Origin of the sequence: Longivirga aurantiaca, from assembly GCF_042660085.1 — a bacterium.
Lineage (GTDB): Bacteria > Actinomycetota > Actinomycetes > S36-B12 > CAIYMF01 > Longivirga > Longivirga aurantiaca.
Map to the genome: position 1 here is coordinate 1432239 of NZ_JBHSTI010000008.1, position 225569 is coordinate 1657807.

Annotated in this window: 227 protein-coding genes, 2 tRNA genes, 1 pseudogene and 3 riboswitches (1 of these 233 only partly in view); of the genes and pseudogenes, 127 read left to right on the top strand and 103 right to left on the bottom strand. The window is 71.8% G+C overall.

The annotated features are described in order from the left end of the window. The 3 genes in view from ACFQGU_RS10650 to aspS are tightly spaced (at most 6 nt apart) and all read left to right on the top strand, a layout consistent with a single transcriptional unit that may run on beyond the window. Positions 1-516, top strand: the 3' portion of a protein-coding gene (locus ACFQGU_RS10650) for an MBL fold metallo-hydrolase (RefSeq protein ID WP_386766462.1). The gene continues 204 nt to the left of window position 1, outside the view; 516 of the gene's 720 nt are visible here — the last part of the coding sequence; its start codon lies off the left edge, out of view; its stop codon occupies positions 514-516. 6 nt (positions 517-522) lie between these two features. Beyond that, positions 523-1869, top strand: a complete 1347-nt coding sequence (gene hisS / locus ACFQGU_RS10655) for a histidine--tRNA ligase (RefSeq protein ID WP_386766464.1) — start codon at positions 523-525, stop codon at positions 1867-1869. Beyond that, on the top strand, positions 1866-3650 hold the full coding sequence (gene aspS / locus ACFQGU_RS10660) for an aspartate--tRNA ligase (protein WP_386766466.1): 1785 nt from the start codon (positions 1866-1868) through the stop codon (positions 3648-3650). The genes hisS and aspS overlap by 4 nt, the downstream gene beginning before the upstream one ends. An 11-nt stretch (positions 3651-3661) precedes the next feature. On the opposite strand, the gene ACFQGU_RS10665 is transcribed toward aspS, so the two are convergent. Next, positions 3662-4501, bottom strand: a complete 840-nt coding sequence (locus ACFQGU_RS10665; RefSeq protein WP_386766468.1) for a GNAT family N-acetyltransferase — start codon at positions 4499-4501, stop codon at positions 3662-3664. A gap of 49 nt (positions 4502-4550) precedes the next feature. Here ACFQGU_RS10665 and ACFQGU_RS10670 point away from each other — a divergent pair, with 49 nt between their 5' ends. The 32 genes from ACFQGU_RS10670 (at position 4551) to ACFQGU_RS10825 (ending at position 35292) form a co-directional block, all read left to right on the top strand. Further along, positions 4551-5948, top strand: coding sequence for a replication-associated recombination protein A (locus ACFQGU_RS10670; protein ID WP_386766470.1), 1398 nt, complete (start codon positions 4551-4553; stop codon positions 5946-5948). Between the two features lie 7 nt (positions 5949-5955). Beyond that, a complete protein-coding gene (locus ACFQGU_RS10675; RefSeq protein WP_386766472.1) occupies positions 5956-6261 on the top strand; it encodes a hypothetical protein in 306 nt (101 codons plus the stop codon). Further along, positions 6261-8939 carry an alanine--tRNA ligase gene (gene alaS / locus ACFQGU_RS10680; protein ID WP_386766474.1) on the top strand — a complete coding sequence of 893 codons (2679 nt, stop codon included), beginning with the start codon at positions 6261-6263 and terminating at the stop codon, positions 8937-8939. The genes ACFQGU_RS10675 and alaS overlap by 1 nt, the downstream gene beginning before the upstream one ends. Positions 8940-8983: 44 nt before the next feature. Further along, a complete protein-coding gene (gene ruvX, locus ACFQGU_RS10685) occupies positions 8984-9457 on the top strand; it encodes a Holliday junction resolvase RuvX (RefSeq protein ID WP_386768239.1) in 474 nt (157 codons plus the stop codon). After that, the gene (gene mltG, locus ACFQGU_RS10690; protein WP_386766476.1) at positions 9454-10536 is read left to right on the top strand and encodes an endolytic transglycosylase MltG; all 1083 of its coding nucleotides are present in this window, start codon (positions 9454-9456) and stop codon (positions 10534-10536) included. Before ruvX ends, mltG begins: the two co-directional genes overlap by 4 nt. A 5-nt stretch (positions 10537-10541) precedes the next feature. After that, positions 10542-11387 (top strand): shikimate dehydrogenase, encoded by an 846-nt coding sequence (locus tag ACFQGU_RS10695; protein ID WP_386766478.1) that lies wholly within the window; start codon positions 10542-10544, stop codon positions 11385-11387. A 103-nt stretch (positions 11388-11490) separates the two neighbouring features. Beyond that, entirely contained in the window at positions 11491-12069 is a 579-nt protein-coding gene (locus tag ACFQGU_RS10700) for a roadblock/LC7 domain-containing protein (RefSeq protein ID WP_386766480.1), read from the top strand. A 35-nt stretch (positions 12070-12104) separates the two neighbouring features. Continuing rightward, positions 12105-13379: a DUF4388 domain-containing protein gene (locus tag ACFQGU_RS10705; protein ID WP_386766482.1), complete on the top strand. Its 1275-nt coding sequence runs from the start codon at positions 12105-12107 to the stop codon at positions 13377-13379. Then, positions 13379-13954 carry a GTP-binding protein gene (locus ACFQGU_RS10710; protein WP_386766484.1) on the top strand — a complete coding sequence of 192 codons (576 nt, stop codon included), beginning with the start codon at positions 13379-13381 and terminating at the stop codon, positions 13952-13954. Before ACFQGU_RS10705 ends, ACFQGU_RS10710 begins: the two co-directional genes overlap by 1 nt. A 9-nt stretch (positions 13955-13963) precedes the next feature. Then, entirely contained in the window at positions 13964-14266 is a 303-nt protein-coding gene (locus ACFQGU_RS10715) for a hypothetical protein (RefSeq protein ID WP_386766486.1), read from the top strand. 127 nt (positions 14267-14393) lie between these two features. After that, entirely contained in the window at positions 14394-16058 is a 1665-nt protein-coding gene (locus ACFQGU_RS10720) for a GspE/PulE family protein (protein ID WP_386766488.1), read from the top strand. A gap of 140 nt (positions 16059-16198) precedes the next feature. Then, on the top strand, positions 16199-17521 hold the full coding sequence (locus ACFQGU_RS10725) for a type IV pilus twitching motility protein PilT (protein WP_386768241.1): 1323 nt from the start codon (positions 16199-16201) through the stop codon (positions 17519-17521). A 23-nt stretch (positions 17522-17544) separates the two neighbouring features. Continuing rightward, positions 17545-18774, top strand: coding sequence for a type II secretion system F family protein (locus ACFQGU_RS10730; protein ID WP_386766490.1), 1230 nt, complete (start codon positions 17545-17547; stop codon positions 18772-18774). A gap of 256 nt (positions 18775-19030) precedes the next feature. Further along, on the top strand, positions 19031-19432 hold the full coding sequence (locus tag ACFQGU_RS10735; protein WP_386766492.1) for a type II secretion system protein: 402 nt from the start codon (positions 19031-19033) through the stop codon (positions 19430-19432). A 198-nt stretch (positions 19433-19630) separates the two neighbouring features. Further along, positions 19631-19714, top strand: a riboswitch (cyclic di-GMP riboswitch). A 52-nt stretch (positions 19715-19766) separates the two neighbouring features. Continuing rightward, positions 19767-20165 carry a type IV pilin protein gene (locus ACFQGU_RS10740; protein WP_386766494.1) on the top strand — a complete coding sequence of 133 codons (399 nt, stop codon included), beginning with the start codon at positions 19767-19769 and terminating at the stop codon, positions 20163-20165. A gap of 151 nt (positions 20166-20316) precedes the next feature. Further along, positions 20317-20724 carry a type II secretion system protein gene (locus ACFQGU_RS10745; protein ID WP_386766496.1) on the top strand — a complete coding sequence of 136 codons (408 nt, stop codon included), beginning with the start codon at positions 20317-20319 and terminating at the stop codon, positions 20722-20724. A 122-nt stretch (positions 20725-20846) separates the two neighbouring features. Next, on the top strand, positions 20847-22424 hold the full coding sequence (locus ACFQGU_RS10750; RefSeq protein ID WP_386766498.1) for a type IV pilus modification PilV family protein: 1578 nt from the start codon (positions 20847-20849) through the stop codon (positions 22422-22424). Beyond that, positions 22421-22996, top strand: a complete 576-nt coding sequence (locus tag ACFQGU_RS10755) for a PilW family protein (RefSeq protein ID WP_386766500.1) — start codon at positions 22421-22423, stop codon at positions 22994-22996. The genes ACFQGU_RS10750 and ACFQGU_RS10755 overlap by 4 nt, the downstream gene beginning before the upstream one ends. A 16-nt stretch (positions 22997-23012) precedes the next feature. Next, positions 23013-24383: a hypothetical protein gene (locus tag ACFQGU_RS10760; protein ID WP_386766502.1), complete on the top strand. Its 1371-nt coding sequence runs from the start codon at positions 23013-23015 to the stop codon at positions 24381-24383. A gap of 85 nt (positions 24384-24468) precedes the next feature. Beyond that, positions 24469-25266 carry a prepilin peptidase gene (locus ACFQGU_RS10765; protein WP_386766504.1) on the top strand — a complete coding sequence of 266 codons (798 nt, stop codon included), beginning with the start codon at positions 24469-24471 and terminating at the stop codon, positions 25264-25266. A gap of 144 nt (positions 25267-25410) precedes the next feature. Beyond that, positions 25411-26457: a type IV pilus assembly protein PilM gene (pilM, locus tag ACFQGU_RS10770; protein WP_386766506.1), complete on the top strand. Its 1047-nt coding sequence runs from the start codon at positions 25411-25413 to the stop codon at positions 26455-26457. A gap of 8 nt (positions 26458-26465) precedes the next feature. Next, on the top strand, positions 26466-27206 hold the full coding sequence (locus ACFQGU_RS10775) for a hypothetical protein (RefSeq protein WP_386766508.1): 741 nt from the start codon (positions 26466-26468) through the stop codon (positions 27204-27206). Position 27207: 1 nt separating this feature from the next. After that, the gene (locus tag ACFQGU_RS10780) at positions 27208-27864 is read left to right on the top strand and encodes a type IV pilus inner membrane component PilO (RefSeq protein ID WP_386766510.1); all 657 of its coding nucleotides are present in this window, start codon (positions 27208-27210) and stop codon (positions 27862-27864) included. A gap of 10 nt (positions 27865-27874) precedes the next feature. After that, positions 27875-28510, top strand: a complete 636-nt coding sequence (locus ACFQGU_RS10785) for a hypothetical protein (protein WP_386766512.1) — start codon at positions 27875-27877, stop codon at positions 28508-28510. Positions 28511-28631: 121 nt separating this feature from the next. Continuing rightward, complete coding sequence (gene aroC / locus ACFQGU_RS10790) at positions 28632-29810, top strand: chorismate synthase (protein ID WP_386766514.1); 1179 nt, start codon at positions 28632-28634, stop codon at positions 29808-29810. Positions 29811-29814: 4 nt separating this feature from the next. After that, entirely contained in the window at positions 29815-30330 is a 516-nt protein-coding gene (locus ACFQGU_RS10795) for a shikimate kinase (protein ID WP_386766516.1), read from the top strand. After that, complete coding sequence (aroB, locus tag ACFQGU_RS10800; RefSeq protein ID WP_386766518.1) at positions 30327-31424, top strand: 3-dehydroquinate synthase; 1098 nt, start codon at positions 30327-30329, stop codon at positions 31422-31424. The genes ACFQGU_RS10795 and aroB overlap by 4 nt, the downstream gene beginning before the upstream one ends. Then, positions 31421-31849, top strand: a complete 429-nt coding sequence (gene aroQ, locus ACFQGU_RS10805; RefSeq protein ID WP_386766520.1) for a type II 3-dehydroquinate dehydratase — start codon at positions 31421-31423, stop codon at positions 31847-31849. Before aroB ends, aroQ begins: the two co-directional genes overlap by 4 nt. Next, positions 31846-32922: a M24 family metallopeptidase gene (locus ACFQGU_RS10810; protein WP_386766522.1), complete on the top strand. Its 1077-nt coding sequence runs from the start codon at positions 31846-31848 to the stop codon at positions 32920-32922. The genes aroQ and ACFQGU_RS10810 overlap by 4 nt, the downstream gene beginning before the upstream one ends. A 21-nt stretch (positions 32923-32943) precedes the next feature. Continuing rightward, positions 32944-33504 carry an elongation factor P gene (efp, locus tag ACFQGU_RS10815; protein WP_386766524.1) on the top strand — a complete coding sequence of 187 codons (561 nt, stop codon included), beginning with the start codon at positions 32944-32946 and terminating at the stop codon, positions 33502-33504. A gap of 2 nt (positions 33505-33506) precedes the next feature. Next, entirely contained in the window at positions 33507-33917 is a 411-nt protein-coding gene (gene nusB, locus ACFQGU_RS10820; RefSeq protein ID WP_386766526.1) for a transcription antitermination factor NusB, read from the top strand. Positions 33918-33945: 28 nt separating this feature from the next. Further along, positions 33946-35292 (top strand): MFS transporter, encoded by a 1347-nt coding sequence (locus ACFQGU_RS10825; protein ID WP_386766528.1) that lies wholly within the window; start codon positions 33946-33948, stop codon positions 35290-35292. Positions 35293-35301: 9 nt separating this feature from the next. Here the strand turns inward: ACFQGU_RS10825 and ACFQGU_RS10830 are convergent. Next, positions 35302-35375: transfer RNA gene (locus ACFQGU_RS10830), tRNA-Leu, on the bottom strand. A 57-nt stretch (positions 35376-35432) separates the two neighbouring features. Between ACFQGU_RS10830 and ACFQGU_RS10835 the strand changes: the two genes are divergently transcribed. Both ACFQGU_RS10835 and ACFQGU_RS10840 read left to right on the top strand, forming a co-directional pair. Further along, complete coding sequence (locus ACFQGU_RS10835; protein ID WP_386766530.1) at positions 35433-36029, top strand: ANTAR domain-containing response regulator; 597 nt, start codon at positions 35433-35435, stop codon at positions 36027-36029. A gap of 158 nt (positions 36030-36187) precedes the next feature. After that, positions 36188-37474 (top strand): ABC transporter substrate-binding protein, encoded by a 1287-nt coding sequence (locus ACFQGU_RS10840; protein WP_386766532.1) that lies wholly within the window; start codon positions 36188-36190, stop codon positions 37472-37474. Between the two features lie 172 nt (positions 37475-37646). Here the strand turns inward: ACFQGU_RS10840 and ACFQGU_RS10845 are convergent, their stop codons facing one another. The 5 genes from ACFQGU_RS10845 to ACFQGU_RS10865 all read right to left on the bottom strand — a co-directional run bounded on the left by ACFQGU_RS10845 (position 37647) and on the right by ACFQGU_RS10865 (position 42613). Continuing rightward, complete coding sequence (locus ACFQGU_RS10845; RefSeq protein WP_386766534.1) at positions 37647-38492, bottom strand: ABC transporter ATP-binding protein; 846 nt, start codon at positions 38490-38492, stop codon at positions 37647-37649. Further along, positions 38489-39412 (bottom strand): ABC transporter ATP-binding protein, encoded by a 924-nt coding sequence (locus ACFQGU_RS10850; protein ID WP_386766536.1) that lies wholly within the window; start codon positions 39410-39412, stop codon positions 38489-38491. Before ACFQGU_RS10850 ends, ACFQGU_RS10845 begins: the two co-directional genes overlap by 4 nt. Beyond that, complete coding sequence (locus ACFQGU_RS10855; protein WP_386766538.1) at positions 39402-40385, bottom strand: branched-chain amino acid ABC transporter permease; 984 nt, start codon at positions 40383-40385, stop codon at positions 39402-39404. The genes ACFQGU_RS10850 and ACFQGU_RS10855 overlap by 11 nt, the downstream gene beginning before the upstream one ends. Before the next feature lie 10 nt (positions 40386-40395). Beyond that, the gene (locus tag ACFQGU_RS10860) at positions 40396-41664 is read right to left on the bottom strand and encodes a branched-chain amino acid ABC transporter permease (RefSeq protein ID WP_386766539.1); all 1269 of its coding nucleotides are present in this window, start codon (positions 41662-41664) and stop codon (positions 40396-40398) included. Positions 41665-41866: 202 nt separating this feature from the next. After that, positions 41867-42613 (bottom strand): DUF554 domain-containing protein, encoded by a 747-nt coding sequence (locus ACFQGU_RS10865; protein ID WP_386766540.1) that lies wholly within the window; start codon positions 42611-42613, stop codon positions 41867-41869. Between the two features lie 203 nt (positions 42614-42816). Here ACFQGU_RS10865 and ACFQGU_RS10870 point away from each other — a divergent pair, with 203 nt between their 5' ends. After that, complete coding sequence (locus ACFQGU_RS10870) at positions 42817-43431, top strand: GNAT family N-acetyltransferase (protein WP_386766542.1); 615 nt, start codon at positions 42817-42819, stop codon at positions 43429-43431. 12 nt (positions 43432-43443) lie between these two features. On the opposite strand, the gene ACFQGU_RS10875 is transcribed toward ACFQGU_RS10870, so the two are convergent. Continuing rightward, complete coding sequence (locus ACFQGU_RS10875; RefSeq protein WP_386766544.1) at positions 43444-43854, bottom strand: PaaI family thioesterase; 411 nt, start codon at positions 43852-43854, stop codon at positions 43444-43446. Positions 43855-43877: 23 nt separating this feature from the next. On the opposite strand from ACFQGU_RS10875, the gene polA reads away from it, so the two are divergent. Together polA and ACFQGU_RS10885 are read left to right on the top strand one after the other, a co-directional pair. Beyond that, entirely contained in the window at positions 43878-46565 is a 2688-nt protein-coding gene (gene polA / locus ACFQGU_RS10880; protein WP_386766546.1) for a DNA polymerase I, read from the top strand. A 40-nt stretch (positions 46566-46605) separates the two neighbouring features. Further along, positions 46606-48066, top strand: a complete 1461-nt coding sequence (locus tag ACFQGU_RS10885) for a hypothetical protein (protein WP_386766548.1) — start codon at positions 46606-46608, stop codon at positions 48064-48066. A 9-nt stretch (positions 48067-48075) separates the two neighbouring features. On the opposite strand, the gene ACFQGU_RS10890 is transcribed toward ACFQGU_RS10885, so the two are convergent. Next, positions 48076-48486 carry a helix-turn-helix transcriptional regulator gene (locus ACFQGU_RS10890; RefSeq protein WP_386766550.1) on the bottom strand — a complete coding sequence of 137 codons (411 nt, stop codon included), beginning with the start codon at positions 48484-48486 and terminating at the stop codon, positions 48076-48078. Positions 48487-48502: 16 nt separating this feature from the next. Further along, entirely contained in the window at positions 48503-49696 is a 1194-nt protein-coding gene (locus ACFQGU_RS10895) for a hypothetical protein (RefSeq protein WP_386766552.1), read from the bottom strand. Between the two features lie 72 nt (positions 49697-49768). On the opposite strand from ACFQGU_RS10895, the gene ACFQGU_RS10900 reads away from it, so the two are divergent. Further along, positions 49769-51538, top strand: a complete 1770-nt coding sequence (locus tag ACFQGU_RS10900) for a hypothetical protein (protein WP_386766554.1) — start codon at positions 49769-49771, stop codon at positions 51536-51538. Continuing rightward, positions 51535-51675: a hypothetical protein gene (locus ACFQGU_RS10905; RefSeq protein ID WP_386766556.1), complete on the top strand. Its 141-nt coding sequence runs from the start codon at positions 51535-51537 to the stop codon at positions 51673-51675. Before ACFQGU_RS10900 ends, ACFQGU_RS10905 begins: the two co-directional genes overlap by 4 nt. A 93-nt stretch (positions 51676-51768) precedes the next feature. Here ACFQGU_RS10905 and ACFQGU_RS10910 read toward each other — a convergent pair whose 3' ends face one another. Beyond that, positions 51769-52467: a class I SAM-dependent methyltransferase gene (locus ACFQGU_RS10910; RefSeq protein WP_386766558.1), complete on the bottom strand. Its 699-nt coding sequence runs from the start codon at positions 52465-52467 to the stop codon at positions 51769-51771. Positions 52468-52529: 62 nt separating this feature from the next. Here ACFQGU_RS10910 and ACFQGU_RS10915 point away from each other — a divergent pair, with 62 nt between their 5' ends. Continuing rightward, positions 52530-56603, top strand: a complete 4074-nt coding sequence (locus ACFQGU_RS10915; protein ID WP_386766560.1) for an alpha-(1->3)-arabinofuranosyltransferase domain-containing protein — start codon at positions 52530-52532, stop codon at positions 56601-56603. On the opposite strand, the gene ACFQGU_RS10920 is transcribed toward ACFQGU_RS10915, so the two are convergent. Both ACFQGU_RS10920 and ACFQGU_RS10925 read right to left on the bottom strand, forming a co-directional pair. Next, a complete protein-coding gene (locus ACFQGU_RS10920; RefSeq protein ID WP_386766562.1) occupies positions 56584-57345 on the bottom strand; it encodes a class I SAM-dependent methyltransferase in 762 nt (253 codons plus the stop codon). The two genes, ACFQGU_RS10915 and ACFQGU_RS10920, sit on opposite strands and share 20 nt — an antisense overlap. Then, positions 57342-58478 carry a glycosyltransferase family 4 protein gene (locus ACFQGU_RS10925; protein ID WP_386766564.1) on the bottom strand — a complete coding sequence of 379 codons (1137 nt, stop codon included), beginning with the start codon at positions 58476-58478 and terminating at the stop codon, positions 57342-57344. The genes ACFQGU_RS10920 and ACFQGU_RS10925 overlap by 4 nt, the downstream gene beginning before the upstream one ends. Before the next feature lie 29 nt (positions 58479-58507). Between ACFQGU_RS10925 and ACFQGU_RS10930 the strand changes: the two genes are divergently transcribed. Together ACFQGU_RS10930 and ACFQGU_RS10935 are read left to right on the top strand one after the other, a co-directional pair. Next, entirely contained in the window at positions 58508-59281 is a 774-nt protein-coding gene (locus ACFQGU_RS10930; protein ID WP_386766566.1) for a class I SAM-dependent methyltransferase, read from the top strand. Positions 59282-59356: 75 nt separating this feature from the next. Continuing rightward, entirely contained in the window at positions 59357-60325 is a 969-nt protein-coding gene (locus tag ACFQGU_RS10935; RefSeq protein WP_386766568.1) for a DUF3068 domain-containing protein, read from the top strand. Positions 60326-60338: 13 nt separating this feature from the next. On the opposite strand, the gene ACFQGU_RS10940 is transcribed toward ACFQGU_RS10935, so the two are convergent. Then, positions 60339-60644 (bottom strand): hypothetical protein, encoded by a 306-nt coding sequence (locus tag ACFQGU_RS10940; RefSeq protein ID WP_386766570.1) that lies wholly within the window; start codon positions 60642-60644, stop codon positions 60339-60341. A gap of 171 nt (positions 60645-60815) precedes the next feature. Beyond that, positions 60816-61595: a class I SAM-dependent methyltransferase gene (locus ACFQGU_RS10945; RefSeq protein ID WP_386766572.1), complete on the bottom strand. Its 780-nt coding sequence runs from the start codon at positions 61593-61595 to the stop codon at positions 60816-60818. 218 nt (positions 61596-61813) lie between these two features. On the opposite strand from ACFQGU_RS10945, the gene rpsA reads away from it, so the two are divergent. The 6 genes from rpsA (at position 61814) to ACFQGU_RS10975 (ending at position 68733) form a co-directional block, all read left to right on the top strand. After that, complete coding sequence (gene rpsA, locus ACFQGU_RS10950; RefSeq protein WP_386766574.1) at positions 61814-63280, top strand: 30S ribosomal protein S1; 1467 nt, start codon at positions 61814-61816, stop codon at positions 63278-63280. A 106-nt stretch (positions 63281-63386) separates the two neighbouring features. Next, complete coding sequence (gene coaE, locus ACFQGU_RS10955) at positions 63387-63983, top strand: dephospho-CoA kinase (RefSeq protein ID WP_386766576.1); 597 nt, start codon at positions 63387-63389, stop codon at positions 63981-63983. A 61-nt stretch (positions 63984-64044) separates the two neighbouring features. Beyond that, positions 64045-66156, top strand: coding sequence for an excinuclease ABC subunit UvrB (gene uvrB, locus ACFQGU_RS10960; RefSeq protein WP_386766578.1), 2112 nt, complete (start codon positions 64045-64047; stop codon positions 66154-66156). Between the two features lie 167 nt (positions 66157-66323). Beyond that, positions 66324-67307 carry a TerC family protein gene (locus ACFQGU_RS10965; RefSeq protein WP_386766580.1) on the top strand — a complete coding sequence of 328 codons (984 nt, stop codon included), beginning with the start codon at positions 66324-66326 and terminating at the stop codon, positions 67305-67307. Positions 67308-67398: 91 nt separating this feature from the next. Next, positions 67399-68400, top strand: a complete 1002-nt coding sequence (locus ACFQGU_RS10970; RefSeq protein WP_386766582.1) for a TerC/Alx family metal homeostasis membrane protein — start codon at positions 67399-67401, stop codon at positions 68398-68400. Positions 68401-68565: 165 nt separating this feature from the next. Next, positions 68566-68733, top strand: a complete 168-nt coding sequence (locus ACFQGU_RS10975; RefSeq protein ID WP_386766584.1) for a hypothetical protein — start codon at positions 68566-68568, stop codon at positions 68731-68733. A gap of 60 nt (positions 68734-68793) precedes the next feature. Here the strand turns inward: ACFQGU_RS10975 and ACFQGU_RS10980 are convergent. Beyond that, positions 68794-68994 (bottom strand): annotated as a pseudogene (locus tag ACFQGU_RS10980) (MBL fold metallo-hydrolase); the annotation flags it as partial. Between ACFQGU_RS10980 and ACFQGU_RS10985 the strand changes: the two are divergent. The 3 genes from ACFQGU_RS10985 (at position 68984) to ACFQGU_RS10995 (ending at position 69866) form a co-directional block, all read left to right on the top strand. After that, positions 68984-69193 (top strand): hypothetical protein, encoded by a 210-nt coding sequence (locus ACFQGU_RS10985; RefSeq protein WP_386768317.1) that lies wholly within the window; start codon positions 68984-68986, stop codon positions 69191-69193. The pseudogene ACFQGU_RS10980 and the gene ACFQGU_RS10985 overlap by 11 nt on opposite strands. Then, the gene (locus ACFQGU_RS10990; RefSeq protein WP_386766586.1) at positions 69193-69471 is read left to right on the top strand and encodes a hypothetical protein; all 279 of its coding nucleotides are present in this window, start codon (positions 69193-69195) and stop codon (positions 69469-69471) included. Before ACFQGU_RS10985 ends, ACFQGU_RS10990 begins: the two co-directional genes overlap by 1 nt. 215 nt (positions 69472-69686) lie before the next feature. Continuing rightward, complete coding sequence (locus ACFQGU_RS10995) at positions 69687-69866, top strand: hypothetical protein (protein WP_386766588.1); 180 nt, start codon at positions 69687-69689, stop codon at positions 69864-69866. Positions 69867-70047: 181 nt separating this feature from the next. On the opposite strand, the gene ACFQGU_RS11000 is transcribed toward ACFQGU_RS10995, so the two are convergent. Then, on the bottom strand, positions 70048-70914 hold the full coding sequence (locus tag ACFQGU_RS11000; protein WP_386766590.1) for a hypothetical protein: 867 nt from the start codon (positions 70912-70914) through the stop codon (positions 70048-70050). A 180-nt stretch (positions 70915-71094) separates the two neighbouring features. After that, a complete protein-coding gene (locus ACFQGU_RS11005; protein WP_386766592.1) occupies positions 71095-71289 on the bottom strand; it encodes a hypothetical protein in 195 nt (64 codons plus the stop codon). Between the two features lie 665 nt (positions 71290-71954). Here ACFQGU_RS11005 and ACFQGU_RS11010 point away from each other — a divergent pair. Beyond that, positions 71955-72698: a hypothetical protein gene (locus tag ACFQGU_RS11010; RefSeq protein WP_386766594.1), complete on the top strand. Its 744-nt coding sequence runs from the start codon at positions 71955-71957 to the stop codon at positions 72696-72698. Positions 72699-73526: 828 nt separating this feature from the next. Here ACFQGU_RS11010 and ACFQGU_RS11015 read toward each other — a convergent pair. Genes ACFQGU_RS11015 through ACFQGU_RS11025 form a run of 3 tightly spaced genes read right to left on the bottom strand, consistent with a single transcriptional unit; the run spans position 73527 to position 75259 of the window. Beyond that, positions 73527-74183 carry an MBL fold metallo-hydrolase gene (locus ACFQGU_RS11015; protein WP_386766596.1) on the bottom strand — a complete coding sequence of 219 codons (657 nt, stop codon included), beginning with the start codon at positions 74181-74183 and terminating at the stop codon, positions 73527-73529. A gap of 52 nt (positions 74184-74235) precedes the next feature. Beyond that, positions 74236-74559, bottom strand: a complete 324-nt coding sequence (locus ACFQGU_RS11020) for a cupin domain-containing protein (RefSeq protein ID WP_386766598.1) — start codon at positions 74557-74559, stop codon at positions 74236-74238. A gap of 25 nt (positions 74560-74584) precedes the next feature. Further along, positions 74585-75259 carry a maleylpyruvate isomerase family mycothiol-dependent enzyme gene (locus ACFQGU_RS11025; protein WP_386766600.1) on the bottom strand — a complete coding sequence of 225 codons (675 nt, stop codon included), beginning with the start codon at positions 75257-75259 and terminating at the stop codon, positions 74585-74587. Between the two features lie 116 nt (positions 75260-75375). On the opposite strand from ACFQGU_RS11025, the gene uvrA reads away from it, so the two are divergent. The 3 genes from uvrA to uvrC are packed head-to-tail and all read left to right on the top strand — an operon-like array spanning position 75376 to position 80778. Then, positions 75376-78312: an excinuclease ABC subunit UvrA gene (gene uvrA / locus ACFQGU_RS11030; RefSeq protein ID WP_386766602.1), complete on the top strand. Its 2937-nt coding sequence runs from the start codon at positions 75376-75378 to the stop codon at positions 78310-78312. 43 nt (positions 78313-78355) lie between these two features. Continuing rightward, on the top strand, positions 78356-78799 hold the full coding sequence (locus ACFQGU_RS11035) for a Rieske (2Fe-2S) protein (protein ID WP_386766604.1): 444 nt from the start codon (positions 78356-78358) through the stop codon (positions 78797-78799). A 26-nt stretch (positions 78800-78825) separates the two neighbouring features. Beyond that, a complete protein-coding gene (uvrC, locus tag ACFQGU_RS11040; protein WP_386766606.1) occupies positions 78826-80778 on the top strand; it encodes an excinuclease ABC subunit UvrC in 1953 nt (650 codons plus the stop codon). Positions 80779-80785: 7 nt separating this feature from the next. Here uvrC and ACFQGU_RS11045 read toward each other — a convergent pair whose 3' ends face one another. Next, positions 80786-80974: a hypothetical protein gene (locus ACFQGU_RS11045; RefSeq protein WP_386766608.1), complete on the bottom strand. Its 189-nt coding sequence runs from the start codon at positions 80972-80974 to the stop codon at positions 80786-80788. Between the two features lie 121 nt (positions 80975-81095). Between ACFQGU_RS11045 and rapZ the strand changes: the two genes are divergently transcribed. The 8 genes from rapZ to ACFQGU_RS11085 all read left to right on the top strand — a co-directional run bounded on the left by rapZ (position 81096) and on the right by ACFQGU_RS11085 (position 87957). Next, positions 81096-81962, top strand: a complete 867-nt coding sequence (rapZ, locus tag ACFQGU_RS11050) for an RNase adapter RapZ (RefSeq protein WP_386766610.1) — start codon at positions 81096-81098, stop codon at positions 81960-81962. Continuing rightward, entirely contained in the window at positions 81959-82945 is a 987-nt protein-coding gene (locus ACFQGU_RS11055) for a gluconeogenesis factor YvcK family protein (RefSeq protein ID WP_386766612.1), read from the top strand. The genes rapZ and ACFQGU_RS11055 overlap by 4 nt, the downstream gene beginning before the upstream one ends. Positions 82946-83020: 75 nt before the next feature. Then, the gene (whiA, locus tag ACFQGU_RS11060) at positions 83021-84004 is read left to right on the top strand and encodes a DNA-binding protein WhiA (protein WP_386766614.1); all 984 of its coding nucleotides are present in this window, start codon (positions 83021-83023) and stop codon (positions 84002-84004) included. Between the two features lie 183 nt (positions 84005-84187). Continuing rightward, the gene (gene gap, locus ACFQGU_RS11065) at positions 84188-85192 is read left to right on the top strand and encodes a type I glyceraldehyde-3-phosphate dehydrogenase (protein WP_386766616.1); all 1005 of its coding nucleotides are present in this window, start codon (positions 84188-84190) and stop codon (positions 85190-85192) included. A gap of 17 nt (positions 85193-85209) precedes the next feature. Next, complete coding sequence (locus ACFQGU_RS11070; protein ID WP_386766618.1) at positions 85210-86412, top strand: phosphoglycerate kinase; 1203 nt, start codon at positions 85210-85212, stop codon at positions 86410-86412. Positions 86413-86439: 27 nt separating this feature from the next. Next, positions 86440-87210, top strand: coding sequence for a triose-phosphate isomerase (tpiA, locus tag ACFQGU_RS11075; protein ID WP_386768243.1), 771 nt, complete (start codon positions 86440-86442; stop codon positions 87208-87210). A gap of 116 nt (positions 87211-87326) precedes the next feature. Next, the gene (secG, locus tag ACFQGU_RS11080; protein WP_386766620.1) at positions 87327-87566 is read left to right on the top strand and encodes a preprotein translocase subunit SecG; all 240 of its coding nucleotides are present in this window, start codon (positions 87327-87329) and stop codon (positions 87564-87566) included. A gap of 58 nt (positions 87567-87624) precedes the next feature. Beyond that, positions 87625-87957: an RNA polymerase-binding protein RbpA gene (locus tag ACFQGU_RS11085; protein WP_386766622.1), complete on the top strand. Its 333-nt coding sequence runs from the start codon at positions 87625-87627 to the stop codon at positions 87955-87957. Between the two features lie 144 nt (positions 87958-88101). Here the strand turns inward: ACFQGU_RS11085 and pgl are convergent, their stop codons facing one another. The 5 genes from pgl to tkt all read right to left on the bottom strand — a co-directional run bounded on the left by pgl (position 88102) and on the right by tkt (position 94835). Next, positions 88102-88878 carry a 6-phosphogluconolactonase gene (gene pgl / locus ACFQGU_RS11090; RefSeq protein ID WP_386766624.1) on the bottom strand — a complete coding sequence of 259 codons (777 nt, stop codon included), beginning with the start codon at positions 88876-88878 and terminating at the stop codon, positions 88102-88104. After that, positions 88875-89987: a glucose-6-phosphate dehydrogenase assembly protein OpcA gene (locus ACFQGU_RS11095; protein ID WP_386766626.1), complete on the bottom strand. Its 1113-nt coding sequence runs from the start codon at positions 89985-89987 to the stop codon at positions 88875-88877. The genes pgl and ACFQGU_RS11095 overlap by 4 nt, the downstream gene beginning before the upstream one ends. After that, on the bottom strand, positions 89984-91525 hold the full coding sequence (gene zwf / locus ACFQGU_RS11100; protein WP_386766628.1) for a glucose-6-phosphate dehydrogenase: 1542 nt from the start codon (positions 91523-91525) through the stop codon (positions 89984-89986). The genes ACFQGU_RS11095 and zwf overlap by 4 nt, the downstream gene beginning before the upstream one ends. Before the next feature lie 8 nt (positions 91526-91533). After that, entirely contained in the window at positions 91534-92646 is a 1113-nt protein-coding gene (tal, locus tag ACFQGU_RS11105) for a transaldolase (protein WP_386766630.1), read from the bottom strand. A gap of 77 nt (positions 92647-92723) precedes the next feature. Beyond that, positions 92724-94835 (bottom strand): transketolase, encoded by a 2112-nt coding sequence (tkt, locus tag ACFQGU_RS11110; RefSeq protein WP_386766632.1) that lies wholly within the window; start codon positions 94833-94835, stop codon positions 92724-92726. A 93-nt stretch (positions 94836-94928) separates the two neighbouring features. Here tkt and ACFQGU_RS11115 point away from each other — a divergent pair, with 93 nt between their 5' ends. Together ACFQGU_RS11115 and ACFQGU_RS11120 are read left to right on the top strand one after the other, a co-directional pair. Then, positions 94929-95897, top strand: coding sequence for a heme o synthase (locus ACFQGU_RS11115; protein WP_386766634.1), 969 nt, complete (start codon positions 94929-94931; stop codon positions 95895-95897). 22 nt (positions 95898-95919) lie between these two features. Next, positions 95920-96789 (top strand): ATP-grasp domain-containing protein, encoded by an 870-nt coding sequence (locus ACFQGU_RS11120; protein ID WP_386766636.1) that lies wholly within the window; start codon positions 95920-95922, stop codon positions 96787-96789. 4 nt (positions 96790-96793) lie between these two features. On the opposite strand, the gene ACFQGU_RS11125 is transcribed toward ACFQGU_RS11120, so the two are convergent. The 5 genes from ACFQGU_RS11125 to ACFQGU_RS11145 form a co-directional block, all read right to left on the bottom strand. After that, entirely contained in the window at positions 96794-97786 is a 993-nt protein-coding gene (locus tag ACFQGU_RS11125) for a COX15/CtaA family protein (protein WP_386766638.1), read from the bottom strand. Positions 97787-97856: 70 nt separating this feature from the next. Beyond that, a complete protein-coding gene (locus tag ACFQGU_RS11130) occupies positions 97857-98582 on the bottom strand; it encodes an anti-sigma factor domain-containing protein (RefSeq protein WP_386766640.1) in 726 nt (241 codons plus the stop codon). Continuing rightward, on the bottom strand, positions 98563-99183 hold the full coding sequence (locus tag ACFQGU_RS11135) for an RNA polymerase sigma factor (RefSeq protein WP_386766642.1): 621 nt from the start codon (positions 99181-99183) through the stop codon (positions 98563-98565). The genes ACFQGU_RS11130 and ACFQGU_RS11135 overlap by 20 nt, the downstream gene beginning before the upstream one ends. Positions 99184-99319: 136 nt before the next feature. Beyond that, positions 99320-100111, bottom strand: a complete 792-nt coding sequence (locus tag ACFQGU_RS11140) for an ABC transporter permease (protein WP_386766643.1) — start codon at positions 100109-100111, stop codon at positions 99320-99322. Further along, positions 100108-101046, bottom strand: a complete 939-nt coding sequence (locus ACFQGU_RS11145) for an ABC transporter ATP-binding protein (RefSeq protein ID WP_386766645.1) — start codon at positions 101044-101046, stop codon at positions 100108-100110. Before ACFQGU_RS11145 ends, ACFQGU_RS11140 begins: the two co-directional genes overlap by 4 nt. Before the next feature lie 104 nt (positions 101047-101150). On the opposite strand from ACFQGU_RS11145, the gene ACFQGU_RS11150 reads away from it, so the two are divergent. From ACFQGU_RS11150 to ACFQGU_RS11210, 13 genes are all read left to right on the top strand, one after another. Continuing rightward, complete coding sequence (locus ACFQGU_RS11150; protein ID WP_386766647.1) at positions 101151-101867, top strand: helix-turn-helix transcriptional regulator; 717 nt, start codon at positions 101151-101153, stop codon at positions 101865-101867. Further along, positions 101864-103276 carry a Fe-S cluster assembly protein SufB gene (gene sufB, locus ACFQGU_RS11155; RefSeq protein ID WP_386766649.1) on the top strand — a complete coding sequence of 471 codons (1413 nt, stop codon included), beginning with the start codon at positions 101864-101866 and terminating at the stop codon, positions 103274-103276. The genes ACFQGU_RS11150 and sufB overlap by 4 nt, the downstream gene beginning before the upstream one ends. Before the next feature lies 1 nt (position 103277). Further along, positions 103278-104447: a Fe-S cluster assembly protein SufD gene (gene sufD, locus ACFQGU_RS11160; protein WP_386766652.1), complete on the top strand. Its 1170-nt coding sequence runs from the start codon at positions 103278-103280 to the stop codon at positions 104445-104447. Then, positions 104444-104779, top strand: a complete 336-nt coding sequence (locus ACFQGU_RS11165) for a non-heme iron oxygenase ferredoxin subunit (RefSeq protein WP_386766654.1) — start codon at positions 104444-104446, stop codon at positions 104777-104779. The genes sufD and ACFQGU_RS11165 overlap by 4 nt, the downstream gene beginning before the upstream one ends. A gap of 29 nt (positions 104780-104808) precedes the next feature. Continuing rightward, the gene (sufC, locus tag ACFQGU_RS11170; RefSeq protein ID WP_386766656.1) at positions 104809-105573 is read left to right on the top strand and encodes a Fe-S cluster assembly ATPase SufC; all 765 of its coding nucleotides are present in this window, start codon (positions 104809-104811) and stop codon (positions 105571-105573) included. Further along, complete coding sequence (locus ACFQGU_RS11175) at positions 105570-106913, top strand: cysteine desulfurase (protein WP_386766658.1); 1344 nt, start codon at positions 105570-105572, stop codon at positions 106911-106913. Before sufC ends, ACFQGU_RS11175 begins: the two co-directional genes overlap by 4 nt. Beyond that, on the top strand, positions 106913-107368 hold the full coding sequence (gene sufU / locus ACFQGU_RS11180) for a Fe-S cluster assembly sulfur transfer protein SufU (RefSeq protein WP_386766660.1): 456 nt from the start codon (positions 106913-106915) through the stop codon (positions 107366-107368). Before ACFQGU_RS11175 ends, sufU begins: the two co-directional genes overlap by 1 nt. Continuing rightward, a complete protein-coding gene (locus ACFQGU_RS11185) occupies positions 107365-107712 on the top strand; it encodes a metal-sulfur cluster assembly factor (protein WP_386766662.1) in 348 nt (115 codons plus the stop codon). The genes sufU and ACFQGU_RS11185 overlap by 4 nt, the downstream gene beginning before the upstream one ends. A gap of 67 nt (positions 107713-107779) precedes the next feature. Further along, complete coding sequence (locus tag ACFQGU_RS11190; RefSeq protein WP_386766664.1) at positions 107780-109384, top strand: ABC-F family ATP-binding cassette domain-containing protein; 1605 nt, start codon at positions 107780-107782, stop codon at positions 109382-109384. A gap of 72 nt (positions 109385-109456) precedes the next feature. Next, the gene (locus tag ACFQGU_RS11195) at positions 109457-109687 is read left to right on the top strand and encodes a helix-turn-helix domain-containing protein (protein WP_386766666.1); all 231 of its coding nucleotides are present in this window, start codon (positions 109457-109459) and stop codon (positions 109685-109687) included. An 83-nt stretch (positions 109688-109770) separates the two neighbouring features. Continuing rightward, on the top strand, positions 109771-110484 hold the full coding sequence (locus tag ACFQGU_RS11200; RefSeq protein ID WP_386766668.1) for an enoyl-CoA hydratase/isomerase family protein: 714 nt from the start codon (positions 109771-109773) through the stop codon (positions 110482-110484). A 68-nt stretch (positions 110485-110552) separates the two neighbouring features. Then, entirely contained in the window at positions 110553-111353 is an 801-nt protein-coding gene (locus tag ACFQGU_RS11205) for a L,D-transpeptidase family protein (protein WP_386766670.1), read from the top strand. A 181-nt stretch (positions 111354-111534) separates the two neighbouring features. Next, entirely contained in the window at positions 111535-113409 is a 1875-nt protein-coding gene (locus ACFQGU_RS11210) for an ABC transporter ATP-binding protein (RefSeq protein WP_386768245.1), read from the top strand. A gap of 11 nt (positions 113410-113420) precedes the next feature. Here the strand turns inward: ACFQGU_RS11210 and ACFQGU_RS11215 are convergent, their stop codons facing one another. The 4 genes from ACFQGU_RS11215 to ACFQGU_RS11230 form a co-directional block, all read right to left on the bottom strand. Next, positions 113421-114044 (bottom strand): hypothetical protein, encoded by a 624-nt coding sequence (locus tag ACFQGU_RS11215; RefSeq protein WP_386766672.1) that lies wholly within the window; start codon positions 114042-114044, stop codon positions 113421-113423. An 18-nt stretch (positions 114045-114062) separates the two neighbouring features. Then, a complete protein-coding gene (locus ACFQGU_RS11220; protein WP_386766674.1) occupies positions 114063-114416 on the bottom strand; it encodes an iron chaperone in 354 nt (117 codons plus the stop codon). A gap of 21 nt (positions 114417-114437) precedes the next feature. Further along, positions 114438-115220, bottom strand: a complete 783-nt coding sequence (locus ACFQGU_RS11225) for an SDR family oxidoreductase (RefSeq protein ID WP_386766676.1) — start codon at positions 115218-115220, stop codon at positions 114438-114440. A gap of 116 nt (positions 115221-115336) precedes the next feature. Further along, positions 115337-116143 carry an SURF1 family cytochrome oxidase biogenesis protein gene (locus ACFQGU_RS11230; RefSeq protein ID WP_386766677.1) on the bottom strand — a complete coding sequence of 269 codons (807 nt, stop codon included), beginning with the start codon at positions 116141-116143 and terminating at the stop codon, positions 115337-115339. Between the two features lie 136 nt (positions 116144-116279). On the opposite strand from ACFQGU_RS11230, the gene moaA reads away from it, so the two are divergent. After that, positions 116280-117278 carry a GTP 3',8-cyclase MoaA gene (gene moaA, locus ACFQGU_RS11235; RefSeq protein WP_386766679.1) on the top strand — a complete coding sequence of 333 codons (999 nt, stop codon included), beginning with the start codon at positions 116280-116282 and terminating at the stop codon, positions 117276-117278. Between the two features lie 7 nt (positions 117279-117285). On the opposite strand, the gene ACFQGU_RS11240 is transcribed toward moaA, so the two are convergent. Further along, complete coding sequence (locus ACFQGU_RS11240) at positions 117286-117585, bottom strand: DUF3099 domain-containing protein (RefSeq protein ID WP_386766681.1); 300 nt, start codon at positions 117583-117585, stop codon at positions 117286-117288. A gap of 132 nt (positions 117586-117717) precedes the next feature. On the opposite strand from ACFQGU_RS11240, the gene ACFQGU_RS11245 reads away from it, so the two are divergent. Both ACFQGU_RS11245 and ACFQGU_RS11250 read left to right on the top strand, forming a co-directional pair. Next, entirely contained in the window at positions 117718-117930 is a 213-nt protein-coding gene (locus tag ACFQGU_RS11245) for a dodecin (protein ID WP_386766683.1), read from the top strand. Beyond that, positions 117927-118505 (top strand): GNAT family N-acetyltransferase, encoded by a 579-nt coding sequence (locus ACFQGU_RS11250; protein ID WP_386766685.1) that lies wholly within the window; start codon positions 117927-117929, stop codon positions 118503-118505. The genes ACFQGU_RS11245 and ACFQGU_RS11250 overlap by 4 nt, the downstream gene beginning before the upstream one ends. Before the next feature lie 215 nt (positions 118506-118720). Here ACFQGU_RS11250 and ACFQGU_RS11255 read toward each other — a convergent pair whose 3' ends face one another. From ACFQGU_RS11255 to ACFQGU_RS11265, 3 genes are read right to left on the bottom strand one after another with little or no spacing between them, the layout of a single operon-like run. Further along, entirely contained in the window at positions 118721-120106 is a 1386-nt protein-coding gene (locus ACFQGU_RS11255) for a metallopeptidase TldD-related protein (RefSeq protein ID WP_386766687.1), read from the bottom strand. Then, positions 120103-121632, bottom strand: a complete 1530-nt coding sequence (locus ACFQGU_RS11260; protein ID WP_386766689.1) for a TldD/PmbA family protein — start codon at positions 121630-121632, stop codon at positions 120103-120105. Before ACFQGU_RS11260 ends, ACFQGU_RS11255 begins: the two co-directional genes overlap by 4 nt. Continuing rightward, entirely contained in the window at positions 121629-122630 is a 1002-nt protein-coding gene (locus tag ACFQGU_RS11265) for a quinone oxidoreductase family protein (RefSeq protein WP_386766691.1), read from the bottom strand. Before ACFQGU_RS11265 ends, ACFQGU_RS11260 begins: the two co-directional genes overlap by 4 nt. A gap of 117 nt (positions 122631-122747) precedes the next feature. Between ACFQGU_RS11265 and fabG the strand changes: the two genes are divergently transcribed. The 4 genes from fabG (at position 122748) to ACFQGU_RS11285 (ending at position 125915) form a co-directional block, all read left to right on the top strand. Beyond that, positions 122748-123467: a 3-oxoacyl-ACP reductase FabG gene (gene fabG / locus ACFQGU_RS11270; protein ID WP_386766693.1), complete on the top strand. Its 720-nt coding sequence runs from the start codon at positions 122748-122750 to the stop codon at positions 123465-123467. Between the two features lie 23 nt (positions 123468-123490). Then, entirely contained in the window at positions 123491-124270 is a 780-nt protein-coding gene (gene fabI / locus ACFQGU_RS11275; protein ID WP_386766695.1) for an enoyl-ACP reductase FabI, read from the top strand. Positions 124271-124341: 71 nt separating this feature from the next. Then, positions 124342-125382 carry a potassium channel family protein gene (locus ACFQGU_RS11280; protein WP_386766697.1) on the top strand — a complete coding sequence of 347 codons (1041 nt, stop codon included), beginning with the start codon at positions 124342-124344 and terminating at the stop codon, positions 125380-125382. Further along, positions 125379-125915 (top strand): SixA phosphatase family protein, encoded by a 537-nt coding sequence (locus tag ACFQGU_RS11285; RefSeq protein WP_386766698.1) that lies wholly within the window; start codon positions 125379-125381, stop codon positions 125913-125915. Before ACFQGU_RS11280 ends, ACFQGU_RS11285 begins: the two co-directional genes overlap by 4 nt. Positions 125916-125924: 9 nt before the next feature. Here the strand turns inward: ACFQGU_RS11285 and ACFQGU_RS11290 are convergent, their stop codons facing one another. Then, positions 125925-126299 (bottom strand): YciI family protein, encoded by a 375-nt coding sequence (locus ACFQGU_RS11290; protein ID WP_386766700.1) that lies wholly within the window; start codon positions 126297-126299, stop codon positions 125925-125927. Between the two features lie 313 nt (positions 126300-126612). Between ACFQGU_RS11290 and ACFQGU_RS11295 the strand changes: the two genes are divergently transcribed. Then, a complete protein-coding gene (locus ACFQGU_RS11295) occupies positions 126613-128088 on the top strand; it encodes an HNH endonuclease signature motif containing protein (protein ID WP_386766702.1) in 1476 nt (491 codons plus the stop codon). Positions 128089-129019: 931 nt separating this feature from the next. On the opposite strand, the gene serB is transcribed toward ACFQGU_RS11295, so the two are convergent. Beyond that, positions 129020-130264 (bottom strand): phosphoserine phosphatase SerB, encoded by a 1245-nt coding sequence (gene serB / locus ACFQGU_RS11300; protein ID WP_386766703.1) that lies wholly within the window; start codon positions 130262-130264, stop codon positions 129020-129022. A 13-nt stretch (positions 130265-130277) separates the two neighbouring features. Beyond that, positions 130278-131090: a hypothetical protein gene (locus tag ACFQGU_RS11305; RefSeq protein ID WP_386766705.1), complete on the bottom strand. Its 813-nt coding sequence runs from the start codon at positions 131088-131090 to the stop codon at positions 130278-130280. A gap of 44 nt (positions 131091-131134) precedes the next feature. On the opposite strand from ACFQGU_RS11305, the gene ACFQGU_RS11310 reads away from it, so the two are divergent. From ACFQGU_RS11310 to ACFQGU_RS11330, 5 genes are all read left to right on the top strand, one after another. Then, on the top strand, positions 131135-131917 hold the full coding sequence (locus ACFQGU_RS11310; RefSeq protein ID WP_386766707.1) for an ABC transporter ATP-binding protein: 783 nt from the start codon (positions 131135-131137) through the stop codon (positions 131915-131917). 74 nt (positions 131918-131991) lie between these two features. Continuing rightward, positions 131992-132414 (top strand): NfeD family protein, encoded by a 423-nt coding sequence (locus tag ACFQGU_RS11315; protein ID WP_386766709.1) that lies wholly within the window; start codon positions 131992-131994, stop codon positions 132412-132414. An 80-nt stretch (positions 132415-132494) separates the two neighbouring features. Beyond that, positions 132495-133391, top strand: coding sequence for an SPFH domain-containing protein (locus ACFQGU_RS11320; RefSeq protein WP_386766711.1), 897 nt, complete (start codon positions 132495-132497; stop codon positions 133389-133391). Positions 133392-133402: 11 nt separating this feature from the next. Then, positions 133403-134152: a sulfite exporter TauE/SafE family protein gene (locus ACFQGU_RS11325; protein WP_386766713.1), complete on the top strand. Its 750-nt coding sequence runs from the start codon at positions 133403-133405 to the stop codon at positions 134150-134152. Further along, positions 134153-134953: a TrmH family RNA methyltransferase gene (locus ACFQGU_RS11330; protein WP_386766715.1), complete on the top strand. Its 801-nt coding sequence runs from the start codon at positions 134153-134155 to the stop codon at positions 134951-134953. On the opposite strand, the gene ACFQGU_RS11335 is transcribed toward ACFQGU_RS11330, so the two are convergent. Beyond that, positions 134944-136182, bottom strand: a complete 1239-nt coding sequence (locus tag ACFQGU_RS11335; protein ID WP_386766717.1) for a pyridoxal phosphate-dependent decarboxylase family protein — start codon at positions 136180-136182, stop codon at positions 134944-134946. The two genes, ACFQGU_RS11330 and ACFQGU_RS11335, sit on opposite strands and share 10 nt — an antisense overlap. An 18-nt stretch (positions 136183-136200) precedes the next feature. Between ACFQGU_RS11335 and ACFQGU_RS11340 the strand changes: the two genes are divergently transcribed. Then, entirely contained in the window at positions 136201-136782 is a 582-nt protein-coding gene (locus ACFQGU_RS11340) for a histidine phosphatase family protein (protein WP_386766719.1), read from the top strand. Positions 136783-136791: 9 nt separating this feature from the next. Here ACFQGU_RS11340 and ACFQGU_RS11345 read toward each other — a convergent pair whose 3' ends face one another. Next, positions 136792-137097: a hypothetical protein gene (locus tag ACFQGU_RS11345; RefSeq protein WP_386766721.1), complete on the bottom strand. Its 306-nt coding sequence runs from the start codon at positions 137095-137097 to the stop codon at positions 136792-136794. An 84-nt stretch (positions 137098-137181) separates the two neighbouring features. Between ACFQGU_RS11345 and ACFQGU_RS11350 the strand changes: the two genes are divergently transcribed. The 3 genes from ACFQGU_RS11350 (at position 137182) to ACFQGU_RS11360 (ending at position 140894) form a co-directional block, all read left to right on the top strand. After that, positions 137182-138438, top strand: coding sequence for a monooxygenase (locus ACFQGU_RS11350; protein ID WP_386766723.1), 1257 nt, complete (start codon positions 137182-137184; stop codon positions 138436-138438). Between the two features lie 118 nt (positions 138439-138556). After that, entirely contained in the window at positions 138557-140158 is a 1602-nt protein-coding gene (locus tag ACFQGU_RS11355) for a DHA2 family efflux MFS transporter permease subunit (protein ID WP_386768247.1), read from the top strand. A gap of 460 nt (positions 140159-140618) precedes the next feature. After that, positions 140619-140894, top strand: coding sequence for a hypothetical protein (locus ACFQGU_RS11360; protein ID WP_386766725.1), 276 nt, complete (start codon positions 140619-140621; stop codon positions 140892-140894). A 45-nt stretch (positions 140895-140939) separates the two neighbouring features. Here the strand turns inward: ACFQGU_RS11360 and ACFQGU_RS11365 are convergent, their stop codons facing one another. Next, positions 140940-141323: an ACT domain-containing protein gene (locus tag ACFQGU_RS11365; protein WP_386766726.1), complete on the bottom strand. Its 384-nt coding sequence runs from the start codon at positions 141321-141323 to the stop codon at positions 140940-140942. Between the two features lie 113 nt (positions 141324-141436). Here ACFQGU_RS11365 and ACFQGU_RS11370 point away from each other — a divergent pair, with 113 nt between their 5' ends. Then, the gene (locus ACFQGU_RS11370) at positions 141437-142801 is read left to right on the top strand and encodes an MFS transporter (protein ID WP_386766728.1); all 1365 of its coding nucleotides are present in this window, start codon (positions 141437-141439) and stop codon (positions 142799-142801) included. 11 nt (positions 142802-142812) lie between these two features. On the opposite strand, the gene ACFQGU_RS11375 is transcribed toward ACFQGU_RS11370, so the two are convergent. Next, positions 142813-143199 carry a hypothetical protein gene (locus ACFQGU_RS11375; protein ID WP_386766730.1) on the bottom strand — a complete coding sequence of 129 codons (387 nt, stop codon included), beginning with the start codon at positions 143197-143199 and terminating at the stop codon, positions 142813-142815. Between the two features lie 254 nt (positions 143200-143453). Between ACFQGU_RS11375 and ACFQGU_RS11380 the strand changes: the two genes are divergently transcribed. Then, complete coding sequence (locus ACFQGU_RS11380; RefSeq protein WP_386766732.1) at positions 143454-143807, top strand: RNA polymerase-binding protein RbpA; 354 nt, start codon at positions 143454-143456, stop codon at positions 143805-143807. A 73-nt stretch (positions 143808-143880) separates the two neighbouring features. On the opposite strand, the gene ACFQGU_RS11385 is transcribed toward ACFQGU_RS11380, so the two are convergent. The 11 genes from ACFQGU_RS11385 to kdd all read right to left on the bottom strand — a co-directional run bounded on the left by ACFQGU_RS11385 (position 143881) and on the right by kdd (position 153846). Then, complete coding sequence (locus ACFQGU_RS11385; protein ID WP_386766734.1) at positions 143881-144408, bottom strand: FxsA family protein; 528 nt, start codon at positions 144406-144408, stop codon at positions 143881-143883. Between the two features lie 4 nt (positions 144409-144412). Further along, positions 144413-145207 (bottom strand): polyprenol monophosphomannose synthase, encoded by a 795-nt coding sequence (locus ACFQGU_RS11390; RefSeq protein WP_386766736.1) that lies wholly within the window; start codon positions 145205-145207, stop codon positions 144413-144415. After that, complete coding sequence (gene lnt, locus ACFQGU_RS11395; RefSeq protein WP_386766738.1) at positions 145204-146889, bottom strand: apolipoprotein N-acyltransferase; 1686 nt, start codon at positions 146887-146889, stop codon at positions 145204-145206. Before lnt ends, ACFQGU_RS11390 begins: the two co-directional genes overlap by 4 nt. A 34-nt stretch (positions 146890-146923) precedes the next feature. Continuing rightward, entirely contained in the window at positions 146924-147547 is a 624-nt protein-coding gene (locus tag ACFQGU_RS11400; protein WP_386766739.1) for an L-threonylcarbamoyladenylate synthase, read from the bottom strand. Between the two features lie 61 nt (positions 147548-147608). Next, entirely contained in the window at positions 147609-148019 is a 411-nt protein-coding gene (locus tag ACFQGU_RS11405; protein ID WP_386766741.1) for a hypothetical protein, read from the bottom strand. After that, complete coding sequence (locus ACFQGU_RS11410) at positions 148016-148462, bottom strand: hypothetical protein (protein ID WP_386766743.1); 447 nt, start codon at positions 148460-148462, stop codon at positions 148016-148018. Before ACFQGU_RS11410 ends, ACFQGU_RS11405 begins: the two co-directional genes overlap by 4 nt. A gap of 39 nt (positions 148463-148501) precedes the next feature. Then, positions 148502-148891: a 3-aminobutyryl-CoA ammonia lyase gene (gene kal / locus ACFQGU_RS11415; protein ID WP_386766745.1), complete on the bottom strand. Its 390-nt coding sequence runs from the start codon at positions 148889-148891 to the stop codon at positions 148502-148504. Between the two features lie 2 nt (positions 148892-148893). After that, on the bottom strand, positions 148894-149658 hold the full coding sequence (gene kamE / locus ACFQGU_RS11420) for a lysine 5,6-aminomutase subunit beta (RefSeq protein WP_386766747.1): 765 nt from the start codon (positions 149656-149658) through the stop codon (positions 148894-148896). Then, positions 149655-151205 carry a lysine 5,6-aminomutase subunit alpha gene (kamD, locus tag ACFQGU_RS11425; protein ID WP_386768249.1) on the bottom strand — a complete coding sequence of 517 codons (1551 nt, stop codon included), beginning with the start codon at positions 151203-151205 and terminating at the stop codon, positions 149655-149657. The genes kamE and kamD overlap by 4 nt, the downstream gene beginning before the upstream one ends. A 41-nt stretch (positions 151206-151246) precedes the next feature. Next, positions 151247-152797, bottom strand: a complete 1551-nt coding sequence (locus tag ACFQGU_RS11430; protein WP_386766749.1) for an amidohydrolase — start codon at positions 152795-152797, stop codon at positions 151247-151249. Next, on the bottom strand, positions 152794-153846 hold the full coding sequence (gene kdd / locus ACFQGU_RS11435; protein ID WP_386768251.1) for an L-erythro-3,5-diaminohexanoate dehydrogenase: 1053 nt from the start codon (positions 153844-153846) through the stop codon (positions 152794-152796). Before kdd ends, ACFQGU_RS11430 begins: the two co-directional genes overlap by 4 nt. A gap of 265 nt (positions 153847-154111) precedes the next feature. On the opposite strand from kdd, the gene ACFQGU_RS11440 reads away from it, so the two are divergent. Beyond that, the gene (locus ACFQGU_RS11440; protein ID WP_449280327.1) at positions 154112-155530 is read left to right on the top strand and encodes a KamA family radical SAM protein; all 1419 of its coding nucleotides are present in this window, start codon (positions 154112-154114) and stop codon (positions 155528-155530) included. 30 nt (positions 155531-155560) lie between these two features. On the opposite strand, the gene ACFQGU_RS11445 is transcribed toward ACFQGU_RS11440, so the two are convergent. The 4 genes from ACFQGU_RS11445 to ACFQGU_RS11460 form a co-directional block, all read right to left on the bottom strand. After that, a complete protein-coding gene (locus ACFQGU_RS11445) occupies positions 155561-156343 on the bottom strand; it encodes a hypothetical protein (protein WP_386766753.1) in 783 nt (260 codons plus the stop codon). 314 nt (positions 156344-156657) lie between these two features. After that, positions 156658-157098, bottom strand: a complete 441-nt coding sequence (locus tag ACFQGU_RS11450; protein WP_386766754.1) for an Lrp/AsnC family transcriptional regulator — start codon at positions 157096-157098, stop codon at positions 156658-156660. A 131-nt stretch (positions 157099-157229) separates the two neighbouring features. Next, positions 157230-158387: an acyl-CoA dehydrogenase family protein gene (locus ACFQGU_RS11455; RefSeq protein WP_386766756.1), complete on the bottom strand. Its 1158-nt coding sequence runs from the start codon at positions 158385-158387 to the stop codon at positions 157230-157232. Beyond that, positions 158388-159503: a M24 family metallopeptidase gene (locus ACFQGU_RS11460; RefSeq protein WP_386766757.1), complete on the bottom strand. Its 1116-nt coding sequence runs from the start codon at positions 159501-159503 to the stop codon at positions 158388-158390. It lies immediately after the preceding gene. 46 nt (positions 159504-159549) lie between these two features. Between ACFQGU_RS11460 and ACFQGU_RS11465 the strand changes: the two genes are divergently transcribed. Then, positions 159550-159909: a hypothetical protein gene (locus ACFQGU_RS11465; RefSeq protein WP_386766758.1), complete on the top strand. Its 360-nt coding sequence runs from the start codon at positions 159550-159552 to the stop codon at positions 159907-159909. A gap of 20 nt (positions 159910-159929) precedes the next feature. Further along, on the top strand, positions 159930-160838 hold the full coding sequence (locus ACFQGU_RS11470) for a 5'-3' exonuclease (RefSeq protein ID WP_386768253.1): 909 nt from the start codon (positions 159930-159932) through the stop codon (positions 160836-160838). A gap of 4 nt (positions 160839-160842) precedes the next feature. On the opposite strand, the gene ACFQGU_RS11475 is transcribed toward ACFQGU_RS11470, so the two are convergent. From ACFQGU_RS11475 to ACFQGU_RS11525, 11 genes are all read right to left on the bottom strand, one after another. Continuing rightward, positions 160843-161505: a hypothetical protein gene (locus ACFQGU_RS11475; RefSeq protein WP_386766760.1), complete on the bottom strand. Its 663-nt coding sequence runs from the start codon at positions 161503-161505 to the stop codon at positions 160843-160845. A 73-nt stretch (positions 161506-161578) separates the two neighbouring features. Next, complete coding sequence (locus ACFQGU_RS11480; protein ID WP_386766762.1) at positions 161579-162124, bottom strand: GNAT family N-acetyltransferase; 546 nt, start codon at positions 162122-162124, stop codon at positions 161579-161581. Between the two features lie 36 nt (positions 162125-162160). Then, positions 162161-163156 (bottom strand): DUF6174 domain-containing protein, encoded by a 996-nt coding sequence (locus tag ACFQGU_RS11485; RefSeq protein ID WP_386766764.1) that lies wholly within the window; start codon positions 163154-163156, stop codon positions 162161-162163. Positions 163157-163233: 77 nt separating this feature from the next. Continuing rightward, positions 163234-165984 carry a DEAD/DEAH box helicase gene (locus ACFQGU_RS11490; protein ID WP_386766766.1) on the bottom strand — a complete coding sequence of 917 codons (2751 nt, stop codon included), beginning with the start codon at positions 165982-165984 and terminating at the stop codon, positions 163234-163236. A 51-nt stretch (positions 165985-166035) separates the two neighbouring features. After that, positions 166036-166953: a diacylglycerol kinase gene (locus ACFQGU_RS11495; protein WP_386766768.1), complete on the bottom strand. Its 918-nt coding sequence runs from the start codon at positions 166951-166953 to the stop codon at positions 166036-166038. Positions 166954-167008: 55 nt separating this feature from the next. Then, positions 167009-167851, bottom strand: a complete 843-nt coding sequence (gene tatC, locus ACFQGU_RS11500; protein WP_386766770.1) for a twin-arginine translocase subunit TatC — start codon at positions 167849-167851, stop codon at positions 167009-167011. A 109-nt stretch (positions 167852-167960) separates the two neighbouring features. Continuing rightward, positions 167961-168305, bottom strand: coding sequence for a twin-arginine translocase TatA/TatE family subunit (locus tag ACFQGU_RS11505; protein ID WP_386766772.1), 345 nt, complete (start codon positions 168303-168305; stop codon positions 167961-167963). A 143-nt stretch (positions 168306-168448) separates the two neighbouring features. Further along, positions 168449-168793: a hypothetical protein gene (locus tag ACFQGU_RS11510; protein ID WP_386766774.1), complete on the bottom strand. Its 345-nt coding sequence runs from the start codon at positions 168791-168793 to the stop codon at positions 168449-168451. Positions 168794-168913: 120 nt separating this feature from the next. Next, positions 168914-169888, bottom strand: a complete 975-nt coding sequence (locus tag ACFQGU_RS11515; protein WP_386766776.1) for a helix-turn-helix transcriptional regulator — start codon at positions 169886-169888, stop codon at positions 168914-168916. Next, positions 169885-170850 carry a helix-turn-helix transcriptional regulator gene (locus ACFQGU_RS11520; RefSeq protein WP_386766778.1) on the bottom strand — a complete coding sequence of 322 codons (966 nt, stop codon included), beginning with the start codon at positions 170848-170850 and terminating at the stop codon, positions 169885-169887. Before ACFQGU_RS11520 ends, ACFQGU_RS11515 begins: the two co-directional genes overlap by 4 nt. Before the next feature lie 70 nt (positions 170851-170920). Continuing rightward, positions 170921-171280 carry an FKBP-type peptidyl-prolyl cis-trans isomerase gene (locus ACFQGU_RS11525; RefSeq protein WP_386766780.1) on the bottom strand — a complete coding sequence of 120 codons (360 nt, stop codon included), beginning with the start codon at positions 171278-171280 and terminating at the stop codon, positions 170921-170923. A 128-nt stretch (positions 171281-171408) separates the two neighbouring features. Here ACFQGU_RS11525 and ACFQGU_RS11530 point away from each other — a divergent pair, with 128 nt between their 5' ends. Next, positions 171409-171975: a hypothetical protein gene (locus tag ACFQGU_RS11530; RefSeq protein WP_386766782.1), complete on the top strand. Its 567-nt coding sequence runs from the start codon at positions 171409-171411 to the stop codon at positions 171973-171975. A gap of 67 nt (positions 171976-172042) precedes the next feature. Here ACFQGU_RS11530 and ACFQGU_RS11535 read toward each other — a convergent pair whose 3' ends face one another. From ACFQGU_RS11535 to ACFQGU_RS11570, 8 genes are all read right to left on the bottom strand, one after another. After that, positions 172043-172633 (bottom strand): FKBP-type peptidyl-prolyl cis-trans isomerase, encoded by a 591-nt coding sequence (locus tag ACFQGU_RS11535; protein WP_386766784.1) that lies wholly within the window; start codon positions 172631-172633, stop codon positions 172043-172045. 76 nt (positions 172634-172709) lie between these two features. Further along, positions 172710-174080, bottom strand: coding sequence for a Pup--protein ligase (gene pafA, locus ACFQGU_RS11540; protein ID WP_386766786.1), 1371 nt, complete (start codon positions 174078-174080; stop codon positions 172710-172712). Between the two features lie 68 nt (positions 174081-174148). Beyond that, positions 174149-174895: a proteasome subunit alpha gene (prcA, locus tag ACFQGU_RS11545; RefSeq protein ID WP_386766788.1), complete on the bottom strand. Its 747-nt coding sequence runs from the start codon at positions 174893-174895 to the stop codon at positions 174149-174151. A 4-nt stretch (positions 174896-174899) separates the two neighbouring features. Then, positions 174900-175760, bottom strand: coding sequence for a proteasome subunit beta (prcB, locus tag ACFQGU_RS11550; protein ID WP_386766790.1), 861 nt, complete (start codon positions 175758-175760; stop codon positions 174900-174902). Further along, positions 175757-175972, bottom strand: coding sequence for a ubiquitin-like protein Pup (locus ACFQGU_RS11555; protein ID WP_386766792.1), 216 nt, complete (start codon positions 175970-175972; stop codon positions 175757-175759). Before ACFQGU_RS11555 ends, prcB begins: the two co-directional genes overlap by 4 nt. Positions 175973-176136: 164 nt before the next feature. Then, complete coding sequence (gene dop / locus ACFQGU_RS11560; protein ID WP_386766794.1) at positions 176137-177645, bottom strand: depupylase/deamidase Dop; 1509 nt, start codon at positions 177643-177645, stop codon at positions 176137-176139. Between the two features lie 9 nt (positions 177646-177654). Next, positions 177655-179418, bottom strand: coding sequence for a proteasome ATPase (arc, locus tag ACFQGU_RS11565; protein ID WP_386766799.1), 1764 nt, complete (start codon positions 179416-179418; stop codon positions 177655-177657). Positions 179419-179486: 68 nt separating this feature from the next. Further along, positions 179487-180401: a tRNA (adenine-N1)-methyltransferase gene (locus tag ACFQGU_RS11570; protein WP_386766801.1), complete on the bottom strand. Its 915-nt coding sequence runs from the start codon at positions 180399-180401 to the stop codon at positions 179487-179489. Between the two features lie 70 nt (positions 180402-180471). Between ACFQGU_RS11570 and ACFQGU_RS11575 the strand changes: the two genes are divergently transcribed. Continuing rightward, positions 180472-180861 carry a DUF1801 domain-containing protein gene (locus ACFQGU_RS11575; RefSeq protein ID WP_386766803.1) on the top strand — a complete coding sequence of 130 codons (390 nt, stop codon included), beginning with the start codon at positions 180472-180474 and terminating at the stop codon, positions 180859-180861. Positions 180862-180867: 6 nt separating this feature from the next. Here ACFQGU_RS11575 and ACFQGU_RS11580 read toward each other — a convergent pair whose 3' ends face one another. Then, entirely contained in the window at positions 180868-182007 is a 1140-nt protein-coding gene (locus ACFQGU_RS11580; protein WP_386766805.1) for a site-2 protease family protein, read from the bottom strand. A gap of 110 nt (positions 182008-182117) precedes the next feature. On the opposite strand from ACFQGU_RS11580, the gene ACFQGU_RS11585 reads away from it, so the two are divergent. From ACFQGU_RS11585 to ACFQGU_RS11595, 3 genes are all read left to right on the top strand, one after another. Further along, positions 182118-183008 carry a RecB family exonuclease gene (locus ACFQGU_RS11585; protein WP_386766807.1) on the top strand — a complete coding sequence of 297 codons (891 nt, stop codon included), beginning with the start codon at positions 182118-182120 and terminating at the stop codon, positions 183006-183008. 61 nt (positions 183009-183069) lie between these two features. After that, the gene (locus ACFQGU_RS11590) at positions 183070-183813 is read left to right on the top strand and encodes an ABC transporter ATP-binding protein (protein ID WP_386766809.1); all 744 of its coding nucleotides are present in this window, start codon (positions 183070-183072) and stop codon (positions 183811-183813) included. Between the two features lie 4 nt (positions 183814-183817). Then, positions 183818-186370 carry an ABC transporter permease gene (locus tag ACFQGU_RS11595; RefSeq protein WP_386766811.1) on the top strand — a complete coding sequence of 851 codons (2553 nt, stop codon included), beginning with the start codon at positions 183818-183820 and terminating at the stop codon, positions 186368-186370. A gap of 13 nt (positions 186371-186383) precedes the next feature. Here ACFQGU_RS11595 and ACFQGU_RS11600 read toward each other — a convergent pair whose 3' ends face one another. Beyond that, entirely contained in the window at positions 186384-187073 is a 690-nt protein-coding gene (locus ACFQGU_RS11600; RefSeq protein ID WP_386766813.1) for an HAD family hydrolase, read from the bottom strand. Then, on the bottom strand, positions 187070-190594 hold the full coding sequence (gene metH, locus ACFQGU_RS11605; protein WP_386766815.1) for a methionine synthase: 3525 nt from the start codon (positions 190592-190594) through the stop codon (positions 187070-187072). The genes ACFQGU_RS11600 and metH overlap by 4 nt, the downstream gene beginning before the upstream one ends. 141 nt (positions 190595-190735) lie before the next feature. On the opposite strand from metH, the gene ACFQGU_RS11610 reads away from it, so the two are divergent. Beyond that, on the top strand, positions 190736-191599 hold the full coding sequence (locus ACFQGU_RS11610; RefSeq protein ID WP_386766817.1) for a PAC2 family protein: 864 nt from the start codon (positions 190736-190738) through the stop codon (positions 191597-191599). Positions 191600-191656: 57 nt separating this feature from the next. Here ACFQGU_RS11610 and pgi read toward each other — a convergent pair whose 3' ends face one another. After that, the gene (pgi, locus tag ACFQGU_RS11615; RefSeq protein ID WP_386766819.1) at positions 191657-193306 is read right to left on the bottom strand and encodes a glucose-6-phosphate isomerase; all 1650 of its coding nucleotides are present in this window, start codon (positions 193304-193306) and stop codon (positions 191657-191659) included. Positions 193307-193441: 135 nt separating this feature from the next. Here pgi and gnd point away from each other — a divergent pair, with 135 nt between their 5' ends. Further along, on the top strand, positions 193442-194458 hold the full coding sequence (gnd, locus tag ACFQGU_RS11620; protein ID WP_386768255.1) for a phosphogluconate dehydrogenase (NAD(+)-dependent, decarboxylating): 1017 nt from the start codon (positions 193442-193444) through the stop codon (positions 194456-194458). Positions 194459-194487: 29 nt separating this feature from the next. Here gnd and mshC read toward each other — a convergent pair whose 3' ends face one another. The 4 genes from mshC to ACFQGU_RS11640 all read right to left on the bottom strand — a co-directional run bounded on the left by mshC (position 194488) and on the right by ACFQGU_RS11640 (position 197941). After that, a complete protein-coding gene (gene mshC, locus ACFQGU_RS11625; RefSeq protein WP_386766821.1) occupies positions 194488-195726 on the bottom strand; it encodes a cysteine--1-D-myo-inosityl 2-amino-2-deoxy-alpha-D-glucopyranoside ligase in 1239 nt (412 codons plus the stop codon). A 63-nt stretch (positions 195727-195789) separates the two neighbouring features. After that, a complete protein-coding gene (locus ACFQGU_RS11630) occupies positions 195790-196617 on the bottom strand; it encodes an SCO1664 family protein (RefSeq protein ID WP_386766823.1) in 828 nt (275 codons plus the stop codon). A gap of 4 nt (positions 196618-196621) precedes the next feature. After that, positions 196622-197179 (bottom strand): DUF3090 domain-containing protein, encoded by a 558-nt coding sequence (locus tag ACFQGU_RS11635; protein WP_386766825.1) that lies wholly within the window; start codon positions 197177-197179, stop codon positions 196622-196624. Between the two features lie 36 nt (positions 197180-197215). Continuing rightward, on the bottom strand, positions 197216-197941 hold the full coding sequence (locus ACFQGU_RS11640; RefSeq protein WP_386766827.1) for a histidine phosphatase family protein: 726 nt from the start codon (positions 197939-197941) through the stop codon (positions 197216-197218). Positions 197942-197989: 48 nt separating this feature from the next. On the opposite strand from ACFQGU_RS11640, the gene ACFQGU_RS11645 reads away from it, so the two are divergent. Continuing rightward, positions 197990-199012, top strand: coding sequence for a magnesium and cobalt transport protein CorA (locus ACFQGU_RS11645; RefSeq protein WP_386766829.1), 1023 nt, complete (start codon positions 197990-197992; stop codon positions 199010-199012). 7 nt (positions 199013-199019) lie between these two features. Here ACFQGU_RS11645 and ACFQGU_RS11650 read toward each other — a convergent pair whose 3' ends face one another. Together ACFQGU_RS11650 and ACFQGU_RS11655 are read right to left on the bottom strand one after the other, a co-directional pair. Further along, a complete protein-coding gene (locus ACFQGU_RS11650) occupies positions 199020-199841 on the bottom strand; it encodes an undecaprenyl-diphosphate phosphatase (RefSeq protein WP_386768257.1) in 822 nt (273 codons plus the stop codon). Further along, positions 199841-200890, bottom strand: a complete 1050-nt coding sequence (locus ACFQGU_RS11655) for an LLM class F420-dependent oxidoreductase (RefSeq protein ID WP_386766831.1) — start codon at positions 200888-200890, stop codon at positions 199841-199843. The genes ACFQGU_RS11650 and ACFQGU_RS11655 overlap by 1 nt, the downstream gene beginning before the upstream one ends. Before the next feature lie 171 nt (positions 200891-201061). Here ACFQGU_RS11655 and ACFQGU_RS11660 point away from each other — a divergent pair, with 171 nt between their 5' ends. The 3 genes from ACFQGU_RS11660 (at position 201062) to ACFQGU_RS11670 (ending at position 203355) form a co-directional block, all read left to right on the top strand. Continuing rightward, positions 201062-202039, top strand: coding sequence for an aldo/keto reductase (locus ACFQGU_RS11660; RefSeq protein WP_386766833.1), 978 nt, complete (start codon positions 201062-201064; stop codon positions 202037-202039). Next, positions 202024-203010, top strand: coding sequence for a hypothetical protein (locus ACFQGU_RS11665; protein WP_386766835.1), 987 nt, complete (start codon positions 202024-202026; stop codon positions 203008-203010). Before ACFQGU_RS11660 ends, ACFQGU_RS11665 begins: the two co-directional genes overlap by 16 nt. Before the next feature lie 144 nt (positions 203011-203154). After that, entirely contained in the window at positions 203155-203355 is a 201-nt protein-coding gene (locus ACFQGU_RS11670; protein WP_386766837.1) for a DUF5703 family protein, read from the top strand. 89 nt (positions 203356-203444) lie between these two features. On the opposite strand, the gene ACFQGU_RS11675 is transcribed toward ACFQGU_RS11670, so the two are convergent. After that, positions 203445-204797 carry a M20/M25/M40 family metallo-hydrolase gene (locus tag ACFQGU_RS11675; protein ID WP_386766839.1) on the bottom strand — a complete coding sequence of 451 codons (1353 nt, stop codon included), beginning with the start codon at positions 204795-204797 and terminating at the stop codon, positions 203445-203447. Positions 204798-204893: 96 nt separating this feature from the next. Here ACFQGU_RS11675 and ACFQGU_RS11680 point away from each other — a divergent pair. Together ACFQGU_RS11680 and ACFQGU_RS11685 are read left to right on the top strand one after the other, a co-directional pair. Further along, positions 204894-204980, top strand: a tRNA-Leu gene (locus tag ACFQGU_RS11680). A 145-nt stretch (positions 204981-205125) separates the two neighbouring features. Then, positions 205126-206097: a zinc metalloprotease gene (locus ACFQGU_RS11685; RefSeq protein WP_386766841.1), complete on the top strand. Its 972-nt coding sequence runs from the start codon at positions 205126-205128 to the stop codon at positions 206095-206097. Positions 206098-206108: 11 nt separating this feature from the next. Here ACFQGU_RS11685 and ACFQGU_RS11690 read toward each other — a convergent pair whose 3' ends face one another. The 6 genes from ACFQGU_RS11690 to ACFQGU_RS11715 all read right to left on the bottom strand — a co-directional run bounded on the left by ACFQGU_RS11690 (position 206109) and on the right by ACFQGU_RS11715 (position 211726). After that, positions 206109-206696 (bottom strand): hypothetical protein, encoded by a 588-nt coding sequence (locus tag ACFQGU_RS11690; protein WP_386766843.1) that lies wholly within the window; start codon positions 206694-206696, stop codon positions 206109-206111. Between the two features lie 121 nt (positions 206697-206817). Next, positions 206818-207606: a glycosyltransferase family 2 protein gene (locus ACFQGU_RS11695; protein ID WP_386766845.1), complete on the bottom strand. Its 789-nt coding sequence runs from the start codon at positions 207604-207606 to the stop codon at positions 206818-206820. Next, positions 207599-208486, bottom strand: a complete 888-nt coding sequence (locus tag ACFQGU_RS11700) for a hypothetical protein (protein ID WP_386766847.1) — start codon at positions 208484-208486, stop codon at positions 207599-207601. The genes ACFQGU_RS11695 and ACFQGU_RS11700 overlap by 8 nt, the downstream gene beginning before the upstream one ends. Before the next feature lie 52 nt (positions 208487-208538). Then, a complete protein-coding gene (locus ACFQGU_RS11705; RefSeq protein ID WP_386766849.1) occupies positions 208539-210320 on the bottom strand; it encodes a polysaccharide pyruvyl transferase family protein in 1782 nt (593 codons plus the stop codon). An 86-nt stretch (positions 210321-210406) separates the two neighbouring features. Further along, positions 210407-211165 carry a GNAT family N-acetyltransferase gene (locus ACFQGU_RS11710; protein WP_386766851.1) on the bottom strand — a complete coding sequence of 253 codons (759 nt, stop codon included), beginning with the start codon at positions 211163-211165 and terminating at the stop codon, positions 210407-210409. Positions 211166-211207: 42 nt separating this feature from the next. Then, positions 211208-211726, bottom strand: a complete 519-nt coding sequence (locus ACFQGU_RS11715; protein ID WP_386766853.1) for a flavodoxin family protein — start codon at positions 211724-211726, stop codon at positions 211208-211210. Between the two features lie 192 nt (positions 211727-211918). Between ACFQGU_RS11715 and ACFQGU_RS11720 the strand changes: the two genes are divergently transcribed. The 8 genes from ACFQGU_RS11720 to ACFQGU_RS11755 all read left to right on the top strand — a co-directional run bounded on the left by ACFQGU_RS11720 (position 211919) and on the right by ACFQGU_RS11755 (position 218404). Continuing rightward, positions 211919-212782 (top strand): trypsin-like serine protease, encoded by an 864-nt coding sequence (locus tag ACFQGU_RS11720; RefSeq protein WP_386766855.1) that lies wholly within the window; start codon positions 211919-211921, stop codon positions 212780-212782. 166 nt (positions 212783-212948) lie between these two features. Further along, positions 212949-213893 (top strand): DMT family transporter, encoded by a 945-nt coding sequence (locus ACFQGU_RS11725; protein ID WP_386766857.1) that lies wholly within the window; start codon positions 212949-212951, stop codon positions 213891-213893. Positions 213894-213943: 50 nt separating this feature from the next. After that, complete coding sequence (locus tag ACFQGU_RS11730) at positions 213944-215590, top strand: ABC-F family ATP-binding cassette domain-containing protein (RefSeq protein ID WP_386766859.1); 1647 nt, start codon at positions 213944-213946, stop codon at positions 215588-215590. 25 nt (positions 215591-215615) lie between these two features. Then, complete coding sequence (locus tag ACFQGU_RS11735) at positions 215616-215996, top strand: DUF1304 domain-containing protein (RefSeq protein WP_386766861.1); 381 nt, start codon at positions 215616-215618, stop codon at positions 215994-215996. A gap of 33 nt (positions 215997-216029) precedes the next feature. After that, the gene (locus ACFQGU_RS11740; protein WP_386766863.1) at positions 216030-216659 is read left to right on the top strand and encodes a hypothetical protein; all 630 of its coding nucleotides are present in this window, start codon (positions 216030-216032) and stop codon (positions 216657-216659) included. Positions 216660-216670: 11 nt separating this feature from the next. Continuing rightward, complete coding sequence (locus ACFQGU_RS11745; RefSeq protein ID WP_386766865.1) at positions 216671-216895, top strand: DUF2277 domain-containing protein; 225 nt, start codon at positions 216671-216673, stop codon at positions 216893-216895. Between the two features lie 64 nt (positions 216896-216959). Then, positions 216960-217676, top strand: coding sequence for an ABC transporter ATP-binding protein (locus tag ACFQGU_RS11750; protein ID WP_386768259.1), 717 nt, complete (start codon positions 216960-216962; stop codon positions 217674-217676). Beyond that, complete coding sequence (locus ACFQGU_RS11755; RefSeq protein ID WP_386766867.1) at positions 217673-218404, top strand: ABC transporter permease; 732 nt, start codon at positions 217673-217675, stop codon at positions 218402-218404. The genes ACFQGU_RS11750 and ACFQGU_RS11755 overlap by 4 nt, the downstream gene beginning before the upstream one ends. A 2-nt stretch (positions 218405-218406) precedes the next feature. Here the strand turns inward: ACFQGU_RS11755 and ACFQGU_RS11760 are convergent, their stop codons facing one another. Beyond that, complete coding sequence (locus ACFQGU_RS11760) at positions 218407-218910, bottom strand: GNAT family N-acetyltransferase (RefSeq protein ID WP_386766869.1); 504 nt, start codon at positions 218908-218910, stop codon at positions 218407-218409. 3 nt (positions 218911-218913) lie between these two features. Then, the gene (locus ACFQGU_RS11765; RefSeq protein ID WP_386768261.1) at positions 218914-219441 is read right to left on the bottom strand and encodes a DUF4916 domain-containing protein; all 528 of its coding nucleotides are present in this window, start codon (positions 219439-219441) and stop codon (positions 218914-218916) included. Positions 219442-219559: 118 nt separating this feature from the next. Here ACFQGU_RS11765 and ACFQGU_RS11770 point away from each other — a divergent pair, with 118 nt between their 5' ends. After that, on the top strand, positions 219560-219958 hold the full coding sequence (locus ACFQGU_RS11770) for an SRPBCC family protein (protein WP_386766871.1): 399 nt from the start codon (positions 219560-219562) through the stop codon (positions 219956-219958). A gap of 6 nt (positions 219959-219964) precedes the next feature. On the opposite strand, the gene ACFQGU_RS11775 is transcribed toward ACFQGU_RS11770, so the two are convergent. After that, positions 219965-220441: a DUF4442 domain-containing protein gene (locus ACFQGU_RS11775; protein WP_386766873.1), complete on the bottom strand. Its 477-nt coding sequence runs from the start codon at positions 220439-220441 to the stop codon at positions 219965-219967. A gap of 32 nt (positions 220442-220473) precedes the next feature. Here ACFQGU_RS11775 and ACFQGU_RS11780 point away from each other — a divergent pair, with 32 nt between their 5' ends. Both ACFQGU_RS11780 and ACFQGU_RS11785 read left to right on the top strand, forming a co-directional pair. Continuing rightward, positions 220474-221019 carry a phosphatase domain-containing protein gene (locus ACFQGU_RS11780; RefSeq protein ID WP_386766875.1) on the top strand — a complete coding sequence of 182 codons (546 nt, stop codon included), beginning with the start codon at positions 220474-220476 and terminating at the stop codon, positions 221017-221019. Between the two features lie 107 nt (positions 221020-221126). Continuing rightward, complete coding sequence (locus tag ACFQGU_RS11785) at positions 221127-221588, top strand: hypothetical protein (protein ID WP_386766876.1); 462 nt, start codon at positions 221127-221129, stop codon at positions 221586-221588. Between the two features lie 52 nt (positions 221589-221640). Here the strand turns inward: ACFQGU_RS11785 and gcvP are convergent, their stop codons facing one another. Together gcvP and ACFQGU_RS11795 are read right to left on the bottom strand one after the other, a co-directional pair. Then, positions 221641-224568 (bottom strand): aminomethyl-transferring glycine dehydrogenase, encoded by a 2928-nt coding sequence (gene gcvP / locus ACFQGU_RS11790; RefSeq protein ID WP_386766877.1) that lies wholly within the window; start codon positions 224566-224568, stop codon positions 221641-221643. Between the two features lie 75 nt (positions 224569-224643). After that, a riboswitch (glycine riboswitch) is annotated at positions 224644-224738 on the bottom strand. Between the two features lie 3 nt (positions 224739-224741). Then, positions 224742-224837, bottom strand: a riboswitch (glycine riboswitch). Positions 224838-224940: 103 nt separating this feature from the next. Next, positions 224941-225537: a MerR family transcriptional regulator gene (locus ACFQGU_RS11795; RefSeq protein WP_386768263.1), complete on the bottom strand. Its 597-nt coding sequence runs from the start codon at positions 225535-225537 to the stop codon at positions 224941-224943. Positions 225538-225569: the final 32 nt, after the last annotated feature.

Below are 225569 nucleotides of genomic sequence, written 5' to 3' on the forward strand. Positions count from 1 at the left end.
GTCTGCGGTGCCCGCGGGATCCCGGCGTACATCCACCCCGACGACCGCTCGATGCTCGCCGACCCCCTGGCGGGCATCAGCGCGCAGACGGCGCAGATGCTGGCCTCCATGACCGAGGGGAAGCTCGCCGCGGGCGAGCCGGACGACGTCCGCCTGCTGACCGACGGCGCCGTCCTCGAGCTGGCCGGGCTCGAGCTGGTCGTCGACCACGCGCCGGGGCACACCCGGGGCTCGGTGATGTTCCGGCAGGCCGCCGCCGAGGGCGTACCCCCGCTCCTGCTCTCCGGCGACGTCCTGTTCGAGGGCTCGATCGGCCGCACCGACCTCCCGGGCGGAGACCACGAGGCGATGCTCGCCAGCCTCGCGCGCAAGGTGCTGCCCCTCGACGACGAGACCGTGGTGCTGCCCGGCCACGGCGGCACGACCACCATCGGCGACGAGCGCGCCACCAACCCGTACCTCACGGCCCTGATCCGCCAGGGCTCGTCGACCGCTGCCCCCGGACGGGGGCTCTAGGACCTCATGAGCCGCATCGCCCCCCTCTCCGGCTTCCCGGAGTGGCTGCCCGCCGAGCGCGTCGTGGAGCAGCAGGTGCTCGACACCGTGCGCCGCGTCTTCGAGCTGCACGGCTTCGCCTCGATCGAGACGCGCGCGGTGGAGCCCCTCGAGCAGATGCTGCGCAAGGGCGAGATCGACAAGGAGGTCTACGTCCTCCGCCGTCTGCACGCCGAGAGCGACGAGGCCGACGCCGGGCTCGGCCTGCACTTCGACCTCACCGTGCCGTTCGCGCGCTACGTGCTGCAGAACGCCGGTCACCTGGAGTTCCCGTTCCGCCGCTACCAGATCCAGAAGGTGTGGCGGGGCGAGCGGCCGCAGGAGGGGCGCTTCCGCGAGTTCACTCAGGCCGACATCGACGTCATCGGCCGCGACACCCTCGCGTTCCACCACGAGGTCGAGGTCGCGCTCGTGATGGCCGAGGTGTTCCGCGCGCTCCCGTGCCCGCCCGCGGTCATCCTCGTGAACAACCGCAAGCTCGCGGAGGGCTTCTTCCTGGGCGCGGGCGCCACCGATGCTGCGGCGGCCCTCCGGGCGATCGACAAGCTCGACAAGATCGGCCCCGAGAAGGTGGCCGCGCTCCTCGAGTCGGACGCCGGCCTCACGGCCGAGGGCGCGCAGAAGTGCCTCGCCCTCGCCGGCATCCGCAGTGCCGACGTCTCGTTCGTCGCTCAGGTGCGCGCGCTCGGCGTCGAGCACGAGCTGCTCACCGAGGGGCTCGACGAGCTCGCCGCGGTGATCGCGGCGGCGTCCGCGCGGATGCCGGGCGCGGTGGTGGCCGACCTCAAGATCGCGCGGGGCCTGGACTACTACACGGGCACGGTCTACGAGACCCAGCTCGTCGGGTACGAGTCGTTCGGCTCGGTCTGCTCGGGCGGCCGGTACGACTCGCTCGCGAGCGACGGCCGTACGACGTACCCGGGCGTCGGCATCTCGCTCGGCGTCTCGCGCCTGCTGTCGGTGCTCATCGGCCGCGGCCTGGTGACGGCCTCCCGCTCGGTGCCGACCGCCGTGCTCGTCGCCGTCTCCGACGACGACGCCCGCGGCACGTCCGAGGACGTCGCAGCGGCGCTGCGCGCCCGGGGCATCAGCACCGAGGTCGCGCCCAGCGCGGCCAAGTTCGGCAAGCAGATCCGCCACGCCGACCGTCGTGGCATCCCGTTCGTCTGGTTCGTCTCGGACGACGGCACGCACTCGGTCAAGGACATCCGGTCGGGCGACCAGGTCGACGCCGACCCCACCAGCTGGACGCCGCCGGCGGAGGACCTCGTCCCCGTCGTTGCGCTGGCTCAGAACGAGGAGAGCACGTCGTGATCCGCACGCACACCGCCGGAAGCCTTCGCGCGGAGCACGTCGGCCAGACCGTGACGCTGGCCGGCTGGGTCGCCCGCCGCCGCGACCACGGCGGCGTCGCCTTCCTCGACCTGCGCGACGCGTCCGGCGTCGTGCAGGTGGTCGTCCGCGATCCCGAGGTCGCGCACCCGTTGCGCAACGAGTTCTGCGTCAAGGTCGTCGGCGTGGTGTCGGCCCGGCCCGAGGGCAACGCCAACCTCGACCTGCCGACCGGCGAGGTCGAGGTCGTGACGAGCGAGCTCGAGGTGCTCTCGACGGCGGCGCCGCTGCCGTTCCCGATCGACGAGCACGTCGAGGTCGGCGAGGAGGCGCGCCTGCGCCACCGCTACCTCGACCTCCGCCGTCCCGCGCCGGGCGCCGCCCTGCGTCTGCGCAGCCGCGTCAACCGCATCGCGCGCGACGTGCTCTACGACCACGACTTCATCGAGATCGAGACCCCGACGCTGACCCGCTCGACCCCCGAGGGTGCGCGCGACTTCCTCGTGCCGGCCCGCCTGCAGCCGGGCACCTGGTACGCGCTGCCTCAGAGCCCGCAGCTGTTCAAGCAGCTGCTCATGGTGGCGGGCATGGAGCGCTACTTCCAGATCGCGCGCTGCTACCGCGACGAGGACTTCCGTGCCGACCGGCAGCCGGAGTTCACCCAGCTCGACATCGAGATGAGCTTCGTCGACCAGGACGACGTCATCGCGATCGGCGAGGCCGTCGTGTCGTCGGTGTGGCGCGAGATCGGCGTCGAGATCCCCACGCCCATCGCGCGGATGACGTACGCCGACTCGATGGCGCGCTACGGCAACGACAAGCCCGACCTGCGCTTCGGCAACGAGCTGGTCGAGTGCACCGACTACTTCGGCGGGACGACGTTCCGGGTCTTCCAGGCGCCGTACGTCGGCGCGGTCGTCATGCCGGGCGGGGCCTCGCAGCCGCGCAAGCAGCTCGACGCGTGGCAGGACTGGGCGAAGTCCCGCGGCGCGCGCGGCCTCGCGTACGTGCTGGTAGGCGAGGACGGCGAGCTCGGCGGCCCGGTCGCCAAGAACCTCAGCGACGCCGAGCGCGCGGGCCTGGCCGAGCGCGTCGGCGCCCAGCCCGGCGACTGCGTGTTCTTCGCGGCGGGGGAGACAACGCCGTCGCGGGCGCTCCTCGGCGCCGCGCGCCTGGAGATCGGCAAGCGCTGCGGCCTCATCGACGAGTCCGCGTGGGCGTTCGTGTGGATCGTCGACGCGCCGCTGTTCGAGCCGTCGTCCAAGGCGGTCGAGAGCGGCGACGTCGCCGTCGGTGCCGGCGCCTGGACCGCCGTGCACCACGCGTTCACCTCGCCCAAGCCCGAGTGGATCGACCGGTTCGAGGAGAGCCCTGGGGAGGCGCTCGCCTACGCGTACGACATCGTGTGCAACGGCAACGAGATCGGCGGCGGCTCGATCCGTATCCACCGCAAGGACGTGCAGGAGCGCGTGTTCGCGATGATGGGCCTCGGGGCCGAGGAGCAGCAGGAGAAGTTCGGCTTCCTGCTCGACGCGTTCGCCTTCGGCCCCCCGCCGCACGGCGGCATCGCCTTCGGCTGGGACCGCATCGTGGCGCTGCTCTCGGGCAGCGACTCGATCCGCGACGTGATCGCGTTCCCCAAGACCGGTGGCGGTCAGGACCCGCTGACGGGCGCCCCGGCCGCGATCAGCGGCCAGCAGCGCGCCGAGGCCGGCGTCGACTTCGTCCCCGAGCCCGAGCCCTCGGAGCCCTCCGGGGCCTGATCCGGGTCGCCTCAGTGGTGGTCGGGGCCGGCGACCGCCAGGGCGCCCGAGCTGCTGCCGCGGAGCCAGCGGAACCCCAGCGACGCGTAGACGCTGCGCGCCGCGTCGTTGTCGGCGTACATCCCGAGGCTGACCGCGGGCACGCCCGCGGCGAGCGAGTCGGCGGTGACCTCGGCGCACAGCAGCCGGGCGAGCCGCGTGCCGCGCCTCTCGGGGTGGGTGGCCACGCTGTTGAGGTGGTGGCTGCCCGACCGCTGACGCGTCACCGCGAGCACCGCCGCGAGCCCGCCCGTATCGGGCAGGCCGCGCTCGGGATCCTCGATCCCGGCCCAGCGCACCACGCGCGGGTCGCCGGCGGGGATCGACGCCGTGGGCGACGACACCTCGAGCAGGGCCGCGATGCGCGGGTCGCCGGCGTCCAGGTCGACCACCCGGGCGGCATCGCCGTACGGGGTGGACTGCGGAGCAGGCGGCACGAGGGTGCACCAGGCGTCCCACTCGTCGTGCTCGCGCGGCTGCAGGTGGTCGGGCAGCAGCGCGAGGCCGCCGCGCGGCACCGTGACCCCGGTGACCGGCTCGCCGATCCCGGTGCCGGCGTCCGCGAGACGCGTGAGCAGGGCGACGGCGGCGGCCACGTGCCCGGGGTCGAGCGGGTCGGCGGCGTACCCGCTCACCCAGCGGGCCCCGCGCCACGCGTGGTGGCTCACGACGGCCGCGGCTCGCCCGGGATCCGTGGCGATGCGCTGCAGGTGCCCGGGGTCGACGTCGAACCGGATCCAGAGGTCGCCCGGCAGTGCCTCCTCGAGCTCGGCGTGCAGGGCGCGCTGCCGGTCGTCGGGTGCGGGGCTCACCCCGTAACCCAAGCAGACCGCCGCCCGGCCACCGCCTAGGGTTTCCCGCGTGACCGCGAGCCTGTTCGACGACGGTGCGGCGCCGACCCGCGTCGGAGCCCCGCTCGCCGTCCGCATGCGCCCGCGCACCCTGGAGGAGCTGGTCGGCCAGCGGCACCTGCTCGAGCCCGGGAGCCCCCTGCGCAGGCTGGTGGCCGACCCCGGGTCGGGCCGCGCCGGCATCACGAGCGTGATCCTCTGGGGGCCGCCCGGCACCGGCAAGACCACCCTCGCCTCGCTCGTGAGCACGAGCACGGGACGCCGCTTCGTCGAGCTCTCGGCCGTGACGGCCGGCGTGAAGGACGTCCGCGAGGTGGTCGACCGCGCCCGCGACGCCCTCGGCATGCAGGGGCAGGGCACGGTGCTGTTCGTCGACGAGGTGCACCGCTTCTCCAAGACCCAGCAGGACGCGCTCCTCCCGGCGGTCGAGAACGGCTGGGTCACGCTCGTCGCCGCAACCACCGAGAACCCGTCGTTCTCGGTGATCTCCCCGCTGCTCTCGCGCTCGCTCGTGCTCACCCTGGCCTCGCTGACCGACGACGACCTCCGCGACCTGCTGCGCCGTGCCGTCTCCGACCCCCGCGGCCTCGACGGCACGGTGGAGCTCAGCGAGGAGGCGGAGGAGCACCTGCTGCGCGTGGCGGGCGGCGACGCCCGGCGCGCGCTCACCAGCCTGGAGGCCGCCGCCGGTGCTGCCCTCGACGCCGGGACGAACGTCGTCGACCTCGCCGCGGTCGAGCGGGCCGTGGCCCATGCGGCACCGCGCTACGACCGCGACGGCGACCAGCACTACGACGTGATCAGCGCGTTCATCAAGAGCTGCCGCGGGTCCGACGTCGACGCCGCCCTGCACTACCTGGCCCGGATGCTCGAGGCGGGGGAGGACCCCCGCTTCATCGCGCGCCGCCTGATCATCCTGGCGAGCGAGGACGTCGGCATGGCCGACCCGACCGCGCTGCAGACCGCGGTGGCGGCGGCGAACGCCGTGCAGCTGATCGGCCTCCCCGAGGGCAGGCTCACGCTGGCCCAGGCGACGGTGGCGATCGCGCTGGCGCCCAAGTCGAACGCCGTCACCGTGGCGATCGGCGAGGCCGAGGCAGACGTGCGCCGCGGGCTCATCGGACCGGTACCGGCCCACCTGCGCGACAGCCACTACGCCCGCGCCTCCGACCTCGGCCACGGTGTGGGCTACGTCTACCCGCACGACGTGCCCGGGGGAGTGGCCGAGCAGCAGTACGCCCCCGACCAGGCCACGGGCCGCCGCTACTACGTGCCGACCCGTCATGGCGCCGAGGCGCGGTACGCCGACGTCCTGGACCGCCTGCGGGTGGCGCTGGGCCGTGAGGCCCCGCCGGTAGGGTCGGACGACGCGTCGACCGGCGACGCGACAGGTGGCAGCGAGGGGTGAGCACGACGTGAAGCGACTGTTCTGGCTCGGTGTCGGCGCCGCCGCGGGCTACTACGCCGCACGCCGGGGCGAGGAGGCCGTCGAGCGCGCCCGCGAGCGCGGCGTCGTCGGCAACGTGACCCTCGCAGCCACCACGGCGTCGAAGGTGGCGGCCACCGCGTCGCGCACCGCCGTGACGCTCGGCGAGAAGGCACGCGCCCTCGCGGCCGACCCCGCCGGCTCCGAGACCGCCACCGTGACCCCGATCCGCCCTGCAGCCGGCACGTCCCCGAGCAGCCCCGCGAGCAGCCCCAGCCGAGAGGTCCGACCCTGATGGACTCCGCCGAGATCCGTAGCCGCTTCCTGCGGTTCTTCGCCGACCGCGGGCACACGCCCGTGCCGTCGGCGTCGCTGCTCCTCGACGACCCGACGCTGCTGTTCGTGAACGCCGGCATGGTGCCGTTCAAGCCCTACTTCCTCGGCGAGGCGCCGGCTCCGTACGACCGCGCGACGTCGGTGCAGAAGTGCGTGCGCACCCTCGACATCGACGAGGTGGGCAAGACCACGCGGCACGCGTCGTTCTTCCAGATGGCCGGCAACTTCAGCTTCGGCGACTACTTCAAGGAGGGGGCCATCCCGTTCGCGTGGGAGCTGCTCACCTCCTCGGAGGCCGACGGCGGCTACGGCTTCCCCGAGGACAGGCTCTGGGCGACCGTGTACGACGACGACGACGAGGCCCTCGACATCTGGCACCGCGTCGTCGGCGTCCCCCTCGAGCGGATCCAGCGCCGGGACGCGAAGGACAACTACTGGTCGATGGGCGTCCCCGGCCCCGGCGGCCCGTGCTCGGAGATCTACTACGACCGCGGCCCGGAGCACGGCAAGGAGGGCGGTCCCGTCGCCGACGAGGACCGCTACCTCGAGGTGTGGAACCTCGTCTTCATGCAGGACGAGCTGTCAGCCGTCCGCAGCAAGACCGACTTCGACGTCCGCCAGCCGCTGCCGGCGAAGAACATCGACACCGGCATGGGCCTCGAGCGGATGGCCGCGCTGCTGCAGGGCGTCGACAACATCTACGAGATCGACACCACCAAGATGATCCTCGACCGCGCGGTGGCTCTGTCGGGCGCGCGGTACGGCGCGGGCAGCAGAGACGACGACGTGCGCCTGCGCGTGGTCGCCGACCATGCCCGCACGGTGGCCTTCCTCATGCAGGACGGCGTCCTCCCGGGCAACGAGGGCCGCGGCTACGTGCTGCGCCGCATCCTGCGCCGCGTCGTCCGCAACATGCGGCTGCTCGGCTCGAACGACCCGGTGATGGGCGAGCTCATCTCCGCCTCGGTCGACGCCATGGGCCCGCAGTACCCCGAGCTCGTCGACGACCTCGGCCGTCTCGTCTCCATCGCGGAGAACGAGGAGGCGGTGTTCGCCGAGACGCTCCGCACCGGCACGACGCTGTTCGACACCGCCGTGGCCGACCTGCAGAGGAAGGGCGGCACCACCCTCGCGGGCGACGCCGCGTTCGCGCTGCACGACACGTTCGGCTTCCCCATCGACCTCACGCTGGAGATGGCGGCCGAGAAGGGGATCGAGGTCGACCAGGACGGCTTCCGCCGCCTCATGACCGAGCAGCGCGACCGCGCCAAGGCCGACGCCAAGGCGCGCAAGGCCGGTCTCACGCCCCTGACGGTCTACAAGGACGTCATGGACGCCGCCGGCATCACGGCGTTCACCGGCTACGACGAGGTCGTCTCCGAGGCGACGCTGCGCGGGATCCTCGTCGACGGCGAGGACGTCCGGAGCGCCCGCGAGGGCACCTCGGTCGAGGTCGTGCTCGACCGCAGCCCGTTCTACGCCGAGGGCGGCGGCCAGCTGGCCGATGCCGGCCTCATCACGCTCGCGGACGGCTCTGTCGTCGAGATCGCCGATGTCCAGCAGCCCGTTCCCGGTCTCTACGTGCACCGCGGTCGCGTCGTGTCCGGCGAGGCGGTCGTGGGCCAGGCCGCCGTCGGCCGGGTCGACCTCGAGCGCCGCCGTGCGATCTCGCGCGCGCACACGGCCACGCACCTGGTGCACAAGGCGTTCCGCGACGCGCTCGGCGAGACCGCCACGCAGATGGGCTCGGAGAACTCGCCGGGCAGGTTCCGCTTCGACTTCCCGCTCTCGGGCGCTGTCCCGGCCTCGGTCATGGCCGACGTCGAGGCGCGGGTCAACGACGTCCTCGCCGAGGACCTCGCCGTGACCGCGGAGATCATGAGCCAGGAGCAGGCCCGGGCGGCCGGCGCCATGGCGCTGTTCGGCGAGAAGTACGGCGACAAGGTCCGCGTGGTCTCGGTCGGCGACTGGGCCCGCGAGCTCTGCGGTGGCACCCACGCCCAGCGCTCCGGCCAGGTCGGGCTGGTCAAGTTCCTGTCCGAGGGCTCGATCGGCACCGGCGTGCGCCGGGTCGAGGCCCTCGTCGGCACCGACGCCTACCGGTTCCTCGCGCGCGAGCACCTGCTGGTGGCCCAGCTCGCCGAGATCGTGAAGGCGCGCCCGGAGGAGCTGCCGGAGCGGGTCGACGCGATCCTCACCAAGCTCAAGGACGCCGAGCGGGAGATCGCGAAGGTCCGTTCGGCCAGCCTCGTGGCGAACCTCGAGGGCATCCTCGGCAACGCGCAGGAGGTCGGCCAGGTGCGGCTCTGGACCTTCACCGCCCCTGACGGCACCGACGCCGGCGGCCTGCGCGAGCTGGTCACCAAGGGTCGGGACGCCGCTCGGCAGGAGATCCCGTCGGTCGTGCTCGGCGCGGCGATCTCGGACGGCAAGGTGAGCGTGGTCGTCGCGACCAACGCGGCCGGCCGCGCGGCCGGTGCGTCCGCGAACTCCGTGCTGCAGGCGGCGCTCGCCGCGGTGGGCGGCCGAGGCGGCGGCAAGGACGACATGGCCCAGGGCGGCGGCACCGACGTCACCGGCGTGCAGGCGGCCTTCGCGGCCGCGGCCGGTGCCGTCCGGGCTGCCGTGGGGGCGTGACGTCGCCCACAGACGCCGGATTCCGGCGGGGGATCCGGATCGGCGTGGACGTGGGATCCGTCCGAGTGGGCGTGTCCCGCACCGACCCTGACGGCCTCCTGGCCGTGCCCGTCGCGACCCTCGACCGCCCCAAGGCGGTCGCGGCGCCGCGCACGGACCTGCTCGGCGTCGCCGACCTGGTGGGGGAGTACGAGCCCCTCGAGGTGGTCGTGGGCCTGCCTCTGACGCTCGAGGGCGTCGAGGGCCCTGCCACCGAGGCCGTCCGTGCGTGGGTGGCCGACCTGCACCGCGAGCTCGCCCGACGGGGAACTTCCGTGCCGGTGCGGCTCGTCGACGAACGGATGACCACCGCCGCCGTCACCAAGAGCCTGCGCGCCGCAGGTCGCGACGCGCGCAGCAGCCGTGCCGTGGTCGACCAGGCCGCGGCTGTCATGATCGTCCAGCACGCGCTCGACGCCGAGCGCGCCACAGGTGCCCCGCCGGGCACCCTCGCGGAGCCCCCGGAGGACCTCGCATGAGCCAGCTCGGACTCGGGATGGACTACGACGAGCCCAGCACCCGTCGTCGCCGCAGCTCGGGGCCGCTCGCGGTGCTCGTGGCCTTCCTCATGCTGGCGGTGATCGGCGTCGGAGCCTTCCTCGGCATCCGGTCGCTCACCGGCAGCGGGAGCGGCGATTTCGAGGGCGAGGGCTCCGGCAGCGTCACGATCGTGGTCGCCAAGGGCGACTCCCTCACCGCGATCGGCCGGACGCTGGCCGACGCCGAGGTCGTGGCGTCCTCCGACGCCTTCGTCGGGGCGGCCTCGTCCGACGACCGGGCCGAGAGCATCGCGCCCGGCGCCTACCAGCTGCGGAAGGGGATGAGCGGCGCCGCGGCGCTCGAGCTCATGCTCGACCCGGCCTCCCGTCTGGTGCAGAAGGTCGTCGTTCCCGAGGGTCTGCGCTTCGAGAAGACGATCGTGCGGATCACCAAGGGCACCGACCTCACCGAGGACCAGGTCAAGGAGGCGCTGTCGCGTGCCGGTGCGCTCGGGCTGCCGGCGTACGCCGAGGGCAGCGTCGAGGGCTTCCTGTTCCCGGCTACCTACGAGTTCCAGCCCGGGGTCGACGCCGACACCGTGGTCAAGGCCATGCTCACCCGGTTCCGGGTCGCGGCCAAGGAGGTCGACCTCGTCGCCGAGGCCAAGAAGCGCAAGCTCACGCCGTTCGAGGTGGTCGTGATCGCGAGCCTCGTCCAGGGCGAGAGCGCGCCGGAGGACTACGACAAGGTCGCGCGCGTGGTGTTCAACCGCCTCGAGCAGGGCATGCCGCTGCAGTTCGACTCCACCGTCAACTACGCGCTCGGCAAGAGCGACCTGCAGCTCTCCGCCGAGGACCTGAAGACCGACAGCCCGTACAACACCTACGTGAACAAGGGCCTCCCGCCGGGCCCGATCAACTCGCCCGGCGAGGCCGCGCTCACCGCGGTGCTGAACCCCGCCAAGGGCGACTGGCTCTACTTCGTGACCACCGACCCGGACACCCGGACCACGGAGTTCGCCACCACGTACGACGAGTTCCTCGTGCTGAAGCGCAAGTTCCAGGAAAACGTCGGCTAGCGACGATGTCGGCTGGACGCAGGCGGGCGGCGGTGCTGGGGCACCCGGTCGCCCACTCGCTCTCCCCGGTGCTGCACCGGGCCGCGTACTCCGCCCTCGGGCTCGACTGGGACTACGGCCTGCACGACGTCACCGAGGACGGCCTCGCCGGCTTCGTGGCAGCCCTGGACGACTCCTGGGCGGGGTTCTCGCTCACGATGCCGCTCAAGGAGGCCGTGATCCCGCTGCTGGACGACGTCGACCTCGTCGCCCTCGCCACGGGCGCGGTCAACACCGTCGTGCTCGACCGGGACGGCCGGCACGGCTGGAACACCGACGTGCACGGGATCGTGGCCGCTCTGGACGAGCAGGGGGCCGCAGCCTCGACCGGCGCCGTGCTCGGCGCCGGGGCCACCGCCCGTTCGGCGGTCGCCGCCCTTGCCCGCCGCGGCACGACCGACGTCGTCCTGGTCGCGCGCCGGCCCGAGGCCGCTGCGGCGGTCCTCGCCACCGCGCTGCAGGTCGGCGTGGCCGTGGAGGTGCTCGGCTGGGACTCGGTGCCGGACGCGCTCGAGGCCGACTGCGTGGTGTCGACAGTGCCGACCGGGGTCGTCGACCCGTTCGCGCCGGGCGTGACCGCCGCCGGTGGCCCTCGAGGCTGCCTGCTCGACGTCGTCTACGACCCCTGGCCCACCCCGCTGGCAGCCGCCTGGGCCGCCGCGGGCGGCAGCGTGGCGTCGGGCCTCGACATGCTCCTGCACCAGGCCGTGCGCCAGGTCGAGCTCATGACCGGGCTGACCCCGCCCATCGAGGCGATGCGGTCAGCGCTGGCAGCAGCGGCCGCTGCTCGAGGGGCCTCCGGAGCGGGCTGAGCGAGGGCAGAAGCGCCGCGGGGCTCAAGCCGGGCCTCCCAGGCGCCGAAAGCATGCTCGGAGGGTCATCTGACCTCCGTCCTGCGACTCGTCGAGGTGTCCCATGTCCGGCCAGCTCCCCTCCACCGGTCGCGCGGCCCGACTCGATCGTGCGCTCGCCGACCTCCTGGCCCAGGCTCCCGAGCTCGAGGCGGCCGCCGTGGTGTCCTTCGACGGGCTCGCGATGGCCTCGCGGCTGCCGTCCGGCATGGACGAGGACCGCGTGGCGGCGATGAGCGCCGCGCTCCTCAGCCTCGGCGAGAAGGCCGCGCAGGGCCTCGGTCGCGGCGACCTCTCCCAGGTGTACGTCGAGGGCGAGTCCGGCACCGTCTTCCTGATCTCCGCCGACGACGAGGCAGTCCTGGTCGCCGTCGCCGCAGCCGGCGCCAAGGCCGGGCTCATGCTCTACGAGGTCCGCCGCGCCGCGTCCGCCGTCGGCCAGGTGCTGCGCGAGGCCGCCCCCGTCGTCGCCGAGCCGACCGTGGACGAGCAGGCGCTGGCCGAGGCGGAGGCCGCGTACGAGGCCTACCGCGCCTCGCAGGCGGTGGCGCCCATGGTCGACGCACCCCCTGCCCCGGACCCGGTCCCCGCGTGGGACCCCTACGCCACCGAGCCCGTCTCCTCCGTCCGATCCTGGTCCTGACCGGTTCCCACCACCACTGAAGGAGGGGCGCACCCGTGAAGCTCGAGGGCTCCCTCGACGCGTTCGGTCTCCCTGACGTCGTCACGCTGCTCGCGACGACCGGCAAGACCGGCGGTCTGCTGCTGCGCCGGACGGGCGACGACCGAACCATGACCGAGGGTGCGGTCTGGTTCCGTGACGGCCGCGTGTGCGGTGCGACGTCGGACCGGTCGCGCGCGTCCCTGGTACGCCGGGTGGTGGGCTCCGGCGCCGTGGACGACAACGCCCTGCGCCAGGCCGTCTCGCGAGCCGTGTCCGCTGGTGGGGGAGTGGCACGTGCCCTCCTCGAGTCGGGATCGGTCGACCCCGACCTCCTGCGCCAGGCCGCGGACGACCAGACCGTGGATGCCGTCTTCGACCTCCTGCGCTGGAGCGCGGGCGACTTCGCCTTCGACCCGGGCGCCTCCGACCCCGACGACATCGGGCTGGCCGTCGAGCACGGGCGGGTGCTGGCCGAGGCCCGCGCCCGTGTCGAGGCCTGGGCCTCGCTCATCGTGGTCATCCCCAGCGTGGACTCCGTGCTGACCGTGCCCACGGTGCTCGGCCACGACCCCGAGGTGTCGCGCGACGAGTGGGCGCTGCTGTCCCTCGTGGACGGGCACCGCCGTGTCGGCGACCTGGTGGAGCTCACCGGGGCGGGCGAGTTCGCCGTCACCACCATCCTGGCCCGCCTGGCCCAGCGCGGGCTCCTGCACGTGAAGGACGCCGCGGCCCCCGACCACGTCGCCATCGTGGAGCGCCGGCTCGGCATGCTCGCCTCGATCGAAGGGTCCTCGCCCGCGGTGCCCGAGGCGCCGCAGCAGCAGCAGCCCGTGGCCGTCGAGGAGCCTGTCGCCGGGCCCGGCGCCCAGGGCATGTCTGCGGCCGCTGCCCTCGCCGCAGCCCGTGCGGCACAGGGACTCCCGCAGTCCGGCAACCCCGGATCCGGGGCGAAGAGGACACCGCGGCACGAGGTCGTGCCGCCACGTCCGGAGCCCTTCCTGCCCGGACGACGCCCTGAGCACCCGGAGCCCGCTCCCGAGCGTGTCGCCGGTGCCTCGGCGCACCGCGCTACCCCGGCCTACTCCGCGCCGGCGTCTCCCGTGGGTGTCCCGTTCCCCGGCTCGATCGGCAGCCGCGCGGGCTCGGTCGAGGGAGCGACCGCCCGGTCGCTGGCCGATCCGGATCAGCTCCCGGCCCCGGACCCGCGGCACGACTCCACCATCGAGCGCGACCCCGCGATGAACCGCAGCCTGCTGCTGCGCCTCATCGCCGGCGTGAGGGGGCTCTGATGGCAGCGCGCAAGCACCGCCGACAGGGCGGCCAGGCCGTGAAGATCGTGGTCACCGGTCCGTTCGCGGCGGGCAAGACGACACTGATCCGCACGATCAGCGAGATCACGGTGCTCTCGACCGAGCGCGGCATCACCGACGACACCCGCACCCGCAAGCCCGAGACGACCGTGGCGATGGACTTCGGGCGCATCACGATCGACCGCGATCTGGTGCTCTACCTGTTCGGCACGCCCGGCCAGGAGCGCTTCGACTTCATGTGGGAGATCCTCGGCGAGGGGATGCTCGGCTACGTCCTGCTCGTCGACGCGGACCGCCCCGAGACCCTCGGCGAGGCAGCAGGGATCCTGGCCGCCTTCCGCCGGATGGCGCACGTCCCCTTCGTCGTGGCGCTCAACCGCAGCGCCGAGGTCGACCCCCGGGCCGAGGATCTGGTCCGCGAGGCGCTCGAGCTGAGCCCGGGCACCCCGGTCGTCCCGTGCGACGCCACGGACAAGGACTCGGTCAAGGGCGTCCTGCTCGCGCTGCTCTACAGCGTGCTCGACGACATCGAAGCGACCGCGGCCCACGCGTAGGAGGAGCCGATGCGCCTGCTGCGATGGTCCCGTCGCCGTACCGAACCGGTCGGCCGGCATTCGCGCGTCCTGACGGGCATCAGCATGACGGGCGCCGCGGCGAGCCTCGTGAGCTCCACGGTCACCGCGGAGTCGGTCGTGGCCGAGGCCGAGGAGGTGGCCGCGTCCTCACGCTCGGTGACCGCCACGGGCGAGCCGGCGGTGACGCTGGGGTTCGCCGACGGCGCGAGCGTGGCGCTGGAGGCCGACGACCCTCGTGTGCGCACCTTCCGGGCGGCCGCGGCCGCCCTGCTCGACGCCCCGCGCCCCTGACGCGTCCGGCCCCGTCCGCCGTCCGGGCTACAGACGACCGCTCGCTGTGCCGAACAGGTGAAGGGGAGCCTGGTGCTCCCGCGAGACCCGGCCGCCGCCGGGGACGTCCGAGCCGGGAGAACGCATCGTGAAGCAGCTGGGGGACATCCTCCTCGAGGGCGGCCTGGTCACCCACGACCAGCTGGCCGTCGCCGTTGACGAGCAGAACCGGCTCGGTCGCAGCCTCGGGCGGGTGCTCGTGGACCGCGGCGTGCTCACCGAGGCCCAGCTCGTCGCCTCCCTGGCCGCGCAGATCGGCATGCGCTTCGTCGATCTCGGCGACATCCAGATCGACGGATCCGCGCTCGGCCGCGTGCCGGGCCACGTCGCCCGTCGCCACACCGCGATCCCGATCGGCTACGACGAGGGCAAGCTCGTCGTCGCCATGGCCGACCCGGCGAACGTGTTCGCGATCGACGACATCCGCTCCGCCGCGGGCATCGACGTCAAGCCCGTCGTGGCCACCCGCAACGACGTGGCGGCAGCCATCGACCGCTTCTACCGCGCTGGCGACGAGCTGAACGACCTGACCTCCGAGCTGGACACGGGGGAGGACGAGGAGGACCTGTCCAAGGTCAAGGAGATCACCGAGGACGCGCCGATCGTCCGCTACGTGAACCTGCTGATCACCCAGGCGATCCAGGACCGGGCCTCGGACATCCACCTCGAGCCGACCGAGCACGACCTGCGCGTGCGCTACCGCATCGACGGCGTGCTCCACGAGGTCATGCGCTCCCCGCGCGCGATCCAGTCGGGCGTGATCAGCCGCCTGAAGATCATGGCGGACATCAACATCGCCGAGCGCCGCATCCCGCAGGACGGCCGACTGTCGGTCGCTGCGCACGGCAAGAAGGTCGATCTCCGCGTGGCCACGCTCCCGACGGTCTGGGGCGAGAAGGTCGTCATGCGAATCCTGGACAACTCCACGGCGCGCATGGACCTCTCCGACCTCGGCTTCAGCCCGCACAACTTCGGCATCTTCGAGAAGTCGTACGTGAAGCCCTACGGCATGATCCTGGTGACAGGACCGACCGGGTCCGGCAAGTCGACCACGCTGTACGCCACGCTCAACGTGGTCAACAAGCCCGAGGTCAACATCATCACGGTCGAGGACCCGGTCGAGTACCGGCTCCCTGGCGTGAACCAGGTGCAGGTCAACAACAAGGCCGGCCTGAACTTCGCCGCAGCCCTGCGCTCGATCCTCCGCTCGGACCCCGACATCGTCCTCATCGGTGAGATCCGCGACCACGAGACGGCGCAGATCGCCGTCGAGGCCTCGCTCACCGGTCACCTCGTGCTCTCGACCCTGCACACGAACGACGCGCCGAGCGCGATCACGCGCCTCACCGAGATGGGCATCGAGCCCTTCCTGGTGGGCTCCGCCATGGACGTCGTGCTGGCCCAGCGCCTCGCTCGCCGGCTGTGCTCGAAGTGCAAGGAGCCGTTCGAGCCGGACGCCGAGCAGCTCGCAGCCATCCGGTTCAAGCCGTACCCCGGTGATCCGGAGCCGCACTTCTACCGCCCCGTGGGGTGCGCCAACTGCGCGAAGACCGGTTACAAGGGTCGCGTCGCGATCCACGAGGTCATGGCGATCAGCGACGAGATCGAGCGCCTGACCGTCGACCGCGCGTCCTCGACGCGCATCGGCGAGGTCGCGATCGAGCAGGGGATGCGCACGCTCCGCGAGGACGGCCTGCTCAAGGCCTCCCAGGGCATCACGACGATCGACGAGGTCTTCCGCGTCGTCGCCTGAGCACGTGCACGCGCGGTGACGGGGACGACTCGGCCGAGCGGGTGGTCCGAAGGCTCAAGCAGGGCTCTCGGACGGCCGATGGTCAGCAAGGACGCCGGCACTAGGGGTGCCGGCCCGAACGAGGAGTGGCCGTGGAGTCCATGCCGTACGCCGGGCAGCAGTCCGTGCCACCGGTCGCCTCGCCCTATCCGTCGGGCGCGGTCCCGGCGGGTTACCCGGCCGCCCCGGTGGCCAGCGCCGCCCCGGTCGCCGCACCCATGCCGGTCTCGGCACCGATGCCGGTCGCCCCGGCCCCGGAGCCCACGGTCCTGGAGCACAACCCGCTGAACGAGCACGGCACCGGTGTCCCGCAGGTCGTCCCGACCCGTCAGGGCACCGAGCAGACGGTGCGCGAGGACGACTTCAGCCTCGTCGACGCGCTGCTCATGATGCTCGACCGCGGCGCGTCCGACCTGCACCTCACCTCCGGCGCCCGGCCGACCATCCGCGTGAGCGGGTCGCTGGTGCCCATCGACGAGTTCGACGTCCTCACGCCCCCGGTGCTCCAGCGCGTCATCTACTCCGTGCTCACCCAGCACCAGCGGTTGAAGTTCGAGGAGGAGCTGGAGCTGGACTTCGCGTACTCGCTGCCGGGCCGGGCCCGCTTCCGCGTGAACATCTACAAGCAGCGCGACAGCCTCGGTGCGGCCTTCCGCATCATCCCGTTCGAGATCAAGAGCCTGGAGAGCCTCGGCGTCCCGCCGTCGGTTTCGAACTTCGCCAGCCTGCCGCGCGGCTTCGTCCTCGTGACCGGTCCCACCGGCTCCGGCAAGTCCACGACGCTCGCCGCGCTGGTCGACCTGGCCAACCGCACGCGGCACGACCACATCATGACCGTCGAGGACCCCATCGAGTTCCTCCACCGGCACAAGAGCTGCATCATCAACCAGCGCGAGGTGGGCGAGGACACCTGGTCGTTCGCCAACGCGCTCAAGCACGTCCTGCGCCAGGACCCCGACATCATCCTCGTCGGCGAGATGCGCGACCTCGAGACGATCTCGGTCGCGCTCACCGCCGCCGAGACCGGCCACCTCGTGTTCGCGACGCTGCACACGCAGGACGCGGCCCAGACCATCGACCGCGTCATCGACGTCTTCCCGCCCCATCAGCAGCAGCAGGTGCGCCAGCAGCTCGCGATGTCGCTCCAGGGCGTCGTCTGCCAGACCCTCTGCAAGACCGCCGACGGGCACGGCCGGGTCGTCGCGACCGAGGTCCTCGTGGTCACGCCGGCCGTGCGGAACCTCATCCGTGAGGGGAAGACGCACCAGATCTACTCCGTCATGCAGGCGGGCGCGCAGTTCGGCATGCACACGCTCGACCAGCACCTCGCCGAGCTCGTCCGTACCCGCCGGGTCACGTACGAGCACGGTGTGGAGAAGTGCCACCACATCGAGGACTTCAACCGGCTCGTCGGCCGGGCCTGAGCGGCGAGGAGAGGCATCCAGCCATGGCAGCTACAGCGACCTTCCAGTACGCGGTCCGCGACAAGCAGGGCAAGGTCGTCACCGGCAAGATCGAGGCCGACTCACCGGCCCAGGTGGCGTCCAAGCTGAAGAGCATGGGCTACGCGCCCATGAAGATCAGCCAGGTCGACGGCGGCGGTCTCAAGAAGGAGATCTCGCTGCCGCGGCTGGGCAGCAAGGTCAAGCTCAAGGAGATCGCGATCTTCTCGCGCCAGTTCGCGACGATGATCAACTCCGGGCTCTCCATGCTGCGCGCGCTCTCGATCCTCGAGGAGCAGCAGCCCAACAAGGTGTTCGCCCAGGTGATCGGGGAGATCCGGTCCGAGGTCGAGAGCGGCTCGGCGCTGTCGACGTCCATGTCGAAGCACCCGGACGTCTTCGCGCCGCTCATGATCAACATGATCAAGGCCGGCGAGGTCGGCGGCTTCCTCGACAGCGTGCTGAACCAGCTCGCCGAGAACTACGAGGCCGAGGTCAAGCTCCGCGGCAAGGTGAAGTCGGCCATGACCTACCCGGTCGCCGTGCTCGTCATGGCGATCCTGCTCACGGTCGGCATGCTGCTGTTCGTGGTCCCGACGTTCGCGAAGCTGTTCTCGGACCTCGGTGGCGAGCTGCCGGCGCCCACCCAGATGCTCGTGAGCCTGTCGAACTTCCTCAAGGTCGGGATCGTCCCGATCGTGATCCTGTCGGTCATCGGCTTCGTGGTCTGGGTGCGGGTGAAGAACACGGACCGCGTGCGCGAGTTCATCGACCCGCTCAAGCTCAAGATGCCGGTCTTCGGCGGCCTGTTCCAGAAGATCGCGCTCGCGCGCTTCTGCCGCAACCTCGGCACGATGCTGCACTCCGGCGTCCCGATCCTGCAGTCGCTGGACATCGTGGCCGACACCTCGGGCAACAAGGTCATCACCCACGCCGTCCACGACATCGAGGAGAGCGTGCGTCGCGGTGAGAGCCTCACCCAGCCGCTGTCGACCCATGCGGTCTTCCCGGCCATGGTGGTGCAGATGCTGGCGGTCGGCGAGGACACGGGCGCCCTCGACTCCATGCTCGCCAAGATCGCGGACTTCTACGACGCCGAGGTCGAGGCGACCACCGAGCAGATGACGGCGCTCATCGAGCCGCTCATGATCGCCGTGCTCGGCGGGATCGTGGGGTCGATGATCATCGCCCTGTACATGCCGATCTTCAAGATCTTCGACCTCATCGGCGGCTAGCCGACGCACTCGTCCCATGGCGGCGGCCGCGCTCCCCTCGCAGGGGGCGCGGCCGTCGCCGTTCGCCGGCCGCTCGTCCCGGCCGAGAGGCGGCGCTTATCGGAACGGCGGCGTTCCCCTGGATCCGCCGATCGGGTGATTCCTCAGATCTCCCTCTCGATCCCTAAGGACCGGGCTCGGCGCGGACCGAGAAACCTCCTGTCGGGCAACGGGACCTCCCGGGCCCCCGAGGGAAGGAATCATCGTGCTCTCTCGCATGCGTAAGCAGGACGCCGACCAGGGCTTCACCCTGATCGAGCTGCTCGTCGTCATGATCATCATCGGCATCCTCGCGGCCATCGCCATCCCCACGTTCCTCAACCAGCGGAACAACGGCTACCGCACCGCCATCAAGTCCGACCTGAAGAACGCGGCGATCGCGGCCGAGTCCTTCGCCACCGACAACGGCGGCGACTACTCCGGCCTCACCGACGCCACTCTGGCCGACGCACGCGGCACCGGCGTCACCGCCGAGGTCACCGTCGCCGTCGCCTGGGCGACCGGCACCGCGTACTGCGTCGAGGGGGTGCACTCGGCCCTCACCACCGCGCCGACGCAGTTCTTCTACAGCAGCCTCGAAGGAGCCCCGCTCGAGGGCGCCTGCCCGGCCGCTCCGTGATCGGCTGACACGCAGGACGAGCTCACGGGTTGATGACACCCACGAGACACCCGGAAGGGGCCAGGCGGAGCGCCTGGCCCCTTCCGCACGTCCGAGACCTTGCGCCGTCCGGGGGATGGCCGAAAATTCTCCTCTCGCGAGGCTCAAGGTCCCCCCGGGCAGGTCGATCACTTCTTTGTCATCAACCATGACCGCTCCGGCCAGAACGGGCACACCCACCGCGAGGTGGGGTCGCAAAGCCAGGGAGCTCCTCGAGGGGGAGGAGCCGGCCCAGCTGCCTCGGCCAGAGGACGTCCAGCCGGGCGGTCGGCTACTCCTGAAGGGGAGAACCATCATGATCGCTCGTCTGCGCAAGTCCGTCGAGGACAAGGACCAGGGCTTCACCCTGATCGAGCTCCTCGTCGTCATGATCATCATCGGCATCCTTGCTGCGATCGCCATCCCGACGTTCCTCAACCAGCGCGCGAACGGCTGGCGTGCGGCCACCACCAGCGACCTGAAGAACTCGGCCATCAACATCGAGTCGTACGCGACCGACAACGGCGGCTCCTACGCCGGCGCCACCACCGCCGACCTGGGCGCCCTCAGCGCCGACGTCACCGTCACCGTGATCTCGAACGCGACCGGCTACTGCCTGTCCGGCGTGAACGTCAACCTGCCGACCGAGACCAAGTACTACGACTCGGCCGTGGGTGTCCCGAACGACGTGGACTGCACCGGCACGTACGTCTGATCGGACACGGGAGCTCCTCCCGACCGAACACCTCGGCGTGGGGGGTGGGGCCTTCGCCCCGCCCCCCACGTCGGTCGTGGCCTCGGCCGGGAGACCCGAACCGGGCTCCCGGCCGAGGCCTCTTTCTAGGCCTCTCCCACCGGGAGCAACCATGCTCGATCGGACGACGCGCACGGAAGGGACGGCGGACCAGGGCTTCACGCTCATCGAGCTCCTGGTCGTCATGATCATCATCGGCATCCTTGCTGCTATCGCCATCCCGACGTACCTGAGCCAGCGCGACAACGCCTACAAGGCGGCGCTGAAGAACGACCTGAAGAACGCCGCGACGGCCGCCGAGACCTGGGCCGTGCACAACTCGGGCAGCTATCTGGGGCTCGAGGACACCACCCTCGCGGGGGAGCGCGGTCAGGGGATCAGCCAGGCGATCGAGGTGACCGTCAACGCGGCCATCGTGACCGCGACGACGTACTGCATCGAGGGCGTGCACGACTCGCTCCCGGGGCAGACCTGGCACTACTCCAACCTCGTCGGGGTCCCGTCACCGGGCACCTGCTAGCAGATCGGGAAGGGGAGGAGCGGCCCGCCGCTCCTCCCCTTCCGCACGTCCGCGGCCCGTCCTGGGCCGGTCGGGTGACCCCCCGGCTCAAGGCAGGCTCTCCGGTGGCCGATGGAGCGCGTATGAGCATCTTCAGGCGTGGCCGCACGCGCGGTGACGACGGTGTCACCCTGGTCGAGATCATGGTCGCGCTGACGATCGCGTCTGGGGTCTTCCTCGCTCTGGGTCTGGCGGCCATCGCCGGGGTCAAGGGCACCCTGGCCGCCCGGCAGAACCAGCTCGCCGGCGACATGATGAACCAGGCGATCGAGCGAGCCCGCGCCCTCGACTTCGCGGACGTGGCCATGGTGACCGGCGACCCGACGCTCGCCGGGGACCCTCGCATCGACAGCGACACCTTCGACCCCGGCACCGGGGTCGCCGAGGACCTCGTCTTCGCCAGCGTCGGGACGCTCAACCCGCACGTGACGACGGAGACGCACAACAGCACCACCTACACCATCTGGCGCTATGTGACGCAGCCGGCCGGCATCAGCTCGGGCACCCGTCGCCTCACCGTCGTCGTGACCTGGGAGGTCGGCGACGAGACCAAGGTCCGCTCGACCTCGACGTTCGTGACGGCGACGCGGCGCGGCCTTCCCCTTCCCCGCTTCCTGCTGCAGTACTCGTCGCCCTCGGTGCAGACCAAGGGCACCGGCACCGTGGTGACGTACGGGCTGAGGCTCAAGAACTACGGCGCCCGCGACGCCTGGAACATCACCGGCCCGTCAGGCACGTGGAGCTATGTCGTCGACTCGGACAAGGACGGCGTGCTGGACGCGACCGAGGTCACCAGCCTCACCGACACCAGCGCCGACGGCACGCTCGACACCGGCAACGTCGAGGTCAACGGCGAGGTCTGGGTCCTGGCATCCCGCACCGTCACCGGCAGCCCCGGCGACACCACGGCAGTGGCCTTCACCTTCAAGTCCGTGGCCCAGCCGCTGGCGGCCACGGCGTCGCAGACCCTGTCCGGCAGCTACAGCATCTCGGGCACGCCGTCGGCCACCCCGACGCCGACGCCCACCAGCTCGAGCCCCACCGCCACGCCCACGGGCGACCCGCAGACGCCGTTCCCGCTGCCCGTGCCGTCGTGCGCGGCCGCCTGCACTCTGACGACCGAGTACCTTCACGAGCTCCCGCTCGGCAGTCACACGCTCGCCCTGAGCAACCCCGCATTCGACACCAACGCCACCCTCCAGTCCGCAGCGAACAACTACTCGACCGACAAGACCGGCACGGCCGGCCGGTGGCTCGAGCGCGGCGGGGTACTGGCGACCGAGACCAACAAGTCGAGGGTGTTCGACGTACGCAAGCAGGTGCCGGTGGCGACGACCTTCCGGGCCGGCCAGGCGGTGCTCTACCTGAACGTCGCCTGCCTCACAGCAGGCAGCCCGCTGACGGTCAACGTCGCCTTCGGCCAGTCGATCAACACGAGCCTCGGCACCTTCACCTCGCGCGGAACCGGCAGCGCCACCCTGACGCTGTGCGACGGAACCTTCCGCGAGGTTGCCATCGGCGTCCCGGTAGGCGCCGACTTCTCGGTGGCCAAGAACAAGTACGCGGTCATCCGCGTGGTGATCCCCTCGACCTCCGCGGGCGACGTCCGCATCGGCTACGACTGGGCGGGCGCCCAGTCTCGGATGGTGATCCCGGAATGAGCGCGAACCGCAGCCTGAAGGCAGTGCGCGACCGGCTCGCGGGCCGACCCGCGGAGGAGGGCGTGACCCTGGTCGAGCTCCTCGTGACCATGGTGCTGCTCAGCATCGTGCTGGCGATCGCGGCCGCCGCCTTCCAGGCCACGGCGAAGGTCTACACCGCGACCGACGACGACGCGACCGGCCTCGCTGATGCGCGCAAGGTGGCCGAGCGCATGGGTCGCGACATCCGCAACGCGCGAGGTGTGGATGCCGGCGCGACGACGAGCCAGCTGGTCGTCTGGATCGATGCCAACTCCGACTACAAGCGCCAGACCAACGAGAGCATCACGTGGAAGCTCGAGCCCTCGGGTGACGGCCTGCACTACGACGTGATCCGCAAGGTCGGCTCGGCCACCCAGGTGATCGAGGCGCGCAGCCTCGTGAGCCAGATCGCCTTCACCTACGACCTGACCCCGCCGAACACACAGGTGGTGCAGACCCTCGTGACCTACGACTCGATCGTGGGCCGGGGCGCCAGCGCCCGCACGCTCTACTTCGCCGAGCGCCTCCGCAATGTCGACGAGCAGTACTAGGGGAGTGACCGTAGCCATGTGGACCACGCGTCTCCGGCAGATCCAGCAGGAGCCCGACTCGGGCCTTGCCCTGGTCGTCGTCCTGCTCGTGATGGGTCTCATGACCCTGCTCGTCGTCGCGATCACCACGCTGACGATCGGGAGCCTGCGGTCGAGCACCGACCACGACAAGTTCGAGGGAGCCGTCGCCGCGGCCGAGACCGGCGTCGACCGCCAGCTCGCCGAGCTGCAGAAGGACCAGAGCTACTCCTACGGCCCGGCGATGGGTGCAGCCGACCTCACGACCGACGCCGAGCGGGTCTGGGCCCTCGAGACCATCAAGACCATGGTCGACGACGGCGCCGCCTACGAGAGCACGGGCACCGGTGAGTACTTCGCGATCAAGCCGGCGGACTACAACGTCATCTACTCCCTCGGCTGCGACCCGAACTGCACCGACTCCAGTGCGAAGAAGCGGTTCCTCAAGGTCGAGTACCTGTTCGCGCCCTACAAGCCGGGCAACGCGATCCTCACGTCGGGCAACCTGAGCTTCTCGTCCTCCGTCACGGTGGATGTCAGCCTCGCGGCCTCCGGCGGCACCGCCAACGTCCACACGAACGGGGACGCCGACGGCACGGGATGCTCGCAGACGGTGAACGGCACGGTCACCGCAAGCGGCGACTACTCGGTGTGCGGAAGCGTCGGGATGACCGGTTCTGGCGGCGACCAGCCGCTCGAGAGCGTGCCTGAGGTCAAGGCGCGGTTCCTCTACAACACGTTCGCGTCGCAGTACGCCACGGGCTGGTACGACCTGTGCCCCGACGGCGAGGTGAAGTCGCCGTCCACCACCCCGTGCGACGGAACCACCTTGGCCGATCTCGACAGCGGAGGCACGTACCGAGGCTGGAGCTACGCGGACGGCAGCGGCACGACGCCGCCGGTGTGGTCGATGACCTCGACCGCGTGGGGCGACGGCATCTACTACGTCTACCAGGGCGACGCGTTCATCAGCCGGAACACCGTCGTGAACTCGGCGACGGTGATCGCGGAGTCCAAGCCGAGCGGCGGCCCCGCAGCAACCTGCGGCAAGCTCGGGGGCGGCATCACCGCGAAGCTGGTCACGATCTCGAACGCCGCGCTGCCGGGCACGGTCCTCGTGGCCGACACGGACCTGGTCATGACCTCGAACTTCGAGGCGGGCATCGGAGTCTTCGGGGCCGGCGACCAGATCCAGGTCGAGACCTCCAGCAACGGAATCACCGGCACCATCATCGCGAACGACTCCTGCACCGACGGTGGCGACATCAACGAGGTCAAGAACGCGGTGATCAAGTACGACCGGAACGTCGAGGTGCCGCTGCTCGACATCATCCGCACCACCCAGTGGCTCGAGCTCAAGGCGAAGTGACACCGCGCACGACGTCGATGACGCCCCGGGGACGCTCCCGGGGCGTCATCGACGCACTGGGCGGCGGCCGGGCTAGGGTCGCGCCGTGACGACTGGCGAGTACCTTTTCTTCGGCACCTTCGCGTTCCTGTTCGGTGCCGCGATCGGGTCGTTCCTCAACGTGGTCATCTACCGGGTGCCGGCAGGGCTCTCCGTCGTCCACCCGCCGTCGCGTTGTCCGACGTGCGAGCAGGAGATCTCGCCCCGTGACAACATCCCGATCGTCAGCTGGCTCGTCCTTCGCGGTCGCTGCCGGGGGTGCGGCACGTCGATCTCACCGCGCTACCTCGTGGTCGAGGCCCTCACCGGCGTCCTGTTCGTCCTCATGCTGCTGCACTTCGGGCTCTCGTGGGCTCTCCCGGCGTACCTCTACCTCGTGGCCGTGGGCGTAGCCCTGGCCTTCATCGACTACGACACCAAGCGGCTGCCCGACGTGCTGACGCTCCCGTCGTACGCCGTGGCGCTGGTGCTGCTGCTGCTGCCGGCCATCCTCGACGGCGACTGGACGTCCTACCTCCGTGCGGTCCTCGGCGGCTTGGCCCTGCTGGCCTTCTACTTCGTGGTCTGGTTCATCCGTCCCGATGCAATGGGCTTCGGCGACGTGAAGTTCGCGGGCGTTCTCGGCATCTACCTCGGCTGGCTGTCGTGGGGCCATGTGGCCCTCGGAGGCTTCCTGGGCTTCCTGCTCGGCGCCGTGGGCGGCGTCGCCCTCATGGCGTTCACCAGCGCCGGGCGCAAGACCAAGGTCCCGTTCGGGCCCTTCATGATCGCCGGCGCCGGTCTGACGATCCTGCTGGGTCAGCCGGTCATCGACTGGTACGCGTCGCTCGCGTTCGGCTCCTGAGGATTCCGGGCCGTTTCGCACCGCCGATCGCCCCGAACGGACCAACTAGACCTCACAGAACCCTCAAGCCCGGAGCCTCCAGCGCCGAAGTGCGTAAGGAGAGCCACCTGAGCAGAAGCTGGTGGCAGGCGAAGGGTGACTACCGTGGCTGGTCGGACCGCCATCGGCCTGGACATCGGCACATCGAGTGTCCGGGCGGCCCAGGTTTCCCTCTCCAAGGGGGGACCGGTTCTGGAGCGTTTCGGGCAGGTCGCACTGCCCGCCGGAGTTGTGCGCGACGGCGAGGTCGTCGACCCTGACGCCGTCGGCGACGCCATCAAGACCCTGTGGGCCCAGGCGAAGTTCTCGCAGAAGGACGTCGTGCTCGGGGTGTCGAACCAGAAGGTCGTGGTCCGGCTGGTCGACCTCCCGTGGCTCCCGGCCGACGAGCTGAGGGCGAGCCTCAAGTTCCAGGTCGCGGACCTCGTCCCCATGCCCGTCGACGAGGCGGTGCTCGACTTCGTCCCGCTCGAGGAGATCACCACCGACAACAGCCGCATGGTGCGAGGCCTTCTCGTGGCCGCGGCACAGGACGCGGTCCTCGACTCCATCCGGGCGGCGCAGCGCGCCGGCCTTCGGGTGACGACGGTAGACCTCACGCCGTTCGCGGTGCTGCGGGTCGCCGGCGCAGGAGACGCCCTGGGGCTCAACGGCCCCGAGGCCGTCGTCGACATCGGCGCCAAGGTGACCAACATCGTCGTCCACGAGGCGGGGGTGCCGAAGTTCGTGCGCATCCTGCTCCTCGGTGGCGACGACGTGACCTCGGCCGTGGTCGAGCGGCTCGGCATCCCGACCGCTGAGGCGGAGCGGCTCAAGCGCGACCGGCTCTCGCTGGCCGACCCGGCCTCCGCCGATGCCCGTCGCATCATCGACGCCGCCCTGGCGGAGTTCGTGGACGAGGTGCGCGGCTCGGTCGACTACTTCGTGGCGATGAGCGGTGGGCGCCCGCTCTCGCGGGTCGTGCTCTCGGGCGGCGGATCGCTCGCCGACGGGCTCGCCCAGCGCCTGGCCACGGCGGTGCGCACGCCCGTCGAATACGGCCGGCCCTTCAGCCATGTCTCGCTGGGCAAGACCGGACTGACGCCAGAGCAGCTGCAGTTCGTCGAGCCCCTCTCGGCCGTACCGGTCGGCCTCGCGATGGGAGCGGTGTGATGGTGTCGTTGCGCAGGTCCAGCACGGACGTCCTCGAGGCGCCCGACGAGCAGCACGGCGGGATCCCGATCCCCGACCGCTCCGCGGCGTACCCGCGGGTCAACCTCATGCCCGCGGTCATCGCGGCCGAGGCCAAGGAGCGGCACGCCAGGACCATCATGATCGGCGCCGTCGCCGCCTCCGTCGTCGCGGTGGGAGGGCTGTACCTCCTCGCGACGAACGAGGTGAACGCGGCGCAGGAGCGGCTCGACACCGCGGCAGCCCAGGGAGTCGTGCTCCAGAAGGAGCTCGCTCGCTACTCCGACGTCCCCAAGGTGCAGAACGAGGTCGCCATCGCGCAGACCCAGGCGTACAACGCCATGGGCGGCGAGGTGCGCTGGTCGTTCCTGCTCAACAACCTCTCGCTGACCATCCCCCGGAACACCTCTCTCATCAGCCTGTCCGGGAGCGTCAACGGGGTCGCACCGGTGCCGGGAGCAGCCTCCGCGGCGACCGCCGACGACGCCGCCGTGATCAGCGCCCTCGGGCGTCCTGGGATCGGCCAGATCTCCTACGAGGGCGAGGCAGTCCGGTTCGGCGACTTCGCCGCCTTCCTCGACGTCCTGGCCAAGCAGAAGACGATGCTCGATCCGTTCCCGGGCGAGGTCAAGCGTGCCGAGAGTGACGCCGAGGGCCTGACGTTCAGCGCCACCGTGACGGTCACCGACAAGGCGCTCTCGCGCCGCTACGACCCGAAGGCGGGTAACTGACATGAGTCTCCCCGGTGCAAGCAAGTGGTACGTGGGTGCCGCGCTCGCCTCGGTCCTCGTCCTCATCGCCGGCTGGTTCCTGCTCGTGTCCCCGCAGCGCTCCAGCGCCGCGGAGATCGGCACGGCCGCCGACGACAGGGCGGCCGCCAACGTCGTGACCGAGCGGCAGATCGAGTCGTTGAAGGCGCAGTACAAGAACCTTCCCGAGCTCGAGCAGCAGCTCGCGAGCATCCGCTCGCGCATCCCGAGCAGCCCGAACATGCCGTCGGTGGTGCGCAGCGTCAGCACGAAGGCAGCGACCGCGGGCGTCACGCTCGTGTCGCTGGTGCCGTCGACGCCCCAGCCGCTGGACGCCGGTGGCTCGGGCGACCAGGCCGACCTGGCAGCACCCGGCCAGGTCAACCAGTACCCGGTCTCCGTGATCGTCGAGGGACGGTTCGCGAACGTGCGGCTCTTCCTGCTCAGCCTCGAGAGCCTGCAGCGCTCGTTCCTCGTGACGGGGATCGACATCAGCAGGGTCGAGGACGCGACGAAGCCCTCCGGCACGCTGAACGTGACCCTGACCGGTCGCGTGTTCACCGCCAACCCCGGCGCACCTGTGACGGCCAAGGCCCCCGCGCCCGCAGCCGGCGAGACCGCTTCCGACACGGCAAGCTGAGGAGAGAGTCATGAGTGAGCCGATCTTCGCGGCCGGGAACGGCGCCGCGGCGCCGGTGCAGGCGGACCCGCAGCCCGAGAAGGGCAACAACCGCAAGGCGCTGCTCGCGCTCGGCGCAGTGCTCGGGGCAGTGGTCGTCGGTGGTGGAGCCTTCTTCTTCCTCAACCAGTCGTCGTCCGGCGACGAGGTCGCCATGCCGCCGAAGAAGCCTGCTGCCACCGAGCCCGAGGTTGCGCCATCGCCGTCGGCCAAGCCGACCAAGGCGGTGACGGTCAAGACCGCCACGGTCACGAGCCACGACCCCTTCGCCGTGCTCTTCCCCGAGGAGCAGGCCCCGAGCGGGTCAGGCGACGGCACGACCCCGGACCCGGGCACCTCGACGCCGGCGCCTGACGCCTCGGCGCCGGTGACGCCTCCGGACCAGTCGACCTCCACGACCTACAAGGTCGAGGTGACGATCATCAAGCAGGATGCCGGCGTCGCCCAGATCCAGGTCAACGGCAAGCCCTACTCGGCGAGCGTCGGCAAGGACTTCGGGCAGTACTTCACCCTGTACGCCATCTTCAACAGCGACTGCGTGGGCGTGCTGTTCGGAGACCAGAACGTCCCCGTCTGCAAGGGCAGCGCCTCGACGGTCGCGACCTGAGCGTTCGTTCGACGACACGAAGGACGCGGCGGCGGGCATCGGCCCACCCCGCGTCCTTCGTCGTCGCGGTGGTGCCGCGCCCTGCTCGGGTGCTGGACGTGCCGCATGGGATGATGACGGGATGCTGCGTTGGTTGACCGCCGGAGAGTCCCACGGACCCGCGCTCGTCGCGATCCTCGAGGGCCTGCCCGCAGGGGTCGCCGTCACGACCGCGGACGTCGACCGGGACCTCGCCCGCCGCCGTCTCGGCGTCGGCCGGGGCGCCCGCATGAAGTTCGAGCAGGATGCCGTGCGCATCCTGGGCGGAGTGCGGCACGGGTCGACCCTGGGCGGCCCGATCGCCATCGAGGTCGGCAACAGCGAGTGGCCCAAGTGGGAGACCGTCATGGCGGCCGACCCGGTCGACGCCGACGTGCTCGAGGCCCAGGCCCGCAACGCACCCCTGACCCGCCCGCGCCCGGGCCACGCCGACCTCGTCGGGATGCAGAAGTACGGCTTCGACGACGCCCGCCCGATCCTCGAGCGCGCCAGCGCCCGCGAGACCGCGGCCCGGGTGGCCCTCGGGGCCGTGGCCAAGGCGTTCCTCGAGCAGTCGGTGGGGGCACACGTCCTGTCGCACGTCGTGGAGCTGGGCACGGTGTCGGCACCAGCCGGTCTCGTCCCGAGTCCCGGTGACCTCGACGCGATCGACGCCGACGACGCCCGCTGCCTCGACGCCACGGCGTCCGCGCTCATGTCCGAGGAGGTCGAGCAGGCCCGCAAGGACGGCGACACCCTCGGGGGCGTGGTCGAGGTGGTCGTGCACGGCCTCCCGCCGGGCCTCGGCAGCCACGTGCACTGGGACCGCCGGCTCGACGCCCGCCTCGCTGCTGCGCTCATGGGAATCCAGGCCATCAAGGGCGTGGAGGTGGGCGACGGCTTCGAGCTCGCCCGCACCCGGGGCTCGAAGGCGCACGACGAGATCCTGCCCGGCCCCGACGGAGTGGTCCGCGCCAGCGGCCGCAGCGGCGGCACCGAGGGCGGCATGTCGACCGGCGAGGTCCTGCGCGTCCGCGCGGCCATGAAGCCGATCTCCACGGTGCCGAGGGCCCTGCGCACGATCGACGTCGCCACCGGCGAGCCGGCGCAGGCGATCAACCAGCGCAGCGACGTCTGCGCCGTCCCGGCCGCAGGCGTCGTGGCCGAGGCGATGGTGGCGCTGGTGCTCGCCGACGCCGTCCTCGAGAAGTTCGGCGGCGACTCGGTCGCCGAGACCGCACGGAACGCGGCTGCGTACCGTGCCGCCCTCGTGGTCTCGTAGGCACGTGTCCCCCCGCGTCGTGCTCGTCGGTGTGCCCGGATCGGGCAAGTCCACCGTGGGCGGAGTGCTGGCCGAGCTGCTCGGCGTCACCCTGCGCGACACCGACCGCGACATCGAGGTCGTGGCGGGCAAGTCGATCCCCGACATCTTCGTCGACGACGGCGAGCCCGCCTTCCGTGCGCTCGAGCGCACGGCGGTGGCGACCGCGATCGCCGAGCACGACGGCGTCCTGGCGCTCGGCGGCGGGGCTGTGATCGACGAGGGAACGCGAGCGCTGCTGCGCGACCAGCCGACCGTCTGGCTGCAGGTGAGCGCCGCCGGTGGGGCCAAGCGCGTCGGGCTCGACGTGCCGCGGCCCGTGCTGCTCGGCAACGTCCGCGGACGGCTCGCGACGCTGGTGGCCGAGCGGAGCCCGCTGTACGCCGAGGTCGCGACGATCACGGTCGAGACCGACGGCCGCAGCCCTGCCGAGGTCGCGGAGGTCATCGTGCAGACGCTCGGCCTCAGGGAGGCGTCATGACCGGCCCCACGCGCATCAGTGTGCGCGGGGAGTCGCCGTACGACGTGGTGGTGGGGCGCTCGCTGCTCGACTCGCTGCCCTCCGCGGTCCGCGGCGCGCACCGGGCAGCCGTCGTCCACCCGGCGTCGCGGCCGGAGGACGGCGCCCGCGTCGCTGAGGCGCTGCGCGACTCGGGGCACCAGGTCCTGCTGATCCCCGTGCCGGACGGCGAGGATGCCAAGACCGCGGACGTGCTCGCGTCGTGCTGGTCGGCCCTCGGACGCGCCGGCTTCACGCGGTCGGACGTCGTGGTCGGGGTCGGTGGGGGAGCCACGACCGACCTCGCGGGCTTCCTCGCGGCGAGCTGGCTGCGCGGGGTCCGCCTCGTGCAGATGCCCACGACGCTGCTCGGCATGGTCGACGCCGCGGTCGGGGGCAAGACCGGGATCAACACGCCCGAGGGCAAGAACCTCGTCGGCGCCTTCCACCACCCTGCCGCGGTGCTCGCCGACCTCGACGCGCTGGGCACGCTGCCCGCCCCTGACCTCGTGGCGGGGCTGGCCGAGGTCGTGAAGGTGGGGTTCACCTCCGACGACGTGATCCTCGACCTGGTCGAGGGCGACGTCGCCGGGGCCACGGACCCGACCAGCCCGGTGCTCCGCGAGCTCGTCGAGCGCGCCATCCAGGTCAAGGCCGACGTCGTGAGCGACGACTTCCGCGAGGCGCGCGAGGGCGGCCTCGGCCGCGAGGTGCTCAACTACGGCCACACGTTCGCGCACGCGATTGAGCAGGTCGAGGACTACCGCTGGCGCCACGGCGACGCGGTGGCGGTGGGCCTGCACTACGTGTCGGCGCTCGCCCGGCTCGCCGGGCGGCTGCCGCAGGCAGACGCGGCGCGTCACCTGTCGGTGCTGCAGCTGCTGGGGCTGCCCACGTCGTACCCGCCCGGCCGGTTCGAGGAGCTCCTCGCGGCGATGCGGATCGACAAGAAGTCGCGCGGCGACCTGCTGCGCTTCGTGGTCCTCGACGGCATCGGCCGTCCCGGGCTGCTCGAGGGGCCGGACCAGGCCCTGCTCGAGGCCGCGTACGCCGAGGTGTCGGAGGTGGTGTCATGACCCGCGTGCTGGTGCTGAACGGGCCCAACCTGAGCAGGCTGGGCACCCGTGAGCCGGACGTCTACGGCGCGACGACGTACGACGAGCTCGTCGGGATCTGCACCGCCGAGGGCGCCGCCCTCGGGCTCGAGGTCGAGGTGCGCCAGACCGACGACGAGGCCGAGCTCGTGCACTGGCTGCACGAGGCCGCCGACACGTCCACGCCCGTGGTGCTGAATCCCGCGGCGTTCACCCACTACTCGTACGCCGTGCGCGACGCGATCGCGCTGCGCACCGCCCCCTTGGTCGAGGTGCACCTCTCGAACCCTGCTGCGCGCGAGGAGTTCCGCCACACGTCGGTGGTGGCGGCGGTGGCCACCGGGACGATCGCCGGCTTCGGCGTCGACAGCTACCGCCTCGCGCTGCGCGCGCTCGCCGCGTCATGACGCGGGACCGCCGCGACCGGGTCCGGGCCCTGCTGCCGGCTCAGGGCGTCGATGCACTGCTCGTGACGTACCTGACCAACGTGCGCTACCTCTCGGGGTTCAGCGGCTCCAACGGCGCGGTGCTCGTCGGCCGGGATCCCAAGGATGACAGGCTGATCACCGACTTCCGCTACGTCACCCAGGCTGCCGCCGAGTGCCCGGGCCTGGATGTCCTGGTCGAGCGCGCCGTGGACGCCGGGGGAGCGGCGCACGCGGTGGCCGTAGGCGCGTCCCGGCTCGGGTTCGAGGCGGCCCGGATGACCGTGGCGGCGCACGAGTCGCTGCGCGCGGCCCACCGCGACCTCGACCTGGTGCCGACCGAGGGTGTCGTGGAGGGGCTGCGCACGACGAAGGACGACGACGAGCTCGCGCACCTCGCCGAGGCGTGCCGCATCTCGGACGCCGCGCTCGCGGCGACCCTGCCGCTCGTGCGCGTCGGGATGACCGAGCGCCAGGTGGCCCGGCTGCTCGACGGCCTGATGCTCGACCACGGCGCCGAGGCCGTCTCGTTCGACACCATCGTGGCCTCGGGCCCGAACTCGGCCATCCCGCACCACAGCCCCACCGACCGGGCGATCGAGCGGGGGGACCTCCTCAAGATCGACTTCGGCGCCCTCTCCGCGGGCTACCACGCCGACGAGACGCGCACGTTCGTCGTCGGCGCCGACCCGGAGCCCTGGCAGAGCGAGCTCCATGCGCTCGTGGCGCGGGCCCAGCAGGCGGGCGTCGACGCCCTCGCAGTGGGCGCGGAGCTGCGTGATGTCGACCACGCGGCACGCTCGGTGATCGCCGCAGCTGGGCACGCGGAGCACTTCGGGCACGGCCTCGGGCACGGGGTCGGGCTCGACATCCATGAAGCGCCGATGATCGGCTACTCCACGGCGGGTATCCTGGGCGACCGCACGCCGGTGACCGTCGAGCCTGGGGTCTATCTCCCCGGGCGCGGCGGGGTACGCATCGAGGACACCCTCGTCGTCCATGCCGGCGGGCCCGTGTCGCTCACCACGACGACGCGTGAGCTGCTCGTCCTCTAGACCTTCCCAGGAGACCTCCCCGTGGCCACCACGAACGACCTCAAGAACGGCCTGGTCCTCAACATCGACGGCCAGCTCTGGTCCGTCGTCGAGTTCCAGCACGTCAAGCCCGGCAAGGGCCCGGCCTTCGTGCGCACCAAGCTCAAGGCGGTCCTGTCCGGCAAGGTCGTCGACAAGACGTTCAACGCCGGCGTGAAGGTCGAGACCGCCAACGTCGACCGCCGCGACTTCCAGTACCTCTACCGCGACGGCGACGACTGGGTGTTCATGGACACCTCGTCGTACGACCAGGTCCACGTGCCGGACGCCGTGGTCGGCGACAACGCCAAGTGGATGCTCGAGGGCCAGGCGGCGATCCTCGCGACGCACGACGGCGTCCCGCTGTACATCGAGCTGCCCGCCTCGGTCGAGCTCATGATCACGTACACCGAGCCGGGCCTGCAGGGCGACCGATCGACCGGCGGCACCAAGCCCGCCACCCTCGAGACCGGTGCCGAGATCGCCGTGCCGCTGTTCATCGAGAACAACACCAAGGTCAAGGTCGACACCCGCGACGGGTCGTACCTCGGCCGCGTCAACTAGAGGTGTCGGCACGGAGCAAGGCCCGCAAGAAGGCGCTCGACGTCCTGTACGAGGCGGAGGCCCGGGGCGTGTCCGCGGCCGACGTCCTCGACGCGACCACGGAGTCGGCGCCGCAGCCGCTCAACCCCTACACGGCCGAGCTCGTGTGGGGCGTGGTCGAGCACGCGGACCGCATCGACGACCTGCTGGCGACGTACAGCCTGGGCTGGACGCTCGACCGCATGCCGGCCGTCGACCGTAACCTGCTGCGCATCGGCACGTACGAGATCCTCTGGGGCGACGACGTCCCCGACGCCGTCGCGATCAACGAGGCCGTCGAGCTCGCCCGCTCGCTGTCGACCGACGAGTCGCCGACGTTCGTCAACGGGCTGCTCGCGCGCATCCTCTCGGTCAAGCCCAGCCTGGCCCTGTAGCTGCCCCGCGCGCGCTACGGTCGCGGGCGTGAGCAGCCGGCTGTCGACGTCGCAGAAGATCGGGTACGCCGCGGGCTCGGTGGGCACCGGCGGGTTCTCCACGGTGCCCGGGCTGCTGCTGCTCTACTACCTGACCGACGAGCTGGGTGTGGCTGCGGCCGCAGCCGGGCTCGTCGTGCTGCTGCCCAAGGCCTGGGACGTCGTCCTCAACCCGTTCGTCGGGAGCTGGAGCGACCGCACGACCTCCCGGTGGGGGGCCCGCGTGCCCTGGATGATGCGCGGAGCCGTGCTGCTGCCGCTGGCGTTCGCCGCGATGTTCTGGGCGCCGGGTGGGCTCGCGGACGCGGGTGCCGCCCTCTGGGTCGCCGGCTGCTTCCTCCTCGCTGCCACCGGCTTCGCCTTCTTCCAGGTGCCGTACATCGCGCAGCCGGCGGAGCTGACGGACGACTACGCCGAGCGCACCTCGCTCATGACCTGGCGGATCGCCCTCCTCACCCTCGCGATCCTGGTCTTCGGCGCGGGGGCGCCCGGGCTGGTGAAGGCGGGCGGCGACGGGCTCGCGGGCTACCGCCTCATGGGCGTCGTCTGCGGCACGCTCTTCCTCATCGGGTTCGGCGTCGCGATCCTCGCCACCCGCAACCTGCCGACCGTCCTGCGGGCCGAGCCCTCGGGCGGCCTCGGCGAGCAGCTGCGGGCCGTGGCGGAGAACCGTGACTTCCGCGTGCTGTTCGCGGCCTTCGTGATCCAGGCGCTCGGCACCTCGACCGCTCTTGCGGGGGCGGCGTACGTGGCCGAGTACCTGCTGGGCGCGAAGGGCATGACCACGGTCCTGTTCGTAGCCCTGGTGGCGCCGGCGATCCTGCTCGTCCCGGTCTGGCGGATCTTCGCGGCCCGGCGCGGCAAGCAGGCGGGCTTCCGGTGGGCGACCGTGCTGTTCCTCGTCGGTGCTGTCGTGATGGCCTTCGCCGGACGGGTGCCGACGTGGTTCCTGCTCGTCGGCGTGGCCGTGGCCGGCACGGGGTACGCCGGTCAGCAGCTGTTCCCCCTGGCCATGCTCCCGGACACGATCCAGGCCGACGCCCTGCGCACGGGACGGCTCCGGTCGGGCGTGTTCACCGGGGTGTGGACTGCGGGGGAGACGCTCGGGTTCGCGCTCGGCCCGTTCCTCTTCGCCATGGTGCTCGCGCTCGGCGGGTTCGTGGCGACGACCTCGGGCGTGAGCGTGGACCAGCCGCAGAGCGCCCTCACCGCGATCGCCCTGGGCTTCGGCGCGCTCCCGGCGCTGCTCATGCTCACCAGCCTGCCGGTGCTGCGGCGCTACTCCCTGACCGAGGCGTCGCTCGCCGACCTCGCCGCGCAGCCGGGCGCACGCTGACCCGGTCGGTGCCCCGAGTGGGATTCGAACCCACACTGGATGGTGTTTGAGACCACTGCCTCTGCCGGTTGGGCTATCGGGGCGACGGTCGCCCAGCGTACCGGGCGGGGCTGCGCCGTCCGGTTCCGTAGGGTGTGCCCGTGACGTCGAACGAGACCCCGCTGCGCATCGTCGTGGCCGAGGACGAGGCACTGATCCGGCTCGACCTGGTGGAGATGCTCGGCGAGGAGGGCTACGAGGTCGTGGGGGAGGCAGGCGACGGCGAGACCGCCGTCCGCCTGGCCGAGGAGCTGCGGCCCGACGTCGTGATGCTCGACGTGAAGATGCCCGTCCTCGACGGAATCAGCGCAGCGGAGCGCATCGCGAGCCAGCGCATCGCCCCGGTGGTCATGCTGACGGCGTTCGCGCAGCGCGAGCTCGTCGAGCGGGCGCGGGACGCCGGGGCCATGGCGTACCTCGTGAAGCCCTTCACGCAGGGCGACCTGGTGCCGGCCATCGAGCTCGCGGTCAGCCGCTACGCCGAGATCGTGACCCTCGAGGCGGAGATCGCCGACCTCGGGGAGCGGTTCGAGACGCGCAAGCGCGTGGAACGTGCGAAATCGTTGCTGCAACAGGCGTACAAGCTCTCCGAGTCGGACGCGTTCCGGTGGCTGCAGAAGTCCGCGATGGACCGGCGGCTCAGCATGCGCGAGGTCGCGGACGTCGTGATCCGCGAGGTGGGCGAGACCGGAACGTGAGTGATGGGCCCCGATTCGGTCCGTTAGGTCACGAATGAGCAACGAGGCAGCGACGGACGCGTCCCAGGTCATGCGCGCGTAACAGCCCTCGACTACGTTTCCCCCACCCCCACACCCGTGCGGTCACGCCCGGGTGCCATGGAAGAAGGAGACACTTCATGACCCGACCCACCCTGGTGCGGTCGCTCGCGGTCGCAGGCGCCTCGGCGCTCCTGCTCGCCGCCTGTGGCAGCAGCGGCGGCGGCGACACCTCGTCGAGCGCGCCGGCCCCGAGCGAGAGCTCGACCCTGCCCGCGGGCGACGGCACGCTGACCGTTGGCACCGTGCTCCCGCAGACTGGTTCGCTCGCCTTCCTCGGCCCGCCCGAGTTCGCTGGTGTCGACCTGGCCCTCAAGGAGATCAACGACGCGGGCGGCGTTCTCGGCAAGCCCGTCGTCAAGATCGAGGGTGACTCGGGCGACACGTCGACCAACATCGCGTCGGCGACCGTCGACTCGGGCCTCGCCAAGGGCGTCGATGCCTTCATCGGTGCGGCGTCGTCCTCGGTGTCGCTCACGATCATCGACAAGATCACCTCGGCCGGCGCCCTGCAGATGTCGCCCGCCAACACCTCGATCGCGCTGACGACCTACGCGGACAAGGGCCTCTACTGGCGCACCGCGCCGCCGGACACGTTCCAGGGCGCAGTCCTCGGCCAGCTCGTCTCCGGCGACGGCTACAAGACCGCCGCCGTCCTGGCGCTGCAGGACGCGTACGGCGAGGGTCTCGCGAAGACCTTCACCGACGCGTTCGAGAGCGCCGGCAACACGATCGCCTTCAGCAAGATCTACGACCCGAAGGCGGCCGACTACGCAGCCGAGGTGACCGCGGTCAAGGCCGCCAAGCCCGAGGCCCTGGTCGTCATCGGCTTCGACGAGACCAAGAAGATCCTGCAGGAGCTCATCAAGCAGGGCATCGGCCCGGACAAGCTGCCGCTGTACCTCTGCGACGGCAACATGGGTAACGCTCTCGCCGAGGGTCTCCCGGCCGGCACGCTGAACGGCGCCAAGGGCACGATCCCGGGCTCGAAGGCCTCGGACGAGTTCCAGGCTGCGCTCAAGTCGATCAACCCCGACCTGATCGACTTCTCGTACGCCCCCGAGAGCTACGACGCGCTGAACCTCATCGCGCTCGCGGCCCAGGCTGCCGGGAACGACACCGGCGTCGGCATCGCCTCGCAGCTGCAGGCGGTCTCGGCCGGTGGCGAGAAGTGCACCAACTTCGGCGACTGCAAGAAGCTGCTCGACGAGGGCAAGGACATCGACTACGAAGGCCAGTCGGGTCCCTGCGACTTCGACGCCAACGGTGACCCGACCAAGGCCACCATGGGTATCTACCAGTTCGGTGCCGACGACAAGATCTCGGCTCTGGACTTCATCCCCGGCGACGTCCCCCCGTCGAGCTGACGCTCGTACGCTGAACGACCCCACGGCCCCCGGAGCGACGCTCCGGGGGCCGTGGGCTGTCCGGCCCCCGGAGGCGAGCGCCCCAGGACCGCCGCAGATCGGCCGGCGGAGTCCTGACGCGCAGGAGCCCCGGACCATGCGGTCCGGGGCTCCTGCGGCGTTCTCGGGGCTGCTAGGCCTTGGCCAGCGTGCCGAGGTAGAGCTGGATGACCTTGGGGTCGGTCGCGAGGTCGCGGCCGGTGCCGGTGTAGGCGTTGCGGCCCTGGTCGAGCACGTACCCGCGGTCGCAGATCTGCAGGCACCGACGGGCGTTCTGCTCGACCATGATCACGGTGACGCCGGTCTTGTTGATCTCCCTGACCCGGACGAAGACCTCGTCGGTGAGGGCGGGGGAGAGGCCGGCCGACGGCTCGTCCAGGAGCAGGACGGACGGGTTCATCATGAGCGCCCGGCCCATCGCGACCATCTGGCGCTCACCGCCGGACAGCGAGCCCGCACGCTGCTTGCGCCGGTCGCCCAGGGTGGGGAAGAGGTTCGTGACGAAGTCGAACCGCTCGGTGAAGTTCGTGGGCGCCTGGTAGGCCCCCATCTGGAGGTTCTCCTCGATCGTGAGCGAGGGGAACACGTTGTTCGACTGCGGGACGAAACCGATGCCGCGCTTGACCAGCTGGTCGGCGCGCATGTTGGTGATCTCCTCGCCGCGCAGCGTCACAGCGCCCTCGCGGATCCGTACCAGGCCGAACAGGGCCTTGAGCAGGGTCGACTTGCCGGCCCCGTTCGGGCCGATGATGCCGACCAGCTCGCCCTCGTGGGCGTACAGGTCGGCGCCGTTGAGGATGTTCACGCCCGGCAGGTAGCCGGCGATGACGTCGTCCACGCGGACCAGGGCGCCCTCGGCCTCGGCCACGTGCGCCGTGCGGTCGATCGGCTGCGAGGGGTGCCCGTGGCCGTGGTGCTGCTCGGCGTCGATGTGCAGCTCGCGCTGGAACTCGCCCGGGTTGTCGGGGGTGACGCTCATGCCTGATCCTCCGTCCCGCCCGAGGCGGGCGCCTCCGAGGTGAACGCCTCGCCGCTGTCGGTGAGCGCCTGGTCGTGGTGCGCGCCGAGGTAGGCGTCGATGACCGCCGGGTCGGACATGACGGTGTCCGGCGGGCCCTCGGCGATGACCTGGCCCTGGCCCATGACGATGACCCAGTCGCTGATGTCGCGGACCATGTCCATGTCGTGCTCCACGAACAGCACGGTCATGCCCTGCTCGCGCAGGTCCTTGATGTGGCCGAGCAGCGACTGCGTCAGCGCCGGGTTCACGCCCGCCATCGGCTCGTCGAGCATGACCATCTCGGGGCCGACCATGAGGGCGCGCGCCATCTCGAGCAGCTTGCGCTGGCCGCCGGACATCTCGCCGGCGAAGTCCTCACGCTTGGCGTCGAGCTTGAACCGGGCGAGGAGCTCGTCGGCACGCTCGGTGTTCTTCTTCTCCTGGGCGGACCAGAGGAACGGGAACAGCGCCCGGAAGAAGCTCTCGCCCTTCTGACCGGTGGCACCGAGACGCATGTTCTCGATGACCGTGAGCTTGGAGAGGGCCTTGGTCAGCTGGAACGTGCGGACCATGCCCATGCGGGCGACCTTGTGCGGCGGCACGCCCTTCAGGCTCGTGCCGTTGAACGACCACTCGCCCTCGTTCGGCTGGTCGAACCCGGTGAGCAGGTTGAAGAACGTCGTCTTGCCGGCGCCGTTCGGGCCGATGAGGGCCGTGATGGCGCCGCGCTGGATCTCGACGTGCTCGACGTTGACGGCGGTCAGGCCGCCGAAGCGCCGCGTGATGCCGTCGACCACGACGATGGCGTCGGGCTTCGGGGAGCCTGGACGGTTCTCGGCGCCGGCGAGCGCGGCGACCGCCGCCTCCTTGCGGCTTCCGTAGGTGGTGTCAGCGGGCATCGAGCGCCAGCTCCTTCCGGTCGCCGAAGATTCCCTGTGGTCGGAAGATCATGAGCATCATCAGGCCGAGACCGACGAGCATGAAGCGGATCTGGCCCACCTGGGTCGTGGTGATGAACGTGATGACGCCCTTGGACACGGCCTCGTTGAGCGACTCGCCCACGAACACCAGCAGACCCCAGAAGATCATCGCGCCGACGATGGGCCCGAAGACGCGGGCCGCACCACCGAGGATCAGGATCGTGTAGGCGTAGAACGTGAAGTCGGTCGAGAAGCTGTCCGGCTGCACGGACTGGAAGGCGATCGCCGAGACGAATCCGCCGAGCGAGCCGATGACGCCACCGAGGATGAGCGCCTGCATCTTGTAGCTGTAGACGTTCTTGCCGAGCGAGCGCACGGCGTCCTCGTCCTCGCGGATGCCCTTGAGCACGCGGCCCCAGGGGGAGCGCATGAGAGACCAGATGGCGAGCGACGACAGAGCGACGAGCATCCAGCCGACGGTGACGACCCAGATGTCGTTCTTGCTGAAGGTGATCGGGCCGAACGCCACCGGACCGGGGAACGGGTTGAGGTCGTAGAAGCTGTCCGCGAACCGGGTGATGCCGTCCGAGCCGCCGAACCACTCGCGCAACGTCACCGAGCGCACGAGCAGGCGGATGATCTCCGCTGCCGCGATGGTGACGATCGCGAGGTAGTCGGCCCGTAGCCGCAGTGTCGGTATGCCGAGGAGCAGCGCGAGGATCACCGACGCGATGAGGCCGACGACCAGGCCGACCCAGAGGCTCCACCCCATGTTCGCGACGCTGACCGCGAGGCCGTACGCCGCGACCGCGAGGAAGCCCGCCTGGCCGAAGTTCAGGAGACCTGTGTAGCCGAAGTGCACGTTGAGACCGACCGCTGCGAGGCAGTAGATGACGGCGGAGACGCCGATCGCCTGCGTCAGGGTCTGGCTGAAGATCGAGTTCCAGTCCATGACGACTCCCTCACCCGATCCGCTCGCGTCGCCCGAGCAGGCCCTGGGGCCGCACGAGCAGGATGACAATCAGGATGACCAGCGCGCCCACGCTCTTCAGCTCCGGCGGGATGATCAGCGTCGAGAGCTGGATGAGCAGGCCGACGATGATCGAGCCGAGCAGCGCGCCGAACGCGGTACCGAGCCCGCCGACCGTGACGGCCGCGAAGATGAGCAGCAGGATCTGCTGGCCCATGTTCCACGAGACGCCCGAGGTCAGGCCGACGAGGATGCCCGCGAGCGCCGCGAGGGTGGCGCCGAGGATCCACACCGTGTTGATCACGCGCTCGACGTCGATGCCGGACGCCGACGCGAGGGCCGGGTTGTCCGAGACCGCGCGGCTCGCCTTGCCCATGCGGGTCCGCAGCAGCCAGTGGATCGTCGCGAGGATCGCGATGATCGCCGCGAGCGCGCCGATGATCGCCTTCGGCGTGATCGACAGCGGGCCGAGCTGATAGCCCGCCTGGGCGCTGTACTCCGGGAACTGCTGGGTGCCTCCGCCGAAGAAGAACAGGAAGAGGTAGCGGACGAAGATCGCGAGGCCGATCGACACGACCAGCATGGCGATGAGCCCTGTGCCGCGTCGGCGCAGCTGCTTCCACAGGATCTTGTCCTGCAGGGCGCCGAGGACGGCGCACGTGATGAGCGCGAGCAGGGCGGAGAGGATGAACGGGATGCTGAGGACGGCCGAGTAGAAGTACGCCGCCAGCGCCCCGACCGTGACCATCTCGCCGTGGGCGAAGTTGGTGAGGCCGGTGGTGCCGTAGATCAGCGACAGGCCGACCGCGGCGAGGGCCAGGATCAGGCCCAGCAGGAGGCCGTCGACCGTGAGCTGCACGGCCTGCACGGCCTTGGAGGTGGTCTCCACCGTCGACTCACCGGTGGGGAACTGGATCCGCACCTTGCCGAGGAAGGCGTTCACCGTGCGGGTGTTGCCCGAGTCCGCCGTCAGCGCCACGCCGTCGGGGAGCGTCGCCTCGTCGAGCACGACGGTGTAGGTGCCCGACTTGGGGGTCTTGATCTCCCAGGCCCCGGCGGCGTCGGTGGTGGCCGTGCCCGAGAAGCCGGAGTCGTTGGTGGCGCTGATCTTCACGCCGGCGACACCCTTGTCGTTCGAGGTCACCGTGCCGAACAGCACGGGCCCGGACGTCGCGGCCGAGGCCGGTCCGGCCCCCCACCCCAGCATCAGGGTCACCGCAGCGAGCAGGGCGGCCAGCACAGCCGCAGCGCGTGCGCGCACTCGGTCCTCCTTCGAGCGGGAGGGCCGAGGCCCTCTCCGTGCCCGGGGGTATCCCGGGCAGCAGTGCCGTCCAGCGGACGGTCGCGCCGGAGCATAGCCATGTAAACGGCGTTGCGGGGCCCCCCTCGGCGGACCGTGTCGGCATCGTGCGCACATCGCGACCTTGCGAGCGGGGAGCCGTCACGTCGCGGACACGCGTCGGTCACATGAACGCTGCGACCGCCGCGGTCAGGAGCGGGGCGACCACGAGGGCCGGGAGCATGTCGGCGACCGGGACGTCGCGGATGCGGAGGAGCCGGAGGGCGACGCCGACCAGCAGCAGCCCCCCGGTGGCCGTGATGGCGGCGATCTGCGCGGCGGGCAGCAGGTCGCCGAGCGCCAGCCCCACCAGGGTCCAGAAGCCCTGGTAGGCGATCACGGCGAGGGCGGAGGCCGCCACGCCCCAGCCGAGGGCCGCGGCGAAGGCGATCGAGGCGAAGCCGTCGAGGGTGGCCTTGAGGGCGAGCTGCTCGATCCCGGTCCCGAGCCCGTCGGAGAGCGAGCCGAGGATGGCGAGGGGACCGACGCAGAACACCAGCGAGGCCGTCACGAACCCCTCCACGAACCGGTGGCTGCCCGGGGCGTCGTCGCCGCGCACGAGCCGGCGCCGCAGCCAGGCGCCGACGGCCTCGAGCCGCTGCTCGAGCCCGAGCAGCGACCCGACGACCGAGCCGACCAGCAGCGAGCCGAGCACGATGAGGACGGGTGCCCCGGTGCCTGTGGCCTCGCGCAGGGCGGGGTCCAGGACGGCGACGGCGGACAGTCCAGCCACCAGCAGGACCACGAGCCCGAGCCCGTCGGTGACCACCTGCCGGGTGCGCTCCGGCAGCCGGTCGCCGAGCGCGACCCCGATGCCCGAGCCGATCAGGATGGCCACGACGTTCACGAGCGTCCCGGTTCCGGGCGGCACGGCGGCTCCTCGCTCGACGGACGGATCCTGCGGTGGCGGCGCAGCGCCACGACCGGATCCGTGCCCGGGACCGCCCGGGTGATGCAGATTCTTGCGCGAAGCCCTTGCCGACCGTCGGGGCGGGGGACCTAGAGTGCTGGACGTGTGACGGGGGGTCACCAGCTGGCAGGGCCTCGGCCCGCGCCGCTCGCCCAGGAGGTGCTGTGGGTCGGTCACCCGTCGTGGTCCGTCCTCTCGCGGCCGCCGAGATCGACTCCCTCGCCCCGCTGTGGGCGGAGTTCCTGGACCAGGAGCAGGCGCCGGTGCCCGGCGGGGTGGACATCGCCGAGCGGGTCCGCGAGCGCATCCTGGCCTCCGACGGGTCCGTGCACGCGGGCCGCCGTCCCACCTACCGCGTCGTGGTGGCCGAGGTCGACGGAGGCCCGGTCGGATTCGCGTCGCTCTCCGTGGTCGACCGCGGCCTGCTGTCGTCGACGGGCGCCGTCGTCGTCGACGTCGTCCACGTGAGCAGCTCGTACCGCAAGCACGGCGTGGGCACCGCGCTGCTGCGCGAGGCCGCGGGCTTCGCCGACGAGGTGGCTGCCGGCGACGTGGTCGTCAACGTGCCGCCGTCGCAACGGGATGTGAACCGCTTCTTCGCGCGCTACGGCTTCGCGCCCATGGTGGTACGACGTTCCGCCCCGATCGGGCAGCTGCGCCGTCGGCTCGGGGTGGATCCGCGGCTCGACCCGCGCGACATCACGGTCGACCTGACCCCCGTGCAGCGGTCGCTGCGCCGACGGGTCCTGCTCACGCCGCGCCGCGCCGTGCGGCCCTGACGCGCTGATCGCTCAGGCGCCCGGGCGGTCCCGCAGCAGGCACGTGATGCGGGACGTGCAGAGCCTGCGGCCCGCGTCGTCCACGACCACCACCTCGTAGCTCGCCAGGGTGCGGCCGAGGGTGAGGGCGGTCGCCGTCCCCGTGACATGGCCGGAGGTCGCGCTCGCGTGGTGCGTGGCGTTGATCTCGATGCCCACCGGAACCTTCTCCGGCCCGCCGTGGATGGCTGCGGCGATCGATCCGAGGGTCTCGGCGAGCACCACGCTCGCGCCGCCGTGCAGGAGCCCGAAGGGCTGCCGGTTCCCGGCGACCGGCATGCGGGCCACCATCCGCTCGGCTCCCGCCTCGAGGATCTCGATCCCCATCGTCTCGGCGAGCTCGCCGAGCCCGAGCCGCCTCGCGAGCTCCACGTTGTCCGTCATGGGTCCACCCTAGGATCGACCGCATGACTGCGTCGTCGGGTCGGCCCCGCCTCCTGCTCCTCGACGGCCACTCCCTGGCCTACCGCGCGTTCTACGCGCTGCCGGTGGAGAACTTCTCGACCACGACCGGCCAGGCCACCAACGCGGTCTACGGCTTCACCTCGATGCTCATCAACGCGCTGCGCGACGAGCAGCCCACGCACCTCGCCGTCGCCTTCGACGTGTCCCGCCAGACCTTCCGCTCGGTGGAGTACCCCGAGTACAAGGCGACCCGCTCGGCCAGCCCGGACGAGTTCAAGGGTCAGGTGCCGCTCATCCGCGAGGTCCTCACGGCTCTCAACGTGCCGTACGTCGAGGTTGAGGGCTTCGAGGCCGACGACCTCATCGCGACGCTCACCACCCAGGCCGAGGCTGCCGGCTTCGACGTCCTCATCATCACGGGCGACCGCGACGCGTACCAGCTCGTCGACGAGCACGTCACCGTGCTCTACCCGAAGAAGGGCGTTAGCGACCTCGCGCGCATGACCCCCGAAGCGGTGCAGGACAAGTACGGCCTCAGCCCCGCTCAGTACCCCGACTACGCCGCGCTGCGGGGAGACCCGAGCGACAACCTCCCCTCGATCCCAGGCGTGGGGGAGAAGACCGCGGCGAAGTGGGTGCGCGAGTTCGGGTCGCTCGCCGAGCTCGTCGAGAGGGTTGACGAGGTGAAGGGCAAGGCGGGCGACTCCCTGCGTGCGGGCCTGTCCGACGTCGTCCGCAACCGCAGGCTGACCGAGCTGGTGCGCGATGTGCCGTTGCCGCTCGCACCGGCCGACCTGGAGCGCCGCAGCTTCGACCGCGACACCGTGCACGAGGTGTTCGACGCCCTGCAGTTCCGTGTCCTGCGCGAGCGGCTCTTCGCGCTGCACGGCGACGACGCCGCCCCCGCCGGCGCCGCCGAGGACGTCGAGGTGGCGGCCCCCGCCGCCGGCGGTCTCGGCACCTGGCTCGCCGAGCACGCGGCCGCAGGCGTCCGGGTCGGGCTCGTGCTCGACGGCACCTGGGGACGGGGCACGGGCGACGTCGAGTCGTTCGCGATCGCGTCACCCGACGGAGCCGTGGCCTGGTGGCCGGTGTCGGGGCTGCTGCCCGACGACGAGTCCGCACTGTCCGCGTGGCTCGCCGACCCCGCGCGCCCCAAGGCGATGCACGACGCCAAGGGGCCCGTGCTCGCGCTGCGCGCCCGCGGCCTCCCGCTGTCGGGGCTCACCTGCGACACCGCGCTGGCGGCTTACCTCGTGCTGCCGGGGCAGCGCAGCTTCGACCTGAGCGACCTCGTGCCGCGGTTCCTGAAGCGCGACCTCGCCGGGGCCGCGGCAGCAGGGTCCGACCAGCTGTCGTTCGACACTGATCCCGACGAGGCCCGCGCCGCGTCGATGGGGATGCAGGCCAAGGCCGTCCTCGACCTCGCGGGAGCGCTCGAGGACGAGCTCGAGGTACGGGGCGGCACGGCGCTGATGACCGACGTCGAGCTGCCGCTGCTGTCGGTGCTCGCCGACCTCGAGCAGGCGGGCATCGCGGTCGACCTCGACCACCTGCACGGTCTCGAGGACGAGTTCGCCGAGTCGATGCGGGGCGCCGAGGCCTCGGCGCACGAGCTCGCCGGCCGCCCCTTCAACCTCGGATCGCCCAAGCAGCTGCAGGAGATCCTGTTCGGCGAGCGCGGGCTCCCGACCACCAAGAAGATCAAGACCGGGTACACGACCGACGCCGACGCCCTGCAGTCGCTGTTCGCGCAGACGGGCGACCCGCTCCTCGAGCAGCTGCTGCGCTGGCGCGACGTCTCCAAGCTGCGCCAGACCGTCACGGGACTGCTGTCGTCGGTCTCGGACGACACCCGCATCCACACCACCTTCAACCAGATCGTGGCTGCCACCGGCCGGCTCTCGTCGCAGGACCCCAACCTGCAGAACATCCCGATCCGCACCGACGAGGGTCGCCGCATCCGCAGCGGCTTCGTCGTCGGGCCCGGGTACGAGTGCCTGCTCACCGCCGACTACAGCCAGATCGAGATGCGGCTCATGGCCCATCTGTCGGAGGACGCCGGCCTCATCGAGGCGTTCAACTCCGGCGAGGACCTGCACAACTACGTCGCGTCGCGCGTGTTCGGCGTCGCGCCGTCCGAGGTGGACGCCTCCCAGCGCAGCAAGATCAAGGCCATGTCCTACGGCCTCGCGTACGGGCTGTCGCCGTTCGGTCTCTCGCAGCAGCTCGGCATCACCCCGGGCGAGGCGAGCGGCCTCATGGACGAGTACTTCGAGCGCTTCGGCGGGGTGCGCGACTACCTCCGCGAGGTGGTCGACCGCGCGCGGGGCACGGGCTACACCGAGACGATGCTCGGCCGGCGCCGCTACCTGCCGGACCTCACCTCCGACGTCCGGCAGCGGCGCGAGATGGCCGAGCGGATGGCGCTCAACGCGCCGATCCAGGGTTCGGCCGCCGACATCGTCAAGGTCGCGATGCTGCGCGTCGACTCCGCGATCCGGGCGCGGGGCCTCGCGTCGCGCATGCTGCTGCAGGTGCACGACGAGCTCGTGCTCGAGGTCGCGCCGGGCGAGCTCGACGCCGTGCGCGAGGTGGTCACCGAGGGCATGGGCGGTGCCGTGCCGCTGACGGTGCCGCTCGACGTCTCGGTCGGCGTGGGACGCACCTGGGAGGACGCGGGCCACTGACGGCGGGCAGGTGCGCGGAGCCCGTGCCAGGATCGAGCGCATGTCGCCGCTCCGCCGTGCCGTCCCCCTGGTCGCCCTCGTCGCGACAGCCCTGGTGCTGAGCGCCTGCGGCGGATCCGCCGAGGTGGACCGCGCGCGGCAGGTGACGCCCGACGTCCCGTTCACCGGATGCGACGTCGCGGCCTGCAGCGACACGATCGACGGTGCTCCCTACCAGATCCTGCTCCCGGAGACCTGGAACGGGACCCTGCTCATCTACAGCCACGGCTATCGCCAGGCGCAGCCGGCCCCGCCCGCCTTCACGCCCGTCTCGACCAAGCCCGAGCCGGCACCCGGGTGGTCGGGCGGCGACACCGCGATCGCCGATGCGCTCCTGGAGCAGGGCTACGCGCTCGCCGGCTCGGCGTACGCCAGCAACGGCTGGGCCGTGGCCGACGGCGTCAAGGCCGCCGAGGACCTGTACGCCTACTTCAAGGACACCATCGGCAACCCATACCGCACGATCGTGTGGGGCGACTCGCTCGGCGGGCTCATCACCCAGACGATCGCCGAGAAGCACCCGGACTGGGTGGACGGCGTCGCACCGTTCTGCGGCGCGGTGGCCGGCGTGGTGCCCAACATCGGGCTCGCCCTCGACGTGTCCTACGCCGTGAAGACGCTGCTGTACCCCGAGATGAAGCTGACGGGCTTCGCGTCCTACGAGGAGGCGGTCACGACCTGGACCGAGGCGGTCAAGCGGCTCGTCGCCGCCGCGCAGGACACCGCCGGGGGCGGCACTGCCAAGGTCCTCTACATCGCGGCCCTCGTCGACTGGCCCACGCAGACCCAGCGCTTCGACGGCGCGGCGATCGAGAGCAAGGTGAAGGCGTCGGTGGAGGCGCTCGCCACCGGGCTCGGCTTCGCCACCTTCGCCCGCTACGACCTCGAGCAGCGGTTCGGCGGCAACCCGTCGGGCAACGTCGGCACCGACTACGCAGCGCGGGTCAGCGCCGAGGAGGCGTCGCTCATCGACACCATCACGCCGGGATCGGTGGCCTCGCTGGGCGCAGCGCTCGCAGCGGGCGAGCGGGTGCCGGCCGACGAGGCGGCCGTCGCCAAGGCCCTGGCCGAGGGCGGCGACCCGCAGGGCACCGTGCAGGACCCGACCATCACGATCCACACCGCGACCGACCCCCTCGTGCTCTCGCAGAACCAGACGTTCCTCCTCGACCGCTACCGGGCGGCGCAGAAGGCGGGGAAGACCAAGGCGGAGCTCGTGCAGCTCTTCACGGTGGCTCCGGCGACCTACCCGGAGGACCCGGGTGCGCCGTACGGTGCGGGCCACTGCAACTTCACGCCCGAGTCGCGGCTCGCCGTGATCGACCTGCTGGTGCGGTGGGTCCAGGACGGCGTCTACCCCGGCAGGACCGCGATCGCCGACGCGATGGGTACGTCGTCCGGCTACGCGCCTCTCTGGACCCCCGGCCCCTGGCCGGACCCCGAGGCCCTGACGGCGGGCTGAGACGGACCGTCAGGCCGAGGTGCGTGAGCGACGGGGGCGGGTCGCGACCTGCGCGACGCAGGCAGGCACGGTCTCCAAGGCGCTGTGGTCGCGTGAGCGGTACTGCGAAGGCGTCTCTCCGACGATCTCGGTGAACCTGGCGCTGAAGGATCCCAGCGAGGTGCAGCCGACGGCCATGCAGGTGTCGGTGACCGACATCCCCTGCCGCAGAAGGGATGCAGCGCGCTCGATACGTCGCGTCATGAGGTACGAGTACGGCGTCTCGCCGTAGGCCGCCCGGAACCTGCGGGAGAAGTGGGCCGGCGACATCAGTGCGGCGCGCGCCATGGTCGGCACGTCCAGGGGCCTCGCGTACTCGCGGTCCATGAGGTCGCGCGCCCGCCGCAGGTGCGCGAGGTCGGCGAGCTCCTCCGGCGTCATGGGACGACGGTACGCGTCAGCGACGGCGGCTGTGGAGCACCGCCCCCGACACCGTGAGCAGCGCCGCAGCGGCGACGACGCACCAGGCGACGGCGACGGGCGACCCGTGTCCCACCGTGAGCACGAGCACGACGAGGACGACCACCGACCCCCAGACGAGCCCGGCCGCGGCGGGGTCGTCGGCGGCGAGCCGGTCGTAGAGCACCAGCGACGCCGCGGAGAGTGCGACGCCGGCGAGAACGAAGACGCCGGCGGACGCGGCGGCCACGTCGTACTCGGGCCCGAGCACGAGCGGCACGAGCCGCGGGCCGAGCAGCACGGCCCCGAGGATCTCGACAGCGCCGAGCACGCCGAGCAGCAGGGCGGCCCGGGCGAGGGCGCCCCGTTCGCCGCGGGCCAGCCGGGGGAACGCCGCGATCACGACCGCCTGCGGCAGCCAGAAGGCGATCTTGGCCAGGATGGCGCCGGCGGCGTACTGGCCCGCGTCGCCGGGGTCGAGGATCGCGCGCGCCAGGAGGACGTCCGCGGAGGTCAGCACGAACATCGCGAGCAGCGCGAAGGTGGCGCGTCCGGTCTCCCACGCCAGGTCGCGCGGCACCCGACCCGGCCAGGGGAGGCGGATGCGGGCCAGCGGCGCCGCCACGAGCCAGCCGAGCACGGAGCCGACGAGGACGGCGAGCACCGTCGCGGTGACGCTCCGCGTGACGAGGAGGGTGCCGAGCGCGAGACCGCTGCGCAGGACAGCGATGACGGCGTACTGGCCGGAGAGGGCGAGGAAGCGGTCGTTGCCCTGGGTGGTCCCGAGGGCGAGACCGGTCAGCGTGAGCGGGAGGAACGCCACGGCCAGCGCCGCGAGCGGGAGCAGGTCGAGGTCGAGCACCGCCGCCGCGAACGGCACGAGCAGGAGCGCGAGTGCCGCCTCGGCAGCGCCCGCGGACAGCGCGACGTGCCCGTGCGCGTCGCTGGGTCCGCCGCGGGCGATGCGGCGTGCGACGACGGCCTGGACGGCGAGTGCCACCACGTTGCCGATGAGCAGCACGCCGAGCAGGGCGCCGAGCTCGCCGAACGACGAGGGTCCGAGCACCCTTGCGCCGACGACGTTGAGCGCGTACCCGAGGACCTGGCCGACGGCGAGCCCGAGGACCAGCAGAGCGCTGCTGCCGAGCAGTGCCTCACGTCGGGTGACGGACGTCGAGGGAGACTCGCTCACCCTGCTCCCTCGGTCGTCGCACGCGGACGCGTCAGAATAGGGCGTTCCCACCCGCCGAAGCCTGGAGGCCGCGTGACCCGTCGCGCGCTCTCCCTCGTCTCCGCGCTCGGCCTGGCGGTGCTGGTGCTCGGGCCGGCCCTCGCCCCGGGGTACGTCCTGCTCTACGACATGGTCTTCGTGCCGCGCCAGGACCTGCTGCCGGCGTCGATCGGGCTCGGCGGCCAGCTGCCCCGCGCGGTCCCGCAGGACGCCGTGCTCGCAGCGCTCACCACCCTCGCGCCCGGATCGGTGTGGCAGCACCTCGCGCTCCTCGGCGCCGTCGCGGGCGGGGCGCTCGGCGCTGCCCGACTGCTGAGGGGCGCCGGGGCCGCCGCCCGTGCCGCCGCCGCCGTGCTGTTCGTCTGGAGCGCCTTCTTCGCGGAGAGGCTGCTGCTCGGCAGCTGGTCGTTGCTCGTGGCGGTCGCCGTCCTCCCGTGGGCGCTGTCGGCGGCGATCGACGCGCGCCGCGCGCTGCCCGGTGCTGCCGCCCGTCTGATCCTGCTCGTCGGCCTGGCGAGCCTCACTCCGACCGGCGGCATCCTCGCCTGCCTCCTGGCCGGACCTGTCGCCCTCGGGCCCGGCTCACGGCTCGGCCGGGCCCGCCGTGCGTGGACGGCTCTCGCGCTGGTGGCGCTGCAGCTGCCCTGGCTGGTGCCGTCGCTGCTCCATCCTGCGGCGGGAGCGTCGGATCCCAACGGGCTCAAGGCCTTCGCTCTGCGGGCCGAAGGCCCGTGGGGTGCTCTCGTCACTGCGCTGGGCACGGGTGGTGTGTGGAACGGCGAGGTCGTCCTCGGCTCGCGGTCGACCTTCCTCGCACCCCTCGCCGCGGTGCTGCTCACGGTGCTCGTCGTCCTCGGAGCACCAGCGCTGGTGAGGCACCTCGGCCGCGCCGCCGCGCTCTGGCTCGTGGTCTGCGCCGTCGCGGGGATCGTCGTCGCGGTCGCCGGTGCGTGGGGACCGACCCGACCGCTCGTGCTCGCCGCCGTGGACGCGCTCCCTGGGGGAGGGCTGCTGCGCGACGGGCAGAAGTGGTTGGCCCCGTGGACGCTGCTGGTCGCCGTCGCGGCGCCGCTCGGTCTGGGTCGGATCGCGGAGCGCTCGCGCGACGCCACGGTGCGCGCGACGCTGGCGGTCGGGCTCGTGCTGCTGCCGATGGCGACCATGCCCGACCTCGTCTGGGGCGGTCTCGGCCGTATGCAGACGACGAGCTACCCGGACGACTGGGCCGAGGTGCGGACCGTGCTCGAGGCCGACGCCGCTGGCGGCGACGTCGCGGTGCTCCCGTGGTCGGCGTTCCGTGCGTTCGCCTGGAACGGCGGGCGCACGTCGCTGGACCCGGCTCCGCGCTACCTCCCACGGCCGACCGTGGTCGACGACACGCTGCTCGTGGCTCGTCCGGACGGCACCGTGCTCCGGGTCAGCGGCGAGGACCCTCGGGCGGCCGTCGTCGGCGCCGCGCTCGACGCCGGGAGGCCGCTCGCCCAGACACTGCCGGCGCTCGGCGTGCGGTACGTGGTCGTCGAGCTGACGACACCCGGGCCTGATGTCGGATCGGCGCTCGACGGGCTGACCCCGGTCGTGCGGGGCAGCACGCTGGAGCTCTGGTCCGTGCCGGGCACGGTGGCGCCGCCAACCGGGCCGAGCGCGCGCGACCTCGTCCTGGTCGTGCTCGCGTGGGTGGCTGCAGGTCTCGTCCTGATCACGGCTGGGCTGCAGGTAGGACGCGCGTACACCGGAGGGCGACGCAGGGACCCTGGTCTTGCTACCCTCCGGGCAGTCGACCAGTCCAAGGAGAACACGTGAGCGGGATCGCAGGGGCACTCATCGCCGCCGTCGTCGGAGGCGTGATCGCCGGAGGCGCGTCGTTCGGCCTCGTGTCGTCGCAGACCGCCGTCCCGGCTCCGGTCGACAGGGAGTACGTCGTCTACGGCACCAACTAGAGCCTTTCCCGGGCGAACCGGGACACCACGAGGCTCGCGCGGACGATGTCCGCGCGGGCCTCGTCGTGCCAGGTGGGTGGGGCTGCGGGAGGGCTAGTACGGGTCGTACGGCGAGTCGTGCTTCATCGCCTTGAGCACCGGCGTCGCGTGCAGGCGACGGGCGGCCTTGATCGTGACGTTGCGGCTGAACCACGGCAGCTCTGCCATGAGCCGCTTGCGATCCGCGCCGGTCGGTGCGGCCCGGTCGAACACCGCCATCGTGGTCTCGCGCCGGAGGTAGCGCAGCCGTCCGCGCACCAGCACGTGGTGCAGGAGCGCCGAGGTGACGCCGACCGAGCAGAACGAGTCGTGGATCAGCGTCAGGGCGCCGAGCGACAGGTGCTCGGTCCAGCCGAGGTCGTCCACGACGGTCCAGTAGTCGTGCTTGCCGTCGATGTAGAGCAGGTCGATGTCGCCGCTCCACGTCGTCAACGCGTCCTGCGACTTCATCGGGAGCAGGTCCACGACACCGGTCAGGCCGGCCGCGGCGATGTTCGCCTCGAACTTCGCCCGCGTCGACTGGCCGCCGAACATCGCCCCTTCGACGAACGGGTCGATCGCGGTGACACGAGCGCCGACCGAGGCGGCGGCGAGGCCGAGCACGACGGTCGAACGCCCCTGGTGGCTGCCGATCTCGACGATCCGGCCACCTGGCGTCAGGTGGCGTGCGGAGTCCCACAGGAGCCGGCCCTGCGCCTCGGTGAGCCAGCCGCCGACCGTGTCGGCGAGGGCCCAGGCGTCCTCGAAACGCACTGCATCACCCGCTGGGGTTCCGGAGGGGGTCGTCGGCACGGGCGTCACCTTATGCTGCGCCGGTGGCGGTGACCGAAGGCCCGGCGTACGCGGGCCCCCGGCACGAGCAGCGGTCGGGTAGGCGCAGCGCGCGCATCGCCGACGCCGTGGTGCTCGGGGTGCTGGCGGTCGTGCTCCTGACGCAGGATCCGGGCCGGACGCGCTTCGACACCAAGCTCGACCTCGTCGTGGATCCGTGGGGCTTCCTCGCCCGCGCGTTCTCGGCCTGGGACTCCTCGGCCGGGTTCGGCCAGCTGCAGAACCAGGCGTACGGCTACCTCTTCCCGATGGGCCCGTTCTTCGGCGTCGCGCACTCCGCAGGACTGCCGACCTGGCTGACCCAGGCGCTATGGGCATGGGTGCTGCTGGCCGTCGCCTACCTCGGCCTGAGGGTGCTCGCGACGCGCCTGGGGCTCCCGTGGTACGCCGCGGTGCTCGGTGCCGCGGCCTACGCGCTGGCGCCGCGCATGGTCACGGTGATCGGTCCGCTCTCGGCGGAGGCGCTGCCCGCCGCGCTGCTGCCCTGGACCCTCGTGCCGCTCGTACGGCCCGGCGCCACCGTGCGTCGCACGGCCTTCCTGGCCGCGCTGCCCGTGCTCCTCATGGGGGCCGCGAACGCGACCCTGACCCTCGCCGTGCTCCCGGTGACGGCGGTCTGGATCGTCACGCGGGGCGCCGGCCGCTGGCGCCTGCTCGCGTGGTGGTCGGGCTTCGTCGCCGCCTTCACCGCCTGGTGGATCGTGCCGCTGCTCGTGCAGGCGAGGTACGCGACGCCGTTCCTGTCGTTCATCGAGAGCGGGCGCGACACGACGTCGGGCCTCACACCCGCGGAGGTGCTGCGCGGCGACGTCCACTGGGTTGCCGGCTTCGTCGACCTCGGCGTGCCGTGGTGGCCCGCGGGCTACCAGTACGCCGCGGTCACGACCTACGTCGTGCTCACCCTGCTCGTCGCCGCGGTGTCGGTGCTCGGCCTCGCCGGCTCGCGCATGCCCGAGCGACGGGCGAACGCGACGGCGGCGCTCCTCGGTCTGGTCGTCCTCGCGGCCGGCTCGTCGCTCGCGCCGGGGCGCAGCGTCTGGTGGATGCTGCTCGACGGCCCGTTGGCGCCGTTCCGCAACGTGCACAAGTTCGACCCGATGCTGCGGCTGCCGCTCGCCCTGGGCTTCGCGGCCGGGATCGCCTGGGTGACCGTGCAGGTCTCGCAGCGGATGCGCCGCAGGGCACGGGCGGGCGACCTCCCGCCGCCGTGGCCCGCACTCCCGGGGCTCGCGGCGGTGGCGCTGCTCGCCGTCGTCGCCGTACCGCTCGTCTCGCCAGGCATCGCCGCGGGACGCACCTGGACGCAGATCCCGCCGTGGTGGCAGCAGACAGCCGACTGGCTCGCCGGGCCCGGAGGCGGCGAGCGCGCGCTGGTCGTCCCGGGCTCGGGCTTCGGGCGCTACCTGTGGGGCCGCACGATCGACGAGCCGCTGCAGCCGCTGTCCGACAGCCCGTGGGCGATCGACAACGACCTGCCGCTGGGGAGCATCGGGAGCGCTCGTTTGCTCGACAGCATCTCGATGGCGCTGCGCACCGGGCATGCCGCTCCGGGGCTCGCAGACACGTTGCGCCGCAGCGGCATCCGCTATGTCGTCGTGCGCAACGACATCGACTCCGACCGCGCGCTCGCGCCGTCGCGCTCGGTGGTGGCGGCGACGCTCCAGGCGAGCGAGGGCGTCGAGCTCGCCGCCGGTTTCGGCGACGACGTGGTGCAGGGGAGCGCGATCACCACGGTCGACTTCGACCGCGACGCCTCCCGTCCCGCCATCGAGGTCTACCGCGTCGTGGGCGCTGCGCCAATCGTCTCCGCGACGCCCCTGTCGCAGGTACGCGTGATGACCGGCGGGCCCGAGTCGCTCCTGCCCGCGGCTGCCGCCGACCTCCTGCGCAGCTCAGACCCCGTGGTCTTCACCGGTGACTCGCCGCCCGCGTCTGCGGGCGGCGGACTGGTGCTGACCGATGGGCTCCTGCGGCGCGACCGCGCGCTCGGCCGGGGCGACGACTCGCTCTCGGCGGTGCTCACGGCCGAGGAGTCGAGCCGGCTCTACCGCCGGGGCACCGACCTCGTCCCCTTCGCCGCGCCGGAGCTCACGACCGCGTCGTACGACGGGATCCGGGCGCTCTCGGCGTCGACGTCGCAGGCCTTCGCCGATGCGGTGGGCAGCCTGCGCGTCGAACGTCAGCCCTTCGCGGCGTTGGACGGCGCCCTCACCAGCTGGTGGCAGTCGAGCGTCGTCACCGGTCCGGTCGGGCAGTGGTGGCAGGTCGACCTCCTCGGGCCCACGGACCTGCGCGGCATGACGGTGACGCTCGCGCAGAGCCCGTTCGTCGGCGGCCGGGTGACGCGTGTGCAGCTCACCACCGACGTCGGGTCGTGGACGGCGGACGTCGACGCCGCCGGCACGATCGGCCCGCAGCGCGTGGACGCCCTGGTCGGTGCGTCGACGCTGCGGGTGACGGCGCTCGAGGCCGAGGCGGCCGTCGGCGACTTCGGGATCCGCGAGGTCGCCCTGCCCACCGTCGAGGCGTCCCGGCCGCTGCTGCTCGCGGCCGCGCCGGCCGGTCGGGCGGCGGACACGTCGGTGGTGCTCACCGCGGTGTCGCCCGCGCGGAACGCCTGCGCGAGCGTGGACGACGAGGTGCGCTGCGACCCGACCGCCACCCGCTCCGAGGGCGACGCCGGGGTGCTCGACCGGTCGCTCACCGTCGGCTCGGTCGTCACGGGCGACCTGCGGATCTCGGGCGTGATCCGCTCCGGCCCGGGCGCCGCGGGGCTCTTCGACCCGGTGGGGGCGGGGATCACCGCTCGCGCATCGAGCTGGCTGGGCAGCGACGTGCGCGTGCGACCGTCCGCCGCGGTGGACGGCGACCCGGGCACACGCTGGGTCGCGGACGTCGGCGACACCGCGCCGGTGCTCACGCTCGACCTGGGCCAGACGCGGCAGATCTCGTCGCTGAGGTTCGTGACAGGCACGGGAGGCCAGCGGTTCAGCACGCCTCTCGCCGTCACCGTGGTGGTGGGCGGCCGGAGCGTCGAGGCAGACCTGCGGTCCTCTCCTGTGGTGACGTTCCCGCCGACGCCGGCCTCACGCGTCACTGTGACCGTACGTCGGAGCACACCTGTCGCCTCCGTCGACGGCGCCTCGGGACGGGCGACGCAGGCGCCGGTAGCGGTGGACGAGGTGGTCCTCGCCGGCGCCGAGGACCTCGTCTATCGCCCCGACCTCGCGGCTGCGACAGGGGCGCTCTGCGGTCTCGGCCCGACGGTCGTCATCGACGGCTCGGAGCGGTCGACCCTCGTCACCACCACGCTGGCCGACGTCCTGCGCGGCGCGGAGGCGAGCGTGCGGGTGTGCCGCGGGAACGCGGGGGTGACCCTCTCTCCGGGGACCCACCGCGTAACCGTGCGGGGCACCGCGCTGGTCGACCCGGTCCGGGTCGCGTGGGGCAGCACCTCGCCGCCGGCGGCCGGGCGCCTCACCGTGGTGACCGCCTGGGACGAGACCAGACGCACGGTCATGGTCGCAAGCGGGCCGGAATCGGTTCTGCGCGTCGCGGAGTCGGCAAACGCGGGATGGGTCGCGACGCTCGACGACCAGGTCCTCACCCCGGTCCGCCTCGACGGCTGGCAGCAGGGCTGGATCGTCCCGGCCGGGGCGTCGGGCGTCGTCACCCTCGAGTACCGGCCCACGTCGGTGCAGCAGTCGGGCCTGCTCGCCGGCGCAGTGCTCGCGCTCCTGGGGCTCCTGCTGGGCCTCGTCGCACCGGGGCGCGGCTCCCGGTGGTCGCGCGCAGCGTCCCGGCCGATGCCCCTCGCCGCCGTGGTGGTCGTCCAGGTCGGCGTCGCCGTCCTGCTGCTCGGCGTGGTCGGCATCGTGGCGGGGGCGGCCGCCGCGGTCGGGGTGGGACGGCGCTGGTCGTCCGTCGTGGCCGGTGCGTCGGTGCTGGGGGCGGCGGCGGCCGCAGGTGCCGGCGCTCCGACGGCGCTCACGAGCGCCCTTGCCCTCGGGGGCCTTCTGCTCGCGCTCGGCACCGCCCTCAGGCGTCGCGGCGGATGAGGATGCGGCGGTAGTGCCAGTGACCGCCGTACGACGGGTCGTCCCAGTGGTCGAGCACCTGGCCGCCTGATGCCGACACCACCTGCTCCACCTGCTCGAGCGTGAGCTGCTGCATGCGCATCGGCGCCGGATAGCCGAGCACCCTGCGCTGCAGCCAGCCGTACAGGCCCGGGGGCAGGAACCGGAAGGCGCGCCCCTTGATCGAGGTGTCGGGCTGGTCGGCCACCTGCACCAGCGCCGTCCCGCCCGGGCGCAGCACGCGCAGGAACTCGCCGACGTACCCGATCGCGAGCTCGGCAGGCATGTGCTGCAGGACGAGGCTCGTGTAGACGAGGTCGACCGTGGCGTCCCGCAGCGGCAGCACCGGCGACGAGCTGAGGACCGGGCTGAACCGGGCCACCACGTCCTCGGGGACGACGTCACGCGACCGGCGGAGCATCGGCTCGGAGATGTCTACTCCCACGACATGCCTCGTGCGCGCCGCGAGCGCAGAGCTGAGACGCCCGACGCCGCAGCCGAAGTCGAGCACCACGGCGTCCGGGGAGGGCTCGAGTCCGGTCGCCCGCGCGTGCTGGCTCCACGACTCCGCGATCTCGCGGCTACCCGTGGCCAGGAACTCGGTGACGTCCCAGCGGTCCCCGCGCACGCCGTCCTTGACGTAGACCGCCCAGAGCGGGTCGGCGGCCCCCAGGGTCTCCCAATCGGCGCGGAGGCGGCGGAGCTCGTCGTCCTCAGAGCTCACGCGCGGGTCCGCCCGCGCGCCACCGACCGCAGCGCGTCCTCGAAGCCGTCGACGGCGGACTTCCACGAGTGCGCGGCGGCGTGGATTCCGCAGTCCATCCCCATCCGCTCCACGAGCGAGCGGTCCGACAGCAGCCCGTCGAGCCGGCGCTCGAGGTCGGCCTGGTCGTCGCAGAGATAGCCGGTGACGCCGTGGACGACCGACTCGTTGACGCCCCCGGCCGACCGGTAGGCCAGGGTCGGGGTGCCGCACGCCGCGGCCTCCACCGCGACCAGGCCCCAGCCCTCCTTGAGGGACGGGAGCAGGTGCACCCAGGCCCGGGCAAGCTCGGCGTCGCGCTCGTCGTCGCCGACCCGCCCCAGGAACTCGACCTGGTCGTGCAGGCCGAGGCGGTCGGAGAGGACCTCGAGCTCGTGCCGGTGGTAGCCCTCGCCGATGATCCTCAGCCGGAGGTCGGGGTGGCGGTGGCGGACGCGGGCCACTGCCTCGATGGCGTGCTCCACCTGCTTGTGCGGCACCAGGCGCGACACGACGACGACGCCGGGGCGGTCGTCGCGCGGGGGGAGCGACTCGGGCAGGTCGCTGCCATTGCGGACCACGACCAGCCTGTCGCCCGGATGCCCCAGGCCCTCCAGCTCTCGGGCGGTGCTGGAGCTCACCGCGACCGCGTGGGTGGCGCGGTGCACGAGCGGGCTGAGGCGGGACTCGATGAACCACCCGATGCGCCCGGCCACCGGGCCGACGGCCACGGGCCACTGCTCGCGGTGCACGTGGTGGACGACCAGGAGGGTGGTGCGCGGCCGGGCGACGGCCGCGAAGAACGGGATGCCGTTCTGGACGTCGACGACCACGTCGTAGCCACGGGACGTCGAATGCAGGAAACCCTTGCCGTACACGCCCAGACGGCCGCCGCGACGGCGGTAGCGCACGCCCCGGTCGAGCTCGTCGCGGGGGCGGCCGGCGTACGCCGCCGTGGCGATCGTGACCTCGTGCCCGCGCTCGGCGAGACCGCGCGCCACCTGGCCCAGCGTGCGCTCCGAGCCGCCCGCCTCCGGATGCCACTCGTCGCGCCAGCTGAGGACCAGCACGCGCAGGGGTGCGCGACCGGCCGGCTCGACGACGTGCTCGCTCATGAGTCCGAAGTGTGCCCTACGGTGGCCCGGTGTCGGAGGTCGAGCAGGCGACGTGGAGCCGTGCGTACCGGCTGTTCCGCGACTTCAGGGTCGAGCAGAGCGACCCCGACCGCTTCTACAGCGCCCTGGCATCTGACAGCATCGCGCAGCTCCGTCAGTTCACCTCCCTCGATGGTGCGAAGGTGCTCGACGTCGGCGGCGGCCCCGGCTACTTCGCCGACGCCTTCGCGGACTCGGGCGCCTGGTACGTCCCCGTCGAGTACGACCACGGCGAGTTGTCCGCCCGCGGGGGAGTGTCGGTCCGCTCCGTCATGGCCGACGGCGCACGGCTACCGTTCCACGACTGCTCGTTCGACGTGGTCTACAGCTCCAACGTGCTCGAGCACGTGCCGGACCGCGCCGCGATGGTGCGCGAGATGGTCCGTGTCGCGGCGCCCGGCGGTCTCGTCTTCGCGGCGTACACGGTCTGGTTCGGCCCGTGGGGCGGGCACGAGACGTCGCCCTGGCACTTCCTCGGCGGGATGCGGGCGCGACGCCGCTACTCCCGCGTGCACGGCCATGAGCCCAAGAACAGGTTCGGCGAGAGCATGTTCGCAGTGACGGTGGCCGAGGGCCTGGGGCTCGCGCGCGACCTGCCCCAGGCGGACCTGGTCGCGGTCTTCCCGAGGTACCTGCCCCGCTCCACCTGGTGGCTGCTCCGAGTCCCCGGGGTCCGCGAGGTGGCGACCTGGAACCTCGCCCTCGTGTGGCGGCGGCGCCCCGACGCGGCCCCGACGTCCGGCAGGGACGCAACTCGCCGGTAACTTCCGGGTCTCAATCAGCGCCAACCGCGCTGGGTATCCGCTAACGTCCGCGCATCAGTCGTCGAAGGAGTCGGTATGAAGCGTGGCCTGGGCATCGCCCTCGTGGGTCTGGGGGCGTTCCTCCTGGTCCTGGCTGGAGCGCTCAAGTTCTACGCAGTCCCTGCCCTGTCCAAGGCGCCGCTCGTCCCGGGTGAGTCCACCGGGGGCATCTCGACGTCGCTGGCGGTCGGGACGGCCGAGACCCTCTTCGACCCGAGCGCCCTCGTCGCCGGCGAGAACCCGATCCGCACCAACGTGCCGCTCACGTCGACGCGCACGACCCGTGGCGATGTCACGGAGTCGCAGACCGACGCCGCCAAGGCGGACGACCTCGCGATCTACGACTCGTTCTCGAACCTCACGGACGACACCGGCACGACCATCTCGGCCGGCACGATCCGTGTCGCCTTCGACCGCGTGACGTCCGAGCTGTCGAACTGCTGCAACGCCAACATCGACGGCGAAACGGTCGAGTGGTCGGGCATCAACCCGCTGAAGTTCCCGTTCAACGTCGAGCAGAAGACCTACGACTACTTCGACACCACGCTGGTGAAGGCGGTCCCGATCGAGTTCACGGGCACCGAGGACCTCGACGGCCTCGAGGTCTACGTCTTCAAGCAGAGCATCCCGGCGACGCAGATCGGCGAGCAGGAGGTGCCGGGCTCGCTCGTCGGCTCCACCGAGGCCAGCGTCAAGGCTCCGCGCATGTACGAGAACGTGCGCACCCTGCAGGTCGACCCGGTGACCGGCTCGATCATCGCCGGCGTCGAGCAGCAGAAGCAGTGGCTCGCGGGCGCCGACGGCACCGAGAAGCTCACGATCATCAAGGCGACAGTCGGAACCGAGGACGCCACCAAACAGGCCGCGATCGACGACGCCAAGACCAACGGCGCGCTGCTCAAGACCCTCGGCAGCACCGTGCCGCTCGTCGGCTTCGTCCTCGGCCTGATCCTGCTCGTCGTCGGATTCGTCCTCGTGGCCCGCAAGGACCCGTCCACCTCCTGACCTGGAGCCGGGCTCAGCCTCGGCTGAGGTCGGCGTCCCGGAAGAGCGGCACCGTGGCCGAGGCGTCGCGCATCAGGCGGTCCATGCTCGTCGGCGTCCGGTTCACGACGACGACGTCGAGGTCGCAGGCGCCCCGGGCCACCACGGTCTGCGCGTAGGTCGGTGTCGTGCCGGTCGAGGGGGAGCAGACCGGCGTCCTGCTGCTCCAGGGCCCGTACGGGGTGTCGGACGGCAGGACGACGATGCGCAGGCGCCCCGCGCGGCCGGGTGCGACCGCATCGACACCCGTGCCCACGTTGACGAGGGCGGTGCTGCGCACGATCGTGGTGCCGTCGGCGCTCCGGCGTCCCCGCCGGGCCTGTCGCCGTCCAGCGCGCGGAGCATCCGGTTCCACGCCGCGGCGTCCGCAGGCTCGGATCCGCAGCAGTCCCGGTGCTGGCCGACCGGTGCCGGCAGCCGATCGGACGAACCCCGGCCGGTGCCTCTCGCATCACACCGTCGTGCACACCCAGATCGCCGTGCCGGGGAGGATCGCACCGCGGGTGGGCGACCAGCCGCCCCAGACCTGGTCGTTCCGCTCCGGCCACTCCGGCTCGACGAGGTCCAGCACCCGGAGGCCCGCGGAGGTGAGGGCGCGGACGGTGTCGCCCACCGTCCGGTGGTGCTCCACGTACGTCGCGGTGCCGTCCGGATCGCGCTCGACGTACGGAGTGCGGTCGAAGTACGGGCGGTCCGCCACGAGGCCTGCCGGGCCGGGAGCGTCCGGGAAGGCCCAGCGCACCGGGTGCGTGACCGAGAAGACCCACCGGCCCCCCGGGCGCAGCACGCGGGCCACTTCCGCGAACACCGCCCCGACGTCGGCGACGAACGGGATCGCGCCGTACGCCGAGCACACGACGTCGAAGACGGCGGGGCCGAACGGCAGCTCGCCGGCGTCGGCCTGGACCAGCGGCACCGCGGGGGAGAAGGTGCGGGAGTGGGCCAGCATCGCGTGGCTCAGGTCGAGCGCGACGACGCGCGCGCCCTGGCCGGCGAGCCAGCGAGCGCCCTGCGCGCCCCCGGCGCCGACCTCGAGGACACGGCGTCCGGAGACCGGACCCAGCAGGCCCAGCTCGGCCTCGGTCCAGCCCTCCGGCCCCCACACGAGGTCCGAACCGGCCCGCGCGTCGCCGAGGAAGGCACCGTGCTCGGCGGCGTACCCCGTCGCCTCGGCGTCCCACCAGGCCCGGGAGGCCCGGACCGAGTCGCGTCGTCCCAGGTCAGAGCGCATGGGCGAGCCGGGAGGGCGGTTTGACCCGTGATCTGCCACGTCCGTATCCTGGCCTGTGCGTCGCGGGCCTGCGCGCGCCTCATACCGAGCAGGCACCCGCATGTCGTCCGGAGTGAACCCACGCCGTCGCCCTCACGGGCTTCTGCTCGGCCGCGCCTGATGGCGAAGGCCCGCCGTCGCATCCGTCTCGACACCCATCCACCGGAGCTCCTTACTCCATGACTGCCACCATCGACACCCCCGCGACGTTCCAGATCGCGGTCAACGACATCGGCGATGCCGAGGCTTTCGCCGCCGCTGTCGACGAGACCATCAAGTACTTCAACGACGGCGACATCGTCGAGGGCACCATCGTCAAGGTCGACCGTGACGAGGTCCTCCTCGACATCGGCTACAAGACCGAGGGCGTCATCCCCTCCCGTGAGCTGTCGATCAAGCACGACGTCGACCCCAACGAGGTCGTCAAGCTCGGCGACGTCGTCGAGGCCCTGGTCCTCCAGAAGGAGGACAAGGAAGGCCGTCTCATCCTGTCCAAGAAGCGCGCTCAGTACGAGCGTGCCTGGGGCACCATCGAGAAGGTCAAGGAAGAGGACGGCGTCGTCACCGGCACCGTCATCGAGGTCGTCAAGGGTGGACTCATCCTCGACATCGGCCTCCGCGGCTTCCTCCCCGCCTCGCTCGTCGAGATGCGTCGTGTCCGCGACCTCCAGCCGTACGTCGGCAAGGAGCTCGAGGCCAAGATCATCGAGCTCGACAAGAACCGCAACAACGTGGTCCTGTCGCGCCGAGCCTGGCTCGAGCAGACCCAGTCCGAGGTCCGCCAGAACTTCCTCACGCAGCTGCAGAAGGGCCAGATCCGCTCCGGCGTCGTCTCGTCCATCGTCAACTTCGGCGCGTTCGTCGACCTCGGCGGCGTGGACGGTCTCGTCCACGTGTCCGAGCTGTCGTGGAAGCACATCGACCACCCGTCCGAGGTCGTCGAGGTCGGCACCGAGGTCACCGTCGAGGTGCTCGACGTCGACATGGACCGCGAGCGAGTCTCCCTGTCGCTGAAGGCGACGCAGGAGGACCCGTGGCAGCAGTTCGCCCGCACGCACCAGATCGGCCAGGTCGTCCCCGGCAAGGTCACCAAGCTGGTGCCGTTCGGCGCGTTCGTGCGTGTCGAGGAGGGCATCGAGGGCCTGGTCCACATCTCCGAGCTGGCCGAGCGCCACGTGGAGCTGCCGGAGCAGGTCGTCACCGTGGGCAGCGACATCTTCGTCAAGGTCATCGACATCGACCTCGAGCGTCGTCGCATCTCGCTGTCGCTCAAGCAGGCCTCCGAGGGGATCTCGGGCGCCGAGGACGAGCACTTCGACCCGGCTCTCTACGGCATGGCCGCCACGTACGACGAGGCCGGCCAGTACGTCTACCCCGACGGCTTCGACCCGGAGACGGGCGAGTGGCTCCCGGGCCACGAGACCGCCCAGGCCGAGTGGGAGCGCCAGTACGCCGAGGCGCACTCCCGCTGGGAGGCGCACAAGAAGCAGGTCGAGGAGCAGCGCAAGGCTGACGCCGAGGCCGGGGTCGCCACCGACGCCGAGTCCGGCACGCAGTCCTACACCTCGCCCGCCCCCGAGGCCGCCGGCACGCTGGCGACCGACGAGGCGCTGCAGGCCCTGCGCGACAAGCTCACCGGCGCCTGAGCCTCGGCTCCAGCACCGTGAGCTGATCGGCAGATCAGCACGACACGAAGCCCCCCGGACCGCGCGGTCCGGGGGGCCTCGTTCGTCCGGCGCTAGATTCACCGGCATGAAGATCGGTCTCACCGGCGGAATAGGCGCCGGAAAATCTGCGGTGTCCTCCCGCTTCGCCCAGCACGGGGCGGTCATCGTCGACGCCGACACGATCGCCCGCGAGGTCGTCGAGCCGGGAACGCCCGGGCTCGCGGCCATCACCGCGGAGTTCGGCCGCGGCATCCTCGCCGACGACGGCACCCTCGACCGTGCCGCCCTGGCGAAGATCGTCTTCTCCGACTCCGCGCGCCGCACGGCGCTCGAGGAGATCGTGCACCCCCTGGTGGCCCTCCGGTCGGGGCAGCTGATCGCTGCAGCACCGCCGAAAGCCGTCGTCGTCTACGACGTCCCGCTGCTCGCCGAGCTCGTCGGCAAGGGCCAGCGCACCACGGACGAGTACGACGTCGTCGTCGTGGTCGAGGCCCCGGAGGAGGTCCGGATCGCCCGCCTCGTCGCCCGCGGCCTGCCCGAGTGGGACGCCGAGGCCCGGATCGCGTCCCAGTCGACCGACGAGGAGCGCCGCGCTCTCGCCGACCACGTGCTCGTCAACGACGGCACGCTCCAGGACCTCGACGCCAAGGTCGACGCCCTCTGGGCCCAGCTCACCGCCTGATCCGCTACGCCCGCCGTGAACCGGTGGGGCGGTTGTCGGACCCTGGTCGTAGCGTGGCCGTATGGCCCGCCCTGTCACCGACCTGCAGCGCACCGTCGCGCCCTTCGAGGTCATCTCCGACTACATCCCGTCCGGCGACCAGCCCGCAGCCATCGCGGAGATCGCGGCACGGATCGAGTCCGGGGCCCAGGACGTCGTGCTCCTCGGCGCCACCGGCACCGGCAAGTCGGCGACCACCGCGTGGCTGATCGAGAAGCTCCAGCGCCCCACCCTGGTGATGGCGCCCAACAAGACCCTGGCCGCGCAGCTCGCCAACGAGTTCCGCGAGCTGCTGCCCAACAACGCCGTCGAGTACTTCGTCAGCTACTACGACTACTACCAGCCCGAGGCGTACATCCCGCAGTCGGACACCTACATCGAGAAGGACTCCTCGATCAACGAGGAGGTCGAGCGGCTCCGGCACTCGGCCACCAACTCGCTGCTGACCCGGCGCGACGTCATCGTCGTCGCCTCGGTCTCGTGCATCTACGGCCTCGGCACCCCGCAGGAGTACGTCGACCGCATGGCCCGCCTCACGGTGGGCCAGGAGTGGAACCGCGACGACCTGCTGCGCCGGCTCGTGTCGATCCAGTACACCCGCAACGACCTCGCGTTCACCCGCGGCACGTTCCGGGTGCGCGGCGACACGATCGAGATCTTCCCGGTCTACGAGGAGCACCCCGTCCGGATCGAGATGTTCGGCGACGAGGTCGAGCGCCTCATGACGCTGCACCCGGTCACGGGCGAGATCCTCACCGAGGACTCCGAGCTCTACATCTTCCCGGCCACGCACTACGTCGCCGGCCCGGAGCGCATGGAGCGCGCCATCGGCGGTATCGAGGCCGAGCTCGAGGCCCGCCTCGCCGAGCTCGAGAAGCAGGGCAACCTGCTCGAGGCCCAGCGCCTGCGCATGCGCACCACGTACGACCTGGAGATGATGCGGCAGGTCGGCTTCTGCTCCGGCATCGAGAACTACAGCCGCCACATCGACGGCCGCGAGGCGGGCACCGCACCGCACTGCCTCCTCGACTACTTCCCCGAGGACTTCCTGCTCGTCATCGACGAGTCCCACGTCACCGTGCCGCAGATCGGCTCGATGTACGAGGGCGACATGAGCCGCAAGCGCACGCTCGTCGAGCACGGGTTCCGCCTCCCGAGCGCGATGGACAACCGTCCGCTCAAGTGGGAGGAGTTCCTCGAGCGCGTCGGGCAGACGGTCTACCTGTCGGCGACGCCGGGCAAGTACGAGCTCTCGCGCGTCCACGACGACGTCGTCGAGCAGGTCATCCGCCCGACCGGCCTCGTCGACCCCGAGGTGGTCGTGAAGCCCACCAAGGGCCAGATCGACGACCTCATGGGCGAGATCCGCCTGCGCACCGACAAGGACGAGCGCGTCCTCGTCACCACGCTCACCAAGAAGATGGCCGAGGACCTCACCGACTACCTGCTCGAGCAGGGGATCCGGGTGCGCTACCTGCACTCGGAGGTCGACACGCTGCGGCGCATCGAGCTCCTGCGCGAGCTCCGGCTCGGTCTGTACGACGTCCTGGTCGGCATCAACCTCCTGCGCGAGGGCCTCGACCTCCCCGAGGTGTCCCTGGTGGCGATCCTCGACGCCGACAAGGAGGGGTTCCTGCGCTCGGGCACCTCGTTGATCCAGACGATCGGCCGCGCGGCCCGCAACGTGAGCGGCCAGGTCCATATGTACGCCGACACCATCACCCCGTCGATGGCCAAGGCCATCGACGAGACCAACCGGCGCCGCGCCAAGCAGGTGGCCTACAACGAGGCCCACGGCGTCGACCCGACGCCGCTGCGCAAGAAGATCCAGGACATCAGCGACCTCATCACCCGCGAGGACGCCGACACCGAGGAGCTGCTCGGCGGCTCGGGGCGCACCCAGTCCCGCGGCAAGGCGCCCGTGCCCGGCATGGGCTCGGCGCGCGGGGGAGCGGCCGGCCTCGACGTCAGCGGGATGCCCGCGCGCGAGCTGGCCGAGCTCATCGGCGAGCTGACCGACCAGATGCACGCGGCGGCGGCCGAGCTGCAGTTCGAGGTGGCGGCCCGGCTGCGCGACGAGGTGTCGGACCTGAAGAAGGAGCTCCGGCAGATGCAGGCGGCCGGTCACGCCTGATCGGCACGTGTCCTCTGATCGGCACTTGTCCTCTGATCGGCACTTGTCCTCTGATCGGCACTTGTCCTCTGATCGGCACGGGGTCCGCTGATGGGCATGGGGTCCCCGCGCCCTTCCCGTGGAAGGATGGGCCACCCGCGCACCGTTGACCGAAGGACTCCCACCGCGTGAACATCCCCGGCTGGATCTGGGCCGCCACGATCGCGCTGTACACGGTGCTGTTCGTCATCGATCTGCTGATCGTGGGCCGTCGCCCGCACATCCCCAGCACGGCCGAGTGCGTCCGTTGGCTGAGCCTCTACGTCGGCATCGCGATCGCGTTCGGCCTGGCCATGTGGTGGTGGGCGGGTCGCGACTACGCCGTGCAGTTCTTCGCGGGCTGGGTGACCGAGTACAGCCTGTCGGTCGACAACCTCTTCGTGTTCCTGCTGATCATGGCGCGCTTCTTCGTGCCGCGTGAGCTGCAGCAGTCCGTGCTCATGTACGGCATCTTCATCGCGCTGATCCTGCGGGCGATCTTCATCGCGCTGGGTGCCGCGGTGATTGCTCAGTACAGCTGGGTCTTCTACTTCTTCGGCGCCTTCCTCGTGTTCACCGCGGTCAGGCTCGCCACCGAGGGGGAGACCGACGACGACGAGTACCGCGAGAACGCCCTTGTGCGCTGGGTCTCGCGGCTCGTCTCGACCACCCCCGACTTCCACGGCACGAAGCTGCACACCATCGTCGACGGCAAGAAGCTGTGGACCCCGATGCTGCTGGTGCTGCTCTCGCTGGGCACCACCGACCTCGTCTTCGCGCTGGACTCGATCCCCGCGATCTTCGGCCTCACGCAGGAGGCGTACATCGTGTTCGCCGCCAACGTGTTCGCGCTGCTCGGCCTCCGCCAGCTGTACTTCCTGCTCGGCGACCTGCTGAACCGGCTCATCTACCTGTCGATCGGGCTCGCGATCGTGCTCGGGTTCATCGGCGTCAAGCTCGTGCTCGAGGCCATGCACACCAACTCGGTGCCGTTCCTGAACGGCGGCGAGCCCTTCCCGGTGCCCGTGCCCTCCACAGGGCTCTCCCTCGCCGTCATCGTCACCGTCCTCACGGTCACGACCGTCGCGAGCCTCGTCGTCTCGCGGCGTGAGGGTGCGCGAGAGCCTCTGTAGGCCTCGTCAGGGAGGTCCCCCTGGCCCTGCTGGCGCGGGCAGGCGCCCCTCAGGATGTGTGCTTCGCCCCCTCGCTCGGTAGGTTCTCCGGATGGACGTCACCCTCGCACTCTGGGCCGCCACGATCGCCGGCATCCTCGTGCTGATCGCGCTCGACTTCGTCACCGTCAGCCGCAAGCCGCACGAGGTGGAGTTCCGCGAGGCTGCGCTCTGGTCCGTCTTCTACATCGGCATCGCCATCGCGTTCGGCGCGTGGATCTGGTTCTCCTTCGGCACGACGCCGGGCACGGAGTACTTCGCGGCGTACCTCGTGGAGAAGTCGCTCTCGGTCGACAACCTCTTCGTCTTCGTCATCATCCTGACGCAGTTCGCGGTGCCGTCGATCTACCACCAGCGGGTCCTGCTCGTCGGTGTCGTCCTCGCTCTGGTGTTCCGCGCGATCTTCATCGCCATCGGTGCTGCGGCGCTGGCGGCGTTCGCCTTCACGTTCGTCATCTTCGGCGCCATCCTCATCTGGACGGGCATCGGCCTGTTCCGGCACAGGGACGCCGACCCGAACCCCAAGGACAACGCGGTGGTGCGCAGCGTCCGTCGTTTCGTCCCCGTCACCGACGAGTACGACGGCACGAAGCTGTTCACACACATCGACGGCAAGCGCATGGCCACGCCGCTGTTCCTCGTGATGATCGCCATCGGCTCGACCGACCTGCTGTTCGCCCTCGACTCGATCCCGGCGACCTTCGGCGTCACCCAGGAGCCGTACCTCGTCTTCGCTGCGAACGCGTTCGCGCTGCTGGGCCTGCGCGCCCTCTACTTCCTGCTCAAGGGCCTGCTCGACAAGCTCGTCTACCTCTCCGTCGGTCTGGCGCTCATCCTGGTCTTCATCGGCGTCAAGCTGGTGCTGCTGTGGGCGCACGAGACCTGGCCGGCGGTGCCCAAGATCGAGACGTCGACCTCGCTCATCGTCATCGCGGCCGTCCTCACGATCACCGCGCTCGCGAGCTGGTGGGCGGTGCGTCGCGACCCCGACCGCATCGCGCACGCCGGCACCGTGACCGATCCGCACCGCGACGACGACGAGCCGAAGGCCTGACCTCGTCACCACGACCTCGTCACCGCGACCTCGGCGGGGGACCAGGCTCTGCACCGCGACAAGCGCGCCAGCAGGGCCGTCCGAGCGTTCGGCGCTGTGCCCGCGCGCAGGCCGGCCGAGGCCTACCGTGCGCGCACCGGCCCGCACTCGTCGCCTGGAGTCGCCATGGCCCGCATCGTCACCCTCGTGGCAGCCCTCGCTGGCGCGGTCGCGCTGCCCGTCGGGATCATGCAGGCCCGGTCGGACGCGACGTCCGAGGGCGCTGCCGGAGCGACGCTGCTGATCGGTGCGGGTGTCGTGGTGCACGCTCACCGGCCGTGGCACGGCAGGTGAGGGAAGGCCATCGAGTCGAGTACGCCGTGCAACCCGGTTCGCCGAGGAGTCTGCGGCCGCTCACCAGCCGCGGTCGCGCCACTCGGCGAGGTGGGGCCGCTCGGCGCCGAGGGTCGTGTCCTTGCCGTGGCCCGGGTAGACCCAGGTCTCGTCCGGCAGGACGTCGAAGAGCTTGCCGACCACGTCTGCGTACAGGCTGTCGAACCGCGACGCGTCGCCCCAGGTGTTGCCCGAGCCCCCGGGGAAAAGCATGGGCCAGGTTCGCGCGCACCCTCTCCTGGCCGAGCTGCGCGCCAGCCGCACCCTGGTCGCACGCCTGCTGTCGCAGATCGGCTTGCCGGGTGAAGGTGACGAGGTCGCGCTGACGCCGCTTCAGCGACGCTCCAAGCGCGGCAACGATGGCCGCTGGGCAGCGCATCGGGAGTCAGTCGCGCGACGTCGTGCGGCAGGACTCGAGTGATGGCGCGCCGACGCCGGCAGACCGAGCCCGCCGTGGTTCACCCGCTGACGATGTCCGGCTACGTCGCCGCCCGGGTGACGGCCACCGGCGCGCCTGTCGTGGCGTACGGCTTCCAGTTCGGGCGCACGGGCCCGGAGGGCATGGTCGAGTTCGCGCTCGAGCCCGACGGCACCCTGACGGCCGTGGAGCGGTTCCGGATGAGCCCGTCGGAGGTTCGGCACCGTCGCCCCGATGGCACCGTCGTCCGGAGCGAAGGGGTGGACGATGGCACGACGTAGGACGCCACCGGAGCCCGAGCCGGACCAGGGTGCACCGATGCCGCCCGAGCTCCAGTTCCGCCCGCCGATGCCGCTGACGATCTCCGAGTTCCGCGACTTGAAGCGACGCCGTACCGAGTGGCTCGAGGCGCACGACCTGCTCGACGACCGCGGGCTGCCGGACTGGCAACGCCTGCCGAATCCGGGCGGTCCTCCGCGATCGGTACGTTCCGCTCATGGACCCCCGCCCCGTGACCGTCACCGACTCGGCGGGCGACTGGCAGGGGTGGCTTCTCGCATGGCGCCGCGATGGTGACCACTGGCGCGGCCTCGTCCGATACCGGAAGCCGCACGAGACCGGATACGTCCTGACCTACGAGCACGCGGTCGACGGCGGCTCTCTGCGGCCTCGCTAGGCGAGGCCTATCGGCACTTCGCCGGCCTTCGCCCCGCAGTGGTCGCAGGCGCCGCTCAGCTCGACCAGCGGTGAACTGCATCGTGGCCAGAGCCGCCGCGACAAGCGGCGTGCCTTTCCGTTCGTGGAGATGCAGCCGCGACGGGGTCCTGATGAACCCCGTCGCGTGCTAATGCAGGCAGTTACTGGGTCGGTTGGAGACTTCCGAACGCCGGGCAGACCCCGAGGCCGGGGGTTGTGAGGTGCATGCCGTATCCGACATGGCCGATGATGTTCGGCACGGTTCCGTAGTGGCCGGCTACGAAGTTGACCTGTCCAGATCCCTCGCCGCTGCTGTCGCTGGTAGCGGCCACAACTGTGTACGACGAGGCACCGCCCTTGAATCCGTCGCCCTCGAAGCTGAACGCAGTTGCGCCCTTGACGCCGCCACCGGCGATATTGAATTGGTCGGCGCGACTCAGAGTGATGGTGATCGACGTGGTCGGGGCCGTGTAGGAGCACGACACGGTCAACGTGTAGCCGTTCACGGTCGTGGTGGCCGAGCCCGTCTGGCCAAATCCTCCCAACGGATTCACGAAGAAGGATGGCGAATTCGGTCCTGCGGGGCCGGGTGCGCCGTCCTGACCGTCCTGACCGGCCGGGCCGGTCGGACCGGCGGGTCCAGTGGCGCCCCGCGCGGCCAGAAGCCCCCAGGCCGTTGCGCTCGACGCCGGGGGCTTGTTGAGCGAGGACGTCTTGGCGACGTAGGAGGAGCCGCCCACCGTCACCACGTCCTGCGTCGCGTAAGTCACCGTCGAGGACCATGCGTTGCGATACCTGTAGCCCTTGGCCCAGTGGATCGTCTGCTCACTGGTGGTGCACGTCTTGCCCCGCTGGGCGTCGATGACGCGCGTGGCACCTGTGGTCTTGTTGACGCATGCCGTATAGGTGCTCGTCGTGCTCGACGGGATGTTGGCAACTGCTACGCCCCCACCGAAGACGAGCATGCTCACGGCGACGCCCGCCACGAATCCGGTAAGACCCCGCCGTCTTGCAAGAAGCTGCTTCATGGAACACCTGGCTCCCGATCGTTGTCCCGGACACTCGACGAGCACCGTGGGCGTGCGCGCGACACTAGTTCTGGCCGGTAACCACTGTCCTGGGAACGGACGCACCTGGCCGGCCCGACCCGGACGTGCGACGACCCCGACACCTACGGGGGCGAGGTAGCGGGGTCGTCGGTGGATCAGCTACCGGTGGTCCTCCGGGTTGAGCAGGGCGTCAACCATCGTCACCCCGCACAGCGCCTCGACTGTCCAGTCATCGTGCACCGCATGCGCCGTCCCAATGCCGATGACGACGGCAGCGGGCACCACTCGACGGCCCGCCTTCATGCCGTCGGGGGTCTTGCTCTTCGTCTCAGCGAACCCGGTGATCAGCGTCATGCGGTCAGCATTGCAGCCGGTTCCGACGGCGGTACGGTCGCAGCGTGGACCCCGTCGCCTGCACAGTCACCACGGACACGGGCGAGCGTCCCGGTTGGGTACTGGCGTGGCAGCGCACGGAGGGCACCTGGCGCGCCCTGTGCCGCTACTCGCGGCCCGTCGACGGGTACAGCCTCACCTTCGAGCATTGGCTGCCGGCGAGCGCCCTGCGTGCCCGCTAGCGGTTGCATCGCCCGCGCCGGCCGCGCTTCCCTAGTCGGGTGGACTGCGAGTGGTTGACCGTTGACGAGGTCGCAGGGCCGGCTCGGCTACGATCGCGCGACCGTCTACCCCCTGGTGCTCGCCAGGCCCCTTCCCGTCTCGCTGCCCCGTTGGACGAGCGGGCGGCGCTGGAAGGCAAGACCAGCATCGCCTTGACGCCGTGCGAGGCCCGGCGCCACACCGAAACCCGTAGCGCAAGGGCGGCGGGACCAAACCGAATGGTGACGGGACTTGGCTCGCCAGGACTGGCTCGAGCCTCCTCACTAGCCTGAAGAGGAGACACGTGGGGGTGGATCGCGATGACCTTTGCATCCAGGACGTGGTCCCTGTTTGTGCTGGCGTTGCTGGTCGCATCTTGCGGTTCGGCTTCCACAGACTCCGTGCCATGGGAAGGACTGGGCCCCGTGGTCCCGCTCTCGGGCGTCGCCCGGGTCGACGCAAGCATGGGGCCGCTCGAGGTCGAGGTGGTTGCGATCCGATGCAACTCCCGCTACTGCTTCGTGCGGCAGAACGTGCGGAACCTGGGCAAGCAGCGTGAGCGCTTCTTGTGGCCGGAGACCCTGATCGATGCGAAGGGCGTTCCCCACCGCAGTTGTTGCGGTGACGTGGGGCTCGCCGGCGCGAGCATTCCGCCGGGCCATTCCCAGCCCATGTTCGTCGAGTGGTCACTACCAGCCGAGCTCACCCTCGTCGCGATGGAAATTGGGGCACCGCGAATAGAGCTGCCACGACCGCTCGACCTGACCCAACAGGAGTCCGATCTCACGCCCGACACCGACTACGGCGATGAGGTGCCCATTGGCGTTTCGGTCTCCGCCGACACCGAGTACGGCGCCTTCCAGGTGACGGTGGACTCCATCGCCTGCCGCGTCCGCGAATGCCGGATCACTCAGCATGCGACCGGGCTCGACCAGGACGCCAACTGGAGGGACTACCCCGCCTACCTGCAGCAGGCGCTGGACGCGGCAGGAGGACGACACGCCGCGCTTGTGCCCTGGCCCGGGGACGATCCTCGCTACGGACCAATGGTCCACTCCGCCTGGGAGGCTAAGGAGTTCTACGCCACGTTCGACATCCCCGCCGGCACCCGGCTGACGCAACTGATCATGCCGGGTGCCGCCAAGCCTGTGCGGCTGCCCCTTAGCTGATGGATTAACTCGGGCCGGGCCTGGCGATGTGACTACTCGAGTCGCCCGCGCCTGACGTGCAATGGTCCTCCCGGGTCTGCCACGGTTGCCGCATGAGTGACAGTGACCAGTTCGCGAAAGCGTGGGAGCGCGACGAGACCCCGAAGCTGAGCCGGGTGCCGCCGGTTCACCGACCATCGGGCTACCTCCGGTCAACTTCGGATCATCAGGTCAGGCTGACGACATCGTGGAACTCACTAGGAATGCCCTAAACGAGACGCGACTACAGAACACTTCCCAGCCCAAACACAAGTTCTCGCACTTGATTCTGGTCGCCAGCACGTCGGGTGACCATGAGCGACCGGTTCGGGTGCGGGTTGCCTACGTCAACCAGTACGAAGACGAAGACACCACGGCTGCTACTTCGCGTCGCACGGTCACCTGCGCCACAGCTACACAGATGTCGCCACCATCGATGTGGTCTCACCAGCGTTCTGGTTGGCGCTTCCCCAATACGCGCAAGTTCATCAAGTGGTCGATTGGAACGTTACGCACTGGTGGAGGATGCGCATGGCCGTCGCTGCGGAACTTGGCGAAGGCCTCTCGCCATCGAGCCCGGCCCAGGCCGACGCTCTCGGCCTGCCTGGGACCGAACTGGCAGAAGAGGTCCTCAACGTGCAGTTCGTCTGCCTAGATCCGGATCTGTGCACTGCGGGTTCTGCACATCGACTGTTTCGCCCCCGCCCCCGATCATTGGCCACCTAGACGAGCGCCGTGAGCACCGGTACGCGCGGCCATGCCTTTCGGTGTGGAGCAGTTCGGGGCGCATAGATCGAGGCCCGGGCACTGCTACCAGCCGCGGTCGCGCCACTCGGCGAGGTGGGGCCGCTCGGCGCCGAGGGTCGTGTCCTTGCCGTGGCCCGGGTAGACCCAGGTCTCGTCCGGCAGGACGTCGAAGAGCTTGCTGACCACGTCTGCGTACAGGCTGTCGAACCGCGACGCGTCGCCCCAGGTGTTGCCCACGCCCCCGGGGAAGAGCGAGTCGCCGGTGAAGACGTGCGGCGCACCGGTGGGGTCGTCGTACACGAGCGCCACGGAGCCGGGGGTGTGCCCCTTCAGGTGCACCACCCGCAGCCGTGCGTCGCCCACCGCGACGAGGTCGCCCTCGGCCAGCATGCGCGTGACGGGCACCTCGATGTCGGGGGCGTCGTCGGCGTGGGCGAGGTGCTCCGCCCCGGTGGCGGCGAGCACGTCGGCGAGCGCCTGCCAGTGGTCCCTATGCCCGTGCGTGGTGACCACGGCGTCGAGGCCGTCCTCGCCGACGAGGTCGAGCAGCGCGGAGGCGTCGGCGGCCGCGTCGAGCAGCACCTGGCGCCCGGTGGCCGTGCAGCGCAGGAGGTACGCGTTGTTGTCGTACGGCCCGACGGCCAGCTTGCTGATGACGAGGTCACGCAGCTCGCGCACGGCTGCGGGCCCACCCACGGTGACGTTCCCGGTGTAGCTCACCCGCCGAACGTACCGAGCGGCCGAGGCCACGTCACGCCGGACGGGACGCGCGTCACTCGCCCGCGGCGACGATCCAGACCTTGCGCAGCGTCTCGGTGATCTCCCACGACGTGATGTCGCCCGCGTGGAGCACGCCGACGACGCCGGGAGCGAGGTCGATGCGACCGCCGTTCTGGCAGGTGACCACCCCGCGGCCGGACAGCACCACGAACATCTCGTCGCCGAAGTCGCCGGTCGAGGTGCCGACCTCGTGCACCCAGACGCCTGACTCGAGCCCGGCCCCCGCGAAGCCCTCGCCGATACCGGTGGGTGCACTGCCGTCCGCAGGCACGGCCAGGGAGACGTCGACGGCAGGGGCGAGGAAGCTGCTGATCATGCGCCAACGCTAGGGGGTGCGTGGTTCACCACGCGGGCGGCTCACCGGGGTCCGAGCCGTCGATGCCGCGGACCGACTCATAGGCGCCTCGGCCGAGGCGCCACGCCACGACCTCGGCGAGGTCGCCCGTCACCGCCGGCGCCGAGCCGCGGCCGTCGAGGAAGTCGACCATCCGCTCCACGAACGGCTGCGGCCAGTCCGAGGGCTCCAGGCCGGCGTCGAGGTCGAGATGGTGGATCTCGACCTCGCGGAGGCGTGCCCACCCCAGGGTCCAGGCCGGCACATCGGGGACAGCGCCCGGCGGGGGCGCACCGAACAGCAGCAGCCGCCAGAGCGCCGCGTCGTCGGCGTCGACCAGGCGGGACATGGCTGCAGCGAGCGCGTCGGCGCTCTCGAGCAGGAGGGTGCGCAGGGCGGCGGAAGGCAGGGCCGCGGCCTCCTCGATCCCGGCGGCGCGCGCCTCGGGCGACGGGTACATGGGGGAGGGTCGACCGGTCAGCGCCCAGGCCACGAGGTTGACCATCCCCTCGGCGTTGCGCGCCACATGGGCCACGACGTGGGCGCGCGACCAGCCCGGGAGCAGGGAGGGCCCGGAGAGGTCCGGATCGGTGAGCCCGTCGACACGCTGCGTGAGCCGGGAGGTGGCCTCGGTTACCTGGACGAGGTCGGCTGCCAGTGTCTCGTGCGGTGAGGAGGTCACCTGGACGACGCTAGCCGCCTCCCGGCGCCTGCGTGGGAATGTGGCCGTCGGAGGTCCTCGTTAGCCTGACCCCGGACGCCTGCGTCCGACCGCACCCCCGATGGACAGGATCTCTGGTGGCTGATCGTCTCGTCGTCCGCGGCGCCCGCGAGCACAACCTCAAGGACGTCTCGCTCGACCTCCCGCGCGACGCGATGATCGTGTTCACCGGCCTCTCCGGCTCGGGCAAGTCCTCGCTCGCCTTCGACACCATCTTCGCCGAGGGCCAGCGCCGGTACGTCGAGAGCCTGTCGGCGTACGCCCGGCAGTTCCTCGGCCAGATGGACAAGCCCGACGTCGACTTCATCGAGGGCCTGTCGCCCGCGGTCTCGATCGACCAGAAGTCGACCAACCGCAACCCGCGCTCCACCGTCGGAACGATCACCGAGGTCTACGACTACCTCCGCCTGCTCTACGCGCGCGCCGGCCGCCCGCACTGCCCCGTCTGCGGCCGCCCGATCGCCCGCCAGACCCCGCAGCAGATCGTCGACCGCGTCCTCGAGCTCGAGCAGGGCTCGCGGTTCCAGGTGCTCGCGCCCGTGATCCGCGAGCGCAAGGGCGAGTACGCCGAGCTGTTCCGTCAGCTCCAGACGCAGGGCTTCTCCCGTGCCCGCGTCGACGGCGTCGTGCACTCGCTCGCGGAGCCGCCCACCCTGAAGAAGCAGGAGAAGCACACGATCGAGGTGGTCGTCGACCGCCTGGCGGTGAAGGCCGACGCCAAGCGCCGGCTCACCGATTCGGTCGAGACCGCGCTGAAGCTGTCGTCCGGGCTCGTCACCCTCGACTTCGTCGACCTCGCCGAGGACGACCCCCACCGCGAGCGGATGTTCTCCGAGCACCTGGCCTGCCTCTACGACGACCTCTCCTTCGAGGAGCTCGAGCCGCGCTCGTTCTCGTTCAACTCGCCGTTCGGCGCCTGCCCCGAGTGCACCGGCATCGGCACGCGGATGGAGGTCGATCCCGAGCTCGTCATCCAGGACCCCACGATGACGCTGCGCGAGGGTGCGATCGGCCCCTGGTCGAGCGGCCACATCAGCGACTACTTCGAGCGGCTGCTCGAGGCCCTGGGCGACGAGCTCGGCTTCACCCTCGACAGCACGTTCGAGGAGCTCTCGGCCAAGGCGAAGAAGGCGGTCCTCACCGGGCACTCCACCCAGGTGCACGTGCGCTACAAGAACCGCTACGGCCGCGAGCGCAGCTATCACACCGCCTTCGAGGGCGTCATCCCCTACGTGCAGCGGCGGCACGCCGAGGCCGACTCCGACGCGAGCCGCGAGCGCTTCGAGGGCTACATGCGCGAGGTGCCGTGCCCGGCGTGCAACGGCGCGCGCCTCAAGCCGATCAGCCTCGCCGTCACGCTGGGGGAGAAGTCGATCGCCGAGGTCGCCGCCATGGCGATCGGCGACTGCGCCGACTTCCTGCGCGAGCTCGAGCTCTCGCCGCGCGAGAAGCAGATCGCCGAGCGGGTGCTGAAGGAGGTCAACGAGCGGCTGCGCTTCCTGGTCGACGTCGGCCTGGACTACCTCAGCCTCGACCGTGCCGCCGCCACCCTCGCCGGCGGCGAGGCGCAGCGCATCCGGCTCGCGACGCAGATCGGTGCCGGGCTCGTCGGCGTCCTCTACGTGCTCGACGAGCCGAGCATCGGCCTGCACCAGCGCGACAACCACCGGCTCATCGAGACCCTCGTGCGCCTGCGCGATCTCGGCAACACCCTCATCGTCGTCGAGCACGACGAGGACACCATCAAGCAAGCCGACTGGGTCGTCGACATCGGCCCGGGTGCGGGGGAGCACGGCGGCCAGGTGGTCGTGTCCGGCACCGTGCAGGACCTGCTGGACAGCCCCGACTCCATCACCGGGGCCTACCTGTCGGGCCGTCGTTCGATCGAGGTGCCGGCGATCCGCCGTCCCGTCGACCCGGAGCGCCAGCTCACCGTCGAGGGCGCCCGCGAGCACAACCTGAAGGACGTCGACGTCTCGTTCCCGCTCGGCTGCTTCGTGGCGGTCACCGGTGTCAGCGGGTCGGGCAAGTCGACCCTTGTCAACGACATCCTGTACACGACCCTCGCGCGCGAGCTCAACGGCGCCCGCGCCGTGGCCGGCCGGCACCGCCGCGTGCGCGGGCTCGAGCACCTCGACAAGGTCGTGCACGTCGACCAGAGCCCGATCGGCCGCACTCCGCGGTCGAACCCCGCCACCTACACCGGCGTGTTCGACCACGTCCGCAAGCTCTTCGCCGAGACGCCCGAGGCGAAGATGCGCGGCTACCTCCAGGGGCGGTTCTCGTTCAACGTCAAGGGCGGCCGCTGCGAGGCGTGCTCCGGCGACGGCACGATCAAGATCGAGATGAACTTCCTGCCCGACGTCTATGTCCCGTGCGAGGTCTGCCACGGCGCGCGCTACAACCGCGAGACGCTCGAGGTGCACTTCAAGGGCAAGACCATCGCCGAGGTCCTCGACATGCCCATCGAGGAGGGGCTCGAGTTCTTCGAGGCCGTCCCGCCGATCGCCCGGCACCTGCGCACCCTCGTCGAGGTCGGTCTCGGCTACGTGCGCCTCGGACAGCCGGCGACCACGCTCTCGGGCGGCGAGGCCCAGCGGGTGAAGCTCGCGTCCGAGCTCCAGAAGCGCTCCACCGGGCGCACGGTCTACGTCCTGGACGAGCCGACCACCGGGCTGCACTTCGAGGACATCCGCAAGCTGCTCGCCGTCCTGCACTCGCTCGTCGACAAGGGCAACAGCGTCCTCGTCATCGAGCACAACCTCGACGTCGTGAAGACGGCCGACTGGATCGTCGACATGGGCCCGGAGGGCGGATCCCGGGGCGGCACGGTCGTCGCCACCGGGACCCCGGAGGACATCGCCTCCGCGCCGGGGAGCCACACCGGCGTGTTCCTGGCCCCGCTCCTGCACAGGAAGTCGGTTGAAGGGGAAACTAAAGCGGCCCGCCGTTCGTCGCCCCGGAAGACGGGAACGACCCGTCGGGGCGGCCGGGGTGGTGACAGCGCGGCGTGACGAGCACGCCGTCGGCACCACGCCCCACACACGAGGAGATCCGATGACCGACCAGATCGCTCCCACCCGCCGCCAGGTCCTGCTGACCTCCGGCACCGTCGTCGCCGCCGCTGCGGTCACCGCCGCGTGCGGCAGCAGCGACAGCGGGTCCGGATCCGGGTCCGGGTCCGGGTCCGGATCCGGGTCCTCCGCGCCGCCGGCCGGCGCGACCGTCAAGACCGCCGACGTGCCCGTCGGCGGCGGCGCGATCGTCAAGGACGCCAAGGTGGTGGTGACCCAGCCGCAGGAGGGCACCTTCAAGGCGTTCAGCGCCGTCTGCACCCACCAGGGCTGTGTCGTGTCGTCCGTGGCCGACGGATCGATCACCTGCGCCTGCCACGGCAGCGTCTTCTCGGCTGCGGACGGCTCCGTCACCCAGGGCCCCGCGAAGAGCCCCCTCGCCGAGCTCACCGCTACCGTCTCGGGCGACACGATCACCGTCGCATGACCCCTGTCCTGGAGGGCTGACCCCGCGTGGCCGACCCCGCGACCTACCGGCCGGCGCCGGGCGAGATCCCAGACTCGCCCGGCGTCTACCGGTTCCGCGACCAGCACGGTCGCGTCGTCTACGTCGGCAAGGCCAAGAGCCTGCGCAGCCGGCTCGGCTCGTACTTCCAGGACCTCTCCGCACTGCACGTGCGCACGCAGGCCATGGTCACCACCGCGGCCTCGGTCGACTGGGTCACCGTCGACACCGAGGTCGAGGCCCTGCAGCTCGAGTACTCCTGGATCAAGGAGTACGACCCCCGCTTCAACGTCCGCTACCGCGACGACAAGAGCTACCCCTACCTCGCCGTCACGCTCGACGAGGAGTACCCGCGCATCACGGTCATGCGCGGGGCCAAGCGCAAGGGCGTGCGCTACTTCGGCCCCTACGCGCACGCCTGGGCGATCCGGGAATCGGTCGACCTCCTGCTCCGGGTGTTCCCGGCGCGCACCTGCAGCGCGGGCGTCTTCAAGCGGCACGGTCAGATCGGCCGGCCGTGCCTGCTCGGCTACATCGGGAAGTGCTCGGCGCCCTGCGTCGGCCGGGTGGACGCCGCCGAGCACCGCCGCATCGTCGAGGACTTCTGCTCGTTCCTCTCCGGCCAGACCACGGCGTACACCAAGCGGGTCGAGCGCGAGATGAAGGCGGCCGCAGCCGAGCTCGACTACGAGCGCGCTGCGCGCCTGCGCGACGACCTCCGCGCCCTCGAACGTGCGCTGGAGAAGAACGCCGTCGTCCTCGGCGACGGCACCGACGCCGACGTCATCGGCCTCGTCGACGACGAGCTCGAGGCCGCCGTGCAGGTGTTCCACGTGAGGGGCGGCCGCATCCGCGGTCAGCGCGGCTTCGTCGTCGAGAAGGTCGAGGACGTCACCCCTGCCGACCTCATCGAGCACCTGCTCCAGCAGCTGTACGGCGACCAGAACCCCGACGCGGTGCCGCGCGAGGTGCTCGTGCCCGAGCTGCCCCCGGACCTCGAGGCCACGACTGCCTGGCTGTCCGAGCTGCGGGGGAGCCATGTCGACCTGCGGGTGCCCCAGCGCGGAGACAAGAGGGACCTTCTGGAGACGGTCACCCGCAACGCCGGCCAGTCGCTCGCCCTGCACAAGACCCGCCGCGGCGGCGACCTCACCTCGCGCAGCCTGGCGCTCGAGGAGCTGCAGGAGGCGCTCGGGCTGCCGGAGGCGCCGTTGCGGATCGAGTGCATCGACGTCAGCCACCTGCAGGGCACCGACGTCGTCGCCTCGCTCGTGGTCTTCGAGGACGGCCTCGCCCGCAAGTCCGAGTACCGCCGGTTCGCCATCCGGGGTGCCGCGGGCGACGGGATCAGCGACGACACCCGGTCGATCGCCGAGGTCGTCACGCGCCGGTTCAAGCGCCTCGCCGAGGAGCAGGCGATGGTCGGCGACGACGGCCTGCCCGGCATCGACCCCACGACCGGACGGCCGCGCAGGTTCGCATACCCGCCCAACCTCCTGGTGGTCGACGGCGGCCAGCCGCAGGTGGAGTCCGCGCAGGCCGCGCTCTCGGAGATCGGGGTCACCGACGTCGCGGTCGTCGGCCTCGCGAAACGGCTCGAGGAGGTCTGGGTGCCGGGCGACCCCGACCCCGTGATCCTCCCGCGAACCAGCGAGGGCCTCTACCTCCTGCAGCGGGTGCGCGACGAGGCGCACCGATTCGCGATCACCTACCAGCGGCAGAAGCGCGGCAAGCGCATGGTCGAGTCGATCCTCGACGACGTCCCCGGGCTGGGCGAGGCGCGCAAGAAGGCGCTGCTCCGCCAGTTCACCTCGCTCAAGCGGCTGCGGGCGGCCACGGCCGACGAGCTCGCCACCGTGCCCGGCATCGGCCCGACCCTCGCCGCCGCTGTCGTCGAGGCGCTCGCGGCCGACGCCCCGGCCCCGGCCTTCAACACTGCGACCGGTGAGATCCTCGACTGAGCTCGGCTCAGCCCGTCGGCCAGTAGGACGCGCTGCCGAGCCCCTCGCCGGGGTCCGGCTCCGCACCGTCGTCGGCCCGGCGCAGGTCGTCGTGCGTGGGCTCGCTCGGCGTGGCGGGACGCATGACGAGCCACAGGACCGGGAGACCCACGAACAGGACCAGCAGCAGAAGGAGCAGGAGGAGGCCCAGCGTCATGTGCTGAGCATGACGGCCGATTCGGCGCCCGTCCCGGCAACATCGGGGCGTTCGACCGCCGTTCACCTCGAGCACGGCGCTGCTTCGTCGTTCTGCTCGTCGGCTGTGACACGCTACGTCCGTGGTGGATCCGGCGTTCGAGCTCGTCCTCGTGACCGGCATGTCCGGGGCCGGTCGGTCGACGGCCGCCCGGGCCCTCGAGGACCTCGGCTGGTTCGTGATCGACAACCTCCCGCCCGAGCTCCTCCCGGCCGCGGTCGACCATGTCTCGGCGTCCCCCGACGTCCAGCGGCTCGCTGTGGTGGTGGACGTGCGGGGCGGGCGCATGTTCGACGACCTGTCCCGTGCCCTCGACGACGTCCTGGGGTCGGGCATCGACCTGCGCGTGCTGTTCCTCGAGGCCGGCGACAACGAGCTCGTCCGGAGGTTCGAGAGCAGCCGGCGTCCGCACCCGCTGCAGGGCTCCGCTGGGATCCTCGACAGCCTCGTCCGGGAGCGGGCCACCCTCGGCGACCTGCGCGCCCGTGCCGACCTCGTCATCGACACGAGCTCGCTCAACGTGCACGACCTGCGCCGCAAGGTCGACGCGGCGTTCGGCGAGGACGACCGCGTGCAGCTGCGCGCCACAGTGATGTCGTTCGGCTTCAAGTACGGCCTGCCGTTGGACGCCGACATCGTCAACGACGTGCGGTTCCTGCCCAACCCGTTCTGGGTTCCCGAGCTGCGCGAGCTGTCGGGCCTCGACGCCGAGGTCAGCGACTACGTGACCGAGCTTCCCGAGGCGCGCGAGTTCCTCGACCGGATGGCCGGGATGCTCGATCTCGTCTCGGACGGCTACCTGCGCGAGGGCAAGCGCTACGTCACCGTCGCCATCGGCTGCACCGGGGGCAAGCACCGCAGCGTGGCCATGGCGGAGAACCTCGCCGCGCGCCTGGTGAAGGTCGGTGTGGAGGTCCTCGTCGTCCATCGCGACCTGGGCAGGGAGTGAGCACGCCCCTCACCGGGCCGACGGGTCGGCGCGGTCCCAACTCGTCCGGTCCGCGCGTGGTGGCGCTCGGCGGAGGGCACGGCCTCGCCGCCAGCCTCCGGGCGCTGCGACGGGTCACCGACGACGTGACCGCCGTGGTCGCCGTGTCGGACGACGGAGGATCGAGCGGTCGGCTGCGCGACGAGTTCGACGTCGTGCCGCCGGGCGACCTGCGGATGGCGCTCGCCGCTCTCTGCGGCGACGACACGTGGGGCCGCACCTGGAGCCGCGTGGTGCAGCACCGCTTCGCCGGCGACGGCCAGCTCGCCGGTCACTCGCTCGGCAACCTCCTGATCACCGCGCTCTGGGAGGAGACCGGCGACATCGTCACCGGTCTCGACTGGGTCGGGGCGCTGCTCGGGGCCCACGGACGCGTCCTGCCCGTGGCGACCGTGCCGCTCGAGGTGGTCGCCGACGTCGCCGGCCTGCACCCCGAGGACCCGTCCGTGCTCGAGCGCGTGGTGGGGCAGGTCTCGGTCGCGACCACCCGCGGCGAGGTCGTGCGGCTCCGGCTGGAGCCCAGGGACGCCCCCGCCTGCCCGGAGGCGGTCGAGGCCATCGGGCTCGCAGACGCCGTGCTGCTGGGCCCTGGGTCGTGGTTCACGAGCGTCCTCGCGCCCCTGCAGGTGCGCGGCATCGGGCAGGCGGTGAGCGAGGCGCCCGGCCGGGTGGTCGTCATCCTCAACCTCGAGGCGCAGGCGGGGGAGACCGACGGCTTCAGCCCGCAGCGCCATCTCGAGGTGCTGTCGCGTCAGATGCCCTCGCTCCGCGTCGACACCGTCCTCGCCGACCCCGAGCACGTGGCCGACGTCGAGGCCCTCGCCACGGCCGCCCGGGCGCTCGGCGCACGGCTGGCGCTCGCCCCGGTGGCGGCACGTGACGGGTCGGCCCGGCACGATGTCGACCTGCTCGCCTCCGCTCTCGGCGGCGTCCTGCGGCCCTGACGCGGCCGTTTCTCCGACGTTTCCGCATCGGGGGCGACGAGCGAGGTCGTTGACGCGGGTGGCAGGATGCCCGCCATGGCGATGACGGCAGCGGTGAAGGACGAGCTCGCGCGTCTGAAGGTGACCAAGCCCTGCTGCCGCAAGGCCGAGGTCTCGTCGATCCTGCGGTTCGCGTCGGGCCTGCACATCGTCGGCGGCAGGATCGTCATCGAGGCAGATCTCGACACCGCCATCGCGGCCCGTCGGCTGCGCAAGGACATCAGCGAGGTCTTCGGCCACACGAGCGAGATGGCCGTGATCCACCCCGGCGGCCTGCGCAAGGGCAACCGCTACCTCGTGCGCGTGCACGCGGACGGCGAGCAGCTCGCCCGCCAGACCGGGCTCGTCGACGCCAGCGGCCGACCTGCCCGAGGACTGCCCACCTCGATCGTCAACGGGTCGCTCTGCGACTCCGAGGCGGCCTGGCGCGGCGCCTTCCTGGCGCACGGCTCGCTCACCGAGCCCGGACGGTCCTCGGCCCTCGAGGTCACGTGCCCCGGCCCGGAGGCGGCGCTCGCCCTGTCCGGAGCCGCCCGGCGTCTCGGCATCTCGGCGAAGCCGCGCGAGGTGCGCGGGGTCGACCGCGTGGTGATCCGCGACGGCGACGCCATCGCCGCCCTGCTGACCCGGCTCGGTGCGCACGAGTCGGTGCTGGCCTGGGAGGAGCGGCGCATGCGGCGCGAGGTCCGCGCCACCGCCAACCGCCTCGCCAACTTCGACGACGCCAACCTGCGCCGGTCGGCCCGGGCCGCGGTCGCCGCCGGCGCCCGGGTGCAGCGCGCGCTGGAGATCCTGGCCGAGGAGGTGCCCGACCACCTGGCCGACGCCGGCAAGCTCCGGATGGAGCACCAGCAGGCCTCGCTCGAGGAGCTCGGCGCCCTGGCCGACCCGCCGATGACCAAGGACGCCATCGCGGGCCGCATCCGCCGCCTCCTGGCGCTCGCCGACAAGCGCGCCCAGGAGCTCGGCATCCCGGACACCGAGGCGGGCATCCCTGCCGACCTGGTGGACGCCGACTAGGTCCCCGGGTTAGGTCCGCCTTGCGTGACGGGCGCCCTACCCGCGGGTAGTGGGAGCGCCCGCAACCGCTTGCGGGATTCGGATAGGGTCGCTTTAGCCACGTGGGCACGAACCCCGTAGCCCGACGTGCGAACCAGAGCCGGCAACGATGCCGGCGTCGTCCTCGGACCTAGGGACTCTCCAGTGACCGTTCGTGTGGGCATCAACGGCTTCGGCCGCATCGGCCGCAACTTCTACCGCGCGCTCGCCGCGCAGGGCGCCGACGTCGAGATCGTGGCGGTGAACGACCTCACCAGCAACGCCACCCTCGCGCACCTCCTCAAGTACGACTCGATCCTCGGCCGCCTCGGCCAGGACGTGAAGGCGACCGACGACGCGATCTACGTCGGCGACAAGAAGATCGTCGCGCTCGCCGAGCGCGACCCGTCCGCCCTCCCGTGGGGCGACCTCGGCGTCGACATCGTCGTGGAGTCGACCGGCTTCTTCACCGACGCCACCAAGGCCGCGGGCCACATCGCCGGCGGCGCCAAGAAGGTCATCATCTCCGCGCCCGCCAAGGGCGAGGACGCCACGATCGTCATGGGCGTCAACCAGGGCATCTACGACCCGGCGTCGCACAACATCATCAGCAACGCGTCGTGCACGACGAACTGCCTCGCCCCGATGGCCAAGGTCATCAACGACGAGTTCGGCATCGTCAACGGCCTCATGACCACGATCCACGCGTACACCAACGACCAGGTGATCCTGGACTACCCGCACAGCGACCTGCGTCGTGCGCGTGCCGCCGCGATCAACATGATCCCGACCAGCACCGGCGCGGCGAAGGCCATCGGCCTCGCGCTGCCCGAGCTCAAGGGCAAGCTCGACGGCTACGCCATGCGCGTCCCGGTCCCGACCGGCTCGGCCACCGACCTCACCGTGACGCTGTCGCGCGAGGTGTCGGCCGCGGAGATCAACGCGGCGATCAAGGCCGCCGCCGAGGGCTACCTCGCCGGCGTCCTCGAGTACACCGAGGACCCGATCGTCTCCACCGACATCGTCACCAACCCGGCCTCGTGCATCTTCGACGCCGGCATCACCAAGACCCTGGGCAACACCGCCAAGGTCCTGGGCTGGTACGACAACGAGTGGGGCTACTCGAACCGCCTCGTCGACCTCGTCCAGTACGTCGGCAAGTCCCTCTGACCAGCGGGACTGACCACATGAAGACGATCGACGACCTCGACGTCGCCGGTCGCCGGGTCCTCGTGCGGACGGACTTCAACGTCCCGCTCGAGGACGCCGGCGACGGCACCCGTCGCATCACGGACGACGGCCGTATCCGTGCGGCCCTCCCGACCATCGAGGCCCTGCGCGGCCGCGGTGCGCGGGTCGTCCTCGTCGCCCACCTCGGTCGCCCGAAGGGGGAGGCCAAGCCCGAGCTGTCGCTCGCGCCGGTGGCCGCCCGCCTCGGCGAGCTGCTGGGCACCCCGGTGGCGTTCGCCACCGACGTCACCGGCCCGTCGGCGCAGGCTGCCGTGGCCGGTCTCGGCGACGGCGACGTCGCCCTGCTCGAGAACGTGCGGTACGACGCCCGCGAGACCAGCAAGGACTCCGCCGAGCGCGGCGCCCTCGCGGCCGAGCTGGCATCGCTCGCCGACGTCTTCGTGAGCGAGGGCTTCGGCGTCGTGCACCGCGAGCAGGCGAGCGTCACCGACGTCGCGCGGCTGCTGCCGCACGCCGCCGGCCAGCTCGTGCTGTCCGAGGTGCAGGTGTTCCGCAAGGTCCTCGGCGACCCCGACCGGCCGTACGCCGTCGTCCTCGGCGGCTCGAAGGTCAGCGACAAGCTGGGGGTCATCAACAACCTCCTGCAGTCGGTCGACCGACTGCTCGTCGGCGGCGGCATGTGCTTCACGTTCCTGGCCGCCGAGGGGCACGGCGTCGGATCGTCGCTGCTCGAGGCCGACCAGATCGAGACCGTGAAGGGCCTCATCGCGACGGCCGAGGAGAAGGGCGTCGAGCTGGTCCTGCCGGTCGACGTCGTCGTGGCCACCGCGTTCTCGGCTGACGCCGAGCACAAGGTCGTCGCGGTCGACTCGATCGAGGACGGCTGGATGGGCCTCGACATCGGACCCAACAGCCGGGTGCTCTTCGCCCGTGCGTTGTCCGACGCCCGCACGGTGGTCTGGAACGGGCCCATGGGCGTGTTCGAGATGGCTCCGTACGCCGAGGGCACCCGCGCGGTGGCCGAGGCGATCACCCACGTCGACGGGCTCTCTGTCGTCGGAGGTGGCGACTCCGCCGCCGCCGTACGGCTGCTGGGCATCGACGAGTCCGGCTTCTCGCACATCTCCACGGGTGGAGGTGCGTCCCTGGAGTTCCTCGAGGGCCGCGTCCTGCCCGGCATCGCGGTCCTGGAGGACTGAACTGTGGCTTCGAGCCGACTCCCGCTCATGGCGGGCAACTGGAAGATGAACCTCAACCACCTCGAGGCGATCGCGACGGTGCAGAAGCTCGGCTTCTCGCTGACCGACGAGGACCTCGCGGCGTGCGAGGTGGCCGTGCTGCCGCCGTTCACCGACATCCGCTCGGTGCAGACGCTGGTCGACGGCGACAAGCTCGACATCAGGTACGGCGCGCAGGACCTCAGCACGGCGGACAAGGGTGCGTACACCGGCGAGATCAGCGGCGCGATGCTGGCCAAGCTCGGCTGCACCTACGTCGTGGTCGGCCACAGCGAGCGTCGCGAGATGCACGCGGAGACCGACGCCGTCGTGTCGGCCAAGGCCCAGGCGGCGTACCGCCACGGCCTCGTGCCGATCGTCTGCGTCGGCGAGGGCCTCGAGGTGCGGCAGGCCGGTAACCAGGTCGAGCACACCCTCGCGCAGATCGACGGCTCGCTCGCGGGCATCACGGCCGCCCAGGCCGAGACCGTCGTCATCGCCTACGAGCCCGTCTGGGCCATCGGCACCGGCGAGGTCGCCACCCCGGCCGACGCGCAGGAGGTCTGCGGAGCCATCCGTGGCCGCCTCGCGGAGCTGTACTCGCCCGAGCTCGCGGACAAGGTGCGCGTGCTCTACGGCGGCTCGGTCAAGGCCAGCAACGTGGCGGCGATCATGTCCGAGCCCGACGTCGACGGCGCCCTCATCGGGGGTGCCAGCCTCGACCCCGACGAGTTCGTGGCGATTGCCCGCTTCCGCCTGCACCCGGCCGACGCGTCCTGATCGAACCGGACCCCGGGAAGACCGAGCGAGCCTCGTTCCGGTTTCCCGGGGTCCGTCACGTATCCTGATGCGACCGCGCCGCCCGGCACGGTCCCGAGGGGAGCACCCGCAGCGCCATGGTCCTGTTCTTCCAGATCCTCATCATGATCAACAGCGTCCTGCTGATCGCCCTCGTGCTGCTGCACAAGGGCAAGGGCGGCGGCCTCTCCGACATGTTCGGCGGCGGCATCTCGTCCTCCCTCGGCGGCTCGAGCGCCGCGGAGCGCAACCTCGACCGCATCACGATCGGCCTCGGCGTCCTCTGGGCCGCGCTCGTGGTCGGCCTGGGCCTGCTGCTCAAGGGCACCATCGTCTGATCCGGGCCGCGAGGCCCGCCATCCGTACGTCCGCACGACCGAACGAGAGGCTCGATCAGTGGCCAGTGGCAGCGCGATCCGCGGAAGCCGTGTCGGCGCCGGACCCATGGGCGAGGCCGAGCGCGGCGACGCCGCGCCGCGTCAGCGCATCACCTTCTGGTGCGCCAACGGGCACGAGACCAAGCCGAGCTTCGCCTCCGACGCCGCCGTCCCCGAGACCTGGGACTGCCCGCGCTGCGGCCTCCCGGCCGGCCCGGACAAGGACAACCCGCCGGCCGCACCGAAGATCGAGCCCTACAAGACGCACCTCGCGTACGTGAAGGAGCGCCGCTCGGACGCCGACGGCGAGGCGATCCTCAACGAGGCCCTCGCCAAGCTCCGCGACGCCTGAGCACCACAGCCAGCACGAAGGCCCGGATCCACAAGGATCCGGGCCTTCGTCGTGCGGGGAGGGCTCGAGTTACTGCCCACATGGACGCTGAGAAGTGTCGCTCAACGACGATTTGGGCAGTAACTCGCGGAATGCGCGAGGGGGTCAGGGGCTGGCGAGGCGGCGGAGCTTGGTAGGGATGCTGGCGGCGGCGTCCTCGTCGAGCAGGAAGAGGGTGCGCTCCCGGCCGCGGGCGCCGGCGGCGGGCAGCTGGATGCGGCCGGCGTCCGACAGCGCGAGGCGCACGGAGTCGGCCTTGCCCGCCCCGCTGCCGAGGATCCAGACCTCCCGCGACGCCGTGATCGCGGGGAAGGTCAGCGTGACGCGCTCGGGCGGCGGCTTGGGGGCGCCGTGGACGCCGACCGCGCCGCGCTCGGTCTCGTGGACGGCCGGCTGCTGCGGGAACAGGCTCGCCACATGGCCGTCCTCGCCGATGCCGAGCAGGCACACGTCGAAGCTGGGCACAGGGGCGTGGTCCTCCGGTCGCGACGCGCGGAGCAGGTCGTCGGCGTACCGCGCGGCGGCCTCGTCCACGTCGAGGCCGGGCACCTGAGCGGCGACGGCGTGGATGTTCTCGGCGGGGATCGGAACGTGGTCGAGCAGGGCCTCGCGGGCACCGGTCTCGTTCCGCTCCGGGTCGCCCGCGGGAAGGAACCGCTCGTCGCCCCACCACAGGTGCAGGGCCGACCAGTCGATCGCGTCGCGCGCCGGGGACGCGGCCAGCGCCGCCAACGAGGCCGTGCCGATGCGACCGCCGGTCAGGCACAGGGTGGCGTAGCCCGACGCCGACTGCGCGTCGACGATCCGGGTCACCAGCCGTGCGGCCACCGCCGCCGCCAGGGTGGCCTGGTCGCGGTGGACGAGCACCTCGGGCGTGGTCATCGGGCCCGCCTCTTCGCCGCACTCTTCGTGGCGGGAGCCTTCGTGGCCGGTGCCTTCGTGGCCGGTGCCTGCTTCGCCGCAGCCTTCGCGGGCGCCTTCGCGGCGGGAGCCTTCTTGGGCGCGGGCTTCTTCGCGGGTGCCGCCTTCTTCGCGGGTGCCGCCTTCTTCGCGGCGGCGGTCCTCGCCGCCGCTGCCGGCGGCTGCGCGTCGAGGTCGACGACGGCCTGCAGCGTCTCGCCGTACACCTCGTCGGCGTCGAGGCGGCGCAGCTCCTCCGCGATCAGCCCCTCGGTCGTCCGCCGCCCGAGGGCCGCCTCGCGGTCCGGGAAGCCGGGGCGCGTCAGGTGCGCGACGCCGCCGGCGGGCCGGCTGAGCGTGATGTCGCCGTGGGTGGTGTGCACCGACACGCCGGTGAGGCCGGGGCCCTTGCTCGCCCTCACCTGGACGGGGACGCCGAGCCGCGCGTGCAGCCAGGCGGCCAGCAGGGTGCCCGACGGGTTGTTGCGCTCCACCTCGACGGTGCAGCCGGTGATCGGGTCGTGCGGCTGGTCGAGGTTGGCCGCCAGCAGGGCCCGCCATGGCGTGAGGCGGGTCCAGGCGAGGTCGGTGTCGCCGTCGACGTAGCTCGTACGGCGCTCCTCCAGCGCCTTGAGCGGCCGCGCAGCGGCTGCGGCGTCGGTGATGCGCCGCTGCGCCAGGCGCCCGACAAGGTCCTCGGAGGGCGACGCCGGGGCCTTGCCCGGCCACCAGACGACCACGGGGGAGTCGGGCACGAGAAGCGGCAGCACGACCGAGGCGATGTGCTGCGAGAGGTGGCCGCGCAGCCGCAGCTCGACGAGCTCGCCGAGCCCGTCGCCGCCGCCGACCGTGATGACGGCGTCGAGCCGTGGATCGGTGCGCCCGGGCCGGGGGATGGCCGTGAGGATGCGGCACGGGTGCTCACGCGCGGCCTCGGCGGCGGCGACGACGGCGTCCGCCTGCGTCTCCTCGTCGGCCACGATCACCAGGGTGAGCACGCGGTTGACCGCGCTGGATCCCTGCAGGAACCGTTCGCGGTTGATGGCGCTCGAGACCTCGCCCGCGGTGGTGTCGTCGAGCCTGACGCTCATGGCCGCCTCCACTGGCGTCCGTCACGGGCGAGCATCGCGTGGGCGCTCGCCGGTCCCCAGGTGCCCGCGTCGTACTGCTCGGGCTGACCGCTCTCGGCCCAGTGCTCGAGGATCGGGTCGAGCACCTTCCAGCCGAGCTCGACCTCCTCGTGCCGGGGGAAGAGCGGCGGGTCGCCGAGGAGGACGTCGAGGATCAGCCGCTCGTAGGCCTCGGGGCTGTTCTCGGTGAAGGAGTCGCCGTAGGCGAAGTCCATGTTGACGTCGCGCACCTCCATCTGGGTGCCCGGCACCTTGGAGCCGAAGCGCAGGGTCACGCCCTCGTCGGGCTGCACGCGCAGCACCAGGGCGTTCTGCCCGAGCTCCTCGGTGTCGGTGACGCTGAACGGCAGGTGCGGGGCGCGCTTGAACACGACGGCGAGCTCGGTCACCCGGCGCCCGAGACGCTTGCCCGTGCGGAGGTAGAACGGCACACCGGCCCATCGACGGGTGTCGACCTCGAGCCGGACGGCCGCGAACGTCTCGGTCGTGGAGGTGGGCGAGATGCCGTCCTCCTCCAGGAACCCGATCACCTTCTCGCCGCCCTGCCATCCGGCCGCGTACTGGCCGCGCGCCGTGCCGAGGTCGAGGTCCTCGGGAAGCGTCACCGCAGCGAGCACCTTCTCCTTCTCCAGGCGCACGTCCCGCGCGGAGAACGTCAGAGGCTCCTCCATCGTGGCGAGCGCGAGCAGCTGCAGGAGGTGGTTCTGGATGACGTCGCGTGCGGCGCCGATGCCGTCGTAGTAGCCCGCGCGGCCGCCGATGCCGATGTCCTCGGCCATCGTGATCTGCACGTGGTCGACGTAGTTGGCGTTCCAGATCGGCTCGAACATCGTGTTGGCGAAGCGCAGGGCCAGGAGGTTCTGGACCGTCTCCTTGCCCAGGTAGTGGTCGATGCGGAAGACCGAGCCCGAGGGGAACACCTCGCCGATCGTCTCGTTCAGGTGCTGCGCGCTCTCGAGGTCGTGACCGAAGGGCTTCTCGATCACGACGCGACGCCAGGCGCCGTCCGCGGAGACCGACAGCCCGCTGCGCTTGAGCTGCTGCACGACGTCGCCGAAGAACTTCGGCGGGATCGACAGGTAGAACGCGTGGTTGCCCTGGGTGCCGCGCACGCGGTCGAGGTCGAGGACGGTCTCGACGAGGGTGTCGAACGCCGCCTCGTCCGCGAAGTCGCCCGCCACGAAACGGATGCCGCGGCACAGCTCCTGCCACACGTCCTCGCGGAACTCGGTGCGGGCGTGCTCGCGCACGGAGTCGTGCACGATCTGCGCGAAGTCCTGGTCGGCCCAGTCGCGACGGGCGAAGCCGATGAGCGCGAAGCCGGGCGGCAGCAGGCCGCGGTTGGCGAGGTCGTAGACCGCGGGCATCAGCTTCTTGCGCGCGAGGTCGCCCGTGACGCCGAAGATCACGAGGCTGCACGGCCCCGCGATCCTCGGAAGGCGGCGGTCGCGCGGGTCACGGAGGGGGTTCTCCGTGGGGGTCCAGATGCGGGTGCGCACGGCCGGCCTCAGCGCCCTGCCGCCGACCGCGCGGCTGCGAGGGCGGCGGTGACGGCCTCGAGCAGCTGGTTCCACGACTGCACGAACTTCTCGACCCCCTCGTCCTCGAGCACCTGCACCACGTCGTCGAGGTCGATGCCTGCGGCAGTGAGCGCGTCGAGCGCCGCTCGGGCGGCGGCGTACTCCGGCACGATCGTGTCGCCCAGCACCACGCCGTGGTCGCGCACTGCGTCCAGCGTCGCCTCCGGCATGGTGTTGACGGTGTCCGCCGTGACGAGGTCGATGACGTAGCGGGTGTCCGAGTACGCCGGGTCCTTCACGCCGGTCGAGGCCCACAGCGGCCGCTGCACGTGCGCACCCGCGGCCGCCAGCGCCTTCCAGCGATCCGAGGCGATCACCTCGGCGAACGTCTCGTGCGCCACACGGGCGTTGGCGATGGCGGCGGTGCCGCGCAGCGGGGAGCCGTCGCCCAGCCGCTTGTCGACCTCGGAGTCGACTCGGCTGACGAAGAACGAGGCCACCGACTCGATGGTCGACAGGTCGTGGCCGTTGGCCTGCGCCTGCTCCAGGCCCGCGAGCCACGCGTCGAGCACTCCGCGGTACCGCTCGACCGAGAAGATCAGGGTGACGTTCACGCTGATGCCGGCGCCCAGCACCTCGGTGATCGCCGGCAGCCCCTCGAGGGTGGCCGGGATCTTCACCAGGAGGTTCGGCCGGTCCACCGCCCAGTGCAGCGCCTTGGCCTCCGCCACGGTCGCGGCGGTGTCGGCCGACAGGCGGGGGTCGACCTCGATGCTCACGCGTCCGTCGACTCCGTGCGTGCGCGCGTGGACCGGTGCGAGCACGTCGCAGGCCCAGCGCACGTCGTACGTCGTCATCGCGCGCACGGCCTCGCCGACGTCGACGCCGCGGATCGCGAGGTCGTGCACCTGGTCCGCGTACGCCGCGGCCCCGGACACGATCGCCTTCTCGAAGATGGACGGGTTCGTCGTCACGCCGACGACGTGCGACCCCTCGACGAGGGCGGCCAGGCCGCCCCCGGACAAGCGGCTGCGGTCGAGGTCGTCGAGCCAGATGGAGACTCCGGCGGCGGACAGGTCGGCAAGGTGGTCCTGGGACATGTCTCGACCCTAGCCACGCCCGACGCACCGCGCCCGGCCCACCCGGGGAATCGGGGCGGCCGGGCGCGGGCGTGCGGTCAGGACGAGGCGGCCAGCGACTCCTGCGCGGCGGCGACCACGGCCTCGGCGGTGATGCCGAACTCCCGGAAGAGGGTCGCGGCGTCGGCCGAGGCACCGAAGTGCTCGAGCGAGACGGCGCGGCCGTGGGTGCCGAGGTACTTCCACCAGCCCTGGGCGATGCCGGCCTCGACCGAGACGCGGGCGCGCACCGAGCTCGGCAGGACCGACTCGCGGTAGTCCGCGTCCTGCTCCTCGAACCACTCGACGCTGGGCACCGACACGACGCGCGTGGGCGTGCCCGCGGCCTCCAGCGCCTCCCGGGCCGAGAGCGCGAGCTGCACCTCGGAGCCGGTGGCCAGGACGATCACTGCGGGGGAGCCCCCGGACGCCTCGGCCAGCACGTAGGCACCGCGGGCCGCCTCGGAGGCCGGCGCGAGGCCGTCGGCCGCGCGGTCGAAGGTCGGCAGGTTCTGCCGGGTGAGGATCAGACCGGTGGGCTTGCGCCGGCGCAGGATCTCCTCCCACACAGCCGCGGTCTCGTTCGCGTCGCCGGGGCGGACGACCGCCAGGCCGGGGATCGCGCGCAGCGCCCAGAGGTGCTCGACGGGCTGGTGCGTCGGTCCGTCCTCGCCGAGGCCGATCGAGTCGTGGGTCCAGACGTAGGTGACGTTGATGCCCATGAGCGCGGCCACGCGGACGGCGCCGCGCATGTAGTCGGAGAACACGAGGAAGGTGCCGCCGAACGGCCGCAGCAGCCCGGAGAGCGCCATGCCGCTCAGGGCCGAGCCCATCGCGTGCTCACGGATGCCGAAGTGCAGGATCCGGCCGTACGGCGACTGGCTCTTGCCGAACGGCGACGTCGGCGAGACCAGGGTGCCCTCGGGCAGGAACGACGGCGCGCCCTCGATGGTGGTGTTGTTGCTCTCGGCGAGGTCGGCGGAGCCGCCGACGAACTCGGGCAGCTGCGCCGCGATGGCCTGGATGACCTCGCCGCTCGCCTTGCGGGTCGCGACCGAAGTGCCGGCCTCGAACTCCGGCAGCGTGAAGCCGTCGGGCAGGGTGCCGGCGACCAGGCGGTCGAGCAGCGTCGCGCGGTCGGGGTTGGCGGTGCGCCAGGCGGCGTACGCGACGTCCCACTCGCCGTGCAGGGCCGCGCCCCGGGCGCCCACCTCGCGGGCGTGGGCCAGCACCTCGTCGGAGACCTCGAAGGACTTCTCCGGGTCGAACCCGAGGATCTCCTTGGTGGCGGCGACCTCGGCGGCGCCCAGGGCAGAGCCGTGGGCCTTGAAGGTGTTCCGCAGGGTGGGTGCCGGCCATCCGATGACGGTCTGGAGGCGGATGAAGCTCGGGCGGCCGCGCTCGGCGCGCGCGGCGTCCAGCGCACGGGCGAGACCCACGACGTCGACGTTGCCGGAGGGCAGGACGTCGACCGACTGCACGTGCCAGCCGTAGGCGGCGTAGCGGGCCAGGACGTCCTCGTTGAACGCGACCGCGGTGTCGTCCTCGATCGAGATCTTGTTGTCGTCCCAGACGACCTGCAGGTTGCCCAGCTTCTGGGTGCCGGCCAGCGACGACGCCTCGGAGGTGACGCCCTCCTCGAGGTCGCCGTCGGAGGCGATGACCCACACGTCGTGGTCGAAGGGGCTCGAGCCCGGTGCCGCGTCGGGGTCGAGCAGGCCGCGCTCGTAGCGCTGCCCCATCGCCATGCCCACGGCGGTGGCGAGGCCCTGGCCCAGGGGGCCGGTCGTGGTCTCGACACCCGCGGTGTGGCCGAACTCCGGGTGGCCCGGCGTGAGCGCGCCCCAGGTGCGGAACGACTGCAGGTCGGACAGCTCGACGCCGTACCCGGACAGGAACAGCTGCACGTACAGCGTCAGTGACGAGTGCCCGCAGGACAGCACGAAGCGGTCGCGGCCCAGCCAGCCGGCGTCGGCCGGGTCGTGGCGCAGGAACCGCTGGAAGATGAGGTACGCCGCCGGCGCGAGGCTCATGGCGGTGCCCGGGTGGCCGTTGCCGACCTTCTGGACGGAGTCGGCCGCCAGGATGCGGGCCGTGTCAACCGCGCGGCGGTCGAGATCGGTCCATGAGGCGGGGTCGAAGGGGGCTGCGGAGGAGGCGCTGATCGTCACGAGCCACGAGCCTACCGGCGGGAGGTGGCGCGGGGTCGGGGCCGGTAGACTCCCCGAGACCCGGCCGCCCGGGTCCGTCCCACTCCCAGGAGGTTGCGCGTGACCGCCGTCGACCCCCGGCACCTCGATGCCGGTGACCAGGTCGACGCGTCGTCCGTCCGGGGCGACACCGGTCCCGTGCGCACCCGGTCCAAGGCAGCCGCGCTGCTCGCGCTGACCAAGCCGCGCATCATCGAGCTGCTGCTCGTCACCACCGTCCCCACGATGATCCTGGCCTCGGACGGTCTGCCCTCGCTGCTGCTCGTCGGGATCACCGTGTTCGGCGGGTTCCTGGCAGCCGGCGGCGCGAACGCGCTCAACATGTACGTCGACCGCGACATCGACCGGCTCATGGTCCGCACCGGTCACCGCCCCCTGGTCACCGGCGAGATCAGCCCACGGACCGGTCTGGTCTTCGGCCTCCTGCTCGCGGTCTCGTCGGTCGTCTGGTTCGCGCTCCTGACCAACCTGCTCACGGCGGCGCTCACCGCAGCCGCGATCCTGATGTACGTCGTGGGCTACACGCTGTTGCTCAAGCGCCGTACACCGCAGAACATCGTGTGGGGCGGTGCCGCGGGCTGCATGCAGATCCTCATCGGGTGGGCCGCAGTCACCGGCTCGATCACCTGGGCGCCGGTCGTGCTCTTCGGCATCGTGTTCTTCTGGACCCCGCCGCACTACTGGCCGCTGTCGTTGCGCTTCAAGGACGACTACGCAGCCGCCGGTGTCCCGATGCTGCCCGTCGTGGCGCCGATGTCGCGTGTGGCCAAGGAGATCATCGGCTACTCGTGGGCGATGGCGCTCACCTCGCTGCTGCTCGTCCCCGCAGCGGGCATGACCTGGTTCTACGCCGTGGCCGCGGTGCTGCTGGGCGGTGCCTTCGTCGCGGAGGCGCACGGCCTCATGCGCCGGGTCAAGCGCGGTGACGCGGACGTCAAGGCGATGCGGCTCTTCCACGGCTCGATCACCTACCTCGCGCTGCTGTTCCTCGCCGTGGCGATCGACGCCTTCCTGCCGTGGTGACCCGCTGCCGGTCGGCGGCAGCGTGACCGACGTCGTCTACGTCACGCACGAGGTCGACCCCTCCCTGCCGTCGCCCGACGTCGACACCGACCTCGAGGTGGCGCTGGCCGCGTTCGCCTGGGAGGGCATCTCGTTCGAGGTGGCCGCCTGGGACGACCACGGCTTCGACTGGTCGGAGGCGGGCCTCGTGCTCGTGCGCAGCCCGTGGGACTACGTGCTGCGGCGCCGCGAGTTCCTCGAGTGGACCCGTGACGTGAGCGCGCTCAGCCGTCTCGAGAACCCCGCCGAGGTGCTCGAGGCCAACACCGACAAGACCTACCTGCGCGAGCTCGCCGACCGCGGCCTCCACGTCGTCCCCACGGGCTGGGTCGGGCGGGCCGACGACGCCGACGCCGTGGTCGCGCAGGTGCGCGGCGCGTTCGGCCCTCGGCTGGTGGTGAAGCCGACCGTGTCCGCCGGGGCGCGCGACACGATCCTCACGTCCGACGCGGTCGAGGCCGTCGCGCACGCCCGCTCGGTGCTCGCCACGGGCCGTGGCGCGATGGTGCAGCCCTATCTCGAGTCCGTCGCGGACGAGGGCGAGACGAGCGTCCTCGTCATCGACGGCGAGATCACCCACGCGGTGCGCCGGCGCCCCGCCCTCACCGAGGGCGGCACCGGCGCCGACGGCACCCTCGTGCCGCTGACCGACGAGCTGCGGGCGGCGGCCGCGCAGGTGATGTCGGCCTCGGGGGCGGAGAAGCTGCTGTACGCGCGCGTCGACCTCGTCCGGGACGCGGACGGACGCCTGGCACTGCTCGAGCTCGAGCTGACCGAGCCCACGTTGTTCCTCACGCTGCACCCGGATGCGGCGCGCGTGCTCGCCGCCGGGGTCGCCGCGCGGCTGCCCTGACCTGTCAGACCGCGGCGCCGGCCGGCTGCGCCGTCCACTGGACGCCGCGACGCCGGGTGCGGAGCAGCAACCGCGCGGTCGCCCACCAGACGAGCACCGAGCCGAGCAGGTGGAAGGCGACGAGCACCCACGGGAGCCCCGTGAAGTACTGCACGTAGCCGATCCCCGCCTGACCCAGCATGAGGAGCAGCACGACCACGGCGTCGTGCCCGACGTCGTGCGTGTCGGCGCGGGAGGCGCGCAGCGCCACGATGAGGCCCGCGAGCAGGCCGATCGCGAGGAAGACCAGGTCGGCGTGCAGCCAGGAGACCACCTGCGGGTCGAGACCGAGCCGCGGCGTCTCGGCGTCGCCGGCGTGAGGTCCGCTCGCGGTCACCAGCACCCCGACGGTGATGACGAGGGCCATGACGAAGGTCAGCACGTGGACGCCGATCCGGATCTCACGGCGTACGACGTCGACCACGGGCTCGTCGGCCGGTTCCGCTGCCCGGTGAACGAGCATCGTGCACAGGAGCACGAGCGCCATCGAGAGCAGGAAGTGCGCGCCGACCACGAGCGGGTTGAGCCCGGTGAGCACCGTGATGCCCCCGAGGACGGCCTGCGCCACGGTGCCGAGGAAGGGGACGAGGGCGAGCCGGGTGAGCACCGGACGCGCTGGCAGGCCGACGCGGCGACGGCGTGCGGCATCCCAGAGCGCGGCGGCGATCGCCGCCACGGCGAGCAGCGCGAGCACGAAGGTGAGCGTGCGGTTGCCGAACTCGATGAGCTTGTGGAACCCCTCGGCCTGCTCCGGCGTGGGGACGAACGATCCCTCGGTGCACCGCGGCCAGGTGGGGCAGCCGAGCCCCGAGCCCGTGAGCCGCACGACGCCGCCGGTCACGATGATGGCGCCCTGGGCCACGAGGTTGGCGACGTAGATCCGGCGCACCGCGCGCGGCGCAGTGCCGTTCGGCCCGAGCGTTGCCTCGGCCGTCGTGGGGCTCGGCTCAGTCGTCACGGTGCCGAGGGTAGGCGAGTGCCGTGGCACCGGCCCGTCCGACCGGCGCCCGAGCGACGCGTCTCACACGTCATGCGGGCAGGATGCCGCGCACGAGCGAGTTCTTCGAGTGCGAGGGGTCGCCGTCGTCCGGCTCGAGCGACACGTCGACCACGGGGTAGTCCGCCATCGACACGCCGGGGGGCATCGCGAAGTCGCCGTGGTCCTTGCCGTCGAGAACGCCGAGCGAGATGAGCTTCTTGGCGTCCTTGTCGAGCAGCCACACCTCGTAGAAGCCGTCGGCCTTGGCAAGGCCGCTGACGTCCACCGAGACCTGCGGTCCGGAGGGCGTGTCGACCACCTGGGCGATGCCGCGTGCCGTCTGGCCCTCGAGGGGCTCGAGCTGCGCCGAGGCGAGGACCGTGGGCTCGGCACCCGCGTCGCCTCCGGACGTCGTGCCGTAGACCACGCCCGCACCGACGACGAGACCGACGCAGGCGGCCGCTGCCAGCAGGAGCCAGGAGGGGCGCCGACGACGCACGGTGGCGAGGTCGGTAGGAGCGTCCTGCATGGCGAGCTGGGCGGTGATCGCCTCCCACACGGAGTCCGGCGGTGCGACGAGGGCGTCGTCCGGGGTCACCGTCCGCGCGGTGCGCACGACGGTCAACAGCTCGTCGAGCTCGGACGAGCATGCCGCGCACGCGAGCAGGTGCTGCTCCGCCGAGACGGCCTCGGACGGCGTGCCGGGACGCTCGCCGAGCGCGAGCAGGGAGAGCAGATCGGGGTCGAGGTGAAGGTCACGCTGAGCCGGTGACATGGTCCACCTCCAACCGGGTACGGAGCCGGTCGAGGGACCGGCGTATGTGGGACTTGACGGTACCGAGCGGGAGGCTCAGCAGGCTTGAGATCTGGGCGTGCGTCAGGTCGTGGAAGAAGGCGAGCTCCATGATCCTGCGCTGCGGCTCACCGAGTCGAGCAAGCTCGTCGGCGAGGAGCACGCGGTCGGCCACACCTGACTCGGGCCCGCTCGCGGGGTGGAGGTCGGCCGTGGCGCCCACAGCCTCGACCGCCCGACGTTCGCGCGATCGTGCCTCCCACCGGTCCGCGATGCGGCGACGGGTGATGGTCACGAGCCAGCCCGGGAGCGTGCCCGCATCCGGGTCGAACCCGGCCTGGCCGCGCCACGCGGCCACGAACACCTGCTGGGTGACGTCGGCGGCGTCCTCGCTGTCGCCCGTCGAACGCAGGGCCATCGTGTGGACCAGGGACGACCAGCGGCGGTAGGCCTCTTCGAGCGCCGTCGGGTCGCCGGCCGCGAACCGGTGGCCGAGCTCGACGACCTCCGGGTCGGGGCTGGGCCTCGAGCGCAGCCGTGGATCGGGGACCGCGCGGAGGTGGCCCACGGCGGCGACGGTCACGTCTGGCTCCTCGGGGCTCGGCACGGATGAAGGATCTCGCGGGCGCGCCGGGTCCGCAATTCCCGTTCCGTGCCCACAACCCCTCTATCCGGCGTCGGCCCTCCGCCGGATGCAGCCGGAGGCGGATTCCTCCGGGCTAGTCCCAGCGGAAGGTGCGAGCCGTGGCCAGCCCGGCGGCGAGACCCCAGGCGGCGAGCACGAGGACCGGCTGCAGCGGCAGCCCCGCGCCGTCGAGGAGCACAGCGCGAAGCCCCTCGCCCAGCGCTCCCGGAGGCAGCCACTGCACGATGGCGGCCCAGGCGTCCGGCAGGCGCGTCACCGGCACCACGAGGCCGCCGACGGCGAGCATGACGAGGTACAGCCCGTTCGCGACCGCCAGCGTGCCCTCCGCGCGGAGCGTCCCCCCGAGCAGGAGCCCGAGGGCGGAGAACGTGGCCGTGCCGAGCAGCAGGAGCACGAGCGCCGCAGCGGGCGACCCGGCGGGGCGCCACCCGAGAGCGACGGCGACGGCGGCGATCAGCGCGATCTGCACGGCCTCCACCACGAGGACGCCCAGGGTCTTGGCCACGAGGAGGCCGGTGCGCCCGAGCGGCGTCGAGCCCAGCAGCCGGAGGACGCCGTACCGCCGCTCGAACCCGACCGCGATGGCCTGGCCAGTGAACGCCGTCGACACCACGGCCAGGGCGAGCACGCCCGGTGCCACGGCGTCGATCGCGGGGGAGTGCCCGACGAGGTCGACCGGCAGCCGGGAGAGCCCGACGAGCAGGGCGATCGGGATGGCCAGGGTGAGCAGCAGCTGCTCGCCGTTGCGCAGCGTGGAGCGCACCTCGAACGCCGCCTGGGCGACCACGACGCGGGCCGGCGGGGCCGCGCCCGGGTCCGGGGCCAGGGCGCCCGGCGCGCGGGTCCCGAATTGCTCGCTGCTCACGCGCGCAGCTCCCGTCCGGTGAGCTCGAGGAAGACGTCCTCGAGCGACCGTCGTCCGCTGGAGATCCCGTGCGGGCTCGTGCCGTTCTCGGCGCACCAGGCGCTGACCGCCGAGAGCACCTCGGGCCCGAGCGGCGCCTCCACGCGGTACGAGCCGGCGGGGGACTCGGTCACGAGCGCGCCCAGCGGGAGCTCTGCCGCCAGCGCCCCCACGTCCAGGCCGGCCGTGGCTCGGAAGGTGAGCACCTCGGCGTCGCCGGTGAGCTGGGCCGGGCTCCCGGCGGCCACGACCCGTCCGCGATCGATCACCACGACGTGGTCGGCGAGGCGCTCGGCCTCGTCGAGGAGGTGCGTGGTGAGCACCACGGTCACGCCGTCCGCCCTCAGCTGCTCGACGAGCTCCCACGACGTGATCCGTGCCTGCGGGTCCATCCCCGCGCTCGGCTCGTCCAGGAACACGAGGTCGGGACGCCCCACCAGCGCGCACGCCAGGGCGAGCCGCTGCTTCTCCCCGCCGGACATCCGGCGGTACGTCGCCCGCACCTGCTGGAGGCCGAGCCGCTCGGCGAGGTCGTCGACGTCCAGAGGGCGGGCGTAGAACGACGCCAGGTGGCGCAGCACGGGGAGCGCGCGCGACGAGGCGTAGATGCCGCCGCTCTGCAGCATCACCCCGACCCGTGGGCGCAGGGCCGCCGCGTCCCTCACCGGGTCGAGGCCCCAGACGCGGACCGAGCCGGAGTCCGGCCGGCGGTATCCCTCGCAGACCTCGACGGTGCTGGTCTTGCCCGCGCCGTTCGGGCCGAGGATCGCCGTCACCGAGCCCGCAGCAACGCTGAAGGTGATGCCGTCCAGGGCGCGGGTGGGGCCGTAGCTGAGGGCGAGGGAGTCGATCACGACGGCGTCGGCGGTGCCGGTCGATCCGTCGGACGAGGTCACCCGGCGAGCATAGGCAGCGCCGCGCAGGGCCGCCGGACCGGGATCCGGACGCAGAACCGCACCCCGGGCTCGCGGCCCGGGGGCAATTAGGCAACAATGACGTTGTGAAATCGACCGCCGCCCCGACGGGTGCGCCCGTCCGTGTCGCGCGGACCCTGCTCGAAGGGGGCCCGCAGACCGCTGCCGCCCTCGCCGAGCGGCTCGGTCTCACCACCACCGCGGTCCGGCGGCACCTCGACTCCTTGCTCGACGCGGGCCATGTCGAGGCCACCGAGCGCGCGCCGTACGGCCCCGGCGCGGTCTCGACCAGCCGCGGGCGCGGCCGCCCGGCCAAGGTCTTCAGCCTGACCGCCGAGGGCCGCGAGGCGTTCGAGCAGTCGTACGACGACCTCGCCGTCGACGCCCTGCGCTACCTCGCCGAGACCGGGGGAGCCGACGCCGTCGAGGGCTTCGCCCGCCACCGGGTCGCGGGGCTCGAGCGCCGCTACGCGTCCGCGCTGCAGGACTCCTGCGCCAGCGAGCGCCCCGAGGTGCTCGTCGAGCTCCTGTCCCGCGACGGCTACGCCGCCACGGTCGTGGAGAACGAGACCGGCTACGCCGTGCAGATCTGCCAGCACCACTGCCCGGTGGGCCACGTGGCCGCCGAGTTCCCCGCCCTGTGCGAGGCCGAGACCGAGGCGTTCTCGCGCCTGCTCGGCACGCACGTCACCCGACTCGCGACCCTCGCCCACGGCGACGGCGTGTGCACCACCCTCGTCCCGCGCCAGCCGGCGTCGGACGTGCCGAACACCACCCGCGCCACCACGGAGGTCAGCTCATGACGACCGAGACCCACGACGATCTCGAAGGAATCGGCCGGTACGACTTCGGCTGGGCCGACAAGGACGTGGCCGGCGCGAACGCGCGGCGCGGCCTCAACGAGGACGTCGTCCGTGACATCAGCGGGCGCAAGAACGAGCCCGAGTGGATGCTGCAGATGCGCCTGAAGGCGCTGCGCATGTTCGAGAAGAAGCCCATGCCGGGCTGGGGATCGGACCTGTCGGGCATCGACTTCGACAACATCAAGTACTTCGTGAAGTCCACCGAGAAGCAGGCCGCCTCGTGGGAGGAGCTGCCGGAGGACATCAAGAACACCTACGACCGTCTGGGCATCCCCGAGGCCGAGAAGCAGCGCCTCGTCTCCGGCGTCGCCGCGCAGTACGAGTCCGAGGTCGTCTATCACAAGATCCGCGAGGACCTCGAGGAGCAGGGCGTCATCTTCCTCGACACCGACTCCGGCCTGCGCGAGCACGAGGACACGTTCAAGGAGTACTTCGGCTCCGTGATCCCGAGCGGCGACAACAAGTTCTCCGCGCTCAACACCGCGGTGTGGTCCGGCGGCTCGTTCATCTACGTGCCCAAGGGCGTCCACGTGGACATCCCGCTGCAGGCGTACTTCCGGATCAACACCGAGAACATGGGCCAGTTCGAGCGCACCCTGATCATCGTCGACGAGGGCGCGTACGTGCACTACGTCGAGGGCTGCACCGCGCCGATCTACTCCAGCGACTCCCTGCACTCGGCCGTCGTCGAGATCATCGTGAAGAAGGGCGCCCGTTGCCGCTACACGACGATCCAGAACTGGTCGAACAACGTCTACAACCTCGTCACCAAGCGCGCCGTCGCCCAGGAGGGCGCCACGATGGAGTGGATCGACGGCAACATCGGGTCGAAGGTCACCATGAAGTACCCGGCCGTCTGGATGGTCGGCCCCCACGCCAAGGGCGAGACGCTGTCGATCGCGTTCGCGGGCGAGGGCCAGCACCAGGACGCCGGCTCGAAGATGGTGCACGCGGCGCCGCACACGTCCTCGACGATCATCTCCAAGTCGGTCGCACGGGGCGGTGGCCGCACGTCGTACCGCGGCCTCGTCCAGGTGCTCGAGGACGCCCACGGCTCCAAGAGCACGGTGAAGTGCGACGCGCTGCTCGTCGACGACATCAGCCGCTCGGACACCTACCCGTACGTCGATGTCCGCACCGACGACGCGTCGATGGGGCACGAGGCCACGGTCTCCAAGGTCAGCGAGGACCAGCTCTTCTACCTGATGTCGCGCGGTATGTCGGAGGACGAGGCGATGGCGATGATCGTCCGCGGCTTCGTCGAGCCGATCGCCCGCGAGCTGCCCATGGAGTACGCGCTCGAGCTCAACCGGCTCATCGAGCTTCAGATGGAAGGAGCTGTCGGCTGACATGAGCATGGCCACTGTCACCGACACCGGCACCGCCGCCGGTCACGTCTCGAGCGCCGTGGAGGGCTCCGCCCTCACGGGCCGCGAGGAGGCCTGGCGGTTCACCCCGCTCGCCCGCCTCCGTGGTCTGCACGCGTCGATCGAGGCACCCGTCGCCCCCGGCATCGAGGTCGACGCAGCACCCGAGGCCAGGCACGAGGTCGTGCCCACGTCGTCGCTCCCCGCGCCCGTGGGCCCGGTCGAGGGTCCGGCTGCGCTCGCGCGCGCCGCGACCACCGAGTCCGTGGTGCTCACGTTCCCGAAGGAGTCGGTCGCCAGCCGCCCGACCCTCGTGCGCGTCACCGGCTCCGGCACCGACTCGTCGTCGGTCGCGCACCTCGTGATCCGCGCGGAGGCGTTCGCCCAGGCGGTCGTCGTCGTGCAGTACTCCGGGTCGGCGTCCTACTCCGACAACGTGGAGGTCGAGCTGGGCGACGGCGCGCAGCTCACCCTCGTATCGATGCAGGAGTGGGCGGACGACACCGTCCACCTCGGCCGCCAGCACTCGGTCGTGGGGCGCAACGCGCGCCTGCGATCGTTCATCGCGACGTTCGGCGGCGAGACCGTGCGCCTCGTGCCGACGGTCGAGTACGCCGGCCCCGGGGGCTCGGCCGAGCTGTTCGGCATCTACTTCGCCGACGCCGGCCAGCACCTCGAGCACCGGTCGCTCATCGACCACGCGGTGCCGCACTGCACGTCCGACGTCCTGTTCAAGGGCGCCCTGAAGGGCGACCCGACGGCGGGGGAGGCCGGCATCGCGCGCAGCGTGTGGGTCGGCGATGTCATCATCCGCGCTGCGGCCGTCGGCACCGACACGTACGAGCTCAACCGCAACCTGGTCCTCACCGACGCCGCCCGCGCGGACTCGGTGCCCAACCTCGAGATCGAGACCGGCGAGATCGTCGGTGCCGGTCACGCGAGCGCCACCGGCCGGTTCGACGACGAGCAGCTGTTCTACCTGCAGGCGCGCGGCATCCCCGCCGACGTCGCCACGCAGCTCGTCGTCCGCGGCTTCTTCGCCGACGTCATCGCACGCCTGGGCCTGCCGGAGTGGGAGCAGCACCTGCTCGACCGCATCGACAACGAGCTCGGTTTCGTGGCGGGCGGCGACTCCGAGGAGGACGGCCAGTGAGCGCGGTCGAGGTCTGCAAGCTCGTCGACGTACCCGCCGTGGGTGCGCTCGCCGTCGTCGTCGACGGCAACCCGGTGGCCGTCGTACGCGACGAGGCCGGCAATCTGCACGCGATCCGCGACATCTGCTCGCACGCCGACGTCGCCCTCTCCGAGGGCGAGGTCGACGGCTGCACGATCGAGTGCTGGCTGCACGGCTCGCGCTTCGACCTGCGCACCGGCAAGCCGACCGGACCGCCCGCCGTCACCGCCGTGCCCGTCTACCGCATCAGCGTGGAGGGCACCGGCGACGACGCCGTCGTGCTCGTCGACATCGCTGCCCGCCCCCTCTGACCCCGCACCGCCAGGCCCCAGGAGAAACCATGTCCACCCTTGAGATCCGCGACCTGCACGTCAGCGTCGACACCGACGCAGGCGCCCGGGAGATCCTCCGCGGCGTCGACCTCACGGTCCGCTCCGGCGAGACGCACGCGATCATGGGCCCCAACGGCTCCGGCAAGTCCACCCTCGCCTACTCGATCGCGGGCCACCCCAAGTACACGATCACGAGCGGCACCGTCACCCTCGACGGCGAGGACGTCCTCGCGATGAGCGTCGACGAGCGGGCCCGCGCCGGTCTCTTCCTCGCGATGCAGTACCCCGTCGAGGTGCCCGGCGTCTCGGTATCGAACTTCCTGCGCACGTCGGTGACCGCCGTCCGCGGCGAGGCGCCCAAGCTGCGCACCTGGATCAAGGAGATGCGCACGGCCATGGACGACCTGTCCATGGACCCTGCCTTCGCCGAGCGCTCGGTCAACGAGGGCTTCTCCGGCGGTGAGAAGAAGCGTCACGAGATCCTGCAGATGCAGCTGCTGCAGCCGAAGATCGCGATCCTCGACGAGACCGACTCCGGCCTCGACGTCGACGCGCTCAAGGTCGTCTCCGAGGGCGTCAACAAGGTCAAGGCCTCGGGCGACATCGGCACCCTGCTGATCACGCACTACACGCGGATCCTGCGCTACATCAAGCCCGACTTCGTCCACGTGTTCGTCGACGGCCGCATCGTGGCCGAGGGTGGCGCCGAGCTCGCCGACGAGCTCGAGGCCAACGGCTACGACACCTACGTGAAGGCGGCCGCCTCCGCATGACCACCCTGTCCGCCCCGGTGAGCGGCCTCCTCGACTTCGAGGCCGTCGCAGCCGACTTCCCGATCCTGTCGCGCACCGTGCGCGGCGGGAACCGGTTGGTCTACCTGGACTCCGGGGCCACGTCGCAGAAGCCCACGGCCGTGCTCGACGCCGAGCGTGGGTTCTACACGCGGCACAACGCCGCGGTGCACCGCGGCGCCCACCTCCTCGCCGAGGAGGCCACCGACGCCTACGAGCACGCCCGGCAGCGCATCGCCGACCTCCTGGGCGCGCAGCCGCGCGAGCTGGTGTTCACCAAGAACGCCACCGAGGCGATCAACCTCGTGTCGTACTCCTTCACCAACGCGACGGCGAAGGCGCAGCACGGCTCGCCGCTGCCCGCCGGGTCGGAGCGCTTCATCCTCGCGCCGGGCGACGAGGTCGTCGTGACCGAGATGGAGCACCACGCCAACCTCGTGCCGTGGCAGGAGGTCTGCGACAAGACCGGCGCCGTGCTGCGGTGGATCGGCGTGACCGAGGACGGTCGGCTCGACCTCGAGCACCCCGAGCACGGCCTCGGCGTCATCACCGGGCGCACCAAGGTCGTGGCGCTCACCCACCAGAGCAACGTGCTCGGCACGGTCACCCCGGTGCAGCAGGTCGCCGACGCGGCGCACGGCGTCGGAGCCGTCGTCGTCCTCGACGCGTGCCAGTCGGTGCCGCACATGCCCGTCGACGTCCGCACCCTCGATGTCGACTACGTCGCGTTCTCGGGCCACAAGATGCTGGGCCCGTCGGGCATCGGCGTGCTCTGGGGCCGCTACGACCTCCTCGAGTCGATGCCGCCGTTCCTGACCGGCGGCTCCATGATCGAGGTCGTCCGCATGGAGTCCTCCACCTTCGCCCCGCCGCCCCAGCGCTTCGAGGCGGGCGTGCCGATGGCCGCCCAGGCCGTGGGCCTCGGCGCAGCGGTCGACTACCTCGAGGCGCTCACGTCCGCCGACGGCTCGCTGTCGGGCATGGCCGCCGTCGCGGCGCACGAGCACGCGCTCACGGCGTACGCGCTCGCGTCGCTCGCCGAGGTGCCGGGTGTCCGCGTGGTCGGGCCGCTCGACGCCGAGTCCCGCGGCTCCGCCGTCTCGTTCGTGGTCGACGGGGTGCACGCGCACGACGTCGGCCAGGTGCTCGACGACCGCGGCGTGGAGGTGCGGGTCGGCCACCACTGCGCCTGGCCGCTGCACCGCCGGTTCGGCGTCGCCGCCACCGCACGCGCGACCTTCTACGTCTACAACGGACCGCGGGACGTCGACGACCTCGTCGCGGCCGTGCGGCACGCGCAGACCTTCTTCGGGGTGGCGTGATGGACCTCGAGAACCTGTACCAGGAGATCATCCTCGACCACTACAAGCACCCCCGCGGCAAGGGGTTGCGCGACCCGTACCAGGCCGAGGTGCACCACGTGAACCCGACCTGCGGGGACGAGATCACGCTGCGGGTGGAGGTCGAGGGCGGTGTGGTCACCGACGTCTCGTACGACGGCATGGGCTGCTCGATCTCGCAGGCCTCGGCCAGCGTGCTCTTCGAGCAGCTGGTGGGTCAGACGGTCGAGAGCGGGCTCGCGACGACCGACGAGTTCCTCACGCTCATGCAGGGCCGCGGGCAGGTCGAGCCCGACGAGGACGTGCTCGGGGACGCGATCGCGTTCGCGGGCGTGGCGAAGTACCCGGCACGCGTGAAATGCGCGCTGCTGTCGTGGATGGCATGGAAAGACGCGGTCTCCCAGGCCGTGGTGGCGACGACGAAGGAGTCCTCATGACCGAGACCAGCGCACCCATCGCGGGCGGTGACGGCATCACGCCCGACGACGAGGTGATCGAGGCCCTCAAGGACGTCGTCGACCCCGAGCTCGGGATCAACGTCGTCGACCTCGGCCTCGTATACGGCGTCCAGGTGGACGACTCGAACATCGCCACGATCGACCTCACGCTGACCTCGGCGGCCTGCCCGCTGACCGACGTCATCGAGGACCAGACGCGTGCGGCGCTCGACGGCATCGTGGCCGACTACCGCATCAACTGGGTCTGGATGCCGCCGTGGGGCCCCGACAAGATCACCGACGACGGCCGCGAGATGCTCCGCGCCCTCGGCTTCAACCTGTAGCAGCGCCCCGACGCCCCTCGGCCGTGTGGTCGGGGGGCGTCCGCGCGCCAACTAGAATCCTGTTCTTGTGACCATCTCCGCCCAGGGCATCGAGCTGCGTGCCGGCGCCCGCCTGCTGCTGGAAGGCGCGACCTTCCGCGTAGGGCCGGGCGACCGCGTCGGGCTCGTCGGCCGTAACGGCGCCGGCAAGACCACGCTCACGCGGGTGCTCGCCGGCGAGGGCGAGCCGGCTGCCGGGACTGTGGCCCGCGGGGGAGAGATCGGCTACCTGCCCCAGGATCCTCGCGACGTCGACCTCGAGGAGCTCGCCCTCGACCGCATCCTGTCGGCGCGCGGCCTCGACGAGGCGGTACGCCGGATGCGCTCGGCCGAGAAGCGGATGGCCGACGCCACGGACGACGCCGCCCGCGAGAAGGCGATGCGCCGCTACAGCAACGCCGAGGCCCACTTCATGTCGCAGGGCGGCTACGCCGCCGAGTCCGAGGCTGCGGCCATCGCATCGAGCCTGGCCCTGCCCGAGCGGGTGCTCGCCCAGAACCTCGGCACGCTCTCGGGCGGTCAGCGCCGCCGGGTCGAGCTGGCCCGCATCCTCTTCAGCGGGGCCGAGACGCTCCTGCTCGACGAGCCCACCAACCACCTCGACGCCGACTCGATCGTGTGGCTGCGCGACTTCCTCAAGTCGCACAAGGGGGGCCTCATCGTCATCAGCCACGACGTCGACCTGCTCGAGGCCACGATCAACCGGGTCTTCCACCTCGATGCCAACCGCGGCGAGGTCGACGTCTACAACATGGGCTGGAAGGCCTACCTGACCCAGCGCGAGACCGACGAACGGCGCCGCAAGCGGGAGCGCGCCAACGCCGAGAAGCAGGCCGACCAGCTGCAGAAGCAGGCCGACCGCATGCGCGCCACGGCCACCAAGGCGAAGGCGGCGCAGAACATGGCCCGCCGCGCCGAGCGCATCCTCGGAGGCCTCGAGGAGACGCGCCGCAGCGACAAGGTGGCCAAGCTGCGGTTCCCGACCCCGGCGCCGTGCGGCAAGACGCCGCTGCGGGCGGCCGAGCTGTCGAAGTCGTACGGGTCGCTGGAGATCTTCACCGATGTCGACCTGGCCATCGACAAGGGGAGCCGCGTGGTCGTGCTCGGCCTCAACGGCGCGGGCAAGACGACCCTGCTGCGCATCCTCGCGGGCGTCGACAAGCCCGACACCGGCGAGATCCTGCCCGGCCACGGCCTGCGCCTCGGCTACTACGCGCAGGAGCACGAGACCCTCGACGCCACCCGCACGGTGCTCGAGAACATGCGCACCGCCGCGCCCAACCTGCTCGAGCCGGAGATGCGCAAGGTGCTCGGGTCGTTCATGTTCAGCGGCGACACCGTCGACCAGCCCGCCGGCACCCTCTCGGGCGGCGAGAAGACCCGGCTCGCGCTGGCCACGCTGGTCGTGTCGGCCGCGAACGTCCTGCTCCTCGACGAGCCGACGAACAACCTCGACCCGGCGTCGCGCGAGGAGGTCCTCGGTGCCCTGCGCTCGTACGAGGGCGCCATCGTCCTCGTGACGCACGACGAGGGCGCGGTCGACGCGCTCGCGCCGGAGCGGGTGCTGCTGCTGCCCGACGGCGTCGAGGACCTCTGGAACCCCGACTACGCCGACCTCGTCTCGCTCGCCTGATCCACGACGGGCCTGGTGGCAGCGAACCTCGGCCGGGGTACCGTTGATCAAACCCGGCACCAGGAGGCAGCGGTGGCAGATCTCGGCAAGGGTCGACGCGTCCAGGGCGGCGAGCGCGACAAGCTCAGCCACGACCTCAAGAAGAAGTACGTCGCCGGCGCCAGCATCCGCGAGCTCGCCGAGTCCACCGGCCGCTCCTACGGCTTCGTGCACCGGCTGCTGACGGAGTCGGGCGTGACGCTGCGCGGCCGCGGCGGCGCCACCCGTGGCAAGGCCAAGCAGAAGGCGAAGGCGCAGTCCTGAACGCCCCCGTCCCCGCCGAGGTCCTCGCGGCCGGCGGCGTCACCGTCTCCTGGTCCGGTCCTGGCGGCGAGCCCGTCGTCACGGTGATGCTCGATCGCGCCGAGAAGCGCAACGCGCAGACGCCCGCGACCTGGCGGGCGCTCGCCGCGGTCGGCGACCAGCTGCCCGACGGAACGCGGGTCGTGGTGCTGCGCGGCGCCGGTCCGGTGTTCAGCGCCGGCATCGACCTGCGGACGTTCACCCCGGAGGGCGTGGACGGCGAGCAGGTGGTCGCGCAGATCGCCGCGCTCGACGACCCGGGCGTGTCCGACCTCATCGCCGGCTTCCAACGGGCCTTCACCTGGTGGCACGACCGCGACGACGTCATCACCGTGGCCGCCGTCCAGGGCGCTGCGGTCGGCGCCGGCTTCCAGCTGGCCCTCGCGTGCGACCTCCGGGTCTGCAGCACCGACGCCCGCTTCGCGATGCGCGAGACGTCGCTCGGCCTCGTGCCCGACCTCGCGGGAACGCACCCGCTCGTGCGTGCCGTCGGCTACGGCCGCGCGCTCGAGCTGTGCGCCACCGGCCGCTGGCTGCCCGCGGACGAGGCGCAGGCGTGGGGCCTGGTCTCCGCCGTGGGGGACGACCTCGACACGCTGGTGGGCGCCACGGTGGCGGGGCTGCTGACCGCGCCCGAGACGGCGCTGCGGGCCACCAAGGGCGTGCTGCGGGCTGCCGTGACCCAGGACGCGGTCGCCCAGCGCCGCACCGAGCGCGAGGCCCAGATCGGGCTCCTCCGGGGCCTGCTCGGCGGCTGACCGTCTTCCGGACACGTGTCGCCCGTCCGTACGACGTGGCCCGCGCCGGGACGGGGGAGGATGGGCCGGTGACCCGCCGTCCGCGCCTCTGCGCCGCCCTCGCCGTCGCTGCGGCCGCTGTCACGGCGTTCGGGCTGCTGGGCGCGAGCGGGCCGGCGTCCGCGCAGGTGGTGGCACCGACCGCCGTCCCCCTGCCCGCGGACATCGGGCAGCTGCCGTCCACGGTGAAGCAGCTCGTGACGGTCGAGGGCGGCTACACGAGCACCTACGCCACCGTGACCGCGTGGGCACGGGTCAACGGCTCCTGGGTCGTGCGCATGCGCACCACCGGCCGTGTCGGCTACAGCGGGCTGTCCGACATGGGGGTGGGCATCCGTCGCCAGAGCGACGGGACCACCCCGACCGGCCTCTACAAGATCGGCTACGGCTTCGGCACGGGCAGCAACCCCGGCACGAGCATGTGGTGGCGCCGCTTCGACCGCAACGACTACTGGTCCTTCGACGCCCGAGACCCCAAGACCTACAACGTGTTCCAGACCCAGCGCCCGGCAACGGCGTACTGGCGCGCCTACTCGCCGTACTCCGAGCACCTGTACGACCTCGCGAGCGAGTACCAGTATGCCTTCCTCATCAACTTCAACCTGCCGAAGAGCAAGCCCTACCAGCGCGCCGACGGACAGTGGGTCACGTCGTCCCCGGCCAACACCGCGCGGGGCGGAGGGATCTTCCTGCACGTGAACGGGTCGGGAGCGACCGCAGGCTGCGTCTCGGTGCCCCGGGACAGGATGCTCTGGCTCACGCGCTGGTTCGGGCCCGCGTACCAGCCGCACATCGCCATCGGCACCACCAGCCTCATCCGCAGCCTCTGACCCGGAGCCTCTGACCCGGAGCCTCTGACCCGGAGCCTCTGACCCGGAGCCTCTGACCCCCGGGCGCGCCCGTCGGACGGGTCGGGAATGCTGACCTGCGGGAACAACGGCGCCATGCCACGGTGTTCTCGCTGGGCACGGCCGAACGGTCGAGCCAGGACCAGGAGGCCCACGCGTGTCGATGTCCGGCCAGCACATGGCATGGCGCTCGTACCGCCGCGACGACTCGGTGCTCAACAAGAAGCTGGCACCGGGCACGTTCCGCCGGATCGTCAGCTACGCACGGCCGTACAAGGTCCTCGTCATCGGCTTCCTCATCACCCTGGTGATCGACGCGGTGCTCGTGGTGGCCCAGCCCCTGCTGTTCCGCCGGATCATCGACCAGGGCGTGACGCCCGGCGACGCCCAGGTCGTCACGACGACCGCGATCCTCATCGCGCTCATCGCCTTCTTCGACGCCGGTCTCACCCTCGTCGGTCGCTGGTACTCCTCCCGCATCGGCGAGGGCCTGATCTACGACCTGCGGACGCAGGTGTTCGACCACGTGCAGCGCATGCCCGTCGCCTTCTTCACCCGGGCCCAGACCGGTGCCCTCGTCTCGCGCCTGAACAACGACGTGATCGGAGCGCAGCAGGCGTTCACCTCCACGCTCTCCGGCGTCGTCGGCAACATGATCAGCCTGGTCGCGGTCGTGGTCGCCATGCTGTTCCTGTCGTGGCAGATCACGGTGGCCTCGCTCATCCTGCTCCCGATCTTCCTCGTGCCCGCCCGCTGGATCGGCCGCACGCTGCAGCAGATGACGCGAGAGCAGATGCAGCTCAACGCGGACATGTCCACGCAGATGACCGAGCGCTTCAACGTCGCCGGCGCCCTCCTGGTCAAGCTGTTCGGCCGCCCTGACGAGGAGGCTGCTGACTTCTCGGGCAAATCCGGACGCGTGCGCGACATCGGCGTGAAGATCGCCATGGCCAACCGCGTCTTCTTCACCGCGCTCGCCCTGGTGGCCTCGCTCGCCACGGCGCTCGTGTACGGCGTCGGCGGCAACCTCGTGATCAACGGCGTCCTCACGATCGGCACCCTGCTGGCCCTGGCGGCGCTGCTCGGCCGCCTGTACGGCCCGCTCACGGCGCTGTCGAACGTGCGCGTCGACGTCATGACCGCACTCGTCAGCTTCGAACGGGTCTTCGAGGTGCTCGACCTCGAGCCGATGGTGCAGGACGCGCCTGACGCCCGACCGCTCACGCCGGGCCCCGCCACCGTGCGCTTCGACCACGTGCGCTTCCGCTACCCGTCGGCCGACGAGGTGTCGCTCGCGTCGCTGGAGTCGATCGCGCGGCAGGACTCGTCACCCGTGCGCGACGACGTCCTGCGCGACGTCAGCTTCACCGCGGAGCCCGGCCAGATGGTCGCTCTCGTCGGCCCTTCGGGCGCCGGCAAGACGACCATCACCGCGCTCGTCTCCCGCCTGTACGACGTCACCGAGGGGTCGGTGTCGGTCAACGGTCAGGACGTCCGCGAGGTCACGCAGGAGTCGCTGCACGCGCTGGTCGGCGTCGTCACGCAGGACGCGCACATGTTCCACGACACGATCCGCGCCAACCTCCTCTACGCGCGCCCCGGCTCCACCGACGAGGAGCTGCACGCCGCCCTCGCCGACGCCCAGGTGCTCGGCCTGGTGCAGGCCCTCCCGGACGGGCTCGACACCGTCGTGGGCGACCGCGGCTACCGCCTGTCGGGCGGGGAGAAGCAGCGCATGGCGATCGCGCGGCTGCTGCTCAAGGCGCCGGACGTCGTCGTCCTCGACGAGGCCACCGCACACCTCGACAGCGAGTCGGAGGTGGCTGTCCAGGAGGCCCTCGCGCACGCGCTGCAGGGCCGCACCTCGCTGGTCATCGCGCACCGCCTCTCGACCATCCGCGAGGCCGACAAGATCCTCGTGATCGTCGACGGCCGCGTCGCCGAGGAGGGCCGCCACGACGAGTTGCTCGCAGCCGGCGGCACCTACGCCGACCTCTACCGCACGCAGTTCGCCACGCAGGAGACCGCGCCCGCCTGAGGCGCGCCCTCCTAGCTGCTCAGAGCGAGGATGACCGCCGCCATCACGGTCTTGGTGTCCTTGGCCGACGCCGTGGCGAGCAGGTACACGGAGTCTCCGTACGCCCACGCCATGGCGTACAGCGGGGGCGCGCCCTTGCGGGTGGTCTTCCATACCGTCTCGCCCGACACGGTCGCCTTGTCCGCACGCTTCAGCATGGCGAAGCCGGCGGCCGCATCGATCGCCGCATTGCGCGCCTCGGTGGCGGTGAAGTCCCGCTCCGCGCGCAGCATGGTGATCACGCCGCCCACCTCGCCGTCGGCCGCGATGGCGCGCACCACGGCACCCTCCATGCGCGGGTCGTCGTCGGAGGCGCCGCCCATCTGCTTCAGCAGCGCGTCGTCGTCGATCCCGTCGGAGACGTACTCGAAGCCGTCGATCTGCGGCAGGTCGGAGTCCGGGATGGTGGTGATCGACGGAGCCGGGCTGCTGCTCGCAGAGGCGGTCGGCGACGCGCTGGTCGGGGTCGGCGCTGCACTGGACGTGGTGCTGGAGGTCGGTGCGCCGGTCGCGCCGCCGTCGCTCGACGACGCCCCGCAGCCGGCGAGGACGAGGCTGACGGCCAGTGCGCAGGCAGGCAGGACAGGGGACTTCATGGTTCCCCCGGAGAGTGATCAGGCCGCGCGTTCGGCGGCCAGTGCTCGGACGATGCGGCGTACCAGCTCGAGGTCGATGCCGTCCTTCAGGACCAGCTTGGTGGTGCCGCGCCCGGACGAGAGCGGCGCGAGCTCCTCGACCAGCTCCGGCGGCGATGCCGGGGTCGGATAGATGCTCACGTGCTTCGCCCAGCCGGCGACATGGACGACGGTGGAGCCGTCGAGGTCGAAGGTCGGCATGCCGTAGCTGATGCGCTCGGTGGCACCGGGGAGCACCTCGTGCACCACGGCACGGATGTCCTGCAGGGCGGCGCGGACGGCATCGGGCTGCGCAGCCAGGTAGTCGTCGATCGTGCCGGGGGTGGCGGGCATCGTCCGAGTATGGACGTGCGGCTACAGGCTTCGCAGCATTCCGCCGTCGACCGGGACGAGGCTCCCGGAGACGTACGAGGCGGCGGGGGAGAGCAGGAACGCGGCCACCCTGCCGAGCTCGTCGGGCTCGCCGTAGCGGCCGAGCGGGATCGCGGCCTCGTTGCGACGACGCACCATGTCGGGCGCACCCAGGCGGGCGTCGACCGCGAACATGCGGTCGGTCGCGAGACGGCCGGGAAGGATCCCGTTGACGCGGATGCCGCGCGGGCCGAGCTCGTCCGCGAGGTCCTTGACCATCATCGCGAGGCCGGGTCGGAGGCCGTTGCTCGTGGTGAGACCCGGGACGATCTCGCGGGCGGACGACGACAGGATCAGTGCGATCGAGCCGCCGGCGCCGGCGACGTTGTGGGGCTCGGGGCTCATCGCGTTCGCGGTCGCCCGGGCCACGCGCAGAGCGCCGAGGAAGACGGTCTCGAACGAGATCCGCCACGTCTCGTCGTCCGTGGTCATCGGCGTACCGGCGGCGGGACCGCCGACGCTGATCAGGGCGCCGTCGAGGCGGCCGAAGCGGGCTACCGCGGCGGCCACGACCCGCTCTGCCGAGGCGCTGTCGGCCAGGTCCGCGGGCACTCCCACGGCAGACGACGAGCCGAGCTCGGCGATCGCCTCGTCGATGCCCTGCTGGTCGCGCGCGCAGATCACGACCTGGGCGCCCTCGGCGACGAGGGCCCGCGCGGAGGCGAGCCCGAGGCCGCGAGAGCCCCCGGTGACGACGAACACGCGGTCGTGAAGTCCCAGGTCCATGTCCGCAGTCTGCCCCGGTATCGGGCCGTCGGCACCGTGCCACGCGGCCGAACGGGTGACTAGTCGTCGCTTTGCGCTACGGCGCGGCCCCAGGAAGTGGACGCAGAGTCACCGGTTCAGTCGATGGACCCGGTCGGCTGCGGGGGTCCTGTCGGTGTGCCGTCGGTCGCGAGGGCGGCCTCGGCCGCCGCGTACTCCGACTCACGACGGATCAGGAGCACGAACCCGACGACCGCGACACCGGCGAAGAACACCCACTGCACGGCGTACGACAGGTGCGGGCCGTCGGACAGGTCCGGGAGGGGGATCGGGCGCAGATCGGCGCTGTCGGCGGGGGAGGACTCCACCAGGGTCACGTAGCCGGGGTACGCCGACGCGCCGCCCGCCACCAGGGGCACGGACAGGTCGGTGATCTGTCCCGCAGGGAGGTCGCCGGGCTGGACGTCGGGGGCGGCCTCCGACGGCTGGAGCCGCCCGGTGAGCGTGATCTCGCCCGTAGGCGGCGCCGGCACGGCCTGGGCGGCGCTGGCCGATCCGTCAGCCGCGATCCAGCCGCGGTTCACCACGAGCACCGACCCGGAGCTGGTCACCAGCGGGGTCACCACCCAGAAGCCGTTCTTGCCCTCGAGCGGCCGCTTGCGCACCAGGACGGTCGAGCCGGCGTCGTACCGCCCGGTGGCGGTGACGGGGAACCAGCGCTGGTCGTCCCCGACGGCATCGAGCGGGTCGCCGGCACGCATGACCGAGTCGACCGGGACGGGCGCCGCGGCGCTGTGCGTGGTGACCAGGTCGTTGAAGTACCGGCGGTCGTCGAGCCGGCTCAGCTGCCAGCGCGACAGCAGGATGAACGAGGGCAGCACGAGCAGTACGAGGAAGCCGAGGGCCAGCCACCGCGGCTGGCGCAGGAACGCGTATCTGCCCACGTCCAGAGCCTAAGCGGCGAAGCCCGTGTCCTCATCCGCGGGATCGGCGAGGCGGTGGCTCCGCAGGTGCGGAGGGCTCGTCACCCACTGCGGAGCCGGGAGGGCGGTACGGCCCACGGGCACCTAGTCTGACCGCATGCGTCTCGTCGACGGGTTCGGACGGGTGGCCACGGACCTCCGTGTGTCGCTCACCGACCGCTGCAACCTGCGGTGCACCTACTGCATGCCCGCCGAGGGCCTGCCCTGGCTGCCGAGCGACACGCTGCTGACCGACGACGAGCTCGTGCGCGTCATCCGCGTCGCCGTCGACCTCGGGGTGACCGACATCCGGTTCACCGGCGGGGAGCCGCTGCTGCGGCCGAGCCTGCCGCGCATCGTGCGCGACATCGCCGCCCATCCGTCGTCGCCGCGCATGTCGCTGACCACCAACGGGATCGGGCTGGCCGCCGTCGCCGCCGACCTGAAGGAGGCGGGCCTGCACCGGGTCAACGTCTCGCTCGACACGCTCGACGCCGACCGGTTCAAGGAGCTCACCCGGCGCCCCCGGATCGACGACGTGTTCCGCGGGCTCGAGGCCGCCGCGGCAGCCGGTCTCACCCCCGTGAAGGTCAACGCCGTGCTCATGCGCGGAGTCAACGACGTCGAGGCCGTCGACCTGCTCACCTTCTGCCTCGAGCGCGGCTACGAGCTGCGGTTCATCGAGCAGATGCCGCTCGACGCCCAGCACGCCTGGACCCGCGCCGAGATGATCGCCGCCGACGAGATCCTGGCGCTGCTGGCGACCACCTACGACCTCGTGGCCGATGACGTGCCCCGGGGCAGCCAGCCCGCCGAGAAGTTCCGCGTGCGCTCCCTCGACGGCGCCGACCTCGGCACCGTAGGGATCATCGGCTCGGTGACGCGGCCCTTCTGCGCGGCGTGCGACCGGGTCCGCCTCACGGCCGACGGCGCGGTGCGCAACTGCCTGTTCGCCCGCGACGAGCACCCGATCCGCGACATCGTCCGCAACGGCGGCACCGACGAGGACATCGCCGCGGTGTTCCTCGGCGCGATGGCCGTGAAGAAGGCGGGGCACGGAATCGGCGACCCCGGGTTCGTCCAGCCCGACCGGCCGATGTCCGCGATCGGCGGCTGAGCGCCGCTCAGGAGCTGCCGCGGCCGAGCATCCGGCGCGTCGGCTTCATCGCGACCGTGAACCCCTCGCGGTCGCTGCGCTCGCGCCCGGCGTTCGCCATGATCACAGCGACGTACGGCAGGAAGACGGCGCCCGCTACCAGGAACCAGCGCCAGGGCGAGGGAGCGATCACCGCACCGACGAAGCAGGCCGTGCGGATGCCCATCGACCACAGGTAGCGGCGGGTGCGGCCCGACTGGTCGTCCGAGAGCCCGGCGCCCGCATCGGTGATGCGGTGCACCTCCTCGCGGGCGGGCTTGTCCAGCACCCGCCTACCGTACGGCCGACACGAGGGCCCGGCATCCGGTGGCCCGGGCGGATCGGACGTGATCCGTGCCGCACCGCGGAACCTCGACGTCCCGCCTGACCACCGGAGGGGCGGCTGCGGCAGGATGCGGGCATGAGCAACCGCACCTACCGCGTCACCGAGATCGTCGGCACCTCCACCGAAGGGCTCGAGGACGCCATCCGCAACGGCCTCGGCCGGGCGTCGCAGACGCTGCGCCACCTCGACTGGTTCGAGGTCACCGAGATCCGCGGCCAGCTGCGCGAGGGCAACGTCGAGCACTTCCAGGTGGGCATGAAGGTCGGGTTCCGCCTCGAGGACGCGTGACCCGCGTCGACGCCCCCGGGCCCGGCGTGCGCGAGGTGCGGATCACGCACCTGGAGATGACCGACCCGGCCGAGCTCACCCCCGCCCGTGAACCGCGGGTGGAGGCCTCGTTCGTGCGCGCCGGCCGGCCGGCGCCGGAGCTGTCGCGCTACTTCTACCGCGCCGTGGGCGGCGACTGGTACTGGCTCGACCGCATCGAGTGGACGTACGACCAGTGGCTCGCCTGGGTCAGCGCCCCCGGCCACGAGCTCTGGTACGCCGTCGTCGACGGAGTGCCCGCGGGATACGTCGAGCTCGACCGGTCCTCGGGCGGCCCGGGCAGCGTCGAGATCGCGTACTTCGGCCTGCTCCCGTCGTACGCCGGGCTCGGCCTCGGCGGCTGGCTGCTGACCCGCGCGATCGAACGAGCCTGGGCGGTCGAGGGCACCACGCGCGTCTGGGTGCACACCAGCGAGCTCGACTCCGAGGCCGCGCTGTCGAACTACCAGGCCCGAGGCCTGCGCGTCTGCGGCACCGAGACCGAGCTCTGGGACACCAGCCGCCCCTCGCCCGGCCCCTGGCGCACCGCCCGCTAGCTCACCCGGTTCGCGACGAATGCGTGTGCGATGAAGGGGCCCTTCGTTGCTCAGAGCGCAACCAATCCGGCCTTCATGAACCCATCCGGCGGCGACTCACGCCCGTGCCGTGATGGCCGGAACTTGTTCGGCTCAGGGAGATGAAGTCCCCTACCGGGCCGTCCTTCGGCCCTTGTGGCCCGGCGGGGGCCCAGCCTTCATCCCGAACACGGCAGCTACGAGGCCTGGGAGACGGTGCTGAAGTTGAAGTCGTCGACGAGCAGCGGCGGCATCACGGCGCGGTTGAAGTAGTCGCCCATCTCGCGCGCCAGCGTGGGCACGGGCGCACCGGCGTCGCGGATGCGCGAGAGCAGCGCCAGCGGCGACTCGTTGAACCGGAAGTTCGTCGCGGCACCCACGACCTCGCCACGGCGTACGACGTAGACGCCGTCGCGCGTGAGGCCGGTGAGGAGACCGGTCTGCGCGTCGACCGTGCGGTTGTACCAGGTGCACGTGACGAGCAGGCCGTCGTCGGTGCGCGCCACGAGGTCGGCGAGCGAGCCGCTGCCGCCCTCGACGTCGAGCCGCAGGTTGTCCGCGGCCGGCTGGAAGCCCAGGCCGGTGACTGCGGCCGTGTGCCGCGAGGTGATGAGGCTCGACAGCACACCGGTGTCGATCCACCGCGTCGCCGGGACGGGCATGCCGTTGTCGAAGACGCTGCCGTACGGCGACGACGCGGTCGTGATGAGGAACGGCTGCGCCTCCTGACCGGCCCATGACGGGTCGGACGACAGCGTCACGCGCGGATCGGCCACGCTCTCGCCGACGCGCGTGCCGCCGCCGCGGCGGCTCCAGACCGACTGCCCCTCGTGCGCCATGAGCGCGGCCGACGACCAGTAGAGGTCGATCATCAGGTCGGACACCGCGCTCGGCGTGAGCAGCGCGCGGTGACGCCCGGCCTCGACGTCGACCGAGCGCTCCTGCCACGCGAGGCCCTGCCGCACCTCGGCATCGAGCACGGACAGGTCGACGCCGTGCAGCGTGCGGCCGGCGCGGCCCACCCAGGCCGAGCGCGTGCGCTCGTGGCTCTTGCCCGTGAGCTCGATGCGCCCCTCGGAGTCGGTGAACCGCAGGCGGACGCCGGTGCTCGTGCCGAGGTAGTTGGTGCACATGCTCTGCTCGGCGTACCCGAAGTGCTCGACGCCGTCCCTACGGCCCGCGGCCAGCACCTCGCCGAGGCCGGGGGCGATCGTGGCGAACGACTCCGCCGTCTCGACGGCGGGCGCGTCGGCCCAGTCGGCCGAGGCGGCGACGTCGCGCACGAGCTCGGCCGCATCCTCGGCCGGTCCGTCCTCGAGCGCCATGAGCTCGGCGCGCCGCACCAGCGCGGGCAACGACTCCAGCGACGGCGCGCTGACGGTGACCGAGCCCGACGCGATACCGCCCTCGACATCGACGATCGCGATCACCGTGACGGTCGTGCCGAGCGTCTCGCCGTTCGTGGTGAGCGTGCTGCGTGCCCAGCGGAGGTTGGCGATGCTGCGTGCCTGGACCAGCACGATGCAGCCGCGGGACGTGGACGCGGCAAGCGCTCGCTCGACGAGATCCTGGGGCGCGATCACCGTCCCGCCTCCTTCGCCGAGTTGAGCACGTTGACCTGCTCGAACACCGCGGCCGGGCACCCGTGCGACACCGCCGCGACCTGGCCCGGCTGGCCCTTGCCGCAGTTGAACGCGCCGCCGAGGAGGTACGTCGACTCGCCGCCGATCGCCTTCATCGAGCCCCAGAAGTCGGTGGTCGTCGCCTGGTAGGCGACATCCTTCAGCTGGCCCTCGATGCGGCCGTTGCGGATCCGGTGGAACCGCTGCCCGGTGAACTGGAAGTTGAAGCGCTGCATGTCGATCGACCACGACTTGTCGCCGACGACGTAGATGCCGTCCTCGACCCCCTCGACCAGCTGCTCGAGGGTCGGCCCGTCCGGCGCCGGCTGCAGCGACACGTTGGGCATGCGCTGGATCGCCGTGTGCACTGCGCTGTCGGCGTACGCGCAGCCGTTCGATCGGTCGAGTCCGTGCTCGTGCGCCATCGCACGGTCGAGCTGGTAGCCGACGAGGATGCCGCGATCGATCAGGTCCCACGTCTGCCCGGCCACGCCCTCGTCGTCCCAGCCGACGGTCGACAGCCCGTGCTCCACCACGCGGTCGCCGGTGACACGCATGCCGGGAACGCCGTACTTCAGCGTGCCGAGCTTGTCGGGCGTGGCGAACGACGTGCCGGCGTAGTTGGCCTCGTAGCCGAGCGCACGGTCGAGCTCGGTGGCGTGACCGATCGACTCGTGGATCGTGAGCCAGAGGTTCGTCGGGTGGATGAGCAGGTCGTACCTGCCCGGCTCGACCGACGGCGCTGCCAGCTTCTCCGCGAGGTACGTCGGCAGCGCCGCGATCTCGGCGTCCCAGTCCCAGCGGCGCGCACCGCCGACGTCGGTGACGTCGCCCGTGACGTACTCCCAGCCACGGCCCGACGGGGGAGCGGTGGTCGACATGGTCTCGAACGCGCCGGTCGACGGATCGACGGCGAGCGCGGTGACGTCCGACTCGAGCCGCACCCGCTGCTGCACCGTGCGGCTGCCGGCGAGGTCGGCGTAGAAGGTGCGCTCCTTCACCGCGTGCAGCGCCGCCGTCACGTGCGCCACGGCCTCGTGGGCCATCACGCCGCGGCTGCGGTCGGCCAGCAGCGCCACGCGCTCGCCCTCGGCGACCGAGAACGGGTCGACGACGTACGACGACACCCACGAGCCGATGTGCACCGGCTCGGGCGCGAGCTCGACGCGCGCGGTCGCGAGCGGTGCGCTGATGCGGGCCATCGCCACCGCCCGGGACGCGAGCGTCGCAGCGGCGGCGGGCTCGATCACGTCCGAAGCCGCGAAGCCCCAGCAGCCGTCCACCAGTACGCGGACCGACATGCCGTTGTCGTCGTCGTGGCTCGAGCCCTCGACCTGGGCGTCGCGCAGCTTCTGGTAGGTCGTCAGGGTCGAGACGATGCGCAGGTCTGCGTGCGCCGCACCGAGCGAGCGCGCCCGCTCGAGAGCGGCGTCGGCGCAGGCGTCGAGGGGGAGGGCGAGGAACTCGCTGTCGACCTCGTGGGTCACGCGCGGTCTCCGTCCAGGGTCGGGTCGAGGACGACCTTGCCCGTGGTGCGTCGGGCGCGCAGGTCCTCGTGGGCCTGACGTGCGTGGGACAGAGCGTAGGTGTGACCGGCCAGCGGCCGAAGCCGTTTGTCGGCGACCATGGCCACGAGCTCGGCGAGGGGCTCGACGATCATCGTGCGCGCGCGCTTCGGGTGCATGGCGTCGACGAGCCAGAAGCCGATGATCGAGTGCGACCCCACCAGGAGGTTGCCGGGCGAGACGGGGTGCGGCGCGGTGCGGCTCGCCATCCCGTAGGTGACCAGTCGGCCGAACGGCGCGAGCGCCATCAGGCTCCCGTCGAAGGTCGTGCCGCCGACCATCTCGAACACCACGTCGACCTTTCCGCCGCCGTTCGCGTCCATGAGGAGGTGCTCGATGTCGCGCGGGTGCGCCTCGGGGCTGCCGACGACGCCGACGTCGGCGCCGAGGTCGAGCGCGAGGTCGATCTTGTCCTGCGACGACGCCGTCGCGATGACGCGACCGGCACCGGCCTGCTTGGCGAGCTGGACAGCGAGGTTGCCGACGCCACCGGCCGCGGCGTGGACCACGACGGACTCGCCGGGCTGCACCCGGGCGCAGGTCTTCACGAGGTGCCACGCGGTGAGCCCCTGCACCAGCAGGCTGAGGGCCGCGGCATCGCTGACGCCGTCCGGGACGTCGAAGGCGAGGTTGCTGCGGACGACGGCGCGCTCGGCGTAGCCGCCGCCGTGCGCCACGAAGCCGCAGACGCGCCGCGGGAAGCCCTCGGGGTCGACGACGCCGACCACCTCGGACCCGGGCACGAACGGCAGCTCGCTGCCGGACAGGTAGGTGTTCTCGATCTGGTGGGTGTCGGCGAAGTTGACGCCGGCACCGGTCACGTGGACCAGAAGCTCGCCGGGGCCGGCATGGGGCTCGGCGAGGACGACGGGCTCGAGGACCTCGGGCCCCCCGAAGCTGCGCACCTGGATCGCTCTCATGCCTCCGACCCTAGTCCGGCCCGACCGGCGATGCGGTTCCTCCATACCCTCCGGTAACCGCTAGTTTCGCCCGTGGCGGCCGCGCAGCGCGGCCCCTTTCTGACGACGGAGGCGCGCGTGAGCCGCGTGGTGCTGGTGACCGGTGGCAACCGGGGGATCGGCCTGGCGATCGCGCAGGCGTTCGTGGCGCTCGGCGACAGGGTCGCCATCACCGCCCGCAACGGCCAGCTGCCCGCCGAGCTCGAGGGCACGGACGTGCTGGTCGTGCAGGCCGACGTCACCGACACCGCGAGCATCGACGCCGCCTTCGACCGCATCGAGGCCGAGCTCGGCCCCGTGGAGGTCGTCGTGGCCAACGCGGGCGTCACCCGCGACGGGCTCATCATGCGGATGAGCGACGACGACGTGAACGCCGTCATCGACACCAACCTGGTCGGATCGCTCCGAGTCGCGCGCCGGGCGGCCAAGGGGATGGTGCGCCTGCGCCGCGGACGCATCGTGTTCGTCTCGAGCGTCGTCGGCCTGCTCGGCTCGGCCGGCCAGACCAACTACGCGGCGTCCAAGGCCGGTCTCGTCGGTCTCGCCCGCTCGCTGGCCCGTGAGCTCGGCAGCCGCGGGATCACGGCCAACGTCGTCGCGCCCGGGTTCGTCGACACCGAGATGACCGCGGTGCTCGGCGAGGACCGCAAGACCGAGATCCTCGGGTCCGTGCCGCTCGGCCGCTACGCCTCCACCGACGAGATAGCCGGCGTCGTCACCTTCCTCGCCGGCGACGCTGCCGGCTACATCACCGGAGCCGTCGTCCCCGTGGACGGCGGCCTGGGCATGGGTCACTGACCCGTCCGAGCAGAAGGACCACCATGGGAATCCTCGAGGGCAAGCGGCTGCTGATCACCGGCGTGCTGACCGACCAGTCGATCGCGTTCCACGTCGCACGCCTGGCGCAGCAGGAGGGCGCCACCGTCGTCCTGTCGTCGTTCGGCCGCGCGATGTCGATCACCACGCGGATCGCCAAGCGGCTGCCGGCCGAGGCCCCGGTCATCGAGCTCGACGTCACGAACCCCGAGCAGCTCGAGGGCCTGGCCGACGTCCTGCGCCAGCACGTCGACGGGCTCGACGGCGTCCTGCACTCGATCGGCTTCGCCCCGGAGGCCGCGCTGGGCGGCAACTTCCTGCACACCCAGTGGGAGGACGTCGCGACCGCCGTGCACGTGTCGGCGTTCTCGCTGAAGTCGCTCGCCGTCGCATGCCTGCCGCTGATGGTGGGGGAGGGCCGCACGTCGTCCGTCGTCGGCCTCGACTTCGACGCCCAGGTCGCCTGGCCGAAGTACGACTGGATGGGCGTGGCCAAGGCTGCTTTCGAGTCGACCTCGCGCTACCTCGCCCGCGACCTCGGCCCGCAGGGCGTCCGCGTCAACCTCGTCGCCGCCGGCCCGATCAAGACCACCGCGGCCAAGTCGATCCCGGGCTTCGACGAGTTCGACGGGGTCTGGGGCGGCAGCCGCGCCCCGATCGGCTGGGACATGAGCGACCCCGAGCCGGCCGCGCGCGCCTGTGTCGCGCTGCTGTCGGACTGGTTCCCGAAGACCACCGCCGAGATCATCCACGTCGACGGCGGCGTGCACGCGATGGGCGCCTGACGCACATCACTCCCCGGCGCGCCCCGTCGGCGCGTCTCCCGGTACGTCCGTCCGGCATGCTGGCCCGTGTGGTGAGAGGTCAGCGGAAGTACGACCGCGTGGTCGCGCGCCCTGTCCGCTACCGATCGGCGAATGCGCGGCGTCTCGCGGTGGCGCTGTCGTCCGTCGTGACGGTGATCGTGGTCGGCACTATCGGCTACATCGCGCTCGGGGTGGACGCGCTCGACGCGCTCTACCAGACCGTGACCACGGTGACGACGATCGGCTTCCGCGAGGTCGTCCCGTTCGACAGCAGCCTCAAGATCTACACGATGATCGTCGCCCTCGCGGGCGTCGGCACCGTGCTCTACGCACTCACGCTCACCCTCGAGCTGGTGATGGAAGGCCAGCTCGGCAACCTGTGGGGACGGCGACGTATGCAACGCGACATCGACCAGCTCGAGGGTCACGCGATCGTCTGCGGCTACGGACGGGTCGGCAGGGCGGCGGCCGAGCAGCTCGCCGCCTCCGGCGTCGAGGTGGTGGTGGTCGACCAGAGCGAGACGCGGCTCGAGTCGTGCCCGCTCCCGCACGTGGTCGGCGACGCGACCGACGACGACGTGCTCCGCGCCGCCGGCGTCCGCACCGCCAAGACCCTCGTGGCCTCGCTCGACGACGACCCCGGCTCGGTCTTCGTGGTGCTCACCGCCCGTAGCGTGAATCCTGACCTGTTCGTGATCGCGCGCTCCCGCACCGACGACGCCGAGGCCAAGTTCCTGCTGGCCGGCGCAGACCGGGTGGTCAACCCGCAGCGCATCGGCGGCAACCGCATCGCAGCGTTCGCCGACTCGCCGGACGTCGTGGACTTCCTCGACGTGGTGATGCACGAGGGTCGGCACGAGTTCCGCCTGTCCGACATCGAGGTGCACGCGGGCTCGCCCCTCGTGGGCTCGACCATCGCGGACACGCGCGCGGAGGAGGGGGGCAGCGCGATCCTGCTGGCTCTGCGCAGCCGAGGGAAGTTCGTGACGAACCCGGACCCGAACCGGCCGCTCGACGTCGGCGACGTGCTCATCGTGGTCGGCACCGCCGACCAGGTCGAGGCGCTGCACCAGAGGGCGCACGCCCAGTGAGCCGCCGCCTGGTAGTTCTCCGTCACGCGAAGTCGGCGTACCCGCCCGGCGTGGTCGACCACGACCGCCCGCTGGCCGAGCGCGGTGTGCGGGACGCGCGTGCGTCGGGTGCGTGGCTGCGCGAGAACGTCGGGCTTCCCGACCATGTCGTGGTCTCGAGCGCTCGGCGTACGCGCGGCACCTGGACCCTCGCGGCCGGGCCGCTCGGCTACATCGGCGCCGCGGGCTACGACCTGGACTCGCCCGGGCCGCTGACGATCGACCCGCGTGTCTACGACGCCTCGACCGGCACGCTCGTCACGGTGCTGCGCGAGCTGCCCGAGCGGGTGCATACGGCCGTGCTCGTGGGCCACAACCCCGGCTGCGAGTCGCTCGTCGACCACCTGGCGCGCACCGCCGATCCGGAAGCCGCTGCGGCGATCCGGCTGAAGTACCCGACCTGCGGGATCGCCGTCCTCGACGTCCACGTGCCGTGGGCCGAGCTGACTGCCGGCAGCGCGCACCTCGCGACGTTCGTCGCGCCCCGCGGCTGAGGCGCCGGACTAGCGGCGCACGCCGGTCGCGCCGTCCGGCCGCGACTTGAAGCGGCGCACCTCCTGCGGCCAGCCGCAGGCCTCGGCGATGCGGCCGGCCCAGTAGCGCGCGGTCTCGTCGTCCGGCACCTCGATGATGGCGAGGCCGCCGAGGAACTCCTCGGTCTCCGCGTACGGCCCGTCGGTGATGAGGAGCTCGCCGCTCGTGGCGTCGGCGCTGGCGGCCGTCTCGATCTCCTCCACGAGCCCGCCGGTGTAGACCATGACGCCCTGGGCCTCCATCTCGGTGACGACCGCCATCGCGAGCGGGCCGCGCGAGCGGAACCACTCCGCGGGGTGGTCGCCGACCCACTGCTGGTTGAAGTGGATGAGGTATTCGGCCACGTCGTCCTCCTCCTGCCCGTGCGGGCCCGACGCCCGCCTCCACATCCTGTACGAACGGGAGCCGCGCGTATCGACACCGCTCGAGGAATCTCGTCGCTCAGGTCGGACCGTCCCGGCTCGGGTGTCACATCGCGTCGCGGGGGAGGCGTTCCCCCCCCCAGCTCAGGCCCCCGCCGATTTGGTAGTGGGAAGTCGCGGCGGGGCGCGAGTTCCCACTACCAAATCGGGGTGCGGCCGGATTCGGTTGTGGTTGCTGTGGATTTCCCCTGTCGGGTGTCGGTGCGTTGTCGGAGGTGGTTGGCATGATGGGGTCATGTCCCAGGCCACCTTCGTCGATCCGGCGGTGGAGCTCGCGCGCCTGGTCGCGGGTGCTCGGGGTCTGCTGAGCGAGGCGTCGGTGCTGGCCGGTTCGGGTGCAGTGTCTGAGGTGCAGCTCGCTGGTCTGCCGGAGCTGACGGCGGAGCTGTTCGCGGTGCGGGACGCCGCCCACGCCCTGGGGACCGTCGCGGTGGATCGCCTGGATGCGTCGGGGGTGCTGGCGTCGGCGGGGTTCGGGTCGACGACGGCGTTCCTGACCCAGCGCACCGGCATGGCCCCGGGCAGGGCCGGCAGCGTGGTCTCCGGCGCGCGGACGCTGCGGTCGTATGCCGCGACCCGGGTCGCGCTGGTAGCGGGCCGGGTCACCCCGGACCTGGCCGCTGCCCTGGTGCGCGGGTCGGAGGCGGCGATCGCGGACAAGACCGACCAGGACCGGGTCCAGTGGCGGGCGTTCTGCGAGGACTACCTCCTCCCCATCGCGGAGCAGGGCTCGGTCGAGGAGGTCGGCGGCGCTGCCGCGGTGCTGCGGGAGATCCTGGACCCGGAGGCCGCTGCCCGCCGCAAGGAAGAGGCGATGGCCGGCCAGTTCCTCACCGTGACCCAGGTCGGGGACCAGTTCGTCATCAAGGGTGCCCTCACCCTGGAGGACGGCGCCGCGCTCAAGACGCTGCTCGATCGGATGCGCGACGCGAAGTACCGCACGGGATCCCTGACCCCGGACGAGCAGCCCACCGGCGACGCCGCGGTCGACGAGCGCCGCCGCCGGATCGCGGCCGCGCACCAGGACGCCCTGTCGTTGAACCACCTCGTGCAGCTGTGGCTGGCCAACGGCATGGTCGGCCGCGCCCACGGCGTCCGACCGCACGTCACCATCACCACCAGCGTCGACGACCTCGAGGCGGGGTTCCCCGCCGAGATGACCGTCCCCGGGGTCAGCGGCCCGGTGCTGGTGAACGCCGACACGGTGAAACGGATGCTCTGCGACGCCTCAGTCACCGAGATCTCAACAGCCGGGTCCGTCGCCGATCGGCACGCCCACCACCACGACGGCATCCCCTGCCACGGCGCTGCCCACCACGGACGACACGGCCACGTCCACGGCGTCGTCGGCTGCGAGCTGCACCCCGGCTCCGCGCGGCTGCTGCGCCGCCGCCACCACGTCTGGGACGAGGGACGCCGCTACCGCACCGTCCCACCCCGCCTGCGCCGCGCGCTGGACCTCCGCGACCGGCACTGCGCCTTCCCCGGCTGCCGGATCGCGGTCGGGTGGTGCGAGGCCCACCACATCACCGAGTGGGAGCACGGCGGCGCCACCGACCTCGACAACCTCACGCTGTTGTGCGCGAAGCACCACCACGCGGTGCACGAGGGCGGCTGGACCATCGTGAAGAACCCCGGCATCGACCCGGGATGCCCGACCTGGCTCACCGTCGACCCACCCGACCCCAGCCCCGTCCGAACCCGGCCCTGAAGAAGGGCAGCATGACCGCAGCGAGCCCCATCCATCAGATGCAGGGTTCCATCGTCATGCCCTTAGGTCACGCGCTGTAGAGCATCGCCGTGACCTGATTCCAGGCGAGTGATATCGGTTCCCCTCTGTGTCAAGAGACGGCTTCCGCGAGGGGTCTGGAAGCGCGCGATTCTCCGTTGTGTCTAGAGCGACAGCAGTGCCCGGATTGCGTGACCTACTACGTCGTTGAGGGTAGCGAGACGCTGCCATAGCCGGGCACCGACAACGTGACGAGGGTGTGACCGCCAGCGTCGAACAGGGTCACCGGGACCGACTCCCATATGTCAGGAGCGTGCATCGTCGTTGCGTCACATCCGGAGACCGTGTTGCCCAGACCTGCGGTGAGGGACCCGTACAAGGCACCTGTGCTGTCGGTTGCCTGGGTTAGCTCGCAGGAGTACTGGGCGGGAACGGATTCCTCGTTCCTGACTCGGAGTTGCACCACGCAGTCGCTGGAGTCACAGCGCATCGAATCGACGGCGACCGTGAACTTGGCTGATCCCAGTCCGTACTCCGAGGGCGACGTCGGGTTCGGTCCGAACTCCATCCAAACGCGGTCCATAGTGGCGGGCACGGTGGCTCCCACGGGGCGAGTAGGACCCCACGACTCCGAACTGCCGCAACCAGCCGCAATCCCTACGAGAGCAACTAGGCAGACGACGAACAAGATCGGTGTGTGGCCACGCACCAGTGTCCCAGTTCCGGTACTTGTCCCAACCATGGCAAACCCCGCAATGCCTAGCGGCGCGTCGCCGAGCCAGCCCGAGAGATGCACCGCACCAACTACATCTTGCTCCGAGGCCTCAGGCGAACGCGAACGCGACCGCAACCGCAACGGCAACCGCAAGCGCAGCCTAATGCAGGGTATTGGGCGAGGATTCGGGGCCGTCGGTCAACGGACCGGGGGAGCGGGGGTCGGGGTGCCGGCCTCGGCGTCGGCCTGCTCGATCTCCTCGCGGGTGATGCCGAGCAGGTAGAGCACGGGGTCGAGGAACGGCACGGTGAGTCCGGTGTCGGCCTGTGCACGGACGACGGGCTTGGCGTTGAACGCGATCCCGAGCCCGGCGGCCGCGAGCATGTCGAGGTCGTTGGCGCCGTCGCCGATCGCTACCGTGCGGTCCATCGGGATGCCCTCGAGCGCCGCGAACTCGCGCAGCGCCTCGGCCTTGGCGGCGCGGTCGACCACGGCCCCGACCACGCGGCCGGTGAGCACGCCGTCGACCACCTCGAGCACGTTGGCGCGCGCGTGGTGGATGCCGAGCTCCTCGGCGAGCGGGTCGACGACGGCGGAGAAGCCACCGGACACGACTGCCACGCGGAAGCCGAGACGCGTCAGAGTCCGCACGAGGGTGCGAGCGCCCGGTGTGAGGCGGACAGCCGAGCGCACCTCGGCCAGTGCCGACTCCGGCACGCCGGCGAGCAGAGCCACGCGGGCGTGCAGCGACTCGGCGAAGTCGAGCTCGCCGCGCATCGCGCGCTCGGTCACCTCGCGCACCTCGGCCTCGCAGCCGGCGTGGTGCGCGATGAGCTCGATCACCTCGTCCTGGATCAGAGTCGAGTCGACGTCCATCACCACGAGGTAGGTGCCCCGCCCGCGGAGGCCACGACGCTGGACGGCGACGTCGACCCCGAGCGCTGCCGACTCGACCGCCAGGGCCTCGCGCAGCTCCTGCTGGTCGGCGCCCGACACCGACAGCTCGATCGCTGTCACGGGGTACGCCGCGGTGCGCACGATGCGGTCGATGTTGCCCCCGAGCGCCGAGATGCGGCGCGTGATGCCCGACAGCGCGGACGGCAGCAGCGGATGCCCGAGCACCGTGACGAGCAGCCGTCCGCGACGGCCAGGGACGTGCTCGGCCGCGCCGAGCACGACATCGGCGTCCATCTCCAGCGACGCGGCGACCTCGCGCGCAGTGTCCGCGGCGGCGTCGAGCACGAGCGCGGAGCCGTGCTCGACGGTCGGCCCCACGAGGACTCCGAGAGTGAGTCGCCCGCGGATGACGACCTGCTCGGCGTCGAGGATCTCGAGGTCGTGGGCCGCCAGCGCACCGGTGAGCGTCGCGGTCACGCCCGGGCGGTCGCGGCCGGTGAGGGTGATGAGGAGCGTGCGCGGCTGCTCGTCGGCGTCGTGGTCCATCTCGTCGCCGAGCCTAACGATCGGAGTGCCAGGCCTTCCGGGGAGGCTCGGGCTCGGCCTGCGCCGAGCAGGCGGCGCACAGCGCGTGCCGGGCCGCGGCCCGCAGCGGGCGGAGCGTCTCGGCCCGAGCGGCGATCTCGGCTGCGGTCACGGCTGCGCCCTCGGTCGAGGCGGCGACCTGCAGGATGCCGAGCAGGCGCGCGGCCTGCACGACCGAGCGCTGGGCTCTAGCCGGCAGCGACGGCGGCAGGTCGATGCGCGAGACGTCCTTCTCCACGCCGCGGAGCCTGCCCGCGACGTCGTCGCGACCCCGTGCGAGGTCCATCGACACGAGCGCCGCAGTGGCGTCGCGCAGTGCGTCGGCGAGCGCGCGCTCGGCCTCCGACATGGTCGGGAGGCCGTGCGGGTGCACGGAGTACGCCACCTCGCGCACGTCCCAGCGCACCACGTCGCCTGCCTCGCTCGGCGCCGACGTCGGCAGCAGCGCCCAGTGCGGCGTGGCGGGGCCCGTCACCGTGATCACCGCCTCCCCAGCGGCCGTGGCATCGGCGTTCACCGCGGGCGGGCCGGGGAGCCCCACCGGGTCGCCGGGCTCGGGCAGAACCACGCGCAGCGCCGTCACGCCCGCAGCGCGCAGCCGACCGAGTGCCAGGCCGACCGGCACGACGTCGTCCTCGCCGGGCACGCCGAGGACTCGGTGCAGCGCGTCGGGCCCGACTGCGTGCAGCGCGGCGTCCTCGACCGTCGTGGCACCCGACAGGTAGGCGTTCCCCCAGAGCGTGAGGAGGGCGGCACGGGGGAGTGCGGCACGTCGGTCCGAGGGCACCCCGCAACCCTAGGACGACGCCCGCGACCCGTAGGGTTCGGCACGTGAGCGACGTCCTGCGGTTCCTGAACGTCGACGTCGTGCGCGGTGGCGTGCCGATCGTCGACAAGGTGAGCTGGGACGTCGCCGAGGGCGAGCGCTGGGCCGTGCTCGGCCCGAACGGCGCGGGCAAGACCACGCTGCTCGCGATCGCCGCCACCCTGATCCACCCGACCCGCGGCACGGCCGAGGTGCTCGACGAGACGCTCGGCCGCACCGACGTCTTCGAGCTGCGCCCCCGCATCGGAGTCGCGAGCCCGACCCTGAGCGAGTACATACCCGACGACGAGATCGTGGCCGACGTGGTCGTCACCGCGGCGTACGCCGTGGCGGGCCGCTGGCGCGAGCGGTACGAGGTCGACGACCACGGCCGGGCGCAGGGGCTGCTCGACCAGCTCGGCGTGGGTCACCTGGTCCGCCGCACGATCGGCACCCTGTCGGAGGGGGAGCGCAAGCGGGTCCTGGTGGCCCGCGCGCTCATGACCGACCCCGAGCTGCTGCTCCTCGACGAGCCCGCCGCCGGCCTCGACCTCGGTGGCCGCGAGGACCTCGTGCGACGGCTCGGCGAGATCGCCAACGACCCCTACGCGCCCACGACCGTGCTGGTCACCCATCACGTCGAGGAGATCCCGTCCGGGTTCACCCACGGGATGCTGCTGCGCCAGGGCGCCGTCGTGGCCCAGGGGGTCCTGCACGAGGTTCTGACGGCGGACAACCTGTCCGCCACCTTCGGGCTGCCGCTCATGGTGGAGTTCCGCGGCGACCGCTGGTGGGCCCGCGCCGTCTGAGGCGCATCCGCCGTACGGCCGGTGTCGGGCGAATCCTGCACGGCGCCGGGAGCGGACGGATCTAGGATCAGGGCATGGAACCGTGGGTGTGGTGGTTGATCGCGACCGGTCTGCTCCTGGTCGGTGAGATGCTCACGACCACGCTGGTGCTGGCGATGATCGCGGGCGGCACCGCGGCAGCGACCGTGGTCGCGGCGGCCGGGGGAGGCCCGGCTCTGCAGTTCGGCATCTTCGCCATCGTCGCGCTGGGCCTGCTCTTCGTCGTACGCCCCATCGCGCGCAAGCACCGCAAGCAGCCGCCCTCGATCCGCACGGGCGTCGACGCCCTCGCCGGCAGCGACGCCGAGGTGGTCGAGCAGGTGACCGGGCGCGACGGCCGCGTGAAGATCGGCGGCGAGACCTGGTCGGCCCGAGCCATCGACGCCGACCGCGTCATCGCAGCCGGCGAGATGGTTCGGGTCATCAAGATCGACGGCGCGACCGCGCTCGTCGACTAGATCGCACACCGCACGGCACGTCCGCCGACCGGCGGGACGGGGATCGGGCGCACGTCGCGCCGAGAAGGGGAGTTCCAGCCATGGAGATCGGAAGCCTTGTAGCGGTGGTGATCGCGCTCGTCATCGTGCTGTTCGTGATCGTCACGCTCGCCAAGGCCGTGCGCATCGTGCCCCAGGCACGCGCGGGCATCGTCGAGCGGCTCGGGCGCTACAGCCGCACCCTCAACCCCGGCCTCTCGCTGCTGGTGCCCTACATCGACCGGCTCAAGCCGCTCGTCGACATGCGCGAGCAGGTCGTCTCGTTCCCGCCCTCGTCGGTCATCACGCAGGACAACCTCGTCGTGAACATCGACTCGGTCATCTACTTCCAGGTCACCGACCCGAAGGCCGCGATGTACGAGATCGCGAGCCCCATCACGGGCATCGAGCAGCTCACGGTGACCACGCTGCGCAACGTCATCGGCGGCATGGACCTCGAGCAGACCCTCACCTCGCGCGAGTCCATCAACAACGCGCTGCGCGGCGTCCTCGACGAGGCCACCGGCAAGTGGGGCATCCGCGTCAACCGCGTGGAGCTCAAGGCGATCGACCCGCCCGCGAGCGTGCAGGAGTCGATGGAGAAGCAGATGCGCGCCGAGCGCGAGAAGCGTGCGGCGATCCTCACCGCCGAGGGCTTCAAGCAGTCGCAGATCCTCACGGCCGAGGGTGAGAAGACCTCCGCGATCCTGCGCGCCGAGGGTGACGCCCAGTCGCAGATCCTGCGCGCCGAGGGCGAGGCCCAGGCCATCCAGAAGGTCTTCGACGCCATCCACGCCGGCGGCGCCGACGACCAGGTGCTGGCCTACCAGTACCTCCAGGCCCTCCCGTCGATCGCCAACGGCACCGCCAACAAGGTGTGGGTCGTGCCGGCGGAGCTGTCGAAGGCGATGGAGAACCTCGGCTCTGCGTTCACCCGCAACGACGCCCCGAAGGGCTGACACCAGCACCCGTGGAGCTGCTCCTCCTGGTCGGCGCCGGCATCGTGGCCGGCGCCGTGAACGCCGCGGTGGGGAGCGGCACGCTGCTGACGTACCCGCTGCTGCTCGCGTACGGGCTCCCACCCGTCGTGGCCAACGGCACCAACAGCGCCGGCCTGGCGCCCGGCAACCTGTTCGGCGCGTTCGGCTACCGGCGCCAGATGGCAGGGCGGCGCCGCGAGGTGGTGCCGCTCGCCGTCACCGTCGGATCGGGCGCGCTCGTCGGCGCGATCCTCGTGGTGGCCCTCCCGGCCAGCGTGTTCGAGCGCATCGTGCCGTGGTTCATCCTGCTGGCGTGCCTGCTCGTGCTGGTGGGCCCGCGGGTCACCGCGACGCTGAAGTCCCGCGGCGTCGACCCCACCACGCTGCCGCGCCACGTGCTGCTGCCGGTCCTCCTGGTGGTGGGCCTCTACGCGGGCTACTTCGGGGCCGCCCAGGGGATCATCCTCGTGGCCGCGCTGACGGTGCTCTTCGACGTCGACCTGCAGCGCTCGAACGCCGTGAAGAACGTGCTGCAGGGCGTCTCGAACGGCGTGGCCGCAGCCGTCTTCGCCATCGCCGGGGCAGTCGCGTGGGCGCCGGCTCTCGCGCTCGCGCTCGGTGCCTCGGTCGGGGGAGCGGTGGGCGCGCCCGTCGCGCGCCGCCTGCCCACTGCCGCGCTGCGCGGGCTCATCGTCGTCGTCGGCGTCGTGGCCGCCGTCGTCAGCCTGAGGAACCTCTAGATGGCTACCCTCGTCGGCGTCGACGACCCGCGCGACCCGCGGCTCGTCGACTACACCGACCTCACCGACGTGTCGCTGCGCCGGGTCCGCGAGCCGGCCGAAGGACTGTTCCTGGCCGAGGGCGAGAAGGTCGTGCGCCGCGCCCTCGACTCCGGATACGCGCCGCGCTCGCTGCTCATGGCGCGCAAGTGGTGGGACGGCCTGCGCGACGTCGTCGAGCCGCACGACTGCCCCGTGTACCTCGCCGACGACGTGCTGCTCGAGCAGGTCACGGGCTACCGCGTACACCGGGGGGCGTTGGCGTCGATGCAGCGCCGTCCCCTCCCGCTCCTTGACGACGTGCTCGCCACCGCACGCCGCGTCGTGGTGCTGGAGGACCTGGTCGACCACACCAACGTGGGGGCGGTCTTCCGCAACGCCGCGGCGCTCGGGATGGACGCGGTGCTCGTGAGCCCGGAGTGCGCCGACCCGCTGTACCGGCGCAGCGTCAAGGTCTCGATGGGCTCGGTGCTCGCGGTGCCGTGGACCCGGGCCGACCCGTGGCCAGGCACCCTGCACCGCCTCGCCGAGCTCGGCTTCTCGACGTACGCGCTCTCACCCGACCCGGCAGGAGCCGACCTGCGCACCCTCGAGATCCCGGACCGGGTCGCGGTGGTGCTCGGCACCGAGGGGGAGGGGCTGAGCAGCGCGGCCCTGGCCGCGTGCACCGACCGCGTGCGCATCCCGATGGCTGCCGGCGTCGACAGCCTCAACGTCGCGGCGGCGAGCGCGGTGACGTTCTTCGCGCTCGGTCAGGCGTAGCGGCCGGCGTCGTCGCTCGACGCACCCGTCCGCACGACCTCCTCGTAGCAGTCGACGAAGTCCGGGATGAGCTGGTCGAGAACGCCGGCGTGGGCGGGCGACACCATCACGTGCAGCCCAGGCTCGCCGCCGTTCGTGCCCGTGAGGCGGTTGAGCCACCAGCCCTTGGCCTCCATGAGGTCGGCCACGGCGTACAGCGAGACGTCCGGCCGCTCCGAGCGCCACGACAGGATCGTGCCCACCGGGGCACCGTTCACCACCACGCCGTCGCACGTCTCGAAGCCGGCACGGATCCGGCCCCCCGTGTCGAGCATCGATGCGACCATCTGCTCGAAGCCCGCGCGACCCAGGTGCTGCAGCACCGCCCACGCCGCGATGACGGGCGCCGCCGACTTCGCGCCGGCGACTGCGGGGGAGCCGTAGAGGCCTGCCGGCCACTGGTCGTACACGAACCACTGGTGGCCGGCCCAGTCGCCGTCGCGGTGCAGCACGACCGAGCAGCCCTTGGGCACGAAGCCGTACTTGTGCAGGTCGACCGACATGCTCGTGACGCCGGGCACGGAGAAGTCCCACGGCCGCACGGGATCCGGGAGGAAGGGCAGCACCATGCCGCCGACGCACGCGTCGACGTGGCAGCCCGCACCGGACTCCGCCGCGATCGCGGCGACGGCAGCCACGTCGTCCAGCACGCCGTGCGGGTAGGAGAACGCGGATGCCACCACGAGCGCGGTCCGCTCGTCGACCAGGCCGCGCAGGGCGTCGAGATCGGCGGTGAGGGACCGGGGGTCGAGCGGCGCCTGCCGGTAGTCGAGGTCGAGGAAGTGCGCGGCCTTCGCGTACGCCGGGTGCGCGGACGCCGGTGCCACGACGACGGGGCGGGCCACGCCCCTCGCGCGTGCCCGCTGACGGGCGACCAGCACCGCCATGAGGATCGACTCGGTGCCGCCGGACGTCGTGCTGCCGCCACCTCCGGACGGCAGCCCCACGAGCCCGGACACCTCCCGCACGACCTCCTCGGCGAGCCGCGACTGCTCGGGGAAGCGGAAGGGGTTCAGCGCGTTGCTGTAGAGCAGGCGGTCGTGCACGGCGTGCGTGAGCCGCTCGAGCTCACGGTCGCCGGTGGGATAGGTCAGACCGAACAGGTGCGCCCCGTGCGGGTCCGGATCCTTGCCGCGCGCAGCATCGAGCTCGGCGAGCACGTCGTCGACGGGGCGTCCCTCTGTGTCCACGACTGGCAGGCTACGACGATGACCGCCATCAGGGGACGCATCGTGGTGCTCCGGCACGCCGAGACGTCCTGGAGCAGGGACGGCCGGCACACCGGGCGCACCGACGTGCCTCTGACGCCGGAGGGGGAGGAGGCGGCGCGCGCCGCTGCGGCACGGATCGCGGCCTTCGCGCCCGGCCTCGTTCTCACCAGCCCGTTGCTGCGGGCCCGGCGGACGGCTGAGCTCGCGGGCCTGTCGGCAGAGGTCGAGCCCGACCTGCTCGAGTGGGACTACGGCGTGTACGAGGGCCGCACGACCCAGGGCATCAAGGACGACCTCGGCGACCCGGCGTGGAGCGTGTGGACCACGCTCGACGGGCTGGGGGAGCCGGTCGACGACGTCGGCGCGCGGGCCGCGCGCGTGCTGACGCGGTGCCAGCCCGTCGTCGAGTCGGGGGAGGACGTCGTGCTCGTCGCGCACGCGCACCTGCTGCGGATACTGACCGCCGTGCACCTCGGACTGCCCGCGATCGACGGACGCTCGTTCGTGCTTCCACCGGCCGGCATCGGCGTGCTCGGCTGGGAGCGCAGCACCCGCGCCTTGCTCGGCTGGGGGCTCTGACGAACGACGTCAGCCGCGCGCAGCGGTCAGCGCAGCCCCCGTGGCGAAGGCGCCGACGAAGGCCCCGGCCGCGCTGCTGATGGGGTTGTCGATGAACGGCAGCCACGCCAGGAGGAATGTCCCGGTGCCGACGACGGCGCCGCACACGACTCCGGCGACCACGCCGGTGCGCAGCGCCCGTCCCCAGCGCCCGGGGGTCGCCTTCGTCGTGGCCACCTCCTTCGCCGAGGCGGCCGCGGCCGGCGCGGCGGGCTTCCCGGACATGGTCGACTCGACCTCGCGCAGCAGCCGGTCGAGCTCGTCGTCACCACTCATGGGGCCATTGTCCGTCGAGCCGCCCCGATCGGCGCGCCGTCGTCCGGATTCCTCAGGGACGGACGGGCACGTACCCTGGCGCGCATGCTGCGACCCGCCCACCGCTCGGTGCGCCTCCTCGCCGTGGCCGCCGCGACCGCCGTGGCGCTCACGGCGTGCGGCACCGGCGATCAGGCGCCCGACGGTGCCGCGTCCGCGTCCGCCTCGGCGCCGTCGGACCACGGCACGGACGGCACGGACGGCGCGCACGACACCGGCACCCCCAGCCCGCCGGCGTCGCCGTCACCGCTGCGCGCCGGCGAGGAGTTCGTGACCGTCGGCGTGGCCGACGACCTCCCCGGCGGGCGCTACGTGCCCGATGCGCCCGAGGGCAGCACCGACGACTACCGCTGCTTCCTCGCCGACCCGGGCCTCACGAGCGACGCGTTCGTGACGGGCGTCCAGTTCCTCCCGGCCAACCCCGCCGTGGTCCACCACTCCATCGTGTTCCGCGTCGAGCCCGACCAGGTCGGTGCCGCGCTCGAGAAGGACGCCGAGGACGAGCGGCCGGGCTGGGAGTGCTTCGGCGGTCCGGGCCTGCCGTCGAAGAGCCGGAACGTGATGGACGGCCTCGACGCGGCACCCTGGCTCGCGGGCTGGGCACCCGGCGGTCGGGAGAACCTGTTCGCGGACGAGGTCGGCGTACCCCTGTCGGCCGGGAGCCAGGTCGTCATCCAGATGCACTACAACCTGCGCGTGGCCACCGGCGATGCCGCGGCCGACAACACGCAGGTGCGGCTGCGGACGTCGTCCCGCACCGACCTCGAGCCGCTGCGCACGACGCTCCTGCCGGCGCCGGTCGAGCTCCCGTGCGCCGAGGGCCAGTCCGGCCCGCTGTGCTCGCGCGGCAGCTCCGTCGCGGACGTCGTACGCCGGTTCGGCCAGGGATCGATGCGCACGATCGGCGGCCTGCAGCTGCTGTGCGACGGCGACCCGTTCGCACCGAAGGCCGGGGCCACCCAGAGCTGCGTGCGGAAGGTCAGGGCACCCGAGACGGTGCGCGCGGCAGCGGGCCACATGCACCTGCTCGGCAAGAGCATCACGATCGTCGCCAACGAGGGCACCAGCCGCGAGCGCACGCTGCTCGACATCCCGGTGTGGGACTTCGACGACCAGTCCGCGCGCCCGCTCGACACCCCGGTGGCGCTGAAGCCGGGCGACACGATCACGGTGACGTGCACGCACGACGCCGCGCTGCGCGACCAGCTGCCCTCCCTGCAGGACGTGCCGGACCGCTACGTGGTCTGGGGCGAGGGCACCACCGACGAGATGTGCCTCGGCATCCTGCTGGTCACGGACTGAGCACGGGGGAGTCGGCAGTCCGCCAGAACGCTAGAGGGTCTAGCGTTCAGGTGTGACCGACCAGGGGACGACGACGAGCGCGCCGACCACCGACGCACCTCGCACGAGCTGGGTGCCGATGCTGTTCATCGGCCTCGGCACGGCGATGTTCATCATGGACGCGACGATCGTCAACGTCTCGCTCCCGTCCATCATCCGCGACCTCGGGATCTCCTCGGTCGACGCCGAGTGGGTCAACGCGGTCTACGCGCTCGTCTTCGCGGCGCTCCTGATCATCGCCGGCCGGGTGGGGGACCGGGTCGGCCGTCGCCTGGTCTTCATCATCGGCGCCATCGTGTTCGGCGTCGCCAGCGTCATCGCCGCCCGCACCGGCGACGGCACGGCCCTCATCGCCGCCCGCGCGCTCCAGGGTGTCGGCGGCGCGATGATGTCGCCCGCCTCGCTGTCGCTGGTGAACTCGATCTACGTCGGCCGCGCGCGGCTGGTCGCGTTCGCGATCTACGGCTCGATCATCGGAGGCATGGCGGCGATCGGGCCGCTGCTCGGCGGCTGGCTCACCGAGAACCACTCCTGGCGCTGGGCGTTCTACATCAACGTCCCGATCGTCATCCTCATCGTCGTCGGGTCGCTGCTGAAGGTGCCGGAGAGCAAGGACGAGCACATCGAGAAGGGCTTCGACCTCCTCGGCGCGGCCCTGTCCGCCGTCGGCATCGGCGCCCTCGTCTTCGGCCTCATCGAGGGCCGCAACTACGGCTGGATCCGCACGACGCGCGAGATGACGTTCGCGAACATCACCATCCCCGAGGGCTCCATCTCGCCCGTGCTGTGGGCCTTCCTGGTCTCGCTCGTGGGCATCCTCCTGCTGCTCCTCGTCGAGAGCCGGCGCTCCCGCGCGGGAAAGGTCGTGCTCCTCGACCTCCGGCTCTTCCGCATCACGACCTTCAGCCTGGGCAGCTTCGCCGGCCTCATCGTGAGCCTGGGGGAGTTCGGGATCCTGTTCTCGCTCCCGCTCTTCCTGCAGAGCGTCCTCGGCTACACGGCCTTCGGAGCGGGCGCGATGCTCGCGACACTGGCGATCGGCGCGTTCCTCGCGGGTCCGACGTCCGCGCAGATGGCGCAACGGCGGTCGCCGCGCTTCGTCGCCCGCCTCGGCATGGGGCTCGAGGCGATCGCCATCCTCGGGCTCGGGCTCACGCTGTCGACCACGGTCAGCAGCTGGGTGATCGCGTTCTGGCTCGTCGTGTACGGCGTCGGCGTGGGCTACGCGAGCGCACAGCTCACGAGCCTGATCCTCGCCGACGTACCGCGGCGCCAGAGCGGCCAAGCCTCCGGCACGCAGAGCACCGCCCGGCAGATCGGCTCCGCCCTGGGCACGGCCGTGCTCGGCACCGTCCTGTTCGTGACGCTGTCCGCACAGACCGAGACCAACCTCGCGGCAGTGCCCGGTCTCGACGACACCCAGCGCCAGCAGATCGCCGACGTGGTCGAGCAGTCCGCGGGCACCGCGATCCCCGGTCTCGCCGAGCAGCCCGGGGGAGAGGCTGTCGCATCGGCGGCTGGCGAGGCGTTCGCGACGGCCATCAGCCTCACCGCCTACACCGCGGCCGGCTTCGTCTTCCTCGGCCTGCTGGCCACCCTCGGCCTGCCCGCGAGCGGCGCGCGTCGCGAGGACGACGAACCCGACCCGCACGAGCCGGCGTCCGACACCGTGGCCGCCTGAGCGAGCGCGCGCTGGGTGCCTCCACGCTCGGCGTCCGGGCTGGCGGCCCTGGCGCTGCGGACCCTCGTGCTGTGGGGCCCGTGGGTGCTCGCAGGGTTCGTCGCCAGCAGCTCGACCTCGAGCACCGCGCTGGTCGTGGCCGCCGTCGTGCTGTCGCCGCTGTGGATCGCGGTCGTCGTCGTGCTGACGCTGCGCGACACCGGACGTCGTGCGCCGCACGAACGCGCGTCCGGCACCCGGACCGTATGCGCGAGCCCTAGGAGAGGGGACGGTCCTTCTTCCGTGGGCCACCCGTCACGGGGCTCCGTTCGGATTACATTACATAATGCTCATTATCGGATAATGCCCAGGAGCACGGAGGGGCGCCGCGGTCGTCCACTGCCTCGACGAGCACCGGGTCGCGGCGTTCTACGCCTCCCTGGGCGGGCTGCTGGAGGTCGAGTCGTCGGACGGCGACGTCGTGACCCTGGAGTCCGAGCACCTGCAGGTGTCGTCCGTGCGCGTGCCGACGCATGCCGCCGCGGCGATCCCGCTGGCCGATCCGGTGGATCGACGCGCGGACACCCCGCTGAGGCTCGTGCTGCCGGGGCCGCACCTCGCGGCCGCCCGGGCCGCAGCCTCCGGCCTCGGAGGCTCCGCCGACCCCGTCGAGCGCCAGTGGCGCCGGCGCGGCGGACGGCGCGTGGACGCCGTCGACCCCGAACGGATCGTCGTCAGCCGGCGCGAGCCGCTCTGAGGGCGTCCTGACGAATCGAACGTAATCGAACACGGGGCAGGGGAGTCAGCCCGCGTGCACCTGGTGGCCGGCGCCGCGCAGGGCCTCCACCGCCTTCTCCAGCGCCGCGGCGTGCACCAGCACGTAGTCGGTGTCGTACGTCGACACCACGAACACGCTGACGTCGACGTCGGCCAGCGGCTGCGTGAGCCCCGCCATCACCCCGACCATCGAGAAATCGAGCGGTCCCGCCACCTCGAGCGCCCGCCAGTCGGGCTCGACCCGCACGTGCTCCCCTGTCGGCGCCTCGTCCTCGGGGCACACGATCGACAGCTCGGAGTCGGTGCGGGTGACCGACCAGAAGCGCGCGCCGGGCTCCGGGACGGGCCACGGCGAGCCGGAGGGCAGCTTGCAGACGGACAGGCGGTCGTCGAGCACTCGGAGGTCCACGACCCCATCCTGCCGCGCGCTCCCCCTGCGCTGGCTCAACTCCCGGACACGGCTTCGGCGAGTCCGGGACGCGCGGCCCTCCGGTCCACCATCATCTGCCCCGGAGGTCGCCCATGTCCGCAGTCAGCACGGCGTCGCAGATCGACCCGGTCGAGCGTCGTCGGGAGCAACGGGGTTGGTACTGGTACGACTTCGCCAACTCGGCGTTCGTCACCACCACGGCCACCGTCCTCGCGGGCCCGTACATCACCTCGGTCGCCAAGACCGCGGCGTGCGGCACGTCCGAGGGCGACTGCGACGTGCCGCTCACCGTCCTCGGGCTGTCGGTGAGCCCGGGCGCCCTCTACTTCTACGCCATCACGATCACGACGATCCTGTCGGCGTTCATCCTCCCGGTGGTGGGCGCGTTCGCCGACCGCAGCGGCACCAAGAAGCGGCTGCTCGCCGGATTCGCCTGGGCCGGCTCGTTCTTCGCCGCCCTGCTGTTCTTCGTCAGCGGCGGCAACTGGCTGCTCGGCGTGCTGGCGATGATGGGCGCCTCGTTGTGCCTCGGTGCCAGCCTCGTGGTCTACGACGCGATCCTCATCGAGATCGCTACGCCCGACGAGCGCGACGGCGTCTCCAGCCGGGGCTGGGCGCTCGGGTACGTCGGCGGCGCCCTGCTGCTCGTGATCAACCTCGCGCTGCTCACCGTGATGAAGGACGACCAGGGGCTCGCCGCCCGCATCTGCATGCTCACCGCAGCCGCCTGGTGGGCGGGCTTCACGTTCGTGCCCTTCGTCCGCCTGCGCAACCGGCCTCCGGTGAACGTCGAGAAGCTCGACGGCGGTGCGCTCGGCCGCAGCTTCGGCCAGCTCTGGCACACGCTGCAGCACGCCCGCGCGTACCCGATGACGCTGCTGTTCCTCGTGGCCTACCTGTTCTTCAACGACGGCGTGCAGACGGTCATCTACGCCTCGTCCGTGTACGGCAGCGAGGAGCTCGGCTTCGAGACCGACGTCCTGTTCATCGCGATCCTGACCGTGCAGATCGTCGCGATCTTCGGCGCGCTGCTCCTCGGCCGTCTGGCCGGGAGGTTCGGCGCCAAGCGCGTCGTGCTCGGCAGCCTCGTGGCGTGGATGTTCGTCATCGCCGGCGGCTACCTCGTCCCGGAGAACGCGATGGTGCCGTTCATCCTGCTGGCGGCGTCGATCGGCCTCGTGCTGGGAGGCACCCAGGCGCTGTCGCGCTCGCTGTTCTCCCAGCTGATCCCACGCGGCCGGGAGGCGGAGTACTTCTCGCTCTACCAGGCGATGGAGCGCGGCACGTCGTGGCTCGGCACCCTCGCCTTCGGGCTCGCGTTCACGATCTTCGGGTCGTACCGCATCGCGATCGTGCTGCTGGTGGTGTTCTTCGTGGTCGGCGGGATCCTGCTGAGCCGCGTGGACGTCAAGCGCGGTATCCGCGAAGCGGGCAACGAGATGCCCGCGGTCGTCTGACCGACCTGGCACTACTCCCCCGCGCGCCGCAGCGCGTACGCCGTCAGGCCCTCGGCCACGAGTCCTGACGCGCCGAACGCCGCGAGCCACAGGGCCTTGCGACGGCTGCCCCCGGCCATGCCGTCCGGCGTGGGCCGGGCGGCCTCGGCGAGGAACGCGAGCGCGTCGCCGCCGTCCGACACCGCCATCGCGGCCACCCAGCCCGACGTCGGTGCGCCGGACCGGTGGGCGGCCAGGGTGCCCAGGCCGAGCGCGAGCTCGCGCGCGCCCACCAGGCGGGTCTCCCCCGGCCTGGTCGCGCACAGAGCGGCGAGGCCGAGGCGTACGACGCCCAGCACCGGGACCGACCGCCGCAGGCCCGTCTCCCACGACTGCGCCGCGGGGGTGATGTCGGTCATGCCTTCACCCCACCACGCCCCGGGCGCCGCCGCACCACGGGCCCGGCGACCCGGCGGGGCAGGGCGCTGACCTGCACCTTCGCTCGATGGGCCCTCCCCCGGCCACCGAGCTCCACCGGGCCTCCGTGAGCGGTCGATAACCGGACGGATGGTTGGAGAACGGATCCTGGGGAACACCAGGCGCGTCCATGCACGTTGAGAGCAACAAGACCGGTCCCCCCGACCGGCGCCCGAACACGACGACAGGATCCGACATGAGCGACGGCGCCCTCCGCGGCACGCGCCTCGGTGCGACGAGCTACGAGAACGACGACCACGTCGAGCTCGCTCCGCGCCAGGTCGTGCACTACGACTGCCCCAACGGGCACACGACGTCCATGCCCTTCAGCACCGAGGCCGAGGTCCCGGCGCTCTGGGAGTGCCACACCTGCGGTGCCGAGGCCCTCAACCGTGACGGTGAGCGCCCCGAGGCCAAGTACGTGAAGCCGGCCCGCACCCACTGGGACATGCTGCTCGAGCGCCGCACGCTCGAGGACCTCGAGGTCCTGCTCCAGGAGCGCCTCGAGCTGCTCCGCGAGACGCGCACCCCGAGCCGCAAGTCCGCCTGACCACGCGATCCTCTCCCCCTCCACGACGAGCCCGGTGCCACTGGCACCGGGCTCGTCTGGTGGTCGGAGGGCGCTACCGCGCCGGCGGGTCGTCGTCGCGGACGATCTCGCCCGCCACGATCTCGCCACGGACCGGGCGCACCTCGTCCTCGCGCACGACCGTGCCGGTGACCGTGGTGGTGGTCTGCTGGAAGACGACGCCCGCCGCGGTGGCGCGACGCCGGACCGACCTCGAGATGGTGCGCCGCACGAACGTGCGCAGCGGCGGGATCAGCAGCAGGAGCCCGAGCGCGCTCGTGATGAGGCCCGGCACCGCGATCATCGCGCCCGCGAGGAAGACCAGGCCCGCGTCGCCGACCTCACGCCCCACCTGCTCGGCGCTGGCCTGTCCGGGCATGACCGTGACGCCGTCGGCCTGCACCGGGCGCAGCGACCGCGCGGCGGCGAAGCCGGCGCGCCGCATGACGGCCGAGCCGAGGATCACGAGCACGGCGACGGCGAGCAGCACCCCCGCCCAGCCGATGATCCCGGCGAGCCAGGACGCGACGAACCACTCGGCGACGACGTAGACGACGAGTCCGGCGAGGAAGAGCAGGCCCATACCTCTACCAACCGCCGTGGTCGGGTGACTTCTTCCCGGCGAGGAGTCGCTTGGCCTTCTGCGTCTTGTCCTGCACTCCCCAGACGGTGACCCGCCAGAGGGCCTCGGACACGATGCGCTGGTCCATCTTGGAGTCGCCGAGCTCGCGCTCGACGAACTCGATCGGCACCTCGGCCACGCGCAGCCCGGCCTGCACCGCGCGTCGGGCGAGGTCGACCTGGAAGCAGTAGCCCTTGCTCTCGACGCCGGACAGGTCGAGCGTGCGCAGGGTCGCGGCGCGGAACGCGCGGTAGCCGCCCGTGGCGTCCTTCAGCGGCACGCCCAGCATGATGCGGGTGTAGACGTTGCCGCCGCGGCTGAGGACCTCGCGCGACTTCGGCCAGTTCACGACCGAGCCGCCCTTGACGTAGCGGGATCCGAGCACGAGGTCGGCGGTGCGCAGCTTCTCGAGCAGCCGGTGCAGCTGCTCCGGCTGGTGCGAGCCGTCCGCGTCCATCTCGATGACGACGTCGTACCCGTGCTCGAGCGCCCAGTCGAAGCCGGCGAGGTACGCCGCCCCGAGACCCTGCTTGCCGGCGCGGTGCATCACCTGGATGCGGTCGTCCTCGGCCGCGAGCCGGTCGGCGATGTCGCCGGTGCCGTCCGGGCTGTTGTCGTCGGCCACGAGCACGTGAACCTCGGGCAGCGCCGTGCGGACCCGGGCGACGATGCGCTCGAGGTTCTCCTTCTCGTTGTACGTCGGGATCACCACGACGATGCGACCGAGGTCGGCGAACTGCGGCGGGGTGGGCTCGCTCACGCGCTGGGCTCCTTGCTGGGCTGGGGCTCCTCCGAGCCTACGTCCCGGCGGCGTCGAAGACCGAACACGGCGAGGATCCAGAGCACCACGGCGGCCGCGGCCGCCAGCAGCTCGGGCACCGCCCCCGCGCTGTCCGCGATGGTGAGGTCGTCGCGCAGCGGGACGGTGTCGACCAGGTAGCCGGCCTGCAGCTCGCCGATCGAGCCGGCGAGGGTGCCGTCAGGGCGCACGATCGCCGAGATGCCGCTCGTGGACGCGATGAGCACCGCCCGGCCGTGCTCCACCGCGCGCAGCCGCGACATCCCGAGCTGCTGCTGCGGCTGGCCGGTGAGGTTGTAGGTCGCGTTGTTGGTCTGCACCGCGAGGATCCGGGCCCCCTGGCCCTCCAGGTCGCCCTTCACCCCGACCCCCTGCACGGCTGCACGCCCGAGCTCGTCGTAGGCCACCTCGAAGCAGATGAGGTTGCCGAGCCGGGCCGGACCCACCTGCAGTACCCCGGTGGAGTCACCGGGCGCGAAGTCGCGCGGGATCCGGTCGAAGCGACCGATGAGCTTCGCGAGCACGGCCCGGCCGGGGATCCACTCGCCGAACGGCACGGGGTGCTGCTTCACGTAGAAGTCCGACGGGCCGGGCGTGCCCGACGAGGTGGGCAGCCACACGATGCCGGTGTTCCAGATGTACGTCGGGTCGTCCGGCTTCTCGACGACCGCGCCCACCAGCACCGGCACGTCGATCGCGTCGACCGCCGACTGGATCCGCGCGGCTGCGGCGGGATCGCGCAGCGGGTCGATGTCGGTGGAGTTCTCGGGCCAGATCACCAGGTCGGGCTGCGGGGCGCGGCCGGCGGCCACGTCGGCGGCGAGCCGCTCGGTCTCCGCGACGTGGTTCTTCAGCACCTGCTCGCGCTCGCCCTGGAAGTCGAGGCCGGGCTCGGGCACGTTGCCCTGGATCACCGCAGCGACCACCTCCGACGGCTGCCCGTCGGTGGCCTGCCCCTCGGTCGGCAGCGGCACGAGACCGCCGGCGGTGCAGATGACGGCGACGGCGACGAGGGTGCCGACCGCGAGCCGCGGCTCGCGCCAGCGCAGCACGACGAACGCCAGCAGCGCCCCGACGAGGGCGATCGCGAACGTCACCAGCGGAGCCCCCGCCAGGGCGGCGTACGGCGTGAGCGTGGTGTCGGTCTGCCCGTACGCCAGGCGGCCCCACGGGAACCCGCCGAGCGGGACGCGGTCGCGGATGGCCTCGGAGAGCACCCACATGAGCGGGACCACGAGCGGCCAGGCGCGCAGGCGCGAGGTGGCGGCGACCCCCGCGGCGGTGAGGGCGATGAACAGCGCGAAGGCACCGCCGAGCAGGAGCCAGGCATCGGTGCCGACCACCCGCATCCAGGCGAGGTGCGGCAGCAGGAACGCGGCGCCGGCGAGGTAGCCCAGCCAGAACCCGCGGCGGGCGCGGACGCCGTGCCACGAGAGCGTCATGAGCGCGAGCGCCGGTGGTGCGAGGTAGACGATGTCGTACGGCGGGAAGGAGAGCACCAGCAGCAGCCCGCCGAGGATCGATCCAGCCGCGCGGAGCATGGTCTCGCGGGCCACCGGGCCACGGGAGGGCCGAGGCTCCACGCCGTCCACGCCGGGGACCTCGTCGAGCCCCTCGCGAGCGTCGTCACCCGTCACGGACACGCCCTGACATTACGTGATGGTTCGGGCCGCCCCGCTACTGCTCGAAGCGCGAGGGGTCGCCGGCGCCGTAGCGCAGGATCTCGGGCTCGGGCGTGGAGAGGTCGACGATGGTCGTCGGCTCCATCCCGCAGTCGCCGGAGTCGACCACGGCGTCCACGAGGTGGTCGAGGCGCTCCTTGATCTCCCAGCCCTGGGTCATCGGCTCCGCGTCACCGGGCAGGAAGAGCGTGCTCGACAGGAGGGGCTCCCCCAGCTCGGCGATGATCGCCTCGGTCACGGTGTGCTTCGGGATGCGTACGCCCACCGTGTGCTTCTTCGGGTGCAGCATCCGGCGCGGCACCTCGCGGGTCGCCGGAAGGATGAAGGTGTAGCTGCCGGGGGTCGCGGCCTTCACGGAGCGGAACATCGCGTTGCTGACCTGCACGTAGTGCCCGAGCTGGGCGAAGTCGGCGCACACCAGGGTGAAGTGGTGCTTGTCGTCGAGGTGCCGGATCTCCTTGATGCGCTGCAGCCCGGCGGCGTTGCCGACCATGCAGCCCAGCGCGTAGCAGGAGTCGGTGGGGTACGCGATCAGCCCGCCGTCGCGCAGCAGCTGCACGATCTGGCCGAGCGAGCGCGGCTGCGGGTTGTCCGGGTGCACGTCGAAGTAGCGGGCCACCGGACGACAGTACGTCGGTGGCGCCCGTGCTTTCGCGGCAACGCCCAGGTCGAGGGCAGCGTCACCCGCGCTGCAGCAACGACAGAGGGACCGGAGGGATGGTCTCGACCTTGCCGCGCAGGATCTTCACGAGCGAGAAGATCGACGTGTAGAGCCCCCAGGCGTACGCCGCGAGCACGACGGCCGAGATGATCGTGCCGGGCAGGATCTTGCTGACCGACAGGTAGAAGCCGAGCACGAACAGCCCGGCGTACACGAGCTGCACCAGCAGCGAGAGCCGGAACCAGTGCAGGGCGAACGGCCGGTCGCGCAGGAACAGGCGGAGGAACAGCGGGCCGATCACCGGGGCCGGCCACATGCAGCCGGCGCAGGCGATGGCGAACGCCGTGTCGCCGCCGGTCGGGTGGGTCAGCCGGTCCTCCGGCGGTGCGTCCTCGGGCCAGGCCAGCGAGTCGTCGTGGTTGCTGCTCACCCGCCCACCGTACGTGCTGCCCGGCTGCCGGCACTCGCGCAGGCCACCATCAGCGCCACGACGACGGGCACCATGAACAGCCCGACCGACAGGAGCGCGAGCACGGTGAACACTCCCAGCAGCGCCGTGAGCGCCCAGGCGCCGGCGCGCTGTCCCCTGCCCCCGACGCCTAGGAGGAGCCCCACGAGGAGCGTGACGGCGAGAGGGATGGCCAGGACGAGCACCGCGGTCCAGCCGTTGACCTGCACCAGGGTCGCCGTCCCCGTGATCTCCTCCGTGCCGCCCGACCCGTCCACGGTGGCCGACGAGCTCGAGTAGCCGTAGAGCGGCAGAGTGAAGGCCGCGAGCACGAGCAGCACCGACCACACCAGCGCGAGCACGAGCGCGACCCGGGCGGTGAACGGGAGCGACCGCTCGCGCACGAGCGGCTGGGTGTCGGCCATGCGCCGATGGTCCTCCGCTTCGTGCCCCGCGTCGAGGTGTCAGCCGGGGACGACGACCGTGCCGGTCGCCGTCGTCGCCACGATGGGCTCGTCGAGCACGGTGGCAGCCGACGCCGACACGGCCGGGGTCGCGCGGCAGACCACCCGCGCCTCGAACGCCACCGTGCGCGACCGGCGGCCGACACGCGTCACGGTGGCGGTGGCCTCGAGGACGTCGCCCCCCATGACCGGCGCATGGAACGTGACGACCTCGTAGGCGGCGAACAGGCCCTCGTCGCCGTCGGTGCGGATGCCCAGCTCGGTGGCGACGTCGCCGAACATGCCGAGCACGTAGGCGCCGTCGACGAGGTTGCCCCCGTAGTGCGCGTGCGAGTAGGGCACGTAGCGGCGGTGGGTCACGGAGACGCCGAGGCGCGGGTCGTCGGTCACGGTCAACCAGCCTTCTTCCGGGTCGAGGGTGCGGGGACGAGCGACGACACGAGGTACGAGGCGACCTCGCCCGGGGTCGTGCCCTTGCCGAAGATGCGGTCGACGCCGAGCTCGGCCGTCATCGACTCGTCGAAGCGCGGGCCGCCGACGACGAGCAGCGGCCGCTTGTCGCGCGGGAACGCCTCGCGGAAGGCGGCGCTCATCTCGCGGGTGTTGGTGAGGTGCGCGTCCCGCTGCGTGACCACCTGGGACACGAGCACGGCATCGGCCTTCGCGAGCCGCGACGCCTCGACGAGGTCGGGCACCGAGACCTGGGCGCCGAGGTTCACGACCGTGATCTCGGAGTAGTACTCGAGGCCCTTCTCGCCCGCGAAGCCCTTGATGTTGAGGATCGCGTCGATGCCCACGGTGTGCGCGTCGGTGCCGATGCACGCGCCCACCACGACGAGCGGCCGGTGCAGTCCCTTCTTGATCGCGGCGTTGATCTCCTTGGGCGACAGCAACGGGTAGTCGCGCTCGACCACCTGCACCTCGCGCACGTCGACCAGGTGCTGCACCGCGCCGTACACGACGAAGAAGGTGAAGTCGGGCCCCATCGCCTTGGCGTGCACGACCATGGCCGGGTCCATGCCCATCTTCTTGGCGAGCAGCAGAGCGGCTCCCTCGGCACGCTTGTCGTGCGGCAGCGGCAGGGTGAAGGACATCTGCACCATGCCGTCGCCCGTGGTGTCGCCGTACGGACGCACGATGTGCTTGCTCGCCCTCATCGGGTCGCCCCCTCCTCGAGCAGGTCCGACGCCGGGTTCACGTAGTCGGGCGCCTTCCTCACCACGCCGTCGAGACCGCGTCCGGCGTCGGCCGGGCGCTTCATGAGCCCGAAGGTGCCGTCGGCGATCGCGTTGAGCAGCGTGTCGTCGACGATGTCGTCGAGGAGGTCGACCGCCTCGCCGAGCACCTGTCGGGCTCGTCGGGCGATGAAGCCGTCCGGCGCCGGGCGGAAGTCCTCGCGCAGGTTGCCGGCCGCGTTGAAGACGTAGCGCACGTTCTGGAGCGCGAGGTCGCGGTCGGACAGCCACGGGGTGACGACGGCCTCGGTCATCATGCCGACGAGCAGGATCCCCTGGCCGGTGAGCGCCCCGGCGAGGTTGAAGAAGCCGTCGAGCAGGTAGCCGCGGAAGACGTCGCCCGTCATGTGCTTGGTGGGCGGCATCCACTTGAGCGGGGCCTCGGGGAACAGCGCGCGGGCGAGCATCGCGTGCGCGAGCTCGAGCCGGAACGAGTCGGGGATCTCGGGCACGATCTCGAACGCGTGCCCGAGGCCGAGCTGCCAGTCCTGCAGCCCCGCCTCCTTGGCGAAGAACTCGTTGAGCAGCTGGCTCACGGTCACCGTGTGCGCGGCGTCCACGGCGTCGGCCGTCGTGAGGTAGTTGTCCTCGCCCGTGTTGATGATGATGCCGGCGCGCGCGTGCACCTGGCGGCTGAACCTCTGGTCGACGAACGTGCGCACCGGGTTGATGTCGCGGAAGAGGATCCCGTACATCGAGTCGTTGAGCATCATGTCGAGCCGCTCGAGACCTGCGAGCGCTGCGATCTCGGGCATGCAGAGGCCGCTTGCGTAGTTCGTGAGGCGCACGTAGCGGCCGAGCTCCTTGCTCGTCTCGTCCAGCGCCGCGCGCATCAGCCGGAAGTTCGCCTGGGTCGCGTAGGTGCCGGCGTACCCCTCGCGGGTCGGGCCCTCGGGCACGTAGTCGAGCAACGACTGCCCGGTGGAACGGATCACCGCGATGACGTCCGCACCCTCGCGGGCCGCCGCCTGCGCCTGCGGCATGTCCTCGTAGATGTCGCCCGTGGCCACGATGAGGTAGATCCACGGCGAGGGCGGGTCTCCGTACGTGCCGATCATCCTGTCGCGGGCTGCGCGCTGGGCGTCGACCCGGCGGACGCCGGCCGCGATCTGCGCGCGGGCCTTGCGCGCGGCGGTGGAAGCGGCCTTCCCCTCCGGCAGGCGGAACTGCACCGAGCCGGCAGCGGCCTTCTGCGCCACCGTGAGCAGGTCGTCGCCGGTGCGGATCATGGCGTCCCACACGGGGATCGCGACACCGGTCTCGAGGCCGACCTGCTCGCGGACGACGTCGACGAGGCGGTTGACCCACGGGATGCCCTCGACGTCGGCGCCCTCGAGCCCTGCGAGGCGCAGGGTGGCACGCTCGACGGACACGGTGGTGTGCTGCTTGGCGAGCTTCACGACCGGTGCGCCGGCCTTGCGCGCCAGCGACCGGGCCTTGCGGATGGTGACGGGATCGAGGTCGAGCATCCGCCTCGGGTCGTTGGCTGCTGTGACGTACGGACTGCGGCTCACGCCGCCACCTCCTCGAGTGCGCCGGCGTCGTGCAGCACCGAGCCGCGCAGCACTGTGCGCAGGCAGGTGGGCGTGAAGCCGGTGGTCAGGTCGGGCCAGCCGTGCTCGTCGGTCGTCGCGACGGCCCAGATCGCGTATGTCGCGGGCGCTCCGACGGCGATGACGCCGGACTCCCGGTCGCCGACCGAGTCGTGGCCCGCACGCGTGTGCGCGTCGAACGCGCTCGCGACATCGATCCGCTGCGACTCCGTGCGGTGCAGGACCGCGCCCCGCACACCGCCCCAGGGGTCGAACGGCGTGACCGGCGAGTCGCTGCCGAGCACGAGCGGCACCCCGGCGCGCTGCAGGTCGCCGTACGGGTTGAGGCCGGGGCCACGAGCGGGCCCGAGGCGGTCGACGTACATGCCGTCGGTGCCGCCCCAGAACGCGTCGAACGCGGGCTGCACCGAGGCGATGACCCCATGCTCGGCGAGGACGGCGACGGCCTCGCCGTCGCACATCTCGGCATGCTCGAGCCGGTGCCGCAGAGCTCGGACAGCGTCCCGCCCGACCGCTGCCGCGGCCGCCCGCAGGCCTGCCACGACGGCGTCCATCGCGCCGTCGCCGATCACGTGGAAGCCCGCCTGCACGCCCTCGCGCGAGCACTGCACCAGGTGGTCGGCGATGCTCGCCGCGTCGATGTAGAGGGCGCCGTGCGTGTGCTCGTCGTGGTACTCGGTGCGCAGGCAGGCCGTGCGCGAGCCGATCGCACCGTCGATGGACAGGTCGCCGGCCGCGCCGTGAGCGCCGAGTCGGCGCATGACGTCGAGGCCGCCCGTGGAGGCGAGCTGGCCCCAGTAGACGACGACCTCGGGGAGCGTCTCGGCGCGCGCGAGCGCGAGGAGCGACGCGGCGTCGTCCTCCCCCGAGATGTCCGGCCCGGCCATCTCGTGCACGGCTGCGATCCCCTGCGCCGCAGCCGATCGCAGCGCGAGCCTCTGCACCTCGCTGGTCTGCGATCCGGTCACCGTGGCGAGCGCGGTGCCCCGGATCGCGTTGTGCGCCTCGCGGCGCACCCAGCCGTCCGCAGACCAGCCCTCGAGGCGCTCGGCCCCGGGGGTCGACGCCAGCATCGCGCCGCTGACCAGAGCCGAGTGGACATCGACGCGCGACAGGTAGACCAACGAGCCGTACGACGCGCGGTCGAGCTCGGACGCGGTCGGCAGCTCGCGGACGGGCCAGGTGGTCTCGTCCCAGCCGTGGCCGAGGATCGTGCGGCCGCGCAGCTGCTGCGTGCGGGCGGCGACGAGGTCGAGGAGGTCGGTCTTGGACCGCGCACCTGTGAGGTCGAGGCCGGCCAGCATGAGGCCGGTGTCGGTGGTGTGCACGTGACCGTCGACGAACGCAGGCATGAGGTGGGCGCCGTCGAGCTCGATGCGACGGTCGACCGCCGGCGCCGCGCCGCGCGAACCGATCCACGCTAGGACGCCGTCGCGGACGACCACGTCGAGGTCGCGAACCGCACCTTCGTGCAGCACCCGACCGCCCGCCAGGAGCGTGCTCGTCACAGGTGACCCTCCGCCGCGAGCCGCTCGTTGAACAGGGTCTGGATCCCCGGCTCGGTCCGCAGCAGGTCGAACGCCATCTCGGCGTGACCCGGGGTGAAGCCGTTGCCGATCAGCATGGTCACGTCGGCGGCGAGGCCCTCCGCGCCGAGCGCCGCCGTGGCGAACGACGTCGCCATCGAGAAGAAGATGATCGTGCCGCCGTCGCCGCACGACAGGATCGCGCCGTGCTCGCAGCCGGGGACGTCGACGCACACCACCACGACGTCGGCGACGTCGCCCAGCGCGTTCTCGATCGCGTCCGACAACCCGACCGGGTCGCGCGCGTCGGCGAGGGCCACGTTGTCGGCGAGGCCGAGCCGCTCGAGGGTCTCGGCCTCGCGCATCACCGGGACCACGCCGACCGTGCGGGCCGCACCGGCACGGCGGGCGGCAGCCAGGGACAGCGAGCCGCTCTTGCCCGCTCCTCCGACGACGGCGACGGTCGGGGCCTTGCCGGCCTCGACGTAGCGGCGGACGACGCGGGCGGTGAGCGCCGGCGCGCCGCAGACGTCCATCACCATCATCGCCAGCCGGCCCGGCAGGTCCGTGGGCACCTTGGCGAGGATCGTGCGGTCGAACAGGATCGCGTGGCCGTCGCACGGGATCTGCTCGCCCGTGCCGTCCCAGTCGCGCAGGTCGTCGTCGATCTGCAGCGGGGTGAGCGTGAGCGACACGAGCGTGGTGATCTGGTCGCCGACGGAGATCTCGTGGTGGTGGCTCTGCGGCCCGACGGCCTCGACGACGCCGACGAGCATGCCGCCCGACCCGGTGACCGGGTTGTGCATCTTGCCGCGGGTCCGCACGATCTCGAGCACCTCGGCGCGCACGGCGTCGCCGTCGCCGAAGTGCTTGTCGGACAGCTGCCGGAAGCTCGCGGCGTCGAGGTTGAGGCGCTGGACCCGGACGCGGATCTCCCCGGGGTGTAGGTCGGGGCTGGGGTCGAGGCGCCACGCAGCCTGCGGCAGCACGCCGCTCGGCTCGAGGACGCGGTGCAGACCGACCGGGCTCACCGGATGACGGGGGCTCACGCGCACTGATCCTTCCCTGCGGCGACGCCGCTGTCTCGGGACGCGCCAGGAAGGCACTCCATGCCGGAAGTAACGGGACGATCTCGCCCGTGATCACACTACGGGCGCAAATCCTTGCGTCGGATGATGCCAGATCCGGACGATGTCCCGTATCCTCGCGCCAGGATCACGCGCGTGTCCGGTCGACGGCCGGCCGCGCGTTCGCGACGCACCGGAGGATGACGTGACCGAGACCCTCGCCAACGCCGTGGCCGCGGCGGACGGGCTCGCCCTGCCGCAGCCCTACGTCTACCGCCACAACCCTCTGGTCGAGCCCGACTGGCGCCGCTTCCCGGGATGGAAGGACGTCACGGACGACGAGTGGCGCTCCGCCCAGTGGCAGCGCAGCCACTGCGTGAAGAACGTCGCCCAGCTGCGCGGGGTGGTCGGCGACCTGCTCGACGAGCGGTTCTACGCCGACCTCGAGGCCGACATCACCGATGCCGCCACGATGTCGATGCTCGTCCCGCCGCAGATGGTCAACACCATGGCGCCCACCGTGTCGCCCGCCGGCCCCGGCTCGCTCACCGAGGCGTGGTACGCCGACCCGGTGCGCCGCTACATGCTGCCGGTGCTGAGCGATCGGCGTACCGACTGGACGTCGCACCCGCACGCCACACGTGACTCGCTGCACGAGCACGAGATGTGGGCGGTCGAGGGCCTCACGCACCGCTACCCCACCAAGGTGCTCGCCGAGCTGCTCACCACGTGCCCGCAGTACTGCGGCCACTGCACGCGCATGGACCTCGTGGGCAACTCCACCCCGCAGGTCGAGAAGCTGAAGTTCGTCGCCAAGCCCGACACCCGCCTCGCCGACATGCTCGACTACCTGCGCCGCTCCCCCGGCGTGCGCGACGTGGTCGTCTCCGGCGGCGACGTCGCCAACATGCCGTGGGCGCGTCTCGAGCAGTTCGTCTCCGCCTTGCTCGAGATCGAGAACGTGCGCGACATCCGCCTGGCGTCCAAGGCGTTCGCGGCGCTTCCGCAGCACTGGCTGCAGGACGACGTCCGCGCCGGCATGGAGCGCGTGGCGACGACCGCACGCAAGCGCGGGGTGGGCCTCGCCATCCACACGCACGTGAACTCCGCCAACACCGTCACGCCGCTCGTCGCCGAGGCGACGCGCGCGATGCTCGAGGTCGGCGTCCGCGACGTCCGCAACCAGGGCGTGCTCATGCGCGGGGTCAACGACTCCGTCGACAAGCTGCTCGACCTCTGCTTCGGCCTGCTCGATGGCGCCGGGATCATGCCGTACTACTTCTACATGTGCGACATGATCCCCAACGCCGAGCACTGGCGGCTCGCGGTGTGGGAGGCACAGGCGCTGCAGCACGGGATCATGGGCTACCTGCCCGGGTTCGCGACGCCGCGCATCGTCTGCGACGTGCCGTACGTCGGCAAGCGCTGGGTCCACCAGGTGCACGAGTACGACCGCGAGCGCGGGATCACCTACTGGACGAAGAACTACCGCACCGGCATCGAAACCGCCGACTCGGCAGCCCTCGAGCGGACGTACGAGTACTACGACCCGATCCACACGCTGCCCGAGGCCGGCCAGGACTGGTGGCGCCTGCACGCGGCCGACTCGGTCGCCGCTGCCGACGCCAGCCGCGAGGTCCACTCCTGACCCACCGATTCGGTAGTGCAAACTCGCGCTCTACTGCGACTTTCCACTACCGAATCGGGCTTCCGCGGCTGTCCTGATCCGCGCGAACTGGGAGACGATCCTGACCTCGTCGCAGACGAGCACCTGGGCCGGCACATGCAGCACCTGATGTCCGAGCGCCACGGCGGCCGCGTCCTTCGCGAGGTCGGCGGCGCGGCGGGCGGGATCGTCGTGCGTGGGCCCGTCGACCTCGATGAGCAGCAGTGAGCCGTCGGGCAGATCGACCGCCAGGTCGTAGCGGCGTACGCCTTCGGGCGTCTGTAGAACGTGCTGACGACGGAAGGACGTGAGGCCCGCACGACGCAGCAGCGCGCCGACGGTCACCTCGGTCAACGCGTCGGCGCCGTCCGCCGCGTGCTCAGCCGCTTCCCGGATCGTGTCGACGAAGCGCACCTTCGTCAGTCGCGCGAGGCAGTCCACAACACCCTCTGGCGTGACGATGCCCTGCTGGACCGCGGCGAGGACGAGACCCGCCGCGCGCCTTCGACCACGTTGCCGCGAGGCGGCATCGATCGTGGCGCGCGCGGTGGTCACGCAAGCAAGGCCTCCGACCGTGGTGAGGTCGATCGTGTCGAGATGGCGTGTGTGGTGGACCCGGACACCTGGGAGCGGTGATACCACCACGCCGTGCGGGACGAGGATCTCGACGTCCGCGGTACTCCAGCGGGTGAAGCCTCTCAGCTCGAGAGCAGTCAGGGCATCGAGCGCCGCGCGCTCACCGGCATGGAGCAGCGCTGCGTGCCCCATCTGCTCGACGGAGAGCGCTCCGGTCATGAGTGCCAGGACTCGCGGACCGACCGGCTGCCATCGCTGGGCCCTGACCTGGCTGCGAGCATGATCATGGCTCACACCCAATGCCAGCAGCTGGTCCCGATGAACGAGCCCGGCTTGTGACTCGGCGAGCTCGAGGAGCCCAGGGACAAGGGCGAGTGGCTGAGTACGACCCGTCATGGGCACAGGCTGGGCAGGCGACGACGGACCGAGCCCTCGGTCGCTGGTCCAGCTGGGGATACCACGCCGTGATGCCGTCCCTGTGGGCCGACTTGGTGGTGGAATCTCGCGCTCTGCTGCGACTTCCCACTACCAAATCAGAGGGCGGGCGGGCGGTTCTCGTACGGCGTGGAGAGTACGACGCTCGTGCGCGTGGAGACGTTGGCCTTGGCGCGGATCTCAGCCAGCAGCAGCTCGAGGTCGGCGGGGCTGCCCACCCGCACCTTGAGCACGTACGACTCGTCACCCGCGACCGAGTGGCAGGCCTCGATGGCGCTGACAGCCTCGAGCCGATGCGGCGCGTCGTCCGGCGCAGCGGGGTCGATGGGCTTGATCGAGATGAGGGCGGTGAGCGGGAGCCCGAGCTGGTCGTGGTCGACCACGATCGTGTAGCCCTTGATGACCCCGCGCTGCTCGAGGCGGCGAACCCGCTGGTGGACGGCGGACGTCGAGAGCCCCGTGGCCTTGCCGAGGTCGGTGTACGACATGCGGCCGTCGCCCGCCAGCAGGCGCACGATCGCCTGGTCGATCTCCTCCACGAACGCACAGCCCTTCGTCCCGACCGGCCCGCACGACCGGATCTCCGGCACAACCTACCGAGAGGCGCACGGATGTCCCGCCCGATACCCGGATCGTGACCACTACCGGCGGGTAGCGAGAGGGGCCCGCCTCAGGAGGTGAGCGACCGCCCGATGACCATGCGCTGGACCTGGTTGGTGCCCTCGACGATCTGCAGCACCTTGGCCTCGCGCATGTAGCGCTCGACCGGGAAGTCCTCGACGTAGCCGTAGCCCCCGAACACCTGCACGGCATCCGTCGTCACCTTCATGGCGACGTCGGTCGCGAAGAGCTTGGCCTTGGCCGCCTCGACCGAGAACGGCATTCCGCGGTCCTTGCGACGCGCGGCCTCGAGCACGAGCGCGCGGGCGGCCGACACCTGCGTCGCCATGTCGGCGAGCATGAACGCGATCCCCTGGAACTCGCCGATGGCCCGGCCGAACTGGCGCCGCTCCTTCGCGTACGCCGAGGCCGCGTCGACCGCGGCCTGCGCGAGCCCGACGGCGCACGCGGCGATGCCGAGGCGGCCGGAGTCGAGCGCGGCGAGCGCGATCTTGAAGCCCTGGCCCTCCACGCCGACCAGCTGCGACGCCGGCACCCTCGCGGAGTCGAGCAGCACCTGCGCGGTGCGCGACGCCTTGGCACCCATCTTGCGCTCGGGCGGCGCGCTGGACAGACCGGCCGTGTCGGCCGACGCGACGAGGCAGGAGATGCCGCGGGCGCCGTCGTCCGAGGTGCGCACCATGAGGTTGTAGAAGTCCGCCACTCCCCCGTGCGTGATCCACGCCTTGGTCCCGTCGACGACGTAGTCGTCGCCGTCGCGCACCGCTCGGGTCACGAGCGCGGCGGCGTCCGAGCCCGACGACGGCTCCGACAGGCAGTAGGCACCGAGCTGGTCGCCGCCGAGCATGCCCGGCAGCCACCGCGCCTTCTGCTCGTCGGTGCCGTACTCCGCCACCGGGAAGCAGGCGAGCGAGTGCACCGACACCGAGATCGCGACCGACAGCCAGGCGCCGGCGAGCTCCTCGAGCACCTGCAGGTAGACCTCGTACGGCTGGCCTCCGCCACCGATCTCCTCGGCGTACGGCAGCGACAGCAGCCCTGCGGCACCGAGCACCCGCAGCTCGTCGCGGAAGAACGTGCCGTCGTGCTCGTACTGCGCCACCTTCGGTGCGAGCTCGGCGTCGGCGATCTCGCGGACGAGGTCGAGCAGCGCGACCGACTCCTCCGTCGGGAGCATGCGGGACGCCGGCGTCACGGACAGCGCCATCTAGACCACCACCAGCTCGCGCGGGCTGTGGTTGACCCGCTCGCCCGCCGACTCGCCGCACACGACGATGTCCTCGATGCGCGCTCCGTGCTGCCCGGGCAGGTAGATGCCGGGCTCGATCGAGAACGCCATGCCCGGCTCGAGCAGCTCGGTGTTGCCCGTGACGATGTACGGCTCCTCGTGCGTCTCGAGGCCGATGCCGTGGCCGGTGCGGTGCACGAAGTACTCGCCGTACCCCGCGGCCTCGATCACCGAGCGCGCGGCGGCGTCGACCGACTCGCACGTGACCCCGGGGCGCACGTGCTCGCACGCCGCGATCTGAGCCTCGAGCAGCACCTCGTAGTACGACGCGAACTCGGCCGGCGGTTCGCCCACGGAGTAGGTGCGCGTCTCGTCGGAGCAGTAGCCGTCGGGCATGGTGCCGCCGATGTCGACGACGACCGGCTCGCCTGCCTGGATCACGCGGTCGGACAGCTCGTGGTGGGGGCTGGCGCCGTTCGGGCCGCTGCCCACGATGACGAAGTCGACCGACACATGGCCCTCGGCGAGGATCGCGTCGGCGATGTCCTTGCCCACCTCGCGCTCGGTGCGCCCCGCCCGCAGCCACTGCGGCACCTGCGCGTGGACGCGGTCGATGGCCGCGCCCGCGCGACGCAGCGCCTCGACCTCGTCCGGCGTCTTGCGCATGCGGAGCTCGCGGAGCACCGTGCCCGCCAGCATCTGGTCGACGCCCGGCATGGCCGCGCGCAGGCGCAGCACCTTCTCGGCCCACATGTGGTTGTCGAGTGCCGCACGCCCGCGCTCGGGCAGCAGCGAGCCGACGAGCATGAACGGGTCGTCGGTCTCCTGCCAGGTGAGGATGTCGATGCCGAGGTCTCCGATCGGGCTCGCCAGCGCGGCCGGCTTCTCGAGGAACGGCACCACGATCGTGGGGTCGCCCTCGGCCCGGAGCACGAGGCAGGTGAGCCGCTCGAGCGGGATCGCGTCGTACCCGGTGAGGTAGCGCAGGTCCGGCCCAGGGCTCACGAGAAGGGCGTCGACCTCCTGCGCCGCGGTGGCCCGCTGGGCCCGGGCGAGACGGTCGGCGAGGTCGGTGATCGGCGGGTGGTTGCTCACGACGGCGACCCTACGCCGAGCGCGCTGCCCTGACAGACTTCGGCGCATGTGGGTCACCCCTGATGGCGTCCAGCACGTGCTGGCGCTCCCCGAGCCGGCCGAGGTGCTCACGCCCCGGGCGCTCACGTCGTACGCCGCCCTCGTCGCCTCGACGCCGCGCGAGGACCTCGAGCTCGCGCTGGACGACCGGCTCCTGGCCCTGGCCGATCACGGCTTCGAGCCCGACCCGGGCGGCCTGTTCGTGGAGCGTGCACCGGCCGAAGGGCTCCTCGACGGCGACCTCGGCAGCCTCGGCGGGCTCGACGCAGCCCTCGCCTCGATCGACCCGCGCTGGCAGGTGGACCTGCTCTACGCCCTGCACGCCCTGCTGGCCCTGCCCGCCGACGGGACGGAGAACCCGCGATGACCGATCGCAGCCCCAAGCTGATGCTGCTGGACTCCGCGTCCCTGTACTTCCGCGCCTACTACGGCGTGAAGGAGGACGTCGTCTCCCCCGACGGCATCCCCGTGAACGCCGTCCGCGGGTTCCTCGACTCGATCACGCGTCTCGTCTCCGACCACTCGCCCACGCACGTCGTCGCCTGCTGGGACGACGACTGGCGACCCACGTTCCGCACCGACGCGATCCCGTCCTACAAGGCCCACCGCGTGGCCGACCCCGCGGCGAACGCCGAGGAGGTGCCCGACACCCTCGAGCCGCAGGTGCCGGTGATCGCCGACGTGCTCGCCGCGCTCGGCATCGCCCGCATAGGAGCGCCGGGCTACGAGGCAGACGACGTGATCGGCACCCTGGCGGTGCACGCGACCATGCCCGTGGACGTCGTGACCGGCGACCGCGACCTGTTCCAGCTCGTCGACGACGACCGCGGCGTACGGATCATCTACACGGCGAAGGGCGGCGTCGGACGTCCCGACCTCGTCACCGAGGGCTTCGTCGAGGCGAAGTACGGCATCCCGGGTCGGTCGTACGCCGACTTCGCGGCGCTGCGCGGCGACCCGTCCGACGGCCTGCCCGGCGTGCCCGGGGTCGGCGAGAAGACCGCGGCGCAGCTGATCACGACGTACGGGTCGCTCGCCGCCGTGATCGCGGCCGCCGACGCCGGCGACCCGGCGGTACGCGCGACGGTGCACGCCAAGATCGTCGCGGCCGCGGACTATCTCGCGGTCGCGCCGCTCGTGGTGCAGGTCGCGACCGACGTACCGGTACCCGAGCACGATGCGACGCTGCACGCGGAGCCGGCCGACCCCGACGGCCTCTCCTACCTCACCGAGCGCTGGGGCCTCACGAGCTCTGTCGATCGTCTCCTGAAGGCCCTGCGACGCAACGCGTCCTGATCGTTCAGGACGCGGAGGCCGACGGCGACGGCGAGCCGCTCTCGCCCACGACCTCGGTGAGCCCGGCCGCCGCCATGTACAGCACGGACAGGCGCTGGGCAGCCTCGGTGCCGGCGGACCACACGAGGATCATGTCGGTGTTGGTGAGGAAGCCCACCGCGGTGATCTGCGACTTCCGCGCCTGCTCGACCTGGGCGACGGGGACGCCGTTGAGGGTGCCGGTGACCGCCTCCTTGCCGCCGAAGCCGCCCACCATGAAGGTCAGCAGCTGCGCCTTGGCGGTGACCGGCACGTCGTCGCGGAACCGCCAGACCTGGACGCCGCCCACCTCCTGGCCGCCGAACATCAGCTGCCGGGCGATCGCGCCGGAGAACACGCGGGACACCGACGGGTTGGCCCCCTGCGACTGCACCTGGCCGTCCTGGCCGTCCGCGGTGACGTAGGCGAAGTCGGGGAGCGTCGCGAGGGCCGACTCGGGGAGGATCTCGAAGGTGTCGACCGCCGTGCCGGACGGTGACGCGGACGGGCTGGTGGTCGGCTCGGGCGACGTCGAGGCCGACGTCGAGGAGGCGGTTGCCGACGGCTCGCCGGCGGCGCTGCCGCTGCATCCGGCGGTCAGGAGCGCAGCAGCCAGGACGACGCCGGTCACGGCGGTGGGACGGAGCACGGACGGACCTCCTCAGGGTCCTGTCACGCTACCCCGGCTCTGCGGGATCCCTGGAATCGGCGTCACAGCATGGTCACGGCCGCTCGTGCGCGAGCAGGGCCCAGATCGCGAGGTCGCCCCATTCGCCCCGGAACCACGACTCCTCGCGCAGGTGGGCCTCCTGGCGCATGCCCAGGGCGGCGGCGAGCCGGGCCGACCGGTGGTTGCGAGGGTCGAGCTGGGCCCACACGCGATGGGCCCCGAGCAGGTCGAAGGCGACGTCGACCAGCGCCGCAGCCGACTCGCGCGCGAAGCCGAGCCCCTGGACGTCCGGGTGGAAGATCCAGCCGATCTCCGCCTGCGCGTTCTCCAGCGAGCTCCACTTCAGCGTGAGGTCGCCCACGACCCGGCCCTCGTGCTCGACCGCGAGGTGCACGACGTCGCCGTCGGCCTCGACCCGGGTGCGTCCCGCGCGCTCGGTCACGAGCTCGGCGATGCGCTCGCGCGGCTGCGGGTCGAACATCAGGTAGCGCGTGACGTCGTCGAGGCTGCGGTAGGCGTGGATGTCGTCGACGTCGCCGGGTGCCCAGGCCCGCAGGAGCAGGCGCTCGGTCACGACGGGCAGGGGGACGGCGGTCACGTGCTGAGCCTCCCACCCGCACCCGGCGTCGACCGGTCAGACGGGCAGCGCGTCGACCGCGTACGACGCGGAGCCCGTGTCGCCGTCGATCCCGGTGACCACCTCGAGCACGAGCACGAGGCGCGCGCCGGCGGCGCCGCCCAGCTCGGCCGCGACGTCCGCCGGAAGGTCCGCTGCGTAGACCGTCGGCCCGTAGTCGTCGGTGCAGGCCGTGGCGGGCGGCACGGTGGCGTCGACGTCGACCACCGCGGTCACGACCGCCGGCTGCCGGCCGGTCGCAAGCGTCGTGCCGACGATGCGCAACGAGGTGGGGACGTCGGGGCACGATCCCGAGCCCCAGAGCCCGAGGTAGACCTGGGAGCCGCCGGCGGCGGTCACCACCATGGCCTGGGCGTTGCCCTGACCGGGCTGGGGGAAATCCGCGGGGAACGAGGCGCCGGCCGGAGGGTCGGCCACGGCCCAGGTCGAGGACGCATCCGGCGCCGGGAGGTCCTCGGAGGCCGTGGCGAACGTGACCGAGTAGCCGTGCTCGTCGTCGGCGGCGTTCTCGATCTGGTCGATCCAGATGCGCAGCGGCACCCCCCGCCGGTCGTACGTCACCGTGCTCGACGCGGCGTCGGCACTCCCGGCCACGACCCCGTGCAGGTCCTCGACCGTGCGCGGGAAGCCCTCGAGCAGCGTGGGCGCGACCGCGCCGCCGGAGTTGTCGGTGCTGGTGGCGGTCTCCTCGACCACCTTCCCGTCCTTGACGACCACGGTGAGGGAGATGCCCGGGCAGAAGCACTGCTGGACGATCGTCAGCTGGTACTCCCCCGTGCTGGCGGGCGAGGAGGACCAGGCGGCCCGGGCCGCGTCGAGCGTGGTGACGGTCGCCGGGGCGCTGGGCACGGGCGAGGTGGGGCTGCCCGAGCCTCCTGGCCCCGCCACCTGGGTGCCGCAGCCCGCGAGCACGAGCGCCCCGGCCAGGAGCGCAGGCACGGCGGCGCGACGCAGCCCTGGTCGACGCAGTGCCGTGAGCGGTGATCGGGTCATGGCTGGTCCTCCACGTGATCCGCAGGGCACGGGGCCCGTCAGCGCTGTGACGCCGCTCACGGGAGCGCGGTTCCGTCTCAGACCGAGGAGAACGAGACCACGCCGCGCTTGACCGCGTCCACGGCCTCGCGGGCGGTGCGTGCGAGGTGGTTGCCGTCGGGGGTGTTGTGCGACCCTGCGGCGTCGGCGATCTGCCCCAGGAGGTCGGCGAGCTGCTTGCACCACCGCACGAAGTCGCCCGCCTGCAGCTCGGTGTCGCGCAGCACCGACTCGAGCCGGTGCCCGCTCGCCCAGCGGTACGCCGCCCAGGCGAAGCCCAGGTCGGGCTCGCGCAGGAACTGCACGTGCTCCTCCGCCTCGAGCTTGCTCAGCTCGCTCCAGAGCTTCACCGTCTCGGCGATGACGTCGCGGGCCGCGCCCTCAGGCAGCCTCGGCGGGATGGCGTCGTCCGGCTGGCGCGCCTCGAACACCAGCACCGACGCGCACGCGGCGAGCTCGGCGGCGGTGAGGCCGTTCCACAGGCCCTGCCGCAGGCACTCGGCGGCCACCAGGTCCATGTCGTTATAGAGGCGCTGGAGCATCCGCCCGGCGTCGGTCACCTGGGCCGTGTCGTCGGCCGCAGTGAGGTAGCCGAGCTCGGTGAGGATCGCGCAGACCCGGTCGAACTGCCGCGCGATCGAGTTGGTGCGGCTCTCAACCCGGCGCTCGAGGCCGCGCGTCTCGCGCAGCAGCCGGTGGTAGCGCTCGGCCCACCGCGCGTGCGCCTCGCGCTCGTCGCACCCGTGGCACGGGTGCTGCCGGATCTGCCGGCGGAGCTCGAGCACCTGCGAGTCCTCGCCCTGGTCGCCCTTGGGCTTGCGCGGCTTGTCCACCCGGATGTCGCCGACGAGGTCCTTGAGCTTGGCGGCGAGGTCGCGGCGCGAGTTGGCCGACCGCGGGTTGAAGAGCTTGGGGATGCGCATGCTCTCCAGGGGCTCGACGGGCGCAGGGAAGTCCAGCACCGAGAGCCGCTTCACCTGCCGGTCGAGGGTGAGCACGGTGGGTCGCGGCTCGTCCTTGTCGGTGAGGCCCGGGTCGAGCACGACCGCCACACCGGAGCGTCGCCCGGCCGGCACCATGATCACGTCGCCGGGCTTGAGCCTGGCCAGCGCAGCCCCCGCCGCGGCACGTCGACGCACGGCGCCGTCGCGCGTCAGCTCCTTCTCGCGGTCGGTGAGCCGGCGGCGCAGCTCGGCGTACTCCGCGAAGTCGCCGAGATGGCACTCCATCGCGTCGTGGTAGCCGTCGAGCGCCTCCTCCTGCTTGCGCACCTGCTTGGCGAGCCCGACGACCGCGCGGTCGGCCTGGAACTGCGCGAACGACGTCTCGAGCAGCTCGCGCGCAGCGTGGTGGCCGAAGGATCCGACGAGGTTGACGGCCATGTTGTACGACGGCTTGAACGACGAGCGCAGAGGGTAGGTGCGCGTCGAGGCCAGACCGGCGAGGGCGCTCGGGTCGAAACCCTGGTGCCACACGACGACGGCGTTGCCCTCGACGTCGATGCCACGACGACCGGCGCGGCCGGTGAGCTGGGTGTACTCCCCCGGCGTCACGTCGGCGTGCGTCTCGCCGTTCCACTTCACGAGCTTCTCGAGCACCACGCTCTTGGCGGGCATGTTGATGCCGAGGGCGAGGGTCTCGGTCGCGAAGACCATCTTCACGAGCCCCTTCTGGAAGAGGTCCTCGACCGTCTCCTTGAAGGTGGGCAGCATGCCCGCGTGGTGGGCGGCGAAGCCGCGCTCGAGCCCGTCGAGCCACTCGAGGTAGCCCAGCACCATGAGGTCTTCCTGCGGGAGGTCGGCGCAGCGGTGCTCGACGATGCCGCGGATCTGCAGGCGCTCGTCGTTGCTGGTGAGCCGCAGGCCCGCAGCGAGGCACTGCTCGACCGCGGCCGCGCAGCCGACCCGGCTGAAGATGAACGTGATCGCCGGCAGCAGCCGCTCCCGGTTGAGGCGCTCCACCATCTCGGGCCGGAGCGGCATCAGCGCGCTGCGGTTGCGCTTGCCGCCGCGACCCGGACGACCCGCGGATCCGTCCCGGGCCATCTTCTGCACCCGCTCGTCCTCGCGGGCCATGCGCACGAGCTCGGGGTTGACCCGCGTCTGGTCGTCGTCGACGAAGAGGTCGTAGAGCCGGTCGCCCGCCATGACGTGCTGCCAGAGCGGCACGGGCCGGTGCTCCTCCACCACGATCTGCGTCTCGCCGCGGACGGTGGACAGCCACTCTCCGAACTCCTCGGCGTTGCTCACGGTCGCCGAGAGAGCGACCACCGCCACGTGCTCGGGCAGGTGGATGATCACCTCCTCCCAGACCGCGCCGCGGAAGCGGTCGGCGAGGTAGTGCACCTCATCCATCACCACGTACGACAGGCCGCCGAGGGTGTGCGAGCCGGCGTAGATCATGTTGCGGAGGACCTCGGTCGTCATGACGACGACAGGTGCCTCTCCGTTGACCGAGTTGTCCCCGGTGAGCAGCCCGACCTTGGCGGCGCCGTACCGCGCGACGAGGTCGTGGTACTTCTGGTTCGACAGGGCCTTGATCGGGGCCGTGTAGAAGCACTTGGTGCCCGAGCGCAGGGCCAGGTGGACGGCGAACTCGCCGACGATGGTCTTGCCGGCGCCGGTCGGCGCGGCCACGAGGACCCCTGACCCGTCCTCGAGCGCCCGGCAGGCGTCGATCTGGAACTGGTCGAGCTCGAAGTCGTAGAGGCCCCGGAACTCGTGCAGAGCGGACTTCTCGTCCTCCGCCCGCTGGCGGGAGGCGACGTAGCGCTCGGCGGGCGAGTCCATACCGCAAACCTATGTCGTGCCGGGCCGGAACGCGGTTCGGCGCTCCGCCCGTCAGCGCACGAGGAGGGCGACCGCCCCCGGCGCGACGCCCACCTCGACCGGCAGCGGACCGATGCGCTCGCCGTCGGCGTACGCCACCTGCCCCGGCGCCTCGAGCCGCACGGTCACGCCGGTGTGCTCGTGCACCTCGGGCCGGGACACGTGGGTGCCCTTGTAGACCGTCGGGAACACCCGCAGGAACGTGGCCGTGGGGAGCTCGTCGAGGAAGGTCACCGAGAGCAGGCCGTCGTCCGGGAGCGCGCCGGGGCACACCTTCATCCCGCCGCCGTACTGCGTCCCGTTGCCGACGGCGACGAGCATGCCCTTGCCCTCGTACCGGTGCTCGCCGGGCAGGCCCTCGTCGACCACCATGACGTACGGCACGGGCTTGAACGACCGGAGCTCGGCCAGGATCGCGCGCAGGTAGCGGGCCTGCCCGGTGGGCCAGGTCATGCGGTTGGCGCGCTCGTTGACCATCGAGTCGAACCCGCTCGAGAGCACCGCGAGGAACCAGCGGTCCACGCCGTCGGCCGTGATCGCCCGCCCCGCGTCCACCGCCCGGGAGGTGCCCGCCTGCAGGCAGTCGGCCACGAGGTCGGCCGCCGCGACCGGATCGGTCGGGACGCCGAAGAGCGTGGCCGAGTCGTTGCCGGTGCCCAAGGGGAGGATGCCCATCGGCACCCCGGTGCCTGCGACCACCTGCAGCACGAGGTGCACGGTGCCGTCTCCCCCGCACGCCACGACAGCCGCCGTGGGCTCGGCCTCGATGGCCTCGCGGAGGCTGCTCATCGCGTGCTCGGCATCCACGCCCTGGATGTGCACCACCTCGAAGCCGCGATCGCGGAGCCTCGCCTCCGCGGCGGGCGCACCCGAGGACGCCCGCCCCTTGCCCGAGGTCGGGTTGACGAGCATCAGGATGCGTGGGGCCACGGCGCCGGACTCTATCCCGGCCGCGTCCCCGCGCACAGGCTCGCCGGAGGCGGCCCTACAGCAGGTCGTCGTCGAGCGGGCTGGGCCGCAGGTCGGAGGGATCGACGACGGGCTCCTCGAGGGCCGAGACCTCGTCATCGGCCCACTCGCCGAGGCCGAGGCGCTTGTCGCGACGGCGGCGGCGCAGGTCGTTGAGCGCGGTGATGCCCACGGCGACGATCACGACGCCGAGGAAGGGCGTCGCGACGAGCAGCATGGTGATCGGGTCGGGCGTGGGGGTCGCGACGGCGGCGAAGGTGAGGCAGCCGATCAGCAGCCAGCGCCAGTTGCGCACGAGCGTGCCCGAGCGCAGCAGGCCGGCGAAGTTGAGCATCACGAAGATCAGCGGGATCAGCATCCCGATCCCGAAGAACACCAGGATCTGGATGATGAACGTGAGGTACTCGTTGATGTTGATGATGTTCGCGACGTTCTCGGGCGTGAAGCCCAGGAACACCTCGAGCAGCTGGGTCATCGACTGGTACGCCACCCAGGCGCCGAAGAGGAAGAGCGGGGTCGCGGCGGCGACGAAGCCGTACGCCCACTTCTTCTCGTTGCCCTTCAGGCCTGGCGCGAGGAACCGCCAGAGCTGGTAGAGCCAGATCGGCAGGGACAGCACGAGGCCGGACACCATGACGATCTTGAGCTGGACGGTGAAGGCCTCGGTGACGCCGTTGATCGCGAGGACCACGGTCTTGCCCTGCGCCTCGGCCGACTGGACGACGAGGTCGAAGGGCGCCCGCACGATGTCGAGGATCTGGTCGTAGAAGATCCACGCCACGATCGACCCGGCGATGATGCCGAGGACTGCCCGGAACAGCCGGGCCTGGAACTCGCGCAGGTGCTCGAAGAGGGTCATCGCCCCCTCGGGGTTGCGCGTGCGGCGACGCCGACGCCCGGTGCCGGAGCCCGCTTCCGGGCTCACCTCACCTGCGACCACGACGTCCTGCTCGGCCGGGCTGCGCGCGTCAGGCGCGCGGGGCGCCGTCAGCCGGCGGGGTCACCGGCTGCGCGAGGATCTGCTCGCCCGTGACCGGGTCGACCAGGTAGCGGGGCGCCTCGGGCTGGGCGGGAGCGGCCGGCACGGCGGGTGCGGCGGGTGCGGGCGGTGCGGCCTGGACGGCCGGCGCTGCCGGGGCGATGTCGTCGTCGGCACCGGACTTGAAATCGTTCTTGAGGCCGTCGGTCTCGGCCTTGAAGATGCGCAGCGAGCGTCCGACGCCGCGCGCGAGGTCGGGCAGGCGCTTGGCACCGAACAGCAGCAGGACGATCAGGAGGACGATCCAGAACGCCGGCTTCTCGAAGATCGCCACGACACAGCCTCACTCGTTGCGGGGACGCACCGGACGACCCGGTGCGGGCGGACCCACGATAACCCGAGCGCCCGCTCCGGGCCGAGCAGGCCTGGGGCGGGCGCAGGGAGTGTCCCGGGAGCTCTCACGCGGAGAGCGGTGCCTCAGGAGGCGGTACGGGCGGTGAGCTCGGCCATGAGGTCGTCGGTGGTCTCGAGCCAGAGCGCCAGGTCGAGCAGGTCGTCGTACCCGATCGGGGCGCCGCCGTGGTGCTCGCGGGCCTCGGCCGGCACCGGCACGCGCTCGATCTCGACGCCGGCGGTCGACAGCAGCCGCACGACCTCGGCGTCCGCGGCCTTCTCGACGTCCTCGTGGCACTGGGGGCAGCCGAACGTGTAGGTGCGGCGGCTCAGGTCGTCCTCGATCGCCTCGACGACGCGGACGTGCACCTGGCGCGGGGTGAGGTCGACGTCACCGCACATCGGACAGGTCGCCTTGATGGTGGCCATCGGAGCCTCCTCCCGGTCTCTCAGCCCTCGGGTGTGGCTGACAGATCTGGATTCGGCACGCTGACCGGGCAGGCTTGAGCCCGAACGGGGAGATTTCCGCGCGCGGCGGCTACGAACGGGTCACGCCCGGTAGGCGGCGAGCGCCTCCGCGGCCTCCGCGCGCACCCGCTCGACCACGTCCGGGCGGTCCACCACCTGCACGGAGGGCCCCGAACGGAGCAGCAGGCGCACGAGCCAGCGCTCGTCGGCCACGGGGAGCACGACCTGGAGCCGGCCGTCGGCGAGCTCCTGCACGGAGTCCACGGGGAACTCCTCGGCGATCCAGCGCACGCTGCGGTCGAGCACGAGGGTGACCGATCCGCCCTGGGGGCGCAGCACGCCCGCGCCCAGGTCGAGGGGTACGGCGTCCGCGGGCACGTCGGCCGCGTCTCCGAGCACCTCCGCAGCCACGATCCGGTCGAGCCGGAACGTGCGCATGGCCTCCGCGCGGTGGCACCAGCCCTCGAGGTAGACCCGGCCGTCGAGCGCGACGATGCGCAGCGGGTCGACGTCGCGCTCGGTGCGGTCGTCGAGGGCCCCGACGTACGTGATGTGCAGGCGGCGGCCGTCCTCGAGCGCGGCCCGGACCGCGGCATCGACCTCGGGCGCGACCGTGGCGTCGACCTGGACGACGACGCCCTCGGCCGCGGCACTGGCCTCGCCCGCAGCGGCCTCGAGCTTGGCCTGGGCCGAGGCGATGGCGTCGCGGTCGTGCGGGCCGGGCACCGCGGCCAGGAGGCGCAGCGCCACGAGGAGCGAGGCCGCCTCGTCCGCGGAGAACCGCAGGGGGCGCCCGATGGTCTGCGGGTCGAGCACGGTGATGACGCCGTCCTCGTCCCAGAACTGGATGTCGACGAGCTCCTGGTGCTGGTGGCCCGGGCGGCCCGTGCAGATGAGCAGGTTGAGGTCCTCGACGAGCTGCTTCTCCGAGACGCCGAAGTGCTCGGCGGCCTCCGGGATCGTGACGCCCTCGTGCGCGGAGAGCCACGGGACGAGCGACAGCAGCCGCGAGAGCCGGCCGGCTGCGGTGCTGTCGGACTTCTTCTGCGCGCTCATGCAGGCACCTCCCCCGCCGAGAGGCGGAGCCGTCGGACCACCGCGTCGCGCAGCGACGGCGGCGCCTCGACCACGACGTCGGCGGCGAGACCGACCAGCTCGCGGGCGAGCACCTCGTCGTCGGAGAACGGGACGAGCAGGAGGTCGGTGGACTCCCCCGGCTCCACCGCCGTGGCGCGCCGGCGCAGACCGTGCGCCCTGTCGGCCCTCACGCGGATCTGGGCGACGAGGGAGCCGGGGGCCGGCGTCGCGGAGGCGACCAGCGCTGCCACGTCGACGCCGTCCGGCACCTCGTACGCGCCCGGAAGGCCTGTCTGGGTGACATCCCCGACCACGCGGGAGAGGCGGAACACGCGGGGAGCCCCGCGGTCGACGTCGTGGCCCACGAGGTACCAGTGGCCGCGCCGGGACGTGACCCCCCACGGCTGGACGGTGCGCGTGGCGGCGGTGCTGTCCTCGGGGCGGCGGTAGTCGAAGGTGACCGACCGGCGCAGCCGGGACGCCTCGAGCAGGACGGGGAACGACGGCTCGGTGGTGCTCACGCGAGTCTCGATGCCGACCGGGCCCTGCACGATCGTGCCCCCGGCAGCCTCGAGCTTGCGCAGCGCGCTCTGGGCGGCCGGGCCGAGGCTGGCCTGCTCCCAGACCCGCGCGGCGAGGCCGACCACGGCGAGCTCGTCGGTGGAGAGCTCGATCTCGGGCAGCGCGTAGTCGGCGACGGCCACGCGGTAGCCCTCGATGCCGCCCGAGCCGTCGGAGCCCTCGACCGTGAGGATCGGCACCCCCATCGAGCGCAGCTCCTCCTTGTCGCGCTCGAACATCCGCTCGAACGCCTCGTCCGACGGGCTGTCCTTGTACGCCTCGACGGCGTCGCGCAGGAAGCTCTTGGGCACCGGGCGTGAGGACGCCATGAGCGCGAACAGCAGGTTGAGCAGGCGCTCGGTGCGGTCCTTCTGGCTCACGGCTCCCCCACGGGCGTCGGACGGTCCGTACGGCGGCCGCTGAGCGCGGCCGCCGTACGCGAGGACTGGCTCAGCTGACGCCGAGCAGGTCGATCACGAAGACGAGCGTCTTGCCGGACAGGCGGTGGCCGCCGCCCGCAGGGCCGTAGGCCAGGTGCGGCGGGCAGACGAGCTGGCGGCGTCCGCCGACCTTCATGCCGGGGATGCCCTCCTGCCAGCCCGCGATGAGTCGGTTCAGCGGGAAGTTGACCGACTGGCCGCGGCCCCAGCTGGAGTCGAACTCCTCGAGGGTGTCGAACTCGACGCCGAGGTAGTGCACGTCGACGGTCGCGCCGGGCATCGCCTCCGCGCCGTCGCCGACGACGATGTCGGTGATGACGAGCTCGGCCGGGGCCTCGTCGCCCACGAACTCGATCTCGGGCTTGTCCATGGGGTGCTCTCCTTGGTTGTCTCGGGAGGTCGAACCTACCGCGCCCGACAGGCCGCCGACCGGCGGCGGCGCGCCGTGCGCGGAGGCGTCGGGTGGCCGCCCCGGGCGCGGTCGGTGACGATGGTGACGTGAGGACGTCGTGGCGGCTCGGGCCCGCCGCCGTCGCCATCGCGGCGGCCGCGGTGCTGGTGGGCTGCGCCTCGGCCCCCTCGCCCGGATCCGGGAGCACGCCCGGTGCGGTCGTCTCGTCGTCCCCTGCCGCCGAGCCCTCGCCCGGCACGTCGACGTCGGGCGCCGCCGCCCGCCAGATCAACGCAGCGGAGCTCGCCCGGTGCGCGGCCGTGCTCGAGGTGCCGACAGTGCGGGGCCTGCTCGGCGGGACGCCGGAGGTGACCGGGGGCAAGGAGCGGGTGACCGGCGCGATCACCCAGACCCGGTGCACGTGGACGGCGGCCAGCGGCCGCTACCTGACCATCGTCTCCCTCGACGGCCCGGGCCTGCCCGAGCGGGCCAGGACGGTGGCCGCCGGCGCGAAGCCCGTGCCGGGACGCACCGACGTGCTCTACGACGCCTCCAAGGGTCTGATCGTCACCGTCGACGACCGCCTGCACCAGGTGGTCGCGGGCGGTGCCGGCACCGCCCAGGCACGCATCATCGGCCTCAAGGCGATCGACGCCATCCGCTCGGGCGGCTGACCCCACGTCGCCGCCGTTGCGGGCAGGTCGTTGTGCTCGCGCCGTGGCTGGTGCCGGCAGACCAGGGCTACTTGGCGGGAGCGGTCTCGCCGGGGTTGATGAAGTTGACCATGTCGACGACGAAGACGAGCACCTCGTTCGGCTCGATGTCGGGGCTCGTCGGGTTGGCGCCGTACGCGAGCGCGCCGGGGATGATCAGGAGGCGGCGTCCCCCCAGCTTCATGCCCGGGATGCCCTGCGTCCATCCGAAGATGACCTCGTCGAGGCCAAACTCCGAGGGCTGTCCGCGGTCGAAGGACGAGTCGAACTGCTTCGTGGTCGAGGCCCCGACGCCGGCGTAGTCGGCCAGCACCCGGGCGTTCGCGAGGACCGGGTCGCCGGTGCCCTCGACCAGGTCGATGACCTGCAGCTGGGTGACGTCCTTGGTCTGGTCGCCGATCGTGATGACCGGCTTCACGCCGAAGCCGCCCTCGACCGTGACGCCGCAGGCGTCGTTGCCGATGCCCTCGGTGGTCGTCGTGGCCGTGCCGCAGTCACCGGCGGCGGCGGACGACGAGCCCGCGCCGGACCCGGCCTCGGACGTGCTGCCGCAGGCGGACAGCACCAGGGCGGCGGACAGGGCGAGGGTCGCGGGCGCGACGAGGCGGGAGCGCTTCATGGTCCCCGACCCTAACCCGGCGCGACGGCCCTCCCGTGCACCGGACCCCCGGCTGAGGACCGGCACCCTGAGAGGCTCACATGCTGGCGATCAGCTTCTCGACCCGCTCGTCCACGGCCCGGAACGGGTCCTTGCACAGGACCGTCCGCTGGGCCTGGTCGTTGAGCTTCAGGTGCACCCAGTCGACCGTGAAGTCCCGACGACGTTCCTGCGCCCTCTTGATGAACTCGCCGCGCAGCTTGGCCCGCGTGGTCTGCGGCGGGAGGGTCTTGGCCTCGAAGATCGGCAGGTCGCTGCTCACCCGCGCGACCGCCCCGCGCTTCTCCAGCAGGTAGTACAGGCCTCGGGTGCGCGTGATGTCGTGGTAGGCCAGATCCATCTGCGCGATGCGAGGGCTCGAGAGCGGCAGGTCGTGCTTTGCCATGTAGCGCTCGAGCAGCCGCAGCTTGATGACCCAGTCGATCTCGCGCTCGACGAGGCCGAGGTCACCGGTCTCGACCGCACGGACCGAGCGGGTCCACAGGTCGAGGACCCTCGAGTGGATGCTCGTGGGGTCGGCGGTCAGACCGCGGCGCTCGGCGAAGTCGCGGGCGCGGTCGAGGTACTCGGTCTGGATCTGCAGGGCCGACAGCTCGCGGCCGTTGGCAAGCCGGACGGTCTTGCGTCCGGTCGGGTCGTGGCTGATCTCGCGGATCGCGCGGATCGGGTTCTCGAGCGTCATGTCGCGCAGCACCGAGCCGTGCTCGAGCATGCGCAGCACGAGGTCGGTGCTGCCCACCTTGAGCATCGTCGTCGTCTCGCTCATGTTCGAGTCGCCGACGATCACGTGCAGGCGGCGGTAGCGCTCGGCGTCCGCGTGCGGCTCGTCCCGGGTGTTGATGATCGGGCGCGAGCGCGTCGTGGCGCTCGAGACGCCCTCCCAGATGTGCTCGGCCCGCTGGCTCACGCAGTAGACCGCGCCCCGAGGCGTCTGCAGCACCTTGCCCGCACCGCAGACGATCTGGCGCGAGACGAGGAACGGGATCAGGGTGTCCGCGAGGGCCGCGAACTCGCCGTGCCGGCCGACGAGGTAGTTCTCGTGGCAGCCGTAGGAGTTGCCGGCGGAGTCGGTGTTGTTCTTGAAGAGGTAGACGTCGCCCGCGATGCCCTCCTCCTGGAGGCGCTTCTCGGCGTCGACCAGCAGCCCCTCCAGGATGCGCTCGCCGGCCTTGTCATGGGTGACCAGCTCGGTGATCTGGTCGCACTCCGGCGTCGCGTACTCCGGGTGGCTGCCGACGTCGAGGTAGAGGCGCGCGCCGTTGCGCAGGAAGACGTTGCTCGACCGGCCCCACGACACGACGCGGCGGAACAGGTAGCGGGCGACCTCGTCCGGGGAGAGGCGCCGCTGCCCCCGGAAGGTGCAGGTGACGCCGTACTCCGTCTCGATCCCGAAGATCCGCCGGTCCACGTGGCCACCCTAGGCACGGGTACGCCGGTCGCGCAGGACGGCGCGCACGCCGTCGGGCACGAGTGTGGTCAGGCCGGGTCGCCGGCGGCGTCGTCGCTGTCGTCGTCCACGCCGAGGAGGTCGGCGAGACGCGGGCCGTTGATGCGGCGGAACTTCCGCCGGGGGCGCGCGCGGTCGAGGATCGCGACCTCGAGCTGGGCCGGCGTGAGCACGCGGGACTCCCCCGGTGTGCCGTTCCCGTTGACGGGCGCCGAGCCGAGCAGCTCGACCGCGAGCCGCAGGGCGTCCTCGAGCGACAGCCCCTCGTTCCAGCGCTCGCGCAGCGCGGCGGTGATCTGCTCGGCCGACCCGCCCATCGCCACGAAGCCGTGCTCGTCCCCGACCGACCCGTCGAACGTGAGCCGGTAGAGCTGGTCGTCGTGCACCGTCTCGCCGATCTCCGCGACGACGATCTCGACCTCGTACGGCTTCTGGGTCTCGGTGAAGATCGTGCCCAGCGTCTGGGCGTACGCGTTGGCGAGGCTGCGGCCGGTGACGTCGCGCCGGTCGTACGAGTAGCCGCGCAGGTCGGCGAGGCGTACGCCGGCCACCCGCAGGTTCTCGAACTCGTTGTACTTGCCCACGGCGGCGAACGCGATGCGGTCGTAGATCTCGGAGATCTTGTGCAGCGCGCGCGAGCGGTTCTCGGCGACGAACAGCAGGCCGTCGGCGTACTGCAGCACGATGACGCTGCGGCCGCGGGCGATGCCCTTGCGCGCGTAGTCGGCCTTGTCCTTGATGACCTGCTCGGGCGAGACGTAGAACGGGACGCTCATCGGGTCACTCCCCTCCCGCGGTCAGCGGCGCGTTCGGGCCGTCGGGCCGGGTCTGCCGGGCGGCGACGACCGAGCGCACGAGCGGGTCGAGCTCGGCCTCGGGCAGCCGCCGGTAGCCGTCGACGTCGACCACCGCGACGACCGGCAGGATGCCGCGGGCGAGGTCGGGGCCGCCGGTGGCGGAGTCGTCGTCGGCCGCGTCGTAGAGGCTCTCGACGACCGCGCGGACGGCGTCGTCGGGCGAGAGGTCCTCGCGCCAGAGCTTCTTGAGCGCACCACGCGCGAAGAGCGAGCCGGAGCCGACGCTGTGGTGGCGGTGCTCCTCGTAGCGGCCGCCCGTGACGTCGTAGCTGAAGATGCGGCCGCCGCCGGTCTCGGTGTCGAAACCGGCGAACATCGGCACGACCGCGAGGCCCTGCATCGCCATGCCGAGGTTGCCGCGGATGAGCGTGGCGAGGCGGTTGGCCTTGCCGTCCATCGACAGCTGCGCGCCCTCGATCTTCTCGTAGTGCTCGAGCTCGACCTGGAAGAGCTTCACCATCTCGACGGCAAGACCGGCCGTGCCGGCGATGCCCACGCAGCTCGACTCGTCGGCGGGGAAGACCTTCTCGATGTCCTTCTGGGCGATGATGTTGCCCATCGTGGCGCGGCGGTCGCCGGCCATCACGACGCCGCCCGCGAAGGTCGCGGCGACGATCGTGGTGCCGTGCACCGACTCGGTGACCAGCCCGGCGGGCAGCGAGCGCCCGCCCGGCAGCAGCGACGGGTCGTGGGTGGCCAGGAACTCCGCGAACGACGACGAGCCCGTCGCGGTGAACGCGGACGACAGGGTGCCCCCGAAGCGGCCCTGCTGCGCTGAGGTCACTGTCCGCCCTTCTGGACGAAGCCGCGGACGAACTCCTCGGCGTTGGTCTCGAGCGCCTCGTCGATGTCCTCGAGGATCGCGTCGATGTCGGCGTCGAGCGCCTCCTTGCGCTCGGCGAGGTCGCTCGTCGCCGCAGCGGTCTCCTCGACCTGGTCGACGTCGGCGTCCGTACGGCTCTTCTGCGCGTGCTCGCCGGTGTCCCGGGTGGGCATGGTCGCCTCCACGAGGTGTGTCCCGACGTCCGCCGCCGGGGCTGGTCTCGACCCTATACACGCCGCCGCCCGCACGCCCTCCGGTACCACCCGCGCCGTCACCCTGATCAATCCGTCGTTACCGGGCCCGGGAAGCGACTGATTGACCACTGCGAGCGAGGGGGTCAGGTGTTGAGGGCGCGCAGGAGGTCGCCAGCGGTGGGGCTCGCGTCGAGCAGCCCGCCCACGTGCGCGCGGGTGCCGCGCAGCGGCTCGAGGGTGGGCACCCGCTGCAGGGACTCGCGCCCGGGCACGTCGAAGATGACGGAGTCCCACGACGCGGCGGCGATGTGGTCGGCGTACCGGCGCATGCACTCGCCGCGGAACCATGCCCGGGTGTCGGCGGGCGGGCTGCCGATCGCAGCCTCCACCTCGGCGTCCGTGGTGATGCGCTCGAGGTTGCCGCGCAGCTGCAACCGCTGGGCGAGCCCCTTGTCGGGGCGGACGTCGCTGTACTGCAGGTCGACGAGGTGCAGGCGCGCGTGGTCCCAGTCGATGTGGTCGCGCGAGCGGTAGCCGTCGAGGATCGCGAGCTTCGCCACCCAGTCGAGCTCGGACGCGAGGCTCCTCGGGTCGGTCTCGAGCCGGTCGAGCACCGACTCCCAGCGGTCGAGCACGTCGGCGGTCTGCGCGTCGACGTCCGAGCCCAGGGTGTTCTCGACGTGCTTGCGCGCCTGCTCGAGGAACTCGCGCTGCATCTGGACGGCCGTGATGCGCCGGCCAGACCTCAGCGTGAGGAGGTGCGTCAGCGACGGGTCGTGCGACACACGGTGCATCTCGCGCACCGGGTCGTCGAGGACGCCGTCGATCTCCAGTGTCCCGGCCTCGAGCATCGCCAGCACGAGCGAGGTGGTGCCGAGCTTGAGGTACGTCGACACCTCGGCGAGGTTGGCGTCGCCCACGATCACGTGCAGTCGGCGGTACTTCTCCGGATCGGCGTGCGGCTCGTCCCGCGTGTTGATGATCGGTCGCTTCAGCGTGGTCTCCAGGCCGACCTCGACCTCGAAGAAGTCCGCGCGCTGCGACAGCTGGAAGCCGTGGGTGCGCCCGTCCTGGCCCAGCCCGACGCGTCCCGCGCCCGTCACCACCTGCCGCGTCACGAAGAACGGCGTCAGGTGCCGCACGATCTCCGCGAACGGCGTGGTGCGCGCCATGAGGTAGTTCTCGTGGGTGCCGTACGACGCGCCCTTGTTGTCGGTGTTGTTCTTGTAGAGGTTGACGGGATGGGCGCCCGGCAGGTTGCGGACGAGGTCGGTCGCGCGGGCCATGATCCGCTCCCCCGCCTTGTCCCAGATCACGCCGTCGCGCGGGTTGGTGACCTCGGGGCTGGAGTACTCCGGGTGCGCGTGGTCGACGTACAGCCGGCCGCCGTTCGTGAGGATGACGTTGGCCAGGCCGAGGTCGTCGTCGGTGAGCTGCGTGGGGTCGGCCTCGGCCCGTGTCATGTCGAAGCCGCGGGCGTCGCGGAGCGGGTGCTCCTCGTCGTAATCCCACCGGGCACGGGCCCCGCGCACGACCGACGCCGCGTACGACGTGACCACCTGGGTGCTCGTCATCATCGCGTTGACGTGCGGATGCCCTGGCACCGAGACGCCGTACTCGGTCTCGATGCCCATCACGCGATGGACGCTCACGGCACGGCCCTAGAGGTACTGACCGGTGTTGGCGACCGTGTCGATCGAGCGCCCTGCCTCGGTGCCCTGCTTGCCCTGGATGAGGGTGCGGATGAAGACGATGCGCTCGCCCTTCTTGCCCGAGATCCGCGCCCAGTCGTCCGGGTTGGTGGTGTTCGGCAGGTCCTCGTTCTCGCGGAACTCGTCGAGGCACGCCGACAGCATGTGCTGGACGCGGATGCCGCGCTGACCGGTCTCGAGGAGGTCCTTGATCGCCATCTTCTTGGCGCGCGCCACGATGTTCTCGATCATCGCGCCGCTGTTGAAGTCCTTGAAGTACAGGACCTCCTTGTCGCCGTTGGCGTAGGTGACCTCGAGGAAGCGGTTCTCCTCGGTCTCGGTGTACATCCGCTCGACCGCGCGCTGGATCATCCCCTGGCACGTGGCGACGCGGTCGCCGCCGTGCTCGGCGAGGTCCTCGGGGTGCAGCGGGAGGTCCGGCGTCAGGTACTTGCTGAAGATGTCGCTCGCTCCCTGGGCGTCCGGGCGCTCGATCTTGATCTTCACGTCGAGCCGGCCCGGCCGCAGGATGGCCGGGTCGATCATGTCCTCGCGGTTCGACGCGCCGATGACGATGACGTTCTCCAGGCTCTCGACGCCGTCGATCTCGCTGAGCAGCTGGGGGACGATCGTGTTCTCGACGTCGCTCGACACACCGGTGCCGCGCGTGCGGAACAGCGAGTCCATCTCGTCGAAGAACACGATCACGGGCATGCCCTCGGACGCCTTCTCACGCGCCCGCTGGAACACGAGCCGGATGTGCCGCTCGGTCTCGCCGACGTACTTGTTGAGCAGCTCGGGGCCCTTGATGTTGAGGAAGAACGAGCGTCCCTGCTCCTTGCCCTCGACCTCGGCGACCTTCTTGGCGAGCGAGTTCGCGACCGCCTTGGCTATGAGGGTCTTCCCGCAGCCGGGCGGGCCGTACAGCAGGATCCCCTTCGGCGGCTTGAGCTTGTGCTCGCGGAAGAGATCGGCGTGCAGGTACGGCAGCTCGACGGCGTCGCGGATCTCCTCGATCTGCGCGGCGAGGCCGCCGATGTCGCCGTAGTCGATGTCCGGGACCTCCTCGAGGACGAGCTCCTCGACCTCGGCCTTCGGGATCTTCTCGAAGACGTACTGCGACCGGGACTCGAGCAGCAGGGAGTCGCCGGCGCGCAGGTGGGTGCCCCGCAGCGGCTCGGCGAGGCGGACGACGCGCTCCTCGTCGGTGTGGCCGATCACGAGGGCGCGGACGCCGTCCTCGAGGATCTCCTTGAGCATGACGATCTCGCCGTGCCGCTCGTACTCACGGACGGCGACGACGTTGAGCGCCTCGTTGAGCTGGACCTCCTGGCCCGGGCGCAGGTCCTCGGTCTCGACGTCCGGGCTGCACACCACGCGCATCTTGCGGCCGGCCGTGAAGACGTCGACCGAGCCGTCGTCGAAGGCCTCGAGGAAGACGCCGTAGCCGTTGGGCGGCTCGGCGAGGCGGTCGACCTCCTCCTTGAGCGCCACGATCTGGTCGCGGGCGTCCTTGAGGGTCGAGACCAGGCGCTGGTTCTGCGCGGACGCCGCCGCCAGCTCGGCCTGGAGCTGGGACACGCGCGGATCCGGCGCGCGCTCGTCGGTGTACGTCACGGTGCTCACCTCCCGTGCGTCCGCCCCGGTGGGGTCCACCGTGGCTGGGCCGTTTCTCGACCCTACCCACGTCGACCGGTTCTGCGCGCGCGCTGAGCCCCGCGACGCGCGTCGCAACGAAGACGTAACCGCCCGGAGCAGGCCGTCGCCGTCCGGATTCCGTCCCCGGAGGCCCCGCAGACGGGTCAGCCGGTGGGGAGCTCGTAGTCCTCGCCGTAGGCGCCCTTGGCGGGTCGGGTACGGCGCGGGGGCAGGACGGTGCCGTCGGCCAGGCGGCGCGAGCGGATGAGGAACCCGGTGTGGCCGTTCATCGAGTGGTCGGGGCGAACCGCCAGGCCCTCGAGGTGCCAGGTGCGCAGCAGCAACTCCTGCGCGTAGGGCTCGGTCCAGCGCCCGTCGGTCCGCAGCGTCTCGACCGTGCGCGACAGCTGGGTGGTCGTGGCGACGTACACCACGAGCACGCCCCCCGGCGCGAGCGCCTCGGCGGCCACCTCCACGCAGTCCCACGGCGCCAGCATGTCGAGCACGATCCGGTCGACCGCGGTGTCGAGGCCCTCAGCCATCCGGGCCCGCAGCGTCGGCACCAGGTCGCCGACCGTGAGCGACCATGCCGGGTGCTCCGACCCGAAGAAGGTCTCGACGTTGGCCCGCGCGACGTCCGCGAAGTCCTCGCGGCGCTCGTACGACGACAGCCCGCCCTGGTCGCCGACCGCCCGCAGCAGCGAGATCGACAGCGCGCCCGAGCCCACGCCCGCCTCGATCACCCGCGCGCCGGGATAGATGTCCGCGAGCCCGACGATCGCGGCGGCGTCCTTCGGGTAGACGATCGTGGCGCCGCGCGCCATCGACAGCACGAAGTCCGACAGCATCGGCCGCAGGGCGAGGTATGGCACCCCCTGGGTCGAGGTGACGATCACGCCCTCAGGGCCGCCGATGAGCGCGTCGTGCTTGATGGCGCCCTTGGCGGTGTGGAACTCCTTGCCCGCTCCGAGCGTGATGGTGTGCATCCGCTTCTTGGGATCGGTCAGCTGCACGCGCTCGCCCTCGCGCAGCGGTCCACGGCGGTGGTCTGCCCCGGTGGGGACACGGTCGGAGGTCACGGTCGGCAAGGATAGGCGCGCGGTCGGCGTACGCCGTCGGCGCGTCCAGCGATCGAGCGTAGGAGCACGCATGGCAGGCGCGGGGCCGGACGTCGGGACGTTCCTCGCCGCATCCGGGCATGCCCGGCTCGAGGAGGTCCTCACCCTCCGGGAGGCCCTGCACGCCGGCATCCCAGGGCTCGACGAGCGCATCAAGTGGAACGCGCCCAGCCTCGGCCCGGACGGAACAGACCGGATCACGTTCCGGCTGCAGCCCGGCGACCGTGTCGAGCTCGTCCTGCACCGCGGCACGTCCGTGCGCTCCATGGACGGCTTCGCCTTCGACGACGCCGACGGCCTCATCGCCTGGGCCGCGCCCGACCGTGGCGTCGTCGTGGTGCGCGATTCCGCCGACCTGGAGGCGCGGCTCCCCCAGATCGTCGACACCTGCCGACGCTGGGTCGAGGCGACCCGCGACTGACCGCGCTCAGACCCCGAGGGCCTTCTCGACGTCCTTCGTGGTGAGGATCCCGACGACCGTCCCCGTGTCGTCGTGGACGGCGTAGTCGGTGGCGGGCACGTCCTGCATGGCGCGCAGGAGGGGATCGCCGGCGAGGGCGATGTGCAGCCTGGCCCCGGGGTCGAGCGTGGTCGACACCGACGACACCGGCACCCAGGGGCGGCGCTCCACCGGCACCGCGGCGACGGCGTCCTCCTGGGCCACCGCCACGACGGTGCCGCTGCTGTCGCTGACGGCGATCGCGCGCGCTCCGGTGGCCTCGAGCCGCCTCAGCGCCTCGGCGAGCGGGAGGTCGTGCGGCACGACGACCGCGGGGCGGACGAGCCCGCGGGCCTCGAGCGCGGGCACCCGGGACATGAGCCGGGCGCGCTTCAGCGCGTCGGACGCACCCGCGTAGAGGTAGGCGCCGATCATCCCGGCGAAGACGATGCTGACGAGGTCGGGACGGCCGCCGAAGCGCCAGGCCAGGAGGAAGGGCAGCAGGAACACGAAGACGGCCACGGCCCGGCCCGCCCAGGCCGCCACGATCGTCCCGCGGTTCTCGTCCTTGGTGATGCCCCAGACGATGCTCCGGAGGACGCCGCCGCCGTCCAGCGGGAGGCCGGGGAGCGCGTTCCAGATCCCGAGGACGATGTTGGCGTAGCCCAGCAGCGCGGCCACGCTCGCGAGGGTCGAGTCCCCCGAGAGCGGGCTCCTCGCGAACCACAGCCAGGCGAGCCCGATGAGCACCGACGAGATCGGGCCGGAGGCCGCGATCACCGCCTCGCGCCAGGCGGAGGCGATCCGGCGCTCGTACGACGTCCAGCCGCCGAAGAACCACAGGGTGATCTGGTGCACCGGGAAGCCGAAGGCCCGGGCCGACCAGGCGTGGGCGAGCTCGTGCCCCAGGATCGACAGGTAGAACAGCACGGCGAACACGAGCGACCAGAGCACGACCTGCCCGAGGTCCGAGCGGTCGATCCGCAGGTTGTCGTTGTAGAGGTACGCGATGAGCGCGACGCCGAGGAGGCTGCTCCAGGGCAGCGAGACGGGGATCCCGCCCAGGCGGAAGGTCAGGCCGCTGCCACCGCGTGCGGGGGTCGGTGCCGCCTCCTGCTCGTTGCTCACCCGCCCACCGTAAGCGGCGCACCGCGGCGGGGCCTCCTCACGCCCCCGCGCTGCGGCGCGTCGGGCGCACCTCCGCCTCCGACGTCGGACCCGGCGCCTACTGTCGGGGCATGAGCACGAGCCCGTCCGACTCCCCCGCGCCGCTGGCGGCCGACCCCGCCGCGGTGTGGGAGGACACCGCCGCCCCGCGCACGTCGTCGCTGTCGCCGTCGCGGGCGGGCGACTTCATGACCTGCCCCCTGCTCTACCGGTTCCGGGTCATCGACCGGCTCCCGCAGAAGCCGAGCCGGGAGGCCGTCCGCGGCACGGTGGTGCACCAGGTGCTCGAGGACCTCTTCGACCTCCCGCCCGAGCAGCGCACCCTCGACCGGGCCGCGTCGATGCTGCCGGCGGCGTGGGACGTCGTGCGCGAGCAGGACGAGGCCGCGGCCACCCAGCTGTTCGAGAGCGCGGACGAGGCCGAGGAGTGGCTCGCCTCGGCCGTCCCGCTGCTCGAGAGCTACTTCCGCCTCGAGGACCCGTCGCGCCTCGAGCCGGCCGAGCGCGAGCTCCGGGTCGAGACCACGCTCGACGACGGCCTGGTGCTGCGCGGGTTCGTCGACCGGCTCGACCGCAACGCCACCGGCGACACCCGGGTGGTCGACTACAAGACCGGCAAGTCGCCGGGCGAGGGGTACGAGCAGAAGGCGCTGTTCCAGATGCGCTTCTACGCGCTGGTGCTCTGGCGCGCCACGGGCACTGTCCCCCGGCTGCTCCAGCTGCTCTACCTCGGCAACGAGCAGATCCTGCGGTACGAGCCGGACGAGGCCGACCTGCTGGCCACCGAGCGCAAGATCAAGGCGCTCTGGCGGGCGATCCAGCAGGCCCAGGAGAGCGGCGACTGGCGACCGAGCCCGTCGCGGCTGTGCGACTGGTGCGACCACCAGGCGCTCTGCCCGGCGTTCGGCGGCACTCCCCCGCCGCTGCCCACGCTCCCGGTGCCTCCCGTCCCGACCGCCTGACCGCTCGCGGCCTGTGGACGTCGGCGGCGCGGTGAGCCGGTCCTCGGGCTAGCGTGACCACGTGCCCACGACGACTGCCGCTGCCCGCGCGACCGCCCTGTCCAAGATCTACGGCTCGGGCGACACCCAGGTCACCGCGCTCGACGCCGTCGACGTCGACATCGAGGCGGGCCGCTTCACCGCGATCATGGGCCCGTCGGGATCAGGCAAGAGCACCCTCATGCACTGCCTCGCCGGCCTCGACTCGATCAGCGCGGGCCAGGTCTGGATCGGCGAGACCGAGGTGTCCGGCCTCTCGGACAAGGCGCTCACCCAGCTGCGCCGCGACTCCGTCGGCTTCGTGTTCCAGGCCTTCAACCTGATCCCCACCCTGACGGCGCTCGAGAACATCACGCTCCCCCTCGACATCGCCGGCCGCAAGCCCGACCAGCAGTGGCTCGACACCGTGATCGACACGGTCGGCCTCCGCGACCGCCTCACCCACCGGCCGAGCGAGCTGTCGGGCGGCCAGCAGCAGCGCGTCGCCTGCGCCCGTGCGCTCGCGAGCCGGCCGACGATCGTGTTCGCCGACGAGCCGACCGGCAACCTCGACTCGCGCTCGGGTGCCGAGGTGCTCGGCTTCCTGCGGCGCAGCGTCGACGAGTTCGGCCAGACGATCGTCATGGTCACCCACGACCCCGGTGCGGCGTCGTACGCCGACCGGGTGCTCTTCCTGGCCGACGGCCGGATCGTCGACGAGATGGCCGACCCCTCCGCAGACCGCGTCCTCGAGCGGATGAAGGCCTTCGAGCAGGCGCGAGGCTGACGACGTGCTGCGCGCCGCTCTCCGGTCCCTCCTGCAGCACAAGCTGCGGCTCTCGCTCACGCTGCTCGCCGTCGTCGTCGGCGTCGCGTTCGTGGCGGGCACCTACATCTTCACCGACTCCCTCAAGCGCTCCTTCGACGCGCTGTTCGACGCCCCGCAGCCCGACGTCGCCATCTCGGTCGACACCGGTGCGCAGACTGGCGGCCCCGGCGGCGGACCCGGCGGCCTCGACCAGGCGCCGACGATGCCGGGCTCGCTCGTGGACACCGTCGCCGGCGTCGACGGCGTGGCCGCGGCCTACGGCATCGTCTCGTCGGACGGCGCCCTCGTGATCGGCTCGGACGGGAAGGTCGTCGGCGAGAACGGCCCGCCGGCCCGGGGCACGACCTTCGTCGACGACCCCGCCATCTCCCCCCTGTCGATCGCATCGGGCCGGGCTCCCAACGGGCCGACCGAGGTCGCGCTGCTCGAGTCCACCGCCACGGCCGGCAAGGTCGGCATCGGCGACACGGTGAAGATCGACACGCCCGCGGGGGGCCTCGTCGACCTGACGGTGGTCGGCATCGTGACCCGCGGCATCTCCGGCAGCGACGGCAGCACCCTCGCCGTGTTCGACCTGCCCACCGCGCAGAAGCTGATGACCGGCAAGCCCGATCAGGTCACGAGCATCGCGGTGCGCGCCGAGCCCGGCGTCTCCCAGGATTCGCTCGCAGCCAGCATCGGCAAGGTCCTGCCCGAGGGCACGCGGACCCAGACCGGCGCCGAGCGCAGCGCCGACATCGCCGAACGGCTGTCCGAGGCCTTCCAGTTCATCAACACGTTCCTGCTCGCCTTCGCGTTCATCGCGCTCTTCGTCGCCGTGTTCCTTATCTTCAACACGTTCTCGATGCTGGTCGCCCAGCGCACGCGCGAGCTCGCGCTGCTGCGCGCGGTGGGCGCGAGCCGCGGCCAGGTGCGGCGCTCGGTCCTCGCGGAGGCTGGGGTGCTCGGTCTCCTCGCGGCGGTGCTCGGAGTGCTCGGCGGCATCCTCGTCAGCCAGGGTCTTCGGCTCCTGCTCAAGGGGTTCGGCGCCGACCTGCCCTCCGGGCCGCTGGTCATCGAGCCGCGCACCATCGTCGTGTCGCTCGTGGTCGGCCTCGTGGTCACCCTGATCTCGGCGTACGTCCCCGCCCGGCGGGCGGGCATCGTGCCGCCGGTCGCGGCGATGCGCGACGAGATCGCGCTTCCCGTGCGATCGCTGCGCGTGCGCACCGCGATCGGAGCAGTTCTGCTCGCAGCATCCGCGCTCACGGCGTATCTGGGTCTGCGCGACACAGCCGACGGCGAGCGCGCCGCCAGCCTCGTGGGCGTCTCCGCCCTGTGCGGCCTCGTGGCGGTCATCGCGCTCGCGCCGATGATCGGCCGCGCGGTGCTGGTGGTGCTCGCCGCGCCGTTCTCCGGCACCACGATCGGACGGCTCGCCCGCGAGAACGGTCGGCGCAACCCTCGGCGCACCGCGGCAACCGCGAGCGCGCTCGCGATCGGTCTCGCCCTCATGAGCGCCATCGGCGTGATCGCGGCGTCGACGAAGGCGTCGGTGTCCGCCGTCATCGACGACACCATCGGCGCCGACTTCGTGGTGTTCGGCGTGAAGTTCCAGCCGTTCTCGCCCGACGTGTACGACGCCGTCAAGGACACGCCGGGCACACGCACGGTCACCTACGTGCGCCAGGTGCCGATCGAGGTCGAGGGCGACCGCACCGCCCTCACCGGTGTCGACCTCGAGAAGTTCACCGACGTCGTCGACCTCACCATGCAGAGCGGGAGCGAGATCCCGTCGCTCGGGCTCGGGCAGGCGATCGTCGATGACGTGACTGCGGCGGACCTGGGGCTGAAGGTCGGCGACTCCATCGCCGCCACCTTCGTCAACGGCGATTCCGAGCTCACCCTGCGCGGCATCTACACAGCGGCCGGCCCCTACCAGGGCTGGATCACGGGTCTTGCCACCCTCGCCTCGATCGGCGCCCGCGAGCTCGACAGCGCGGTCTACATCCGGGCCGACGACGACGCCGACCTCGAGGAGGTCCGCACCACGCTCGACAGCGAGCTCGAGGCGTTCCCCACCGTCGCACTGCAGGACCAGGCGAGCCTCAAGGACCAGATCGACAGCCAGTTCGACCGCGTCTTCGGCTTCATCTACGCCCTGCTCGCGCTGGCGGTGATCGTCGCGTTCATCGGCATCGTCAACACCCTCGCCCTGTCCGTGCACGAGCGGCGGCGCGAGATAGGCCTGCTGCGGGCCGTCGGCACGTCACGCCCCCAGGTGCGCCGCATGGTCGTCCTCGAGGCGGTGATGATCTCGGTGTTCGGCGCGGCCCTCGGCGTCGTCCTCGGTGTCGTGTACGGCTCGCTGCTGCAGCGCGTGCTCGAGCCGCAGGGCGTCACCGAGCTCGCGATCCCCGGCGGCCAGATCGGCTGGTTCCTCGCGCTCGCCGTGGTGGGCGGGTTCGTGGCGGCGCTGTGGCCGGCGGTCACCGCGAGCCGCCTCGACGTGCTGCGCGCCATCGCCACCGAGTAGCCGCGGCCGGGTGTCAGGCCCGGGAGGACCAGACGTGCGACCACTCGCCGAGGAGCGCGGGGGTCACCTGCTCGAGCGACTCGACCACGTGCAGGCCGTCGGTGCCCTCGATCGGCACCAGCGACGGGACCGCCACGACGAGCGCGCCGCTGGCGATGCCCGCGGCCACACCGGTGTGCGAGTCCTCGAGCACCACGCAGCGGGACGGCTCGACGCCCATCCGTTCCGCGGCGAGGAGGTACGGGTCGGGGAACGGCTTGGTGCGCTCGCCCTCGTCACCCGCGACCGAGGTGGCGAACATCTCGTGCCCGACCTCGTGCAGCACCGAGTCGTGGACGGCCTCGACGAGGCGGCGCCAGGACGCCGACACCAGCGCGCACGGCACGCCGGCGTCCTCGAGGGCGAGCAGGAGCTCCCGCGCCCCGGGGCACCACTCGACGGGCCGGGTGCGCAGATTGCGCTCCATCGTGTCGAGCAGCAGCGCCATCATCGCCCCGTGCGTGAGGGCGCCCTCGGTGTGCCGCACCATGTAGTCGACCGCCGCCTCGAGCGGGCCGCCGACGAGCTCGGCCTGGTGCTCGGGGCCCCAGTCGACGTCGAGCGCGGACATGATCTCCGCCTCGGCGTCGTACCAGAGCTCCTCGGTCATCACGAGCGTGCCGTCCATGTCGAACATGACCGCGTCGGGCAGGTGGCTGCTCATGTGGCGTTGAAGTACTTCGCCTCGGGGTGGTGGACGATCAGCGCCGACGTCGACTGCTCCGGGTGCAGCTGGAACTCCTCCGACAGCTCGACGCCGATGCGCTCGGGCTCGAGGAGGTCGACGAGCACGGCCTGCATCTCCACGTCCGGGCAGGCGGGGTAGCCGAACGAGTAGCGGGATCCGCGGTAGCCCTGCTTGGCGATGAGGGTGTCCATGTCGGCGTCGTCCTCGGCGTCGATGCCGAGCTCGCTGCGCACGCGCGCGTGCCACATCTCGGCGAGCGCCTCGGTGAGCTGCACCGAGAGCCCGTGCAGCTCGAGGTAGTCGCGATAGGCGTTCTCGCTGAACAGCTTCGCGGTCGCCTCCGACACGCGGTTGCCCATCGTGACCACGTGGAACGCGATGACGTCGGTCTCCCCCGACTCCTTCGGACGGAAGAAGTCCGCCAGGCAGAGGTGCCGGTCGCGCCGCTGGCGCGGGAAGGTCAGGCGCACGCGCTCCTGGCCGGCCAGCGGCCCCTCGTGGTGCGCGATCACGAGATCGTCGCCCTCGGACCAGCACGGGAAGTAGCCGTAGACGACCGCAGCCTCGAGCAGCTGGTCGGTGTGCAGCCGGTCGAGCCACATCCGCAGGCGCGGACGTCCCTCGGTCTCGACGAGCTCGTCGTACGACGCGCCCGCCTCGCCGCGGCCGGGCTTGAGCCCCCACTGGCCGAGGAACGTCGCCCGTTCGTCGAGGTAGCTGACGTAGTCCTTGAGCTGGACGCCGCGCACGACGCGCGGCCCCCAGAAGGGAGGCGTGGGCACGGAGTTGTCCGTCGCGACGTCGGAGCGCGCCGGCATCTCGGCGAGCGGGGTCTCGTCTGGCCGCACGGTGGACGACGTGACACGGCGACCGCGCAGCGCGGGCAGCTCGGCACCCGGCTCGCCGCGCTTGACCGCCATCACGGCGTCCATGAGCCGCAGGCCCTCGAACGCGTCGCGGGCGTAGCGCACGGAGCCGTCGTAGATCTCGGCAAGGTCCTGCTCGACGAAGGCACGCGTGAGGGCCGCACCGCCGAGGAGCACGGGGTACTTCTGCGCGACTCCGCGGAGGTTGATCTCCTGCAGGTTCTCGCGCATCACGATCGTGCTCTTGACCAGGAGGCCGCTCATGCCGATCGCGTCGGCGGAGTTGTTCTCGGCCTGCTCGATGATCTCGCTGACCGGCACCTTGATGCCGATGTTGACCACCGTGTAGCCGTTGTTGGTCAGGATGATGTCGACGAGGTTCTTGCCGATGTCGTGGACGTCGCCCTTCACCGTCGCGAGGACGATCGTGCCCTTGCCCTCGTCGCCGCTGCGCTCCATGTGCGGCTCGAGGTGGGCGACGGCCGTCTTCATGACCTCGGCGCTCTGCAGGACGAACGGCAGCTGCATCTCGCCGCGGCCGAAGAGCTCGCCCACGGTCTTCATGCCCTCGAGCAGCGTGTCGTTGACGATCTCGAGGGCGGGCCGAGTCTCCAGTGCCTCGTCGAGGTCGGCCTCGAGGCCCTTGCGCTCGCCGTCCACGATGCGCCGCTGCAGCCGCTCGGACAGCGGCAGCGTCATGAGCTCGTCGGCGCGCTGCTTGGCGAGGGCCTGGGCATCGACGCCCTCGAACAGATCGAGGTAGTGCGACAGCGGGTCGTGCACGAGGTTTCCCTCGACGTCGTACCGGCGCCGGTCGTAGACGAGGTCGAGCGCGGCCTCGCGCTGCGCGTCGGGGATGCGCGCCATCGGCACGATCTTGCTCGCGTGCACGATCGCGGAGTCGAGCCCCGCCTCGACGCACTCGTGCAGGAACACCGAGTTGAGCACCACGCGGGCGGCCGGGTTGAGGCCGAACGACACGTTCGAGACGCCGAGGGTGGTCTGCACCTCGGGGTGGATCCGCTTGAGACCGCGGATCGCCTCGATCGTCTCGATGCCGTCGCGGCGCGTCTCCTCCTGGCCCGTCGCGATCGGGAACGTGAGGCAGTCGACCAGGATGTCCTGGACCGCCATGCCCCAGGTGCCGGTCAGGTCGCGCACGAGGCGGTCGGCCACACGCACCTTCCACTCGGCGGTGCGGGCCTGGCCCTCCTCGTCGATCGTCAGGGCGACGACGGCCGCGCCGTGCTCCTTGACGATCGGCATCATCTGCTGGATGCGCGACCCGGGCCCGTCGCCGTCCTCGTAGTTCACCGAGTTGACGACACCGCGGCCGCCCAGCATCTCGAGCGCAGCCTCGACGACCGGCGGCTCGGTGGAGTCGATGACCAGCGGGATCGTCGACGCCGTGGCGAACCGGCCGACGATCTCGCGGACGTCCGCCACGCCGTCTCGGCCGACGTAGTCGACGCACACGTCGAGCAGGTGGGCGCCGTCCTTGATCTGCTCCTTGGCGATCCGGACGCAGTCGTCCCACCGCTGCTCGAGCATCGCCTCGCGGAACGCCTTGGAGCCGTTGGCGTTCGTGCGCTCGCCGATCGAGAGGTACGCCGTGTCCTGACGGAACGGCGTGTGCATGTAGATCGACGACGCGCCGTGCTCGGTGCGCGGACGGCGTACGCCGATGTCGCGGCCGCCGACACGCTCCACGACCTGGCGCAGGTGCTCGGGCGTGGTGCCGCAGCAGCCGCCGACCAGGCCCAGGCCGTACTCGCGGGTGAACATGTCGTGCGCGGCGGCGAGCTCCTCGGGTGTGAGGGGGTACCAGGCGCCCTCGCCCTTGAGCACCGGCAGGCCCGCGTTGGGCATGCACGAGACGCCGATCTGCGCGTGCCGGGCGAGGTGGCGCAGGTGCTCGCTCATCTCGGCGGGGCCGGTGGCGCAGTTGAGGCCGATCATGTCGATGCCGAGCGGCTCCAGCGCGGTCAGCGCCGCACCGATCTCGGAGCCGACCAGCATCGTGCCGGTGGTCTCGACCGTCACCTGCACCAGAACCGGTACGTCGACACCGTGCTGCGCGATCGCCCGCTTGGCGCCGACGACCGCGGACTTCGCCTGCAGCAGGTCCTGGGCCGTCTCGACGAGGATCGCGTCGGCGCCGCCGGAGATCATCCCGCGGGCCTGCGCCTCGTAGGCGTCGCGCAGGTCGGCGTACGGCGCGTGGCCGAACGTCGGCAGCTTGGTGCCAGGACCGACCGAGCCGAGCACCCAGCGGGGGCGGTCCGCCGTCGAGTAGCCGTCGGCCACCTCGCGGGCGTGCCGCGCACCGAGCTCGGCGAGCTCCTCGATCCGGTCGGAGATGCCGTACTCCCCCAGGTTGGCGAGGTTGGCCCCGAACGTGTTGGTCTCGACGGCGTCGACGCCGACCGCGAAGTAGGCGTCGTGGACCGAGCGCACGACGTCGGGGCGCGTGGCGTTGAGGACCTCGTTGCAGCCCTCGTGGCCCTCGAAGTCGTCGAGGCCGAGGTCGTGGGCCTGGAGCATCGTGCCCATGGCGCCGTCGGCGACGACCACGCGGGTGGCCAGCGCCGTTCGCAGTGCGGACACACGGGCAGAGTCGTGGAGCGTCATGGTGAGGCAAGCCTATCGGCGTCGCGGGTGGGCCACTCGGCGGCTACTCGCGTGCCGAGGGCGCGGCGGCGGCGCCGCGGGCGTAGGTTGGCGGGATCCCCGGAGGACGGGGCCGTGCGATGCAAGGAGCGAGGGGCGCCGGTGATCGACTTCGAGGGTCTGCCCGAGGCGCTGCCCGATCTCGTCGACCCCGTCATGCTCTGCGCCTTCGAGGGCTGGAACGACGCCGGCGACGCCGCGAGCGGGGCCGTGCTCCACCTCGAGGAGGTCTGGGGCGCCACCCAGATCGCCGAGATCGACCCCGAGGACTACTACGACTTCCAGGTGAACCGCCCCGAGGTCGTCTTCGAGGAGGGCAAGCGCCAGGTCGTCTGGCCCACCACGCGCATCTCCGTGGCCCGCATCCCGCTCGCGACCCGCGACGTCGTGCTCGTGCACGGCATCGAGCCGTCGATGCGCTGGCGTGCCTTCACCGCCGAGCTGCTCGGCGCCGCCCGCGACCTCGGCGTCGAGATGGTGGTGACGCTCGGCGCGCTCCTGGCCGACTCCCCCCACACCCGCCCCGTCCCGGTGAGCGGCACCTCGAGCGACCCGGACATCGCGCTGCGGATGGGCTACGAGCCGTCGTCGTACGAGGGGCCCACCGGCATCGTCGGCGTACTGCAGGACGCCTGCACCACCGCGGGCATCCCGGCCGTGTCGCTCTGGGCCGCCGTCCCCCACTACGTCGCGCAGCCGCCCCACCCGAAGGCCACGCTGGCGCTGCTCGGACGCATCGAGGACCTCCTCGACGTCCCCGTGCCGCTCGGCGACCTCCCCGAGGAGGCCAAGGCCTGGCAGATCGGCGTCGACGAGCTCGCGAGCGAGGACGACGAGATCGCGGCGTACGTGCGCACGCTCGAGGAGGCCGTCGACACCGCCGAGCTCCCCGAGGCCAGCGGCGACGCCATCGCGCGCGAGTTCGAGCGCTACCTCCGTCGTCGCAACGTCGAGCCCCCGAAGTAGCCCGATTCGGTAGTGGGAAGTCGCGCTCCACCGCGACTTCCCACTACCGAATCGGCGTCACCGGCCGCGGAGGCTGCGGTAGCGCAGGGCGAGCGCAGCAGTGCTCGGGTCGAAGTGCGACAAGTCGGGCAGCTCGTCGGCGGTGAGCGCGGGCAGCAGCTGCCCGGCCATGACCTTGCCGAGCTCGACGCCCCACTGGTCGAACGGGTTCACGCCCCAGACCACGCCCTGCGCGAGAACGAGGTGCTCGTACAGCGCGACGAGCGAGCCGAGGGCGTACGGCGAGAGCCGGTCGAGCATCAGCGTGGTCGACGGGCGGTTGCCCGGCATGACCTTGTGCTCGACGAGGTCGTCGGCGACGCCGTCCGCGCGCACCTCGTCGGCCGTGCGGCCGAAGGCGAGCACGTGTGCCTGCGCGAGGACGTTCGAGATCAGCTTGTCGTGGTGGTCGCCGACGCCGTTGACGGGCTGGGCGAACAGGATGAAGTCGCTCGGCACGAGCGTCGTGCCCTGGTGCAGCAGCTGGTAGAACGAGTGCTGCCCGTTGGTGCCGGGCTCGCCCCACCAGATCGCACCGGTGTCGACGCCCACGGGGTCGCCGTCGATCGTCACGCGCTTGCCGTTGCTCTCCATCGTGAGCTGCTGCAGGTACGCCGGGAACCGCTCGAGGTACTGCTCGTACGGCAGCACGGCGTGCGTCTGCGCACCGAAGAAGTCGCGGTACCAGACGCCGAGCAGCCCCATGAGCACGGGCAGGTTGCGGTCGAGGTCCGTGTGCCGGAAGTGCTCGTCCACGGCGTGGAATCCCGCGAGCAGGTCGCGGTACGCGTCCGCACCGATGGCGAGCATCAGCGAGAGCCCGATGGCGGAGTCCATCGAGTAGCGGCCGCCGACCCACTCCCAGAAGCCGAACATGTTGGCGGTGTCGATCCCGAACTTCTCGACCTCGCCGGCGTTGGTCGAGACGGCCACGAAGTGCTTGGAGACGTCGGCGTCCGGGCCGAGGCCCGAGAGCAGCCAGCCGCGCGCGGTGAACGCGTTGGTCATGGTCTCCTGCGTCGTGAATGTCTTGCTCGACACGATGAACAGGGTCTCGGCGGGGTCGAGGTCCTGGGTGGCCTCGACGATGTCGGTGCCGTCGACGTTGGACACGAACCGGAAGTCGATGTCGCGCCTCGACTGGTGCCGGAGCGCGCGGTAGGCCATGACCGGACCGAGGTCCGAGCCGCCGATGCCGATGTTGACCACGGCCCGGATCGGCTTACCGGTGCTGCCGAGCCACTCGTCCCCGCGGACGCGGTCGCAGAACGCCTCCATCCGGTCGAGCACCGCGTGCACCTCGGCGACGACGTCGACGCCGTCCACGACGAGGCTCTCGCCCCGCGGGATCCGCAGCGCAGTGTGCAGAACCGAGCGGTTCTCGGTGGTGTTGATGCGCGCGCCGGAGAACATGGCGTCGATGCGGGCCGGCAGGCCCCGCTCCTCGGCGAGAGACACGAGCAGCCGCAGCGTCTCGTCGGTCGCACGGTGCTTGGAGAGGTCGGCGTGGATCCCGGCGGCGTCGAGGGACATCCGGGTCGGACGTCCGGGCTCGGCCCCGAACAGCTCGCGGATGGTCCGGCCGCCGATCTCCGCGTGGTGCGCGCTCAGCGCCGCCCACGCCGGTGAGGCCATCACCGGCCCCTGCTCGGTGCGCCACTCCTGCATCGTCTCCACCCTCCACCACTGCCAAGGCGGCCGATCGCGGTCCCCTAGGCTCCTTCCACGACCCTACCGAGCGCGGCCATGCGCCCGGACCCCGCACGCACGACGAAGGGCATGACGATGGCCACGGACACCCCCCTGCAGATCGGCATGGTCGGGCTCGGCCGCATGGGTGCGGGACTCGTGCGCCGGCTCATGCGCGACGGCCACTCCTGCGTGGTGTACGACGTCAACCCCGACGCCGTGGCGGCGCTGGTGGCCGACGGCGCCACCGGCGCCGACTCGTATGCCGACCTCGCGGGCAAGCTCGAGGGCCCGCGGACGGTCTGGATCATGGTGCCGGCGGGTGAGATCACCGAGTCGACCGTGACCAGCGTGGCCGAGCACCTGTCCGCAGGCGACGCGATCATCGACGGAGGCAACTCCTACTACCGCGACGACATCCGGCGTGCGGCAGAGCTCGGCGCGAAGGGGATCCACTACCTCGACGTCGGAACGTCCGGCGGCGTCTACGGCCTCGAGCGCGGCTTCTGCCTGATGCTCGGCGGTGATGCCGGAGCGGTGACACGCCTCGCCCCGCTCTGGCGCACGATCTCCCCCGGCGTCGAGACCGCCCCGCGCACGCCGGGCCGCACGGGCGACATCGCACCCGAGGAGGAGGGCTGGCTGCACTGCGGTCCTGCCGGCGCCGGCCACTTCGTGAAGATGGTGCACAACGGCATCGAGTACGGCGCCATGGCGGCGTACGCCGAGGGTCTCAACATCCTGGCCAACGCGAACGAGGGCCTGCGCACCCGCGCGCAGGACGCCGAGACCGCGCCGCTCGACCACCCCGAGTTCTACTCGTACGAGATCGACATCCCGGCGGTCACGGAGGTGTGGCGCCGCGGTTCCGTCGTCGCGTCCTGGCTGCTCGACCTCACCGCCGCCGCCCTGGTCGAGTCCCCGCAGCTCGAGGAGTTCTCCGGCCGCGTGTCCGACTCGGGCGAGGGCCGCTGGACGGCCATCGCCGCGATCGAGGAGGGCGTGCCCGCCCCGGTGCTCACGGCCGCGCTCTACCAGCGCTTCTCGAGCCGCGGGAACGCGACGTACGGCGACAAGGTGCTGTCGGCCATGCGCAAGCAGTTCGGCGGCCACCACGAGAAGAAGGACTGACCGGGCGCGAGGAGACCGTCCGCGTCGAGTCAGAGGGTGACGCCGAGGAGCGCCTCGGCCAGGTCGCGGACGACCGGACCGGCGGTGGCGTCCTCGTGGCCCGCAGCGCCTCCGCGCAGCCGGGCGGCCTCGGCCCAGCGGTCGATCGCCGCGAGCGCGCCGGGGGCGTCGAGGTCGTCGGCGAGGCAGGCCCGCACCTCCGAGAGCACGTCCCCCGCCGGTGCGGCCTGCGGCGCAGCCACGGCGTCGCGCCAGGCCGCCAGCCGGGCGACGGCCTCGTCCAGCCCGGCCTCGGTCCAGTCCCAGTCGGTGCGGTAGTGGTGCGCCAGGATGGCGAGCCGGATGGCCGACGGGTCGGTGCCGGCGAGGCGCAGCTTCGAGACGAACGCGAGGTTGCCCCGCGACTTGCTCATCTTCTCGCCGTCGAGACGCACCATGGCGGAGTGCGTGTAGTGGCGCGCGTAGGGCCAGACGCCCGTGGCGACATGCGCCTCCGAGGCACCCATCTCGTGGTGCGGGAAGGCGAGGTCGCTGCCGCCGCCCTGCACGTCGAGCGGCGACGCGAGGTGGTCGAGGGCGATCGCCGTGCACTCGATGTGCCAGCCCGGGCGCCCTCGGCCGAACGGGCTGTCCCACGACGGCTCGCCCGGGCGCTCGAGCTGCCACAGGAGGCAGTCGAGCGGGTGCTGCTTGCCCGCGCGGTCGGGGTCGCCCCCGCGCTCGGCGAAGATCTCGAGCATGCGGTCCTCGGACAGCCCGGCGACGGACCCGAACCGCTCGTCGGCGTGCACGCGGAAGTAGAGGTCGCCGTCGACGGAGTACACGGCACCGGCCGACTGCAGCTTCTCGATGTACGAGATCACGGCGGGGATCGATTCCACCGCGCCGATGTAGTGCTTCGGCGGGAGGACGTGCAGAGCGGCCATGTCCTCGCGGAAGAGCTGGGTCTCGCGGTCGGCGAGCACCATCCAGTCGTCGCCCGTCTCGAGCGCGCGGGCGAGGAGCGGGTCGTCGACGTCGGTCACGTTCTGCACGTAGTCCACGTCGTGCCCTGCGTCGAGCCACACCCGCTGGACGAGGTCGAACGTGACGTAGGTGGCCGCGTGGCCCATGTGCGTCGCGTCGTACGGCGTGATGCCGCAGACGTAGATCCGGGCGACCGGACCGGGCGCGGTGGCGCGGACCTCGCCGGTTGCGGTGTCGTGCAGCCGGAGCGCGAGACCCTTCCCCGGCAACGACGGGACTGAGGGTGCGGGCCACGCGTGCATGGGCGCGATCCTATGCCGAACGCCTGGCCGGGAAGCCCTGGAGGTGTCCCGGCGGTCCGGACGTCAGAACGCGGGCCAGGGAAGCGACGGCCAGCCGTCGCCGGGGAGCGGGAACGCGCCCTCCCGGATGCGCCGCATCACCCGTTGCTGGGTGCGTGCCAGCTCCTTGCGCGTGAGCAGCTCCGACAGCTCGCCCCCGAGCTCCCCCTCGAGCCGGTCGAGCAGGCGGTCGAGGTCGTCGTCGAGCCCGTCGTCGAGCGCGTTCCCCGCCCAGCCCCACAGCACCGTGCGCAGCTTGTCGTCCTCGCTGAACGAGACGCCGTGGTCGACGCCGTACGTGCCGAGCGGGGCCTCGGGCTGCACACGGCCCCGGAGCACGTGGCCGCCCTTGCGGTCCGCGTTGTTCACGACCGAGTCGAACACGCACATCCGGCGCAGGTCGGCGTCGTCCGCGTGCACGAGGGTCACCGGTCGCCCGCCGTCGCCGTGCGCATCGATCACCTCGAGCCAGCCGGACGGGGTGGAGCCGCGGTCGACGACGTCGACGAGCCCTCCCCCTGGCTCCATCTCGCCGCCGCCGTCGGGCGTGACCCAGGCCTGCGCCATGCCGCCGCCGTACGGACCGGTCTCGCGCCAGACGGTCGGCGGCACGACGTCCCACCCCAGGGCCTCGCTGACGAGGTACGCCGCGACCTCGCGCATGCCGAGCGTGCCCTCGGGGAAGTCCCAGAGCGGGCGCTCGCCGGCCGTGGGCTTGTAGACGCAGGTCAGCTCGACGCCGTCGAGGGCGCAGACCGTGAGGAGGGTGGCGTTGCTGGCGTCGACGAGCCGTCCCTGCACCGTGAGCTCGCCGTGGGTCAGAACCTCGCGGAGCTCGTCCGTCGTGAGCATGGCGTCAGCGTCGGTAGCCGTTGGCGCGCGGGCAGATGTGCCCGCCGGGCTCGAGCGGGAGGTTGCAGAACGGGCACGGCGGCCGACCCGCGGCGACGACCGACAGGGCCCGCTTGCAGAACGCACGTGCCTGCGCGCCGGACAGGCGCACGCGCAGGACGGCCGGCCCCTCCTCCGGGTCCTCCTCGAGGTCCGGCACGTCGTCCTCGTCCTCGACCACCTCGTGCGCCTCGATGATCAGGAGCTCGGTGTCGCCGTTCCAGCCGAGGCCCATGGCCCCGACCCGGAACTCCTCGGTGACCGGCACGTCGAGAGGGTCGAGGTCGTCGCTGCCGATCGGCGCGGTCGCGGGCACGGAGGCCTCGCCGCCCGTGCGGCGCACCACCTCGTCGAGGAGCGCGTCGACCCGCTCGGCCAGCACCTGCACCTGGGTCTTCTCCAGGGCGACCGACACGACCCGGGCGCCGTCCCGCGCCTGCAGGTAGAACTGCCGCTCACCGGGTTGCCCGACGGTGCCGGCCACGAAGCGGTCCGGCTGGTCGAAGAGGTGTACCTGGCGCACATCGCGACCCTATCCCGGTGCCGCGACGGCTGCCCTTCAGTGCGGCGCGGCGCCTGCTCCCCCACCGACCACGGCGTCCGAGCTGGTGGCGCGACGACGGCGTCCGGGCTTCTGCTTCGGCGGCACCAGACCCGCGACGTCGCCGCCGGTGTCGTTCTGCCGCAGCACGAACGGTCGGAGATCGGTGTAGCGGATCGCGGTGACCGAGCAGGGATCGATCGTGATGCGCTGGAAGGCGTCGAGGTGCATCCCGAGGGCGTCGGCGACGATCGCCTTGATGACGTCGCCGTGCGAGACGACGGCGAACGTCACGTCGGGGCCGTGCTCGGCGGAGAGCCGGGCGTTCCAGTCGCGGACCGCCGCCACCGCACGGGCCGACATGTCCGCGAGGCCCTCGCCCGCATCGCCCGGGAACACCGCGGCGCTGGGGTGGCTCTGCACGACCTTCCAGAGCGGCTCCTTCACCAGGGTCTTGAGCTCGCGGTTGGTCCAGTCGCCGTAGCGGCACTCCCCGACGCGGTCCTCGACGTGCAGGGCAGGCACCGGGTCCCGCCCGGCGAGCAGGTGCTCCGCGGTCTCGCGGGTGCGCTCGAGCGGGCTGGTGACCACGGCCGCGAGGGGCACCGGCAGGAGCCGCGCACCGACCGCCTCGGCCTGCCCGCGCCCCACCTCGTCGAGGTGGATGCCGGGGGTCCAGCCCGCGAGCACGCCGCCCGCGTTCGCCGGGGTCCTGCCGTGCCGCACGAGGATCACCGTCGCCATGCGCCGACCCTACGGGGCACGGGGCCGGGAGGCTGTCACGATGGGGGCGTGATCCGAGGTGTAGGGCTCTACTGCGACGGCACGGTGCGACCCGACGGCGTGGTGCCGATTGAGGTCGGCACGACCTTCGACGACGACGACGCACGCGTTCTCGCGTCGCTCTGGCTCGAGGCCAAGGAGGCCGGCCCGGACAGCTTCGTGTGGCTCGGCCTGCGCAACGTCGAGCACGCCGAGCTCACCCGTGCCGCAGACGTGCTCGGCCTCGACGAGCTCCTCGTCGAGGACGCGCTGTCGGTCACCCAGCGCGCCAAGGTCGAGGTCGACGGCGACCGCGTGACGGCTGTGTTCAAGATCCTCGGGTACGTCGAGGAGACCTCCGACGTCGAGACCGGGCAGATCGCGGTCTTCGTCGGCCCGTCGTTCGTGCTGTCGGTGCGCATGGGCGAGCCGGGCGACCTGCGCGACATGCGCTCGAGGCTCGAGGGCGACTTCGAGCTGCTGCAGGCCGGTCCGCTGGCCGTGCTGCACGGCATCCTCGACGTCGTCGTCGACGGCTACATCTCCGTGGCCGAGGAGCTCGGCGTCGACATCGAGCAGATCGAGGAGCAGGTCTTCTCGCCCGAGCGCACCGACGATGCCGCGACGATCTACAAGCTCAAGCGCGAGAACCTCGAGCTGCGGCGGGCGGTTGAGCCGCTCACCCCGGTGGCCGACGCGCTCGTCCGGGGGCGCCTCATCCCCATCCCCGAGGTGCTCGGGCCGTACTACCGCGACCTCGGCGACCACCTGCTGCGCGCGGCCGACCTCTCCACGCAGCACGACAACCTGCTCGGCGCGGCGCTCGAGGCCTCCCGCTCGCGGCAGGCCGTCCAGCAGAACGAGGACATGCGCAAGATCTCCGCGTGGGTCGCGATCGCCGCCATCCCGACGGCGATCGCCGCGATCTACGGCATGAACTTCGACGACATGCCCGAGCTGCGCTGGGATCTCGGCTATCCCGCCGTGATGATCGTGATCTTCAGCGGGATGTTCGCCCTCTACCGCGCCTTCAAGCGCAGCGGCTGGCTCTGACCGCATCTCACGTGGCGGTGACCGTCCCGGTAACGAGCAGCAGCATGATGGCCAAGCCGAGCACGATGCGGTAGATCACGAACGGTCGGTACGAGTGCGTGGTGATGTAGCGCAGCAGCCACGCGATCACGGCGTACCCCACGACGAAGGCGATGCCCGTGGCCACGAGGGTCGGGCCCCAGGCGACCTCGCCGCCCTCACCGATCTTCCGTGCCTCGAACAGGCCCGACGCGAGCACCGCCGGGATCGCGAGCAGGAAGGCATAGCGCGTGGCCGCCTCGCGGGTGAACCCGAGGAAGAGCCCGGCCGAGATCGTGGCACCCGAGCGCGAGACGCCGGGGATCAGCGCCAGCGCCTGGCCCACACCGAACAGGATCCCCGAACGGACGTCGAGATCGGAGATCTCCCGCGTCTTGCGTCCGTAGCGGTCAGCGACCCCGAGGATGATGCCGAACACCACGAGCACGACGGAGACGAGCCAGAGGTTGCGGGCCGCTCCCGAGATGACGTCGCGGAGCAGGAAGCCGATGAGCGCGATCGGGATGGTCCCCACGATCACGTACCAGCCCATGCGGGCGTCGACGTGCCCCCGAAGCTCCGGACGGACGAGGGAGCGAGCCCAGGTCGTCGCGATGCGCGCGATGTCGTGCCTGAAGTAGATGAGGACGGCTGCCTCGGTGCCGATCTGCATGACCGCGGTGAACGCTGCGCCGGGGTCGTCCCAGCCGAAGAGCCGGCTGGCCAGCAGCACGTGGGCGGTCGAGGAGATCGGCAGGAACTCCGTGAGGCCCTGGATGATCCCGAGGACGATCGCCTCGAACCAGCCGATCACTCGCCCAGGCCCGACGCGTCCAGCACCTCGGCCGTCGTGCGCAGCGTCTGGATCCGCTCGTCGAGCGAGCCGGCGTACGTCGCGATCGTCAGCGTGGTCACGCCGGCGTCGGCGTACGCGTGCAGCCGCTCCTGCACCCGCTCGCGCGGGCCGATGAGCGACGTGCGGTCGATGAACTCGAACGGCACCGCGGCGCCGGCGCCGGCGTAGTCACGGTCGAGGTACTTGTCCTGCACCTCGGCGGCCTCCGCCTCGTACCCCATCCGCACGGCGAGCTGGTTGTAGAAGTTCTTCTCGCGGCTGCCCATGCCGCCGATGTAGAGAGCGCTGTAGCCGCGCATGGCATCGGCGCAGGCGACGACGTCGTCGCCGTACGCGATGGGCACCGTCGGGACGACGTCGAACCCCTCGAGGGTCTTCCCGACCTTGGCGCGGCCGGCCGAGATCGAGGCGAGGTGCTCGGACGCGTGCTCAGGAGAGAAGAAGATGCCGAGCCAGCCGTCGGCGATCTCGCCGGTGAGCTCGAGGTTCTTCGGACCGATCGCGGCGAGGTAGACCGGGATGTGCTCGCGCACCGGGTGCACGGTGAGGGTGAGGGCCTTGCCCGGCCCGTCCGGGAGGGGCAGCGTGAAGAACTCACCGTCGAAGCTGACGCGCTCGCGGCGCAGGGCCTTCTCGACGATGGCCACGTACTCGCGGGTGCGCGCGAGCGGCTTGTCGAAACGCACGCCGTGCCAGCCCTCGGACACCTGCGGTCCCGAGACGCCGAGCCCGAGGCGGAACCGGCCGCCCGACAGAGTGTCGAGGGTGGCGGCGGTCATCGCCGTCATCGCCGGGGTCCGCGCAGGGATCTGGAAGATGGCGGAACCGACGTCGATCCGCTCGGTCTGCGCCGCCACCCATGCCAGCACGCTGACGACGTCCGAGCCGTAGGCCTCGGCCGCCCACGCCACGGCGTACCCGAGCCGGTCGGCCTCGCGGGCGAGGGCGAGATTGTCGGCGTCGTTGCCCGCGCCCCAGTACCCGAGATTGATGCCGAGACGCATGCGGCTCGCCTTCCGAGGTCGGAGGTCCGGCTCGTGCCGGTGGTCGCCGACAGGGATCCCGCGGCTCCTCCGAGCCTAACCGGGGGCTGGGCCCGATGACGCACCCGGCGTGGCCTGGCGCCCGGCTCGTCGCGCGGGAAGCGACGCTCCGGGGCACTACTGTCGGGGCCCATGGAGCTCCGTCCCCTCGGCCGATCAGGACTGCAGGTGTCCCGCCTCGCGCTGGGCACCATGACCTGGGGCCGCGACACCGACGAGCACGAGGCCCGCGACCAGCTCCTCGCCTTCGTCGAGCAGGGCGGCACCCTCGTGGACACCGCCGACGTGTACGCCGACGGCATGTCCGAGCAGATCGTCGGACGGCTCGTCGCCGAGGTCGGCCGCGACTCCGTCGTCGTCGCCACCAAGGCGGTGTCCCGTGGTGGTGCCGCCCGCCGCTTCGACGCCTCGCGCGGGCACCTCCTGCGCGCGCTCGACGCATCGCTGGTCCGCCTGGGCCTCGACTACGTCGACCTCTGGCAGCTGCACGCGTGGGATGGGCAGACCCCGCTCGAGGAGACCCTGTCGGCGCTCGACGCCGCCGTCGCCTCGGGCAAGGTGCGGTACGCCGGCATCAGCAACTACAGCGGGTGGCAGACCGCCAAGGCAGCGGCGCTCCAGGCCGCGAAGCCCGGCGGCTCGCCGCTGGTGTCGACCCAGGTCGAGTACTCCCTGCTGCAGCGCGGCATCGAGCGCGAGGTCGTCCCCGCCGCCGCAGACGCCGGCCTCGGCCTGCTCCCCTGGTCGCCCCTCGGTCGCGGCGTCCTCACCGGCAAGTACCGGCACGGCACGCCCGCCGACTCCCGTGGAGCGTCGTCGCACTTCTCGGCGTTCGTGGCGCCGTACCTCGACCCGTCGTCGCGCTCCGTGGTCGACTCGGTGTGCACCGCCGCCGAGGGGCTCGGCGTCGCCCCGCTCGAGGTGGCGATCGCCTGGGTGCGCGACCGGCCGGGCGTGGTCGCGCCGATCATCGGGGCGCGCACGGCTGCTCAGCTGCGCGGAGCGCTGACCGTCGAGGACCTCACGCTGCCCGACGAGATCGTGTCCGCCCTCGACGAGGTGTCGGCGCCCGAGCGCAGCTATCCCGACCACGGATGGAACCAGCGCTGAGCGCCGTCCGGGACCTGCTCACGGCTGCCGCGCGCGCGGGGCACACCGTGCTGCCCGTCGACGTCGTGCTGCGCAGCTGCACGGAGTCCGACGTCGACCGTGCGCTCGCGGACGGCGACGCGCTCGAGGTCGAGTGGCGCGGAGCGCCGGCGCTGGCCCTGATCGACCTCGCCGAGTCCGAGGAGATGCTCGCGGACGGGCTCGCGGGGCTGGCTGCGGACAACCGGCTCGCCGTCGTCGTGGGGCAGCTCGCCGTCGGCCGGGCGCAGGCCCTCGCCACGGCCCTCGGAGGGGTGCCGGCGGTGGCCCTCGACGACGCCCACAGGCTGGGCATCGACGACGTGCTGGCGGCGGTCGAGGACCTGCCGGAGGAGGCGGTGCTGGCCCTCTCGCTCGACCCGGCGCTCCCTCTCGCGGCGGTGCCGGGCGCTGTGGCGCTCGACCTCGCGTCGTCCGGCGTCTGCCCGGTGCTCAAGGCCACCGCTCCCCCGGCCCGTACGGCGCTCGCCCGCGCCCGCACCGACATCGCCGCGGGCCACTGGTTCGGCACCAGCCCGGACGACCGCAGCATCGTGGAGGTGCGCGTGTCGGGCCCGGACGAGGCGCTCGTGCGCGTCGGCCAGCTCGTCGGCACCTCCATCCCGCGCGCGTTCGGCCTACCGGCCTCCGAGGTCGCCGTGCTCCTCGCGCCCGGGTCGCTCGACGCCGCTGCGGTGGCGGCGGCGCTCGAGGGCACGGGCGCCGTCGTCCCCCTGACCGGTCCGCTCGATCGGGGGTGGGACGCCGCGGTCCTCGTGCTCGGGCCGCCCGGGCCGGCGTTCACCCGCGCCCTGGTCTACGCGGGCCTCGTCGCGGGCGAGAAGCACGTGTCGGTCGTGCACGGCGGCGATCCGGCGACCTTCACCGCCGCGATCTCCGCCTCGCCCGACCGCCCGCGCCGCACCCGCTTGGCCGCCCTCCTCGCCGGCTGACCCCGCACCTCTGCACCCCTAGGGTCGATCACGGCAGTTCAGCTGCACGTTCTGACCCGTACTCGTGATCCTGGGGGCGGCGCGCCGTACGCCGTGCTCCCCCGCTGCACGTGCCGGCGGCGTACCTGTCGCACAATGGCTGCCATGTCCGCGACCAGGGCCTCGACGTGGGAGTACCGCGAGATCACCCTGCCGCGCGGCACGGCGCGCGACGCCGCCCGAGCGGCCCTCACCGAGCTCGCCGAGCACGGGTCGTGGGAGCTCGCCCGCCTGCGCCTCTACCCGGACGGCCGACGCCGGGTCTGGCTCCGCCGCCGCGTGCTCCGCGCCGTACGCACGGCCTGACCCCGACCAAGATCACGACTACGGGTCACCGGAGGCAGTTCAACTGCCGTGATCGACCCAAGGGCCGAAACGTGCAGCGTCAGGATCGGTCAGACGGCGCGGAGGAAGCGGCCCAGCACTCGGGTGCCGAAGGTGATCGCGTCGACCGGCACACGCTCGTCGACGCCGTGGAACAGCGCGCCGAAGTCGAGCGCCGGAGGCAGCTTCAGCGGCGCGAAGCCGTAGCAGCGGATGCCGAGCGTGCTGAAGGCCTTGGCGTCCGTACCGCCCGACAGCATGTACGGCACGGCCACCGCGTGTGGGTCCTCCGCCTTCAGCGCCGCGGCCATGAGATCGATCGACGGCCCGTCGAAGCTCGTCTCGAGCGCGATGTCGTGGTTGATGAACTCGCGCACGACCTTGTCGCCGAGCGCCTCGTCGATGCGGGCGAAGGCCTCCTCCTCGTAGCCGGGGAGGAAGCGCATGTCGACAGCCGCCTCCGCGTGCCCGGGGATGACGTTGGCCTTGTAGCCGGCCGACAGCATCGTCGGGTTCACCGTGTTCTTGAGCGTCGCGCCCACGAGGCGCGCCATCGGCCCGAGCTTGGCGAGCGTGCCCTGCATGTCGTCGGGGTCCAGGTCGGCCCCGGTGGCGTCGGACAGCATGGCGAGGAAGTCGCGCACCGCGGGGGTCACGTGCACGGGGTAGTCGATCGCCCCGATACGCGCCACCGCCTCGCACAGCGCCGTGACGGCGTTGTCGTCGTTGAGCATCGAGCCGTGGCCCGCGCGGCCCGAGGCCTTCAGCCGCATCCACCCGATGCCCTTCTCGGCCGTCTGCACGAGGTAGAGCCGGAGGTCGTCGCGGATCGTCATCGAGAAGCCGCCGACCTCGCCGACCGCCTCGGTGACGCCCTCGAACATGTCCTTCCGGTGCTCGACCAGCCAGTGCGAGCCGATGTGCCCGCCGGCCTCCTCGTCGGGCAGGAACATGAGGACGACGTCGCGCTCGGACTGCACCCCGTTGCGTGCCCACGACCGCGCCGTCGCGAGCGACATCGCGCACATGTCCTTCATGTCGACCGCCCCGCGCCCCCAGATCATCGGGACGCCGAGGTCGTCGTCGATCTCCGCGGCGAACGGCGGGTGCGACCAGTCGTCCGCCGCAGCAGGCACGACGTCGAGGTGGTTGTGCAGGAGCAGCGCGCCACGGGTGCGGTCGCGCCCCGGGATCCGCACGACGACGCCGTCGCGCCCCGGCTGCCCGCACGTGAACACCTCGGGGTCGTAGCCGACCTCGCGCAGGCGCTCCGCGACATACGACGCCGCCTCGGCCTCGCCGGGACCGCTGCCGTCGCCGTAGTTGCTGGAGTCGATGCGGATGAGATCCCGCGCGAGCTCGACCACCTCCGCCTCGGCGTCGGGCAGCGGCTCGGGCAGCAGGCTCGTGCTGGGCTCGGTCACAGGCCCATCGTGGACCACGCGCCCGATTTCAGGGGTGAGCCGGTCCAGTTGTATAGTTCCGAGGTCGCGCAAGCCGGGAAACCGGCAGGCCGACGTGTCCGGGTGGCGGAATAGGCAGACGCGCTAGCTTGAGGTGCTAGTGCCCGAAAGGGCATGGGGGTTCAAGTCCCCCCTCGGACACCACCACGAAGGCCCCGACCGCGAGGTCGGGGCCTTCGTCGTCCGGCGGGCACCGTCGCAACGTCCCCCGGGCGGGTGGTGGTGCCGACGCACCTACGCCCCTACCGTGGTCGCGCGGCCGCGCGGCCGCGTCACCCCGGGAGGCCCCGTGCTCCGTTCCACCCGTGTCGCGATCGCCACGACGAGCGTGCTCGCCCTGATCGTGCCCGTCGCCGCTGCTGCCAACGTCGGCGCGATCAGTCTCGGTGCGCGGGGCGCCGCCACTTCGACCGCCGCAGAGGAGTGCTCCTCGGGCGACACTGCGCTGAAGGTGAGGAAGGGGGCCGGGTCCCACGACCCCAACGCGCTGAGCGCCGATGCCGTGCGTGCCATCGAGGCGCAGACCGCGCGCGCCCAGTTCGCACGCGGGCTGACCGGCGGAGGCGGCGGGGGCTTCGCGACCGCGGCAGCGACCACACCGGTGACGATCACCACGTACGTGCACGTGATCGTCAAGGCCAACGGCACGGGCGGACCGACGACGAAGCAGATGGACGACCAGATCGCGGTGCTCAACGCGGCCTATGCGCAGAGCGACTTCCAGTTCGCGGTCGCGTCGACCGACACCACTGCGAACGACGCGTGGTACACCGCCACGAACGGCACCACGGCCGAGAAGCAGATGAAGACGGCGCTGCACCGCGGCGGCGCCGCCAGCCTGAACATCTACTACAACAACATGGGAGGTGGCCTGCTCGGCTGGGCCACCTTCCCGAGCAGCTACACCACGAGCCCGCTGACCGACGGCGTCGTGGTGCTCTACTCGTCGCTCCCCGGCGGTACGGCGACTCCGTACAACCTGGGCGACACCGCGACGCACGAGGTCGGCCACTGGCTCGGGCTGTACCACACGTTCCAGGGCGGGTGCACGAAGACGAACGACTATGTCAGCGACACGCCCCAGGAGAAGAGTCCGGCGTACGGCTGCCCTGTCGGCCGTGACACGTGCGCCCGGAATGCTGGCGCCGACCCCATCACCAACTTCATGGACTACAGCGACGACTCCTGCATGTTCCAGTTCACGAGCGGACAGACCGCGCGCATGCAGTCGCTCTGGACGACGTACCGAGCGGGCGGGTAGCAGCGTCGACGTCAGGCGGTAGCGGCCCGTCCCACCGTGTCGATCAAGCTCGCGAACGCGCGGCAGCCTGCGGGCTGCAGGTGGATGTGGTCCGACCAGGTCCAGGTCGACAGGTGGGCCTCGGACTTCGCGTTCCAGTCCGCGAGCCGTGCGTTGGGGTAGCGCAGCGTCGCCTGGCGGATCGAGGTGTTGCTGCGCGCCTCGTGCGAGTAGCGCCCGTCGTTCGGCAGCTGGATGGTCACCCACACCACGATGCGCTTGGGACCCAGCACCTTCATGATCGCGTCGATCTGCGCGTCGGTGACGCCGCCGTTGGTGCCCGCGTGGACGGCGACGACATGCGGCACGCGCGAGCCCATGGACGCCAGCACATCGCGGACCGCGAGCGCCTGCCGGCTGCCCTTCGCGTCGTACGACCAGGCCTTCGCTGCCACGCAGGTGCGAGCCCCGAGCAGCACGGAGTCGCCGATCACGAACGCCGGGCCGGTGTAGCGGGCGGGGGCCAGCGGCCCGATGACGGTCGTGATGGTGGTGCCGACGCCGCCGTCCGAGACCGTGGCCTCGGCGGCCGTCGGGGCGAGCACCACAGCGATGAGCACGGCAACAGCGAGGACGGACGCCGTACGGCGAGCACGCACCACTGCCTCCGAGGGTCGGCTGACCCGTCCACGGTAGCCAGGCGCAGGGTCAGGTGTCCCGGTGTCCGGAGAGGAGCGCCGGTCAGCGGCCGAGGGTGAAGCGCAGCGCTCCCCCGACGCCGCCCAGCTCGGCCCGGCGCCGCAGGCCGAAGGCGAGGCGAACGGCCGGGGCCTTCCATCCGAAGACGCGGTCGAAGATCACCGCACGCGCCCGCCTGTCGGCGTCGGTGCCCCAGCGCGAGCCCGAGCTGTCGTCCGGGTGCATGGCGACGACGACGGGCCCGTGCAGGCCCCGGCCGCCGGCCTTCAGCAGGTCCGCGCAGAAGATGTACTCGTCGCCCAGGTAGTTCTCCGCCCCGGCGCCGAACCGTTCGTCGAAGCGGATCCCCCGGGCTCGGACATCCGGCACCCGCACCAGCATCTCGTACGTCGCCGCCTTCCCGCTGTTGCGCAGCGTCAGCGGCACGACGGACGCCGGGTAGTCCTTGCGTAGCCGGCCGTGCTCGTCGCGCGCAGCGGCCAGGAGCATGCCGGCGCCCGGGTCGGCGTCGAGCAGCGCGAGCCCCTCGAGGATCCCCGGCCAGTCGAACTCGACGTCGTCGTCCGCGAACAGGAGGTACTCGGTCTCTGCGGCGTCGAGCACAAGGTTGCGGCTCTTGGCCACGCCCCACGCGACCTGCTCGAAGAAGGTCACGTCGCCGCGCGCGGTCAGCGACTCGGGCAGGGTCGAGCGCCAGTCGGTCTCGGACGGGTTCTGCACCGAGACGATCACGGCGAGCAGCGGATCCTCAGGCGGCGGCGCGACGTTGCGCACGCGGTCGGCGGTGGTGGAGTAGCCGAGCGTCACGCGGGCGGCGACGGGCTCAGTCATCCTCGTCGTCGTCCCTGTCCTTCGCCTTGAGCTGGGCGTTGGCCACCGAGCGGGCGTAGCGCATGATCGCGCCGGACATGCTCGCGATGGTGCCGTTCTGCAGGCGGGCGGCGAGGAACAGCACGACCGTGTTGGCGATGCTGACGTAGCCGTTGATGCTGAACAGGATCAGGCCGGCGAGCAGGATCACCATGCCGACCGAGGCGATGAGGGTGCCGACCTCGGCGCTCATGATGCGCGAGCGGAGCTTGTCGTACGCCGGGACGACGACCTTCTTGTCGCGCTGCTCGACATAGCGGATCTGCGCGGCCATCTGGTGCTTGAACAGCCGGCTGACCACCTCGAACAGGATGATGATCAGCAGGAAGTTGAGCGCGCCGTAGATGGGCGCGAGGACCGCGATGAAGATCGCGATCACCATGAGCTGGGTCGCGAACGAGAGCACGTTGACGAGCTCGAGGCCGAGAGCCCACTCCCAGCTGGCGGTTGCGCCGCCGCTGCTGCGCCCCGCCTTCTTGAAGACCGTGTCGAAGAACTGCACGCGGTAGATGCGCTGCGCGTAGTGCGCCACGCGTGTCAGCAGGAAGAGCGCGAAGAAGATGACGAGCTGGACGGCGATATCCGAGAGCTGGGCACCCTTGCGCTCCTGGGTGATGACGTCGGTGAAGAGCTTGGTGACGAACAGCTCCGTGACCGGGATGAAGGCGCCGAGGGCGACCAGGGTGAGGAGCATCCCGCGGTCCTTGCCCTTCGGGATCATCAGCTGGTACGTGTTCCGCAGCGAGCGGGCCAGGGCGATGATCGCGATCTGCCACGGGTCGCGCAGGAGCTCCCGCAGCGCCTTGCGCGACGGGAGCAGCGAGCGCTTCTTAGCCATCATCCTTCTTCGTCGTGGGCAGCCGAACCCGGTGCGGGTCCGGCACCACGATGCCTCAGACCTTGCTCTTCTGCTTGGACGACGCGGCGAGCACGGTCGCGACGGCGGCGCGCAGGTGCTCCTGCACCTCGTCCTTCTTCGCCTCGCTGACGCGGATGTCCTTGACCAGGACGCTCAGGTCGCTGTGGCGCAGGTCGAACGGCACCGCCTGCGGGTTCGCCACCTCCACGTCGGCCCCGAGCGCGTAGTCCTCGTACTTGATCCCCTCGCCGTGCACGTTGTCCTCGAAGCCCTCGAAGGTCACGAGACCGCAGGGGATGCCGTAGCTCTGGCAGGCGATCATCACGTGCATCGCACTCGTGATGACGTAGTCGTACTGCACGAGGTTCCCGAGGAAGGCCTCGATGTCCTCGCGGCGGCTCATCCGGACGTCGAGCTCGTCGACGTGCTCGGGCAGCTGCATCGGGATGGGCCGGTGGGTGAAGTGGCGCACGAACGCGACGCGCCCGTTGGTCGCGGCGCGCTCCAGCGGCACGAACCGCGAGAGCGCCAGACCCGGGTCGCCGAACGCGGTGACCGCGGGGCCCCCGGACGCCCGCAGCACCCTCGCCGCGATGGGCCCGCGCATCGAGATGTACGTCGCCTTCGTGGCGAGCTGGAGGTCGGTGGTCGACACGCCCGTGCCGACCACGACCGAGCTCGGCTTGATGAAGCGACCGATCGAGCCGAGCGCCACCAGATGGGGCTTCTTGGTGGCGTCGGTGACGTTCTGGAACTTGATGTTGGCGCTGGTGGCCGACGCCACCGCGAGCGGGCTGAGCCAGTCGCCGAAGTTGCCCGGGAAGGGCTTGACCCACCAGGCGAGCCGCAGCGACAGGGGGCTGTCCCGGGCGGCGTACTCGAGGAACGCCTCGGAAACCTCGAAGGATGCGTCCTCGGCCGGGCCGACGATGTAGGCGTTGTCGAACTTCTTGCGGGCGGCGGCGAAGGCGATCGGGTCGCCCGTCATCCCGGCCGAGAGCATGTCCCCGACGCAGGTGGCGCGGACGGGGTCGATGACCCGGACGGTGTCGGCGGTCAGGGCGCCGGTGATCCCGACCGTGTCGGAGAGGCGACGCAGCCGCTGCCGGGCGTCGTCGGGCAGCGAGGCCTCGATCTTCTTCGCCTGGGCGAGCATCTTCTTGCGGGCGCCGACCTTCTTCTTCGAGCCGTGCTGGACGACCTTGCCCTTGAACTCGGCGACGTTGCCGCTGGACCCGAAGACGAAGAAGGGAGGCCGTCCGGCATCACCGGTCTCCTTGTCCTCGCGCACGATCGCGGTCGAGGAGATCATCTGGAACGTGAGGTTGTGCGCGTTCGCGCGCCACGCCTCCTCGAGGAAGTAGTCGTCGGTCGCCTTGAGGTCGGAGCGCTGCTCGAGCGCGTACGCGTCGTCGATCAGCTTGCGCCCGAGCGGCGACGCGGCCACGCCCCAGAACGACGGCTCCCAGAAGCGCGTGCGGTTGGCGTACCCGATCTGCATGGGCGACCGGAAGCTGCGCTGGAAGCCGATGAAGTCGGCGGTGGTGTCGCGGACGTAGTCCGGCAGGTGCGTGATGCGGCAGTCGACGTCGATCCAGATGACCATGGAGTCCGGGTGCCTCTGGCACACGCCGTGGATGAAGCCGATCTTGCGCCGGGTGATGTCGGCCCAGTCGTCGCCCTCGCGCTTCTCGACCTCGAGCAGCTCGTAGCGGACGCCGAGCGAGTCCAGCTGCTGCGCCAGCTCCCGGGCATGCCCGGCGTAGTACTCATCCGGGGTGTGGAAGGAACAGACGACGACGTCGCGATGCGGCACGGGCCGAATCTACACGGCGCGACAGGCCCTCCCACGGCTCCGCGACGCCGCGGCCGCAGGTTTCGCACCCCGCGACGTGGTGATCGTCACGCGGGTGCGGCGTTGTCGAGGTAGATGTCGATACCCGGCAGCTCGACGAAACCCAGTCGGCGGTACACCGAAGCCGCCCGGGGCGTCTCGGGCTCGAGGTGCGCGAGACGTGCCCCGGCCCCGGCCGCCATCGTCAGCAGCCCCGCCGTGACCGCCGTCCCGACGCCGCGACCCTCGTGCTCCGGCAGCACGCAGATCCCGCCCACGTGCGTCGCGGGGCCGGCTCGCCCGTCGCTGCGCACGCCGTACCCCGTGGCGACCGGGACGCCGTCGAGCACGCCCAGGAGCACGTCGACCCGCGGGTCCGCGAGGTGCGGCCCGCACCACGGCGCCTCGACGACAGGGTCCGACCCGAAGGCCGCCGAGTCGATCGACAGCACGGCGTCGAGGTCGTCCGCGGTCACCATCCGCAGGTCGAGGCCGGGCACGGCCGGAGCGACAGGAAGGTCCGACAGGTCCCGCCCCATGAGCGGCTTGGTGAGGATGCGTCGTCCGTGCGGCCAGGGGCAGCCGACCGGGAGCCGCAGCCCCCACGCCGCTGCGCGGTCGGAGTACCAGGCCGCCACCTGGCCGAGGTCGACGAGCGCAGGGTCGTCGACGTCGCCGCTGTTCCACTGGGGGTGGGCCAGGCCGCTGCACATCAGCCGTGCGCCGGGGAGCTCGATGGCGTCGCCGCCGTGCGGGCGCCGCAGCTCGCCCTCGACCTGCCACGCGTCGGCATGCGCCGCGCGCAGGAGCTCGGGGGTGATGTGCACGCACCCACCCTGGCAGCGACGCGCCGCCGGGTGCGCACGGATTCAGTGCTGAGACGCGGACGCGAGCAGCGTCGAGAGGTGGGCTCCCCAGGCCTCGGCGCGCTCGACCTCGCCGGGCTCGAGCGGACCCATGGTGCCCTGGACCCCGAAGTCCTCGGGGTCGGCGATCAGCCGGAAGCCAGCAGCCTTCAGCGCCTTCGCGGCGCCCTTGCCCGCCGAGCCGGTGAGAGGCTTGCGCACCTTGGTGTCGAAGACCGCTGCCGGGATCGGCTTGCGCAGCCGGTGCAGCCCGGCGAGCACCTCGCGGAGGCCGGCCCCGTCGCTCACGACCTCGCCGTCCGGGGACTTGGTGCGCGCGTCCTGGCGCGACTGCGGGCGGCTCATCCCGAAGGCGTGCGTCGGGCCGCCCACGACGAGCAGCTCGAGGTCCGACGGAAGGTCGCGGAGCTCGCCGATCTCGAGCACCTCGACGCTGCCCCTGGGCGCGAGACCGCGCGCCACCGCCTGCGCGATCTCCCGCGTGTTGCCGAACATGGACTCGTAGACGACCAGGGTGGTCATGACTGCCTCCCCTTCGCCTCCATCCTCCACCCGCCTCCGCTCGCGTGGCCCGGCTCGACCTGTCTGCTCGGTCACCCGACCCGAGGCCGGACTGTGACCTGCGCCACCGGTCGAACCTGCCCGGGCGGGGTACCTGGCGGTTAACGTCCCGACGGTCGGGACCAGTTCGGCCCGCAGGAGGGAAGGCATCACATGCGCAACATCCTTCGTGGCGGCATCGCAGCGCTGGCGGCCACCGCCGTCGTCGTGGCGACAGCTGCAGCACCATCGGCGGCCATCACCGGGGGGAACCCCGACGGTGAAGGTCACCCGAACGTCGGCGTGATCCTGTTCTACGAGGACGGCGGTCGTTACCGTTGCACCGCCACGCTCGTGAACCCGACCACGCTCATCACCGCGGCCCACTGCGTCGCGACCGACGGGCTCACGATCGTCACGTTCTCGTCCGTGATCGCCGAGGCACCGCCGTCGGGTCTGCCGACCGCCGCCGACCCCGCGGCCGGCTACGCCGAGTCGGACATCGAGGGCAAGACCGGCTTCTACATCGGTCAGGCCGTCGCGCACCCGGACTACTCGAACTTCACCGACCTCGACACCTGGAACGACGTCGCCGTCGTCCACCTGACCAGCGCCGTCGCGGGCATCACTCCGGCGACCATCGCCCCGGAGAACTTCCTCGAGGCCTACCGACCGGCGAACATCCTGAGCAAGACGCTCTTCGAGCTCGTGGGCTATGGCACCGAGGTGCGCAAGAGCGACGTCGGACCCCAGAAGCCGACGCCGCAGAGCTACCCGCTCATCCGGCGCGTCGCGCTCTCGCCCGGTCAGAAGATGACCGACCAGATCGTGCAGATGAACGGCAACATCAACGACACCCGCGGCACCGGAGGCACCTGCTTCGGCGACTCGGGCGGACCGTCGTTCATCTCGGGCTACCTCGTGACGGTGACGAGCTACGGCCTCACCCAGAACTGCCGCTACATCGGCGGATACCAGCGCGTCGACATCCCCGGCGTGCAGCAGTTCCTGCAGGCCGAGGGCGTCCTCGCCTCCTAGGTCCACGCACGGTTGCGGGCGGCACAGGTCCTCTGTGCCGCCCGTAACCGTCTCCGGGGTGCTCTGACGCAGGGATCCGGACGACCTGCGCAGTGGTCCTGCCGAGCTCGACGGGACGGCCGATTCCCGCCGGTACGCCGTCGCGCCGGACCCGTACGCTCCCCCGGTGACCGACATCCCCAGCACCGCCCCCGCGCACATGAGCCGGCGCGCCTGGGTGCTCTTCGCCTCGATGGCGGTGATCTGGGGGATCCCGTACCTCTTCATCAAGATCGCGGTCGTCGAGGTGTCCCCCGTCGCCCTGGCGGGGATGCGCACGCTGCTGGCTGCGCTCGTCCTGCTCCCGCTCGCGGCGCGCGCCGGCGCCCTGCGCCCGGCGCTGCGCTCCTGGCCGTACGTCGCCGCGTTCGGCGTGCTGGAGATGGCGATCCCCTGGGTGCTCATCGGCCACGCCGAGATCCGGGTGTCGAGCGGCTTCGCCGGCCTGGTCATCGCGGCGGTCCCGATGTTCGGCACGCTGCTCGCCTGGCTCCTCGGCGACCGGCACGCGCTGGCGCGGGTCCGGGTCCTCGGTCTCGCGACCGGGTTCGTCGGCGTCGGAGCGCTCGTGGGCCTGGACTCCCTCGGCGGTCACGCCGACGCCCTGAGCGTGCTCGAGCTGCTGGCGGTGGCGGCGCTGTACGCCGTCGCCCCGGCGATCGCCGACCGCAAGCTGCGGCACGTGCCGTCGATCGGCGTCATCGCGGTGTCGCTGACGATCGTCGCGGTGCTCTACCTGCCGTTCACGATCGGCGAGATGTCGCAAGGCCTGCCGTCGCCCTCGGTCGTCGGCTCGATCCTGGTGCTCGCGCTCGTCTGCACGGCTCTGGCCTTCGTGCTCTTCTTCGAGCTCATCGCCACCGCGGGCCCGGTGCGCGCGACGGTGATCACCTTCCTCAACCCGGCCGTCGCCGTCCTGCTCGGGCTCGTCGTGCTGTCCGAGCCGCTCACGTGGGGCACCCTCGTCGGATTCCCGCTGGTCCTGCTCGGCTCCTACTGGGCGACCCGACCGACCACATCTGCCGCCAGGCCTGCCGCCACGGCCGACCCGACCGACGTCACCACGCCGTAGCGGCAATACCCGTGCGGCAGCACGCGCGGCCGCAGGCGAGGATGGGCGCCATGAGCGCCACCCTGCAGACCCGAGGCCTGGCGGCCGCCTTCGGCGACCGCGAGCTGTTCTCCGGCCTCGACCTCGTCGTGGCGCCCGGCGACGTCGTCGGCCTCGTCGGCCCGAACGGAGCCGGCAAGTCCACGCTGCTGCGGATCCTGGCTGGTGAGCGCCGGCCCGACGCCGGCACCGTGACGCTGTCGCCGTCCACGGCGCACATCGGCTACCTCGTCCAGGAGGCCGAGCGGCCCGACGGCGAGACGGTCCGCCAGCAGCTCGAGCGGCGCACCGGCGTGGTGGAGTCGCTGGCCCGGATGGACGCCGAGGCGCAGGGGCTGGCCGACGGGACCCCCGGCGCGGACGACCGCTACTCCGAGGCGCTCGAGACCTGGCTCGCCCTCGGCGGCGCCGACTTCGACGAGCGCCTCGCCGTCGTCGTCGACGACATCGGGCTCGACGTCGACCTCGACCTCGAGATGACCGCTCTGTCGGGCGGTCAGGCGGCCCGGGTGGGGCTCGCCGCGCTGCTGCTGTCGCGGTACGACGTCTACCTCCTCGACGAGCCGACCAACGACCTCGACCCCGACGGCCTCGACCTGCTCGAGGAGTTCGTCGAGGGGCTCGAGGCACCCGTCGTGGTGGTGAGCCACGACCGCGAGTTCCTGGCGCGGACCGTGACGAGCGTGGTCGAGATCGACCGCAGCCTCCAACGGGTCACGACGTACGGCGGCAGCTACGAGTCGTACCTCGACGAGCGCTCGGTCGCGCGACGCCGTGCGCGCGAGGCGTACGAGGACTACGCGGGGCGCCGCGGCGAGCTCGAGGCCCGAGCCCGCATGCAGCGCGCGTGGATGGAGAAGGGCGTGAAGAACGCCCGACGCAAGCAGCGCGACAACGACAAGGTCGGCCGCAAGTTCCGCACCGAGCAGACCGAGAAGCAGGCGGCCAAGGCACGCCAGACGGAGAAGGCGCTCGAGCGGCTCGCCGTCGTCGACGAGCCGCGCAAGGAGTGGGTGCTGCAGTTCGAGATCGCCAGCGCCCCCCGCTCCGGTGCCGTCGTGGCCACCGCCCGCAACGCCACGGTGTCGCGCGGGTCGTTCACCCTCGGGCCCGTCGACCTGCAGCTCGACGTCCGCGACCGCGTCGCGGTCACCGGCCCGAACGGCGCCGGCAAGTCGACGCTGCTCGCGCTCCTGCTCGGCCGCACCCCGCCGACCTCGGGCATGGTCGGCCTCGGGTCGGGCGTGGTGGTGGGCGAGGTCGACCAGGCGCGCGCCGCGTTCGAGGGCGACGAGCCGCTCGTCGACGCGTTCGCCCGCGAGGTGCCCGACTGGCCGACCGCTGAGGTGCGCACGCTGCTCGCGAAGTTCGGTCTCGGCAAGGACCACGTGGGTCGTACGGCGTCGTCGCTCTCGCCGGGCGAGCGCACCCGCGCGGCACTCGCGCTGCTGCAGGCGCGCGGGGTCAACCTGCTGGTGCTCGACGAGCCGACCAACCACCTCGACCTCCCGGCGATCGAGCAGCTCGAGGAGGCGCTGGAATCGTTCCCCGGGACGGTCCTGCTCGTCACCCACGACCGCCGGATGCTCGACACCGTGCGGCTGACGCGGCGCTGGCACGTGGACGGCGGCCGCGTCAGCGAGATCGACCCCGGGTAGGCGGCTCGCGCCGTACGGTGTGCGGATGCCGACGATCTCCCTGGTGCTGGCCGCGCTCGCGGGTCTGCTGCACGTGTACTTCTTCCTGCTCGAGAGCGTGCTGTTCCGCAAGCCGTTCGCGCACCGCACGTTCGGGATCAAGGATCCGGCCGAGGTCGAGGCGCTGTCGTTCTCGATGCTCAACCAGGGTTTCTACAACCTGTTCCTCGCGATCGGCACCCTCGTCGGCGTCGTCGGGACGGTCCGCGGCTGGGAGCCGCAGGGGCCCACGCTCGTCGTCTTCTGCTGCGCCTGCATGGTGGCCGCGGCACTCGTGCTCGTGGTCGCCCGCCCCCGCATGGCGCGCGGCGCGCTCGTACAGGGCCTGCTTCCCCTGCTCGCGCTCGTCCTCGCCGCGGTCCTCTGACGACCGGTGGTCTGAGGTCGTAGCCTCCCGGGCATGAGCATCCGCGTCTACAGCGAGGTCCCGGAGCAGCGACGCAAGCAGATCGCGTCCGACGTCGTCGTCGTCCTGCTGATCGTCCTCTTCGTCTGGGTCGGGAAGTTCGTCCACGACGCCGTCGGCTCCCTCTCCGTCCTCGCCACCGGCGTGAAGGAAGCAGGGCTGACCGTCGAGGGCGGCTTCCAGTCCGTCGCCGACGCGGTGTCGGGCGTGCCTGTGGTCGGCGAGTCGATCGGCAACGCGATCGCCGGTGCCGGCGACGGCACGGGCGGCAACCTCGCCGAGCTCGGCCAGTCGGGCGAGGACGCCGTGTTCGCGGTGGCCCGCATCGTCGGCATCGTGACCGCGACCCTGCCCATCCTCGTCCTCCTCGCCGTCGTGCTGCCTCGTCGCATCCGGCGGGTCCGGCACATGTCCGTGGCGTCGCGCGTGCTGGTCGACCTCCACGATCCGGAGCGCCGCCGTCTGCTCGCGATGCGTGCTGCGTTCGGCCTGCCGTACGACGAGCTGCTCGACTTCACGTCCGACCCCCTTGGCGATCTCGCCGAGGGACGGCACGACGCGCTGGTGGCCGCCGCGCTCGCCGACGTCGGGCTCGTCGACCGCGGCTCCCCTGCCCTGGCCTGAGAGGACCCGTCATGTGCCGCAGCATCAAGACCCTGCGCCCGCCGTACGCCGACGACGTGACCGACGACGACGTGCACGCGGCGGCGCTGCAGTACGTGCGCAAGATCGCCGGCATGCGCGCCCCGTCGGCGGCCAACAAGGAGGCCTTCGACCGGGCCGTGGACGAGGTGGCCCGGGCGACCGCCACGCTGCTCGAGGGCGTCGTCGTCCGGCAGCGGCCCGTCGTCTCGGACTGACACCGGGCCACGCGGCCCCGGTGAGGACTAGCGTCGAGACGTGAGCCACTCCGCCGATCACCTGATGCAGGGCGCGGCCGTCGAGGTGCGCGACCTCACCGTCGTGCGGGGCGGGGTCACCGCGCTCGACCAGGTGACCCTGGCGGTGCCCACCGGCCAGGTCACCGGGCTGCTCGGGCCGAGCGGATGCGGCAAGACGACCCTCATGCGCTCGATCGTCGGGGTGCAGATCGTCGAGTCGGGCTCGGTCTTCGTGCTGGGCGAGCCGGCGGGCTCGCCGTCGTTGCGCTCCCGCGTCGCCTACGTGACCCAGGCTCCGTCGGTGTACGGCGACCTCACGGTGCGCGGCAACCTGCGCTACTTCGCGAGCATCCTCGGCGCCGAAGACGGCGCGGTGGACCGGGCCATCGACGCGGTCGACCTGCGCGCCGAGGCCGACCGGCTCGTCAACCGCCTCTCGGGCGGGCAGCTGAGCAGGGTCTCGCTGGCCACCGCGCTGCTCGACGAGCCGGAGGTGCTCGTGCTCGACGAGCCGACCGTGGGGCTCGACCCCGTGCTGCGCCGCGACCTCTGGGCGCTGTTCCACCGGCTCGCGGCCGACGGCGCGACCCTGCTGGTGTCGAGCCACGTCATGGACGAGGCCACCCGGTGCGAGCGCCTGGTCCTCATGCGGGAGGGTCACGTGCTCGCCGACGGCACGCCGGACGCCCTCCTCGAGCGAACCGGCGCGGCCGACATGGAGTCGGCCTTCCTCGCCCTCATCGAAGGAGGGCGGTCATGACCGCCGCCCGCACGATCGGCACCGCGCGACGCGTGCTGGGTCAGCTGCGGCACGACCACCGGACGGTGGCGCTGATCCTCGTCGTGCCCATGCTGCTGCTCGCGCTGCTCGCGTGGATCCTCCCCGACCCGGCGTTCCAGTCGTGGGCTCCCCCGCTGCTCGGCGTCTTCCCGATGCTCGTGATGTTCCTGACTACGTCGGTCGCCACCCTGCGCGAGCGCACGGGCGGCACGCTGGAACGGCTGCTGTCGATGCCGATCGGCAAGGGCGACTTCGTCTTCGGCTACGCACTGGCGTTCGGCGGCCTCGCGATCGTCCAGGCCCTGCTGGTCGGAGCCGTGAGCTTCCGGCTCCTCGGGCTCGAGGTGGCCGGCTCCGCCTGGCTCGTGGTGCTCGTCGCCGTGATCGACGGCCTCATCGGCACCGCGCTCGGCCTCTTCGTGAGCGCTTTCGCGCAGACCGAGTTCCAGGCCGTGCAGTTCATGCCGGTGGTGCTCATCCCGCAGCTGCTCATCTGCGGCCTGCTCGTGCCGACCGACCAACTGCCCGCGGCGCTCGAGTGGTTCTCGTGGCTGCTGCCGCTCACGTACGCGATCAACGCGATGAACCACGTCGCGACCGAGGCCGTCCCGGACACGCGCTTCTGGGTCGACGTCGTCGTCATCGTCGTGATGGCCCTCGGCCTGCTCGCAGCCGGTGCGGCCACGCTCCGGCGCCGTACGCCCTGATCTCAGCGCAGGCGGCGCAGCCAGCGCAGCAGCCGACCCTCGTCGGTGTCGATCTCGCCTGCGCGCTCGAAGCCGCAGCGCTCGAGCACCCGGTGCGAGGGGACGTTGTCGGGTGCGGTCATCGCCTCGACGGCGACCACGCCGTGCGCGACCGCCCAGCCGACCACCGCCGACAGCGCCTCGGTGGCATACCCGTTGCCCTGCACGGAATCGGCGAGCCCGTAGCCCACCTCGACCACGCCGTCGGGGTCCGGGGCGGACAGGAATCCGACGCCGCCCACGGCCTCCCCGGTGGATCCCAGCCGGATCTGCAGCGGGCCGAGCGCCGTGCCCTCGTCGTAGTGGTCGCCGGCCTCCCCCACCACCGCGGCGACGACTCGGTCGCCCTCGGTCGGGTAGTCGTCGGCCCACGACCGGCCGCTCCTGTCGTCGGCCCTGATCGCGGCAGCCTCGGCCGTGGTCAGCGCCTCGAGGACCAGCCGCGCGGTGACGATGCGCGTCGGCACGCGCTAGGGGAGGACGCCGACGTGAGCCAGTGCGAGCCGCAGCAGGCGATCCTGGCCACCGGTCATCTCGACGGCCACACCCTCGCCCGCCGCCTCCTCGGGGGTCATCCACTGGAGGTCGAGCGCCGATGCCGACGGCACGCAGTCCCCGCTCACGGGCACGACGAAGGCGAGCGACACGGCGTGCTGGCGCGGGTCGTGGTAGCCCGTGACGGACGGGTCCGGGAAGTACTCGGCGATCGTGAACGGCTGCGGCGCCGTCGGCAGCTGCGGCAGCGCCATGGCGCCGAGGTCCTTCTCGAGGTGACGGACGAGGGCGTCGCGCACCCGCTCCCCGTAGTGGACGCGGCCCGACACGGGCGCCCGGCTGATCGAGCCGTCGGGCATGGCCCGCAGCAGCAGCCCGACGGAGACGACGACCCCGCGGTCGTCGACGCGGACGGGGAACGCCTCGACGTACACCATGGGGACGCGGTCGCGCGCCTGCTCGAGGTCGTCGTGGGGAAGCCACCCTGCGCGGGCGTCGGTCATCTCGCTCACGGGCTCCACCGTACGGCGCTCTGGCGGCCGCGCGTGGCGCGACCCGGCAGGCGGCGCGCCGACCGGCCCTCAGCAGGCACCGGGAGGTGGCGCGAGGCAGGATGGGCGCATGCGACTGACCCTGCGCGCCGACGGCGCCGCCGACCTCGACCTGGTCTGGCAGCGCTACTCGGTCCCCGCGCTGTGGACCACCTGGGCACCGCAGATCCGGCGCGTGGAGTGCTCGGCGGAGCGGCTCGCGGTCGGCGTCACCGGCATCGTCTTCGGGGTGATCCCCAACATCGGCGCGAGCTTCGAGGTCGTCGAGTACGACGAGGGGGCCCACCGCTGGGCCTGGGACATCGCCGCCGGGCCGGTGAGGATGCATCTCGACCACCGCAGCGAGGCCCGCATCGGCGGCGGCACCAGCACGGCGCTCGAGGTGGAAGGGCCGGCCGCGGCCGTCATGACCTACGCGCCGGTCGCGCGCATCTCGCTCGAGAGCCTGGTGCGACCCCCGAAGAAATGAGGCGGCTCAGGCCGTCTCGGGCCGCCTGTTCGGCTTGAGGGTCCAGAGCACGGTCACCGCACCGGTCACGAGGAGGTCGTCGCCCTCGCCGGTCGTGAGCTCGACCTCCACGTGGAACTCCGGCCGCCCGCCCGCCTTCAGCGTGGCGATCACCGAGTCCACCTCGGACGCCATGTGCGCGGTGGCGGTCACCGGGCCGCGAGCGACCTTGAGGTAGCGGATGGTGGCCTCGACCGCGAGCGGTGTGACCTCCCCCAGCATCTCGCCGTAGTTCGAGAGCACGAGCGCACCCGATGCGGTCTCGGCCAGGGTGAACATCGCACCGGCGTGCGAGCCGCCGATGTGGTTGTGGAAGCGCACATCGTCCGGGAGCCGGCAGACCGCGTGGTCCCTGGAGAGCTCGAGGTACTCGATCCCCAAGGTGCCCACGAAGGGGACGGTGGTGGGCATGGTGGAACGGACGGTGTCGAGGTCGAGGGCCATGCCTCCGGACGATACGCGTTAGCGTCCCCTGCATGCCGACGCAGCACCCGGATCGCGAGCCCGCCGAGAGGCAAGGGCAGCCGACCCTTCCCGCCGCCGTGGTGTTCGACGTCGACGGGGTGCTCGCCGACGTGCGGCACCGGCTGCGCCACGTGGAGCGAAAGCCGAAGGACTGGCCGGCGTTCTTCGCGGCGATGGACGAGGACGGCCCGCTCGGGGAGGGGGTCGCCCGTGCGCGTGCCGAGGCCGCGGCGGGCCGCGCGATCGTCTACCTGACCGGCCGCAACGAGACCTACCGCGGCGTGACCGAGGCCTGGCTCGCGCGGCACGGTCTCCCCGAGGGCCGGCTTGTGATGCGCCGGGACGACGACCGCCGGCCGGCGCGGCTGTTCAAACCCCAGGCCGTCGCCCGGATCGCGCGCTCCGCCGAGGTCGTCGCCGTGATCGACGACGACGAGGCGGTCGTCACGGTGCTCCGCGCCGCCGGCTGGCCGGTCGAGCACGCCACCTGGATGCGCGCCGACCGCGACGAGCAGCAGAGCCTGTTCGACGCCCAGGAGACCGACGGCCGCACCTGAGGCGCGGACGCTCGCCGGGCGACCCGCCGGCTCATCGGCGTAGCGTGACGATCGGGCACGGAGGATCGAGCCCACATCCACGGGTACCTCCGCGCGAGGGAGTACCCATGCGAACGTTGATGCGCGCCGTAGCCGTCACCGCCGTCCTCGCCCTGGCAGCCGCGTGCGGGTCGTCCGGGTCGGGGACGCCGACCTCGTCGCAGGCGCCCGAGCCGACTTACTCGGCCGTCGTTCTCAACTGCGACCAGTACCCGGTGCGGGCCACCAACCTGTACTCGCACGCCTCGAAGTCGGGGCTCAACATCGGGACCACCAACTCCATCGACGGCTACGTCACGCAGATGCAGGAGGCGCTCGCCGACCTCGAGCTCAACGCGCCCGAGTGCGCTCCGGCCGCGACGGAGGAGCTCGCCGCGCTCGGCGATGCCATCACCGCGTATGCGGAGGCCTACGAGCCCACGGCGGAGGCGGCCGACGCGAACAACGCCGCGCTGCTCGCCCTGGCGGCCCAGGGCAGGCTCACGTGGACGGCGATGGGCCTCGATCCGGCCCAGTGGGACGGCGTGTAGGAGCGTCCGACCGGCGGCGGGGGCCGGACGTCCGGACCCGCCGCCGCCGGGGTCAGCTCTCGAAGGCCTCGGGCGGCGGACAGCTGCACACGAGGTGGCGGTCGCCGTACGCGCCGTCGATGCGGCGCACCGGCGGCCAGTACTTGGTCTCGCGCAGCGACGCGACGGGGAACGCCGCCTCCTCGCGCGAGTAGGGCTTGCTCCACTCGCCGAGCAGGCACTCGGCCGTGTGCGGCGCACCGCGCAGCGGCGAATCCTCGACCGCCCAGCGGCCGGCGACGATGTCGTCGATCTCCGTGCGGATGGCGAGCATCGCGTCGCAGAACCGGTCGAGCTCGCCGAGGTCCTCGGACTCCGTCGGCTCGATCATGAGCGTGCCCGCGACCGGGAACGACATGGTCGGCGCGTGGAAGCCGTAGTCGACGAGGCGCTTGGCGACGTCGTCGACCGTCACGCCGGTGTCCTTGGTGATCTCGCGCAGGTCGACGATGCACTCGTGCGCCACGAGGCCGTTGCGTCCGGTGTAGAGCACGGGATAGCGGTCGCGCAGGCGCGCGGCGACGTAGTTGGCCGACAGCACGGCGACCTGGGTCGCGTGGGTCAGGCCGTCGCCGCCCATGAGGCGGATGTACGCCCACGGGATCGGCAGGATGCCCGCGCTCCCCCAAGGCGCGCCGCTGACCGGGCCGGTGCCGCCGTCGATGTGGCCGCGCCCGGTGGGACCGGCCTCGGGGCGCAGCGGGTGACCGGGCACGTACGGGGCGAGGTGCGCGCGAACCGCGACCGGGCCGACCCCCGGGCCGCCGCCGCCGTGCGGGATGCAGAAGGTCTTGTGCAGGTTCAGGTGCGACACGTCGGCACCGAACTTGCCGGGCTTGGCCAGGCCGACGAGCGCGTTGAGGTTGGCGCCGTCGACGTACACCTGGCCGCCGGCGTCGTGCACCATCGCGCAGATCTCGGTGACGGTCTGCTCGTACACGCCGAACGTCGACGGGTACGTGATCATCAGTGCCGCGAGATTGTCGCCGTGCTGGGCGATCTTCGCGCGCAGGTCGTCGAGGTCGACGTCGCCCGCGTCGGTGCACGCGACAACCACGACGCGCATCCCGGCCATGACGGCGCTGGCGGCGTTGGTGCCGTGGGCGCTGCTCGGGATGAGGCAGACGTCGCGGTGCATGTCGCCGTTGGCGCGGTGGTAGCCGCGGATCGCGAGCAGGCCGGCGAACTCGCCCTGGCTGCCGGCGTTCGGCTGCAGCGACACGGTGTCGTAGCCGGTGATCTCGACGAGGTACTTCTCGAGGGTGCGGATGAGCTCGACGTACCCGGCCGCCTGGTGCAGCGGCGCGAACGGGTGCATGTCGGCCCACGCGGGCTGCGTGATCGGCTCCATCTCCGTGGTGGCGTTGAGCTTCATCGTGCAGGAGCCCAGCGGGATCATCGCGCGATCGAGCGCGATGTCCTTGTCGGAGAGCTTGCGCAGGTAGCGCAGCATCGCGGTCTCGCTGCGGTGGTCGTGGAACGTCGGGTGCGTGAGGAACTCCGACGTGCGCGCGAGGCCCTCGGGCAGGGCACGGGCGCCGGAGGCGACGATCCGCTCGGCGTCGGACTCGTCGAGGCCGGCGCCGCCGAGCACCTCCTGGAACGCGCCCCACACCGTCACGAGGTCGCGCACGGTCGTGGTCTCGTCGGTCGAGATCGCGAGGGTGTCGGCGTCGATGAGGCGCAGGTTGACGCCGAGAAGCTCGGCGGCCTGCAGCACCTCGGCGGCACGGCCGGGTACGCGCACGCGGACCGTGTCGAAGTACGCCGACGTCAGCACCTCCACGCCCCGCTCGGCGAGGCCGGCGGCCAGCACAGCGGCGTGCCGGTGGGTGCGCTCGGCGATGCGGGTGAGGCCCTCCGGGCCGTGGTACGCGGCGTACAGCGCCGAGGTCACGGCGAGCAGCACCTGCGCGGTGCAGATGTTCGACGTCGCCTTCTCGCGGCGGATGTGCTGCTCGCGGGTCTGCAGCGCGAGGCGGTACGCCTGGCGACCGTCCGCGTCGACGCTGACGCCGACGAGGCGGCCAGGCAGCGAGCGCTCGAGGCCCTGGCGCACCGACATGAAGCCTGCGTGCGGGCCGCCGAAGCCGAGCGGGACGCCGAGGCGCTGCGCCGAGCCGACGACGACGTCCGCGCCGAGCTCGCCGGGCGGCGTGAGGAGCGTGAGGGCGAGCAGGTCGGTCGCGACCGCGACGACGGCCCCGCGGGCCTGGGCCGCCGCGACCACCGGCGAGATGTCGCGCAGCGTGCCGGACGAGCCGGGGTACGACAGCAGGACGCCGAAGAAGTCCTCGGTCGGCAGCGCGCCGTCGGCGTCGACCACCACGAGGTCGATCCCGAGCGGCTCGGCGCGGGTGGCGAGCACGGCCAGGGTCTGGGGGTGGGTGTCGGCGTCGACGACGAAGCGGTGCGACTGGGTCTTGGACACGCGGTGCGCCAGCGACATCGCCTCGGCCGCTGCCGTGGGCTCGTCGAGCAGGCTCGCACCCGCGACGGGCAGGCCGGTCAGGTCGCCGACGAGGGTCTGGAACGCCAGCAGCGCCTCGAGCCGGCCCTGACTGATCTCGGGCTGGTACGGCGTGTACGCGGTGTACCAGGCGGGGTTCTCGAGCACGTTGCGCCGGATGACCGCCGGCGTATGCGTGTCGTGGTAACCCAGCCCGATCATGCTGCGCACCACGGTGTTTCGGCTCGCGAGCTCGCGCAGCTCGGCGGCGACCTCGGCCTCAGACCCGGCTGCCGGGAGGTCGAGGCCCTCGGTCCAGGCGATCGTCTCGGGCACCGCTGCGGCGGACAGCGCGTCGAGCGAGTCGTACCCGACGGCGGCCAGCATGCGGGCCACGGCCTCCGAGCCGGGACCCACGTGGCGCTCGACGAACGGCACGCCGTCGGAGAGCGCGGAGCGGACGGACGAAGGGGTGACGGTGGAGTCGGTCACGGCGGGCCCTCGCGGTGATGGCCGAGCATGCTCGGCAGGCGACCCCGTCGCGCGGGCGCGCGTCGGTGGGGTCCCCCTCTGTCCATGCGCGAGCCCGCGCGCCTGAGAGCTTCACCGCCCGGAGGCGGCTTGCACCGTCGGCGGGGACCGGAGGTCCCGCTTTCCAGAGGCGCCATGCCTGGGCGGTCCGTGATGCCTGAGAGGTTGACGGGGAGTTGCTCCTTCGGCGCCTGCCGCTGGCTGCGACAGGTCTCTCCCGCCCGGGGGGTGCGGCGCAGCCCTGAGACTACCGGCGCGGACGCCTCGCGGCGCCCCCGGGCGCACCGACGCCCCCGGCCGCTGGCCGGGGGCGTCAGGAGGCTGCGGTGCGCGTCAGCCGGCGGAGCGGGCCGCGCGGCGAGCGGCGAGCTCGTCGCCGGCGACGTCGGGGATGTTGGGGGTGCCGTCGAGACGCTCGCTGGGGAGCTCGGCGAGGCTGCCCTCGACCTCGCGCCAGACCCGGCCCACGGCGATGCCGAAGACGCCCTGGCCGCCCTGCACGAGGTCGATGACCTCGTCCTGGCTGCGGCACTCGTAGACCGATGCGCCGTCGCTCATGAGCGTGACCTGGGCGAGGTCGTCGACACCGGACTCGCGCAGGTGCTCGACGGCGCTGCGGATGTTGGCGAGCGAGACGCCGGTGTCGAGCAGGCGCTTGATCACCTTGAGCACGAGGATGTCGCGGAAGCTGTAGAGGCGCTGGCTGCCCGACCCGTGGGCAGTGCGCACGGACGGCTCGACGAGCCCGGTGCGCGCCCAGTAGTCGAGCTGGCGGTAGGTGATCCCCGCGGCGGAGCAGGCGACCGGCCCGCGGAAGCCGACGTCGGCCGGCATCGCCTGGACCTCGTCGCCGAACAGCAGACCCTGACGGCCGGCGGCTACGGCCGCCTCGTCGCGCTGCTGCTCGTCGGGCCCGGGGCCCTCGTGCACTCCGTTCACCGGAGACCTCCTGAAGCCGCCGC

Coding starts and splice junctions, on each gene's coding strand:
- hisS (WP_386766464.1), top strand. CDS start 523: ATGAGCCGCATCGCCCCCCTCTCCGGCTTCCCGGAGTGGCTGCCCGCC.
- alaS (WP_386766474.1), top strand. CDS start 6,261: ATGGACTCCGCCGAGATCCGTAGCCGCTTCCTGCGGTTCTTCGCCGAC.
- mltG (WP_386766476.1), top strand. CDS start 9,454: ATGAGCCAGCTCGGACTCGGGATGGACTACGACGAGCCCAGCACCCGT.
- ACFQGU_RS10695 (WP_386766478.1), top strand. CDS start 10,542: ATGTCGGCTGGACGCAGGCGGGCGGCGGTGCTGGGGCACCCGGTCGCC.
- ACFQGU_RS10700 (WP_386766480.1), top strand. CDS start 11,491: ATGTCCGGCCAGCTCCCCTCCACCGGTCGCGCGGCCCGACTCGATCGT.
- ACFQGU_RS10710 (WP_386766484.1), top strand. CDS start 13,379: ATGGCAGCGCGCAAGCACCGCCGACAGGGCGGCCAGGCCGTGAAGATC.
- ACFQGU_RS10715 (WP_386766486.1), top strand. CDS start 13,964: ATGCGCCTGCTGCGATGGTCCCGTCGCCGTACCGAACCGGTCGGCCGG.
- ACFQGU_RS10725 (WP_386768241.1), top strand. CDS start 16,199: ATGCCGTACGCCGGGCAGCAGTCCGTGCCACCGGTCGCCTCGCCCTAT.
- ACFQGU_RS10730 (WP_386766490.1), top strand. CDS start 17,545: ATGGCAGCTACAGCGACCTTCCAGTACGCGGTCCGCGACAAGCAGGGC.
- ACFQGU_RS10735 (WP_386766492.1), top strand. CDS start 19,031: ATGCGTAAGCAGGACGCCGACCAGGGCTTCACCCTGATCGAGCTGCTC.
- ACFQGU_RS10740 (WP_386766494.1), top strand. CDS start 19,767: ATGATCGCTCGTCTGCGCAAGTCCGTCGAGGACAAGGACCAGGGCTTC.
- ACFQGU_RS10745 (WP_386766496.1), top strand. CDS start 20,317: ATGCTCGATCGGACGACGCGCACGGAAGGGACGGCGGACCAGGGCTTC.
- ACFQGU_RS10750 (WP_386766498.1), top strand. CDS start 20,847: ATGAGCATCTTCAGGCGTGGCCGCACGCGCGGTGACGACGGTGTCACC.
- ACFQGU_RS10755 (WP_386766500.1), top strand. CDS start 22,421: ATGAGCGCGAACCGCAGCCTGAAGGCAGTGCGCGACCGGCTCGCGGGC.
- ACFQGU_RS10760 (WP_386766502.1), top strand. CDS start 23,013: ATGTGGACCACGCGTCTCCGGCAGATCCAGCAGGAGCCCGACTCGGGC.
- ACFQGU_RS10780 (WP_386766510.1), top strand. CDS start 27,208: ATGAGTCTCCCCGGTGCAAGCAAGTGGTACGTGGGTGCCGCGCTCGCC.
- ACFQGU_RS10785 (WP_386766512.1), top strand. CDS start 27,875: ATGAGTGAGCCGATCTTCGCGGCCGGGAACGGCGCCGCGGCGCCGGTG.
- aroC (WP_386766514.1), top strand. CDS start 28,632: ATGCTGCGTTGGTTGACCGCCGGAGAGTCCCACGGACCCGCGCTCGTC.
- aroB (WP_386766518.1), top strand. CDS start 30,327: ATGACCGGCCCCACGCGCATCAGTGTGCGCGGGGAGTCGCCGTACGAC.
- aroQ (WP_386766520.1), top strand. CDS start 31,421: ATGACCCGCGTGCTGGTGCTGAACGGGCCCAACCTGAGCAGGCTGGGC.
- ACFQGU_RS10810 (WP_386766522.1), top strand. CDS start 31,846: ATGACGCGGGACCGCCGCGACCGGGTCCGGGCCCTGCTGCCGGCTCAG.
- ACFQGU_RS10840 (WP_386766532.1), top strand. CDS start 36,188: ATGACCCGACCCACCCTGGTGCGGTCGCTCGCGGTCGCAGGCGCCTCG.
- ACFQGU_RS10845 (WP_386766534.1), bottom strand. CDS start 38,492: ATGAGCGTCACCCCCGACAACCCGGGCGAGTTCCAGCGCGAGCTGCAC.
- ACFQGU_RS10850 (WP_386766536.1), bottom strand. CDS start 39,412: ATGCCCGCTGACACCACCTACGGAAGCCGCAAGGAGGCGGCGGTCGCC.
- ACFQGU_RS10855 (WP_386766538.1), bottom strand. CDS start 40,385: ATGGACTGGAACTCGATCTTCAGCCAGACCCTGACGCAGGCGATCGGC.
- ACFQGU_RS10875 (WP_386766544.1), bottom strand. CDS start 43,854: ATGACGGACAACGTGGAGCTCGCGAGGCGGCTCGGGCTCGGCGAGCTC.
- polA (WP_386766546.1), top strand. CDS start 43,878: ATGACTGCGTCGTCGGGTCGGCCCCGCCTCCTGCTCCTCGACGGCCAC.
- ACFQGU_RS10885 (WP_386766548.1), top strand. CDS start 46,606: ATGTCGCCGCTCCGCCGTGCCGTCCCCCTGGTCGCCCTCGTCGCGACA.
- ACFQGU_RS10890 (WP_386766550.1), bottom strand. CDS start 48,486: ATGACGCCGGAGGAGCTCGCCGACCTCGCGCACCTGCGGCGGGCGCGC.
- ACFQGU_RS10925 (WP_386766564.1), bottom strand. CDS start 58,478: ATGAGCGAGCACGTCGTCGAGCCGGCCGGTCGCGCACCCCTGCGCGTG.
- ACFQGU_RS10935 (WP_386766568.1), top strand. CDS start 59,357: ATGAAGCGTGGCCTGGGCATCGCCCTCGTGGGTCTGGGGGCGTTCCTC.
- ACFQGU_RS10945 (WP_386766572.1), bottom strand. CDS start 61,595: ATGCGCTCTGACCTGGGACGACGCGACTCGGTCCGGGCCTCCCGGGCC.
- rpsA (WP_386766574.1), top strand. CDS start 61,814: ATGACTGCCACCATCGACACCCCCGCGACGTTCCAGATCGCGGTCAAC.
- coaE (WP_386766576.1), top strand. CDS start 63,387: ATGAAGATCGGTCTCACCGGCGGAATAGGCGCCGGAAAATCTGCGGTG.
- uvrB (WP_386766578.1), top strand. CDS start 64,045: ATGGCCCGCCCTGTCACCGACCTGCAGCGCACCGTCGCGCCCTTCGAG.
- ACFQGU_RS10970 (WP_386766582.1), top strand. CDS start 67,399: ATGGACGTCACCCTCGCACTCTGGGCCGCCACGATCGCCGGCATCCTC.
- ACFQGU_RS10975 (WP_386766584.1), top strand. CDS start 68,566: ATGGCCCGCATCGTCACCCTCGTGGCAGCCCTCGCTGGCGCGGTCGCG.
- ACFQGU_RS10985 (WP_386768317.1), top strand. CDS start 68,984: ATGGGCCAGGTTCGCGCGCACCCTCTCCTGGCCGAGCTGCGCGCCAGC.
- ACFQGU_RS10990 (WP_386766586.1), top strand. CDS start 69,193: ATGGCGCGCCGACGCCGGCAGACCGAGCCCGCCGTGGTTCACCCGCTG.
- ACFQGU_RS10995 (WP_386766588.1), top strand. CDS start 69,687: ATGGACCCCCGCCCCGTGACCGTCACCGACTCGGCGGGCGACTGGCAG.
- ACFQGU_RS11000 (WP_386766590.1), bottom strand. CDS start 70,914: ATGAAGCAGCTTCTTGCAAGACGGCGGGGTCTTACCGGATTCGTGGCG.
- ACFQGU_RS11005 (WP_386766592.1), bottom strand. CDS start 71,289: ATGACGCTGATCACCGGGTTCGCTGAGACGAAGAGCAAGACCCCCGAC.
- ACFQGU_RS11020 (WP_386766598.1), bottom strand. CDS start 74,559: ATGATCAGCAGCTTCCTCGCCCCTGCCGTCGACGTCTCCCTGGCCGTG.
- ACFQGU_RS11035 (WP_386766604.1), top strand. CDS start 78,356: ATGACCGACCAGATCGCTCCCACCCGCCGCCAGGTCCTGCTGACCTCC.
- ACFQGU_RS11045 (WP_386766608.1), bottom strand. CDS start 80,974: ATGACGCTGGGCCTCCTCCTGCTCCTTCTGCTGCTGGTCCTGTTCGTG.
- whiA (WP_386766614.1), top strand. CDS start 83,021: ATGGCGATGACGGCAGCGGTGAAGGACGAGCTCGCGCGTCTGAAGGTG.
- ACFQGU_RS11070 (WP_386766618.1), top strand. CDS start 85,210: ATGAAGACGATCGACGACCTCGACGTCGCCGGTCGCCGGGTCCTCGTG.
- tpiA (WP_386768243.1), top strand. CDS start 86,440: ATGGCGGGCAACTGGAAGATGAACCTCAACCACCTCGAGGCGATCGCG.
- secG (WP_386766620.1), top strand. CDS start 87,327: ATGGTCCTGTTCTTCCAGATCCTCATCATGATCAACAGCGTCCTGCTG.
- pgl (WP_386766624.1), bottom strand. CDS start 88,878: ATGACCACGCCCGAGGTGCTCGTCCACCGCGACCAGGCCACCCTGGCG.
- ACFQGU_RS11095 (WP_386766626.1), bottom strand. CDS start 89,987: ATGAGCGTCAGGCTCGACGACACCACCGCGGGCGAGGTCTCGAGCGCC.
- tal (WP_386766630.1), bottom strand. CDS start 92,646: ATGTCCCAGGACCACCTTGCCGACCTGTCCGCCGCCGGAGTCTCCATC.
- ACFQGU_RS11130 (WP_386766640.1), bottom strand. CDS start 98,582: ATGTCACCGGCTCAGCGTGACCTTCACCTCGACCCCGATCTGCTCTCC.
- sufB (WP_386766649.1), top strand. CDS start 101,864: ATGACGACCGAGACCCACGACGATCTCGAAGGAATCGGCCGGTACGAC.
- sufD (WP_386766652.1), top strand. CDS start 103,278: ATGAGCATGGCCACTGTCACCGACACCGGCACCGCCGCCGGTCACGTC.
- sufC (WP_386766656.1), top strand. CDS start 104,809: ATGTCCACCCTTGAGATCCGCGACCTGCACGTCAGCGTCGACACCGAC.
- ACFQGU_RS11175 (WP_386766658.1), top strand. CDS start 105,570: ATGACCACCCTGTCCGCCCCGGTGAGCGGCCTCCTCGACTTCGAGGCC.
- sufU (WP_386766660.1), top strand. CDS start 106,913: ATGGACCTCGAGAACCTGTACCAGGAGATCATCCTCGACCACTACAAG.
- ACFQGU_RS11185 (WP_386766662.1), top strand. CDS start 107,365: ATGACCGAGACCAGCGCACCCATCGCGGGCGGTGACGGCATCACGCCC.
- ACFQGU_RS11210 (WP_386768245.1), top strand. CDS start 111,535: ATGTCCGGCCAGCACATGGCATGGCGCTCGTACCGCCGCGACGACTCG.
- ACFQGU_RS11215 (WP_386766672.1), bottom strand. CDS start 114,044: ATGAAGTCCCCTGTCCTGCCTGCCTGCGCACTGGCCGTCAGCCTCGTC.
- ACFQGU_RS11220 (WP_386766674.1), bottom strand. CDS start 114,416: ATGCCCGCCACCCCCGGCACGATCGACGACTACCTGGCTGCGCAGCCC.
- ACFQGU_RS11225 (WP_386766676.1), bottom strand. CDS start 115,220: ATGGACCTGGGACTTCACGACCGCGTGTTCGTCGTCACCGGGGGCTCT.
- moaA (WP_386766679.1), top strand. CDS start 116,280: ATGCGTCTCGTCGACGGGTTCGGACGGGTGGCCACGGACCTCCGTGTG.
- ACFQGU_RS11245 (WP_386766683.1), top strand. CDS start 117,718: ATGAGCAACCGCACCTACCGCGTCACCGAGATCGTCGGCACCTCCACC.
- ACFQGU_RS11265 (WP_386766691.1), bottom strand. CDS start 122,630: ATGAGAGCGATCCAGGTGCGCAGCTTCGGGGGGCCCGAGGTCCTCGAG.
- fabI (WP_386766695.1), top strand. CDS start 123,491: ATGGGAATCCTCGAGGGCAAGCGGCTGCTGATCACCGGCGTGCTGACC.
- ACFQGU_RS11295 (WP_386766702.1), top strand. CDS start 126,613: ATGTCCCAGGCCACCTTCGTCGATCCGGCGGTGGAGCTCGCGCGCCTG.
- serB (WP_386766703.1), bottom strand. CDS start 130,264: ATGGACCACGACGCCGACGAGCAGCCGCGCACGCTCCTCATCACCCTC.
- ACFQGU_RS11315 (WP_386766709.1), top strand. CDS start 131,992: ATGGAACCGTGGGTGTGGTGGTTGATCGCGACCGGTCTGCTCCTGGTC.
- ACFQGU_RS11320 (WP_386766711.1), top strand. CDS start 132,495: ATGGAGATCGGAAGCCTTGTAGCGGTGGTGATCGCGCTCGTCATCGTG.
- ACFQGU_RS11330 (WP_386766715.1), top strand. CDS start 134,153: ATGGCTACCCTCGTCGGCGTCGACGACCCGCGCGACCCGCGGCTCGTC.
- ACFQGU_RS11340 (WP_386766719.1), top strand. CDS start 136,201: ATGACCGCCATCAGGGGACGCATCGTGGTGCTCCGGCACGCCGAGACG.
- ACFQGU_RS11345 (WP_386766721.1), bottom strand. CDS start 137,097: ATGAGTGGTGACGACGAGCTCGACCGGCTGCTGCGCGAGGTCGAGTCG.
- ACFQGU_RS11350 (WP_386766723.1), top strand. CDS start 137,182: ATGCTGCGACCCGCCCACCGCTCGGTGCGCCTCCTCGCCGTGGCCGCC.
- ACFQGU_RS11355 (WP_386768247.1), top strand. CDS start 138,557: ATGCTGTTCATCGGCCTCGGCACGGCGATGTTCATCATGGACGCGACG.
- ACFQGU_RS11370 (WP_386766728.1), top strand. CDS start 141,437: ATGTCCGCAGTCAGCACGGCGTCGCAGATCGACCCGGTCGAGCGTCGT.
- ACFQGU_RS11375 (WP_386766730.1), bottom strand. CDS start 143,199: ATGACCGACATCACCCCCGCGGCGCAGTCGTGGGAGACGGGCCTGCGG.
- ACFQGU_RS11380 (WP_386766732.1), top strand. CDS start 143,454: ATGAGCGACGGCGCCCTCCGCGGCACGCGCCTCGGTGCGACGAGCTAC.
- ACFQGU_RS11385 (WP_386766734.1), bottom strand. CDS start 144,408: ATGGGCCTGCTCTTCCTCGCCGGACTCGTCGTCTACGTCGTCGCCGAG.
- ACFQGU_RS11410 (WP_386766743.1), bottom strand. CDS start 148,462: ATGGCCGACACCCAGCCGCTCGTGCGCGAGCGGTCGCTCCCGTTCACC.
- kamE (WP_386766747.1), bottom strand. CDS start 149,658: ATGAGGGCGAGCAAGCACATCGTGCGTCCGTACGGCGACACCACGGGC.
- kamD (WP_386768249.1), bottom strand. CDS start 151,205: ATGCTCGACCTCGATCCCGTCACCATCCGCAAGGCCCGGTCGCTGGCG.
- ACFQGU_RS11445 (WP_386766753.1), bottom strand. CDS start 156,343: ATGACCGGAGCGCTCTCCGTCGAGCAGATGGGGCACGCAGCGCTGCTC.
- ACFQGU_RS11455 (WP_386766756.1), bottom strand. CDS start 158,387: ATGGCGCTGTCCGTGACGCCGGCGTCCCGCATGCTCCCGACGGAGGAG.
- ACFQGU_RS11465 (WP_386766758.1), top strand. CDS start 159,550: ATGTGGGTCACCCCTGATGGCGTCCAGCACGTGCTGGCGCTCCCCGAG.
- ACFQGU_RS11470 (WP_386768253.1), top strand. CDS start 159,930: ATGCTGCTGGACTCCGCGTCCCTGTACTTCCGCGCCTACTACGGCGTG.
- ACFQGU_RS11485 (WP_386766764.1), bottom strand. CDS start 163,156: ATGACCCGATCACCGCTCACGGCACTGCGTCGACCAGGGCTGCGTCGC.
- ACFQGU_RS11490 (WP_386766766.1), bottom strand. CDS start 165,984: ATGGACTCGCCCGCCGAGCGCTACGTCGCCTCCCGCCAGCGGGCGGAG.
- tatC (WP_386766770.1), bottom strand. CDS start 167,851: ATGACCCTCTTCGAGCACCTGCGCGAGTTCCAGGCCCGGCTGTTCCGG.
- ACFQGU_RS11510 (WP_386766774.1), bottom strand. CDS start 168,793: ATGGCCACCATCAAGGCGACCTGTCCGATGTGCGGTGACGTCGACCTC.
- ACFQGU_RS11515 (WP_386766776.1), bottom strand. CDS start 169,888: ATGAGCGCGCAGAAGAAGTCCGACAGCACCGCAGCCGGCCGGCTCTCG.
- ACFQGU_RS11525 (WP_386766780.1), bottom strand. CDS start 171,280: ATGGACAAGCCCGAGATCGAGTTCGTGGGCGACGAGGCCCCGGCCGAG.
- ACFQGU_RS11535 (WP_386766784.1), bottom strand. CDS start 172,633: ATGAAGCGCTCCCGCCTCGTCGCGCCCGCGACCCTCGCCCTGTCCGCC.
- prcA (WP_386766788.1), bottom strand. CDS start 174,895: ATGAGCGTCCCGTTCTACGTCTCGCCCGAGCAGGTCATCAAGGACAAG.
- ACFQGU_RS11555 (WP_386766792.1), bottom strand. CDS start 175,972: ATGCCCACCCGGGACACCGGCGAGCACGCGCAGAAGAGCCGTACGGAC.
- ACFQGU_RS11575 (WP_386766803.1), top strand. CDS start 180,472: ATGGCAGGCGCGGGGCCGGACGTCGGGACGTTCCTCGCCGCATCCGGG.
- ACFQGU_RS11585 (WP_386766807.1), top strand. CDS start 182,118: ATGAGCACGAGCCCGTCCGACTCCCCCGCGCCGCTGGCGGCCGACCCC.
- ACFQGU_RS11600 (WP_386766813.1), bottom strand. CDS start 187,073: ATGAGCAGCCACCTGCCCGACGCGGTCATGTTCGACATGGACGGCACG.
- metH (WP_386766815.1), bottom strand. CDS start 190,594: ATGACGCTCCACGACTCTGCCCGTGTGTCCGCACTGCGAACGGCGCTG.
- pgi (WP_386766819.1), bottom strand. CDS start 193,306: ATGCAGGAGTGGCGCACCGAGCAGGGGCCGGTGATGGCCTCACCGGCG.
- mshC (WP_386766821.1), bottom strand. CDS start 195,726: ATGCACGCGTGGCCCGCACCCTCAGTCCCGTCGTTGCCGGGGAAGGGT.
- ACFQGU_RS11630 (WP_386766823.1), bottom strand. CDS start 196,617: ATGCTCACGACGGACGAGCTCCGCGAGGTTCTGACCCACGGCGAGCTC.
- ACFQGU_RS11640 (WP_386766827.1), bottom strand. CDS start 197,941: ATGGCGACGGTGATCCTCGTGCGGCACGGCAGGACCCCGGCGAACGCG.
- ACFQGU_RS11655 (WP_386766831.1), bottom strand. CDS start 200,890: ATGCGTCTCGGCATCAATCTCGGGTACTGGGGCGCGGGCAACGACGCC.
- ACFQGU_RS11660 (WP_386766833.1), top strand. CDS start 201,062: ATGGAGCTCCGTCCCCTCGGCCGATCAGGACTGCAGGTGTCCCGCCTC.
- ACFQGU_RS11665 (WP_386766835.1), top strand. CDS start 202,024: ATGGAACCAGCGCTGAGCGCCGTCCGGGACCTGCTCACGGCTGCCGCG.
- ACFQGU_RS11670 (WP_386766837.1), top strand. CDS start 203,155: ATGTCCGCGACCAGGGCCTCGACGTGGGAGTACCGCGAGATCACCCTG.
- ACFQGU_RS11695 (WP_386766845.1), bottom strand. CDS start 207,606: ATGACTGAGCCCGTCGCCGCCCGCGTGACGCTCGGCTACTCCACCACC.
- ACFQGU_RS11700 (WP_386766847.1), bottom strand. CDS start 208,486: ATGATGGCTAAGAAGCGCTCGCTGCTCCCGTCGCGCAAGGCGCTGCGG.
- ACFQGU_RS11715 (WP_386766853.1), bottom strand. CDS start 211,726: ATGACCACCCTGGTCGTCTACGAGTCCATGTTCGGCAACACGCGGGAG.
- ACFQGU_RS11720 (WP_386766855.1), top strand. CDS start 211,919: ATGCGCAACATCCTTCGTGGCGGCATCGCAGCGCTGGCGGCCACCGCC.
- ACFQGU_RS11730 (WP_386766859.1), top strand. CDS start 213,944: ATGAGCGCCACCCTGCAGACCCGAGGCCTGGCGGCCGCCTTCGGCGAC.
- ACFQGU_RS11735 (WP_386766861.1), top strand. CDS start 215,616: ATGCCGACGATCTCCCTGGTGCTGGCCGCGCTCGCGGGTCTGCTGCAC.
- ACFQGU_RS11740 (WP_386766863.1), top strand. CDS start 216,030: ATGAGCATCCGCGTCTACAGCGAGGTCCCGGAGCAGCGACGCAAGCAG.
- ACFQGU_RS11745 (WP_386766865.1), top strand. CDS start 216,671: ATGTGCCGCAGCATCAAGACCCTGCGCCCGCCGTACGCCGACGACGTG.
- ACFQGU_RS11750 (WP_386768259.1), top strand. CDS start 216,960: ATGCAGGGCGCGGCCGTCGAGGTGCGCGACCTCACCGTCGTGCGGGGC.
- ACFQGU_RS11755 (WP_386766867.1), top strand. CDS start 217,673: ATGACCGCCGCCCGCACGATCGGCACCGCGCGACGCGTGCTGGGTCAG.
- ACFQGU_RS11765 (WP_386768261.1), bottom strand. CDS start 219,441: ATGACCGACGCCCGCGCAGGGTGGCTTCCCCACGACGACCTCGAGCAG.
- ACFQGU_RS11770 (WP_386766871.1), top strand. CDS start 219,560: ATGCGACTGACCCTGCGCGCCGACGGCGCCGCCGACCTCGACCTGGTC.
- ACFQGU_RS11775 (WP_386766873.1), bottom strand. CDS start 220,441: ATGGCCCTCGACCTCGACACCGTCCGTTCCACCATGCCCACCACCGTC.
- ACFQGU_RS11780 (WP_386766875.1), top strand. CDS start 220,474: ATGCCGACGCAGCACCCGGATCGCGAGCCCGCCGAGAGGCAAGGGCAG.
- ACFQGU_RS11785 (WP_386766876.1), top strand. CDS start 221,127: ATGCGAACGTTGATGCGCGCCGTAGCCGTCACCGCCGTCCTCGCCCTG.